At 57.3% G+C, this 226,365-nt stretch carries 222 protein-coding genes, 5 tRNA genes and 2 pseudogenes (1 of these 229 only partly in view); 100 read left to right on the top strand and 129 right to left on the bottom strand.

The features are described from left to right. The 3 genes in view from JHC09_RS05685 to JHC09_RS05675 are tightly spaced (each overlapping or abutting the next) and all read left to right on the top strand, a layout consistent with a single transcriptional unit that may run on beyond the window. On the top strand, positions 1-343 hold the 3' portion of the coding sequence (locus JHC09_RS05685) for a hypothetical protein (protein ID WP_199531157.1). It extends 284 nt beyond the left edge of the window; only the last 343 of its 627 coding nucleotides appear in the window; its start codon lies beyond the left edge, outside the window; its stop codon occupies positions 341-343. Next, complete coding sequence (gene dut / locus JHC09_RS05680) at positions 340-801, top strand: dUTP diphosphatase (RefSeq protein WP_199531156.1); 462 nt, start codon at positions 340-342, stop codon at positions 799-801. The genes JHC09_RS05685 and dut overlap by 4 nt, the downstream gene beginning before the upstream one ends. Beyond that, positions 802-1,539, top strand: a complete 738-nt coding sequence (locus JHC09_RS05675) for a HesA/MoeB/ThiF family protein (protein WP_199531155.1) — start codon at positions 802-804, stop codon at positions 1,537-1,539. Here JHC09_RS05675 and JHC09_RS05670 read toward each other — a convergent pair. After that, positions 1,536-2,306: an alpha/beta hydrolase gene (locus tag JHC09_RS05670; protein WP_199531154.1), complete on the bottom strand. Its 771-nt coding sequence runs from the start codon at positions 2,304-2,306 to the stop codon at positions 1,536-1,538. The genes JHC09_RS05675 and JHC09_RS05670 overlap by 4 nt on opposite strands. Before the next feature lie 153 nt (positions 2,307-2,459). Here JHC09_RS05670 and infC point away from each other — a divergent pair, with 153 nt between their 5' ends. After that, positions 2,460-2,996 (top strand): translation initiation factor IF-3, encoded by a 537-nt coding sequence (infC, locus tag JHC09_RS05665; protein ID WP_182396073.1) that lies wholly within the window; start codon positions 2,460-2,462, stop codon positions 2,994-2,996. A 169-nt stretch (positions 2,997-3,165) separates the two neighbouring features. Here the strand turns inward: infC and JHC09_RS05660 are convergent, their stop codons facing one another. The 5 genes from JHC09_RS05660 to irrA all read right to left on the bottom strand — a co-directional run bounded on the left by JHC09_RS05660 (position 3,166) and on the right by irrA (position 6,639). Then, positions 3,166-4,062 carry a ribokinase gene (locus JHC09_RS05660; protein ID WP_199531153.1) on the bottom strand — a complete coding sequence of 299 codons (897 nt, stop codon included), beginning with the start codon at positions 4,060-4,062 and terminating at the stop codon, positions 3,166-3,168. Continuing rightward, positions 4,059-4,598, bottom strand: a complete 540-nt coding sequence (locus JHC09_RS05655; RefSeq protein WP_199531152.1) for a DUF1697 domain-containing protein — start codon at positions 4,596-4,598, stop codon at positions 4,059-4,061. The genes JHC09_RS05660 and JHC09_RS05655 overlap by 4 nt, the downstream gene beginning before the upstream one ends. Further along, positions 4,595-5,200 (bottom strand): YdeI/OmpD-associated family protein, encoded by a 606-nt coding sequence (locus JHC09_RS05650; protein WP_199531151.1) that lies wholly within the window; start codon positions 5,198-5,200, stop codon positions 4,595-4,597. The genes JHC09_RS05655 and JHC09_RS05650 overlap by 4 nt, the downstream gene beginning before the upstream one ends. A gap of 2 nt (positions 5,201-5,202) precedes the next feature. Next, on the bottom strand, positions 5,203-6,054 hold the full coding sequence (locus JHC09_RS05645) for an arylamine N-acetyltransferase (protein ID WP_199531150.1): 852 nt from the start codon (positions 6,052-6,054) through the stop codon (positions 5,203-5,205). Between the two features lie 144 nt (positions 6,055-6,198). Further along, on the bottom strand, positions 6,199-6,639 hold the full coding sequence (gene irrA / locus JHC09_RS05640) for an iron response transcriptional regulator IrrA (protein ID WP_169194293.1): 441 nt from the start codon (positions 6,637-6,639) through the stop codon (positions 6,199-6,201). Between the two features lie 177 nt (positions 6,640-6,816). Between irrA and fabA the strand changes: the two genes are divergently transcribed. Both fabA and fabB read left to right on the top strand, forming a co-directional pair. After that, positions 6,817-7,344, top strand: coding sequence for a 3-hydroxyacyl-[acyl-carrier-protein] dehydratase FabA (fabA, locus tag JHC09_RS05635; protein ID WP_169194294.1), 528 nt, complete (start codon positions 6,817-6,819; stop codon positions 7,342-7,344). Positions 7,345-7,422: 78 nt separating this feature from the next. Beyond that, complete coding sequence (gene fabB / locus JHC09_RS05630) at positions 7,423-8,649, top strand: beta-ketoacyl-ACP synthase I (RefSeq protein ID WP_199531149.1); 1,227 nt, start codon at positions 7,423-7,425, stop codon at positions 8,647-8,649. Between the two features lie 79 nt (positions 8,650-8,728). Here fabB and JHC09_RS05625 read toward each other — a convergent pair whose 3' ends face one another. From JHC09_RS05625 to JHC09_RS05610, 4 genes are read right to left on the bottom strand one after another with little or no spacing between them, the layout of a single operon-like run. Next, a complete protein-coding gene (locus JHC09_RS05625) occupies positions 8,729-9,379 on the bottom strand; it encodes a GNAT family protein (protein ID WP_199531148.1) in 651 nt (216 codons plus the stop codon). Next, complete coding sequence (locus tag JHC09_RS05620; RefSeq protein WP_199531147.1) at positions 9,376-10,224, bottom strand: SDR family oxidoreductase; 849 nt, start codon at positions 10,222-10,224, stop codon at positions 9,376-9,378. Before JHC09_RS05620 ends, JHC09_RS05625 begins: the two co-directional genes overlap by 4 nt. Continuing rightward, positions 10,224-11,345, bottom strand: coding sequence for a tRNA epoxyqueuosine(34) reductase QueG (queG, locus tag JHC09_RS05615; protein ID WP_199531146.1), 1,122 nt, complete (start codon positions 11,343-11,345; stop codon positions 10,224-10,226). The genes JHC09_RS05620 and queG overlap by 1 nt, the downstream gene beginning before the upstream one ends. Then, on the bottom strand, positions 11,342-12,016 hold the full coding sequence (locus JHC09_RS05610; protein WP_169194299.1) for a glutathione S-transferase family protein: 675 nt from the start codon (positions 12,014-12,016) through the stop codon (positions 11,342-11,344). The genes queG and JHC09_RS05610 overlap by 4 nt, the downstream gene beginning before the upstream one ends. 115 nt (positions 12,017-12,131) lie before the next feature. Between JHC09_RS05610 and JHC09_RS05605 the strand changes: the two genes are divergently transcribed. Beyond that, the gene (locus tag JHC09_RS05605) at positions 12,132-12,944 is read left to right on the top strand and encodes an undecaprenyl-diphosphate phosphatase (protein ID WP_199531145.1); all 813 of its coding nucleotides are present in this window, start codon (positions 12,132-12,134) and stop codon (positions 12,942-12,944) included. A 47-nt stretch (positions 12,945-12,991) separates the two neighbouring features. Here the strand turns inward: JHC09_RS05605 and JHC09_RS05600 are convergent, their stop codons facing one another. Further along, positions 12,992-13,621: an outer membrane lipoprotein carrier protein LolA gene (locus tag JHC09_RS05600; RefSeq protein ID WP_199531144.1), complete on the bottom strand. Its 630-nt coding sequence runs from the start codon at positions 13,619-13,621 to the stop codon at positions 12,992-12,994. Between the two features lie 104 nt (positions 13,622-13,725). Here JHC09_RS05600 and JHC09_RS05595 point away from each other — a divergent pair, with 104 nt between their 5' ends. Continuing rightward, on the top strand, positions 13,726-14,037 hold the full coding sequence (locus JHC09_RS05595; RefSeq protein WP_199531143.1) for a hypothetical protein: 312 nt from the start codon (positions 13,726-13,728) through the stop codon (positions 14,035-14,037). On the opposite strand, the gene JHC09_RS05590 is transcribed toward JHC09_RS05595, so the two are convergent. The 5 genes from JHC09_RS05590 to JHC09_RS05570 form a co-directional block, all read right to left on the bottom strand. Next, positions 14,031-16,751, bottom strand: coding sequence for a DNA translocase FtsK (locus JHC09_RS05590; protein ID WP_199531142.1), 2,721 nt, complete (start codon positions 16,749-16,751; stop codon positions 14,031-14,033). The genes JHC09_RS05595 and JHC09_RS05590 overlap by 7 nt on opposite strands. A 315-nt stretch (positions 16,752-17,066) precedes the next feature. Then, the gene (locus JHC09_RS05585; RefSeq protein WP_199531141.1) at positions 17,067-18,398 is read right to left on the bottom strand and encodes an ammonium transporter; all 1,332 of its coding nucleotides are present in this window, start codon (positions 18,396-18,398) and stop codon (positions 17,067-17,069) included. Between the two features lie 18 nt (positions 18,399-18,416). Continuing rightward, positions 18,417-18,755 (bottom strand): P-II family nitrogen regulator, encoded by a 339-nt coding sequence (locus JHC09_RS05580; RefSeq protein ID WP_169194305.1) that lies wholly within the window; start codon positions 18,753-18,755, stop codon positions 18,417-18,419. A 327-nt stretch (positions 18,756-19,082) separates the two neighbouring features. Next, positions 19,083-20,441, bottom strand: a complete 1,359-nt coding sequence (locus JHC09_RS05575) for an ammonium transporter (protein WP_199531140.1) — start codon at positions 20,439-20,441, stop codon at positions 19,083-19,085. Positions 20,442-20,466: 25 nt separating this feature from the next. Then, a complete protein-coding gene (locus tag JHC09_RS05570) occupies positions 20,467-20,805 on the bottom strand; it encodes a P-II family nitrogen regulator (RefSeq protein WP_169194307.1) in 339 nt (112 codons plus the stop codon). Positions 20,806-21,093: 288 nt separating this feature from the next. On the opposite strand from JHC09_RS05570, the gene JHC09_RS05565 reads away from it, so the two are divergent. Then, positions 21,094-22,314, top strand: a complete 1,221-nt coding sequence (locus tag JHC09_RS05565) for an FAD-dependent monooxygenase (RefSeq protein ID WP_199531139.1) — start codon at positions 21,094-21,096, stop codon at positions 22,312-22,314. Here JHC09_RS05565 and JHC09_RS05560 read toward each other — a convergent pair. From JHC09_RS05560 to JHC09_RS05550, 3 genes are read right to left on the bottom strand one after another with little or no spacing between them, the layout of a single operon-like run. Next, positions 22,311-22,538: a Trm112 family protein gene (locus JHC09_RS05560; protein WP_169194309.1), complete on the bottom strand. Its 228-nt coding sequence runs from the start codon at positions 22,536-22,538 to the stop codon at positions 22,311-22,313. The two genes, JHC09_RS05565 and JHC09_RS05560, sit on opposite strands and share 4 nt — an antisense overlap. Further along, the gene (locus JHC09_RS05555) at positions 22,538-23,206 is read right to left on the bottom strand and encodes an LON peptidase substrate-binding domain-containing protein (protein WP_199531138.1); all 669 of its coding nucleotides are present in this window, start codon (positions 23,204-23,206) and stop codon (positions 22,538-22,540) included. The genes JHC09_RS05560 and JHC09_RS05555 overlap by 1 nt, the downstream gene beginning before the upstream one ends. 7 nt (positions 23,207-23,213) lie before the next feature. After that, entirely contained in the window at positions 23,214-24,155 is a 942-nt protein-coding gene (locus JHC09_RS05550) for a co-chaperone YbbN (RefSeq protein ID WP_199531137.1), read from the bottom strand. Positions 24,156-24,351: 196 nt separating this feature from the next. On the opposite strand from JHC09_RS05550, the gene JHC09_RS05545 reads away from it, so the two are divergent. The 3 genes from JHC09_RS05545 (at position 24,352) to JHC09_RS05535 (ending at position 26,907) form a co-directional block, all read left to right on the top strand. Further along, positions 24,352-24,426, top strand: a tRNA-Gly gene (locus JHC09_RS05545). Positions 24,427-24,499: 73 nt separating this feature from the next. Beyond that, a tRNA-Gly gene (locus JHC09_RS05540) sits at positions 24,500-24,574 on the top strand. Positions 24,575-24,765: 191 nt separating this feature from the next. Further along, the gene (locus tag JHC09_RS05535) at positions 24,766-26,907 is read left to right on the top strand and encodes a catalase (protein ID WP_199531136.1); all 2,142 of its coding nucleotides are present in this window, start codon (positions 24,766-24,768) and stop codon (positions 26,905-26,907) included. A 72-nt stretch (positions 26,908-26,979) separates the two neighbouring features. On the opposite strand, the gene ugpC is transcribed toward JHC09_RS05535, so the two are convergent. The 6 genes from ugpC to JHC09_RS05505 form a co-directional block, all read right to left on the bottom strand. Next, positions 26,980-28,041: a sn-glycerol-3-phosphate ABC transporter ATP-binding protein UgpC gene (gene ugpC, locus JHC09_RS05530; protein ID WP_199531135.1), complete on the bottom strand. Its 1,062-nt coding sequence runs from the start codon at positions 28,039-28,041 to the stop codon at positions 26,980-26,982. 14 nt (positions 28,042-28,055) lie between these two features. Beyond that, the gene (locus JHC09_RS05525) at positions 28,056-29,135 is read right to left on the bottom strand and encodes a Gfo/Idh/MocA family oxidoreductase (protein WP_199531134.1); all 1,080 of its coding nucleotides are present in this window, start codon (positions 29,133-29,135) and stop codon (positions 28,056-28,058) included. Continuing rightward, the gene (locus tag JHC09_RS05520) at positions 29,132-30,148 is read right to left on the bottom strand and encodes a Gfo/Idh/MocA family oxidoreductase (RefSeq protein ID WP_199531133.1); all 1,017 of its coding nucleotides are present in this window, start codon (positions 30,146-30,148) and stop codon (positions 29,132-29,134) included. The genes JHC09_RS05525 and JHC09_RS05520 overlap by 4 nt, the downstream gene beginning before the upstream one ends. A 77-nt stretch (positions 30,149-30,225) precedes the next feature. Beyond that, positions 30,226-31,113, bottom strand: coding sequence for a carbohydrate ABC transporter permease (locus JHC09_RS05515; protein WP_349236469.1), 888 nt, complete (start codon positions 31,111-31,113; stop codon positions 30,226-30,228). Beyond that, positions 31,103-32,023 carry a sugar ABC transporter permease gene (locus JHC09_RS05510; protein ID WP_169194513.1) on the bottom strand — a complete coding sequence of 307 codons (921 nt, stop codon included), beginning with the start codon at positions 32,021-32,023 and terminating at the stop codon, positions 31,103-31,105. The genes JHC09_RS05515 and JHC09_RS05510 overlap by 11 nt, the downstream gene beginning before the upstream one ends. Before the next feature lie 44 nt (positions 32,024-32,067). After that, positions 32,068-33,363: an extracellular solute-binding protein gene (locus JHC09_RS05505; protein ID WP_169194316.1), complete on the bottom strand. Its 1,296-nt coding sequence runs from the start codon at positions 33,361-33,363 to the stop codon at positions 32,068-32,070. A gap of 405 nt (positions 33,364-33,768) precedes the next feature. Here JHC09_RS05505 and JHC09_RS05500 point away from each other — a divergent pair, with 405 nt between their 5' ends. Both JHC09_RS05500 and JHC09_RS05495 read left to right on the top strand, forming a co-directional pair. Further along, positions 33,769-34,701, top strand: a complete 933-nt coding sequence (locus JHC09_RS05500) for a LysR family transcriptional regulator (protein ID WP_199531132.1) — start codon at positions 33,769-33,771, stop codon at positions 34,699-34,701. Positions 34,702-34,760: 59 nt separating this feature from the next. Beyond that, positions 34,761-37,676 (top strand): FAD-binding and (Fe-S)-binding domain-containing protein, encoded by a 2,916-nt coding sequence (locus tag JHC09_RS05495; RefSeq protein ID WP_199531131.1) that lies wholly within the window; start codon positions 34,761-34,763, stop codon positions 37,674-37,676. A gap of 222 nt (positions 37,677-37,898) precedes the next feature. Here the strand turns inward: JHC09_RS05495 and JHC09_RS05490 are convergent, their stop codons facing one another. From JHC09_RS05490 to miaB, 4 genes are all read right to left on the bottom strand, one after another. Next, positions 37,899-38,825, bottom strand: coding sequence for a hemolysin family protein (locus JHC09_RS05490; protein ID WP_169194319.1), 927 nt, complete (start codon positions 38,823-38,825; stop codon positions 37,899-37,901). A gap of 186 nt (positions 38,826-39,011) precedes the next feature. Beyond that, positions 39,012-39,464: an rRNA maturation RNase YbeY gene (gene ybeY, locus JHC09_RS05485; protein WP_349236512.1), complete on the bottom strand. Its 453-nt coding sequence runs from the start codon at positions 39,462-39,464 to the stop codon at positions 39,012-39,014. Between the two features lie 17 nt (positions 39,465-39,481). Next, positions 39,482-40,516, bottom strand: a complete 1,035-nt coding sequence (locus JHC09_RS05480; protein WP_248305890.1) for a PhoH family protein — start codon at positions 40,514-40,516, stop codon at positions 39,482-39,484. Positions 40,517-40,767: 251 nt separating this feature from the next. Next, positions 40,768-42,162 carry a tRNA (N6-isopentenyl adenosine(37)-C2)-methylthiotransferase MiaB gene (gene miaB, locus JHC09_RS05475; RefSeq protein ID WP_199531130.1) on the bottom strand — a complete coding sequence of 465 codons (1,395 nt, stop codon included), beginning with the start codon at positions 42,160-42,162 and terminating at the stop codon, positions 40,768-40,770. A 304-nt stretch (positions 42,163-42,466) separates the two neighbouring features. Here miaB and JHC09_RS17160 point away from each other — a divergent pair, with 304 nt between their 5' ends. From JHC09_RS17160 to JHC09_RS05455, 4 genes and pseudogenes are all read left to right on the top strand, one after another. Beyond that, positions 42,467-44,152, top strand: a complete 1,686-nt coding sequence (locus JHC09_RS17160; RefSeq protein ID WP_169194322.1) for a sensor histidine kinase — start codon at positions 42,467-42,469, stop codon at positions 44,150-44,152. 104 nt (positions 44,153-44,256) lie between these two features. Further along, positions 44,257-44,564: pseudogene (gene rpsO, locus JHC09_RS05465) on the top strand (30S ribosomal protein S15). 308 nt (positions 44,565-44,872) lie between these two features. Next, entirely contained in the window at positions 44,873-47,017 is a 2,145-nt protein-coding gene (gene pnp / locus JHC09_RS05460) for a polyribonucleotide nucleotidyltransferase (protein ID WP_199531129.1), read from the top strand. A 229-nt stretch (positions 47,018-47,246) separates the two neighbouring features. Further along, on the top strand, positions 47,247-47,894 hold the full coding sequence (locus tag JHC09_RS05455; RefSeq protein ID WP_169194325.1) for a L,D-transpeptidase: 648 nt from the start codon (positions 47,247-47,249) through the stop codon (positions 47,892-47,894). Between the two features lie 100 nt (positions 47,895-47,994). Here JHC09_RS05455 and JHC09_RS05450 read toward each other — a convergent pair whose 3' ends face one another. From JHC09_RS05450 to metK, 7 genes are all read right to left on the bottom strand, one after another. After that, on the bottom strand, positions 47,995-48,558 hold the full coding sequence (locus tag JHC09_RS05450) for a DJ-1/PfpI family protein (RefSeq protein ID WP_199531128.1): 564 nt from the start codon (positions 48,556-48,558) through the stop codon (positions 47,995-47,997). A gap of 134 nt (positions 48,559-48,692) precedes the next feature. Then, a complete protein-coding gene (gene infB / locus JHC09_RS05445) occupies positions 48,693-51,533 on the bottom strand; it encodes a translation initiation factor IF-2 (RefSeq protein ID WP_199531127.1) in 2,841 nt (946 codons plus the stop codon). A gap of 5 nt (positions 51,534-51,538) precedes the next feature. Beyond that, complete coding sequence (locus JHC09_RS05440; protein WP_282567605.1) at positions 51,539-52,228, bottom strand: RNA-binding protein; 690 nt, start codon at positions 52,226-52,228, stop codon at positions 51,539-51,541. A gap of 30 nt (positions 52,229-52,258) precedes the next feature. After that, the gene (nusA, locus tag JHC09_RS05435) at positions 52,259-53,854 is read right to left on the bottom strand and encodes a transcription termination factor NusA (protein ID WP_182394619.1); all 1,596 of its coding nucleotides are present in this window, start codon (positions 53,852-53,854) and stop codon (positions 52,259-52,261) included. Beyond that, entirely contained in the window at positions 53,854-54,480 is a 627-nt protein-coding gene (gene rimP / locus JHC09_RS05430; protein WP_199531126.1) for a ribosome maturation factor RimP, read from the bottom strand. Before rimP ends, nusA begins: the two co-directional genes overlap by 1 nt. 123 nt (positions 54,481-54,603) lie before the next feature. After that, positions 54,604-55,308, bottom strand: coding sequence for a tRNA (guanosine(46)-N7)-methyltransferase TrmB (trmB, locus tag JHC09_RS05425; protein WP_199531125.1), 705 nt, complete (start codon positions 55,306-55,308; stop codon positions 54,604-54,606). Between the two features lie 75 nt (positions 55,309-55,383). Continuing rightward, positions 55,384-56,640: a methionine adenosyltransferase gene (metK, locus tag JHC09_RS05420; protein ID WP_199531124.1), complete on the bottom strand. Its 1,257-nt coding sequence runs from the start codon at positions 56,638-56,640 to the stop codon at positions 55,384-55,386. A gap of 213 nt (positions 56,641-56,853) precedes the next feature. Here metK and JHC09_RS05415 point away from each other — a divergent pair, with 213 nt between their 5' ends. The 7 genes from JHC09_RS05415 (at position 56,854) to JHC09_RS05385 (ending at position 62,504) form a co-directional block, all read left to right on the top strand. Further along, positions 56,854-57,468 carry a ribonuclease H-like domain-containing protein gene (locus tag JHC09_RS05415; RefSeq protein ID WP_169194333.1) on the top strand — a complete coding sequence of 205 codons (615 nt, stop codon included), beginning with the start codon at positions 56,854-56,856 and terminating at the stop codon, positions 57,466-57,468. 14 nt (positions 57,469-57,482) lie between these two features. After that, on the top strand, positions 57,483-58,136 hold the full coding sequence (locus tag JHC09_RS05410) for a hypothetical protein (RefSeq protein WP_199531123.1): 654 nt from the start codon (positions 57,483-57,485) through the stop codon (positions 58,134-58,136). Further along, complete coding sequence (locus tag JHC09_RS05405; protein ID WP_199531122.1) at positions 58,133-58,594, top strand: LptA/OstA family protein; 462 nt, start codon at positions 58,133-58,135, stop codon at positions 58,592-58,594. The genes JHC09_RS05410 and JHC09_RS05405 overlap by 4 nt, the downstream gene beginning before the upstream one ends. Then, positions 58,591-59,346: an LPS export ABC transporter ATP-binding protein gene (gene lptB / locus JHC09_RS05400; RefSeq protein ID WP_169194336.1), complete on the top strand. Its 756-nt coding sequence runs from the start codon at positions 58,591-58,593 to the stop codon at positions 59,344-59,346. Before JHC09_RS05405 ends, lptB begins: the two co-directional genes overlap by 4 nt. 133 nt (positions 59,347-59,479) lie before the next feature. After that, complete coding sequence (gene rpoN, locus JHC09_RS05395; protein WP_199531121.1) at positions 59,480-60,979, top strand: RNA polymerase factor sigma-54; 1,500 nt, start codon at positions 59,480-59,482, stop codon at positions 60,977-60,979. A gap of 437 nt (positions 60,980-61,416) precedes the next feature. Continuing rightward, entirely contained in the window at positions 61,417-61,992 is a 576-nt protein-coding gene (locus JHC09_RS05390; RefSeq protein ID WP_169194338.1) for an HPF/RaiA family ribosome-associated protein, read from the top strand. A gap of 47 nt (positions 61,993-62,039) precedes the next feature. Further along, on the top strand, positions 62,040-62,504 hold the full coding sequence (locus tag JHC09_RS05385; protein ID WP_169194339.1) for a PTS sugar transporter subunit IIA: 465 nt from the start codon (positions 62,040-62,042) through the stop codon (positions 62,502-62,504). A gap of 73 nt (positions 62,505-62,577) precedes the next feature. Here JHC09_RS05385 and JHC09_RS05380 read toward each other — a convergent pair whose 3' ends face one another. Continuing rightward, positions 62,578-62,862: a DUF1150 family protein gene (locus JHC09_RS05380; RefSeq protein WP_199531120.1), complete on the bottom strand. Its 285-nt coding sequence runs from the start codon at positions 62,860-62,862 to the stop codon at positions 62,578-62,580. Positions 62,863-62,937: 75 nt separating this feature from the next. Beyond that, positions 62,938-63,357 carry an Hsp20 family protein gene (locus JHC09_RS05375; protein WP_199531119.1) on the bottom strand — a complete coding sequence of 140 codons (420 nt, stop codon included), beginning with the start codon at positions 63,355-63,357 and terminating at the stop codon, positions 62,938-62,940. Positions 63,358-63,473: 116 nt separating this feature from the next. Between JHC09_RS05375 and JHC09_RS05370 the strand changes: the two genes are divergently transcribed. Next, positions 63,474-64,325 carry a glycosyltransferase family 2 protein gene (locus tag JHC09_RS05370; RefSeq protein WP_199531118.1) on the top strand — a complete coding sequence of 284 codons (852 nt, stop codon included), beginning with the start codon at positions 63,474-63,476 and terminating at the stop codon, positions 64,323-64,325. Here the strand turns inward: JHC09_RS05370 and JHC09_RS05365 are convergent. Beyond that, a complete protein-coding gene (locus JHC09_RS05365) occupies positions 64,300-64,851 on the bottom strand; it encodes a TetR/AcrR family transcriptional regulator (RefSeq protein ID WP_199531117.1) in 552 nt (183 codons plus the stop codon). The genes JHC09_RS05370 and JHC09_RS05365 overlap by 26 nt on opposite strands. Before the next feature lie 90 nt (positions 64,852-64,941). Between JHC09_RS05365 and JHC09_RS05360 the strand changes: the two genes are divergently transcribed. The 7 genes from JHC09_RS05360 (at position 64,942) to JHC09_RS05330 (ending at position 74,622) form a co-directional block, all read left to right on the top strand. Continuing rightward, positions 64,942-66,450: an MFS transporter gene (locus JHC09_RS05360; RefSeq protein WP_248308898.1), complete on the top strand. Its 1,509-nt coding sequence runs from the start codon at positions 64,942-64,944 to the stop codon at positions 66,448-66,450. Positions 66,451-66,597: 147 nt separating this feature from the next. Next, the gene (locus tag JHC09_RS05355; protein ID WP_199531115.1) at positions 66,598-68,772 is read left to right on the top strand and encodes a methyl-accepting chemotaxis protein; all 2,175 of its coding nucleotides are present in this window, start codon (positions 66,598-66,600) and stop codon (positions 68,770-68,772) included. 131 nt (positions 68,773-68,903) lie between these two features. After that, on the top strand, positions 68,904-69,104 hold the full coding sequence (gene rpmI, locus JHC09_RS05350; protein ID WP_046105910.1) for a 50S ribosomal protein L35: 201 nt from the start codon (positions 68,904-68,906) through the stop codon (positions 69,102-69,104). A gap of 19 nt (positions 69,105-69,123) precedes the next feature. Beyond that, complete coding sequence (gene rplT, locus JHC09_RS05345; protein ID WP_169194346.1) at positions 69,124-69,525, top strand: 50S ribosomal protein L20; 402 nt, start codon at positions 69,124-69,126, stop codon at positions 69,523-69,525. 108 nt (positions 69,526-69,633) lie between these two features. Continuing rightward, positions 69,634-70,764: a phenylalanine--tRNA ligase subunit alpha gene (gene pheS, locus JHC09_RS05340; RefSeq protein ID WP_199531114.1), complete on the top strand. Its 1,131-nt coding sequence runs from the start codon at positions 69,634-69,636 to the stop codon at positions 70,762-70,764. Between the two features lie 35 nt (positions 70,765-70,799). Further along, a complete protein-coding gene (gene pheT / locus JHC09_RS05335; RefSeq protein ID WP_199531113.1) occupies positions 70,800-73,223 on the top strand; it encodes a phenylalanine--tRNA ligase subunit beta in 2,424 nt (807 codons plus the stop codon). Between the two features lie 109 nt (positions 73,224-73,332). Continuing rightward, positions 73,333-74,622, top strand: coding sequence for a folylpolyglutamate synthase/dihydrofolate synthase family protein (locus tag JHC09_RS05330; RefSeq protein WP_199531112.1), 1,290 nt, complete (start codon positions 73,333-73,335; stop codon positions 74,620-74,622). Between the two features lie 12 nt (positions 74,623-74,634). Here JHC09_RS05330 and JHC09_RS05325 read toward each other — a convergent pair whose 3' ends face one another. The 14 genes from JHC09_RS05325 to cmk form a co-directional block, all read right to left on the bottom strand. Then, positions 74,635-76,308 (bottom strand): glycoside hydrolase family 3 N-terminal domain-containing protein, encoded by a 1,674-nt coding sequence (locus JHC09_RS05325; RefSeq protein WP_199531111.1) that lies wholly within the window; start codon positions 76,306-76,308, stop codon positions 74,635-74,637. 145 nt (positions 76,309-76,453) lie between these two features. Continuing rightward, positions 76,454-76,780, bottom strand: a complete 327-nt coding sequence (gene trxA, locus JHC09_RS05320) for a thioredoxin (RefSeq protein WP_169194351.1) — start codon at positions 76,778-76,780, stop codon at positions 76,454-76,456. Between the two features lie 75 nt (positions 76,781-76,855). Continuing rightward, the gene (gene addA, locus JHC09_RS05315; RefSeq protein WP_199531110.1) at positions 76,856-80,278 is read right to left on the bottom strand and encodes a double-strand break repair helicase AddA; all 3,423 of its coding nucleotides are present in this window, start codon (positions 80,276-80,278) and stop codon (positions 76,856-76,858) included. Continuing rightward, positions 80,275-83,286 (bottom strand): double-strand break repair protein AddB, encoded by a 3,012-nt coding sequence (gene addB, locus JHC09_RS05310; protein ID WP_199531109.1) that lies wholly within the window; start codon positions 83,284-83,286, stop codon positions 80,275-80,277. The genes addA and addB overlap by 4 nt, the downstream gene beginning before the upstream one ends. Beyond that, on the bottom strand, positions 83,283-83,945 hold the full coding sequence (locus tag JHC09_RS05305) for a nucleotidyltransferase family protein (RefSeq protein WP_199531108.1): 663 nt from the start codon (positions 83,943-83,945) through the stop codon (positions 83,283-83,285). The genes addB and JHC09_RS05305 overlap by 4 nt, the downstream gene beginning before the upstream one ends. Positions 83,946-84,079: 134 nt before the next feature. Further along, positions 84,080-85,057 (bottom strand): acetyl-CoA carboxylase, carboxyltransferase subunit beta, encoded by a 978-nt coding sequence (gene accD / locus JHC09_RS05300; RefSeq protein ID WP_169194355.1) that lies wholly within the window; start codon positions 85,055-85,057, stop codon positions 84,080-84,082. A 118-nt stretch (positions 85,058-85,175) separates the two neighbouring features. Further along, a complete protein-coding gene (gene trpA, locus JHC09_RS05295) occupies positions 85,176-86,000 on the bottom strand; it encodes a tryptophan synthase subunit alpha (protein WP_199531238.1) in 825 nt (274 codons plus the stop codon). Beyond that, positions 86,000-87,205, bottom strand: a complete 1,206-nt coding sequence (gene trpB, locus JHC09_RS05290) for a tryptophan synthase subunit beta (RefSeq protein WP_349236516.1) — start codon at positions 87,203-87,205, stop codon at positions 86,000-86,002. Before trpB ends, trpA begins: the two co-directional genes overlap by 1 nt. Before the next feature lie 215 nt (positions 87,206-87,420). Next, complete coding sequence (locus tag JHC09_RS05285) at positions 87,421-88,071, bottom strand: phosphoribosylanthranilate isomerase (protein WP_199531107.1); 651 nt, start codon at positions 88,069-88,071, stop codon at positions 87,421-87,423. Between the two features lie 57 nt (positions 88,072-88,128). Beyond that, positions 88,129-88,491, bottom strand: a complete 363-nt coding sequence (locus tag JHC09_RS05280) for a lipopolysaccharide assembly protein LapA domain-containing protein (RefSeq protein WP_199531106.1) — start codon at positions 88,489-88,491, stop codon at positions 88,129-88,131. A 45-nt stretch (positions 88,492-88,536) separates the two neighbouring features. Next, positions 88,537-88,818 (bottom strand): integration host factor subunit beta, encoded by a 282-nt coding sequence (locus JHC09_RS05275; RefSeq protein WP_169194359.1) that lies wholly within the window; start codon positions 88,816-88,818, stop codon positions 88,537-88,539. 147 nt (positions 88,819-88,965) lie between these two features. Next, positions 88,966-89,475: a GNAT family N-acetyltransferase gene (locus JHC09_RS05270; protein ID WP_199531105.1), complete on the bottom strand. Its 510-nt coding sequence runs from the start codon at positions 89,473-89,475 to the stop codon at positions 88,966-88,968. A 73-nt stretch (positions 89,476-89,548) separates the two neighbouring features. Beyond that, entirely contained in the window at positions 89,549-91,261 is a 1,713-nt protein-coding gene (gene rpsA, locus JHC09_RS05265; RefSeq protein WP_199531104.1) for a 30S ribosomal protein S1, read from the bottom strand. A 185-nt stretch (positions 91,262-91,446) separates the two neighbouring features. Further along, on the bottom strand, positions 91,447-92,088 hold the full coding sequence (cmk, locus tag JHC09_RS05260; protein WP_199531103.1) for a (d)CMP kinase: 642 nt from the start codon (positions 92,086-92,088) through the stop codon (positions 91,447-91,449). A 213-nt stretch (positions 92,089-92,301) separates the two neighbouring features. Here cmk and JHC09_RS05255 point away from each other — a divergent pair, with 213 nt between their 5' ends. The 3 genes from JHC09_RS05255 (at position 92,302) to JHC09_RS05245 (ending at position 93,488) form a co-directional block, all read left to right on the top strand. Beyond that, complete coding sequence (locus JHC09_RS05255; RefSeq protein ID WP_199531102.1) at positions 92,302-92,697, top strand: TIGR02300 family protein; 396 nt, start codon at positions 92,302-92,304, stop codon at positions 92,695-92,697. 141 nt (positions 92,698-92,838) lie between these two features. Next, a tRNA-Ala gene (locus JHC09_RS05250) sits at positions 92,839-92,914 on the top strand. A 250-nt stretch (positions 92,915-93,164) separates the two neighbouring features. Further along, positions 93,165-93,488, top strand: coding sequence for a hypothetical protein (locus tag JHC09_RS05245; protein WP_199531101.1), 324 nt, complete (start codon positions 93,165-93,167; stop codon positions 93,486-93,488). A 27-nt stretch (positions 93,489-93,515) separates the two neighbouring features. On the opposite strand, the gene JHC09_RS05240 is transcribed toward JHC09_RS05245, so the two are convergent. Then, the gene (locus tag JHC09_RS05240; protein WP_199531100.1) at positions 93,516-94,169 is read right to left on the bottom strand and encodes a recombinase family protein; all 654 of its coding nucleotides are present in this window, start codon (positions 94,167-94,169) and stop codon (positions 93,516-93,518) included. Between the two features lie 185 nt (positions 94,170-94,354). Here JHC09_RS05240 and JHC09_RS05235 point away from each other — a divergent pair, with 185 nt between their 5' ends. Further along, positions 94,355-95,188 (top strand): DUF4145 domain-containing protein, encoded by an 834-nt coding sequence (locus JHC09_RS05235; RefSeq protein ID WP_199531099.1) that lies wholly within the window; start codon positions 94,355-94,357, stop codon positions 95,186-95,188. A gap of 58 nt (positions 95,189-95,246) precedes the next feature. Here JHC09_RS05235 and JHC09_RS05230 read toward each other — a convergent pair whose 3' ends face one another. From JHC09_RS05230 to JHC09_RS05220, 3 genes and pseudogenes are all read right to left on the bottom strand, one after another. Then, positions 95,247-96,005 carry a ParB/RepB/Spo0J family partition protein gene (locus JHC09_RS05230; protein ID WP_199531098.1) on the bottom strand — a complete coding sequence of 253 codons (759 nt, stop codon included), beginning with the start codon at positions 96,003-96,005 and terminating at the stop codon, positions 95,247-95,249. A 172-nt stretch (positions 96,006-96,177) separates the two neighbouring features. Further along, a complete protein-coding gene (locus tag JHC09_RS05225; protein WP_199531097.1) occupies positions 96,178-97,563 on the bottom strand; it encodes a tyrosine-type recombinase/integrase in 1,386 nt (461 codons plus the stop codon). A 254-nt stretch (positions 97,564-97,817) separates the two neighbouring features. Then, positions 97,818-98,441: pseudogene (locus JHC09_RS05220) on the bottom strand (NAD(P)H-binding protein). A 369-nt stretch (positions 98,442-98,810) separates the two neighbouring features. On the opposite strand from JHC09_RS05220, the gene JHC09_RS05210 reads away from it, so the two are divergent. The 3 genes from JHC09_RS05210 to JHC09_RS05200 all read left to right on the top strand — a co-directional run bounded on the left by JHC09_RS05210 (position 98,811) and on the right by JHC09_RS05200 (position 101,802). Continuing rightward, entirely contained in the window at positions 98,811-99,911 is a 1,101-nt protein-coding gene (locus tag JHC09_RS05210; protein WP_199531236.1) for a crosslink repair DNA glycosylase YcaQ family protein, read from the top strand. A gap of 90 nt (positions 99,912-100,001) precedes the next feature. After that, on the top strand, positions 100,002-101,309 hold the full coding sequence (gene pncB / locus JHC09_RS05205) for a nicotinate phosphoribosyltransferase (protein ID WP_199531095.1): 1,308 nt from the start codon (positions 100,002-100,004) through the stop codon (positions 101,307-101,309). A gap of 127 nt (positions 101,310-101,436) precedes the next feature. Beyond that, the gene (locus JHC09_RS05200; RefSeq protein ID WP_199531094.1) at positions 101,437-101,802 is read left to right on the top strand and encodes a hypothetical protein; all 366 of its coding nucleotides are present in this window, start codon (positions 101,437-101,439) and stop codon (positions 101,800-101,802) included. Positions 101,803-101,868: 66 nt separating this feature from the next. Here JHC09_RS05200 and JHC09_RS05195 read toward each other — a convergent pair whose 3' ends face one another. Genes JHC09_RS05195 through tsaB form a run of 4 tightly spaced genes read right to left on the bottom strand, consistent with a single transcriptional unit; the run spans position 101,869 to position 104,234 of the window. Continuing rightward, positions 101,869-102,663: a lysophospholipid acyltransferase family protein gene (locus JHC09_RS05195; RefSeq protein WP_199531093.1), complete on the bottom strand. Its 795-nt coding sequence runs from the start codon at positions 102,661-102,663 to the stop codon at positions 101,869-101,871. An 8-nt stretch (positions 102,664-102,671) separates the two neighbouring features. Then, positions 102,672-103,115 carry a Fur family transcriptional regulator gene (locus JHC09_RS05190; RefSeq protein ID WP_182394597.1) on the bottom strand — a complete coding sequence of 148 codons (444 nt, stop codon included), beginning with the start codon at positions 103,113-103,115 and terminating at the stop codon, positions 102,672-102,674. A gap of 34 nt (positions 103,116-103,149) precedes the next feature. Then, positions 103,150-103,629: a ribosomal protein S18-alanine N-acetyltransferase gene (gene rimI / locus JHC09_RS05185; protein ID WP_199531092.1), complete on the bottom strand. Its 480-nt coding sequence runs from the start codon at positions 103,627-103,629 to the stop codon at positions 103,150-103,152. Beyond that, positions 103,629-104,234 carry a tRNA (adenosine(37)-N6)-threonylcarbamoyltransferase complex dimerization subunit type 1 TsaB gene (tsaB, locus tag JHC09_RS05180; RefSeq protein WP_199531091.1) on the bottom strand — a complete coding sequence of 202 codons (606 nt, stop codon included), beginning with the start codon at positions 104,232-104,234 and terminating at the stop codon, positions 103,629-103,631. Before tsaB ends, rimI begins: the two co-directional genes overlap by 1 nt. Before the next feature lie 128 nt (positions 104,235-104,362). Between tsaB and lnt the strand changes: the two genes are divergently transcribed. Next, on the top strand, positions 104,363-105,979 hold the full coding sequence (gene lnt, locus JHC09_RS05175) for an apolipoprotein N-acyltransferase (RefSeq protein WP_199531090.1): 1,617 nt from the start codon (positions 104,363-104,365) through the stop codon (positions 105,977-105,979). A 120-nt stretch (positions 105,980-106,099) separates the two neighbouring features. Here the strand turns inward: lnt and JHC09_RS05170 are convergent. Further along, a tRNA-Leu gene (locus tag JHC09_RS05170) sits at positions 106,100-106,184 on the bottom strand. A 309-nt stretch (positions 106,185-106,493) separates the two neighbouring features. Here JHC09_RS05170 and JHC09_RS05165 point away from each other — a divergent pair. Then, a complete protein-coding gene (locus tag JHC09_RS05165) occupies positions 106,494-107,489 on the top strand; it encodes a complex I NDUFA9 subunit family protein (protein WP_199531089.1) in 996 nt (331 codons plus the stop codon). A gap of 139 nt (positions 107,490-107,628) precedes the next feature. After that, entirely contained in the window at positions 107,629-108,327 is a 699-nt protein-coding gene (locus tag JHC09_RS05160; protein ID WP_248308896.1) for a PadR family transcriptional regulator, read from the top strand. A gap of 52 nt (positions 108,328-108,379) precedes the next feature. Here JHC09_RS05160 and JHC09_RS05155 read toward each other — a convergent pair whose 3' ends face one another. The 4 genes from JHC09_RS05155 to JHC09_RS05140 all read right to left on the bottom strand — a co-directional run bounded on the left by JHC09_RS05155 (position 108,380) and on the right by JHC09_RS05140 (position 112,215). Next, positions 108,380-109,045, bottom strand: coding sequence for a TetR/AcrR family transcriptional regulator (locus tag JHC09_RS05155; RefSeq protein WP_349236515.1), 666 nt, complete (start codon positions 109,043-109,045; stop codon positions 108,380-108,382). Next, a complete protein-coding gene (locus tag JHC09_RS05150) occupies positions 109,020-110,546 on the bottom strand; it encodes a tripartite tricarboxylate transporter permease (RefSeq protein WP_169194379.1) in 1,527 nt (508 codons plus the stop codon). Before JHC09_RS05150 ends, JHC09_RS05155 begins: the two co-directional genes overlap by 26 nt. A gap of 12 nt (positions 110,547-110,558) precedes the next feature. Then, positions 110,559-111,083 carry a tripartite tricarboxylate transporter TctB family protein gene (locus tag JHC09_RS05145; protein WP_199531088.1) on the bottom strand — a complete coding sequence of 175 codons (525 nt, stop codon included), beginning with the start codon at positions 111,081-111,083 and terminating at the stop codon, positions 110,559-110,561. Between the two features lie 85 nt (positions 111,084-111,168). Then, on the bottom strand, positions 111,169-112,215 hold the full coding sequence (locus tag JHC09_RS05140; protein WP_248308895.1) for a tripartite tricarboxylate transporter substrate binding protein: 1,047 nt from the start codon (positions 112,213-112,215) through the stop codon (positions 111,169-111,171). Between the two features lie 210 nt (positions 112,216-112,425). Here JHC09_RS05140 and JHC09_RS05135 point away from each other — a divergent pair, with 210 nt between their 5' ends. The 4 genes from JHC09_RS05135 to JHC09_RS05120 all read left to right on the top strand — a co-directional run bounded on the left by JHC09_RS05135 (position 112,426) and on the right by JHC09_RS05120 (position 116,487). After that, the gene (locus tag JHC09_RS05135; protein ID WP_182394585.1) at positions 112,426-113,166 is read left to right on the top strand and encodes a sulfite exporter TauE/SafE family protein; all 741 of its coding nucleotides are present in this window, start codon (positions 112,426-112,428) and stop codon (positions 113,164-113,166) included. 98 nt (positions 113,167-113,264) lie between these two features. Next, on the top strand, positions 113,265-114,416 hold the full coding sequence (locus tag JHC09_RS05130) for a Gfo/Idh/MocA family oxidoreductase (RefSeq protein ID WP_199531087.1): 1,152 nt from the start codon (positions 113,265-113,267) through the stop codon (positions 114,414-114,416). 80 nt (positions 114,417-114,496) lie between these two features. Then, positions 114,497-115,666 (top strand): dihydrodipicolinate synthase family protein, encoded by a 1,170-nt coding sequence (locus tag JHC09_RS05125; protein ID WP_199531086.1) that lies wholly within the window; start codon positions 114,497-114,499, stop codon positions 115,664-115,666. Next, a complete protein-coding gene (locus JHC09_RS05120; protein WP_199531085.1) occupies positions 115,663-116,487 on the top strand; it encodes a sugar phosphate isomerase/epimerase family protein in 825 nt (274 codons plus the stop codon). The genes JHC09_RS05125 and JHC09_RS05120 overlap by 4 nt, the downstream gene beginning before the upstream one ends. Positions 116,488-116,534: 47 nt before the next feature. Here JHC09_RS05120 and JHC09_RS05115 read toward each other — a convergent pair whose 3' ends face one another. The 3 genes from JHC09_RS05115 to JHC09_RS05105 form a co-directional block, all read right to left on the bottom strand. Further along, a complete protein-coding gene (locus JHC09_RS05115) occupies positions 116,535-116,918 on the bottom strand; it encodes a hypothetical protein (protein WP_199531084.1) in 384 nt (127 codons plus the stop codon). Between the two features lie 104 nt (positions 116,919-117,022). Then, a complete protein-coding gene (locus JHC09_RS05110; RefSeq protein ID WP_248308894.1) occupies positions 117,023-118,285 on the bottom strand; it encodes a methyltransferase in 1,263 nt (420 codons plus the stop codon). Between the two features lie 54 nt (positions 118,286-118,339). Beyond that, on the bottom strand, positions 118,340-118,906 hold the full coding sequence (locus tag JHC09_RS05105) for a NifU family protein (protein ID WP_169194387.1): 567 nt from the start codon (positions 118,904-118,906) through the stop codon (positions 118,340-118,342). Between the two features lie 129 nt (positions 118,907-119,035). On the opposite strand from JHC09_RS05105, the gene JHC09_RS05100 reads away from it, so the two are divergent. Further along, a complete protein-coding gene (locus tag JHC09_RS05100; protein WP_169194388.1) occupies positions 119,036-119,332 on the top strand; it encodes a DUF3817 domain-containing protein in 297 nt (98 codons plus the stop codon). A gap of 4 nt (positions 119,333-119,336) precedes the next feature. Here JHC09_RS05100 and JHC09_RS05095 read toward each other — a convergent pair whose 3' ends face one another. The 12 genes from JHC09_RS05095 to JHC09_RS05040 form a co-directional block, all read right to left on the bottom strand. Next, positions 119,337-119,810, bottom strand: coding sequence for a universal stress protein (locus tag JHC09_RS05095; protein WP_169194389.1), 474 nt, complete (start codon positions 119,808-119,810; stop codon positions 119,337-119,339). 12 nt (positions 119,811-119,822) lie between these two features. Next, positions 119,823-120,863 (bottom strand): tryptophan--tRNA ligase, encoded by a 1,041-nt coding sequence (trpS, locus tag JHC09_RS05090; protein WP_199531083.1) that lies wholly within the window; start codon positions 120,861-120,863, stop codon positions 119,823-119,825. Between the two features lie 69 nt (positions 120,864-120,932). Further along, entirely contained in the window at positions 120,933-122,492 is a 1,560-nt protein-coding gene (gene murJ / locus JHC09_RS05085; protein WP_199531082.1) for a murein biosynthesis integral membrane protein MurJ, read from the bottom strand. A gap of 15 nt (positions 122,493-122,507) precedes the next feature. Next, positions 122,508-125,303, bottom strand: coding sequence for a [protein-PII] uridylyltransferase (locus tag JHC09_RS05080; protein ID WP_199531081.1), 2,796 nt, complete (start codon positions 125,301-125,303; stop codon positions 122,508-122,510). Next, positions 125,284-127,995, bottom strand: a complete 2,712-nt coding sequence (gene mutS, locus JHC09_RS05075; RefSeq protein ID WP_248308893.1) for a DNA mismatch repair protein MutS — start codon at positions 127,993-127,995, stop codon at positions 125,284-125,286. Before mutS ends, JHC09_RS05080 begins: the two co-directional genes overlap by 20 nt. Before the next feature lie 100 nt (positions 127,996-128,095). Continuing rightward, positions 128,096-128,905: a DUF2189 domain-containing protein gene (locus JHC09_RS05070; protein WP_199531080.1), complete on the bottom strand. Its 810-nt coding sequence runs from the start codon at positions 128,903-128,905 to the stop codon at positions 128,096-128,098. Positions 128,906-129,045: 140 nt separating this feature from the next. Beyond that, positions 129,046-130,317, bottom strand: a complete 1,272-nt coding sequence (locus JHC09_RS05065; protein ID WP_169194394.1) for an O-acetylhomoserine aminocarboxypropyltransferase/cysteine synthase family protein — start codon at positions 130,315-130,317, stop codon at positions 129,046-129,048. Between the two features lie 111 nt (positions 130,318-130,428). After that, positions 130,429-132,051: a glycoside hydrolase family 43 protein gene (locus tag JHC09_RS05060; protein WP_199531079.1), complete on the bottom strand. Its 1,623-nt coding sequence runs from the start codon at positions 132,049-132,051 to the stop codon at positions 130,429-130,431. Between the two features lie 9 nt (positions 132,052-132,060). Then, positions 132,061-132,501 (bottom strand): GNAT family N-acetyltransferase, encoded by a 441-nt coding sequence (locus tag JHC09_RS05055; protein WP_169194396.1) that lies wholly within the window; start codon positions 132,499-132,501, stop codon positions 132,061-132,063. Next, positions 132,501-133,808, bottom strand: coding sequence for a xylose isomerase (gene xylA / locus JHC09_RS05050; protein WP_199531078.1), 1,308 nt, complete (start codon positions 133,806-133,808; stop codon positions 132,501-132,503). Before xylA ends, JHC09_RS05055 begins: the two co-directional genes overlap by 1 nt. Beyond that, entirely contained in the window at positions 133,805-135,268 is a 1,464-nt protein-coding gene (gene xylB, locus JHC09_RS05045) for a xylulokinase (RefSeq protein WP_199531077.1), read from the bottom strand. Before xylB ends, xylA begins: the two co-directional genes overlap by 4 nt. Before the next feature lie 89 nt (positions 135,269-135,357). Further along, a complete protein-coding gene (locus JHC09_RS05040) occupies positions 135,358-136,386 on the bottom strand; it encodes a LacI family DNA-binding transcriptional regulator (RefSeq protein WP_199531076.1) in 1,029 nt (342 codons plus the stop codon). A 135-nt stretch (positions 136,387-136,521) separates the two neighbouring features. On the opposite strand from JHC09_RS05040, the gene JHC09_RS05035 reads away from it, so the two are divergent. Together JHC09_RS05035 and JHC09_RS05030 are read left to right on the top strand one after the other, a co-directional pair. Continuing rightward, positions 136,522-137,532, top strand: coding sequence for an aldose epimerase family protein (locus tag JHC09_RS05035; protein WP_199531075.1), 1,011 nt, complete (start codon positions 136,522-136,524; stop codon positions 137,530-137,532). Between the two features lie 87 nt (positions 137,533-137,619). After that, positions 137,620-138,327, top strand: a complete 708-nt coding sequence (locus tag JHC09_RS05030; protein ID WP_199531074.1) for a YafY family protein — start codon at positions 137,620-137,622, stop codon at positions 138,325-138,327. 52 nt (positions 138,328-138,379) lie between these two features. Here the strand turns inward: JHC09_RS05030 and JHC09_RS05025 are convergent, their stop codons facing one another. Together JHC09_RS05025 and JHC09_RS05020 are read right to left on the bottom strand one after the other, a co-directional pair. Continuing rightward, positions 138,380-138,760 (bottom strand): DUF1294 domain-containing protein, encoded by a 381-nt coding sequence (locus JHC09_RS05025; protein WP_199531073.1) that lies wholly within the window; start codon positions 138,758-138,760, stop codon positions 138,380-138,382. A gap of 74 nt (positions 138,761-138,834) precedes the next feature. After that, positions 138,835-140,361 (bottom strand): YifB family Mg chelatase-like AAA ATPase, encoded by a 1,527-nt coding sequence (locus JHC09_RS05020; protein WP_199531072.1) that lies wholly within the window; start codon positions 140,359-140,361, stop codon positions 138,835-138,837. Positions 140,362-140,536: 175 nt separating this feature from the next. Between JHC09_RS05020 and JHC09_RS05015 the strand changes: the two genes are divergently transcribed. From JHC09_RS05015 to JHC09_RS05000, 4 genes are all read left to right on the top strand, one after another. Beyond that, positions 140,537-141,364, top strand: a complete 828-nt coding sequence (locus JHC09_RS05015; RefSeq protein WP_248305894.1) for a glycoside hydrolase family 25 protein — start codon at positions 140,537-140,539, stop codon at positions 141,362-141,364. 89 nt (positions 141,365-141,453) lie between these two features. Beyond that, positions 141,454-142,437: an SPFH domain-containing protein gene (locus tag JHC09_RS05010; RefSeq protein WP_199531071.1), complete on the top strand. Its 984-nt coding sequence runs from the start codon at positions 141,454-141,456 to the stop codon at positions 142,435-142,437. A gap of 3 nt (positions 142,438-142,440) precedes the next feature. Continuing rightward, the gene (locus tag JHC09_RS05005; RefSeq protein ID WP_199531070.1) at positions 142,441-142,890 is read left to right on the top strand and encodes an NfeD family protein; all 450 of its coding nucleotides are present in this window, start codon (positions 142,441-142,443) and stop codon (positions 142,888-142,890) included. A gap of 132 nt (positions 142,891-143,022) precedes the next feature. Beyond that, the gene (locus JHC09_RS05000) at positions 143,023-144,240 is read left to right on the top strand and encodes an outer membrane beta-barrel protein (protein ID WP_199531069.1); all 1,218 of its coding nucleotides are present in this window, start codon (positions 143,023-143,025) and stop codon (positions 144,238-144,240) included. A gap of 3 nt (positions 144,241-144,243) precedes the next feature. On the opposite strand, the gene galU is transcribed toward JHC09_RS05000, so the two are convergent. Beyond that, positions 144,244-145,128: a UTP--glucose-1-phosphate uridylyltransferase GalU gene (gene galU / locus JHC09_RS04995; protein ID WP_169194408.1), complete on the bottom strand. Its 885-nt coding sequence runs from the start codon at positions 145,126-145,128 to the stop codon at positions 144,244-144,246. Between the two features lie 106 nt (positions 145,129-145,234). Here galU and galE point away from each other — a divergent pair, with 106 nt between their 5' ends. The 3 genes from galE (at position 145,235) to JHC09_RS04980 (ending at position 148,658) form a co-directional block, all read left to right on the top strand. Continuing rightward, positions 145,235-146,221 (top strand): UDP-glucose 4-epimerase GalE, encoded by a 987-nt coding sequence (gene galE / locus JHC09_RS04990; RefSeq protein ID WP_199531068.1) that lies wholly within the window; start codon positions 145,235-145,237, stop codon positions 146,219-146,221. Between the two features lie 12 nt (positions 146,222-146,233). Beyond that, positions 146,234-147,418: a lytic murein transglycosylase gene (locus tag JHC09_RS04985; protein ID WP_199531067.1), complete on the top strand. Its 1,185-nt coding sequence runs from the start codon at positions 146,234-146,236 to the stop codon at positions 147,416-147,418. A 70-nt stretch (positions 147,419-147,488) separates the two neighbouring features. Then, on the top strand, positions 147,489-148,658 hold the full coding sequence (locus tag JHC09_RS04980; RefSeq protein WP_199531066.1) for a DUF459 domain-containing protein: 1,170 nt from the start codon (positions 147,489-147,491) through the stop codon (positions 148,656-148,658). A 53-nt stretch (positions 148,659-148,711) separates the two neighbouring features. Here JHC09_RS04980 and JHC09_RS04975 read toward each other — a convergent pair whose 3' ends face one another. From JHC09_RS04975 to rph, 7 genes are all read right to left on the bottom strand, one after another. Next, the gene (locus JHC09_RS04975) at positions 148,712-149,347 is read right to left on the bottom strand and encodes a MarC family protein (RefSeq protein WP_169194412.1); all 636 of its coding nucleotides are present in this window, start codon (positions 149,345-149,347) and stop codon (positions 148,712-148,714) included. Between the two features lie 27 nt (positions 149,348-149,374). Then, positions 149,375-150,316: a glutathione synthase gene (gene gshB / locus JHC09_RS04970; RefSeq protein ID WP_199531065.1), complete on the bottom strand. Its 942-nt coding sequence runs from the start codon at positions 150,314-150,316 to the stop codon at positions 149,375-149,377. A gap of 14 nt (positions 150,317-150,330) precedes the next feature. Further along, positions 150,331-150,708 (bottom strand): YraN family protein, encoded by a 378-nt coding sequence (locus tag JHC09_RS04965; protein WP_199531064.1) that lies wholly within the window; start codon positions 150,706-150,708, stop codon positions 150,331-150,333. Then, the gene (gene rsmI, locus JHC09_RS04960) at positions 150,674-151,564 is read right to left on the bottom strand and encodes a 16S rRNA (cytidine(1402)-2'-O)-methyltransferase (protein ID WP_199531063.1); all 891 of its coding nucleotides are present in this window, start codon (positions 151,562-151,564) and stop codon (positions 150,674-150,676) included. The genes JHC09_RS04965 and rsmI overlap by 35 nt, the downstream gene beginning before the upstream one ends. 71 nt (positions 151,565-151,635) lie before the next feature. Continuing rightward, positions 151,636-152,787, bottom strand: a complete 1,152-nt coding sequence (gene hemW / locus JHC09_RS04955) for a radical SAM family heme chaperone HemW (protein WP_199531062.1) — start codon at positions 152,785-152,787, stop codon at positions 151,636-151,638. An 81-nt stretch (positions 152,788-152,868) separates the two neighbouring features. Then, a complete protein-coding gene (locus tag JHC09_RS04950; RefSeq protein ID WP_199531061.1) occupies positions 152,869-153,513 on the bottom strand; it encodes a non-canonical purine NTP pyrophosphatase in 645 nt (214 codons plus the stop codon). A gap of 151 nt (positions 153,514-153,664) precedes the next feature. Further along, positions 153,665-154,381 carry a ribonuclease PH gene (rph, locus tag JHC09_RS04945; protein WP_199531060.1) on the bottom strand — a complete coding sequence of 239 codons (717 nt, stop codon included), beginning with the start codon at positions 154,379-154,381 and terminating at the stop codon, positions 153,665-153,667. 139 nt (positions 154,382-154,520) lie between these two features. On the opposite strand from rph, the gene hrcA reads away from it, so the two are divergent. The 3 genes from hrcA (at position 154,521) to JHC09_RS04930 (ending at position 156,554) form a co-directional block, all read left to right on the top strand. After that, positions 154,521-155,606 (top strand): heat-inducible transcriptional repressor HrcA, encoded by a 1,086-nt coding sequence (hrcA, locus tag JHC09_RS04940; RefSeq protein ID WP_199531059.1) that lies wholly within the window; start codon positions 154,521-154,523, stop codon positions 155,604-155,606. Between the two features lie 73 nt (positions 155,607-155,679). Further along, on the top strand, positions 155,680-156,264 hold the full coding sequence (gene grpE, locus JHC09_RS04935; protein WP_169194420.1) for a nucleotide exchange factor GrpE: 585 nt from the start codon (positions 155,680-155,682) through the stop codon (positions 156,262-156,264). 71 nt (positions 156,265-156,335) lie between these two features. After that, complete coding sequence (locus JHC09_RS04930) at positions 156,336-156,554, top strand: DUF6500 family protein (RefSeq protein WP_169194421.1); 219 nt, start codon at positions 156,336-156,338, stop codon at positions 156,552-156,554. Positions 156,555-156,577: 23 nt separating this feature from the next. Here JHC09_RS04930 and pncA read toward each other — a convergent pair whose 3' ends face one another. Continuing rightward, positions 156,578-157,213, bottom strand: coding sequence for a bifunctional nicotinamidase/pyrazinamidase (gene pncA / locus JHC09_RS04925; RefSeq protein ID WP_248308892.1), 636 nt, complete (start codon positions 157,211-157,213; stop codon positions 156,578-156,580). Beyond that, positions 157,210-158,985 carry an aminodeoxychorismate synthase component I gene (gene pabB, locus JHC09_RS04920; protein ID WP_199531057.1) on the bottom strand — a complete coding sequence of 592 codons (1,776 nt, stop codon included), beginning with the start codon at positions 158,983-158,985 and terminating at the stop codon, positions 157,210-157,212. The genes pncA and pabB overlap by 4 nt, the downstream gene beginning before the upstream one ends. Before the next feature lie 112 nt (positions 158,986-159,097). Here pabB and JHC09_RS04915 point away from each other — a divergent pair, with 112 nt between their 5' ends. The 3 genes from JHC09_RS04915 to dnaJ all read left to right on the top strand — a co-directional run bounded on the left by JHC09_RS04915 (position 159,098) and on the right by dnaJ (position 163,044). After that, positions 159,098-159,430, top strand: a complete 333-nt coding sequence (locus JHC09_RS04915; protein ID WP_169194424.1) for a hypothetical protein — start codon at positions 159,098-159,100, stop codon at positions 159,428-159,430. A gap of 227 nt (positions 159,431-159,657) precedes the next feature. Further along, complete coding sequence (dnaK, locus tag JHC09_RS04910) at positions 159,658-161,565, top strand: molecular chaperone DnaK (RefSeq protein WP_182394567.1); 1,908 nt, start codon at positions 159,658-159,660, stop codon at positions 161,563-161,565. Between the two features lie 348 nt (positions 161,566-161,913). Further along, positions 161,914-163,044, top strand: a complete 1,131-nt coding sequence (gene dnaJ / locus JHC09_RS04905) for a molecular chaperone DnaJ (RefSeq protein ID WP_182394566.1) — start codon at positions 161,914-161,916, stop codon at positions 163,042-163,044. Positions 163,045-163,106: 62 nt separating this feature from the next. On the opposite strand, the gene JHC09_RS04900 is transcribed toward dnaJ, so the two are convergent. After that, positions 163,107-163,514, bottom strand: a complete 408-nt coding sequence (locus JHC09_RS04900) for a hypothetical protein (RefSeq protein WP_199531056.1) — start codon at positions 163,512-163,514, stop codon at positions 163,107-163,109. A gap of 83 nt (positions 163,515-163,597) precedes the next feature. Between JHC09_RS04900 and JHC09_RS04895 the strand changes: the two genes are divergently transcribed. The 4 genes from JHC09_RS04895 (at position 163,598) to JHC09_RS04880 (ending at position 166,290) form a co-directional block, all read left to right on the top strand. Continuing rightward, positions 163,598-164,143: an NADPH-dependent FMN reductase gene (locus JHC09_RS04895; protein WP_199531055.1), complete on the top strand. Its 546-nt coding sequence runs from the start codon at positions 163,598-163,600 to the stop codon at positions 164,141-164,143. Next, entirely contained in the window at positions 164,143-164,751 is a 609-nt protein-coding gene (locus JHC09_RS04890; protein ID WP_349236514.1) for a histidine phosphatase family protein, read from the top strand. Before JHC09_RS04895 ends, JHC09_RS04890 begins: the two co-directional genes overlap by 1 nt. A gap of 65 nt (positions 164,752-164,816) precedes the next feature. Further along, on the top strand, positions 164,817-165,518 hold the full coding sequence (gene pyrF, locus JHC09_RS04885; RefSeq protein ID WP_199531054.1) for an orotidine-5'-phosphate decarboxylase: 702 nt from the start codon (positions 164,817-164,819) through the stop codon (positions 165,516-165,518). 4 nt (positions 165,519-165,522) lie between these two features. Further along, on the top strand, positions 165,523-166,290 hold the full coding sequence (locus JHC09_RS04880; protein ID WP_210338108.1) for a TIM barrel protein: 768 nt from the start codon (positions 165,523-165,525) through the stop codon (positions 166,288-166,290). Here JHC09_RS04880 and JHC09_RS04875 read toward each other — a convergent pair. The 3 genes from JHC09_RS04875 to nth all read right to left on the bottom strand — a co-directional run bounded on the left by JHC09_RS04875 (position 166,287) and on the right by nth (position 168,670). Continuing rightward, the gene (locus JHC09_RS04875) at positions 166,287-167,291 is read right to left on the bottom strand and encodes an adenosine kinase (protein WP_199531053.1); all 1,005 of its coding nucleotides are present in this window, start codon (positions 167,289-167,291) and stop codon (positions 166,287-166,289) included. The genes JHC09_RS04880 and JHC09_RS04875 overlap by 4 nt on opposite strands. A gap of 96 nt (positions 167,292-167,387) precedes the next feature. Further along, positions 167,388-167,948 (bottom strand): TetR/AcrR family transcriptional regulator, encoded by a 561-nt coding sequence (locus tag JHC09_RS04870; protein WP_169194431.1) that lies wholly within the window; start codon positions 167,946-167,948, stop codon positions 167,388-167,390. A 47-nt stretch (positions 167,949-167,995) separates the two neighbouring features. After that, positions 167,996-168,670, bottom strand: coding sequence for an endonuclease III (gene nth / locus JHC09_RS04865; RefSeq protein WP_199531052.1), 675 nt, complete (start codon positions 168,668-168,670; stop codon positions 167,996-167,998). A 48-nt stretch (positions 168,671-168,718) separates the two neighbouring features. On the opposite strand from nth, the gene JHC09_RS04860 reads away from it, so the two are divergent. Further along, positions 168,719-169,198 (top strand): DUF2244 domain-containing protein, encoded by a 480-nt coding sequence (locus tag JHC09_RS04860; protein WP_199531051.1) that lies wholly within the window; start codon positions 168,719-168,721, stop codon positions 169,196-169,198. A 70-nt stretch (positions 169,199-169,268) separates the two neighbouring features. Next, positions 169,269-170,138, top strand: a complete 870-nt coding sequence (locus JHC09_RS04855) for a bifunctional helix-turn-helix domain-containing protein/methylated-DNA--[protein]-cysteine S-methyltransferase (protein WP_199531050.1) — start codon at positions 169,269-169,271, stop codon at positions 170,136-170,138. Between the two features lie 70 nt (positions 170,139-170,208). On the opposite strand, the gene JHC09_RS04850 is transcribed toward JHC09_RS04855, so the two are convergent. Both JHC09_RS04850 and dapB read right to left on the bottom strand, forming a co-directional pair. Continuing rightward, entirely contained in the window at positions 170,209-170,823 is a 615-nt protein-coding gene (locus JHC09_RS04850) for a 2,3-bisphosphoglycerate-dependent phosphoglycerate mutase (protein ID WP_199531049.1), read from the bottom strand. Positions 170,824-170,834: 11 nt separating this feature from the next. Continuing rightward, complete coding sequence (gene dapB, locus JHC09_RS04845) at positions 170,835-171,647, bottom strand: 4-hydroxy-tetrahydrodipicolinate reductase (RefSeq protein ID WP_199531048.1); 813 nt, start codon at positions 171,645-171,647, stop codon at positions 170,835-170,837. 108 nt (positions 171,648-171,755) lie between these two features. Here dapB and JHC09_RS04840 point away from each other — a divergent pair, with 108 nt between their 5' ends. Continuing rightward, positions 171,756-172,106, top strand: a complete 351-nt coding sequence (locus JHC09_RS04840; protein ID WP_199531047.1) for a VOC family protein — start codon at positions 171,756-171,758, stop codon at positions 172,104-172,106. Positions 172,107-172,148: 42 nt separating this feature from the next. On the opposite strand, the gene coaA is transcribed toward JHC09_RS04840, so the two are convergent. The 7 genes from coaA to hisB form a co-directional block, all read right to left on the bottom strand. Further along, positions 172,149-173,096, bottom strand: a complete 948-nt coding sequence (gene coaA, locus JHC09_RS04835) for a type I pantothenate kinase (protein ID WP_199531046.1) — start codon at positions 173,094-173,096, stop codon at positions 172,149-172,151. Positions 173,097-173,098: 2 nt separating this feature from the next. After that, positions 173,099-173,413 carry a phosphoribosyl-ATP diphosphatase gene (locus tag JHC09_RS04830; RefSeq protein ID WP_199531045.1) on the bottom strand — a complete coding sequence of 105 codons (315 nt, stop codon included), beginning with the start codon at positions 173,411-173,413 and terminating at the stop codon, positions 173,099-173,101. Positions 173,414-173,482: 69 nt separating this feature from the next. Then, positions 173,483-174,283 carry an imidazole glycerol phosphate synthase subunit HisF gene (hisF, locus tag JHC09_RS04825; RefSeq protein ID WP_169194440.1) on the bottom strand — a complete coding sequence of 267 codons (801 nt, stop codon included), beginning with the start codon at positions 174,281-174,283 and terminating at the stop codon, positions 173,483-173,485. A 2-nt stretch (positions 174,284-174,285) separates the two neighbouring features. Then, positions 174,286-174,609 (bottom strand): hypothetical protein, encoded by a 324-nt coding sequence (locus JHC09_RS04820; RefSeq protein WP_199531044.1) that lies wholly within the window; start codon positions 174,607-174,609, stop codon positions 174,286-174,288. After that, entirely contained in the window at positions 174,606-175,334 is a 729-nt protein-coding gene (hisA, locus tag JHC09_RS04815) for a 1-(5-phosphoribosyl)-5-[(5-phosphoribosylamino)methylideneamino]imidazole-4-carboxamide isomerase (protein WP_199531043.1), read from the bottom strand. The genes JHC09_RS04820 and hisA overlap by 4 nt, the downstream gene beginning before the upstream one ends. Next, on the bottom strand, positions 175,331-175,984 hold the full coding sequence (gene hisH / locus JHC09_RS04810; RefSeq protein WP_199531042.1) for an imidazole glycerol phosphate synthase subunit HisH: 654 nt from the start codon (positions 175,982-175,984) through the stop codon (positions 175,331-175,333). Before hisH ends, hisA begins: the two co-directional genes overlap by 4 nt. A gap of 130 nt (positions 175,985-176,114) precedes the next feature. Further along, the gene (gene hisB, locus JHC09_RS04805; RefSeq protein WP_199531041.1) at positions 176,115-176,702 is read right to left on the bottom strand and encodes an imidazoleglycerol-phosphate dehydratase HisB; all 588 of its coding nucleotides are present in this window, start codon (positions 176,700-176,702) and stop codon (positions 176,115-176,117) included. 155 nt (positions 176,703-176,857) lie between these two features. Here hisB and hslV point away from each other — a divergent pair, with 155 nt between their 5' ends. Genes hslV through hslU form a run of 3 tightly spaced genes read left to right on the top strand, consistent with a single transcriptional unit; the run spans position 176,858 to position 179,263 of the window. Then, positions 176,858-177,412 (top strand): ATP-dependent protease subunit HslV, encoded by a 555-nt coding sequence (gene hslV / locus JHC09_RS04800; RefSeq protein ID WP_199531040.1) that lies wholly within the window; start codon positions 176,858-176,860, stop codon positions 177,410-177,412. 2 nt (positions 177,413-177,414) lie between these two features. Next, the gene (locus JHC09_RS04795; protein ID WP_199531039.1) at positions 177,415-177,960 is read left to right on the top strand and encodes a GNAT family protein; all 546 of its coding nucleotides are present in this window, start codon (positions 177,415-177,417) and stop codon (positions 177,958-177,960) included. Next, positions 177,953-179,263: an ATP-dependent protease ATPase subunit HslU gene (gene hslU, locus JHC09_RS04790; protein ID WP_199531038.1), complete on the top strand. Its 1,311-nt coding sequence runs from the start codon at positions 177,953-177,955 to the stop codon at positions 179,261-179,263. The genes JHC09_RS04795 and hslU overlap by 8 nt, the downstream gene beginning before the upstream one ends. Before the next feature lie 38 nt (positions 179,264-179,301). Here hslU and JHC09_RS04785 read toward each other — a convergent pair whose 3' ends face one another. The 3 genes from JHC09_RS04785 to JHC09_RS04775 all read right to left on the bottom strand — a co-directional run bounded on the left by JHC09_RS04785 (position 179,302) and on the right by JHC09_RS04775 (position 181,011). Beyond that, positions 179,302-179,670, bottom strand: a complete 369-nt coding sequence (locus tag JHC09_RS04785) for a helix-turn-helix transcriptional regulator (protein ID WP_169194448.1) — start codon at positions 179,668-179,670, stop codon at positions 179,302-179,304. Further along, positions 179,667-180,164, bottom strand: a complete 498-nt coding sequence (locus JHC09_RS04780) for a Smr/MutS family protein (RefSeq protein WP_199531037.1) — start codon at positions 180,162-180,164, stop codon at positions 179,667-179,669. Before JHC09_RS04780 ends, JHC09_RS04785 begins: the two co-directional genes overlap by 4 nt. A 121-nt stretch (positions 180,165-180,285) precedes the next feature. Then, positions 180,286-181,011: a Tim44/TimA family putative adaptor protein gene (locus JHC09_RS04775; protein WP_199531036.1), complete on the bottom strand. Its 726-nt coding sequence runs from the start codon at positions 181,009-181,011 to the stop codon at positions 180,286-180,288. Positions 181,012-181,181: 170 nt separating this feature from the next. Here JHC09_RS04775 and JHC09_RS04770 point away from each other — a divergent pair, with 170 nt between their 5' ends. Both JHC09_RS04770 and secB read left to right on the top strand, forming a co-directional pair. Beyond that, positions 181,182-181,643 (top strand): FxsA family protein, encoded by a 462-nt coding sequence (locus tag JHC09_RS04770; protein ID WP_199531035.1) that lies wholly within the window; start codon positions 181,182-181,184, stop codon positions 181,641-181,643. Positions 181,644-181,721: 78 nt separating this feature from the next. Beyond that, entirely contained in the window at positions 181,722-182,234 is a 513-nt protein-coding gene (gene secB / locus JHC09_RS04765) for a protein-export chaperone SecB (RefSeq protein WP_169194452.1), read from the top strand. Positions 182,235-182,285: 51 nt separating this feature from the next. On the opposite strand, the gene dnaQ is transcribed toward secB, so the two are convergent. The 4 genes from dnaQ to JHC09_RS04745 are packed head-to-tail and all read right to left on the bottom strand — an operon-like array spanning position 182,286 to position 185,032. Beyond that, complete coding sequence (dnaQ, locus tag JHC09_RS04760; RefSeq protein ID WP_199531229.1) at positions 182,286-182,999, bottom strand: DNA polymerase III subunit epsilon; 714 nt, start codon at positions 182,997-182,999, stop codon at positions 182,286-182,288. After that, positions 182,999-183,595, bottom strand: a complete 597-nt coding sequence (gene coaE, locus JHC09_RS04755) for a dephospho-CoA kinase (RefSeq protein ID WP_199531034.1) — start codon at positions 183,593-183,595, stop codon at positions 182,999-183,001. The genes dnaQ and coaE overlap by 1 nt, the downstream gene beginning before the upstream one ends. A gap of 3 nt (positions 183,596-183,598) precedes the next feature. Continuing rightward, complete coding sequence (locus JHC09_RS04750; protein WP_169194454.1) at positions 183,599-184,426, bottom strand: shikimate dehydrogenase; 828 nt, start codon at positions 184,424-184,426, stop codon at positions 183,599-183,601. Between the two features lie 3 nt (positions 184,427-184,429). Beyond that, complete coding sequence (locus JHC09_RS04745; protein WP_199531033.1) at positions 184,430-185,032, bottom strand: Maf family protein; 603 nt, start codon at positions 185,030-185,032, stop codon at positions 184,430-184,432. Positions 185,033-185,472: 440 nt separating this feature from the next. Here JHC09_RS04745 and hemE point away from each other — a divergent pair, with 440 nt between their 5' ends. The 8 genes from hemE to JHC09_RS04705 all read left to right on the top strand — a co-directional run bounded on the left by hemE (position 185,473) and on the right by JHC09_RS04705 (position 194,107). After that, the gene (gene hemE / locus JHC09_RS04740; RefSeq protein WP_199531032.1) at positions 185,473-186,507 is read left to right on the top strand and encodes a uroporphyrinogen decarboxylase; all 1,035 of its coding nucleotides are present in this window, start codon (positions 185,473-185,475) and stop codon (positions 186,505-186,507) included. Positions 186,508-186,521: 14 nt separating this feature from the next. After that, positions 186,522-186,950 (top strand): protoporphyrinogen oxidase HemJ, encoded by a 429-nt coding sequence (gene hemJ / locus JHC09_RS04735; protein WP_199531031.1) that lies wholly within the window; start codon positions 186,522-186,524, stop codon positions 186,948-186,950. A 260-nt stretch (positions 186,951-187,210) separates the two neighbouring features. Then, entirely contained in the window at positions 187,211-188,476 is a 1,266-nt protein-coding gene (gene rho, locus JHC09_RS04730; RefSeq protein ID WP_169194458.1) for a transcription termination factor Rho, read from the top strand. A 20-nt stretch (positions 188,477-188,496) separates the two neighbouring features. Continuing rightward, complete coding sequence (gene mnmE / locus JHC09_RS04725; RefSeq protein WP_199531030.1) at positions 188,497-189,786, top strand: tRNA uridine-5-carboxymethylaminomethyl(34) synthesis GTPase MnmE; 1,290 nt, start codon at positions 188,497-188,499, stop codon at positions 189,784-189,786. 107 nt (positions 189,787-189,893) lie between these two features. After that, entirely contained in the window at positions 189,894-191,756 is a 1,863-nt protein-coding gene (gene mnmG, locus JHC09_RS04720; protein WP_199531029.1) for a tRNA uridine-5-carboxymethylaminomethyl(34) synthesis enzyme MnmG, read from the top strand. Next, positions 191,756-192,403 (top strand): 16S rRNA (guanine(527)-N(7))-methyltransferase RsmG, encoded by a 648-nt coding sequence (gene rsmG / locus JHC09_RS04715; RefSeq protein ID WP_199531028.1) that lies wholly within the window; start codon positions 191,756-191,758, stop codon positions 192,401-192,403. Before mnmG ends, rsmG begins: the two co-directional genes overlap by 1 nt. 18 nt (positions 192,404-192,421) lie before the next feature. Then, entirely contained in the window at positions 192,422-193,222 is an 801-nt protein-coding gene (locus JHC09_RS04710) for a ParA family protein (RefSeq protein WP_199531027.1), read from the top strand. Positions 193,223-193,231: 9 nt separating this feature from the next. Continuing rightward, positions 193,232-194,107 (top strand): ParB/RepB/Spo0J family partition protein, encoded by an 876-nt coding sequence (locus JHC09_RS04705; protein WP_199531026.1) that lies wholly within the window; start codon positions 193,232-193,234, stop codon positions 194,105-194,107. 56 nt (positions 194,108-194,163) lie between these two features. Here JHC09_RS04705 and holA read toward each other — a convergent pair whose 3' ends face one another. Both holA and leuS read right to left on the bottom strand, forming a co-directional pair. Beyond that, complete coding sequence (gene holA / locus JHC09_RS04700) at positions 194,164-195,186, bottom strand: DNA polymerase III subunit delta (protein WP_199531025.1); 1,023 nt, start codon at positions 195,184-195,186, stop codon at positions 194,164-194,166. Beyond that, entirely contained in the window at positions 195,183-197,789 is a 2,607-nt protein-coding gene (gene leuS / locus JHC09_RS04695; protein WP_199531024.1) for a leucine--tRNA ligase, read from the bottom strand. Before leuS ends, holA begins: the two co-directional genes overlap by 4 nt. A gap of 130 nt (positions 197,790-197,919) precedes the next feature. Here leuS and JHC09_RS04690 point away from each other — a divergent pair, with 130 nt between their 5' ends. From JHC09_RS04690 to JHC09_RS04680, 3 genes are all read left to right on the top strand, one after another. Next, positions 197,920-198,612, top strand: coding sequence for a YggS family pyridoxal phosphate-dependent enzyme (locus JHC09_RS04690; protein ID WP_199531023.1), 693 nt, complete (start codon positions 197,920-197,922; stop codon positions 198,610-198,612). Positions 198,613-198,737: 125 nt separating this feature from the next. Continuing rightward, positions 198,738-199,421: a response regulator transcription factor gene (locus JHC09_RS04685; protein WP_199531022.1), complete on the top strand. Its 684-nt coding sequence runs from the start codon at positions 198,738-198,740 to the stop codon at positions 199,419-199,421. Between the two features lie 93 nt (positions 199,422-199,514). After that, a complete protein-coding gene (locus JHC09_RS04680; protein ID WP_169194468.1) occupies positions 199,515-199,979 on the top strand; it encodes a cyclic nucleotide-binding domain-containing protein in 465 nt (154 codons plus the stop codon). On the opposite strand, the gene JHC09_RS04675 is transcribed toward JHC09_RS04680, so the two are convergent. The 3 genes from JHC09_RS04675 to deoD all read right to left on the bottom strand — a co-directional run bounded on the left by JHC09_RS04675 (position 199,976) and on the right by deoD (position 202,386). Beyond that, positions 199,976-200,782 (bottom strand): exodeoxyribonuclease III, encoded by an 807-nt coding sequence (locus tag JHC09_RS04675; RefSeq protein ID WP_199531021.1) that lies wholly within the window; start codon positions 200,780-200,782, stop codon positions 199,976-199,978. The two genes, JHC09_RS04680 and JHC09_RS04675, sit on opposite strands and share 4 nt — an antisense overlap. 147 nt (positions 200,783-200,929) lie before the next feature. Next, the gene (gene rplS / locus JHC09_RS04670; protein ID WP_199531020.1) at positions 200,930-201,460 is read right to left on the bottom strand and encodes a 50S ribosomal protein L19; all 531 of its coding nucleotides are present in this window, start codon (positions 201,458-201,460) and stop codon (positions 200,930-200,932) included. 215 nt (positions 201,461-201,675) lie between these two features. Then, positions 201,676-202,386 (bottom strand): purine-nucleoside phosphorylase, encoded by a 711-nt coding sequence (gene deoD / locus JHC09_RS04665; RefSeq protein ID WP_199531019.1) that lies wholly within the window; start codon positions 202,384-202,386, stop codon positions 201,676-201,678. Between the two features lie 123 nt (positions 202,387-202,509). On the opposite strand from deoD, the gene argC reads away from it, so the two are divergent. The 4 genes from argC (at position 202,510) to JHC09_RS04645 (ending at position 205,011) form a co-directional block, all read left to right on the top strand. Then, positions 202,510-203,457 carry an N-acetyl-gamma-glutamyl-phosphate reductase gene (gene argC / locus JHC09_RS04660; RefSeq protein ID WP_199531018.1) on the top strand — a complete coding sequence of 316 codons (948 nt, stop codon included), beginning with the start codon at positions 202,510-202,512 and terminating at the stop codon, positions 203,455-203,457. A gap of 119 nt (positions 203,458-203,576) precedes the next feature. Then, positions 203,577-204,182, top strand: a complete 606-nt coding sequence (gene leuD, locus JHC09_RS04655; RefSeq protein ID WP_169194473.1) for a 3-isopropylmalate dehydratase small subunit — start codon at positions 203,577-203,579, stop codon at positions 204,180-204,182. Between the two features lies 1 nt (position 204,183). After that, on the top strand, positions 204,184-204,612 hold the full coding sequence (locus tag JHC09_RS04650) for a GNAT family N-acetyltransferase (RefSeq protein ID WP_199531017.1): 429 nt from the start codon (positions 204,184-204,186) through the stop codon (positions 204,610-204,612). Positions 204,613-204,615: 3 nt separating this feature from the next. Beyond that, positions 204,616-205,011, top strand: coding sequence for a RidA family protein (locus JHC09_RS04645; protein WP_199531016.1), 396 nt, complete (start codon positions 204,616-204,618; stop codon positions 205,009-205,011). Between the two features lie 68 nt (positions 205,012-205,079). On the opposite strand, the gene JHC09_RS04640 is transcribed toward JHC09_RS04645, so the two are convergent. Next, entirely contained in the window at positions 205,080-208,298 is a 3,219-nt protein-coding gene (locus JHC09_RS04640; RefSeq protein ID WP_199531015.1) for a S41 family peptidase, read from the bottom strand. Between the two features lie 181 nt (positions 208,299-208,479). On the opposite strand from JHC09_RS04640, the gene leuB reads away from it, so the two are divergent. Next, positions 208,480-209,583 (top strand): 3-isopropylmalate dehydrogenase, encoded by a 1,104-nt coding sequence (leuB, locus tag JHC09_RS04635; RefSeq protein ID WP_199531014.1) that lies wholly within the window; start codon positions 208,480-208,482, stop codon positions 209,581-209,583. 216 nt (positions 209,584-209,799) lie between these two features. Here leuB and rpsP read toward each other — a convergent pair whose 3' ends face one another. From rpsP to JHC09_RS04615, 4 genes are all read right to left on the bottom strand, one after another. Continuing rightward, positions 209,800-210,162: a 30S ribosomal protein S16 gene (gene rpsP / locus JHC09_RS04630; RefSeq protein WP_182394549.1), complete on the bottom strand. Its 363-nt coding sequence runs from the start codon at positions 210,160-210,162 to the stop codon at positions 209,800-209,802. 27 nt (positions 210,163-210,189) lie between these two features. Further along, positions 210,190-211,773 carry a signal recognition particle protein gene (gene ffh / locus JHC09_RS04625; protein WP_199531013.1) on the bottom strand — a complete coding sequence of 528 codons (1,584 nt, stop codon included), beginning with the start codon at positions 211,771-211,773 and terminating at the stop codon, positions 210,190-210,192. A 220-nt stretch (positions 211,774-211,993) separates the two neighbouring features. Then, a complete protein-coding gene (locus JHC09_RS04620) occupies positions 211,994-213,046 on the bottom strand; it encodes a GNAT family N-acetyltransferase (protein WP_199531012.1) in 1,053 nt (350 codons plus the stop codon). A 117-nt stretch (positions 213,047-213,163) separates the two neighbouring features. After that, the gene (locus tag JHC09_RS04615) at positions 213,164-214,117 is read right to left on the bottom strand and encodes a hypothetical protein (protein ID WP_199531011.1); all 954 of its coding nucleotides are present in this window, start codon (positions 214,115-214,117) and stop codon (positions 213,164-213,166) included. A 281-nt stretch (positions 214,118-214,398) separates the two neighbouring features. On the opposite strand from JHC09_RS04615, the gene dapF reads away from it, so the two are divergent. The 4 genes from dapF to JHC09_RS04595 all read left to right on the top strand — a co-directional run bounded on the left by dapF (position 214,399) and on the right by JHC09_RS04595 (position 218,462). After that, positions 214,399-215,247: a diaminopimelate epimerase gene (gene dapF / locus JHC09_RS04610; RefSeq protein ID WP_248308902.1), complete on the top strand. Its 849-nt coding sequence runs from the start codon at positions 214,399-214,401 to the stop codon at positions 215,245-215,247. After that, the gene (mtaB, locus tag JHC09_RS04605; protein ID WP_199531009.1) at positions 215,247-216,509 is read left to right on the top strand and encodes a tRNA (N(6)-L-threonylcarbamoyladenosine(37)-C(2))-methylthiotransferase MtaB; all 1,263 of its coding nucleotides are present in this window, start codon (positions 215,247-215,249) and stop codon (positions 216,507-216,509) included. The genes dapF and mtaB overlap by 1 nt, the downstream gene beginning before the upstream one ends. 19 nt (positions 216,510-216,528) lie before the next feature. Continuing rightward, complete coding sequence (gene ftsY, locus JHC09_RS04600; RefSeq protein ID WP_199531008.1) at positions 216,529-217,752, top strand: signal recognition particle-docking protein FtsY; 1,224 nt, start codon at positions 216,529-216,531, stop codon at positions 217,750-217,752. A gap of 110 nt (positions 217,753-217,862) precedes the next feature. After that, positions 217,863-218,462: a septation protein A gene (locus JHC09_RS04595; RefSeq protein ID WP_199531007.1), complete on the top strand. Its 600-nt coding sequence runs from the start codon at positions 217,863-217,865 to the stop codon at positions 218,460-218,462. 49 nt (positions 218,463-218,511) lie between these two features. On the opposite strand, the gene JHC09_RS04590 is transcribed toward JHC09_RS04595, so the two are convergent. The 4 genes from JHC09_RS04590 to tsaD are packed head-to-tail and all read right to left on the bottom strand — an operon-like array spanning position 218,512 to position 221,282. After that, complete coding sequence (locus JHC09_RS04590; protein WP_199531006.1) at positions 218,512-218,946, bottom strand: EVE domain-containing protein; 435 nt, start codon at positions 218,944-218,946, stop codon at positions 218,512-218,514. A gap of 5 nt (positions 218,947-218,951) precedes the next feature. Continuing rightward, positions 218,952-219,245, bottom strand: coding sequence for a YciI family protein (locus tag JHC09_RS04585; protein ID WP_199531005.1), 294 nt, complete (start codon positions 219,243-219,245; stop codon positions 218,952-218,954). A 2-nt stretch (positions 219,246-219,247) separates the two neighbouring features. Continuing rightward, positions 219,248-220,234 carry an NAD(P)H-dependent glycerol-3-phosphate dehydrogenase gene (locus JHC09_RS04580; RefSeq protein WP_199531004.1) on the bottom strand — a complete coding sequence of 329 codons (987 nt, stop codon included), beginning with the start codon at positions 220,232-220,234 and terminating at the stop codon, positions 219,248-219,250. Continuing rightward, positions 220,224-221,282, bottom strand: a complete 1,059-nt coding sequence (tsaD, locus tag JHC09_RS04575; protein ID WP_169194523.1) for a tRNA (adenosine(37)-N6)-threonylcarbamoyltransferase complex transferase subunit TsaD — start codon at positions 221,280-221,282, stop codon at positions 220,224-220,226. The genes JHC09_RS04580 and tsaD overlap by 11 nt, the downstream gene beginning before the upstream one ends. A gap of 77 nt (positions 221,283-221,359) precedes the next feature. Here tsaD and hemC point away from each other — a divergent pair, with 77 nt between their 5' ends. The 5 genes from hemC (at position 221,360) to JHC09_RS04550 (ending at position 225,770) form a co-directional block, all read left to right on the top strand. Beyond that, positions 221,360-222,298 carry a hydroxymethylbilane synthase gene (gene hemC, locus JHC09_RS04570; protein WP_199531003.1) on the top strand — a complete coding sequence of 313 codons (939 nt, stop codon included), beginning with the start codon at positions 221,360-221,362 and terminating at the stop codon, positions 222,296-222,298. After that, the gene (locus JHC09_RS04565) at positions 222,286-223,023 is read left to right on the top strand and encodes a uroporphyrinogen-III synthase (RefSeq protein ID WP_199531002.1); all 738 of its coding nucleotides are present in this window, start codon (positions 222,286-222,288) and stop codon (positions 223,021-223,023) included. Before hemC ends, JHC09_RS04565 begins: the two co-directional genes overlap by 13 nt. A gap of 26 nt (positions 223,024-223,049) precedes the next feature. After that, a complete protein-coding gene (locus JHC09_RS04560) occupies positions 223,050-224,279 on the top strand; it encodes a hypothetical protein (RefSeq protein WP_199531001.1) in 1,230 nt (409 codons plus the stop codon). After that, positions 224,276-225,661, top strand: a complete 1,386-nt coding sequence (locus JHC09_RS04555) for a heme biosynthesis HemY N-terminal domain-containing protein (RefSeq protein WP_199531000.1) — start codon at positions 224,276-224,278, stop codon at positions 225,659-225,661. The genes JHC09_RS04560 and JHC09_RS04555 overlap by 4 nt, the downstream gene beginning before the upstream one ends. A gap of 33 nt (positions 225,662-225,694) precedes the next feature. Beyond that, positions 225,695-225,770, top strand: a tRNA-Thr gene (locus JHC09_RS04550). Between the two features lie 5 nt (positions 225,771-225,775). Here JHC09_RS04550 and JHC09_RS04545 read toward each other — a convergent pair. Next, positions 225,776-226,237 (bottom strand): hypothetical protein, encoded by a 462-nt coding sequence (locus tag JHC09_RS04545; protein ID WP_199530999.1) that lies wholly within the window; start codon positions 226,235-226,237, stop codon positions 225,776-225,778. A gap of 32 nt (positions 226,238-226,269) precedes the next feature. Beyond that, positions 226,270-226,365: IS3 family transposase (locus JHC09_RS04540; protein WP_199530998.1), on the bottom strand; the 96-nt coding region annotated here is incomplete at its 5' end.

Genomic DNA, 226,365 nt, shown 5'->3' with positions numbered 1-226,365 from the left:
GCACGGCACGCTCGATGAGCTAAACGCGCAAAACGAAGAAGAAGGTGGCATTCACTTCGCCGCTCAGGACGATGGCACCGTCCGCGTCTCTATGCCGATGTCTGCACTCAACGCCCAGCTGGGTGCTGAGGAAGAAATGGATGCGGACACCAAGGCGATGATGGTCGCTATGTTCGAAGGCCATGCCATCACCTTCACCATTATTGGCGAAGAGATCCTCGACACCAATATGACCGTGTCTGACGACAAGACCTCGGTTTCCCTCGAACTCGAGTTCGCCAAGCTCCTCGCGGGCGACACCGAGTTCCCTGAAGAATACTACGCACTGGTACGCACTCCGTGACACAAGACCTGACCGTTCGCTTTAAACTCCTCCCCCATGGCGAGGGCCTTGCCCTCCCGGCTTATCAGTCGGCTTTAGCGGCTGGGGCGGACATGCGAGCTGCGGTTGGTGAAACTGAGCCTGTCGAGCTTTTGCCCGGCAGGCGCGCCATCATTCCCTGCGGTTTTGCCATGGCCATTCCCGCAGGCTATGAGGCGCAGGTCCGCCCGCGTTCGGGTCTCGCGGCCAAGCATGGTCTCACAGTCCTCAACTCTCCAGGCACGATCGACGCTGATTATCGCGGCGAGGTTATGGTGATCCTGCTCAATACCAGCGATGTGCCCTTCACCATCACGCGCGGCGAACGCATTGCACAGATGGTGATTGCCCCTGTGGTGCAGCCTCGCTTTGAGGTCGTGACCGATCTCGACGAGACCGTGCGTGGCGCAGGCGGCTTTGGATCGACCGGCACGGCTTAAATGACGCCCCACACCCCGCCCCATCTTTCTGCTGACGAGACTAAGCGCTACGCGCGTCATCTTGTGCTCAAAGATTTTGGCGGGCAAGGGCAGCAAGCGCTCAAGGGCGCAAGCATAGCGATTATTGGCGCGGGCGGCCTTGGCAGCCCAGCCATTGCCTATCTCGCGGCCGCAGGCATTGGCCGCTTGGGGATTTTCGACGCCGACACTGTTTCGCTGAGCAATTTGCAGCGGCAGATCGTGCACAGCACTGCTCGTATTGGAATCAATAAGGCCGAAAGCGCTGGCCGCTTTGCCCTGTCACTCAATGAGCATGTCGCACTCGAGCTTTTTGCCGAAATGCTCACGGCTGAAACCGCGCAGCGCTTCCTCACGCCCTATGACATCGTGCTTGATGGCACGGACAACCTCGCCACACGCCGCGCCGTGGCAGACGCCTGCGAAATATTGCAAAAGCCGCTCGTCTCTGGTGCCGTCTCGAGTTTTTCAGGTCAACTCACCGTCTTTGCACCTCATCTGGGCGGCCCCAAGCACAGCGACGTCTTTGCCGATGAGGCAAACGACGACACCCTCCCCTCCTGCGAGGCCAATGGCATTTTGGGTCCGGTGACGGGCGTCATCGGTACGCTGATGGCCATGGAGGCCATTAAGCTCGTCAGCGGTGTTGGCACGTCGCTGATCGGTCGGCTGATGCTCTATGACGCCAAGGACGCGCGGTTTACCGAGATTGCCCTTTAAGAGGCAATCATGGGCTCTAGCGCCGCGCGCAGCAGCGCAAGATCCTGCGGCCGCGATAAGCGATGGTCGCCATCGGGGATCAAAGAGAACGTCACCGGGTCATGCAGAATATGGGTCAGTAGTTTTTCGACATGCTGCCGCGGCACGTCTGTGTCTAAACCGCCTTGCAGAATATGCACCCGACACCCCGTCTCGATCACCTTGCCCAAGAGCAAATGATTACGCCCGTCTTCGAGCAGTTCTCGCGTATAGCGACAGCTGCCGTCTCCATAGGCGCTGACCCGGTCATAATAGCCTTGAGTGAGAATCAACGCGCGCTCTTCTGGGTTGAGCCGCGCCGGGATCAACACTTCCGTGGCGTCCACCGCAGGAGCGATCAAAACGAGGCCCTTTAGAGGCTTGCCTTCAACGAGGCGTTTGCGCGCGAGCAGCAGCGCCAACCAACCGCCCATGGACGAGCCGACAACAATCTGCGGTCCTGTCGTCGTGGAGAACGCCGCCTCGGCCTCTTCCAGCCAGCGACTGATGGTTCCCGCGTTAAAGTCACCGGGCGAGTCGCCAATCCCAGCGTGGTCAAACCGAGTGACCGAAAGACCCTTTTCTGCCCCAAACGCATCCAAGGCTGTTGCCTTGTCGCCGGTCATAACGGATCGAAAACCATTAATCCAAAATAGCCCGGGGCCGTGTCCGTCGCGCTGCAATGAGGCGATTTCTCGGGCTTCAGAGCCGTTACCAAGGGTAATAATGCGTTTGTTTAAGGAACTCATGCGTGACTTGGTCGATTTTGTGATAGAGCAGCAATGGATTTCATGCCATTGAGCGCATAAATCAACTGCTTCGGCTGTTGACTTATGACGCAGCTAGCACGATTTTAGGGCCGATTTCAGCCCTTCCTAATAATAGCACAAGGAACGCTTGCCATTCGCCGTCCAATGAGACCCGTTGCGCCCCAGAAAGATGGGCCGCTTGCAAACGAGGACATCACTAGCCCCGACGTTCAGCTCATTGATGCGGAAGGCCAGAATCGTGGCATCGTCCGCACCCGCGAAGCGCTCGCCGAAGCGCAGGAAGCTGGCCTTGACCTAGTTCTGATCGCCGCTAATTCGCAGCCGCCGGTCGCCAAGATGCTTGATCTTGGCCGCTACAAGTACGCCGCCCAAAAGAAGGCAGCGGAAGCGCGCAAGAAGCAGAAGGTTATTGAAGTCAAAGAAGTTCAGATGCGTCCGAACATCGATGACCACGACTACAACACCAAGATGAAGGCTGTGCAGCGCTTCCTCGAAGACGGCGACCGCGTGAAAGTCACGATGCGTTTCCGTGGTCGTGAAATGGCACACCAAGATCTGGGCATGGCCTTGCTCATCAAGGTCAAAGAACAGACTGAAGCTGTTGCTAAGGTTGAATCTCAGCCACGTGCCGAAGGCCGTCAGATGGTCATGGTGTTGGCACCAAAATAAGTCGCACCGACTTATACGAGTTTTGAAAAGCGGGTCCTCGGGCCCGCTTTTTTATTGGCTGCGCCATTACGCGGCGAAGGAGCAGACCTGCACCATGCCGCAAATGTGATCCTTAAAAATAAAAAGCCCCGCTCGCGCGGGGATCAATAAGGCATCTGAGGCACAACTGTTAAGCGCCCAGAATGTCTTCGACATCTGCCTTGGTTGGGATGGCAGGCTGGGCACCAGCCTTGAGGCAGGCAAGCGAGCCGGCAATTGCTGCCCGCGCCATCGCGTCCTTGAGCGAAAAACCTGCGTCGAGTGCTGCCGCAAGATAGCCACAGAAGGTATCACCGGCGCCAACGGTATCGACAGGGGTCACCTTATGAGCTGCAACCGAAATGACGCCTTCTGGCCCATTCGCACGCGCACCGTCAGGCCCCAGGGTGACAACAATGGTCTTGCCAGTCTTGTCAGCCCATTCGGCCATTGCGGCATCCAACTCTTCAATCGGACGACCCGAGAGCAGAGAAAACTCAGTTTCATTGGCCACAACGATATCGGCAAGCGGGGCGAGCCCCACTGTGTCTTCGAGGAATGGCGCGGTGTTGAGCACGCTGCGCACACCTTTTTCGCGGGCAATTTCAAGCGCACGCCGGGTCGCTGCCTGAGGCACTTCTTGCTGCACGAGAAGAGTGTCGTTGGCCGAGAGCCTAGCCAGCCCTGTGTCGGCATCCGCTGGGCTGACTGTGCCATTGGCACCGGGCAGGACAGCGATGACGTTCTCGCCATCCGCGTCGACAAAGATCATAGCGATGCCGGTCGCCGCTTGCGCCTTACGCAGCTGCGACAGGTCAACGCCGCCCTTTTCCAATAGCTCAAGGGCCATGCCTGCAAAGGCGTCGTCGCCGACCGCCGAGACATGCAGCACATCTGCACCAGCGCGACGAGCGGCCAAAGCCTGGTTCGCGCCTTTTCCGCCTGGAGCCATGGAGAAGGTACCACCGGCCACAGTTTCACCGGGCTTGGGCAGACGGGTCACAGTGCCGACTTGGTCGAGATTGGTAGAACCAAAAACAGTAATCACGTGAGCAGCTTTTCTATAGTGTTCCAGTTGCGCATGGTGCTGAGCCTGGTGTCTCCCAGGGCCCGGTAGAGCGGCTTGAGAACCGCTTCAACATTCTCTGTATAGCGCCCATTGGGCTGGCGATAAGCCGCAATGATGATCTCACGGTCGGTAATGCGCAAGATTTCGGTATCGCGCGGCCTGCTTTCGACCCTCACCTCAGACGGCAGCGGCGCGTCGAAGAAAACAACATGCCGGGTAAGGTCTGCAGTGGGGTCAATCGACTCGAACGGCGCGCTCGCGCGCAAGGCCTCAAGCTCGTGACGGGTGCGAACGACAACGAGAACCGGAAACTCGAAAGCAGCAGCCAGCGCTGCCTCTGCTCTCGCTTTCACTTCACCCTCGCTCCCGTCGTATCGAGCGCAGAAATTGCCGCTCGCCAATATGGTTCGCACCTCGTCAAATCCGGCCCTCTCAAGCGCCGCTTTCAGTTCCACCATTTTCATCTGGCGCTTGCCGACATTGACGCCATGCAGCAATCCCACCCAGACACTCATGTCTCAGCCAATCGCGCTTTTTGCGGATAGATCGTTTCGCCGCGCGCCAGCATCTCGACAAATTGCGCTATCCGCTTCTGGCGCGTCGCGGCCGTCTTAGCCCCATTTGTGCGATAGATCAGAGCGAAGCGGTTGTGGGCGGTGAGAATATCATATTGTCGTTGTGACGATTGATTGGCGGCAATTGCAGCAAGGAGATCGTCGGGAGCCTCTTGTGTCGTCGCATAAGCCGCGTCCCAGCGACCGTCCGCTTTTGCGGTCTCCACGTGAGCGAGGCCGTATGGTGTCATCAGCCCCGCCGCACTTAACCGCGCGACATTGTCTCGATTGACCTGACTCCACACTGATTTCTTTCGGCGCGGGCAATAGCGCTGCACGTAGGAGACATCGTCCCAGCTCTTCTTAATCGCATCAATCCATCCCCAGCAGAGAACCGCATCTATCGCCTCTACTGGGCTAATTGTGGCGCGACCTGAGGATTTTTTGAAAATCCGAATCCATATTTCTGCGTCACGATCGTTGTGGTTCGCCAGCCAGTCGTAGAACTCCTGAAAGCTCACGAACTCTCGCAGTGCCTCTTGAGCAACAACGACCGGCGCCATCGTTAGGCTTCGCTTGTCACTGGTTCTACAACCGGTCTTGGTGGTGCAAACCGAGCCAGAATGGGGTCAATGAGATCGGGCTCGGGCAGAACCAAACCAAAATCGGCAGTCAGGACCTGCTTGATATCCTGCCAGGCGGTGAGTTCGGTTTTTACCGGCGCCTCGCCCAAACCCTGCTCGGCATAGCTTGTATTGTGCAGTTTCAGGCGTTTCCCGGGCGGAGCGAGGGCGACGCGCAGCTGTGTTGTAAATGGGCTGCCGTCGCCAAGCGCGATCTCATGGTTGATCGCCGCAATGGTCTCGTCGTTCACCGTTTCGGTGGTGAAGACATAAACCGGCTTATAGTCATCATTGATTTTAACAAGCAGCGTCCACTGTCCATCCGATTGGATCAGCTTGAGCACTTCATGAGGGGTCTGCTGGTCGACATCAGCTCGTAACCGCAAGGGCGCAGACAACGACAACCCACCAAAGCCCACATCGGCAATGTAGCTTTGGCCAGAAATTTCAACCAGCAGCAGCATATGGGTCGGAGGCCGATCCCTTCCAGTTTCATCCGTCCAGACCACGCGCGCCAGCAACGGCCGGACCGTGTAGTCGAGATCGGTTAAAACACGCTGCAAAAGCGTATTGTGCTCGAAGCAATACCCACCGCGCCGATCAATCAGCAGCTTTTTCTCGAGGCTTAGCTGGTCTAGCGCGACAGGCACACCGAGCAATGGACTGAGGTTCTCAAAGGGAATGACCGCTGGATGGAGCGCATGAAGCGCCTCAAGTGTCGCCAGAGTGGGGGCGATCGATCCAGCAAATCCGATTCGGTCGAAATAGGCTTTGAGATTGACCTTGTCAGCCATAAGCCATCCTTGCCGCTGTTTATATCGCGTCTCTTTTACCACCCTCTTGGCAAAAGTCACAGTTGCTCAGAAGGGCAAAAAAGAACCCCTTGGCAACGCCACGGGGTTGTAATGGTTCATCACAGGATCGCCCTGTGCTGCTCGTTAGATCGCTTTGCGGACGCGGATGACGACATCAACGTGCGCCACTTCCATGCCTTCAGGCGCCGCAGGTAGCGACTTGAAGATCACCGAATCAGCAGGGATATCGATCATCCGTTGCTCGTCTTCCACGTAAAAATGGTGGTGATCTGAGGTGTCGGTATCGAAATAGGACCGGGAGGCATCAATCGCGACTTCACGCAGCAAGCCTGCTTCATGAAACTGATGCAACGTGTTGTAGATTGTCGCGAGCGATACATCGACGCTGGCAGTGGCCGCCTCGTCATGCAGTTGCTCGGCGCTAACGTGCCGGTGTGGTCCATTAAACAGGAGTTCAGCCAGCGCTACACGCTGTCGCGTAGGGCGCAATCCTGCCATTCGCAGAACTGCTGTCAAACATGGTCTGTGCGATTGAGGCCGAGCGGCTAGGCTGCTATCGTGCATGTGGCGAGAACTAGTCGTCTTCTTGCATCCGGAAATCCAGCCTTCTTTATAGTGCCGGACGGCTGCGGAGACAAGCTCTGGCCCGTACAAGGTTACTGAGTAAGCCTACCGGCTGGCTTGACCCTCCGGGGGAGCCCCTATACGAGACAAGGCTTGAATTTTAGTGGGGACGTGCTGATGGCCGACCGGCAACACGCATTTAATTATGAAGAATTGCTGGCCCATGGCCGCGGTGAACTGCCCGGTCAGGGCGATGCGCGCCTACCTGCGCCGCCAATGCTGATGTTTAATCGCATCACCGAAATTTCCGAGGATGGCGGCGCCTATGGCAAGGGCATGGTGCGCGCTGAGCTCGATGTGAACCCAGACCTCTGGTTCTTCAAGTGCCACTTCATTGGTGACCCGGTTATGCCGGGCTGCCTTGGCCTTGACGCAATTTGGCAGATGACTGGCTTTTTCCTGAGCTGGCTCGGTCAGCCGGGTAAAGGCCGTGCTCTTGGCGGCGAGATCAAGTTCACCGGTCAGGTGACCGATGACGTCAAGCTGGTAGAGTATGGTATCGATTTGAAGCGGGTTCTGAAGTCCAAGCTCACCCTCGGCATTGCTGACGGTTGGGTGAAGGCCGATGGCAAGCTCATCTATGAAGCTAAGGATTTGCGCGTTGGCCTGTTCACCGACTCGCAACTGCTTGAACAAAAACGCTAAGCCCATTTCTGGATTAGCACCGGGAAAAGGATTCGCCCGCCCCATGGCGAACTTTGTATACGACCTGACGAGGACCAAATGAGACGTGTTGTTGTAACCGGAATGGGAGTCATCTCCCCGATCGGCAACAGCCTCGATGAGGTCACTGAAAGCCTGCGCACAGCAAAGTCAGGCATTGTTTTTGCCGAGGATTATGCCGAACTGGGCTTCCGTAGCCAGGTAAAGGGCGATCCACGCATTGATCCGTTCGAAATTCTGGATCGCCGCGTCACCCGCTTTATGGGCAAGGGTGCTGCGTGGAATTATATGGCCATGCAGCAGGCAATTGCTGACGCTGGCCTGTCTGAAAGCGACGTGTCGAACCCGATGACCGGTATTGTCATGGGTTCTGGCGGCGCATCGACGCGCACGATCGTTGACGCGGCAGACATCACCCGCAAAAACACTAGTCCCAAGCGAATTGGGCCTCTGGCAGTGCCAAAGGCAATGGGCTCGACTGCGTCGGCAACCATGGCGACGGCCTTTGCCATCAAGGGCATCAACTATACGATCACCGCAGCTTGCGCGACGTCCAAGCACTGCATTGGCAACGCCGCTGAGCAGATCATGCTTGGCAAGCAGAACATCATGTTCGCTGGTGGTCACGAAGATCTCGACTGGTCGCTGTCGAACCTCTTCGACGCAATGGGCGCGATGAGTTCGAAGTATAACGAGACCCCATCGGTGGCCTCGCGTTGCTACGACGCGAACCGCGATGGCTTTGTTATCGCTGGTGGCGCAGGCGTTCTCGTGCTCGAAGAATACGAACACGCCAAGGCTCGCGGTGCCAAGATTTGGGCCGAGTTGGTGGGTTACGGCGCGACCTCTGATGGTCTCGACATGGTTGCCCCATCGGGTGAAGGCGCGGAACGCTGCATGCGTTTGGCTCTCGCCAATGTCAAAGCACCAATTGACTACATCAACCCGCACGCCACCTCGACGCCAGTGGGCGATCTCAAGGAAATTGAAGCGCTGCGCAATGTTTTCGGCAACGAAAACAGCTGCCCGCCGATCTCTGCCACGAAGTCGCTTACCGGCCACAGCCAAGGCGCGACAGGCGTGCATGAATCGATCTATTCGATCCTGATGATGAAGCACCGCTTCATTGCCGAAAGCGCCAATATCGTCGACCTCGACCCAGCTATGGCCGACATGCCAATTCTGCGTCAGCGTCGCGACAATGTCGATCTGGGCTATGTGCTCTCGAACTCGTTCGGCTTCGGCGGCACAAATGCCGCTCTGGTCTTTAAGCACCCAGACGCTTAAGCGATCCAAGATCTACAAAATACAAAACCCGGGCCAAAACCCGGGTTTTCTTTTTTGGCTCCGACATTGTCGCTCGTCACTAGCGCCTGGTCACCAGCTTGGACTTCTGCTGACCCAAATCGTCAAAGTTGCCCGGGTCCAACCAGCGCGCAAACTCAGCGCGGATCAGTGGCCATTCGCTCTCAATAATTGAGAACCAAGCCGTATCGCGGCTCTCGCCTTTAACGATCATGTCATTACGGAACAGGCCCTCATACAGAAAACCAAAGCGCTGAGCGGCCGCCTTAGAGGGTTCATTGCGATTGTTGCATTTCCACTCAAAACGCCGATAGCCGAGGTTATCAAAGGCGTGCTGTGCAAAGAGAAAAAGCGCTTCGGTTGAAAGCCTCGAGCGGGCCATCGGCAGCCCCCAATAGATCCCGCCGATTTCCACCGAACCATGCTCAGGGCGTATTCGCATCCAGCCTTGACGACCAACTGCCTTGCCCATGCTTTTGTCGATAACCGCATAATAGATGTCATCACCCGCATTGGCGTGTTCGATCCATTGCGCGACCGCATCCTCCGTTTCGGGGGGATTGCTGGGCAACCATTGATAGCGCGCCGAAGCATCTGGCGTGGACGAGACCGCAAAAAGCTCCGACGCGTGGCGCTGTTCGGCCGGTTCTAGGCGAATGTATCGCCCCTCAAGCACAATGCGCTCGATAGGCTTGGCCGGTGTTGGGCTCATCGCTCACTCTCTAGAATGCTTTCCAAGCCAGCGCGAAAGTTTGGATAAAGCAATTCAATTTGCAGGGCCTGCTTGATGGCGCTGTTGGCGACGCGTTTGTTGTCTGCGTAAAAACTGCGCGCCATGGGCGACATGTTCGCAAGTTCAAACGGGACTTCTTGAGGTGCAGGGACATCGAGCATGGCGGCAGCGTGGGTGATGACATCCTGTGGTGGCGCCGGTTCATCATCGGCAAGATTGAAAACGCCGCCCAGCCCGCGCTCTGCGGCCAAGGCGGTCACGCGGCCAATGTCGGCGACATGGATGCGGTTGAACACTTGGCCCGGCTTGATGATGCGTTTGGCGGTGCCGTCGCGCAGCTTGTCAAAAGCCGAACGGCCGGGGCCGTAAATCCCGGCAAGGCGCAGGATGAAAAGCGGGACATTCTTTTCGGCGGCCAAGGACTGCCATTCAGCCTCCGCCGCAACCCGCCATTGCGAACGGAGGTTTTCGGGCTCTAGCGGGGCTGTTTCGTCGACCCAAGCGCCATTGCGGTCGCCATAAACCCCGACGGTAGAAAAATAGCCCAGCCATTTGACGTCCGGCGCGTTCAAAATATCGTCGCGATGGTGGCGCAGTGCTGGGTCACCATCCGCGTCTGGGCCGATGGAGCCAACGACGTGGGTTGCAGAAGTGGCGAGAAACTCACTCAGAGCTTGGCTGGGACTGGTGCCATCGAAAAAAACCGACTGGGGCGAGACCGGTGTCCGCGAGGTGCCCAAAAGCACGGCGCTTGGGTCGATAGCTTTGAGTGCCTCGGCACTGGCTTTTGAGGAATAGCCAAAACCAAAAAACAAGACCTGCATCACACCTGCCCTTCCCATTCCCGCTCCACTTCAGCGTCCTCGTCCGGCATGCGCCGAGTGGCCTTGAGCGTTTCGGCTTCCTCCCAAGCGAGCTTTCGGAGGGCCCAAATGGCCGCTCCGCGAATGAGCGGGGACGGATCGTTCAGGCGCTGGCGGATAGCTGGCAAATAGGCGGTGTTTTGCGAATTGCCGATACCGATGAGAACGTTGCGCAAGAAACGGGCGTGACCGATACGTTTGATCGGCGAGCCGGAAAACATCTCCCTGAAACCCTCGTCATCGAGTTGGACGAGGTCGGCCAGAGCCGGCCGTTCCAGTTCGGGTCGACCAATCAGCTTGGCTTCGTGGGCGATCTTGGCAAATTTGTTCCATGGGCAGACAGCAAGGCAATCGTCGCAGCCATAGATGCGGTTGCCCATGGGCGTACGCAGCTCGCGCGGAATTTGTCCCTTATGCTCGACCGAATAATAGGCCAGGCATTTGCGCGCATCCAACTGGAAGGGTGTCGGAAAGGCGTTGGTTGGGCAGGTATCGAGGCAGCGTGTGCAGGAGCCGCAGCTTTCCTTGTGGGGCTTATCAGCTGGCAGTTCGGCCGTGGTGAGAATGGCGCCCAAGAACGACCAAGAGCCCATATCGCGACTGACGAGCACGGTATGTTTACCCTGCCAACCTAGGCCTGCCGCTTCGGCCAGCGGCTTTTCCATTAGCGGAGCGGTGTCGACAAAAACCTTTACGTCCGCCCCCGACCGCCGGGCCAAAACGCCAGCAAGCTCTTTCAGCTTGCCCTTGATGATTTCGTGATAATCGCGATTTCGCGCATAGGCCGACAGAATGCCGATGTCTTTTTCTGCCAGCAAATCCATCGGATTGGTCGCCGGGCCATAGTTCATGCCCACGAGAATGACCGAGCGCGCTTCTGGCCAAAGCTGGTTGGGATGGCCACGGCGATCCTCAGTTTCGGCCATCCACTCCATTTCGGCGTGATAGCCCTGCTCTATCGCATGGCGCAGTTTCTCTGGAAGATCAGGCCGCGCATCAGCGGGCGCAATGCCAAAAGCATCGAACCCTAGGGATGAGGCACGATGCTTGAGCTCTTTAACGAGGACATTCAGGTCACTCAAAAATCCAGATCCGAATAGCCGCGCGATGGCGGCATGGCGACGACGCGATCATTGAGAAGGGTGCGGAACGCCGGACGCGACTTAATCCGCGAATACCAATCCTTGGTCTCAGCCGACTTGGACCAATCAACGTCACCCATATAGTCCAACGTCGATAGATGCGCTGCCAGCGCAAAATCCGCGAGTGTCATGTCGGGACCTGCGAGCCAATTACGGCTGGCTAAAAGCCAGTTGAAATAGAGCATGTGCTCATTCAGGTTCGCCTTAGCGGCCCGCAGCACCGAAGGGTCAGGCGTTGCGCCGCGTATGTCGCGCTTGGAGATTTTTTCCTCGAAGAGATAGCGCGTCACTTCTTCATTGAGTTTGACCAGTGTCCACTCAACCAAGCGCCACATCTCGGCGCGCGCCAGAGGGTCGGGCGGCACCAATCCGCCAACAGTGTCCGGCGTATAAAAATCCTCCACCGCATGCATCACTGCCCAAATGCCGACGATGGGGGTTTCCCCTTCGAGCAAAATGGGGAGCGTCGCGGCCGGATTAACCGCCAATAGCTCTGCTTCACGCAACCAAGGGCGCATTTCCTCAAGGTCCAGAGGCACACCGTATTCCGCGCACATCAGCCGGATCAGGCGGGATGAGGGATCAAGAGGGTAGTGCACGAGGCTGGGCATAAGGACGCTCTACTGTTGGGGGCCAACCTGCCTGCCGCTCCGCCTTGGCGCGTTTCGCGAACAAGGCTAAGAGGTTTGGCATACTGAAGCCTTCTTGGACGAGTTAGGGGATGAAATGAACGGGGATCAAGGTCTTTTTGTGCCGCTGGCACTGGGAATTCTCGAAGGCCTGACCGAATTCCTTCCCGTCAGCTCGACCGGGCACCTGCTTTTGGCCGGACACTTCTTCGGCTGGAGCCAGCCAGCGACCTTCATCGTGCTCATTCAGCTCGGTGCAATTCTCGCTGTCGTCACCATTTATTTCGCCAAACTCGCATTGCTCATCGCAGACGCTTTGAAGGGCAAAGCCTATGCTTGGCACTTTGCTGTCGCTGTGCTTTTGGCCAGCATTCCTGCGGCTTTGGCGGGTGTTCTGCTGCGCGATTTCATCCAGACTGTTATCTACGAAACGCCGATCGTGATATGCGTCTCCTTGCTCGTTGGTGGCATCGTTTTGCTTATCGTTGACCGTATGCCAAAGCGCGAAGAGCATGACTTGATTTACGCCTTCCCGTGGAAGCTCGCTTTCATCATGGGCCTGTTTCAAATGATTGCACTTATCCCCGGTGTTTCGCGTTCTGGCGCAACTGTCGTGGGCGGAATGCTGTTTGGCGCGACGAAACGCGCTGCTGCAGAGTTCACCTTCTTTATCGCGTTGCCGATCATGGTGGGGGCCTTTGGCTATGACCTCTACAAGAGCCGCGACATGCTGGACGCGAGCCTTGGTATCAATATCGCTATTGGCTTTGCTGCCGCGTTTGTCGTTGGCGCGATTGTGGTTCGGTATCTCTTGGACTTTGTTTCCAAGCACGGATTTGCGCCATTTGCCTGGTGGCGTATTGCGATTGGCACAATAGGCCTCATCGCTATTCTCGGCTTTGGCCTCTGAAAACAAAAATCCCCGCTGGAGCGGGGATTTTCATTTCTGAAGACGGCCTAGTTCTTGGCCGGGTCCCGGCCCTTGAAGGTCGACGGGAAGGTGAAGAAGTGGCTTGGGATTTCTACGCCCTGCTGCACATCGTACAGCGAGAAGGTCAGCTGGCTGCCATTGGGCTCCACCAGTGTCCACTGTGCCAAATCTTTGGTTTGTGTGTCGAAGACGAGCGAGACCTGCACCGTCCCGGCGATGGTCTGATCCTGCAGGGTCACGCTGAGGTAGCCATCAGTGGTGGTGAGATCGACAACATTGCCCGACAGGATATTGATGTCTGTGCCCAAAAACTGGCGCAGAGGGATCGAGTCCTGCGGATAGGCGTAATAGGTCTCTTCCCGGCGATCGACGACGTAAAAGCCACTGCCGCGCGAGACAATTTCCTCACGCGAGGGCGGAGCATAGCGGAACGCAATCTTGTTGGGGCGCTCAAGGAAGAAGGTCCCCTCGCTACGGCCACCATTGGTATCAATCTGCAAGAACCGTCCGACCATGGTGCGGATGGCGCCGTTGTGCGCATTGATCTCACTGACCAATTGCTGCTCTTCTGGCGTCAACGTGCGCTGTGCGTAAGCGGGAAACGCAGACACTAGGGCGGCAGCAAAACCGAGCATCAAAGCATGGCGTCGAATCATTGGCAGCTTGTCCTCTCGAGGCGTTTGACTAAACCTAGCCTAGTCAGCAATTACGGCAACAGCAGGAAGGTTCCGATGCTGCTTGCATGTGGGGAGTTAAAGTCATGAAAACAATCATTTCGGCAATTTTTATGACAGCCGTTGCCACATTCCCCGCTCACGCAGCACTTCCTCCGCAGTATCAACGACAGGCTGAGTTTGTTGCCGTGCTCAACGCGGCGACCGAGGTTTTGGGCGTGCAGCACATCATAGACACAATAGAGCTGACTGAACCCGACCTCTATGTCGTGACCTCGGGCGACTGCACTCTTGCCGTACGGATTAAGGATGTCGCTTCAAACGGGGGAACAATGATGGTCGGGCCACGCCAGTTTGAGGCGCAGCCCGAAGAGATTATCTGCGCGACAGCTCAATAGCCGTCAGCATTGTTTCCGACGAGAATTTCGCGCTTGCCTGCATGGTTCGCCGGGCTGATCACGCCTTCGCGTTCCATGCGCTCAATCAGGGTCGCAGCCTTATTGTAGCCAATGGCCAAGCGTCGTTGGACGTAGGAGGTGGACGCCTTCTTGTCCGTCAGCACGATGTGTACGGCCTTGTCGTAAAGTTCGTCGCCAGACCCGGCGTAACTTTCATCGCTCGAACCGCCTTCGCCATAGCCGCCCTCTTCTTCTTCCTCGGTGATGTTCTCAAGGTAATCAGGCGAGCCCTGCGACTTGAGGTGATTGACGACGGATTCGACTTCTAGATCCGAAACGAATGCGCCGTGCAGACGTTTGGTGCGGCCGCCCGAGGCCATGTAGAGCATGTCACCATTACCAAGGAGCTGTTCTGCGCCCTGCTCGCCCAGAATGGTGCGACTGTCGATCTTGGACGTCACCATGAAGGAGATGCGGGTCGGGAAGTTAGCCTTGATGGTACCGGTGATGACGTCGACGGATGGACGCTGCGTGGCGGTGACGATGTGAATACCTGCCGCACGCGCCATCTGTGCCAGACGCTGGATCGCGCCTTCGATGTCCTTACCAGCAACCATCATCAGATCGGCCATTTCGTCGACGATGATGACGATATAGGGCAAGGGCTCAAGATTGAACTCTTCGCTTTCAAAGATCGCTTCGCCGGTTTCACGGTCGAAGCCGGTCTGCACAGTACGACTGATAACGCGCCCTTCGGCAGCGGCCTCATTTACGCGCTGGTTGAAGCCGTCGATGTTGCGCACACCGATCTTGCTCATCTTGCGATAGCGATCTTCCATCTCGCGCACGGCCCATTTCAGGGCCACGACGGCCTTCTGCGGGTCGGTCACGACCGGGGTCAGCAAATGCGGGATGCCGTCATATATCGACAACTCCAGCATCTTAGGGTCGATCATGATCATGCGGCACTGATCAGGCGTCATCTGATAGAGCAGCGAGAGAATGAAGGTGTTGATGCCCACGGACTTACCCGAGCCGGTGGTACCGGCAATCAGCAAGTGCGGCATGCGCGCGAGATCGGCGATAACAGGTTCGCCGCCAATGGTCTTACCCAGACAGATCGGCAGCTTGCCTTTCATCTTCTCGAAATCGGACGAGGCCAACATTTCGCGGAAGAACACAGTTTCGCGCTGCTGGTTTGGCAGTTCGATACCGATAGCGTTGCGGCCAGGAACCACGGCAACACGGGCAGAGATCGCGCTCATCGAGCGGGCAATGTCATCGGCCAGTGAAATCACGCGGCTGGACTTAATGCCCGGAGCCGGTTCGAGTTCGAACAGGGTGACGACCGGACCGGGGCGAACGTTGATAATGTCGCCCTTAACGCCAAAGTCCTGCAGCACCGCCTCAAGCTGGCGTGCCATCGATTCAAGGCGAATCGGATCGTGCTCCGGAGATGGACCACTCCGCTTCGGTTCTGCCAATAGGCTAAGGGCTGGCAGCTCAAAGCCCTGTGGCTCATCGAGCAAAGAAGGCTGCGCTTCGCGGAACTGGCGCTGCCCCTGAGCAGGGCGCGGCGCCGGAGCGGTCACACGAGGCGCCACTGGGTCGACGGCCTGGAAACGAGAATCACCGCGCTGGGTATGTGCTGGAATGGGTGTGTCCGGTACATAGCCTGCGTCGTCATCTTCCAGATCATCTGGATAATCGATCGCGGTCTCGTCATAGGACGGGCCCATATTGACACGCGGGCTCGCGGCCACCGCCGGTTCATCACCGAAGGCAGGCTCGATATCGTGATCAACTGGCGCATGAATACGGCGCTGCATGGGCTCACGGAAGACTTCGCGCGCCGAGGCAGGCTGAACCGCGCGCGCGGGCTCCATGGAGGGCTCTTCGTCGTGATCGTAAACCGCATCGTGGTCGTCGGCGCGTTGACGATCGGCATAGCTTTGCCGCGCCCGGCGGAAAGCGGTGCGGATCGAATAACCGGCATGGACCACTGCGCCCATAGCAACATCAAGGAATGGGCTGTTTTCAGGCTCGTCGTAGTCCTCGTCGCGAGCCGATTTGCCACCTGCTTTGCCCTTTTGGGGCTTAACTGGGACGGTCGTGCCGAGGCCCATGGCCACCCAAAGGAGTGCAAATGCTGGTGCAGCCAAAATTATCGCGAACAAAGTCGAGGTGATGGCCTGCGGCTCGTCGCCAACGATGGTGCTCGCCAGATTGCTAAACATCATGCCGCTGAGCCCGCCCAAGCCTGTCGGCAGCGGCCAGCTTTGTGGCATCGCCACGAATGAGAAAACACCCGTCGACAGTACAGTTGCGCCCAACCAGCACAGCACCCGCAAGCCGGTTCGCGTCAGCGAATGACGCCGAGCCATTGCCCAGCCCCAAAGGGCAAGCGGCACAACCAGGACAATGCCCCCCAGCCCCAAGAACTGGAACACGAGGTCAGCAATAACCGCACCGGGATAGCCCAACCAATTCTCAGCCGATTTCGCCGTCGCCAGCGAAAAGCTTGGATCATCGACCGACCATGAGGCCATCGACGCCAGAATGATGGCTGACAGAACCAGCAGGATCGCGCCCGCAACCCGAAGCGGGATGCGAATGGCAATCGCGGGCGGCGGCGTTGGCACCTTGCCTGCGCTTTTGCCGCGTGGCGGTACGGGTCTGGTGTCTTCGACATAGGGAAGAGGATGGCTGGGCATGGATACGCGTACTCGTTGCCGGCCCTCAAACCATCGGACTGGGCCGTTTGCGCCCTATGCTAACCATGTGGGGTTAATCGGGTGCTAACCATCTAAAATGATAGGACCTGAGGCGTTTAGCGGGGATTGGCGGCGATAAAGACGAGAATCAAATTGGCCGCGACAAGTGCTACGCATTTCGGCTAAAGCGAGGGGCTTGTTAGTGGTGTGCAGCTCGACCATTGCGAGTGGGAAGCTTCTCTTGATGCCAAGAGGGACGCGAGCTGCACGCCACTAACAAGTTTCGGTGGCCGGATCACTCCGGCCACCAAGAGCTTAGTTGTAAGCGCGTTCGCCATGGCTCGAGAGATCGAGACCATCGATTTCTGCAGCTTCCGACGCGCGTACGCCGCCGAATATGGCTTTCACGATCAGGATTGCGACAAAGGCAACCACGCCGGACCAGACGATCGCGACAAGCACGGCCAGCGTCTGCGTTCCGAGCTGCGCAACCATGTCATAGCCTTCTGCGCCGAACCCGCCGAGGGAGGGCGCTGCAACAATGGCTGTGCCGATAGCGCCGACAATGCCGCCGACCCCGTGAATGCCGAAGACGTCAAGGCTATCGTCGTATTTGAGCAGTGGCTTGAGGGTCACAACGGCCCACAGGCAGATAAAGCCGGTGACAGCGCCGAGAACGATCGCGCCGAAGGTGCCAGCAAAACCCGCTGCCGGAGTAATGGCAACCAAGCCCGCAACGGCGCCCGAAACAAAGCCCAGCGACGAGGCATGACCACGGGTGATTTTTTCGCCGACAGCCCAGGCAATGCCAGCCGCAGCAGGAGCCGTGATGGTGTTGAGGAAGGCTTGAGCGGCCAGCCCGTTCGCACCCAGAGCCGAACCAGCATTAAAGCCGAACCAACCAACCCAGAGAAGGCAAGCACCGACATAGGTGAAGACGAGGTTATGTGGAGCGATTGGCTCTTTCATGTAGCCAAGGCGCGGCCCAAGTACGATGGCCGCGACCAGTGCAGCAACGCCGGAGTTGATGTGGACGACCGTGCCACCAGCAAAATCGAGCGCGCCCATGTTGAAGAACAGGCCGGCCCCAGACCACACCATGTGTGCAATCGGCAGGTAGGAGAAGACAAACCAGATGGCGAGAAACGCCATCACAGCACCGAACTTCATGCGTTCAGCAATACCGCCGACAACCAGCGTCGCGGTGATACAAGCGAACGTCAGCTGGAAGACAACGAAGACGAGTTCCGGAATTGATCCTGACACCGAGTCGGGTGTGACGTTGGCGAGGAAGAGATTGGAGAGATCGCCGATGTACGCCGACAATCCACCTTCGCTGGGACCCGAGAAGGCTAGGGAATAGCCGAAAGCGACCCACAGCAGCGCGATCATCGAGAAGGCGCCGAAGACTTGGGTGATCACCGAGAGAATGTTCTTCGAACGCACCAGCCCGCCGTAAAACAGGGCCACGCCCGGGATGGTCATCAGGATGACCAACAGGGTCGAAACAATCATCCATGCGGTATCGCCAGAGTCGATGGTTGCGACTTCCACCATTTCAGCGGGGGCGGCATCCTGCCCGAGGGCCGGCAAGGCTAAAAAGAGGGAGGCTAACGCCGCACTCCCAAAAAGTTTTGATGATTTCATCTTGGTCTCCAGGAGTGATTAAAGCGCGGATGCGCCGGTTTCGCCGGTGCGAATACGGGTGACAGCGAGCAGGTCGAGAATGAAGATTTTACCGTCGCCGATACGGCCGGTTTGGGCGGCATCGCGGATGGTCGCGCCGACGGTGTCCGCCTGATCGTCTTCAACGGCGATTTCGATTTTGAGCTTGGGCAGGAAATTCACGGCATATTCAGTACCACGGTAGATTTCCGAGTGCCCTTTCTGGCGCCCATAGCCTTTCACCTCGGTCACGGTCATGCCGTGAATATCCAGTGAATTGAGCGCCTGCCGGACCTCTTCCAGCCGCGATGGCTTGATGATGGCAACAACAAGTTTCATCTGACCCCCTTCGCGTCACAGGACGCAGTGTCGAATACAAGATGAGACTCAAGTCGCGTGCCAATTGAGCGAAACAAGAATCTTGCAGAAACAGCAAATACTTAGGAAGTTAGGGAATTCGCCCGCTGAAAACGGAGATCTAATTTGCACAATTACTGAGCGAAATATTCTTTCGGCGCTTATTATTTGTGCAGGGCTTATTAGGGGTGTGCAGCACGCGCAGTGCGAGTGGGAAGCCTCTGTGGCGGGCCAAGAGGGACGCGAGCTGCACGCCGCTAATAAGAGGGGGGAACGCCGGGCGTGAGACACGCCCGGCGTTCGCGGCAATTACTTGAACTGCGGGTAGGCTTCGACGCCAACTTCAGCAACGTCGAGACCAACTTCTTCATCGTCGGCGCTTGGGCGCAGGCCCATCACCGCCTTGAGGATGGTCCAGGCAGCAAAGCTGATGACGAAGGTGAACACACCAACAACAAGGATCGAGATCAACTGGCCGCCAAGGGTGGCGTCAGCATTAGTAAAGACGACGGCGATGGTGCCCCACATGCCTGCAAATAGGTGAACTGGGATCGCACCGACAACGTCGTCGATCTTGAACTTGTCGAGCAGTGGCACCGAGAGAACAACGATAACGCCACCGACAGCACCGATCAGCGATGCGGTGCCAAGGCCTGGGGTGAGTGGTTCAGCAGTGATCGAGACAAGGCCTGCGAGAGCACCATTGACCACAAAGGTCAGGTCGACCTTTTTATACATCACGCCAGCCAGCAGAGCGGCGGCAAGCGCGCCACCAAGTGCACCGGCATTGGTGTTTGCCATAACGCGACCAACGTCAGCGATATCGCCAATGGTGCCCATTGCCAGCTGCGACGCACCGTTAAAGCCGTACCAACCCATCCAGAGGATGAACATGCCCAGAACAACAAGCGGCATGTTGGAGCCCGGGATCGGGTTCACTGAACCATCGGCATTGTACTTGCCCTTACGAGCACCCAGAACAATCGCACCTGCGAGAGCAGCCCAGCCGCCAACGGAGTGAACAACTGTGGACCCGGCGAAGTCGAGGAAACCGAAGTTGGTGTCGAGGAAGCCGCCGCCCCACTTCCAGGATGCCTGGATTGGGTAAACCAGCGCGGTTAGGATCGCGACAAAGATCATGAACGGAACCAGCTTGATGCGCTCGGCAACAGTGCCCGATACGATCGAAGCTGCAGTGGCGCAGAACATCACCTGGAAGAAGAAGTCCGAGCTGGTGGTTGCGTAGGTCAGATCAGCAGCGTCGGCAGTGAGGCCAACAGGCTCAAGAACAGCAATGCCAAGCGCGCCCAAGACGTTCGGGATGATCCACGCATCGCCTGGATACATCAGCTTGTAGCCGATGACGTAGTAAGCAAGACATGCGAGCGAGTACATCAAGATGTTCTTGAGCAGCTGCATGGAGACGTTTTTCTTACGGACCATGCCCGCTTCGAGCATGGCAAAACCAGCAGCCATCCAGAAAACAAGGATGCCACCGAACAACATCAGGAAACTGTTCAGAATAAACTGGGTGTGAAGCGTCGCTTCACCAACAATGGCTGCAACGGCTTCTGGAGCTGCATCTTGGGCTGCGGCGGGCAGCGCCAGCAAAGCTGTCGCGAGCGCGACACCGCCTGCAATCTTAAGAGGAGCGTTCAACGCAATCATACAATAATTCTCCTGAAAGGGCGGATCAGAGCGCGGACGCGCCGGTTTCACCGGTGCGAATCCGGGTCGCTGCAAGCAGATCGAGGACGAAAATCTTGCCGTCGCCGATGCGGCCGGTCTGGGCGGCGTCGCGGATGGCGACAACAACAGCGTCGGCCTGATCACTTTCGACAGCGATTTCGACTTTCAGCTTGGGAAGGAAATGTACGGCATATTCGGTGCCGCGATAGATTTCCGAATGGCCCTTCTGGCGACCATAGCCTTTGACTTCAGTGACAGTCATGCCGTGGACGTCGAGCGAATTCAGTGCCTGACGAACTTCTTCCAAGCGCGACGGCTTAATGATGGCAACAACGAGTTTCATCTTACCCCCTTGGCGCCATCTGGCGCAGTGTGGAATGCCAACTCAGGTTCAAGCGCCATGCCAACTATGGGTGCCGCAAGAAAATCGTGCTAAATCAGAGCGTTACCGCGCCGCCTAATTTTAAGGCGACCCATGCGACTAACATGCGTCTAGTTTTTGAGCATCGACGCGGCATGGCGGTTAATATTTAGGCGCGTGTTTTGGCCCCCTTTTTGGGCCCGGGGCTTGCCGGGGGCTTGCTCCGATCACACATGCAGGCCAGAACCGAGAACAGAAGTGGAGTGGTTCATGACAAAGTCCAGCTGTGAGCGTTTTGATGTGCTGATTGTGGGCGCAGGTCCCGTGGGCCTTACGCTGGCTTTAGCGCTGGTGCGCTCGGCTGCAGGAATTCGTGTTGGCCTCGTTGATCGCCGCCCGCTTTCTGTTCCGCAAGACAACCGCGCTTCGGCCATTGCTGCTGGAGTGCGTCGCATTTTCGAGGTCTTGGGCGTCTGGAATGACATGGCCCCGCATGCGCAGGCCATGACTGCCATGCGCATTACGGATTCCGGGACAGGCGATTTGGCTCGCCCCATGTTTCTACAGTTTGACGGCGAAGTTGAGCCCGGCGAACCCTTTGCGCATATGGTGCCAAACCAAGCCGGTGTCGGCGCCTTGCTCGAGGCAACTGCGCCGAACATCTCGGTCATTGCACCGGCCGCAATCCAATCTTGGGATGCAGGCGCATCGCTCAGCACCATTACGCTTGAGGATGGACGTGAACTCATCGCGCCGCTGATCGTGGCTGCCGACGGCGCGCAGTCTTTGCTGCGCAAGCAAGCCGGTATTGACACCATGGGGGCCGATTACAATCAGACGGGGCTAGTGGCGACGATCAGCCATGAATTGCCACATGATGGTGTAGCTTATGAGCATTTTAGGCCCGCAGGGCCTTTTGCCAGCCTCCCCTTGCCGGGCAACCGCTCATCACTGGTGTGGACTGAAACGACTGAAGCGGCAAAGCGCTTTCTCGCCATGACGCCGGAGCAACTGGCAGAGGAGATTGAAGCCGTTATGGGTTCAACGCTGGGCAAGGTGACGCTTGAGGACAAGCTCGCAGGCTTCCCCCTGCGATTGCAGCTCGCGAAAAGCTTTATCGGGCCACGCCTCGCGCTTGTGGGGGATGCCGCCCATGTGGTGCACCCGATTGCTGGACAAGGGCTTAATCTCGGGCTGAAGGACGTTGCGGCGCTGGCCGAAGTCATTGTCGACGCCATACGCCTCGGCCTCGATCACGGAACACAGGACGTGCTGGAGCGCTATCAGAACTGGCGGCGGTTTGACACTGCCTCGATGGCCGTTGTGACCGATGGCATGAATAGGCTGTTTTCCAATGAGATTGCTCCCATTCGAGCAGTGCGCGATTTCGGGCTGGGCCTGGTCGACCGCGCGGGGCCGGTGAAATCCGCTTTGATCCGGGCGGCATCTGCCGGCAATGGGCCTAAGCTCTTGAACGGGATACCGCTTTAGACCAAACGCAGTTTCTGAATTTCTTCGAGCTCGACGGCGCGTGCGTCGTCGAGACTCAGGAGCGGCACTCCTTTGACAATAGGGAAGGCCAATCGCGCGGCGACCGAAATTAGTTCGGACTTGTCGGGCGACAGGGTCAGCCGCGTCTTCGTCATCGGACAAACCAGCATTTCGAGGGTTTGCGGATGCAATACATATCGCGGAACGATGTCGCCCTTGACCATCAGTTCACCGAGACAGTGCCATCGCCCGAGCCGCGTGCCATTTCATATTCTGTCATGGCAATCAGGGTCTCCGCACGATCGTGAAGGGTTTGCGCTTCAAGCAAGACCTGCTTTTCAGCGGCTCCATAGGGCGACACCATACAGCAGAAATTGACAAGGTCAGCTGTGCCAGTGCTCTCAATCTCTTCCCAATTGAGTTCAAAATTGGCGAATTCAGCATAGTCCCGCATCATTTTGAGGAAGCGCTGACGATCAACAGCGCCCTCACCATAGGTGCGTTCAAAATCTGCATCATAGCCGAGAGCAGAAATTTCAGCCTGACGGAAAGGCGTATCAACGCTCAGCTCCCTTTCAAGGCGGAAACGGCAAATCCCTTCTAAAACAACGAAATAGCGACCATCGGCATTGTCTTCAAAATGCGTGAGCCGCCCCAGGCAACCGATCTGTTGCAAGGGCACTTCGCCCTTTGGACTTTCCTCGCTCATGTCTTCTGGCTGGATGAGCCCGATCAGGCGATCACCCCCCAAGGCCTTATCGATCATCTCGATATAGCGCGGCTCGAAAATATTGAGAGGCCGATGAGAAAAGGGCAGCAACAGCGCCCCACTCAGCGGGAAGATGGCAACCGATTGCGGCAGCTCAGCAATGCTTGTGGGGCGCGTTGGCATAGTATCCTTAGGAAAACAGCGCTGCAGAGAGGAGACGGCGCCCCTTAACGGTTGCCGGGTCTTTAAAGCCCCAAGCCTCGAAGAACTCGAGCAGTTTCTTGCGGGCCGCATCTTCATTCCAAGTGCGATCGCGCTTGAAAATCGTGACCAAAGCTTCCGCTGCTTCGACGCGCTTGCCTTCAGCATTGAGCACCATGGCGAGATCAAAGCGCGCCTGATGATTGTCGGGCTCGGCAGCCACTGTGGCTTCTAGCGCCGCAGATTCGGATAGGCCTGCGGCCTCGTCCTTGAGGCGAATGGCATTGGCCAAGGCATTGTAAGCGTCGCCGGTGCGGCCAGCTTCGGGAACAGCATCCAAGGTTGCGCGTGCTTCTTCAAGCTCATCGGCGGCCAAATAGATACCGGCCAATCCGATCAGCGCCTGAGCGTGATCAGGGACGTGCTGGAGAACCATGCCAAAGATTTCAGCGGCTTGCGGGAGATCGCCAGCGGCAATTGCCTGCTGCGCGATGTTGAGAGCATCCGCGATTTGGCTTTCGAGCGTATCGGCAGCCGGTTGTCCTGCAGGCGCAGCCGAAATAACGCGCTCGGCAAAACGGCGCACTTCGCCTTCTGGCATAGCGCCCATAAAGCCATCGACCGGGCGACCGCCAGCAAATGCGAAGACCGCCGGAATGGACTGGACGCCAAGTTGGCCAGCAAAATGAGGATGTTCGTCGATATTAATTTTGACGAGACGGATGGCTCCGGCCTTTTCGGCAACCACTTTTTCAATGGCTGGGCCAAGCTGGCGGCAAGGGCCGCACCAAGGGGCCCAGAAGTCCACAAGGACTGGAGTCTCTAGGGATGCGTCGATCACATCCGCTTTAAAACCGGCGTCACTACCATCGCGGATTAGCTCTGCAGGAGGACGAGAAGCACTGGGTGCTGCATCAAACGACATGGTCATGGCAATCTGCTCTTCTGCTTTTGCTACAAAGCCTTGGACCCCTTTTTCCCTTGTTCCGCCTAGCGTTTCAAGAGCGTTTCCCACAGCCCTTTGAACAAGTTGGGTCTCCGGAAAATATCGGGTTGCAATCAGCCGGGCGATTGGGCATATAAGCCCTCGTTGGCGCAACGACAAGGCGCGGCAACAAAAACGGAGCGCGGGTGTAGCTCAGGGGTAGAGCATAACCTTGCCAAGGTTAGGGTCGTGGGTTCGAATCCCATCGCCCGCTCCAAATACTTAAAGGCCTTAGGGCTTTGACCAGAAGATAACCTTCCGCGAGGAAATCTTCTATACCGATACGGAATGCGGGTGTAGCTCAGGGGTAGAGCATAACCTTGCCAAGGTTAGGGTCGTGGGTTCGAATCCCATCGCCCGCTCCAATTCGGTGAAATAGTTGGCAAAACAAATCGGCTCCTTCGGGGGCCTTTTTGTTGTTTGGCGTTCACTTCCTGACCAGAACCTGCCTTTGGCGGAACGGCACTGCTCCCCAAGAGTTCTCTTGGATTAGGGTGCCGCTGTTGAGACCATTCCGGTTGCGGCCCCCGACAGACCTTGTTCTGCGGAGAACCCCATGCCAGACGAGAAAAACTCTCCTTCTAATTCCAATAGCTTACATGAGCACGCACCAGGCGAAGTGCGCTTCACGCCCGATGAGAAGCGCGGCAATTCTGGCGAGTTACAGCAGCAGGCTCCCAAGGGTGCGGACCCCAGCGCATTTCTGACCGACAACCACGGTCATCGCATTTCCGACAATCAGAACAGTCTCAAAGCCGGATCGCGCGGGCCGACGCTGCTCGAAGATTTCGTGCTGCGCGAGAAAATCTTTCACTTCGACCATGAGCGTATCCCCGAACGCATTGTGCATGCTCGCGGATCCGGCGCGCATGGGGTGTTTGAAGTCACCAAAGCGATTCCCCAACTCACAAAAGCGCAGCTCTTTCAAAAGGCTGGCACGAGCTGCCCGGTGTTCGTGCGGTTTTCGACCGTGGCTGGTGGCGCTGGTTCGGTCGACACGCCGCGCGATGTTCGCGGCTTTGCAGTCAAACTCTATACGGAAGAGGGTAATTGGGACCTCGTCGGCAACGACATTCCGGTGTTCTTTATTCAGGACGCAATGAAATTTCCTGATTTGGTTCATAGCGTTAAGATGGAAGCGGATCGGGGTTATCCGCAGGCCGCCTCCGCCCATGACACGTTCTGGGACTGGGTGAGCCTGATGCCAGAAACCAGCCATATGATTATGTGGGCTATGTCGGATCGCGGCATTCCACGGTCCTTGCGGATGATCGAAGGCTTTGGTGTCCACACCTTCCGCTTCGTCAATGCCAAGGGTGAAGGCACGTTTGTAAAATTCCACTGGAAGCCAGTTTTAGGAATTGAATCAACGACTTGGGACGAGGCAGTGAAATTAGCCGGGGCTGATCCAGACTTCCATCGCAGAGACCTGTTTGAAGCAATTGACGGTGGCGACTTCCCGCAATGGGATTTGGGTGTGCAGGTTTTTGACGAAGCATGGGCCGCCAAACAGCCTTATGACGTGCTCGACGCCACCAAGCTTATTCCGGAAGAGGAGGTTCCGGTCGAGATCATTGGCCGTATGACGCTCAATCGGAACGTCGACAATTTCTTTGCCGAAACCGAGCAGGTGGCCTTTTTGCCATCCAATCTAATTCCCGGCATTGATTTCTCAAACGACCCGCTGCTCCAGGGCCGGTTGTTCTCCTATCTCGACACGCAAAAATCGCGTTTGGGCACGACGAATTTCCACCAGATCCCGATCAACGCTCCAAAGTGCCCTTTCCATAATTTCCAACGCGACGGCATGATGCAAACGCTCGTACCTAAGGGTCGCGCGAATTATGAACCTAACAGCCTTTACGAGGCCGGGGAGAACTCCGGGCCAAGGGCTTCTCTCGACAGCGGTTTTACAACGCTCGCCGAGAATGGCGAGCGCAACGATCCGACCGAGAAGCTTCGCATGCGCGCGGATTTGTTCGCGGATCACTATTCGCAGGCGCGCTTGTTCTTCAAAAGCCAGACGGAGAATGAGCAGGCCCATCTCATCGACGCGATTGTGTTCGAGCTCTCAAAGGTGACGCTGAAGCATGTGCGTGTCCGCGTCATGAGCAATTTGCGCAATATTGACGAGGGGTTAGCCAAACGTGTCGCCGCGGGCCTCGCGATGGATTTGCCCGCAAAATCCAAGGCGGCTAGAGAGCCTGTGGACCTTGGCACATCGGACGCGCTCTCGATCCAAAAGCAGGCGAAGAAGACTTTTGAAGGGCGTAAGATTGGCATTTTGTTCGCCGAAGGGTCGGATAAGGCCAGTATTGATCAGCTGAAAAGCGATATCGAAGGCGCTGGCGGGACTGTGTTTTTGGTCGCGCCTAAGGTTGGCGGTATTCCGGTTAAGGGGGGGACGCTCAAGGCTGATGGAAAACTTGAGGGTTCGCCTGCGGTGATTTTTGATGCTGTGGCGTCAATCCTCATGCCAGACGCTGCCGAAAAGCTGCTCAAAAATGGTGCGGCAATTCAATGGTTTATGGACGCGTTCGCGCATTGCAAAACCATTGCCCACTGCAAGGGGACACAAATCTTGCTCGATGCCGCTCGCGTTGAAAAAGACGAGGGCGTTGTGCCGATTGAGGAGCTGATCTCGGTTGGCCCGGTGCGTCATTGGGCGCGTGAACCCAAGGTCCGTGACCTGCCCTAACACCAAAAAGAAAGCCCCGTGTATGGGCATACACGGGGCTTTTGGCTGGCACTTTTGGGCCTGTGGAGGGGCCTAGGATTGGCTTATGGCGTTTCCAGCTTCGTCGAAGACGTGAACCTTGCTCGGATCGAGATAGAGGGTGACCGTCGCGCCCATTGCGACCGCGCGCTGGCCTTCGAGAACGACCGTGAGCGCTTCACCATCGGAGGTGGTGGCATAGACCACAGTTTGGCCGCCGAGGTTCTCGATGAGGTCGACGCGCACGTCGGCGAACTTGATGCCGCTGCCTTCCGAGATGGTGATGTGCTCAGGGCGAATGCCCAGAGTTTTGGTTCCGGTGACGTCGCGGCCGAGGAGCAGGGAGGACCCCGCAGCTTTGACGGCACCGTTCTCAACTGTGGCGGTGAGGAAGTTCATTTTCGGCGAACCGATGAACCCGGCCACGAAGAGGTTTCGCGGATTGTTATAAAGATCTAGCGGCGCGCCGGCCTGTTCCAGAATACCCGCGCGCAGAACCACGATCTTGTCGGCCATGGTCATGGCTTCGACCTGATCGTGGGTCACGTAGATCATGGTGTTGCCAAGGTCGTTGTGGAGTTTTGCAATCTCCACGCGCATGGCAACGCGCAGTTCGGCGTCGAGGTTGGACAGCGGTTCGTCAAAGAGGAAGATCTTTGGCTCGCGTACAATAGCCCGGCCAATGGCGACGCGTTGGCGCTGACCGCCTGAGAGCTGCTTTGGCTTGCGCTTGAGGAGCGGCTCGATCTTGAGGATCGCCGCCGCCTGCTGCACCCGCTTTTCGATCTCGGCCTTGGGCATGCGCGCGGTTTCAAGACCAAAGGCTAGGTTCTGATAGACCGACATATGCGGATAAAGCGCATAGGACTGGAACACCATGGCGATGCCGCGCTTGGCAGCGGGCACGTCGTTCATGCGCTGACCATCGATGATGAGGTCCCCGCCAGTGATCGGCTCAAGGCCCGCGATCATGCGCAGTAGGGTGGACTTGCCGCAGCCGGAGGGGCCAACGAAGACGGTGAACTGTCCTGGCTCGATGGTGAGGTCAACGCCGTGAATGACCGGGACTTCGCCATAGGCCTTTTTAATCTGCCGCAGTTCGATGCTGGTTGCCATAATGGATCTCCCTGTTAGCGGAATGCGGCCGGAACCCAGCTCTGATAGAGCGGGTGATCGGGGCGGAGGGGAAGTTCAACCTCAGTATGGGTTGAAGACGAGTGGTAAAAGGCCGTGACCAGTTCCAGCGCGCGACGGGAGTCGGCACTAGTGACGGGCAGCGGGCCATTGGTTTCTAGCGCAACGTAAAAGCGCGCCATCTGCGTTTGGAAACGCGACGGGACGTGCTTCCAATCCTTTAGTAGAGCTTCGATCTTGGCGGCCGTTTCTGGATTGCGCGGCTCGATCTTCCACGGCTTGTCGCCGGGATTGTAAGGCGCGTGATCGCTTTCGAAGGTGACGTTTTCAAACGCCAGACGAATGCGCGAAATGTCGGTGGAGGAGCCAAGGGTTGCCGTAAAGCTTCCCAGAGCGCCGCTCGCCATTTCGACGGAAGCGGAGACGCAATCTTCGACTTCAATGTCGTTGACGCGGGTGGCAACGCGACCAAAGAGACGAGACACATCGCCCATGAGATAGGTGAACATGTCATGGGGGTGAATGGCGTGGGTCATGAGCACGCCACCGAGCTCGGTGGCCCACTTACCGCGCCATGGCACGGCGTAATAATCGGAGCCGCGACGCCAGAGGGTTTCGACGGTGCCGACATAAGGCTTTCCGGCAATGCCAGCGTCGATGATGGTTTTTGCCTGTTCGACGCCATCGCCAAATCGATATTGGAAGACCGGCATGAGGCGGCCTTTTGACTGGGCTTCGGCGGCGATGACTTCATCGACCTGCGCGAGCGAGCCAACCAGCGGCTTTTCGCAGATGACGTGCTTGTTCGCCTTGAGGGCGGCCAGCGTCATCGGGTGGTGCAGCATGGGTGGGGTGCAGACGTCGATAATATCAACGTCGGCCATGGTGAGCAGATCATCAAAATTGGTGATGCGACGTTCGATGCCGAACTCGTCGCCCACCGCATTCATGCGCTCGGTGTTGAGGTCGCATAGCGCCAAGACTTTGAACTTGTCGGGATTGGTCAGATAGCCTTCGACAATGTGGCTGCGGCCAATGCCCATGCCGACGACGGCAACATTATAGACGCGGCTCATTGGGCCCACTCCGTGCCTTGCTCGGCCAGATTTTGAGCATTGAGGGCCATTTTCATGGCATTAAAGCAGCGCTCTTGTGGCATGGCAGTTTCGGTGCGATTGCGCACGTCGTCGAGGAACTGGCGGCCAAAGGGCAGCTCGACGCCAGAGCAATCCTTGTAGTGGACGCCCTTTTTATCGACGAGGAAGAGGTGGTTATCGCCGGGCTTGCCGTCGATATCGACGTATTTCCTCAACTCGATATAGCCCTCAGTGCCTAAAATGGTCAGGCGTCCATCGCCCCAAGTGGGGAGACCTTCAGGGGTGTACCAATCAACGCGGACATAGCCGGTAGTGTTTTGCGTGCGGACGTGAGCATCGCCAACATCCTGGAGGCCCGGACGGTGTGGGTTATTGCGGTTGGCAACGGAAGCAGACACCACTTCGCCATCCATGGCGCCAGAGAAGAACAAAAACTGCTCGAACTGGTGGCTGGCGATGTCACACAAAATGCCGCCGTAGCGATTGCGGGTGAAGAACCAATCGGGGCGATTGTTGAGGCGCAAAGAATGCGGGCCCATGCCGATGGTGTTGACCACCTTGCCGATGGCGCCAGACGCAATGAGATTGCCTGCTTCCACCGCTGCCGGAACTTCAAAGTGCTCGGAATAAAGCACAGAGAAGATGCGGCCTGTTTCCTTTTGGACGCGGCGGATCTCGTCGAACTGGGCAAAGGAAATCATGCCCGGCTTGTCAGTGAGCACGTCTTTGCCGTGGCGCATGGCGGCGAGGCAGATCTCGGCGCGGTCGCCGGGAATTGCGGCGGTTGTGATGATCTGAATGGACGGGTCTTCGAGCAGGACGGCCGGATCGGACACGCGCGGCGCTTCGGGATATTTCGCGCCAAAAGTGGCGGCGAGGTCGTCTTCAGCCGAATAGAAGCCAACAAACTGCGCACCAGCGCGCTTGAGGCAATCGACCTGCCCGTAAATATGGGCGTGGTTGACGCCGATGGCTGCAAACTTAATCGTCATTGGAGGAGAACCCTCAATTCAATTTGGTCTGGAAGGAGCGGCGGGTGTGGCCGCTCCTGTGCAATTTAGGTCCGCGATCAGCGCTTCATGCCGGTGGTGGCAATGCCCTCGATGAGGAGGCGCTGGAAGGCGAGGAAGAAGACGAAGATCGGCACCAGAGCGAGGACGCTCATGGCGAACATGCCGCCGTAGTCGGACTGGCCGGTACTATCGACGAAGGTGCGCAGGCCGAGCATGACGGTGTATTGGCGCAGATCGGAAAGATAGATCAGCGGGCCAAAGAAATCGTCCCAGGTCCAGATGAAGGTGAAGATCGCGGCGGTCGCCAGAACCGGCGTGCTCAAGGGAAGAAGAATCTTCCAATAGATGCGCCACGGCCCTGCCCCGTCCATACGCGCGGCTTCATCAAGCTCCTTGGGGATGCCACGGAAGAACTGCACCATCAGGAAGATGAAGAAGGCGTCGGCGGCCAAGAATTTTGGCACGACGAGGGGAAGGAAGCTGTTCACCCAGCCCATGTTGAGGAACATCACATACTGCGGGATCAGGGTGACCTGATAGGGCAGCATGAGAGTCATCAGCATCATGGCGAACCAGAAGTTGCGGCCAAAGAACTCAAGGCGCGCAAAGGCAAATGCGGCCAGCGAGCAGGCCATGACATTGCCGATCACCGACAGGCCCGAGATGACAAAGGAATTGAGGAAGAGCTGGCCAAAGCCAACGCGCAACCCATTCCAGCCACGGAAGTAGCTATCAATGCTCCAATTCAGGCTCGGCAGCACCGAAATGCCCGAGGTGAAGATCTCGTTCTCCGGGCGGAAAGAGGCCGCCAGAAGCCATAGCAAGGGGTAGAGCATGATGATCGACGCAGTGATCAGCAAGCCATGCGCCACAACCGACATGATGCGTTTGCGGGTCGGTGACGTCGAGGTCACGACGGTGAGACGGTCTGCATCAGTCGTCATAGTGCACCCAGAACTTTGAGGTGAGGAACGAGAAGGCGGTAAACGCAGCGACGATGATCAGCAGCACCCAAGCGAGCGCCGAAGCATAGCCCATGCGGAAGAAGCCAAAGGCCTCGTTGTAGAGATAGAGCGTGTAAAACAGGGTCGAGTTGATCGGACCGCCTGTGCCGCCCGAGATGATGAAGGACGGGGTGAAGCTCTTGAAGGCTTCAATGGTCTGGATAATGGCGTTGAAGAACACCACCGGGGTCAGCATGGGAAGGGTGATCTTCCAGAACTGACGCCAGCGGGACGCACCATCAAGGCTTGCCGCCTCATACATATCCTGCGGGATCTGACGAAGCCCAGCGAGGAAGATGATCATGGGCGAGCCAAACTGCCAGACGGCCAGAATAATCAGCGTCCACAGCGAGGTGTTTGGATTGGAAATCCAGCTTGGGCCTTCGATGCCGAAATTGGCGAGGACCTGATTGACCAGACCATTGCCGGCAAAAATCTGACGCCAGAGAATGGCGATGGCAACGGAGGCACCCAAAAGGCTCGGGAGATAAAACAGCGCGCGATAGATCGAGAGCCCCTTCATGCCGCGATTGAGCAGCAGGGCGACGCCGAGCGCAAAGGCGAGCTTGAGCGGCACCGAGAAGATGACGAAGACGAAGGTGACGCGCATAGAGGCGGCAAACTTCGGATCGTTGGTGAACATGCGCGTGTAGTTATCGAGCCCAGCCCAGCGCGGGGCGGTGAGCAGATCGAAATGGGTAAAGCTGAGATAGAGAGACGTCAGAATCGGCCCGATGGTCAGGCCCAAAAAGCCGATGAACCAAGGCAAAAGGAAGAGGTAGCCGGGGGCATGGTTTTCCCATATCCCCCGCCACACCGATGGGGCGGCCACGCGGGCTGCCGAAGTCATATGTTTCGTATCAACCTGCGTGGCCATATACGGTCCCCTAGGTTTTAGGCCTGACGCGCCAGAACGGCACTTGCTTCAGTGACGAAATACTGGCCGGCGTCTTCTGGCGTGCGTGCGCCGAAAGCGACTTCCTGGCTGAGCGTACGCAGCACGGAGATGTCGATTTCGCCAGCAGCGGCTGGTGGAGGAGGAGGCAGAGCGCCCAAGAGATCGCCAAGGTTGGCAACGAAATCGAGTGCGATCTGATCCTGTTCATTCAGGGTCGGCGCAATGGCTTCGCGAACGCCCGGAATGCACGGAATGCCGCGTTCGACGCCGAGAATCTTGCCTGCTTCAGGATCGTTGATGAAGTAGGAGAGATACTCAGCTGCCAGTTCCTTGTTCTTGGACGAGCCGCCGATGGAGAAGAACATGGATGGCTTGCGGTAGTGACCGCCGCCAACACCCGCTGCAATACGCGGATAGCTGGTGATGGTGACCTTGTCGGTCATCAGTGCCTGGAAGCCCACGAGCTGGTTGGAGTTCGACGGCATCATGGCCGACTTGCCCATCACGACCATGGTTGTTTCGAGCGGACCATTGGTGTCGAGCGCCTGAGTTTCGGCGTCAACGCAGATCTTGTCGGCGCGCATCTGGTTCCAGAATGTGAACCATTCGATCGCTGCGTCGGCATCAAAGCCGAGCTTGCCATCAGCGGTGTAGAGGGCGAGGCCCTTCTGGCGGAGCCAGTTGTCGAGCATTGGCTCGGAGCCCGAACCGTCAGCGATAACGCGAATGCCACCGCGGATGTTCTTGGAGAGGAATGCCTCGCCCATGGCGCGGATGTCATCATAGGTGGTGTCGCGGTTCGGCAGATCGATACCGGCTTCTTCAAAAGCTGCGACGTTGACCAGCTGGGCCACGGAGTTGGCGCCCAGCGAAATACCGTAGAGCTTGCCGTCGACCTTGCCGCCTTCGAGCTGGTCAGCATCAAAGCCATCGAGCTTGAGCTGATTGCCGACATATTCGTCGAGCGGAGCAATGGCGCCGCGCTTGGCGTATTCAACGATGAAGCGATAGTCCATCTGAACGATGTCTGGCGAATTACCGCCTGCGGTTTCAGTGGCCAGCTTTGGCCAGTAATCGCCCCAGCCGAGGAAGCTGGAATCAACCTCTGCGCCATTGGCGGCCTTGAACAGGTCGTTGACGCCATAGGTACGGTCGGCGCGCGCCTGACCGCCCCAGAAGAACTGACGCAGGCCCGCGCTTTGTGCGAAGGCTGGGCTCAGACCCAGAGCGCCAGCAGCGGCGAGAGCGGACGAGCCCATAAGAAACTGACGTCTATCGAGACGAATAGTCATATTTATCCTCCCAAAGTGCACAATCCCGGAGTGAGATTGGCGAATGACCAGCGACCTCCCGTCGCTAAGTCACTAACTGGTTACAAGATGAAGAAGAACGAACCCATTTCCGTTTCTGCCTTGCTCGCCACCGCCCGAGGTATAATCGGGCAGGCTTTGTGCGCCTTGCCAGCTATTTACGAACGTTACACGTCCAAATCCGGCTGGGCAATGTCTTGTATGGAAGAATCGCGCTAGGCGCGAAATTCCACAGACAGGCCATGTGAACGAATTGGTGAAATTCCTCTCCCTCATGCGCGGCTCTTCGACCGCGTCAGATTAAGGAGACAGTGACCCAAAAAAATCGCTAGGAAAACTACGAAATTTCCTGCGTATTATAGAAACAGTCTATAGCCGGAGGAGGCGATGGATAAGCTACTCACCCAATTCATGGCAGTTGCGGATGCCGGTTCACTGTCTGGAGCGGCACAAAACCTGCTGATTACACAACCGACATTGACCTTCAACATGCGCAAGCTCGAAGAGAGTATCGGCGCGGCGCTGTTTGAGCGGAGCTCACGCGGGGTAAGGCTCACCCGCTACGGGGAAACGCTTTATGAAAACGCGCGGATGATGAGCCGCATCTACGATAATACTCTCAAGGTGATCAGCGATCAGCAACGGGGCGTGCAGCGCGGGGTGTCGATCGGGTCGGGCTATTCATGGTGGTCGCTGTTTTTACGCGACATGGTGCTCGACTATGAAAAAGAATTTCCACGATCGCCCGTGCAGGTGAGCTTAGGCAATCAGCTGCGGCTGCTCGACCAAATGCTTTCAGGCGATATTTCGATGTTTCTGGCCCATGAAATCGATGGATTGAGCCCATCGGTGGGCACAGATTTCATTCCCCTCGCTAAGGTTTACAACGCCTTCTTCGCCCATGAAGGGCATCCGCTTTTGGGACAGGCACGATCGGCCAGCGAGATCGACCAATTCGCGCTGGTCACGACCGCCATTGCCGAAAGCCGGCACGAGCGATTTCTCGACCCAACCCTGCGGCGCACGCGGGTGGAGACGATCTTTGATCGCGCCCGGTTTGCGTTTCGATCGAACTCACTGGCGGCCTGCATTGACTACGCCTTGGCGACCGACGCCGTATTGCTGCACACCAATGTGCTGTGCGACGATCTCAAGGCCAAAGGGCTATTTGAGGTGGACCAAGCGGACGAGCCGCGACGCGCGATCAGCGGCATTTATGTGCTGCGGGAGAGACGCGGCGAAGAGCGCATAGAAGAACTCATAGAACGCATCACCAAAGCGTGCCACGCCGTACTTCCCGCATGGACCGGCGAGGCGTAAACCAAAGGTAATATTGAAAACCCTCCACAGGGTGCTTCTGACATGTTAGCGCTATAATTATGTACCAGGCCCCAAACTACTCCACCCAACCCCAAGCCCCCACGCCCGAGCGCCTTGCCGCCGGCGAGCGGGTGGCTCAGCGTCTCAAATCCGAGGTGCGGGGCAATATTTTCACCGACCCGTTGATGACCTACGCTTGGAGCGGGGACGCGAGCAGCTATCGCCTGATCCCGGCTGTCGTGGTTTTCGTCAATTCGGAAGATGATGTGCGCGCGGTCTACAAAGCGGCGCGGGCTGAAGGCCTGCCCGTGACCTTCCGCGCGGCGGGAACATCGCTCTCCGGCCAGGCCATCACCGATGGTGTGCTGGCGGTTTTGGGCGACGGGTGGCGAAAGCTCTCCATTCACCCCGGCGCGGAGAAAATCACGCTCGGGCCAGCGGTGATCGTGGCCGAAGCCAACAAAGCGCTAAAGCCCTTTAACAAAAAGATCGGCCCAGATCCGGCAAGCCAAGCCACGGCAAAAATCGGCGGCGTGGTCAGCAATAACTCCTCGGGCATGTGCTGCGGTGTGGCGCAGAACACGTATTACACCATGGACCGCCTGCGCATCGTTCTGACCGATGGCACCATGCTGGACTCAGGGGACGCGGAGAGCTGCGCCGCCTTCCGTAAAAGCCATGCGGCAATGCTCGAGAAAATCCATTCTCTGCACCATGTGGTGATGGATGATCCGGAGCTGGTGGCGCTGATCCGCGAAAAATACCGGATTAAGAACACGGTCGGCTATTCGCTCAATGCGCTGGTCGACTATCACGATCCGCTCGATATTCTCATCCACCTCATGGTGGGTTCGGAAGGCACGCTCGGCTTTGTTTCCGAGGTGACTTACAACACCGTGCCCGAGCATCCGTTTAAGTCAACGGGCATGATCCCCTTCCCCGACGCGCAATCGGCTGGTCGCGCCATTATCGAAATGGCCAATGGCGGGGTGCAGCTGACGGTTGGCGTCAACGCCGCCGAATATATCGAGCGCCGCGCTTTGGCGACGGTGGAACACGTGCCGGCAATGGCCAGCATTTTGCCTTGGCTGACCGAGCATTCGCCTGCCGTGCTGATCGATGTCACCGCGCCGGACGAGGCAACGCTGTTTGCTGAGGTGCAAAAAACCGAGGAATTGCTAGCCCGGCACGGGGCGACGCATCTCAATTTCTCGACCGACCAACATTTGAGCCACGCCTTCTGGGACATCCGCAAGGGCTTCTTCACAACGGCTGGGGCGACCCGTCCTCAGGGCACCACCCTAATGACGGAAGACATTGCTGCGCCAATTGAAAAGCTCGCGGATTTTGTCACCGATGTTCGGGCGATGCTCGACGAGCACGGCTATGAAGATGCGATCATTTTCGGCCATGCGCTGGCGGGCAATCTGCACTTCCTGATGGGCGATGATTTTGCCGTGCCGGGCGCTGCGGAAAAGTTTGACCTGTTTAATCAGGCGCTCTCGGATCTGGTGTCGGTGCGTTACAACGGCTCGCTCAAGGCCGAGCATGGCACGGGGCGCGCGATTGCCCCCTTCGTTGAGATTGCCTGGGGCAAAAAAGCCTATGGGTTGATGCAGGACATCAAGGCGATCTTTGATCCCGAAACCATGCTGAACCCTGGGGTCATTCTCAACGCTGACCCGAAAGCGCATGTGCAGCATCTCAAATTGATGCCACAGGCCGATGGCCTCGTGGACATGTGTATTGAGTGCGGGTTCTGCGAACCAGCCTGCCCAAGCCACCATCTGACGCTCACCCCGCGCCAGCGTATTGCGGTGACCCGCGAACGGGCGCGGATGCGGGTGAGTGGGGAAGATCCGGCACGATTGGAAAAGTTCGAGGCGGACTTCCAATATGCCGGGCTCGACACCTGCGCGGGATGCAATCTTTGCGCGCTGCGCTGCCCTGTCGGCATTGAAACCGGCACTATGGTGATGGGCGAACGCGCCCGGCGTCGTGGCGGCACGGCCCATTCCGTCGCCAAATTTGTTGCGGGCAATCTGGCGACAATCGAAACGGGGATGCGGGTCGGCCTTGCCGTGGCCGATGGCGCGCGCGCCGTCGTGCCGAGCCGTGCCGTGGAAGCCATAACCGATACGGCGCGTAAACTGACCGGCAACCGCATTCCGCGCGTGTCGCGGGCGCTGCATCACGGCACGGGAACGCCAAAGGCGCGGGACAATCGGCAAGACCCGCGCAACACGGGCTTCCCGGTTCCGATCACCCAGCCAGCACGGGAAAAGATCGTCTATTTCCCAGCCTGCCCAAGCCGCATGTTTGGTGCGCCGAAAACCGAACATGGTTTCCTCTCGACGCAGGACGCCATGATGGCACTGCTGGAGCGCGCCGGTTTCGAGGTTGTCGTTCCGGAAAAACTCACCGGGCAATGCTGTGGTCAGCCGTTCCAATCCAAGGGTTTCCCTGAGGAAGCCAAACGCGTGGGCGGTGCGCTCAACGAGGAGCTATCCCGCCTCTCGCATGGCGGGGAGCTCAATGTAGTGACGGACGCCTCCACCTGCGCCAAGCATCTCAAGGAGTTTCCGGGAGAGGCGCCAGTTGCCGATAGTGCGCAGTATCTCGTCAGCCATGTGCTGCCGCGATTGACGATTACGCAGCGTTTGCCGGTGGTTGCCGTGCATCACAATTGCTCGGCGCAGCGCTTGGCCGAACAGCCAGCGACGGAAACTGTGGCACAAGCGTGTGCCGAAAAACTGGCGGTTTTGAGCTCGATTACCTGCTGCGGTTATGCGGGTGACAAGGGGCTGTTCATTCCTGAGTTGAATGAACACGCAACGCGCCGGGTGAAGAATGATGTTCCGGCAAATTGCACCGTGGGTGTTTCCACTGTGTCGACATGCGCTTCGGGGCTGTCGGAGCGGGCTGGGGTGCCGTTTGTGGGGCTCGCGAGTTTGCTAGAGTGGGCCACGCGATAATTTTTGAGGTTTTGGATTTTGGGAAGGGGGCGGCTTGGGCTGCCCCTTTTTTTGTTTTATCCCCCCACCCTCGGTCCCTCCCCTCAAGGGGGAGGGAGGCGATGTTGCGCGAGGCTTAAATACCCCCACCTAACCTCCCCCGAAGGCGGGGGAGGGACTGGGCTGGTGATGGGGGCGACTTAATCGCCAAAAGAAAAGGCAGCCCGGGGGCTGCCTTTAAGATTATTCCGCTGCCATTTTTTCTTCGGCGGGGCGCTGGTCGGTGATGGCCAGAGGTTCTGGCGCATCATCGGCGCGCTTGCGGCGAATGCGTAGGCGTTTGATACGACGGCTGTCGGCCGCCAGAATTTCAAACTCAAAGCCTTCGAGCGGACCATTACCCGACACGCGTTCGCCACGCTTGGGAACGTGACCGGCAATATCGAAAACGAGGCCACCAATGGTGTCCACCGCTTCGGCATATTCGACGGGGTCGAAATCGGGGCCAATGAGCTTACGCACATCTTCCAATTCGGCACGGGCATTGGCGATGAAGAGATCATCACCGACGCGACGAATCAAAGCGGCCTCGGCAACGTCGTGTTCGTCTTCGATCTCGCCAACGACGGCTTCGAGCAGATCTTCAATGGTCACCAGACCATCAGTGCCGCCGTATTCATCGACGACGATGGCCATGTGGGTACGGCTGGCGCGCATGGACTGCAAGAGATCGGCTGCGGGCATAAAGGTCGGCACAAACATGGCCGAGCGCATAATGCCGAGCTTATCGATGCGCGTTTTGAGCGCTGCGGACAAAAGCTTAACCGGGACATCTTTTTCCGGATCACTCACTGGCTCAGTGATTTTGGCCAGAGCGTCCTTGATGTGGATGAAGCCCTTAATATCGTCCAAGCCTTCCTCGTAGACCGGCAGACGGGAGTGACCCACTTGGCGGAACTTGGCCAAGAGCGTGCCCAGGTTGATATCGCCCGATACCGCATGGATATCCGAGCGTTCGACCATGACGTCGTCCACAGAGACTTTTGAAAGCTTGAGCACGTTCTGGAGAATAACGCGCTCACTATCCGAGAAATCGCCAGCGTCGGCGGTTCTCGGCTCCTCTAACGCGACTTGTAAGTCGTCGCGCAACGAGACCGACTTCAGGGGCATAAGGCCCTTAAGGCGGCTCCACAAGTTAGGCCCCCGTGAAGCGGAGGCGGTACTAGAAGGAGGTTCAGGGTTATCTGCCACCCGCGAGGCGTTTTTACTGTCGCTGTCGTTCATCATGCCTGCCGCATATGCGGCTTCTGTTACCTTCGGACGAAATGGCCCATCCAAAAATGGGTTGCATCACCTTTAATCGGCGTAAGGATCGGCAATACCGAGCCGGGCCAATATCTGGGTTTCCAACCGTTCCATTTGAAGAGCTTCCTCTTCCTCGATGTGATCATAACCCAAAATATGCAGAAATCCATGCACCATTAGGTGGGTGAAATGATCTTCGAGGCTCTTGCCCAGATCTTTTGCTTCTAACTCAAGAGTTTCTCGCGCCAGCGTAATGTCACCCAAAATACCGAAGACCGGCCCAAATGGCTCGATTTGCGGAAAACTGAGAACATTTGTCGAGGAGTCTTTGCCACGCCACTCGGCGTTTAATTCTCGTTGTTCTTCATCATCGGTGAAAACAACAGATATTTCGGCAGGCCCTTTGAGGCGCGCTTTGGCGCCAGCGAGGGCCGCAAACACCGCCTTTTCAGCGAGTTCGTCAAAATGGTCTGGCCAACCATCCGCATTGCGGATGATGGCCACTTCAAGAGGCAGAGTAGTCAGTTCGATTGTCCTTCGGCAGCATTCTGCTTGGCCAGACGGCGCGCAGTATCAGCCTCATAGGCCCGGACGATGCGGCCGACAAGCGCATGGCGAACCACATCCTTGTCACCAAAGCGGGAAATGTGAACGCCTTCCACACCGTCGAGGAGGTGAACTGCTTCCACGAGGCCCGATTTTTCACCACGCGGTAGATCGACCTGTGTCGGATCGCCAGTGACGATCATCTTAGAGTTCTCACCCAAACGCGTGAGGAACATCTTCATCTGCATCGATGTGGTGTTTTGCGCTTCGTCGAGAATGACGACGGCATTGGACAGCGTACGACCGCGCATGAAGGCGAGCGGGGCAACTTCAATAATGCCCGAGGCAATGCAGCGCTCGACGTTTTCAGGCTTCATCATATCGTGCAGCGCGTCATAGAGCGGGCGCAGATAAGGATCGACCTTATCCTTCATATCGCCGGGCAAGAAGCCGAGGCGTTCGCCCGCTTCCACCGCCGGGCGCGAGAGGATGATGCGATTGATGTCGCCGCGCTCAAGAAGAGAGGCAGCGTGGGCGACGGCGAGATAGGTTTTACCGGTACCGGCAGGGCCGACACCAAAAACCAATTCGCTGCGCTCCATGGCGCGCATATAGGCGTCTTGCGCTGGGGTTCGGGCAACGATGGTGGATTTGCGCGTGGCAATCTGCGCCATGCGCACCTTGCCCTTCTTTTCCAAGGACGGCAGCGTGAGCTGGCTGTCTTCGGTCTCGATCATGCGGATGACCGCATCGACATCGCCAATATCGGCGCGGCGACCTTCTTCAAGACCGGCGTAAAGAGATTCCAACACGCGACGCGCCTGATCAACCTTAGACGCTGCGCCCTTGAGCAACACATGATTGCCGCGCGGCGTGGCCGTGACGGCAAGACGTTGTTCAACGAGGGCGAGGTTTTGGTCGAAATCACCATAGAGCTGTGAAGCAAGGCGATTATCGTCAAAGGCGAGTTCGAGTTGTGATGCGAGGGCGTTATCTGCTGATGGTGACAAATGCCTGCTCAAACTTTCTCGGCTCCCAAAGGAGGCGCCGCGGGCTGCGTCGCCAACACATAACGACGCTAGGTGAATTTGCGTTCGCTGTCTTCAAGTATTTGGTGACAGTTTTATCTCAAAGCAAGGGCTGACACTTGGCGAAACTTGCGTTTGCGCGGCGCGCCTAAGCCCCCCTCACCCGGCCGCTGGTCGACCTCTCCCCGCTGGGGAGAGGTGAGAGCCACCGCGAGCGGGGAGAGAATAGAGGACTAGCTTTGGGCCAAGCGCCCGACGAGCGAATTGGTCATAGTGCCGATGATCTCGACCTGATGGATATTGCCGATGAGATCTGGGCTGCCATCGAGGTGAACCGCTTGCAGATAGGGCGAGCGACCGCCAATCTGACCGGCCTGACGACCAACACGCTCGATAAGAACCGGCAGAGTTTTGCCGATCATGGAGGCGTGGAAGTCGGTGGTCTGCTGATTGACCAGCTCTTGCAGGCGATGGAGGCGCTCGGTTTTGACCTCTTCGGCGATTTGATCGCCCAGATTTGCGCCCGGCGTGCCGGGACGGGTCGAGTATTTGAACGAATAGGCCGAGGCGTAATTGGTCTGGCGGATGATATCGAGAGTGTCCTCGAAATCCTGATCGGTTTCACCGGGGAAGCCGACGATAAAGTCGCCGGACATCGCCATGTCTGGGCGCGCCGTTTTGATGCGCTCAATGAGCGCGAGATATTCATCGCGCGTGTGCTTGCGGTTCATCGCCTTCAAAATGCGATCCGAACCGGACTGAACCGGCAGGTGCAAGTACGGCATGAGAAGCGGCAGATCACGGTGCGCATTGATCAGCGCATCGTCCATGTCGCGGGGATGGCTGGTGGTGTAGCGCAGACGCTCAAGGCCAGAAATTTCGGCGAGGAGATAGACCAGTGCGCCAAGGCCCACATCGCGACCCGCGGCATCGGTGCCGTGGTAGGCGTTGACGTTCTGGCCCAGCAGGGTGATTTCCTTGACGCCGGCGTCGACCAGACGACGGGCTTCGTCGAGCACCTGGGAGACCGGACGGGACACTTCAGCGCCACGCGTATAGGGCACAACGCAGAAGGAGCAGAACTTATCGCAGCCTTCCTGCACAGTAAGGAAAGCGGTGAGGCCGCGCGCAACCATCACTTCTTTTTTGGCAGCAGGAAGATGCGCGAACTTATCTTCTTCGGGGAAGTCAGTGTCGATGACGGCGCGCTTGAGCGAGGGGTGCAGATGCTTGCGCGATTCGACCTGCGAGAGCATTTCAGGCAGGCGGTGGTAAGCCTGCGGACCAAAGACCAGATCGACCACGGGCGCGCGGCGGGCAATTTCTTCGCCCTCGGCCTGCGCCACGCAACCGGCAACACCGATCATCATATCGCTGCCAGCGGCGCGCTTTTCATCCTGCAATTCACGCAGGCGACCAAGTTCGGAGAAGACCTTTTCCGAGGCTTTTTCGCGGATGTGACAAGTGTTGAGCAGCACCAGATCGGCCTCAGCAAGCTCTTGCGTCGGCGTATAACCGTGCGGCGCCAAGGCGTCGGCCATGCGATCGCTGTCATAGACATTCATCTGACAGCCATAAGTCTTGATGAACACCCGCTTGGGTGCGCTCGGGATCATAGTCTGGGTCATGGTGGCTCTTTAGCAGAGCCAAACAATTCATGCCATGCCTCTGCAACCGAACGCCGAGTTGCGGGTTATCTCGGTTAGAGAAGTACTGATTATTGCAAGCAGGCACAGTCTGCACTTCGCACTAATCGTTTGATTTCCGGCGTATATATACGGTGTTGGTTAGCCGATGGGTCGACGACAATAGCGTTAGGCGAGTAATCCGAAGCGTGGTTTTGGAACAAGGCTGGCGCGCAGGCGTTCAGATCGTCGTACACTAAGTTGATGCAGGGGCTATAATCGGATGGCAATCGCCGGGGTACACAAAGTGCCCAAGCTCGGTAAATTCCATCGCGGTCACTCGATCGCCACCTATCTCTATGCATTGGTGCTGGTGATCCTCATTCCCGCCTTTGCTGTCTCGGTCGTGCTGATCAATCGCGGCAACGATACCCAACAAGCTGTGGTCAACACACTGATCAATGCCACTGTGCAGGCCATGGGCTATTCGGTGGACCGTGAAGTTGCTGGCATGGCGACCACTTTGCGCGTTCTAGCCGCCACACAGGCCATGCAGGACGAAGACCTGATCAACTTCCACGCCCGCGCCACCCAAGCGCTGCAGGGAACGAGCACATATCTTCTGGCCACGGACGACGAGTTCAACCAGATTTTGAACACGCGCATGCCCTTTGGCACAAAGCTGCCGAAAACCGCCGACCCGGTGACGGCAGCCTTGGCGCTCGAAACCGGGCGCCCAGCGATTTCCAACCTCTTCATGGGCGCCGCCTCGCGGCGGCATGTGTTCAGTGTGTGGCTGCCTGTCCAGACGACTGAAAGCGTTGCGCTTTTGGGACTGGCGCAAAATTCAGATGATCTTGCGCCAGCACTGCAATCACGCCAATTGCCCGAGGGCTGGCACGCGGCCCTGATCGACCTTAACAACGCGGTGATGGCGTCAACCTTGGACGCGGGCCTTGAGGTCGCAGAGACGCTGCCACTGCGCCAAGACCAATCCAATTTGCCCGACGAGCGGTTTTCACGCGAGGTCTACGACGGCGAAGATGTGGTGAGCGTGCTGTGGCGCTCGCCTCTCACGGGCTGGCGTATCGTCGCGTGGGCCTCCGCCGCCAATGTGCAAAAGCCACTGGCCGACTCGCTGCAACAATTGGCCATCTGGGCCCTCGTCATCGCCGCGACCTCAACCGGCGTCGCCTTTTTGATCGCTGGCCGTATCCGTCATTCGGTCAAGGGGCTCAGTGTTGACGCGAGACGCCTTGGGCATGGCGAAACGGTCTATCCGCGCTCTTATCCTGTTGCTGAAATTGCCGAGGTGTCGAAAACGCTGGCGGTCGCCTCTGAGCAACGGCAAACCGCCGAGCGCGACATTCGTTTCCTGATGCGTGAATTGGCGCATCGCTCAAAGAACCAAATGGCCGTTATCGCCGCCATGGCCAAACAAACGGCGCGGGGCTCTACCGATCTGCCCACCTATGTGCAGACTCTTGAGAAACGCATTTTGGGTCTGGCGCGCTCGACCGACCTGCTCTTGGCCAATGGTCGGGCTGGGGTGATGTTAAGTGAACTGGTCGACCAGCAATTGGGGCCTTTCCTGCCACCCGACGCGGACCGCGTGACCATTGATGGGCCTGAGGTGCGCATCAACCCGCAAGGGGCGCAGATTTTGGGCATGGCGCTGCATGAGCTGTCGACCAATGCCACGCGCTATGGCGCTTTTTATGAGCCAAGTGGGCGGCTCAAGCTGAGCTGGGATATTAAAGACTCCATGCTGTTTATCCGCTGGCGTGAGTATCTGCGCTCGGAACTGGTGATGACCGACCGATCTGGCTTTGGCACCATTGTGTTGCGCACCATGGTGGGTGGAGCCCTGGGAGCAAAAGTGGAAAGAATCGCGCATCCCGATGGGGTTGAGTGGCAATTTCATGTCCCCCTCACCGCACTCGACCCGTCCTTTGCGGCGGCACGACCCGAGGAGCAGCTGGCAGCCCAATAAATTCTGGTGTTTTGGGCCTATTTGCCCTATAGGTCCGCCCAGCTGGCGGCTTGTTGCATGACAAGACGGCCTGCCTTCATGGCCCTACCTGGACGACATCCTGGTTGGGGCGTCCACTTTCCTAACTGAAAAGGAACAGCTGATGTCGATTACTGCAGAACGCAAGGCAGAACTCATCAAGGAATACGCAACCACTGCAAACGACACCGGTTCGCCGGAAGTGCAGGTTGCGATTCTGTCTGAACGCATTGCGAACCTCACCGAACACTTCAAGGGCCACAAGAAGGACAACCACTCCCGTCGTGGTCTTCTCAAGCTCGTTTCGACCCGTCGTAGCCTGCTCGACTACCTCAAGAAGGTTGACGGCGCGCGCTACCAGTCGCTGATCGAAAAGCTCGGCCTGCGTCGCTAAAAAACTTCCGGCGCGTGAGGCAACTCTCGCGCCGGTTGCCCTTTTCCGGGGCAGTTTAGAGCAAACTCCCGCAATATGGCGGAAAGTGCTTTTAGGCCGGCGATGCCGGAGCATGGCAGGATTACCAGCCACTTCCGCTGAGGAGTTGCTCGTTGTCTTGTCCATGTTCTGACCCGCCAACAGAACCAGTGCCTGATTTTGAGCTGACATGCACATGGGGTGCATCATCAGTGCGGGCACATCGGTAGAGTTCGCTCGTGAAGGCCTCACGCGCGTTCCCGCTCTGCCGCAAAACAGAAAGACAAGTCATGTCGATCAATTTTGACCACCACAAGGTCGAGCTGAACTGGGGCGGCCAGCCGCTTACGCTCGAGACCGGTAAGATGGCTCGCCAGGCTGACGGTGCAGTCATTGCCTCGCTGGGCGAAACCGTTGTTCTCGCGACCGTGGTAAGCGCTAAGACCGCAAAGCCCGGCCAGGACTTCTTCCCTCTGACCGTCAACTACCAGGAAAAGTACTTCGCCGCGGGCAAGATCCCAGGCGGTTACTTCAAGCGTGAAGGCCGTCCGAGCGAGAACGAAACCCTGGTTTCGCGCCTCATCGACCGTCCGATCCGCCCACTGTTCCCAGATGGCTACAAGTTCGAAACTCAGGTCGTCATCACCGTTCTCCAGCACGACATGGAAAACAACCCAGACGTGCTCGCCATGGTCGCAGCTTCTGCTGCTCTGACCATCTCCGGCGTTCCGTTCATGGGCCCAATCGGCGCTGCGCGCGTTGGTTATGTCGATGGCGAATATGTTCTGAACCTGCCAGTTGATCGTCGTGCGGACAGCAAGCTTGACCTCGTCATGGCTGGCACCCAGGACGCCGTTCTGATGGTTGAATCGGAAGCTCAGGAGCTTTCGGAAGAAATCATGCTCGGCGCAGTGATGTTCGGTCACAAGGCATCGGCTCAGGTGATCGAAGCGATCATCAAGCTGGCTGAACTTGCTGCCAAGGAACCACGCGAATTCACGCCGCCAGATTTCTCGGCTCTCGAAGCTGAAGTTCTGACGATTGCTGAAGCTGACCTGCGCGCTGCTTACCAGATCACTGAAAAGGCTGCACGCTACGCTGCGGTTGCCGCTGCCAACACCAAGGTCAAGGAAGCTTTTGCTGCCAAGATCGAAGCTGGCGAAGTGTCCAAGGAAGCGCTCGGCGAAGTCGTTCACAACCTGCAGGCCAAGATCGTTCGTTGGAACATTCTGGACACCGGCAGCCGTATCGACGGCCGTGACACCAAGACCGTTCGCTCGATCGTTTCCGAAGTTGGTATCCTGCCACGCACCCACGGTTCGGCTGTGTTCACCCGCGGTGAAACTCAGGCGCTGGTTGTTGCAACCCTCGGTACTGCCGATGACGAACAGTTCATCGACAGCCTCGAAGGCACCCGCAAGGAAAACTTCCTCCTGCACTACAACTTCCCTCCATATTCGGTAGGTGAAGCTGGTCGTATGGGCTCCCCAGGCCGTCGCGAAATCGGTCACGGCAAGCTGGCTTGGCGCGCGATCAACCCGATCCGCCCATCGCTGGAAGAATTCCCATACACCATCCGTATCGTGTCCGAGATCACCGAATCGAACGGCTCGTCCTCGATGGCAACCGTTTGCGGCACCTCGCTCGCACTGATGGACGCTGGCGTTCCAATGAAGCGTCCAGTGGCCGGTATCGCCATGGGGCTGATCCTGGAAGGCGACAAGTACGCCGTTCTTTCGGACATTCTGGGTGACGAAGATCACCTCGGCGACATGGACTTCAAGGTCGCAGGGACCGAAGAAGGCATCACCTCGCTGCAGATGGACATCAAGATCGCCGGTATCACCGAAGAGATCATGAAGACCGCTCTGGCGCAGGCTAAGGACGGCCGCATCCACATTCTGGGCGAAATGGGCAAGGCCCTGAGCCAGAGCCGTGGTGAAGTCGGTGAATTTGCTCCGCGCATTGAAACCCTCAAGATCCCAACCGACAAGATCCGTGAAGTGATCGGCACCGGTGGCAAGGTTATCCGCGAAATCGTGGAAAAGACCGGCGCGAAGATCAACATCGAAGACGACGGCACCGTAAAGGTTTCGTCTTCGGAAGGTTCGCAGATCGACGCTGCGATCAAGTGGATCCGCTCGATCACCGACGAGCCAGAAGTGAACGCAATCTACCAGGGTACTGTCGTTAAGACCGCTGACTTTGGTGCATTCGTGAACTTCTTCGGCGCCAAGGATGGCCTCGTGCACATCTCCCAGCTGGCCGACCAGCGCGTTGCCAAGACCACCGATGTGGTCAAGGAAGGCGACAAGGTTTGGGTCAAGCTTCTGGGCTTTGACGAACGCGGTAAGGTTCGCCTCTCCATGAAGGTTGTCGATCAGGCAACAGGTCAGGAAATCGTGGCCGCTGCCAAGGATGATTCGGCTGAATAATTTCAGCTAAATTTTCCATCACCAATTTGAAGAAGGCCGGCTCTGCTGGCCTTTTTCTTTTAGCCTCAGTACGCATGTGCTTTTTGAGCAACATTTGCAGGATTGGGATTTTTGCGACACGGAACCGCCGCATTGGTGCCATGTTAAGGTAAGCAAAGGTATGGGTAGTGTCGAAGGCGGGATCCCTCGCCACATTCTCAACACCCCCCGTTTTGATTGAGGTTCCGAGTTGCTTTCTCGCCGTCTGTTCCTGATCGGGATTTCCGCCACTGCGCTGACAGCGTGTACAACAACACGTCAGCCTAAGGTGGTTGAGCCCACTTTCGACCCCTATTATGTCCGCATGTACGGCCCTCTCTATGACGAGCCACATCCGGTGGAAGCCATGGACCTGCGTCGCGTCGACCCCAAGTGGTGGCGCCAGGAAGTGGAGTATTTCACCTCCGAGCGTCCGGGCACGATCGTTATCGACACGCCAGCGCATTACCTCTACCTCGTCATGGAAAACAACCGCGCCCTGCGTTACGGCATCGGCGTCGGCAAGGACGAAGCCTTGGTGTTCCGCGGCAATGCCACGATCGGCCGCAAGGCTGCTTGGCCCCGTTGGACACCCACTCAATCCATGATCCGTCGTGAACCTGATCGTTATGGTCCATACGCCGGTGGCATGCCTCCGGGCCCGACCAATCCGCTTGGTCCGCGTGCGCTTTATCTCTATCGCAATGGGGCGGACACGCTGTTCCGTATTCACGGGACGACCGAGCCCTATACCATTGGTACCAATGTCTCTTCGGGCTGTATCCGCCTGATGAACCAAGACATTATCGACTTGTATTCGCGCGTGCCGGTCGGTGCGCGTGTGACGGTTGTCAACTAACCGTCCTATCTAGATTTGCTGGTGGCGCCCTTACCGTAGTCACTGTCGCCGGCAAAAATAGGGCCCGCTTCGCCTCCCGAAGCGGGCTTTTTTTTATGCGTTAGGCGTGATGTTCGGCGCCCAGCATAGCCAAGAACTGCGCAACGGCTTCTGGCGGCAAGCCGGCCGCCGCAAAGACTTCAGCGGCAAAGCTCACGGGTGCCGTTCCAGCTGCGGTGATGACACCATCAGCAGCGATAGCCTTGGTCTGGGCGATGTAGTGCTGCGCACCGGCATAGGCCGGCACCAGAGCCGCGAGATAGCCGTCGCCATTGGAGGTGTGTGGGATAGCGTTCAGCAAGCCTGCACGGGCCGCAGGGAGCGTACCGCCACAAATGGCGGCAATGGTGGCGCCCGCCGCTTTGCTGGCCAGCAGAACTGGGGAGATGTCAGGCGCATCAGGCGCATCCCAAATTGTCCCGCCGCAGACGACCAAAACGCCCTCCGAGCAAACGTCGAGCTTGCCGGTATCGGCGACAAGCATTCCGCCCGCCGAGGTCAGCTTGCCACCATTTGGCGATACAAAGCGGATGTCTGCCGCGAAAAAGAGACGCCCTGCCCCACTGATGAGCGCAATCTCCCAATCCGAAAAACCTTCGGTGAGGATGATGGTGATGGGGTGCATTGATTTCTCCTGATTATTCAGGAGCTTGATGCCAGAACAGTGACAGGGAATGTCAGTAGTAAACCCCTTTCTCCACCCATAAAAAAAGGGCGTGACCGAAGCCACGCCCTTTTCTCAATTTGTTTTCAACGCGCTTAGAGCGAACGCTGGACGGTTTCGACACGGAAGCATTCGATAACGTCGTTGGCACGAATGTCTTCGTAGTTTTCGAAGGCCATACCGCATTCCTGACCGACTTGCACTTCCTTGACTTCGTCCTTGAAGCGCTTGAGGGTCTTGAGCTTGCCTTCGTGGATAACCACGTTGTCGCGCAGCAGACGGACGCCAGCACCACGTTCGATGAAGCCTTCGGTGACCTGACAGCCAGCAACCTTGCCGACCTTGGTGATCTGGAACACTTCCTTGATCGAAGCATAACCGATGAAGGTTTCGCGACGTTCTGGAGCCAGAAGGCCGCTCATCGCACCCTTCACATCCTCGATGAGGTTGTAAATGATGTTGTAGTAGCGGATTTCGATCGCGTCGCGGTTGGCGAGTTCGTTCGCCTGCTTATTGGCACGGACGTTGAAGCCCATGACAATCGCGTTCGAAGCCTGAGCCAGGGTCACGTCGGACTCGGTGATACCACCAACGCCCGAGTAGATGATCTGAGCCGAAACTTCGTCGGTCGAGAGCTTGTTGAGCGAAGCAACGATCGCTTCGACCGAACCCTGCACGTCGCCCTTGATGATCAGCGGGAACTTGGAGATGCCGTTCGCCTTGAGCTGATTCATCATCTGCTCGAGGCTGGTTGCACCACCACCGGCTGTCTTTTCGCGGATTGCGCGCTGACGGTATTCGGTGACTTCACGAGCACGCGCATCGGTTTCAACAACCGAGAAGCGATCGCCAGCGGACGGAACGCCATTGAAGCCGAGGACTTCAACTGGAACCGAAGGACCGGCTTCCTTAACCTGCTCACCCTTGTCGTTAATCAGGGCGCGAACACGGGCGAACTCGGTGCCAGCAACAACAATGTCGCCAACCTTGAGCGTGCCACGCTGCACGAGAACCGTAGCCACTGGACCGCGACCGCGATCGAGCTTGGCTTCGATAACCTGGCCTTCAGCACGGCCATCACGAGCAACCTTGAGCTCGAGAACTTCAGCCTGCAGGAGGATGGTTTCGAGGAGCTTGTCGAGGCCCAGACCAGTCTTGGCCGAGAGTTCTACGTCGAGGACGTCGCCGCCCATGGTTTCGACGAAGACTTCGTGCTGCAAGAGTTCGGTGCGAACCTTCTGCGGATCAGCCGAAGGCTTATCCATCTTGGTGATCGCAACGATGATCGGAACACCAGCCGCCTTGGCGTGCTTGATGGATTCGATGGTCTGCGGCATGACGGAGTCGTCTGCTGCAACCACGAGGATGGCGATGTCGGTTGCCTGAGCACCACGAGCACGCATAGCGGTGAACGCTTCGTGGCCTGGTGTGTCGAGGAAGGTGATCTTCGCACCGTTCCGTTCAACCTGATACGCACCGATGTGCTGGGTGATGCCACCGGCTTCACCAGACACAACATTGGCATTACGGATCGCATCCAGAAGCGAAGTCTTACCGTGGTCGACGTGACCCATGATGGTCACAACCGGCGCACGATCGGTCAGATCTTCTGCCTTGTCGTCCGAAGCGATGTCGAACAGGCCTTCTTCAACGTCGGCGTCCGAAACGCGCTTAACGGTGTGGCCGAGTTCAGTTGCGATCAGTTCTGCAGTGTCGGCGTCGATCACGTCGGTGATCTTGACCATCTGACCCTGCTGCATGAGCATCTTGATCACGGTGACCGAACGTTCGGCCATACGGTTTGCAAGTTCTGCAACCGTGATGACTTCTGGAATAACCACTTCACGCTGAAGCTTTGGCGCATCCTGCTGGTTGCGGCCCATCTTCTTGTCGCGACGACGCTTCATAGCGGCCAAAGACGGGCCACGATCACGATCGCTTTCGGTGGTTGCAGTCGAAACAGTCAGACGACCACGCGAGGCGCCATTGTCCGCCTTACGGGTTGGACGTTCTGGCTGAGCGCGCGAGGCGCGACGTGCGTTCTCGAGTTCTGCTTCAGTGGTTGGACGAGCCTGTGGCGCACCAGCGCGGGTACGACGACCATCAGCTTCGCTTGGCGGTGCTGGTGGGACGTTGCCGATTGGGGCCATGCCTGGGGACGGACGGCCACCGGCTGGACGCACACCTGTGCCAGCTGGGCGGGTGTTCGTGCCGGCTGGACGGGTGTTTGTACCGGCTGGGCGGGTGTTGCCACCAGCTGGACGTGTGCCTGTACCTTCTGGACGGCGGTTGTCGCCGGTTGGACGAGCACCACCTTCTGGACGTTCGTTGCGTGTAGGACGCGCGGACTGACCCGGACGACCAGCAACGACGCGAACGTCGCGTGGGCCTGGATTGCGCTGGCTCGCTGGAACGAAGTCTTCGCGGGCTGGCTTTTCTTCGACGACCGGACGTTCTGCAGCAGCTACGGATGCAGCTTCTTCAGCGCGACGAGCTTCGTCAGCCTGACGGCGTTCTTCTTCCTGGCGTGCAGCTTCTTCGCGGATCTGACGACGACGGTTGTCATCTTCAATGCGGCGCGCTTCTTCAGCTGCAAAACGCTCACTATCTTCAGCCTGACGCGCGCCAGCGAGAGCAAGCGCCTTACGGCGTGCTTCTGCTTCCGCAGCCGAAAGGCCTAGCGGTGCGCGGTTCTGCTGCTGGGGGCGGCCACCCTGTGGTCGGCCCGAACCCTGGGGACGGCCACCGCCGCTACCCGTGCCGGTCTGTCCGGCGGGCTTGGGAACCACGCGAGTGCGCTTTTCCACGACTACGGTCGAGCGCGTGGGCGCGCGCGACATCCCGCCGGGGCGATTGCCCAGCCCGGCGCCGCCCTTGAGGGTCAGAGTCTTTTTGGCGCCGGTGTCGTCGGAACGCTTGTCGTCGTTATCAGCCATACTTCCTATCGTCTTTCGTCCTGGTCCGCGGGCAAAAGCTCACCAATGGCAGATGCACTGCCGGTGTCTTCTTGCGTCGGTTGGGCGTTGTAAATGGCGAGACGTCTCGCCTTTGCAAGCGCCGATTGCGCAGCTGCCCCTGTCGTCAGGGCAGCATGTATCACATTTTCCAACCCAAGTGCCAAACCCATTTGATCACTTGAGAGCAATTCGAAGTGCGGCACATCTGGGCCAGAGATGCCCTCGTCGCGCCGCGCATAATTGAGAGCCCGCAAGGACCCTGTCATCTTGTTCCGCCCATCGGGCGCCGCGTCAGTCGCGGTGATGAGCGCCAAGGCCGTTCCATTGTCAAGAACGCCTTTGACTTTAGTCGCTCCGGTCACAAATTGACCGGCCTTTTTCGCCATGCCCAGTGCCGAAAGATAGCGCTGCTCAAGACGCAGTCTGGTGAGTTGTGCCAGATCATCCGGAACGGTTACAGGGGCCTTTAGGCTCCGTGCAAACGCCTTTTTCCGGACAGCTTCTGACACAGCTTCGTGATTGAGCGAGATCCAAACCCCGCGCCCTTCAGCGCGTGCCTCGACATCGGGGACTAGCACCTCATCGGGGCCAACCACGAAACGCACCAGCGCCTCGACCGGCAATTCCTCGCGGGTCAAGGCACAAGTTCTAGTTGTTTCTACGCGCCGGGCCACTGCCAGGTGCTCCCAAGAGGAGGGCGGTCGTTAGACCGCCTCCTCCACAGACTGATCGTCTTCGTCTGCAGGAATTTCGTCTGCGCTGATCCAACCAGCACGGATACGAGCCTGCATAATCATGTCTTCGGCTTCTTCGCGAGAAACCGGGAAGTCCTTGAAAGTACCTTCGAAGCGCTTCGTTTCGCCATCCTTGCGTTCGGTCCAGCCGATAAGATCATCCGCTGCACAACCAGCGAAGTCTTCGACCGTCTTAATGTCTTCCTTGCCCAGAGCCACCAACATGGCAGCGTTCAGGCCAGCAATTTCGTATAGCTCGTCTTCGACGCCAAGTTCCTTACGCTCTTCATCGAACTTGCGATCGATTTCAGCGAGGAAGTCAGCAGCACGGGCCTGAATTTCACCAGCGGTTTCTTCATCGAAACCTTCAATGGTGGCGATTTCGCCCGGCTCGATATAGGCCAGTTCTTCAACCGAAGAGAAGCCTTCCGAAGCCAGAAGCTGGGCAACCATTTCGTCAACGTCCAGCGCCTGCATGAACAGGGTCGAGCGTTCAGTGAATTCCTTCTGGCGACGTTCGCTTTCTTCCTGCTCGGTCAGGATGTCGATATCCCAACCAATGAGCTGGCTGGCCAGACGCACGTTCTGACCACGGCGACCGATGGCGAGCGAAAGCTGCTCATCAGGAACCACAACTTCGATGCGCTCGGCCTGTTCATCGAGAACAACCTTGGCAACGTCAGCAGGCTGAAGCGCGGATACGACGAGATCGGCAATGCCGTCGGTCCACGGAATAATGTCGATCTTTTCGCCCTGCAGTTCGGCCACAACGGCCTGAACACGCGAGCCACGCATACCAACGCAAGCGCCGACCGGATCGATCGAGCTGTCGTTCGAGGTAACGGCGATCTTAGCGCGCGACCCTGGGTCACGAGCGATGGAGCGAATGGTGATCACGCCATCATAGATTTCTGGCACTTCTTGCATGAAGAGCTTGGCCATGAACTGCGGATGGGTGCGCGAGAGGAAAATCTGCGGACCACGCTGTTCACGACGCACGTCATAAACATAAGCGCGGACGCGATCGCCGTAGCGGAACATTTCGCGCGGGATCAGTTCGTCACGACGAATGATGGCTTCGCCACGACCGAGGTCGACGATCACATTGCCATATTCAACGCGCTTAACCGAACCGTTGACGATTTCGCCAATACGGCCCTGGAATTCTTCGAACATACGGTCGCGCTCAGCGTCGCGGACCTTCTGAACAATAACCTGCTTAGCCGACTGAGCGGCGATACGGCCAAATTCCATTGGCGGCAGCGGCTCGGTGAGGAAGTCACCGATGCGCGCTTCAGGCGACTTGGTCTTGGCAAACTTGAGGTCAACCTGGCGCGCTGGTTCTTCAACGAACTCAACGATTTCGAGCAGACGCCACATACGGGTTTCGCCCGAGCGTGGGTTGATCTCAACCTTGATTTCGGTTTCAGCGCCATAACGGCCCTTGGCCGCCTTTTCCATGGCGTCCTGCATGGCTTCGATGACGACCATACGGTCGATCGACTTTTCACGCGCTACAGCGTCGGCGATCTGCAACAGCTCAAGGCGATTCGCACTAACAGCCATTATTTGGACTCCTCAGACATATCGTCGTCATTATCGGCGTCGGCGTATTCAACCGTTTCGGTTTCGTCGTCGTCGATTGGATGCAGCTCCTGCTCAGCGCGAGCCATATCCATGAGCTTGTCGGTCATGACCAGCTTGGCTTCCCCAATGGTTGAGAAGGCAAGCTTGTGATTTGGATCAGTACCGCCCGGCGCATCAGGCAGAGTGATGGTCACGCCATCCGCATCCACCGCAGTGATGCCGCCACGGAAGCGCTTGCGGCCATTGACCATGTCCATCAGCTCGATCTTGGCTTCATGGCCAAGGAAGCGCTCATAATCGCGCCTACGAACGAGGGCCCGGTCGATGCCCGGCGAGGACACTTCCAGATGATATTCGCGTTCGATTGGATCTTCTACGTCGAGAACCGGAGACAGGTCCTTGGACAGATTTTCACAATCGGTAATGTTGAAGCGGCCATTGGCATCTTCAGCCATAATCTGAAGGGTGCAGCCGTTTTCCTGCGTGATTTTCACACGAACCAGCGAGTAGCCGAGGCCATTAGCCACCGGCTCAACGATGCGCGAGATGCGAGCTTCAAGCCCGGTCTCTTTGATGTAGCGCTTTTCGGTCAGATCGAAAGCCATTGGATCCCAAGATAACAAAAAGAGCGGGGGCCTTCCGGCACCCACTCTCAGAAGAGAGCAACGATGTTGGTCTCTATATAGACCCTCAACCCGCCAATGGCAAGCCAAGCGAGAGGCTTCTCATCACACGCGGGTATAGGTGAAATACCAGGAAATCATCCGACCTTCGCGACGCGCCTTCTGTTCATAGCGAGTCGGCTTCCAACCCGCATAAGGAATGTGCCAATCACCGGGCGCGCTGGTTTCAAAGCGGAACTCAGGGCAGCGCACTAGATGCGCCTGCGTCCAATCGGCATAATCTTCAATGTCTGAGGCAAAGAAGAAATTGCCCCCCGGACGAATGACGCGGGAAAGCTGCGCCAAGGTGGTCGGCGACACAAAGCGGCGCTTGTGGTGACGACTCTTTGGCCACGGATCGGGATAGAGCAGATAAATCGCATCGACGGAGGCGTCGGGCAGGCTCATCAAAAACTTGAGCGCGTCATCGGTGAAGAGGCGGATGTTTTGCAGCTCCGCGGCAGCAATGGCCTGAACCATCTTACCGATACCGCCGGTAAAAACTTCGCAGCCAATAAAGCCAGTTTCTGGCTCTTCGGCAGCCTTGCGCGCCAGATGTTCACCACCACCATAGCCGATCTCGACCACAATGCGCTTGGCATCGGGATAGATCGAACGCGGATCAAATTGCTCATGGAGTTTGATCTCAACTTGCGGCAGCAGATCGTCGACCAGCTCAAGCTGCCCACCATGCAATTTCTTGCCAGAACGGCGACCAAAGAAGGCGCGCGGCTCGCCGGTGCGGGTTTTGGGTAGCTCGTGTTCGGTCATGGTCATCTAGAATAAATGAAGGGCCCCTTCGCTTGGTGCAAAAGAGGCCCTTGGTCAAGGTTATGCGCGTAAAGATCAGGCGACTGCGGCCTTGAGAGCCTTCACCAGATCGGTTTTTTCCCAAGAGAAAGAGCCATCGCGGCCGGCTTTGCGACCAAAATGGCCATAAGCAGCGGTGCACGCATAGATGGGCTTATTGAGATCGAGATGGGTGCGAATGCCACGCGGGGTCAGATCCATCACCTCAGCCAAAGCGGCTTCGAGCTTGGATTCATCGACTTTTCCGGTGCCATGCAGATCGACATAGATCGAGAGCGGCTTGGCAACGCCAATGGCATAGGAGAGCTGAATGGTAGCGCGGTCGGCAAGACCGGCTGCAACCACGTTCTTGGCGAGATAGCGCGCAGCATAAGCGGCCGAGCGATCGACCTTGGTCGGATCTTTGCCAGAAAACGCGCCACCGCCGTGAGGGGCTGCACCACCATAAGTGTCGACAATGATCTTGCGACCGGTCAAGCCCGCGTCGCCGTCTGGACCGCCAACGACGAACTTGCCCGTTGGGTTGACGTGCCAAACCGTGTCCGCCGAAATCCAGCCTTCCGGCAGAGCTTCGCGAATATATGGCTCGACGATCTTACGGACGTCAGCGGAGGAAAGCGTTTCATCCAGATGCTGGGTCGAAAGGACGATCTGCGTCACACCAACAGGCTGGCCGTTTTCGTAACGGACAGTCACCTGGCTCTTGGCATCTGGTCCCAGAACCGCAGCAGGACCGGTGCCGGACTTGCGCGCTTCGGTCAGGGTCTCAAGAATCTTGTGGGCGTAATAGATCGGGGCCGGTAGCAATTCTGGGGTTTCGCGTGCGGCATAGCCGAACATGATGCCCTGATCGCCAGCGCCAACATCCTTATTGCCGCTTTCGTCCACGCCCTGCGCAATGTCAGCGGACTGACCATGGAGCAGCACATCGATACGGCAGGTCTTCCAATGGAAGCCGTCCTGCTCATAGCCAATGGCGCGGATCGCCTTGCGAGCAGCAGATTTGAACTTGGACGGGTTCACCATCGGCGCACCGGCAGCATCGTGAACGATATTGCCCTGCTTGTCCTTCTTCAAAAGCGAATCGGGAACGCGCACTTCGCCAGCAATGACGACGCGATTGGTGGTCGCGAGCGTTTCACACGCGATGCGCACCTGCGCCGGATCCATGCCGGTCTTTTTAGCTTCCTTGAACACCAGATCCACAATCTCGTCCGAGATGCGGTCACAGACCTTATCGGGGTGACCTTCAGAAACGGATTCGGAGGTGAAGAGGTAAGACGAGCGTGCCACGCTAAAGTCCCCTAAAGTTCCAGACGCCCGAGGGCGCACACATATTGAGCGTTTTGTGACACTGGCGAAGGGGCGGGTCAAGGAGGATATAAAGAAATCTTGATATGGTTATATGCCAATGCGACGCATTTCATCTCGCAATTGTCCGCTTCGCCTTTCCATCGACACAGGTCTGTGCCAAGACAGGTGAAATTGAATTGCTGGACATCATTCATGGCCATCCGAGTACACCGCGGCGACCTGCCAAATCTGAACAACTACGGCCGCGAAGTTGCGATCGACACTGAAACAATGGGGCTCAACCCCAGTCGCGACCGCCTTTGCGTGGTGCAGCTTTCGCCGGGCGATGGCAGCGCTGACGTGGTGCAAATCCCGCAAGACGCAACCGAGGCACCGAACCTCGTCAAGCTGCTTGGCGACGCCAATGTGACCAAGATTTTCCACTATGCGCGCTTTGACGTCGCAGTGCTGAAAAACCGGTTTGGCGTGGTCACAGGTCCGATTTACTGCACCAAGATCGCCTCTAAGCTCGTGCGCACCTATACTGACCGCCACGGTCTGAAGGATCTTTCGCGTGAATTGCTCGGTGTCGACATGAGTAAGCAGCAGCAAAGCTCGGACTGGGGCAATACCAAGCTGACCGACGCGCAGCTTGAATATGCAGCTTCTGACGTTTTGCACCTGCACGACCTCAAGCGCCACCTAGACCGAATGCTGGCCCGCGAAGGCCGCACCGAGTTGGCGCAGCAATGCTTTGACTTCCTCAAGACCCGCTGCGAGCTCGATCTCCTGGGTTGGGAAGAAACCGACATTTTTGCTCATAGCTAAGAGTACCCCGCTCGATGAGCGATACGACGGCGAATTCGAGAGCATTTAAAAGGCTGGCGCGGCGCAATCGCTTCGTCGGCCTCTTGCGTGTTTTCGTGCCGATTTTGGGCGTGGTGGTGTTTGCAGCCCTCTGTCTGCAACTCTACATTTCCAGCATCAGCGGGCGGTTTGAAGTCGGCAATATTACTGTCACCCCAGAGGCCGTGGTTGTCGAAGCGCCAGAATATGTGGGCGTCCTGCCGGACGGATCGCGCTATCGCGTCTCCTCGGAAGGCGCGCGGTCGAGCAATGACCGGCGCGACTTTGTCGACCTCGAAAATGCCCGCCTCGTGATGGACCGCGCCGACGGCGTACAGTTTATTGCCCAAACCAATGACGCCGAACTCGACACTCTACGCGAACTCACCATCGCGCGCGGATTAACCGAGGTTTCGGACTCCACCGGTACAGTCGGGACGATTGTGAATTCGACCTTTGACTGGCGCAGCCAAATCCTGACCAGTGAAGGCCGTGTGGAAATTGATTACGCCGACGGTTCCTCTGTACGTGCCGAAGGTCTTGTTTATGATGCGGAAGCGGCACAGTGGACGTTCTCCCGCTCTGTCGTAACCATCCCCTCCACCCCGGGCGAGGGGCAGTCTGAGACTGAAGAAGGCGAAACACCATGAAACGCTGGTTAGCGATCCCCGCTGTGCTGATGCCGCTTTTAGCAGCTAGCCCCGCGCAGGCCCAAAACCCTGTCGAGATCTCCTCGGATGAGTTCGTGATGAACGAAACCGACCGGGAAGCAGTGTTCACCGGCAATGTTGTGGTCAAGCATCCCGTTGTAACCGTCTGGGCGCCCAAAGTTGTGGCGACCTATGGCGATGGCGGCACCAGCGACATCAAAACCTTCGAGGCCACCGGGGGCAATGTGCGCCTGCTGACCAAGGACCAGGATTCAACCGGCGACCGCGCCGTGTTCACCCCGGCCGACCAGCTGATGCGCCTTACCGGCAATGTGAAGGTGAAGAACGCGTCCGGCACTGTCGATGCGACCGAACTGGTGGTGAACCTTGAAACCAATGTCTCGACCTTCACCAGCTCTGGCGGCGGCCGCGTGACGGGGGTTTTTACCTCTCAATGAGTGCAGAAACCTCAGCACGTGTCGACCAGACCGGTTGGCTGGTCGCCAATAATTTGGCCAAGAGCTTCGGCAAGCGCGTCGTCGTGCGCGATGTGTCGCTCGCTGTAAGGCGCGGCGAAGCCGTTGGCCTGCTGGGGCCGAATGGCGCTGGCAAAACTACTGTCTTCACCATGATCATGGGCCTGGTAAAGCCAGACGCAGGCACCATTGTTATTGATGGTCAAAACATCACCCGCCTGCCGCTTTTTCAGCGCGGACAGCTGGGGATCGGCTATTTGCCTCAGGAGCCGAGCATTTTCCGCGGGCTGACCGTCACCGGCAATATCATGGCCGTGCTTGAAAACACGGTCAGTGGCAAGGCTGAGCGTAAGCGCCGCCTGGAAGCGCTGCTGAGCGAATTTTCTATCGAACATCTCGCGAAATCTAATGCCCTCGCCCTTTCGGGCGGTGAGCGTCGGCGCGTCGAAATCGCGCGTGCCCTTGCAGCTGACCCAGCCTTTATGCTGCTCGATGAGCCCTTTGCGGGCGTTGACCCCATTGCCGTGGCTGAAGTGAAGGGCCTCGTGCGCCAGCTCACCCAACGTGGCATTGGCGTGCTCATCACCGACCACGCTGTGCGTGAGACCCTTGGCCTCGTCGATCGCGCCTATCTTATCCATGGCGGCAAGGTGATGATCCAAGGCAAGCCAGAGATGATTTCGGCCGATCCAGAAGCACGACGGGTCTATCTGGGCGAAGGTTTCTCCATCTAGCGCGTTCTGGTTAAACTGAATTTCGTCGCCTGAAATATCTGGCACGAAACTTGCCGGACGCCTTATTTTGTTGCATGGTCCCGGCGGGAAGCGGCCTTATCGGCCGGACATTGCAACACGAGACCTCACACGCATGGCGCTTTCGCCACGGCTGGAATTTCGCCAGTCCCAATCGCTAACGCTGACGCCGCAGCTGATGCAGTCCATCAGACTGCTGCAGCTTAGCCATCTTGAGCTCAACGCTTTCGTTGAGACCGAGCTGCTGCGCAATCCACTGTTGGAGCGTGAAGAGGGGCCGAGCGAAGACAGCGCCGATAGCGAGCCGGTGGAAAAGCCGGTTGAAATGAGCGCCTATGAGGACACTGTCGCGCAGGGCGAACGTATTCAAGACGCTGACCAAATCGCTGAGGGCTATGACACGGCGGTCGAGAACGTCTTCCCCGATGCCATTCCGCAAGACATTGGCCAGACCTCTGGGCCGGACCGTGGCGGCTCGTTTGAGGGCGGCGAAACATCGGACCTCGACCAATATGTCGCCGCCAAGCCGCGCCTGTCTGATCATTTGGAAGCGCAGGCCAATATGGTGCTGCGCACGACAGCCGATCGGCTGATCGCCCAACATCTGATCGATGGGCTGAACGAGGCTGGCTATCTCAGCGTCGAACTCGACAGCATTGCCGAGCTGCTTGGGGCTGACATCGAAGATGTTGAGGCAGTTTTGCAGGTGCTGCAGACCTGCGAGCCCATGGGACTGTTCGCGCGGTCGGTGGCGGAGTGTCTGACACTCCAGCTCATCGAGCGGGATCGATTTGACCCGGTGATGCAAAAGCTGATCGAGAATCTGCATTTGCTGGCCGACCATAATATGTCGGCGCTGCTCAAAACCATCGGCTGCGACAAGGAAGATCTGATCGATATGTTGGCCGAGCTCAAGCAGCTCGACCCCAAGCCCGGCCTAGCGTTTGATATCGCGCCGGTTGAATCGATCGTTCCGGACGTGTTCGTTCGGCCAGGCACAGATGGCGGGTGGCAGATCGAACTTAATTCCGAGATCTTGCCGCGCGTGCTCGTCAACCGCGTCTATTACGCAACGGTCACAAAGAAGACCCGCGATACGGCCGAGAAGACTTTTCTGATCGACTGCCTGCAGACCGCAAACTGGCTGACGAAGAGCCTTGATCAGCGGGCGCAGACCATCACCAAGGTGGCGACAGAGATCGTTCGTCAGCAGGATGGGTTTCTGACCCACGGGGTCTCGCACCTCAAGCCGATGACGCTGAAAATGGTGGCCGAAGCCATTGAAATGCACGAGTCCACCGTGTCGCGCGTGACGGCCCAAAAATACATGGCCACCCCCCGCGGCCTTTATGAGATGAAGTATTTCTTCACCACCGCCATTGCCTCATCGGAGGGCGGGGCCGACCATTCGGCGGAAGCCGTGCGCCATCGGATCAAGAATTTGATCGACGCCGAAGACGCCAAGGCCATTCTCTCTGACGACACCATCGCAGAGATTTTGCGCAAAGAGCAGGGTATCGAACTGGCCCGACGCACTGTGGCCAAATACCGCGAAGGCATGAATATACCTTCCTCGGTCATTCGCCGTCGTCAAAAGAAGAACCTCGCCGACTAAAGAGGTCCCGCGCGCCTGCGCGTCTGACGACCAAAATCTGTCGAGATTTCAGGCTGATTTGGGAGGCTTTCGCCTTGGCTCGACCAGACGTGGAGAGGGGCTGGCGATGTCGCCGGCTAGACCAGGTGAAGTGACTGACAGGGCGCAATTTCTGCGCGTCGCGCTGACACAGAAAAAACCTTGAGCGCTAAGCAAAGTTTTTCGGAACTAAGGGCAAAACGCCCCGTTATTTCAGCGCGAAGCGTAGTCTGACAAAGGAGTGCTGTCACCTCGCTAAACTCCTAAGGAAGCCGAGTTCGTCATGGACTTGGATTAAGAGCGGGGCTAGCATCCTCTTGTCAGTGCGGTTTCGCGTGCTGACAGACGCAGATCCCGTAAAGCCGGGAAGCGGCTTACGGAACATCTCGTCTGGCCATACGACCGAAAGGAAGAAAGCCATGACCCTACGTGTTTCGGGAAAGAATATGGACGTTGGTGATGCCCTGCGTGGCAAAGCCCAAGATCACGTCGCTCATGTGGTGCGAAAGTACTTCGACGGCGGCTATGACGGCCATCTTACCCTGACGCCCGATGGCATTGGTTTCCATGCCGACTGCGTGGTTCACCTTGATACAGGGGCTACGCTGCAGGTGAGCGGGAAGGCGCAAGACCCGACCGCGACCTATGAAATCGTCGCAAACAATATCGAAAAAAGACTCCGCCGTTATAACCGCAAGCTGCGCTCGCACCGTCGTGCGGAAGCAAATGCCGAGGACGACTTCGTCGCGCAATACACAGTTTTTGGAGGGACAGAGGGTGTTGACGAGCTCGAAGAGGACTATGCTCCCCCGGTGATTGCCGAGACCACGAAAAACCTCCGACAGATGAGCGTAGACGAGGCCGTTATGGAGCTCGACTTCACCGGTCAACAAGTCGTTATGTTCCGCCACGCTGGACATGGCGGCCTGAATGTGGTCTACCGCCGCGCGGACGGCAATATCGGCTGGATTGACCCAGCCCTGAGCGCCAGTTAATGGGCGCCCGCCGACTGTTTTCGCTGATGAGACCCTAAGGCAGACTTATGGAATTGGCCGATATTCTGGCAGAACATGCCGTGCTGACTTGCACGGGTGTGCGCGACAAACGCCATCTGTTTGAGCTCCTTTCCCAAAAGGGCGCCGAGCTTACCGGATTTCCTGCAGAGACCATTCTCGAAGTGCTGATGGCACGAGAAGAGTTGGGTTCGACAGGTTTGGGCAACGGAATTGCTATCCCGCATGGCAAGGTATCCGGACTCCAAGGCGTAACCGCTGTGTTCGCTCGCCTTGATGAGGCGATCGAGTTCGACGCTGTCGACGACCAGCCAGTGGACATTGTCGTGATGCTGCTCGCCCCTGTTGGCGCCGGCGCTGATCACCTCAAGGCCCTTTCACGCGTAGCGCGCATTCTGCGCACCGAAAGCGTGGTCGACCAACTCCGAGCCGAAAACGATGCAGATCGTCTGCACGTGCTGCTGACCGAGCAGTTGGAAGAAGACGCGGCGTAAACCGCTAGGCAAAGATTAAAAAACCCCCGCAGCACGCGCTCCGGGGGTTTTTCTTTGGGCTTTTCAATCCTGCCTAATGCAGAGTTGCAACACCAATGCGCTGGTCCGACAGCCATTCTGCGACGGCCTCGGTGGTATCGGCCACCATGAGCGGGGTGCCATCAGCAGACATCACCAGGTGATATTCACCAGCGGCGTCGAAATGGCCTTCCTCGATGAGCGTCGTCAGCAGCGCGCCAGGCACGGCTTTAATATAGGCGACCGCATCACCCCCGAGCGCGGCAAACTGGGCGCGCGTGAGATGCTTAAGCGGGTTCAGTTCATCCGCATGAAGGTCGGAATTGCTTTTGTCCATCATCGGGTCGGCCCTTTCCTTTCCTTGGCTCTCTCCTGGCACGGGCCGGAGGCTCGGCCCTTGGGGAGGAGTGCTCATTTAGAGAGAGCGAATGTTGATAATTCGGGCGATCTTCTGAGCGCGAGGACGCTCAGCAGTGATAACGAGCATACCATGCCCTAAAGTTGCATCGAGGACTTGCATTCCGTCGGCAAGCAGAAAGCTCCGTTGGAATTGGCGGGCCGCAATGCCGCGATGCAGATAGTCACGACCGGGGTCGTCTTTCTGTTTTCCTCGTAGCTGCAGCTGATTGTCTTCAACCTGCACATCGAGTTCATTTTGCGAGAACCCAGCGACGGCAACCGAGATCAAAAATCGTTCAGCGCCATCTTCGGTCTGAACGCGCTCGATATTATAGGGCGGATAGCCGTCAGCAGCACGCTGAAGGCGATCAATGCGCTCCTCAAAGTTATCAAACCCGAGGAGGAAAGGTGCGGAAAACACCGAAATACGCGACATTTAAGCGTCCTTGAACATCAAGCAACGTCCTGTCGCAGACCCGAACACATATGGCGTCTGCAACGCGCTCAAGATATGGGTATGGCCTAGCCGGGTTCAAGAGCTAAGGAGCATCCATGCCCCATACGGTCGCCATCATTACGCCTGCCTTTCACGCCCAAAGCACGCTGGCGACGACCGCGACAAGCGTACTGAACCAAACACACGGCGACTGGGAACACTGGATCATCGCCGACGACGGCTTCGATTATCGCTCCTACATGTATGAACAGGGCCTAAACGATCCGCGCCAGCGTTTTCTCACCAGCGGCGGCATTGGCCTTGGCGCTTCGGTGACGCGCAATGTGGCACTCGAAACGATTACCGCGCCCTATGCCGCAATTTTGGATGCGGACGATCGGCTAAAGCCCACAAAACTTGAGAAAGCTGTGTCAACGCTCAAGGATTTTGCCATTGTCACCACCGCGCTTGATGTCATGGACATGAGCTTTGCCCACCTGCGCTTTGTCGGCGTTGGCGAGAACCGCGCGCTGACGCCGGGCGAACACAAATGGGTGAGCCTTTCGATGGACTCAATGGTGGTGTGGGACCGAGCCAAAGCTGATGGGCGGTTTGAAACCGGCATGAGCAATATGACCGATTTGGAGTTTTTGCTGCAGCTCTACCGGACGGCGCCACAAAGCTACCATTTGGGCGAGCCACTGCATGATTATATCAAGCGCGAAGGCTCGATGAGCAATTCCACCAATGTGACCGAAGGAATGATCCGCTCCAAGCGCGAAATCCTGAGGAGATTGGAAAGTGGCTATTATGGGCTATCGCAAAGCGATGTGGACGGCGTCGCTGCTTTCCTAACCATCTCGATAGCGGCCGAGGCCGAATTCGGCGATGCCCTCGCGGCACAGCCGGGCCTGCTCTTTGAAGATCACCTTGAGCCGCGCCTCAAGGCTTCTCGGCAAGCAGAATAGAGAGAATATCATTATGGATCTCGACCCAGTCGCTTTCGCTGATGGGGTAAAAATCCATGCCGCGCAGCAGGAGCGCGCCTTCGCTGGCAAAGAGCGCGAGGCGCGCTTTTCGACCTGACGGGGTCGAGAGGTCCAGCTTGCGCAGGAGTTGCTCGTAATACTCCAGCGCCCCTTTCCGATATTGCGGCGACCGCATGAAATTGGTCACGAGCGCAACCGAGCGCTCGTTCAGGCTCTGGCCGGCGTCGCGGCTGGCGATGGTATGGGCGCGAACGCGGTTTTCGCTTGTATCTTCCATCTCAGCCATGCGCGCGTTGGCGATCTCGTCCATTGCGGCAAAGACGCGCGTGAACATGGCGTCGATCAAACCATCCTTATTGGTGAACGCGTAAAGCACCCCGCCTTTGCTGACCCCAGCTTCGGCGGCAACCGCTTCGATTGTCAGCTGCCCAGCGCCATCGCGAAACACCACGCGCTCGGCGGCATCGAGCAAGGCACCACGATCAATTGTTTGTTTTCTACCCACTTTTTCTTATTTTCAATCCGTCCGGACGGATATAAATAGCCAATCTTTGGCGGCGAGGCTAGGCCGCAATGACTCAAAATGAGGTGTACGATGCCGAAGACTCATAACAGATGGCTGGTGCTGATCGCAGTTCTGGTTGCCTTTGTGCCGATCGTCATCGACATGACCATCTTGCACATCGCCGTGCCGTCTTTGACCTTGGCACTGGGCGCGAGTGGCACCGAAATCCTTTGGATCATCGACATTTACCCCCTGATCATGGCCGGTCTTTTGGTGCCGATGGGCACTCTGGCCGACAGGGTGGGGCATAAGCGGATGCTGCTCACCGGGCTCGCCATATTTTTGGTCGCCTCGGTGATTGCCGCTTTCGCTCCCACCGCCAGCGTTTTGATCGGCGCACGGCTGTTGCTCGCGATCGGCGCCTCCATGGTGATGCCCAATATTCTGGCCATTATTCGCCAGACGTTTGACGATGCGAATGAACGCGCCATGGCCTTGGGCCTCTGGGGCACGATCGGCGGCGCAGGCGCGGCTTTTGGTCCGCTGGTGGGCGGTTTCCTGCTTGAGCACTTCTGGTGGGGCTCGGTGTTTTTGATCAATGTGCCGGTAATGGCCATTGTCTGGCCGCTCGCCTATTTCGTCGTCCCGAAGCGCAAGCCAGAAGGCACAGCTGAGTGGAAATTCGGACAGGCACTGGCCCTTATTCTTGGCCTGATTGCCACCGTTTACGCGCTCAAATCTGGCTTTAAGCCCGACAGTTCCGTCATCACCAGCCTCTCCATTGCGGCCATCGGGCTGGCACTGATCGCTTGGTTTGTGCGCCGGCAATGGCGCTCGGCAACGCCCATGCTCGATATGAGCCTCCTGCAAACACCCGCTATTGTCGCGGGCGTGGTCATGGCACTGGTCGTGACCGGCGCGCTGGCTGGAGTGGAACTCACTATCGCGCAGGAATTGCAGTTTGTGGTTGGGCGTAGCCCGCTTCAAGCCGGACTCTTCATGATGCCGCTCGTCATCGCCTCGGCGATTGGGGGACCTGTGGCCGGCTATCTGGTCAAATACGTCGGGCTAAAGTGGCTCGCACCGGCGTCGTTGTTGATTGCGGCCCTAGCGCTGAGCGTCTTGGGTGTCAGCGATTTCCACCACCCCGGCGTAACGGTTTACCTGATGATGGCAATGCTTGGGCTGGCCCTCAGCATCGGCCTTACAGCCTCCTCGATCGCCATTATGTCGAATGCACCGGCCGACAAAGCCGGAGCTGCGGGCTCACTAGAAGGCACGGGCTATGAGCTGGGCGCAGGCTTGGGCATTTCGCTCTTTGGCGTCTTGCTCACCAATATCTACGCCACAAACCTGCGCGTTCCTGAGGGTCTGGCGGCACTCGTGCCTGCCAATGCCAAGGATTCGATTGGGGAGACCATGTTGGCTGCCCAAGGCCTAGGCGATCAGGCAGGGCTTTTGGAACAGGCGGCGCGTCTGGCTTTTTCCAGTGCTCACCAAACGGTTCTCCTCAGCGCTGCAACAATCGTGGCAGTCTTGGCCATTGGCGTGGGCTTTGCCCTGCGGAACTACAGCGCGGCTGAGCAGAGCGGGCACTAGGGAGTCCAGCTTTGACATATCTCTTAGCGGCGCGCGCGTGCCGCTAAGCTACTGCCATAACCACATTTATGGCAGTACCATGCAAGATTCATTAAGATATGAGCTCTACCTAGTCCGCTAACGTTGGGACTTCCCTAGGCTAGGTCTATGAATCTGCACCGCTTATCTCTGTCAGCGCGTATCTATCTCGCTTTTAGCATCCTGATCGTGCTGATGGGTGGCCTTCTTGCACTGTGCTTGGTAGGCAGCCAGACATTAACCGCGGCTTTTGCAGACCGAAGCCTAGTGGCGCAGCAGACCGATGAAGTTCGCACGCGATCTGAACATCTGGCGGATGCGCGCCTTGCCTTTAGCCAATACCGCGTCCGACCATCGAGCGCGACTGAGGCGCCTTTGCGCGAAGCGCTGGCGCGCTTGCCCGAAGAAGACGTGGCCGTGTTCATTGAGAACGTTGAATCCATCATCGCTCTCGATACGAACCTCATCTCCCAAAGTGAGATGGTACGCGCGCAAAACCTGACCCTGATGGATCAGGCAGAAGAGCTGGTCAAAGGCTTGTCGCAGCTCGATGGGCTGTCCGTTGCCGTAACGGCAAACGGCGCAGCGGTGCAGCGTGGTGTTCTGATGCTGCGCATTGAAACAGAAGATCTGTTGAGCGGGGAACCGGGCGCGCTGGACCACGCCATGACCGCGCACTCCGAAACCACCAAAGCGCTCAACATGCTGCGCTACAGCATTTATGGCTCGCCTTTGGATGACCTCGCCAAAACCATTCTGGGTGAACTCAACCTAGTCCTCTCAGAACTCACCACTATGGCGGAGATCCAACAAGCCAGTGCCGAGTTTGAGCGCTCTGTCGCTGCTGCCGACGCAGCGCTGTTGCAGTCGTATAATTCCACGCTTGAACAAAGCGCTGCCGAAGAGGCGCGGATCGAACAGCAGGTTGGTGAGCAGAGCGGCCAGATCACCCTTTTGGCCTCGCTTGCAGGCGGCCTCGCATTGATCATCGGCGTGATCTTTAGCCTGCTGACGGCGCGTTGGCTGGCGAAGGAAATCGGGGCCATCGCCGAGCGGATGGACCGCCTCTCGAGCGGTGAGTTTGACCTCACAATTGATAATACCGAGCGCACCGACGCGCTTGGCAGCATCGCCCGCGCGCTCGAAGTGTTCGGGAAGAACGGCCAGACCTTGCAGGCATCGCGCCAACGCGAGCAGGAAGAGCAACGCGAGGCGCAGCTTGCTGCGCAGCGCTGGAGCACGCTCAAGGCGGACCTCGGCCATGTTGTCGATGCCGCGCTTGATGGGGATTTCTCGGCGCGTCTCAGCAATGGTTATGGCAGCGATGATCTCGACGCCTTGGCACGCAGCGTTAACGCGCTGATGGAAACGGTGGCGCAAGGCGTGCAGACGAACGCCAATGTGCTGGCCAATCTTGCTGCCGCGCGTTTGGATCACCGCGTTGAAGGCGAGTTCCGTGGCGTCTTCCAGAAGCTGCAGAACGACACCAATGCTTTGGCAGAGTCTCTGTCTGGCACGATGGAACAGCTCTCTGACGCTTCCCAGGCCCTCCGTCGCGCCACCCGCGAGATTTTGAGCGGGACCGACAATCTGGCCGAACGCACTCATCGTCAGGCTGGCGTTCTGGAAACCACAGTGCGCGCCGTTGAACACCTGGCAAGCCAGCTCGATGAAACCGCCGAACTGGCCCATAAGGCCGCCAATAGCGCCAAGGAATCGGCCGAGTTGGCCTATAATGGCAATTCGGCAATGTCGCGCCTGCTGCAGGCAATGACCGACATCCGCAGCTCCTCTGATCAGATTTCCTCGATTACGGGCATGATCGAAGACATTGCCTTCCAGACCAATCTCTTGGCGCTCAACGCTTCGGTGGAAGCGGCGCGCGCAGGCGATGCGGGCAAGGGTTTTGCTGTGGTGGCCGTAGAAGTGCGCCGTCTGGCGCAATCGGCGGCCAATGCCTCGCAAGACATTAAGGCGCTGACCTCGAAATCCTCAACCGTTGTTGCGGGCGGCACCAAGATCGCGCAGGAAGCAGCAGAAGTGCTATCGGCCATCCACACCGTGGTCGGTCGCTCAAGCTCTGAAATGGAACAGATTGCGGCCTCGGCCCAGTCCCAATCGCAGTCTATTGTTTCGATCGCACAATCTATGCGCGAAATGGATAGCGACATGCACCAGAACGCCGCGCTGGTTGAAGAATCGCACGCCTCGATCGACCAAACGCGTGCGCAGGCCGAAGCGCTCGACGAAATCGTTACTCGCTTTACACAAGGCGAACACGATAGCCAGGAGGAGGCGGCTTAAGGCCTTGCGTTTCGAGCGCAGGACGCCTATTAAGCCCCATCTCCGGATCGCCCGGCCAAAAGGCATGCCGTGGCGGTTCTTGAATGCGATGGGCCAAAATCCATCCAAGTACCTTCAAAAGGACCCGCAAAATGCCAAAGATGAAGACCAAGTCCGGTGCAAAGAAGCGTTTCAGCTTCACCGCAACCGGTAAGGTGAAGGCCGGCGTTGCCGGCAAGCGCCACCGCCTTATCAGCCACAACGCAAAGTACATCCGCACCAACCGCGGCACCAAGATCCTGTCCAAGGGCGACGAGGGTCTGGTGAAGTGGTACATGCCGTACAACCGCTAAGCTGGAAGGACACTAAAGAATGGCACGCGTAAAAAGAGGCGTCACAGCCCACGCCCGTCACAAGAAGGTCTTGAAGGCCGCCGAAGGTTACTACGGCCGCCGCAAGTCTACGATCCGTATCGCCAAGCAGGCGGTCGAAAAGGCCGGCCAGTACGCTTACCGCGACCGTCGCGTCAAGAAGCGTAACTTCCGCGCTCTGTGGATCCAGCGTATCAACGCAGCAGTGCGTGACTACGGCCTGACCTACAACCGCTTTATCGACGGCCTCAGCAAAGCTGAAGTCGCTGTCGACCGTAAGGTTCTGAGCGATCTCGCGATCACTCAGCCAGAAGCTTTTGCGGCTATCGTCGCTAAGGCCAAGGCAGCTCTGGCGTATCTCGAAACCGTGGATGCAACCACCCACGCTCGCGTTACCGCCTAATCTTCAGCTTAGCTGAGGTCAAAATTGCGCCTTGCGCCACCCGAGAGGGCTGGCGCGGGGCGTTTTGTTTTGGTCTAACCGCCACCAGTACGTTGAACGAGATTATTCATGTCCCTGCAGTCCCAGATCGAAACCCTGCGCAGTGAGATTTCCGCAGCCATTACCGGCGCGGACACAGAAACTGCACTTGATGCCGTGCGCGTCGCAGCCCTGGGCAAGAAAGGGTCTGTTTCGGCCCTACTCGCCACTCTCGGCTCGATGGACCCCGAAGACCGTAAAGCCGCGGGTCCGGCTATCAACGGGCTCAAGAATGATGTGGCGGGCCTTATCGACGCGCGCAGCATTTCCCTCAAGAGCGCAGCGCTAGAAGCGCGCCTCAAGGCGGAGACGCTCGACGTCACCCTACCCTTGCAGCCTGCCCCAACCGCCAAGGGCCGCATCCACCCGATTTCGCAGACGATTGACGAAATCACCGCGATTTTCTCGGACATGGGTTTTTCCGTTGCCGAAGGTCCCGATATCGAGACCGATTATTACAACTTCACCGCGCTGAACTTCCCTGAAGGTCACCCGGCGCGCGAAATGCACGACACCTTCTTCATGAAGCCCGGCCCAAACGGGGAAAAGAAGGTTCTGCGCACCCACACCTCGCCGGTGCAGGTTCGCGTCATGCAGAAGACCAATGATAAGCCATCGGCGTCCTATCTGACCCCACCACAGGATCCGCCGATCCGCGTGGTTATTCCGGGCCGCACCTATCGTAACGACAGCGACCAGACCCACACCCCGATGTTCCATCAGGTGGAAGGTCTCGTCATCGACAAGTCGAGCCACATCGGCCAGCTGCGCTGGGTGCTCGAAGAATTCCTCAAAGCCTTCTTTGAAGTGCCGAACGTCACCTTGCGCTTCCGCCCAAGCTTCTTCCCGTTCACTGAGCCGTCGATGGAAGTTGACGTGCAGTGCGACCGCTCGGGCGCCGAAGTGAAGATCGGCGAAGGCAATGACTGGCTCGAAATTCTGGGTTGCGGCATGGTTCACCCGAACGTGCTCGAACACGCTGGCCTTGATCCAAGCGTCTATCAGGGCTTTGCCTTTGGCGTCGGCATCGACCGTCTCGCTATGCTGAAATACGGCATGCCGGACCTGCGTGCGTTCTTCGACGCTGACCAGCGTTGGATTGAACACTATGGCTTCCGTCCGCTCGACCTGCCGACATTGTTCGGCGGCCTGAGCAACTGAGCCCGACCCCAGATTCCTGAAAGCAGAATAGCAAAATGAAGTTCACTCTCGACTGGCTCAAGGAACACCTCGACACCAATGCTTCGCCGGAAGATATCGGCAAGGCATTGACCATGATTGGTCTCGAGGTCGAAGGCATTGAAAGCCAGGGTAAGGCGCTCGAAAAGTTTGTGGTCGCGCATGTGGTGGAAGCCAAAGCGCACCCGAACTCGGACCACCTCAATATCTGTAAAGTTGACGCGGGCACGGGCGAGTTGATCGACGTGGTCTGTGGCGCTCCAAACTGCCGCACCGGTTTGAAGACCGTGTTTGCCGCGCCGGGCACCTATATTCCGGGCAAAGATTTTGAGCTCAAGGGTGGCGTTGTCATCCGTGGCGCGCCGTCTAACGGCATGCTGTGCTCGGCTGCAGAGCTGGAACTGTCGGACGAGAACGACGGCATTATCGAGCTGCCCGAAGACGCGCCAATCGGCCAGAAATATGTCGATTTCGCTGGCATCAACGGCGTTGTCTTTGACATTTCCATCACGCCAAACCGCGGCGACGCGACCGGCGTTTATGGCGTGGCGCGCGATCTGGCGGCCTTTGGTCTGGGGACGTTGAAGTCCACCGACTTTTCGCAAGTCCCTTCCAAGGGTCCAAGCCCGATTGCCCCGCTCGCGCATGACTTCGCTGACGGCGCGCCAAAGGCGATCCGCAAGTTTGCTGGCCGCTACATCGCAAACGTCAAAAACGCCCCCTCGCCAGAGTGGCTACAGGCGCGTTTGCGCGCTGTTGGACTGCGCCCGATCAACACCATTGTTGATATCACCAACCTTGTTTCGCTGGGTTGGGGTCGTCCGCTGCACGCCTATGACGCCGACAAGGTTGAGGGCACCATGGTGCTGCGCAATGCCCGTGGCGAAGAGTTCGACGCACTCGACAACAAGATTTACACGCTCGACGAAACCATGACGGTTATCGCCGACGACAAGGGCCCGCTGTGCCTTGGTGGCATTATGGGTGGCATCCGTTCGGGTGTGACCGAAGACACCACCAATATCATCATGGAATGCGCCAGCTGGGACCCGGACCTGATTGCTCAGGGGGGGCGCAAAACCGGCATTGTTTCGGACGCGCGCTATCGCCTTGAACGCAATGTTGATCCGGCCCTGACAGAACCAGGCCTGCAGCTGGCAACCCGCCTCGTGCTGGAACTCTGCGGCGGCGACGCCATGGAGCCAGCGATTTCGGGTGAAGACGTGTTCCCGAACACGGTCGTCGAGTTCCCACTCGCGGAAGTGAAGCGCCTCACCGGCCTCAATGTTTCCGCTAGCGAGATCGAAGACATTCTCACTCGCCTTGGCTTTGGCGTTGAAGGCGAGGGCAATGTTCGTACGGTGAAGGTGCCAAGCTGGCGCCCAGACGTGACGATGAATGCCGACCTCGTGGAAGAGGTGATGCGCATGGTGGGCGTGGACAATGTTCCCGTCGAACCACTGCCACGCCTCCACCACGTCGCTCCGCGCATTCTAACCACCATTCAGAACCGTCGCCGCATTACGCGTCGCGCTCTGGCATCGCGTGGTCTGGATGAAGCCGTCACTTGGTCATTCATTTCCAATGAATTGGCGACACGCTTTGGTGGTGGCACCGAAGACCGCCAGCTGGCCAATGCCATTGCCTCGGACATGACCGATATGCGTCCGTCCCTGTTGCCGGGGCTTCTCTCGGGTGCGCGTCGCAACGCCAACCGTGGCTTTGGCGATGTGGCGCTGTTTGAAGTGGGTCAGGTGTTCCTGTCAGGCAATCCAGACGGCCAGCATACCTATGCAACCGGCGTCCGCACTGGCACGGCGACACTCAATGGCGCTGGCCGTCATTGGACCGGAAAGGCCACGGCGGTTTCCGTTTGGGACGCCAAGGCAGACCTTGCCGCAGTGCTCGATGCTCTTGGGGTTGATGTCGAAAAAGTTCAGGTGTTGCCAGAAGCAGCAAGCTGGAGCCATCCGGGTCGCGGCGGTCGCTTCGCGCTTGGCCCGAAGGTCACGCTTGGTTGGTTCGGTGAACTGCACCCCGCTCTGATTGCTGAGCTTGACCTTGAAGGTCCGGTTGTGGCGTTCGAGATTGACCTCGACGCTATTCCAGAGGCCCGCAAGAAGGCTACGAAGACCAAGCCTGCGCTGGCACTCAGCCAGTTCCAGCCTGTGTCACGCGACTTTGCTTTCGTGATGGATAAGGCCGTATCGGCTGCGACCATTCTCAAGGCTGCCAAGGGCGCGGAGAAGGTGCTGATCTCGGACGTGACCATTTTCGACGTCTTCGAAGGCACCCATGTTGGCGAAGGCAAAAAGTCGGTCGCGATCGAAGTGACCTTGCAGCCACGCGACAAGACACTGACTGATGAGGACATCGAAAAGGTGTCGGCAGCGGTCGTGGCGGCGGTTGCCAAAGCCACTGGCGGCGAGTTGCGCAAGTAAGATCTATCGGGGGCGGCTCATGCTAGACCGCCCCCACCCCACCTCCCCCTTTCACACGGGAGAGGAACCTGCCGGGGCCTGCCCGGCTTTTGCATTTGGGAATGACAAAATGTCCCGCACAGACGCCATTTTGGCCCGATTGAGCCAGCTTCACCCAAAGCTGATCGACCTCAGCCTCGATCGCATGCTGCCCCTGTTGGAGCGCCTCGGAAACCCGCATGAAAAACTGCCTCCGGTCATCCATGTGGCCGGGACCAATGGCAAAGGCTCGACCATTGCCTATCTGCGTGCTTTCCTAGAAGCGGCGGGCAAGACAGTTCACGTCTACAATTCTCCGCATCTCGTGCGGTTCAATGAGCGCATCCGCCTCGCTAGCAAACTGGTTGAGACCCCAGTGCTCGATGCTGCGCTGGAAGAGGTCGAGCTGATCAACAATGGCGATCCGATCACCTTCTTTGAGGTGACAACTGTCACGGCCTTCAAGCTCTTTGCCGAGACGCCTGCCGATTATCTGCTGCTCGAAGTCGGCATGGGCGGCACCTACGACACAACCAATGTGGTCAAGAACCCATTGGGCACGATCATCACCCCGGTCGATCTCGACCATCAAGGATTCCTCGGCAATACGATTGGGGAGATTGCTGTCAACAAGGCGGGCATCCTCAAGCGTGGCGCGAAAGCGGTTATCGGTATCCAACAGGCCGATGCCCATGATGTCATCGATAGCGCGGCCCGCCGCTTGGGCGTTACCCCGATCTATCAGGGCGAAGAGTTTTATGGCGCTGAGCAGGACGGGCGTTTGGTCTTTGAAGACCAGGACGGGCTCCTTGATTTGCCGCCGCCTGCGTTGATCGGACAACATCAGTACGAAAATGCTGCGCTGGCCATTGCTGCCGCGCGCCATTTTGGCCTGCCGATTGATCAGGCAGCGTTTGCGCAAGGGCTCCGCAAGGTCACTTGGCCGGCGCGCATGCAGCCGCTGCGCAATGGCCACCTACGCGACCTGCTCTCCCCTAGCCATGAGCTGTGGCTGGATGGCGGGCATAATGCTCATGGTTCGCGAGCTGTAGCAAAGGCTCTCGGCGCCATGCCGAAAAAGCCGCTGGTGCTGGTGCTCGGGATGATGAACACCCGCGCGCCTGAGGACGTGCTGGCGCCCTATATGCCGCTTGAGCCGGTTAAAGTGTTTACGCTCACCATTCCGGGCGAGGCCAATGCGCATTCGGGCGAAGAGATTGCCCGACGGGGCGCAGCCATTGGCGTGCCGACCGAGGCTGTAAGTGAAGTAGAAACGGCGTTGCAGGCCGCTGCGGGCATTGAAAACGCCCGCGTGCTGGTGGCTGGATCCCTTTATCTGGCGGGTGACGTTTTGGATAAAAACGGCACCCTGCCCGACTGATCTACTTTTGCCTCAATATTTGGCCTGGTCGGACCCGCAGAATGGATCGACCGGGCTCTTGCCCAAGAAGGGCTTCTTGCCCAAGAGGCAATCGAGGACCGCCTGCTGCATATCCTCGTTAGAAGCATAAGCGTTGACGTAGGTTTTAACCCGTGGCGCATCATACAGATAGAACGGGTAGCCAAGCGACACCATCAGCACCGGCACATCGTGCCAATAGCGCTTCATCGCGCCAAAGACATTGCCCGTCAGCTCGCGCCAATTGAGGAAAATCCGCTGACGCGTCAGCAGAGTCTCTTCCGCAAGAAGATACAGCACCAGGTCAAAATCCTTGATGTTGACCTGCGTATCGGGCGTGTACTCGGTGATCTCAAAACCCTGCTCGCGCAAGAGATCTGGCAAGGACAGGGGCAGCGGCACGGGTGCGAAGGGTTGCACAGCCCCGGTCGAAAAGATCAAAACACGCTTATGCTTTTCAACCGTCAACGGCAAAAGGTTCGCAGTGTCTTTGACCAGCGTCGGCACTTTGTCATGCGCTGCCTTGGCGACTTCCTTGCTCGATAGACGCGCTAGAGTGAGCTGCGCGCTGATTGGCTCCAGCGGCTCACGATCTGTCTTGTGAAGGCCCAGTGCGGCCTTGAGCGCCAAAACACGCGTGACGGCTTCATCAACACGTTCCTGGCTCAAGCGACCATCGGCAACGGCGGCAACGAGATGCATCAAGTCGGCCGTGGGATCGTCGGAAAACAGAATAAGGTCGCAGCCAGCAATGATGGATTGCGGAATGATTTCGGAGCGCGGGCCCCAGTCACCGAAACCAGCCATAGGCGTAGCGTCAGTGACGATAAGGCCGTTAAAGCCTAGCTTTTCGCGCAGGAGCTGCTGATTGAGCAAAGAGCTCAAAACGGCTGGGCGGTATGCCTCAGCGCCTGCATCTGGGTCATTGGCGAGAACATAGGCCGGAAAAGCGATATGGGCAGACATGACGCTCATGACGCCCGCATCGATGGCGGCGCGATACAGTCGGCCGAACTTGTCTTCCCATTCCTCCACGGAGAGCGGGTTTACGGTTGTGACAAGGTGCTGATCGCGGTCATCAAAGCCTTCACCCGGCCAGTGCTTTACGGTCGCGGCGACGCCACTGGCCTGGAAGGCCGAGATTTCTGCTAGGGCGTGGCGCTCGATCAGATCAACGTCCGAGCCAAATGAGCGCGTGCTGACAATAGCGCTGCGCCAAGCGGCATTGATGTCGAGCAGCGGGGTAAAGCTCCAATTGAGCCCAACGGCATGGGCCTCTTCGGCCATGATGGTAGCAATCGCGGATGTGGTTTCAACATCGTCGATGGCCGCCAGCGCCAGCGGATTTGGCACTTCAGTGCCAAAGGGCAGGCTCATGCGGCTGCCTTCGAGATCGGCGCTGACCAACATGGGCACAGGACCAACGCTATTGGCGTCGTTGATCAAGCCAATCTCAGCACTGAGATTGGACGAATAGATTCGCGTGATACCGGCGGGTTTGAAGGCACGCAGACTATCGAGTGCGGCCTCCGGCGCATCGCGTGACAGCAGAATGAACAGCTGTGCCAGCTTATCGCGCGGGCTTAGGCTGGTAAGCGTTTCTTGCACCCAGGCCTGCGCACCGTCTTCAAGATGGAACGGCGCGGCAGAGAGGTCGATGGCGGCCAAGGCAAATCCCCTGAAGTCTTCTTATTCTGTTTTGTCTTGCTTAGCAGCACCAGAGCAAGGTGGCAAAGGCGAGGCAGATCTTCAAGCAAACAAAAGCGCCGCCGGGAAATCCCGACGGCGCAACAAAAAATTTCTGGTCTGTCGATTAAGCGGCGTGGCCTTCAAGCCACTTGGCAAGACCCGCCTTTGGTGTGCCTGCACCGATCTTCATGTCAGCTGCCTGACCGCCCTTGAACAGGATCATGGTCGGGATCGAGCGAACGCCATACTGAGCCGCAAGGCCCGGGTTTTCGTCGACGTTCAGCTTAACGATCTTTACCTTGCCAGCCAGTTCACTGGAGAGTTCATCAAGGACAGGGGCGATTGCGCGGCACGGTCCGCACCACTCCGCCCAGAAGTCCACGAGTACGGGCTCCTTGGAGTTCAGGACTTCCTCGCCAAAGTTGGCCTCGGAAACAGGATTAGTCATCATGGTGCCTTTAGGTTGAAAGCGGTCGTCTGTTTGCTCCTAAAGCTGGGAAGAGTCCAGCCCAGATACAAGGTCCGGTCAATCGAGCGTGAAATCCTTTGTCGCTTCTGCAAGCCGTTCTGGCGGCAAAATCATTAGGGATTCCAACTGGGTCCACAGAATACCCGCGCGGACCGAGCGACCGGGGAAAAGCTGCGTTGCAACCAGCGCATATAGGCCCAGCTGAGTGAGATAGGCCGGGGAGACCTTTCCGGCCTCGCTGGGCGCGTTCGCGTCAGATTTGTAATCGATGACAAGGACGCCCTCATCATCGACCACGATGCGATCCATGCGGCCGCGCAACACAACAGGCTCGCCTTTTTTAATGGCGTTGATCTGGAAGGGCACTTCCGGTCGGCTCGCAGGGCCGAAGAGCGCAGAGAACTCGGGCCGAGAGAGAATAGAAATAGCGCGGTTTTGCACGTCCTCAGCATGCTCACCGCCCCCCGGCATCAGCGCATCGAGCGCACGTGGGGCCACTTGCTCCCAAGCCGAACGCTCAACGCGCACAAGGTGTTGCAGCAGAGCGTGGAGCGCGATGCCTGCGCGGCGCGCCGTTTCGGCGTCACGGGCGCGTTCGGCCAGAGTGTCGAGAGCGTGTTCGGCGGGACCATGATCCTCAGCCGATGAGGGGCTGATAATTTTCGGCACGTCCGGCTCTGGTACGGCGGGTAGCACCAGCTCTTGGGCGGCTTTGCTCTCAGCCTTACCACCGGGCAGGTAGCGCGGCGACGTGTGCTGGGGGAAAACATAGGAGAGCGGCTCGTCGTCCTCGCCGCCGACTTTTTGGAGTTCCCCCGCAAGGCCCATTTCGATGGCTTCGTACCAAGAATTGTCGAGCTTTTGCGATGCTGTAAGCGTGCCGGTAACGTAAAGTTCATCTTCGGCGCGGGTCATGGCGACGTAAAGTCGACGCCAATATTCTTCGGCGACCTGCGCGTCGCTGGCGGCTTTAATATTGAGCGTCTCCTCGACATGCTGCCCGGATTGGGAGGCATGGACCAGCAAAGGCCCGGGCGCTTCGGCCACGACGTAAAGTGGCTTGCCGGTTTGTTTGCCCGAGGGTTTTGCTGTCGCATCGGCGAGAATAACAATGGGGGCTTCGAGCCCTTTGGAGCCGTGGACGGTCATGACGCGCACGCCTGCGCCGCCTTCGGCCAACTCGCGCTTAATGGTGACAGAGCGACGGCGCATGTCGGCGACAAAGCCCTGAAGCGAGGGCTGCTCGCTCTGCTCGTGGCTGAGGGCCAATTCCAAAAGCTCGGAGATAACCTCGTCCACTTCCGTGCCCAAACGCGCGTGGAAGCGTTTTAGCCCGCCCTCGGCATAGAGTACGCCGGTGAGGAATTCGAAGGGGCGCTCCATATCGAGTTGGCTGCGCCACTTGCCCAACACTTGCTTTACAGCAACAGCCTCCGGCTGTTCGGAAGCAAAGATCGCTGACCAGAGGGTCTGATTGGCAAGGCGGTCGTGGGCGAAATCGTAGAGCAACTCTTCGGAGACGTCGAACAGCGGCGAGCGCAGGAGCGCCGCCAATTGCAGATTGTCGGCCGGGTTGAGCAGCACATCCATCAGCGCCAAAAGATCGAGCACAGCGATGTGGCCGGTGACGGCCAGACGATCAGCGCCCGGGGTCGGTAGGTTTTTGGCGCGCAGAGCGCGGATCACCTCTTGGAAGAAAGCGCCGCGCTTTTGAACGAGGATAAGAACGTCATCGGCGCGAACGGGGCGACCGCGTTCGCCCAAGATGCGGCCAGAATCAATCCACGAACGGATTTCCTCAGCGATGCGCATGGCGACCTGACGATTGCCACTCATCTCTCCGTCCACGGGCTCAAGCGGCCATTCTGTGGTTTCGCGCTCGGTTTTTTGCTCCTGCACTGGAGGCCAGAGCGTGACGCTGCCGCCGGTTTGAATACGGGCTGCGGCGTGACCGATGGGCTCCACCGACAGCAGCGCTGCCCGGATATCGTCCCGCGAGCAGACCTTGTCGACCGCGTTCAATATGGAGCCGAGGGTGCGGAAACTGGTGTGCAGTTTGACGGCCTGAAAGTTCTTTGAGGCGAGCTGGGCTCGGCGGGCGATTTCACGACCGGTTTCGCCAAACAGCACAGGCTGAGCGCCTTGGAAGGAATAGATCGACTGTTTTTGATCGCCCACGGCAAAGAGCGAACGCGGACGCTCTATCGCGCCTTCGCCGGTGAAGAACTCATCGGCAAGAGCACGGACAACGCGCCACTGCCGCCCGTTGGTGTCCTGGCTCTCATCGACGAGAATGTGGTCGATGCCTGCGTCGAGCTTATACTGGACCCACGGACCAAGCTCTTTATTGGCAAAGAGCGTGCCGAGCTTTTCGATGAGATCGTCAAAGTCGAGCAGCGAGTGGCGGCGCTTTTCGTCTTCGTAACGGGCGTGAATGGCGGCAACGACGTCCAACACCGCTTCGCTACGTTCAACGAGAGCGGACGCCTTGGCTTCTTCTTCGAGCGCGATAATGCGCTCTTGCTCGCGGGTGAGCAGATCGTTGAGGCCGGGATTGCCTGTATCATCCGCCTTGAGCAGCAGCTTTTTGCGCGGCTCGCCCGCTTTGGTGAAGAAGGCGCGGCGAAGCTCTTCAGCGGTAAGAGTTTCGGGCGTGAGGCGCGCCAGCACATCCACACACCCGTCGCCTTCAGGCTTAACCGCACAATGAGAGCGAATCTGGGTCAGTGTGTCGGCGATGAGAAGCGTATGGGCAGGAATATCGGCGCGGATCTCGGCAAAGGAGCGGCCCGAAAAACCAGCAATCTTGCGCAAGCGCGCCTTCGCCTCAGCAATATCCGCCAGCACAGGCTCAAGACGTGCCCCTTCCGAGAGGGCCACCGCAATAGCTTCGGAGATGGCGTGATCGCTCATCAGCCCAAACAGGCTTTCCACCGCTTGGGCATTTTCCTTGCCGCGCAAGCCATCGGCCATGACGCCTTCGCGGGCCGAGAGGATCATCTGCTCCTGGCGATCGTCTTCGATGACGGCGAAGTCAAAGGGTACACCCGCTTCAATGGGGAAGCGATGCAGCACGGCCTCGCAGAAGGCGTGGATGGTGAGGATGCGCAACCCGCCGGGGGTTTCAAGCGCGCGGGCAAAGAGGGTTCGCGCATCGCGCAATTGCTCTTTTGTGGGCGCGCTGCCCGACACGTCGCTGAGAGTCTTATAGAGTGCCTCTTCGCTCGCAACCGCCCAAGCGGCCAGCTCATTGCCGACGCGGCGGCGCATTTCTGCGGCTGCGGCCTTGGTATAGGTGAGGCAGAGAATCGATTGCGGCCGCACGCCCGAGAGCAGCAAGCGCAAGACGCGACGCGTTAGCACGAAGGTTTTGCCCGAGCCCGCATTGGCCTCCACCCAGATGGAATAGGTGGGGTCGGAGGCGCGCGCTTGGCTCGATGTGGTGTCGAAGGGGACGGAAAGTTTGCCGCGATCGCTCATGCCTCATCCTCCCCATCAACCGCGGTCCATTCGGCAACACGGGCCAAGTGATCATAAGTCCCGGCAAAACGCTGGGTTTTGAGCGGCATGAGGCGGGCGGGAAGCGGAGTTTCGGCCAAAAGGAAATGCTCAATGTGCGACTGCATGCGACGGTTGATCTCGTCGGCCGCCTCCATGAGGCTGGTGTTGGGCGGCAAGGAGAAACCCGAGACTTTAAAGGCGTCGGGGCCGAGGCCGATCTTGATATAGGTGAGGGCCGAGGTGTCGGCAGAAGCGACGCCGCGCATGCCGCCATTGGCACCCATTTCGGCTTCCAATAGAAGCTGCGGGGCCTCATACGCCTTCATTGCCGCACCGGAGGGCGGTGAACCGGTCTTGAAATCGAGCATTTCGAGCGTGCCGTCATACAGCTCGTCGACGCGGTCGGCCTTGCCGGTGATGAGGAAATCATAAGCCAGTTTGAGCTCAAGCTGCCCTTCGATTTCCGCGTGGCGCTTGCGCACCAGAGGATCGCGTTGCCGCTCGAAGCTGAGGAATTGTTCGGCCGCTGTGGCAAAGCGTCGAAGCCAAATGTCCCGGCGTTCGCCAATGGCGTCGAGATTGGCAAATTCTTCCGCGGCGAGGCGATTGAGGGTTTCGAGCGCGTCGGGCGCAGAAACCTCAAACCCCTCTTGGACAAAGCGGGCAAAGATGGCGTGGATGATGGTGCCGCGTTCGCGCGCGTCGGGCTCTTCGCCCAAAGGATCGAGCTGGCGCAGTTTGAGAACGTGCTTGGCGTAAATGTCGTAAGGCGAACGCATCAGCGTTTCGATTTCGGTCACCGAGAGTTTTTGGGTGCGAGGGACAATCGGTGGATTGGGAAGCGGACGCTTGGCGGGGGTGACGCATGTTACAGCGTCGATCGCACGCGATTGGGCTATCCAGAACTGGCCGCGCTCGCGCATGGTCTCCACTGCCGAAACGCCGATAAACGCGTCTAGACGCTGGACGAGACGCGAGGGCAAAGCGGGGCTGGAGCCGACGCGGTCTGAATAGGAAATAATAACGGCGTCACGGCCCATGGCCTGGGCAAAGTCATGCGCGGCGAGGCCCTGCATACGCTCGGGCGGCTCCATGCCAGCAGCAAGGCGCATGCCGCGACTGAGCCAAGGGCCAGGATCGGCGGCTGCAGGCCATTTGTCTTCGTTCAGCCCTGCGAGAATAACCAGATCGGGCGCCATGAGGCGGGCTTCAATCTGGCCCCAGATAGAAATATCGCTACGGCGGGCTTCGCGGTTGCGCACCTGATAGCCGGTCATAAGCGCGGAAAGGACTGCATCTAGACCGCGCGGGGCGAAGCGATGGCCCTCCTCGGCGAGCTTTTCCATGTCCGCGGCCCAACGCGCCAATTCATCACGCCCATGGAGCGGCGCGCCCTGACTGACCGCAGTGACAGCGGCAAAGAGCGCGGCGGCAAGTTGCCCGGCCCCGATCTCGGGCTTGGCAGAAAGGGCGTTGAGCCCGGAAATGGCTTTTTCGAGCTTATCGAAAAAGCCGAGAAGCTTTTCGGCAGCGTCTTCGCTAATGCGACGCCCCCCCGGAACGTCTTGGCCAGTTTGCTTTTCGACGGCTTTGCGCAGGCCCGCAACACCGGGGGCGAGGCGTTGACCGCGCAGAATTTTGAGATCGACGATATCGGCGAAGATGGTGATGTCGGCGCGCTCGAGGCCAAAGAGGGCGGAGCGATTGCGCAGGAGCGCCACGAGATCCACGGGAGCGCATTGCCCAGTAACAAGGCTCAAGACCTGACGGGAAAGACGGCCTGCGGGCGATTGGAAGAGCGGCGCGCCTGCGGCGTCGTCGACCTCAATGTCAAAGCGACGCAATTCGGCAGCGATACGGCGCGCAAGGTTTCGGTCGGGCGTGATAATGCCGACAGTTTTGTTCGCGGCGAGAGCGGCGCGACTGGCGAGGGCGACGGAGCGCGCTTCCTCGTCTTCGGTGCGGGCGCGGATGACGGACACAGTGTCAAACGCTGCTGCGATGGTGCCGTCGTCGGGGCGTAGGCTCGACCAAAGCGCTGTGTCTTCGGTGAGCGCGAGGGCGTGGTTGACGATGGAGGTGCGGGGGTGATCGACCGCACACAACTCCACCACATCGCCCACGCCCGCGCCAAGACGGCGCAGAAGACGGGCGAGGCCATATTGCGGGTGGCCATGGGGATTGCTGTCGGGGTTGAGCAGCGCCTCGTGCATCTGCGGGCTCATAGCCATGTCGAGGCCGGGGAGCACAACCGCGCCACGCGGCAAGCTGCCGATTGCAGCAAGGAGGCGCGCAGTTGCAGCAATCGACCCGGTGGAACCGGCGGCGATGACGGGACGGTCCGCATAGACATGGGTTGAAGCCAGCGCTTGTCGATCAAGGCGCTGGCGGCGGATTTCCTGCGGATCAGCGCGCCCAGGACCAAGGTGATGTGGCCAAAGGGTCAGGGCGATATTGAGAAATTCGAGCGTCTGCTGCCAGTAATTGCTGACCTCATGCTCCATGCCCTCTTTGATGGCATAGAGATCGGAAGCGGATTTTTCTTCGATCTGAAGATCGTCAATGACGGTGCCGAGCGAGTCCGACATAGAAAAGATTTCAGCGGCCGTTGGCGGGGTCGAAAAAGCCTGAATGCCCGCCGGGCTATGGGCCCAGGCGGCGACAAGGCGTGACATCACGAGGCGGCGCTCTAGCCCGGTCACGCCCAGCGGCATGGGTGCAGCATCATAGGGCGGCAGGAAAGGTTCTTCTTCGGCGTCGTCACCACCAAAGGTACGAATATCCGGCAGAAGGCCTGCGTATTCAGGATGCGCAGCAAAACAATCTGCGAGCAGCGCGCGGGCGCGTTGGGTGGGGACGACAATGGTGACGTCGGACAGCCAGAAGGGGCCAGAGCGGTCCCAATCGTGCAGCAGCCGACCATCCATCACCCCATCAGCGAGACACTGCAGAAATGGGGTGTGGGGGGCGATAGAAAAGAGCCTCATGCCGAAAGCGCCTTTTCGGCTGCGGCGAGCCCTTCAGCGTCGCCGACATGGAACCATGGCGCGTCCAAGGTGACGCCGAGAAGATTTTCCTCTTCGAGCGCGCGCTCGAACAAGAGGTTCAAGGAAAATTCCCCGTCAGGAGTGTCAGCGAAGAGGTTTTTGCCCAGAAGGGCCACGCCCGCGTAGATGACCGGAGCGCCGTAATCGAGGGTGATACGCCCAAACGGATCAAGGCAAAAATCGTGGCTGCGGGAAAAGCCTGAAGCACGCGAAGGCTGGACGCATAGGAGCACGATTTGATCTTCGTTTTCCCGCTTGGCCTGCATACGGGCCAAAGGCGTATCCGCCCCTTCGGGCCAGAAGGCGTCCGTGTTCATGACGAAGAACGGATCGGAGTGCAGCATGGGCAGCGCGGCTTTGACGCCGCCACCCGTGCCGAGCAGGGTGTCTTCGCGATTGACCTTTAGCAGTCCGCCAAAATGGGCCAGCACTTGGTCGGCGCGATAATGGGCATTGGCAGCGAAGCGCTTTGCCCCTTCTGCCCGAGCGCTCCCGATGACGCGCTCAATCAAAGGAATACCAGCCACCGGCACAAGCGGCTTTGGGATGGTTTCGGTGATCGGGCGCAGCCGCGTGCCAAGACCGGCGGCAAGCAGCATAACATCGGGGAATCGGGCAGGTTTTTCCATAACTGGATAGAACAGGCGGAGAGCTGATCTGTCCAGTTTGGCGAGACCCCTGCAGTGCTGAGCGGACAAGAAAAAGGGCGCTCGCGGCGCCCTTCTTAAACAGCTTATTCGGCGTGGGCCGGAACTGGCGGATCGATGTCGTCATCGCCTTCAGCGGCGACAGCGGCAGCGCGCAGGCTGGCCTGAGCCGCAACAGCCTTAGTAGCCGAACCCGAAAGGGCTGGGTTTTCTGGAGCGTTGGTAAGGATGGCTGCGAGCGAGCCAATGGTCGAACGCAGATTGTGGCGGTGCACAACCATATCCACCATGCCGTGGCTATAAAGATATTCGGAACGCTGAAAACCCTTAGGGAGCTTTTCGCGAATGGTCTGCTCGATAACGCGCTGACCGGCAAAGCCGATGAGTGCGCCCGGCTCGGCCAGATGCACGTCGCCGATCATGGCGTAGGAAGCGGTAACGCCACCCGTGGTCGGGTTGGTGAGCACGACAAAGAACGGCAGACCAGCTTCGCGCAGACGCAAAACCGCCACCGTGGTGCGGGCCATCTGCATCAGGCTCAAAATGCCTTCCTGCATGCGCGCACCGCCGGAAGCGACAAAGAGCACGAAGGGGGTGTTGTTCTTCACAGCGGTTTCGAGACCAGTGATGATCCCCTGCCCTGCGGCCATGCCGAGCGAGCCGCCCATAAAGTCAAAGTCTTGGATGCCCACGGTGATGGCGCGCTCATAGAGCTTACCGGTGGCGACGATCACGCTGTCGGTATTACCGGTCTTGGCGCGGTTTTCCTTGAGGCGATCTACGTATTTCTTCTGATCGCGGAATTTCAGCGGATCAACCGGAACGTCAGCGACGGGCACAAGATCATACTTGCCATCGTCCAAGAAGGTCGCCAGGCGGTCCGCCGGCTTGATCTTCATGTGATAGCCAGAATTGGGCACAACCCACTGGTTCGCTTCGAGATCGCGGTAAAACACCATTTCCCCGGACTCGGGGTCTTTGACCCAAAGGTTCTCAGGGGTTTCGCGCTTGTTGGTCAGCAACGAGCGAATTTTGGGGCGGACGAAATTGTCGATCCAGTTCATAGCGCGGCCTTTCGCGATGGACTCTTAACGGCCCACGTAGCAGTCGATTGTGGCATTTCTTATCAGGCGGAAACGAGAAGCGCAAAATATGCACGCTTCTCTTATCCACATGGCGGGGTTAGGCGCGAGCGTGCTTCACACCCGATGCAAGGTCCGCGACGATATCGCGGACTGCGGAAACGGTTTTGTCAGTGGCCTTGCCGTCAACCAGCGAGGTGCGGACGGCGTCCACCAGCACCGAGCCGACAACAACACCATCTGAATGCTTGCCAATCATGGCAGCGTCGTCGGCGGTTTTAATACCGAAGCCAACCGCAACCGGAAGGGAGGTGTGGGCCTTGATCCGGTCCACTGCGTCACCAACGGCAGCGCGCGACTTGATCTCAGCGCCCGTCACGCCATTCATCGAGACATAGTAGACAAAGCCCGAGGTGTTTTTGAGAACAGCCGGAAGGCGCTTGTCGTCGGTGGTTGGGGTGGTGAGACGGATAAAGTTGATGCCTGCTTGAAGCGTTGGAATGCACAACTCGCTGTCTTCTTCCGGGGGAAGATCGACAACGATCAGGCCATCAACTCCGGCTGCCTTGGCCTGCACGAGGAACTTGTCGACGCCGAAGGAATAGATGGGGTTGTAATAGCCCATTAGAACGATCGGGGTGTTTTCGTCCTTGCGACGGAAATCTTCGACCATGCCGAGAATGCCCAGCAGTGTCTGACCGGCGGCAAGGGCGCGCTGACCACCGAGCTGAATGGCCAAACCGTCGGCCATCGGATCGGAGAAGGGCATGCCCAGTTCGATCACATCCGCACCGGCCTGTGGCAGGGCTTCGAGGATCGCCTGGCTGGTGGCCAGATCCGGATCGCCGCCCATGATGAAGGTGACGAGTGCGGGGCGGTTTTCTGCCTTGAGCGCGGCAAAACGCTTTTCAATACGCGACATAATTAGAGCAGCCCCAGATGCTTGCCGACAGATTCGACGTCCTTGTCACCGCGACCGGAGAGACAGAGAACAATGTGCTTATCCTTGCCCATGGTCGGCGCGATCTTGCAAACCTGCGCGAGGCCGTGAGCGGATTCGAGCGCCGGGATAATGCCTTCAGTGCGGGTGCACAGCTGGAAGGCGTCGAGCGCTTCATTGTCGGTGATCGGCTGATAGGTGACACGCTTGATGTCGTGAAGCCACGAGTGTTCTGGGCCAACGCCGGGATAGTCGAGACCTGCCGAGATCGAGTGGCCTTCAAGGATCTGACCAGCGTCATCTTGCAAAAGATAGGTGCGGTTGCCGTGCAGCACGCCCGGGCGACCACCGGTCATCGAGGCAGCGTGACCGTTTTCAACGTCAATACCGTGACCGCCAGCTTCTGCGCCATAGAGCGCGACGCTCTCGTCATCGAGGAAAGCGTGGAAGGAGCCAATGGCGTTTGAACCGCCACCAACGCAAGCGACGACTGCGTCCGGGAGGCGACCGTTGAGTTCCTGGAACTGCTGCTTGATTTCCGTGCCGATGACGGACTGGAAATCGCGGACCATTTCTGGATAGGGCGCCATGCCTGCGGCGGTGCCGATCAGGTAATAGGTGTTTTCGACATTGGTGACCCAGTCGCGAATGGCTTCGTTCATCGCGTCCTTGAGTGTGCCAGCGCCAGCGGTGACGGCGCGCACTTCAGCACCCAGCATCTTCATGCGCAGAACGTTCGGCTTTTGACGCTCAACGTCGGTTGCACCCATGAAAATGGTGCAGGGAATATCGAACTTGGCACAAACGGTGGCCGTTGCCACACCATGCTGGCCAGCGCCGGTTTCGGCGATAATGCGGGTCTTACCCATGCGCTTGGCGAGAAGGATCTGGCCAATGCAATTGTTGATCTTGTGCGAACCAGTGTGGTTGAGCTCTTCGCGCTTGAACCAGACTTGTGCGCCACCGAGCTGCTCGGACAAGCGCTTGGCGTGGTAGATCGGGCTTGGGCGGCCGATATAGTGGGTCGCGAGATCCTTCATCTCTGCCAGATAGGCCGGATCGGTCTTGGCGGCGCGATAGGCTGCTTCAAGATCGAGGACGAGCGGCATCAGAGTTTCGGCGACGAAACGTCCGCCGAAGATACCAAAGCGCCCGTGTTCATCGGGGCCGTTGCGCAGGGAATTGGTGATGGTCAATCGCGTATCCTCCGTCGAAATCCCGATGGGGACTTCTTCGTCGAGCTTTTCAAGCCCAGGGTATGGGCTTCAATAAGCTGGCATGGCCGGTGAGTGCAATAGATTTGGCAGGTGCAGGGGCTGATGAGAAAGGGGAATTTCGGGGATTGCGCCCGTCCCCTCGAAAAAGATTAAGGGCCACTCTTCCGAGCAGGCCTTAATCGACAGGTTCACATCGCCGAGCGTGCCGCGCGGACAAAGGCTTCCATCAGATGCTTTTGCTTGATGCCGGGTGCGCTTTCGACGCCAGAGGAAACATCGATGCCAAAGCTCGGCCGGACCGTTTTGATCGCCTCAGCGACATTGTCCGCAGTCAGCCCGCCAGAGAGCATCAATGGAATATTGGGATCAATACCCGCTAAAAGCGACCAATCAAACACGTGGCCCAACCCTCCGGGCCGATCGGCACCCTTGGGTGGTTTGGCGTCAACGAGTATCCGATCGGGAACGTCGTTAAACAGCGCAATCTGAGCAACGTCTTCAGCCGAACCGATGGGCAGGGCCTTCATGATCTCGACGCCTGCCAAATGGCGAATGGCGGAGACCCGCGCCGGGCTCTCGGGACCGTGCAACTGGATCCAATCAGGACCGAGAGCTGCGACTTCGGCGACGCAGGAATTATCTGGGTTAACCAGCAAAACACAGCTCTCCACGCGTCCACGGGCGGCAGAGATTAAATTGCCCAATTGCTCAATGGTCACATGGCGCGGCGAGCGCGAAAAATGGACGAAACCGACCATATCGGCCCCGGCGTCTATCGCCGCGTCCAACAAGTCTTCCGTCTTGATGCCACAAATTTTGATTGTCTGATTATCGGCCATAATATGGTCGGGCTCAACGGGACGGGATGTATCGGAATTGCCGAACTGCGCCGTCCATCACCGCAGCTCAAGCAAATCATCTACCTCGTTGGCGGCAGAAACCGCGCTCGTGCCGGTACGGCGGCGCAGCGTTTCCAACTCCTGGCTCAACTGAGTGGCTTCACGGCGCCAATGGCGCTCGCGGCGGCGATGGTGCCCTTGCGTAAACCAACTCGCCACGCCCCCAAGCAGGACTCCGACCAGAAGCACAATATAGAGAATGACGAACAAAGGCACGCCATAGCCCGACGCGCCCGCCTGCGCGGGGGCGCCAAAGGGATTAAGATTGACAGCAACCAGCTGTCGATTAGCTAGGGCGAAAGCGATCAAGAGCCCGCAAAGGGGCACCAGAACCAGCCAGCCGACGATCTTGTTGACCATGCATATTCCGTGGGGCGAAGGCCCCGTTCTTGATCGCAGTCTAGCTTATTCGTGGTTCAAACGCTCGCGAATTTCTTTGCCCGCCTTAAACTGGGGCACGTACTTTTCGCCAACTTCAACCTGTTCACCCGTGCGTGGGTTGCGGCCAACACGCGCTGGTCGGTTCTTGACCGAAAAGGCCCCGAAACCGCGTAATTCAACCCGATCACCGCGCGCCATTGCATCGCCAATCTCATCGAGGATGGCGTTGACAATGTTTTCGATGTCGCGCTGGAACAGATGCGGATTTTCCGCTGCAAGCTTCTCGACAAGTTCAGACTTGATCATAAAAGGCTCCGGTTCAGACCCATTTGGAGGGGTATTCCAACCTGCCAAAGCAGAACGAAACCGTCAAGCATAGTAATGGGTTGAGGTTACTTGCTGCTGTTTCATATGTGGCAGATTTGCGCCACAATCACGGCCTTGTGACCAAATTCAGACGATCCGTTTGACCATAAATTCCGCATGAGCTTCATAAGCGGACAGCTTTTCCGCCAGTTCTGGGCGGTCTTCAACTTGAAAACCTTGCTTCTCCCAGAACGACACCGAGCCATTTACGGCCACCAAGCTCATGGTCGGATAGCCCATGGCAGCGGCGTGTTTTGTCAACGCCGACACGATCTTACCGGCCGCACCGACGCCGCGGGCAAGCGGTAGCAGGGCGAGATCGTGGATGTAATAGGTGTCCAAATCATCGGGGAGCTGGCCAAGGAGGGCATTGAGGGCCGGCAAGGATCCAAGCTTCCACGGATGAGACAGCATGTAACCGGCCGGGCGCTCTTGAACTTCGAAAAGATAGCAGCCGTTTCGATAGAGCTGAAATTTCTCGGCAAGAACTTCTGGGGCCTCAAAGAATCCAGGATGGACGCGGCCCGCAATTGCGTTCACCGCATCCATGTCATAGCCGGTCATGGCACGCCACGCGACATCACGAATTTGGATCATCTTATTCCTCTAAAAGAAACGACCCGCACCAAATGGCGCGGGTCGAATTTTTGTCAAATAGGAGCAGAAGCTCTTACTTGTCGTCGCGGCCCTTGAGAGCTGCGCCGAGGATGTCGCCAAGCGATGCGCCCGAATCGGACGAACCGAAGTTAGCCACTGCTTCACGTTCTTCGGCGATTTCGAGCGCCTTGATCGAAAGCTGGATGCGGCCGGACTTACGGTCGTACTGGGTGACGCGTGCGTCGACCTTTTCACCCTTGCTGAAACGCTCTGGACGCTGATCGTTACGATCGCGGGAGAGGTCAGCACGACGGATGAAGGAGGTGACTTCGCTGTCAGCGATACGGACTTCGATACCGCCTTCGTTGACTTCGATGACTTCAGTGGTGACAACAGCGTTCTTGCGCAGACCGCCGGTTTCGCCGCCAGCAGCGGAAGTTTCTGCGAGGTCGTCAGCAGCGAGCTGCTTGATACCGAGCGAGATGCGTTCCTTTTCGACGTCAACATCGAGGACCTTGGCCGAAACCATGTCACCGCGGTTGTAGTCTTCCAGAGCAACTTCGCCAGACTTCTGCCAGTCGAGGTCGGAAAGGTGAACCATGCCGTCCACGTCGCCTTCAAGACCGATGAACAGACCGAATTCGGTCTTGTTCTTGACTTCACCTTCGATGGTGGAGCCAACTGGGTTCTTTTCAGCAAACGCTTCCCATGGGTTCTGCAGGGTCTGCTTGAGACCGAGCGAGATACGACGCTTGTCAGCATCGACCTCGAGCACAACCACGTCAACTTCCTGCGAAGTCGAAACGATCTTGCCTGGGTGAACGTTCTTCTTGGTCCAGCTCATTTCGGAAACGTGGATCAGGCCTTCAATGCCTGGTTCCAGTTCAACGAATGCACCGTAGTCGGTGATGTTGGTCACGCGGCCGGTGAACTTGGAGTTGATCGGGTACTTGGCTTCGATGCCTTCCCACGGATCAGCCTGAAGCTGCTTCATGCCCAGCGAGATACGGTGGCTCTCGTGGTTGATGCGAACGATCTGAACCTTGATGGTTTCGCCGATCGTGAGCACTTCAGATGGGTGGTTAACACGACGCCATGCGATGTCGGTGACGTGCAGCAGGCCGTCGATGCCACCGAGGTCAACGAACGCACCGTAATCGGTGATGTTCTTGACGACGCCGTCAACAACCTGGCCTTCTTCGAGCTGCTGGACGATTTCCGAACGCTGTTCTGCGCGCGATTCTTCCAGGATTGCACGACGCGAGACAACGATGTTGCCGCGACGCTTGTCCATCTTGAGAATCTGGAACGGCTGCGGAACGTTCATCAGCGGAGCGATATCGCGGATTGGGCGGATATCGACCTGCGAACGTGGCAGGAAGGCAACTGCGCCTTCGAGATCAACGGTGAAGCCACCCTTAACCTGGTTGAAGATGGTGCCTTCAACGCGCTCGTTAGCGGTGTACTTAACTTCGAGCTTGACCCAGCTCTCTTCGCGGCGAGCCTTCTCGCGCGAAAGGACAGCTTCGCCCATAGCGTTCTCGACGCGGTCAACATAGACCTCGACTTCCGAACCTACGGTGATGGTGCCGTCACGACCTGCTGCGCCGAATTCCTTCAGCGGCACGCGGCCTTCAGTCTTCAGACCAACGTCGATGATCGCGAGGTCTTTTTCGATGGCAACGACTCGGCCGCGTACAACGGTGCCTTCAGCGGCATCATTGTCGACAAAGCTGTCGAGCAGCATGGATTCGAAATCGTCTTTCGTCACAGTGTTCTGTGCCAAATTCTGTCTCCAGAGCGCCGGTGGTTTGGGGGTTACTCACCTGAGTGGTACGGGTCCGCTTTGGAAAAACCAAAGCCGGCGCACGGAGCACCGATTCCAACATCAGGAGATTTCTTTAGTCCGGTTCGGCCCGTGCTTAGGATGAAAGCGGCAAGTACCGGGCCCAAGGAGGAAATTAGAGAGTTTTAGCTCTCTGCCTTGAGCGCCATAGCCTCGTCGACAATCGCAACGGCAGCGCGAAGTGCGGCTTCTATACCGAGAAGTGTCGTGTCGAGCAAGTGTGCGTCTTGCGCCTTATAGAAGCCACCGTTGGGATTTTGCATATCTCGAGCGTCTCGTTGCTCGATTTGATGGAAGAGCGCGTAGCGATCAACGCTCTCCCCTCGCGCCTCAAGCTGGCGAGCACGACGCTCCATACGCGCCTTGCTGTCGGCCTGGATGAACAGCTTAACATCGGCATCTGGACAAATATTGGTGCCGATATCTCGTCCGTCGAGCACAGCCCCGCCCGGTTGCAGGGCAAATTCGCGCTGAAACTGAAACAGAGCTACGCGCACCGCTCCGATGACGGCGATCTTGCTGGCCAGCACACCCACTTCTGCCGTTGTCAACGCCATCACATCGCCGAGATGATGCACATCTAGGTTTTGAGCTGCGGAAATGGCGGCCGCTTCCATTTCCGGCGTGTCGATCTGATCGGCGATGGCGAGCCCGACCGCACGATACAGCAGACCTGTGTCGAGGTGAGGCAGCCCATAATGCTTTGCCAGGCCAATCGCGAGCGTTCCTTTGCCCGATGCGGCGGGGCCATCAACAGCGATAATCATGGGTCCAGCTCCGGCCGCCATATGGTTGTTCTCAAAGCGATAACGAGAGCTGGGCGATGGAGCAAGGGCTGCGGCCCACTGCCCCGCGAATGAAGTCGCAATCATTTAACGTTTGACAGTCTAAATCTTCTCACCTAACCGAACTGACCGACTTGGGCGCGAGCGGCGTTATTGCCGCGCCCGTCCTTTCCCTTTTCGTTCGAGGCATGAGAAATGGCCAATTCTGAGCGCGGCACCAAGCGCACTGACCCCGATACCGGCAAGAAATTCTACGACCTCAACCAGGATCCGATCGTTTCGCCCTACACCGGCAAGAGCTATCCGCGTTCGTTCTTCGAACAGCTGACTGGCAAGGCCGGCCCGGCAACGGCCCGCAAGGCCGATGACGAAGACGAGCTGGAAGACGAAGACGAGGTCGAAGACACCGGTCCAGAAATCGTCAGCCTCGAAGACGCTGACGCTGAAGAATCCGGTGACGAGATCCCTGATGTCGAAGACGTAGAGGTTGAAGAAGACCTCGGCGACGACGAAGAGGACGTATTCCTTGAAGAAGACGAAGACGAAGATGATGGTCTCGGCTTCGACGTTGGCAGCGACGAAGAGCGCTGATTCCAAACACTTTTCTGGCCGGATGGAGTTATCCACCGGCCAGATAAAAAAGTGAACCGAAGGCCTTGCGCCCAGCAAAACCTTCCACTAGTTTCCCCCTCGTTCCAGACAGAAACCTGTACGGAACGACCCAAGGAATATGGGGCCTTAGCTCAGCTGGGAGAGCGCTTGCATGGCATGCAAGAGGTCAGCGGTTCGATCCCGCTAGGCTCCACCATTCTTCTCGAAATCCCGAAAATCCCTGGAATTTCAAAGGCTTAGCAGAAGCCCTGTAAAAGCTGCGCCCCCAATTACGCCCCCATTCTGCGCCCCCACAAAAAACGTGGGAAGACACGCACGGCCCCGCGCCCCAACGCCCGACGTAAAGGGCCTCCAAAAATGATCGAACAGAACAAGAACGCAGCCATTGCTAAGCGTTTGAGAATCACCGCATGGTTAACGCGTGTTAATCAATTGAAAGGGTCAGCATGACCATTATTCCGGGTACACCTCTCAATAGATCAGTCGCACGGGACGTTCTCGTGACATATGACTTAGATAAAGACCGCCGGAACTACAAAGGCGTCACAGAATATATAGACGCCCACTCTCCAAGAATGCTCGCCCAGAGCTGCTACCACATCAAATCCTATGCAACCAACGCCCAGATACTTCGAGATCTTTGCGGCATAGGCGACAGCGGCGACACCTTTATTGTCGCAGACTACAATCCAAGCTCAGAGATCGCTCGCAAAGGAAACAATCCGTTGTTTGGCGATATCATCGCTCAAGCTCTGATGAACAATCGGTAGGCCCCTACCAACAAAGACCTCCTCGGGTCAGAAGGACTCGGGGAGAGCACTAGCTTCGCCCAAGGCCAACTCATCGCTCCTTTTTGCTAATCGCGCCAACGTTGAACGCGAGCAACCTGTAGCCTGAATGATCGTATTCCAACTCTGCCCCGAACGGAGCATCGAAACGATCGCCCCGTTTCTCTTCGTATCCTCAGGCCGCCCTCGATAACTTCCTTTCACCTTGGCTTGCTCAATGCCCTGAGCTTGACGACGTCGCCGGTCCTCGTAGTCCTTCCGCGCAATAGCTGCGAGCATGTCCAACAGCATCCCGTTGATAGCATCTGCCATCCGCGCAGTGAAATCATCGCTATGGGTCGCCGCAAGCTGCCACGAGGACGGCAAGTCCAGCGCAACAACCCGAATTTGGCGAGCTCGTATCTCTGAGCGCAAACGCTCCCAGTCAGCCGCGTTTAGACGGCTCAATCTGTCCACCTGCTCAACAAGCAGGACATCGCCGGGCTTAGCATCAGCAAGTAGCCTGAAGAGCTCAGGGCGCTGCAGTGAGGCCCCACTCTCGTTCTCGAGATAGGTTGCCGCCACCACAAGTCCACGCGCCTCCGCGAACGCCTCAAGGTCAGCACGAGCACGGCTGGCGTCCTGCTCTTTGGTAGAAGCGCGGAGATAAGCACGGACAAACATCTACAAGCACCATCAGTTCGGTTAGGGTGGTCTCATAAATGGTGGTTCGCTTTGAGTTGTCAAATTGAGTTATCGAACCACGAATTACCCCGGTTCGCTAGAGGCGTACTCAAATGCACCGCCTCCCAAAACACAGTGAAGCCGCCCCCCCCCACCGGGGAAAACCCTCAGCAGTGACCATCTTGATGAGCATCACGAATTTTCTTGATAAAAAGACCCGCGTTCAAACAAGATACCCCCTAACCGAACCGATATTAACCCCTGGGGGAAAACAAGTGCATTGGACATGCCCATTCTGCCAAACAACTCAGCTTACATCGACTGAAAACTCATATAATACGATTGGTCGACTTAGCGTTGGCGTTACCAAGAGAGGCATACTGGGGATCCATTACTCAGCAATCCGCTGCCTGAACGGCAACTGCAAAGAACTTACTCTAACCGTCGCCGTGGGAAATTATGGTGTTACAGACGCAGGAAGGCCTACGCTTAAAAACGTTTACAACGAATGGAAATTGTACCCTAGCAGTAATGCGAAGCCTCAACCAGACTACATTCCAGCTGCGATTGTAAGTGACTATCGAGAAGCGAGCCTCATCGTAGATCTTAGCCCCAAGGCTTCAGCAACACTGGCCAGACGCTGCCTACAAGGCATCATCCGCGATTTCTGTGGCATCCAGAAAGACAAGCTCCATGACGCAATCCAACAACTTAAAAAAGATGTTGAGGAAGGCACAGCGAACCGCTCGATAGACCCCGCCACGCTCAATGCTATCGACGCGGTTCGGAAAGTCGGAAACATCGGCGCTCACATGGAGAAGGACATAAATCTGATCGTCGATGTCGAACCAAGTGAAGCGATGCTGCTGCTCAATTTGATCGAGAGCCTTTTCGAAGAATGGTACGTAGCGAGACATAATCGAGATCAGCGCCTGCAAGAGGTCGTTAAAATGGCAGAAGGCAAAGAAACGCAACGCCGCCCCAAGGCACCAGCCGACGCTACCGGAGCTGACACCTAGAGTGCATGGTGTACAATTTGCACATACCTTAGTGTGTACCCCGTGGTAGCCAGAGCGATCAGTAGTCCACCCCGGCGAGCTCGTCCCCGTCGTCATCCTCTGGTTCAACCCACGGGATAGGCCAGTGTTCGCTATTCATGAGCCTACGAGCGAACTCATAGGACACCTGCGAGATTGCCAAAGCCAAGGCATCAGCGTCATTGAGGGGGTTCTTGTGGAGCAAGTCCAAGAGCCCTGCCTTGATCTCGGCGGCTCGCCTCTCAGTGTACTCGGAGAAATCCCCAGAAGCTTCTCGAGGCCCGCTGAGACGTTCTCGGAGGCTTTTCCACGTGAAGGTAGACAGCTCCTCCACTGCAAGCCCTTGGCCTTTCAGCTCGGAGATCACCCTGCGCATCTCCGCGACTGTGCCTGAAGATGTGCCAGTAGCCTTGACGATATCCGCCTTGGACTTGCTGGTGAGCAGGCAGAGCCTCAAAGCCGCGTTAGCCTTCTCCTGCGTAGTCATCGGCAGCTTATTCTGACCATTGAGGCGTATGCTCTCGATCAAAGCATCCTGCGGTGTTCCCTCGAAGACCACCACCGGGATAGGCTTGCTGTGCTCCAAGCGATCATATGCGGCCACCCGGTGATGCCCGTCGATCACCACCCAACCATCACCACCCCACCAAACAACGATGGGCTCGAGGGATTTCACCTCCTTGATCGCCCTCATGAGCTCTCTGACGTGCTTCTCGCTATCATAAGAGATCGCTATCGTATTCCGAGGCTGGAAGACGGCAGGGCAGAGCGATAACTGATCGAGGCAAAGCTCTTCCACGCGCGACCCGCCCTCACCCGAGGCCAGATTAGCCAAAGCCTCATAATGCCGAAGCCCAGAATTCAGGCTATCAAACTCAACAACTAGAACCAACGACGGAACAACCTTATAGAAACCACAGACCAGACATGAGACAAAATCGCTTCCTTCTCATATATGGGGACATAATTGCTTATCGCTGAGCGCGAGGCTTTTTTGACGGCAGCACTATCACATCAGAAACCTCTGGTAGAATTACTGCTTCCACACACCTTCTAGCCTGATCCAACTTCGGCCCCGACGAGTAAACACCCAGCGTCATGCCTTGACGTTTGTGGCCGACAATAGAGGCGATTGTGCTCTCTGGCTGATCAGCTTGCTCCGCCTTGGTGACGAACCACCTGCGAAACGAGTGGAAGTTAACGCGCTCACGACGTTTTCCCTCAACCGCATCAGTCACCCCGACCGATCGCCTGTAATCCGTGAAGTCTTGGGAAGCCTTGAACGACCTTTCGCGCAAGGAGCCTTCCTTAATCACTGGCGGCCACTCAGGGAACAAGTGATCCTCTTCCGACTTACCTTCAGTCCGCTTCGAGATGATCGCTACAAGATCAGGATGGATCGGAACGAAGCGAGCTCCCTTCTCCTTCTTAGCCGCCTTAAAGCGGATAGCTCCGTTCAAGCAATCACCAACTTTCAGGCTCACCAACACCTCTAGCCGAGCTCCAGTGAGTGCCCCTAGACGCATGAGATCGTGCATATTCTCCTGCGCTGGCCCTCTCAGCAAGGACTTCAGCTCATCGTCCGTGAAAGGCCGCTCTTCGGTTTCATCGGTTTCATGCGGAACAGCATAGGTGAGCCCCTGCCAGACATTCGTTTTCACCTCATCACGACGTAGCATCCACTTCCAAAAGATGGACAGACGACGCATGTACTTGTTCAACGTGACTGGATGCCTCCCACCCGAAGCGCCGAAATCATCGTGAAAACGGACCGCCTCGCGTCGACCAAAAGTCTCACGAAATAGCGGAATGCCCTCGCGCTCACACCACGCGATAAGGGCGGCAAAAGCCCGAGCATCGTCAGCCTTAGTGCGGGGAGCAACCTTGAGCTGCGCCTCATACTTCGCACGAGATGCAGTAAATGGCGTAGCGCGACTATATGCGATATCCGCGAAGCGGTGCGCTGCTGCCTCACGTTGCGGATCATAAATCGGCTCACCGAATTCATCCTCCGCGATGACAGGTCCTTGGATTTCCTCGATGTAGTCATCAATCTGATTTTCCTCGGGCTCCGCATCTCCAGTGGAAGCCACGGCATCCCTACGCTGCTGGGCAAGGTGCAAGGCCTTTTCCAAGTGATCATCAGGCCTCAAGGCCCGATCTATCTGACGCTGGAAATTGGCTACAACTGGCCACTTCAACCTGTTTGCCTCGGCCAAACTATCGGTCGGAAGCGCTTGCCGAAGCTTGGTCTTCCCAATGGCCGCTTGAGCCTTCCTCGGGACAGGAACCACGACCCTCCATTTGTTGCCATGAAGCTCAAGAAATTTGCGATCAGTGTTCCGAGAAAGTGCCATAGGATCCTGCTGCGCCCCCAAACGCGCCCCCACTCCCTGCCTCAGGAATGCAGCAAGATCAATAACTTATTGAGACATATCGTAAATTCCTCTGAATGGTTCGGCCCCGCTAGGCTCCACCATCCACACTTTGATGTGGCTTCCTGCAACTTACCAACATTTCGCTCAAGCAAGAGTTACTGCATTTTGCACGCAGACTATAGCTTTCGTGCAACCAGTACCTGCACTTGCGAGAGCAAAACTCCCTCCCGACATCACATGACTATCAACGGCTTCGCGCGGACAAAACGATTGCCCTGCACCTCCTCAAGCATGAATTTTGCAAGGTCTGACCGCGAAACCATGCCGAGAACTTTTGTCGCGGTAACGTCCGGTCCTGCCAAATAGCGCCACGTTTGAGCACCATTTCCGAGCTTAGTTGCCCGTACAATCGTCCAATCCAGCGGACTACTTATGATGGCACGCTCCTTGTCGATGTGGTCGGCAATATCGTTTCCGATGATCAGCGGCGCGATTGTTGCCGCCAGCCAGCCAGCGCGCGCTCGCGACTCAGGCACAAGTATCGTGGACAAATACACCAGCCTTTTGGGCCCCTTCTCTTGCATGAGCTCGACTAGGCTTGCGACTGCAGAAACCAGTGTTGGATTGCGCTTCTTGGGCGTGGAGTTGCCCATCACGCAGATGACAGCATCTTGCCCCTCCAACGCACGGATCAAGTCCTTCGAGTCGCTGGCGTCAGCTGAGAACAACACAAGATTTGGTGCATGGATGCCGAGTTATTCTGGGTCCCGCGCAAGCGCTGTTACTTGATGTCCTGCAGACACCGCCTGAGTAACAACATGCCTCCCGGTTCGACCGACAGCACCAAGAACTAGTATTTTTCATAACCCCTCCGCAAATAGATTTCCTGCAGCACATAGACACCAACAAAGTCTGATCAGATTGCACCACAACAATCAAATACTGCCTTCGACCAACAGCACTGCTCACACCATTAGACAGTAATTACTTGTTTCGAGACTTCTTGACTGCGACACCACCCACCTCAGTTCGAATTCGTACAGCGCCCTCCATTCTTGGCCATACCCGCAGGCTGTGCTGCACCTCTCCACTGGCACTAGGAATGTGTTGAAGACACTCGACTCTCATGTAAGATCAAACAGTGAACATTGACGGAAAGTGTGAGCAGAGAGACAGTTGTGGCAATCGAAACAAACCGCGTCATCCCACGCAGTCACGCCCGCGCCATGTGGATGGCAGCGCAAAGGCTCGATGAGCGCGCGCCATTTGGTGCCGGGCCCAACGCGGCACAAGCGGCAATCGAGCACTTGGGATATGTGCAAATCGACACGATCAATGTGATCGAACGCTGCCACCACCACATTCTGTTCTCGCGCATACCAGACTATTCACGAGCCGACCTCGCGCAGCTCCAAAGCCAGAACAAAAGCATATTTGAATATTGGACCCATGCCTTGAGCTATGTGCCCAGTGCTGATATTCGGTTCTTCGGCGCCGCCATGCAAAAGTTTCGCGACACCCCGTCGACCTGGTTCGGGTCGGTCACCGCCGCTGAAGTCAAGGCCATGACCCAGCGTCTCCTCAACGAAGGCCCACTGTCGATCCGAGACATTGAGGATGATGTCCTCGTCGAAAAGACCCATGCTTGGGGTAGCAAGAAGCCGTCTAAACGCGTGCTTCAGTTGATGTTCTTCCAAGGGCTCGTGACCATTTCAGAACGAGCCGGCATGATCAAAACCTATGAGCTGACCCAGCGACATTTTGACTGGCAAACACCGCCAAGACGCGCAACTGAGCAACAAACTGCCAATTATCTCCTCGACCGCGCCTTGCAAGCGCAGGGTTTCGTCTCACTCGCCTCCGTCTGTCATCTCAACGCAGGCATGAAGAAGGCGGTCAGCGAGGCGATCGAAGCACGCGTCAGACGCAAGCAATTGGTTTCTGTAGCGCTAGAAGGCGCAGAAAAAATCGCGCATTGGGCAAAGCCTGAGACGCTCGAAACAGAACACACCATCGACCTAGAGCTCGTGCATATTTTATCGCCTTTTGATCCGCTGATCATTCTGCGCAAACGCCTCGAGATGGTCTTTGATTATAGCCATGTGTTTGAGGCCTATGTGCCAGCAGCAAAACGCAAATACGGCTATTTCGCTCTACCCGTTTTGATCGGAGACCGCGTTGCCGCCGTGGTCGACCTCAAAACCGACCGCAGCACTAAAACGCTCAACGTGCAGAATTTCGTTTGGCGTGAAACGCCAACCGCCGAGAGCAAAGCGGCTATCGATGCAGAATTGGGCCGGTTTGAATCGTTTCAACTTCGCGGATAAAGCGGGTGCATCTGACGAAGCCGCGCTCTGACGACTTTCCATTGCGAAGACAAAACGGTACAAACTGCCGCCGATCTTGGGAGGCTGCTTTTGGCGACTTATACCGATATTGCCCGTCGTGTTTACAACCACACGTGGAAGCTCGATCCGATCGTGCGCAGTCTGCTGGATACGGACTTCTATAAGCTGTTGATGATGCAGATGATCTGGGGGCTATACCCCAAGGTCGAAGCCACGTTTTCCCTGATCAATCGGACCAATAGCGTTAAGCTGGCGGAAGAGATCGACATTGACGAATTGCGTGCCCAGCTTGACCACTGCCGCACGCTGCGCCTGTCGAAAAAAGAAATGATCTGGCTGGCCGGTAACAGCTTTTATGGCTCGCGACAGATTTTCCAGCCTGGCTTCTTGCGCTGGCTCGAAAACTTCCAGCTTCCCGAGTATCGCCTCGAAAAGCGCGATGGGCAGTTTCTATTGGAATTCCCGGGCCCGTGGGTTGAAACCACCATGTGGGAAATTCCGGCCCTCGCGATCATCAACGAATTGCGCTCCCGCGCCGCCATGAAGGAATTTGGTCCCTTTGAGCTCGACGTGCTCTATGCCCGTGCAAAAGCTAAAATGTGGGACAAGGTCGAGCGGCTCAAGAAACTGCCCGACCTCAAGATTTCAGATTTCGGCACGCGTCGTCGTCACTCATTCCTTTGGCAGCGCTGGTGCGTTGAAGCGCTCAAGGAAGGGATCGGCGATAATTTTACCGGGACGTCCAACGTAAAGCTGGCGATGGATACCGACCTAGAGGCGCTCGGGACCAACGCGCATGAGCTGCCTATGGTGCTTGCGGCCCTTGCACGTTCCGACGAGGAATTGCGCGAAGCGCCCTATCGCGTCCTACAGGACTGGAAAAGCTATTACGGGGGCAATCTCCTCATCGTCCTGCCAGATGCCTTTGGCACCGACGCGTTCCTCCGCGATGCGCCAGATTGGGTCGCCGATTGGACCGGTTTCCGCCCCGATAGCGCCCCTGCCATTGAGGGCGGCGAAAAGATTATCGATTTCTGGAAATCGCGCGGCCGGGACCCAAAAGAAAAGCTCCTGATCTTTTCGGATGGGCTCGACGTCGACATGATCGAGGAAGCCTATTTGCACTTTGAGGGCAAGGTTCGCATGAGCTTTGGCTGGGGCACCAACCTCACAAACGACTTTGAGGGATGCTCTCCCGTGCCGCAAAGGGCACTCAAACCCATCTCACTGGTTGCCAAGGTGAGTGAGGCAAATGGCCGACCTGCCGTTAAGCTCTCAGACAATCCTGCGAAGGCCACCGGAGAAAAATCTCAGATTGAAAGATACCTACGAGTGTTCGGAGAATCTGGACGCGTCGAGAAGGCTGTCGTCGTTTAACCAGCTAACAAAACTGTGACCAAAAATTCCCAACTGGGGAGAACTAAAGCCACACTTGTGTCGTTAAGGGGTTATGAACTTAACCGGGCCAATTTGGTCACGAGCTCGCAAAGAGCCGTAGGAATTCATGACCTTAGAGCTGATCGACATTGCGCTGTCAGAGCGCCACAGCCATCCTCGTCTGCAAAATAGGATCACGGGTAAAGTGCGCGCCGTTCTTGCCGAGACCATCGGCGGACGCCTCATCGAGCATGAAATTTTTGTACCGGTCTGGATAGACGCAGTTGAAGGCACGCCTGAGGACGATATTGAGTTGTCCCTAATGGTGAAGGCGGCCTACATCATCGGACGGCTTAAATCGCGCCTCTCCTCCAGCCAGGAGCCGCTATCGGGCAACGTATTTCCAGCAGATACGCCGACGGCTTCAAATGATGACGTCGCCGCGCCGAGCGATATTCCGCATCCAGCGGCCTCAAACAGCACCCAAGAATAAAAACTTGGGCGCGCCATCTGCAGGATGAGCGCGCCCAAAATGTTTTCGATAGCCGGACTGAGACGGCTAAACGCGGACTTCACCACCGCGATTGAGCGCTACCAGATTGGCCCGAACGACGTCTTCGGCGGCCTTGGTGACCAGCTTGCGATCGGTGGTCGATGTCAGCGGCATGGGTGTGCCAAAGGCTACAGTGATGTCCTTGATCGAGCCCCCAAAGATTTCGCGCAGGTTCTGACCAAGGGAATTGGATTTCGACCACGAGATCAGCGAACGCTCATTGCGGCTGATGGGGAGGCCCTGCAGCTTGGTGTAGGCAATCGTGACTGGCTGCAGCACAACGTCCTTCGCCCCAGCTCCAGCGATCGCCATCTGAGCGGCGCCAACCAAGGCCGAGCGGAACGGCAACACGTGGGTGCCAATGTCCGATTGGCCTTCGGCGAACAACACGACAGAATGACCGTCGGCAATGTGCTTGCCCATGGCTTCGGCGGTACGTCCCGTTTCCGAGCGCCGATTGCGGTCAGCGTAAATCGTGCGCTGCAGATAGGCGAGCTGCTTTACGATTGGCCAATCACCAACTTCACGCTTGGCAACGAATGTCACCGGCGCCTGTGAGCCGATAGCGATAATGTCGGTCCAAGCAATGTGGTTTGACACCATGAGCGTCGGGCGTCCTTCGGACGGCGTCCCAATGGCGCGGACGCGCAGGCCGAGCAGAATACAGCTGAGCTTATGGAAGCCGCGCGGGACATACTGCCAACACTTCATATCCAGCTTGACGATCACCCATTGGATCGGCAAGGCGATGATGATGTAGGGGACAAGGATGAACAGGAAAAAGATAGTCCTGAAAATCATGAGACGCGTTAGTCCTGCTTAGTCTTGGGGGCGTTTAGAGGCACAGCGTAGAGCTCAAGCCGATGGTCGACGAGCTTATAGCCAAGGCGCTTTGCGATAACTTCCTGGATAGCCTCGATTTCCTCATTTCGGAACTCGATGACCGTGCCAGTGCGAATGTCGATCAGATGATCATGGTGCTCATCAGGGATGAGCTCAAAACGGGCCCGACCGTCCTTGAAATCATGCTTGGTAACCAAGCCAGCTTCTTCAAATAGATTAACGGTACGGTAGACTGTCGACAGCGAAATGCGCCCGTCAATCGCTGAGGCACGACGGTAAAGCTCTTCCACATCGGGATGGTCGGTGCTTTCTTCGATCACCGCAGCGATTACGCGCCGCTGATCCGTCATGCGCATGCCTTTTGCAACGCATGCTTCCTCGAGGGTGGGATCAGATGTGAGTTTGGTCATGTTTCCGCTCCCGCGCGCACTCTAAACAACCGGGTTAACCAAGATCGCGCGTCATGACAAGCGCGGTGGCCGCCGTGCCATCAGGGCGTGGATAATACCCCTTCCGCTTCGACACGGACTTAAAGCCGTGATGTTCATAAAGGCGGATCGCGGGGGTGTTCTGCTCGTCCACTTCCAGAAACATGGTGGTCACCGGACTCATCAGCAAATCGGCAAACACTGCATCGAGCAGGGCGCGACCTAAGCGTTTGTTGCGCCACTTTTTATCAACCGCGATGGTGAGAAGCTCGGCCTCATCGAGCACGGTGCGAATAACTGCAAAGCCGGCAATGCGGCGCTTGGCATCGCAAGCCACATAGGTTGGTGTCGCCTTGTCGGCGATAAAGTTGGAAAACTCTTCGCTCGACCAACCGCGATAAAATGATCCCGCATGGATTTTCGCCAAGGCGGCCGCATCAGAAGGCTCTGCCGGTTCGATATGCAGCCCTTGCGGGGCCAACCACAGCTTATCCATCAAACGCGCCTTGGAATGCGAGAGGCGTTTTGCGGCTTGGCATCGGCATCGCGCACATAGCTCGCATGTGGCGGATAGTCGGCGGTGTTTTGTTCGGCAGCAAAACGAGCCATCGCGACGATGTCGACAAATGGGCTGTCGACCAAGGTCGCCTCATCGGGAATGGCAGCGCGCGCCTCTTCAAGCGGTAGCAGTCGCACGGGCGTTTCCGGAACGCCGGGCGCCGAGAACGTCTGAAAATAGGCTTCGTCGCGGCGGGCATCCAAGAAAATTGCAACTGGACCACTCGCCACGGTGAGCGACAGCGCTAGCAGACTTGGAATGCCCAGAACGGGTATCTTGCGGGCGACACCAAGGCCGCGCGCTGCGGAAAGACCGATGCGCAGACCGGTGAACGAACCTGGGCCAGTGGTGACGGCGATGCGCTCAATATCAGCGTTGGAGACGTTGTTCCGCGACAGCAAAGTGTCGAGACGCGCAAAGAGAATTTCCGCGTGCCCTTTGGCGATGTCATCAACGATGAAATCGCTGGTACCGTCTGCCAAGAGCAGGCCCAACTGAAGGCGCGGAGCAGCTGTGTCGATAGCAAGGGTAATGGCGGGCAAGCGAAGATCTCCCAAGGCGGGTTCTAACAGGCACTATCGCTCAAAATGGCTTGAGTCCACCGCCTTGACGCCTCACCCCACTGCGACCACCTTGCCTTTATGCCCATTGATTCGCTGCGTATCTCGATATGACATGGCTCGCTGAAACGACGATGCTGAGCCAGGGATGGCGCCGGTTCTTGATCCTGCTTCTGGCAGGCCTTGTTGCAGGGCTTTCTGTACCTCCCTTTTTCCTTCTGCCAGCGCTGTTCGTCGCCATGCCCATTTGGATCTGGGCTCTCGATGGTGCAGAGCGCGGCAAAGGGCTCAAGCGCATTTTCGGCCCCGCCTTCTCCATCGGCTTTGCTTTTGGCCTTGGGTATTTCCTCGTTAGCTTTCATTGGCTGGGCGCGGCGTTTTTCGTCGATGGCGGTTGGTTCGTTGCAGCCATGCCTTTTGCCATCCTGGCGCTCTCCGCGCTCATCGCTCTCTTCTGGGGTCTGGCCAGTGCCTTTGCTCATATGAGTTGGAGCCACGGGGGCACGCGTATTTTCACTCTTGCTGGCTGGCTGGCCGCGGCAGAATTTGCGCGCGGCCATGTGCTCACCGGCTTTCCGTTTGATCTGCTCGGCTACAGCCTCACCGCAACTGAAGAATTGATGCAGGCAAGCTCACTGGTCGGCGTCTATGGCCTGAGCTTTATCGCGCCGTTGATTGCCGCGACCCCTGCCCTGATTTGGCCGGCAGATGATCGCAATTGGTCCCGGCGATTGGCGCCCTTCGTTGGCGCCATCTTTATCGTCGCCTCCATGCTTGGCTATGGCTGGAACCGGCTCAACACCACGCCAGTCACCGAGCGCACCGACATGCATATGCGCCTCGTGCAGCCACTGGTTTTTGAGCACAGCGATTTTGGCAATGTCGACCCAGTCGCACTCATCGACCGCCTCACCATGTTGTCGGAAATGCGCATGGACCCGATCGATCAGGGTCTAGCCGATATCACCCATCTCGTTTGGCCAGAATCGAGTCTCCCTTTCTATCTCGAAGCCTATCCAGAGGCCCTCACCCGGATCGCACGCCTCCTGCCCCCGCAAGCCAGCCTCATCACCGGCGCGCCACGTCGTCCCTATGCGCTGGATGCAGTGGACGCCTCAGGCAAGCCATACAATTCAGTGATCGTTGTCGACACCGAAGGCGAGATCGTCTCGAGCTACGACAAATCCCATCTCGTCCCCTTTGGTGAATATCTGCCGTTTGACGAGCTCCTGGCCAAAATTGGCGTGCAACAATTTGTGCCTGGCTCAGATGGCTGGGCCGCAGGCGACGCCAAGCGCCGCTTGATGACCCTGCCCGGCGGCATCAACGCTCTGGTGTTGATCTGTTACGAAATTTTGTTTTCCGGCGATCTTGGCGAAGCCGCCAATGCAGGCTTCCTGCTCAATGTCACCAATGACGCTTGGTTCGATGCGTCCTACGGCCCCAGCCAGCACGCGCACCACGCGCGCATTCGCGCCGTCGAAGAAGGCATGAGCCTCATTCGCGTCGCCAATACCGGCCTCACCTATGCCACCGACCCACTGGGTCGGATCACGGCACGGCTTGCGCCGGGTGAAATGGGGGCTCTCGATGTCCGTCCCCATGAACGGCTAGACAGCACGCTGTTCGCACAGCTGCGCCACTGGCCCTTCTTACTCGCGGTTTTGGGAAGCATCTTGGCCGGCTTTGTCGCCCACGTCCGGATCAGACGCCAGCGCCTGATCTGACCCTAGAAGGGTAAACACCCGCGCTTTGTACCAGAGTTTTGTACCAAGCAGAGAAACCTCAGTGCCCTAAAGCACGAAACCCGCGCATCCACGAGGGATACACGGGTTTTCGAGAAGGATTGGTGCCCAGAAGAAGACTCGAACTTCCACACCTTGCGGTACACGGACCTGAACCGTGCGCGTCTACCAATTCCGCCATCTGGGCAGTGTCGCTTTTGCAGCAGTGCTGCGGCAACGAGTGACTATCTAGATTAGGGTGTTTCCGAAGTCAACGCGCTTTGCGGGCCAGCCTAAAACTTTGCACCCATACAAACCCTTATCCCGATTTCTTCCACAGCGAAGGCCCTTGAAAACTGGGCTGAATATCGGATTTGGAAAAATCTTCACTGAGTGGAAAACTGCGCGCCTAAAGCACCATCGGACGCAAACAATCGGCCATCAAAGCGGGCCGAAACACTCGACAGGCGGACCGGGCTTGGCTAAAACCGGTCAACTTGTCGCAGGAGTGCCGTCTATGACTCGCAATGCCCAGAAGCTCGTCACGATTTTTGGTGGATCGGGATTTGTCGGGACCCATCTGGTGCAGGTGTTGGCACGCGAAGGATTCCGTATTCGCGTTGCTGTGCGTCGCCCCGATCTGGCAGGTGTTGTACGTACTCCAGGTGCTGTTGGCCAAATCGTGCCGATCCAAGCCAATCTGCGCAATGAGGCCTCAGTTCAGCGGGCTGTCGCTGGCGCCGATGTTGTGATCAATCTGGTCGGCATCGGCCACCAGAGCGGCAAACAGAATTTTGACGCCGTGCACACCACGGGCGCTGCCACTGTCGCTCGAGCCGCCAAGGCCGCTGGGGTTTCAACTCTGGTCCATCTCTCGGCGCTCGGCGTTGATCAGGCTGCGTCGGTATCAAAATATGCAGCCAGCAAGCTTGCCGGTGATGAAGCTGTGTTGGCAGCTTATCCGCAGGCCATCATTTTGCGCCCCTCGCTGATCTTCGGCGTTGGCGATGGCTTCTTTAACCTCATGGGTACGCTGTCGCGCATTATGCCGATCATGCCGCTGATTGCTGGCAATACGAAATTCCAGCCCGTATTCGTTGGCGACGTGGCGGAAGCCATTGCCAAGGCCGCAAAGGGCGAGGTGAAGACTGGCAAGATTTACGAGCTGGGTGGCCCAGACGTTGAAAGCCACAAGGTTCTTATGCAGCGCATTCTCGCCGAAGCCGGGCGCAACCGGCCGCTGGTGCCATTCCCAGCTGGCCTCGCCAAGTTCGGCGCGAACCTCTTGGGTATTCTGCCCTTCAAGCCAGTGGTGACCAGCGACCAAGTCGATCTGCTCGGGGTCGATAATGTGGTTTCCGACGACGCTATCAGAGACAAGCGTACCCTAGCCGCATTTGGGATTGCCCCCACCAGCATGGGCGAGGTGCTACCGACCTATATGTGGCGCTTCCGCCGTAATGGCGAGTTCGACCGAGCCGATCGCGGCCCCAATACAGGTCTTGCCACCTAACTATCGCAGAATATTTTTTGAAGGCGCTTCAAGCTCATAGGCTCGGAGCGCCTTTTTGTTTCCCCGATATATCTTGAAACCGATCTTACAGGGACAATCTCTTGTTCAAGGGCGTTAAGATATATCTTGGAGACATATCATGGCATCTCGCGATTTTCGTGATTTTGACTGGAGCACTGTAGACCAATTGGCGCGTCGCAGCTGGGGACGTATGCAGCGTGCCGCTGGCGTCGATTTCGGCGAATGGGGTGGCAAGGCCCGCGTCGGCAAAATGCTGGCCTCGGGTGACTTACGCCTTGTGGCGCTCTTTTTCATCGAGCAGCAGCCGCGCCACGGCTATGATTTGATCAAAGCCGTAGAGGAAGCGTCCAATGGCGTCTATTCGCCGAGCCCTGGCATTGTTTACCCGGCGCTGACCTATCTTGAGGAGGCGGGCTTCGCGACTTCAAGTGTTGACGGCAATAAGAAGCTTTATGCCATCACCGACGAAGGCCGTGCGCATTTGGAAGACAATCGCGAGGCAGTGGCCGCCACGCTAGAGTTTCTGGCACGGACGGGCGAGCAGGTGAACAAGTTCCGCGATTTCGTTGCCGCCGATTGGCCTTTTGGAGGCAAAGGGGAGCCGGACGCAACGCCGTCACACTCCGCTTGGGCGCCAGACGACCGGCCTATGCATGACGTGGTGCCGGAACTGGATGCGGCGCGCAAAGCGGTGAAGCAGGCGATTAAAAAGGCCCGCACTGGTTCGGACGACGTGCAGTTGCGCGCAGCTGAGATTTTGCGTCGCGCCGCAGCCGATATTGAGGCGCTCGGTCAGGACGATGACGTCGACCTTTAAGGGCTGAACGGCATGAACTAGGGCAGGGGGAAACCTCTGCCCTTTTTGCTTTTTAGCCGTGCCGCGATTTGGTTTTCAGAAAGTCGAGAACCATTTGCACGGCATGCGCCTCGCGCTCCTGCACCATAGCAACGCTTGAGAGATCGCGCTCAAAGATCACCGACAGGGTGGCCGTGTTCGACACATAGAAGAAGCCGAGCGCCGCCACGGAAATATAAAGCTGCACCGGGTCGACATCGCGGCGGAACAGCCCCGCTTCGGCGCCACGCTCGATAATCTCGGCGATTTGCCCGACCAGCGGCGAGTGCAGCGCCTTGATATCGGGCAAGGTCTTGAGGAACCGCGCGTTCTCAATGTTTTCCGTGCCCAAGAGGCGCGGAAACCATGGGTTGGCAAGGAAGTGACGGAAGGTGAACCGCACAAGGCGGTCCATAGCTTCCACCGGGTCATAGCGCCCCAAGGACAGGGCCCTCTCACCGGCGCGGATCTCGGTATAGGCTTCCAAGAGGACGGCCCGGTAGAGCTCTTCTTTATTGCCGAAATAATGATAGAGCAGCCGCTTATTGGCCTCAGCCCGCTCGGCGATGGCATCGACGCGCGCGCCCTCAAAGCCCCGATCGGCAAACTCCACTCTGGCTGCGGCCAGAATGGAGGCTTTGGTCTTTACCGAATTCCTTGGGCGTTTCGACGTCTCAGCTTTTGGCTGGGACGGCTCCACGATTGCGGGCGAAGAGGGATCGGACACGTCGATTTACCGCCGGAATGGACATCAGAATGGTGAAGACAATGATCAGGCAGATAACAGCGCTGATCGGCCGGGTAAAGAAGGGCGTTGGGTCGCCATTGGTAAGCGCCAAGCCGCGGCGCAGGTTCAGGTCTAAGAGATCGCCGAGCACGATGCCCAAAACCAGTGGCGCCATTGGGTATTTCATCTCCCGAAGGAAGAAGCCGACAATGCCAAAGACCAACATGACGTAGACGTCGAACATGCGCTGAGTGATGGCAAATGAGCCAATAACGCAGAGCACATAGATGACCGCCATGAGCCGTTCGCGTGGGACCGAAAGGACCTTAATGAAGACCTTGGTCAGCGACAGGCCGAAGATCAGATTGGCGAGCGTTGCCAACAGCAGCATGCCCACGACCTGATAGAGGAAGGGCGCATTCTCGATCATCAGCATGGGGCCAGGGCGGATGCCGTGGATCATCATCGCCGCGATGAGCACGGCGGCCGCGGCAGAGCCGGGCAGGGCCAGAGTAAGTGTCGGGATCATCGAGGCCGACACCACGGCATTGTCGCCGGTTTCTGCCGCGATCAGCCCTTCTTGGCTGCCCTTGCCGAACTCTTCGGGGTTCTTGGACAGCTTTTTGGCCGCTGCATAGGAACTCCAGGCGCCCACGTCCTCACCGACACCCGGAATAATACCAACAAAGGTGCCAATGATGCCGGAACGAATAATGGTTTTCCAATATTGGAAAATCTCGCGGAAGGTCGGCACGACACGATCATTCACCGGGGCGATATTGGCGATGGCCGTGCGCTTCATGGTGGAGAGAATTTCGGCCAAGCCAAAGGCGCCAACCATGGCCGGGATCAAATCAATGCCGCCACCAAGCGCCGGTATGCCAAAGGTAAAGCGCTGATGCGCATGCAGCGTTTCCATGCCGATCATGGCCACCAACAGGCCAATGATCCCAGCGATGTAGCCCTTTAGCGGCGTATCAGAGCCCGTCATCTGACCCGATACAACCACACCGAAGAGGGCAAGCCAGAAAAACTCATAGGAGCCAAATTTCAGCGCCGCTTCCGAAAGCACCGGAGCAATAATGGCGAGAAAGAAAATGCCGACCAAGGTTCCCAAAGTGGAGGAGGTCGTCGCAAGGCCCATCGCAAGACCTGCCTTGCCCTGCTTGGCCAGGGGATGACCATCGAGCGTCGCGGCCGCATTGGCCGGTGTGCCGGGGATATTGAGCAGAATGGCAGTACGGCTGCCCCCATAGATGGCACCCAAATAGACGCACATCAGGGTGAGAATGGCCTGGTCTGGCGCCATTTTATAAGTGAGCGTCACCAAGAGCGCGACGCCCATGGTGGCGGTCAGCCCGGGCAAAATACCGATGGTCAGACCGAGCAGTGTTGCCCACGCCACATTGAAAAGGCCGGAGGGGGTTATGAAATGCGCCACCCCCTGGCCGAGGAGAATAAGTCCGTCAAACATCGAAGCCGTCTCCTAAGGCAGCCGAACCAGAAAAATCTGGCCGAACACATAGTTGACGCCCACGCCTGCAACGAGCGCGACCACCAGTGCCCAGATCAGTGTCCGCACGAGGTTCGCGGGTCGATCTGCCAGTACGGTTTCAAACAAGACGATAAAGGCAAACACAAAGAGTGCCGACGCCAGCCAGAACGGCATGCGGCCCACGAGCCCCAATGTGTAGACCAAGGCGAGAGCGGCGACGGTGACAACGCGAATAGTTTGCCACGAAAGCAGCAGGTTCAGCAGCGCTACCCCGCCAGCCTTGGTATCGAGCTTCCATGACCGAAAGGCGAGCAGGGACCCACACAGGGTCAGGGCAACGCCGAGCACAAAGGGCACGAGACCCGGTATCGTTGCTGGGTGAATACGGCGCACGGTGAGCCGATCCATGGTCCAAGACAGATACGTAACGGCAAGGCCGAGTGCGATCAGAATAATCGCAGTGATAAGATCGGCGCGTATGCGCGCAGCATCCTCGTGCTGAGCAGAGAGGGTCATTTTATGTGCCTAAAGTTTGGTACGGCCCCACCAACATCGGGCCAACCGCTAGCTTTCACGAAAGCCAGCGGTTGGTTGGTTAGTGTTAGTTCTTGGCCATCTCAGTGCGGGTTTCGCAATCGATGCCAATGGTGGACGGGTCGTTGACCGCTTCACCGCGACCAACGGAATCGCAGGCCTCAAGAATCACAACCGGCATCGCCAGAGCGCGCGCCTCTTCGCCATAAGATGGAGCGAAAACGGCACCGAAGGTTTCAGCGTAGGTTTTTACCGCTTCAGATGTTGAGACCTTTTCAGCCCAAATCTTGTCGAGTGTGGCTACCACCTCGGCCGGCACGCCCTTTGGCACGAAAATACCGAAGTAATCCGGCGCCAGCTCCATGTCTGGAAGCCAGTTTGTGATCGGTGGGATCGGCTCAGCGCCTTCAATAACAAGCGGCTGGTTGGACAACACGGCCAGAGCTCTGAGACGTCCACCGCGGATCAGTTCGGTTTGCTCAACGGCAAGTTGGGTGGTGACCATGGCTTCGCCAGCGGCTGTTGCAATCGCAGCTGGGCCGCCACCATCATAGGTGATCATGTTGTAGTCAAAGCCGCCCGCCGCCCCCGAAAGCGCTCCGATGGCTGTGCCACCAGATGAGGTGATACCGGCTGTCGCCACGGAAATGCCGCTACCAGCGTCCGACTGGAACGCCGCCAAAAGTTCGCCGAAATCCTTGAACTGGCTGTCCATCGGCACCGAGACTACCGGCACGTTGGCAACGGAAAGATAGATGTGCCAGTCGTCGATATTGGTGTTTTCCAAAAGCCCCGTCACCGAATAGGTGGCGTTGTTGGCGATCGCATTGGCAGTCCAGGTGTAGCCATCGCGCTCAGCGTTGAGCACTTCCTGCGTACCAATGGCACCGGATGCGCCTGGTTGGTTGACGACGACGACTTCAACACCAAGGGCTTCAGCAAGGATCGGCGCGGTGACACGGGTCACCTGATCGGTCGACCCACCAGCGCCCCACGGTACGATGAGATTGATTGGACGATCAGGCTTCCATTCCTGACCCATGGCCATAGTTGCGCCCAGCGCGAACACAGCAGTGCTCGACGCGAGGACGACGCGCAGCAGTGACTGCTTCATCCTAAAACTCCTCCCGTTGGAGCCCAGTATTCTGGTGCTCACCCGGGCAGATTGGGTGCCTAAAAACTATGTGTCAAGCTAGAAGTAACCGATCAGTGATTTAGTGAGCGCTAACTCTGGCCTATTAGAGTATCACGCCATGCGGTAATTGCTTGGCGAAAGTCCGGCTTGGTATTGTGGCGCGGACGAACATATCTCTTCGGGGCAATCATGGAATTGGAACGCTTGGCCATCTTGGGCTTAGCTTTGGCAGCGGGCGCTTTTGTGAAGGGCGCAACAGGCATGGGGCTGCCCCTGATCGCACTGCCGGTTTTGACCTCGGCCTTTGGTTTGCAGCATGCAGTGGGCATTATGGCCGTGGTGCAGATCGTCACCAATATTGCTCAGGTCTGGCAGTTTCGTGATGGTGCCAAGGACGTGCGCTTGCAGTTTATGCCGATGTTTTTGGTGACCTGCGCCGTCGGCGTTGGCTTCGGCACATGGCTCTTGGGCAATCTTCCAGAGCGCTATTTGATCTTCAGCCTTGGCATTGTGCTGCTGGTCTATTTTGTTCTCAAAATTAAGAACCCGCACTTTTCTATTGCCCCCACTGTGGCGCAAAAACTGGCCCCCTTCACCGGCGTTGGCACGGGCATATTGCAAGGCGCAACCGGCATTTCGGCACCCGTTGGCGTGACCTTTATCCATGCCATGGGGTTGGACCGGCGCGTGCATGTTTATGCCGTCTCGGCCATGTTCCTACTCCTCGGGTTTATCCACCTCCCCGCGCTATTCATCTCCGGCATTATGAAGCCAGATTGGATGCTAGAAGCGCTTCTCGCGCTGATCCCGATCGCCATCTTTATGCCCCTCGGACAGCGCGTTGCTGGGAAACTGAGTCGTAAGGCCTTTGACCGAATGATCCTGATCTTTCTCGGTCTGATGGGCGTAAAAATGGTGGTGGGGCTCTAACCTCACCACTTTATGCCTACGCAAACCCGCTTGACGGCCGTCATTCTACTCGCCTAAGTAACTACACAGTTACACAGCGCAATCCTGAGGAGGTTTTGATGGCGGTTCGGCGGGTAGGCATTATCATGCACGGCGTCACGGGGCGCATGGGCTATAACCAGCATCTGGTGCGCTCTATTCTGGCCATACGGGATCAAGGCGGCATCAGCCTTGCCAATGGCGACCGCCTCGTTGTCGATCCGATCATCGTTGGTCGTAATCGCGACAAGATCGAAGCGCTGGCGAAGAAGCACAATATCGCCCGCTGGAGCGACGATCTTGAGGCCGCACTGTCCAATAAGGACGACGAGATTTTCTTCGATGCTGGCACGACGCTGATGCGCGCAGGCCTGATCGAACAGGCACTTGCCGCTGGTAAGCATGTCTATTGCGAAAAGCCGACCTCGGACGATCTCGAAGTCGCGGTCAACCTGGCCAAAACCGCCCGCGCCTCTGGCCTCAAGCACGGCGTGGTGCAGGACAAGCTGTTCCTCCCCGGCCTGATGAAGCTTAAAATGCTCCGCGACAGCGGTTTCTTCGGCGACATTCTCTCGGTGCGTGGCGAGTTCGGCTATTGGGTGTTTGAAGGCGACTGGCAGAAGGCGCAGCGCCCAAGCTGGAACTATCGCAAGAACGACGGTGGCGGCATCATCCTCGATATGCTGTGCCACTGGCGCTATGTGATGGACAATCTCTTCGGTGAAGTGAAGGCCGTCTCCTGCCTGGGTGCGACCCATATTCCAAAGCGCGTCGACGAGCAGGGCAATACTTTCAACTGCGATACCGACGACGCAGCTTACGCAACCTTTGAGCTCGAAGGCGGCATCATTGCCCAGATCAATTCGAGCTGGACGACGCGCGTCCGTCGCGACGATCTCGTGACCTTCCACGTCGATGGTACTCACGGCTCCGCCGTTGCTGGCCTCCACAAGTGCTGGACCCAGCATCGCGTCAACACGCCAAAGCCGGTGTGGAACCCTGACCAGCCCCAGACCATGAATTTCTTCAACGATTGGGAAGAAGTTCCGGACAACTGGCCAGCCGACAACGGCTTTAAGGCGCAGTGGGAAATGTTCCTGCGCCATGTCGCCGAGGACGCGCCTTGGGAATATGGCCTTGAGGCCGGCGCCAAGGGCGTGCAACTGGCCGAACTGGGCCTCAAGAGTTGGGCCGAGCGCCGTTGGCTCGATGTGCCAAAGCTCGAATTCTAATTTCGCTCAACCCTCCCGGCGCCGCCTCGAACGAGTTTTGAGGCGGCGGTGGGCGTTTGCAAAGGCTTGAGGAGATGCCAATGCCGCAGTTAAACCTACCCAATGCTGATCGTTCGATTACGCCCTATGTACTCAAGGGCGATCCGATCCCCTTCGTCAAATTCAAAGCCAGCGACTTTCCACGCATCGCCTATTCGGCAGCGCATGTCGTCGCCGACCCGCTGGCAGTTGTTGACCCGTGGTTGACCCCCGCAATTGATTGGGACACGACGCTCAAGTTCCGCCATCGCATGTGGGACCTTGGGCTTGGCGTTGCCGAAGCCATGGACACAGCCCAGCGCGGCATGGGCCTCACCTGGACCGAAGCGCAGGAGCTGATCCGCCGCTCGCAGGTGGAAGCCCGCAGTCGCTCCGACAGTCTCATCGCCTATGGCGCCGGCACCGACCATCTCGCGCCCGGCCCGGACGTCACCATTGACGATATTCTGCGCGCCTATGACGAACAGGTTGATTTCGTTGAAGGGCAGGGTGGTCGCGTCATCCTCATGGCCAGCCGCGCGCTCGCGGCGGCAGCCAAGTCGCCAGACGATTATGCCCGCGTTTATGGCCATGTCCTGAGCCAGGTGAAGCAACCGGTGATCATGCATTGGCTGGGCGAAATGTTTGATCCAGCTTTGCTCGGCTATTGGGGCAAGGGTACGCATGACGAAGCCATGGACGTGTGCCTCGATGTGATCGCCGCTCACGCCGACAAGGTCGACGGCATCAAAATCTCTCTGCTCTCGGCAGAAAAAGAGATCGACATGCGCCGCCGCCTGCCGAGCCAGGTCAAAATGTATACGGGCGACGATTTCAATTATGCCGAGTTGATCGCTGGCGACGACCAAGGTTTTTCGCACGCCCTGCTTGGTATCTTTGACGCCATTGCGCCCGCAGCATCAGCCGGTCTCGCGGCCTTGGGCCGTGGCAATACCAATGAGTTTTTCGACATTTTGGAGCCAACGGTCCCGTTGAGCCGTCACATCTTTGCCGCGCCCACCCGCTTTTACAAAACCGGCGTCGTCTTCCTCGCCTATCTCAACGGATTGCAGGATCATTTTCAGATGGTCGGCGGGCAGCAGTCGACCCGTTCCGTGCAGCACTTTGCCGAGCTCTTCCGCCTTGCTGACAAGGCCCGCGTGCTGGCCGACCCAGAACTCGCCACGAGCCGCATGAAGGCCTTTCTCGCCGTCAATGGAGTTTCCGCATGACCGAACGAGGCATCTCCCTCAATTTTGCCACGACGCGCCAGCAGTGGGGCTTTGCCGAAGCCGTCGACGGGTGCTTGCGGGCTGGAATTACCGCCATCTCGCCGTGGCGCGATCAAATCCAGGCCATTGGCCTCAAAGAAGCCGCGCGGATTGTTCGGGACAACAAGCTGCAAGTGACGGGCGTCTGCCGTGGCGGCATGTTCCCAGCCCTCACAGCCGAAGGGCTCAAGGCCAATATCGAAGACAATTTGCGCGCAATCGACGAAGCCGCCGCGCTCAATGCAGACTGTCTTGTGTTAGTTGTGGGTGGCATTCCGCAGGGCAGCCGCAATATCATTGAAGCCCGCAAGCAGGTGTCCGACGGCATTGCCGCCATCCTGCCACACGCCAAAGCGTCCAATGTGAAGATCGCTATCGAGCCGCTACATCCCATGTATGCCGCCGACCGCGCCTGCGTGAACACCATCGACCAAGCGCTCGATATTTGCGAACAGCTGGGCGAAACGGTTGGCGTCGCTATCGACGTTTATCACGTCTGGTGGGACCCCAATCTGGCCAAAGCTATTGCGCGGGCAGGGCGGATGAAGCGTATTTTCGCGCATCATATTTGCGACTGGCTCAATCCAACCACGGACTTTTTGCTCGATCGCGGCATGATGGGCGATGGTGTCATCGACCTTCCCGGCATCCGCAAAATGATCGAGGACGCAGGTTTTTTCGGCCCGCAAGAGGTGGAGATTTTCAGCCAAAACAATTGGTGGAAGCGCGATAGCGACGAAGTACTTCAGGTGATCAAGGAACGCGTTGCCACTGTCTGTTAAACAAAAAAAGCCCCGGTCTCCCGGGGCTTTTCAAATTCATCTACCGATTACTGTTTGATGTAATCAATGCTGGAGCAGAAGATGCCGCCCTTACAACCGGTGAGCTTGATGGTGGTGGCATTCTTGAGTTCAACAATGGCCTTTGCACCACCACCGTTGAGCGAGATATTGCCTTCCCACTTGTTCGGGCCAGTCTGCTTGCCCTGCACAACCTGCTGATTCACGAACTTCAGGTTTTCAGGGGTACGCGAGTCGCCCTGAATGTCGTTCAGCGTACCGCACAAGTCAGTGCCATCGCCACAAAGCTTGAATGTGAAGCTAGTGCCCCACTTATCAACCCAAGTCCCGTTCGGCGAAGCGTCCTGAGCGAAGGTTGGCGCAGCAAACAAAGCTGCAAACGAAGCGGCGGCAATAATGGTCTTCAGCATCATTAAGTAATGCTCCTTATCAAAACGCGCCTAATTGAAGGCACGTGCGTGTCTCGTTCAAGCCCTTAATGGAAGAAACGCCGGTACATCGTTATCGGTTGCTAAATTTAACGACGGAAGGTTCCAGCGACCTCAATGTGAGTGGACCAAGCGAACTGATCTACTGCTATTAGATCACTGAGAATGAACCCGGCCTGAACAAGCGTTTTTGCGTCCCGGGCAAAAGTTTTCGGATCGCAGGCGACCATGACCACGTTCTTCACCTTCGACTTTACCAGCTCTCTGATCTGCGCTTCGGCACCAGCCCGAGGCGGATCGAGAACGACTGTTTCGAAGTTGAGCTCGAACTGGGTAAGTGGGTCGCGGAAAAGATCTCGCACCTTGCTGGTGACAGCCTTCAACCCCTTGGTGAAACGTGTGGCCTTTGCGAGCGCAAGGGTTGCGGCCTTATCGCTATCGGCGGCGTAAACCGGCGCCTTTTCGGCCAGACGCAGGGCAAATGGACCAATCCCGCAGAAAAGGTCGGCCACGGACTTGGACTTGCCAACTGCGGCGATCACATAGCTGGCCAGAACGTCTTCCGCCTGTGCAGTCGCTTGGAGGAAGCTACCAATCGGCAAGTCAACTTCCGAGCGCCCCATAGTGATCGTTGGCTGCTGGCGCACCGATACCATGTCGCCATCAATGGAGAGACGCGCCAGACGCAGTTGGGCGGCCAATGGCACGAGCGTCTCCAACTTCAAGCCCTTTGGGGCCTTGCGGACGTGCACGTCTAGTCCCGTGGTGGTCGCTGTAAAGCTGACATCGCATTCTCCGATAGACGCCGCCAAAATCCGCGCGATCTTGGGAGCATGAACGAGAGCAGGCACAAGGATCGGGCATTTTTCGATGTTGAGCAGTTCATGCGAGCGAATGCGCATATAGCCAGCAGCATCCTTGCGAGCATGAAGCGTCGCACGACGGCGTCCCTCGCCATGCGCGATGTGGAAAGCCTCAACCTTGTGCTCAAGACCGGCGTGTTGGAGCGCTGTTTCCACCAAGCCAATTTTGAAGGCTTTATAAGCATCGGGCGAAAGATGCTGGATCTGGCAGCCGCCGCACTCACCGAAATAGGGGCAGAAGGGTTCAATACGATCAGCTGAAGCGGTCGTGACGGTTTGCAGCTGCCCGCGCTCCCCCTCGTGCTCAATGACAACCTCTTCACCCGGCAGGGTGAAGGGCACATAAACGCGCTGGCCATCAATGCTGGTGACGCCTTCGCCCCGCTGTCCGAGGGTTTCGATGGTGACGGTGGTGGACATGGGCGAACTCAACTCTTGTATCGGGTCTGGCTGGGGCACCAGATAGCCAGAAGCCCGACGATTACTCATCGGGCTTCTGGCTTGCTGCTAATTGTTTATCTCAGGACTGGGCCCCAAGAAATATCAAACCTGCTGAACGGCCTCTACGCCGGGAACAAAGTGGCGCAGGAGATTTTCAATGCCGTTCTTTAGGGTAGCGGTCGAAGAAGGGCAACCCGAGCACGCGCCCTGCATATGCAGGAACACGGTGCCTTCTTTGTAGCCCTTAAAAATGATGTCGCCGCCATCCATGGCCACAGCAGGACGGACACGGGTCGCCAACAATTCCTTGATGACTTCGACCATTTCCTTGTCTTCTTCTTCGAAGAATTCTTCGACTTCGTCGAAGTTGAGCGGCGCTTCAACGCCTTCAGCGATAACCGGCTTGCCCGACAGGAAATGATCCATGATCACGCCAAGAATAGCTGGCTTGATATGGGCCCAATTGGTCTCGTCCTTGGTGACCGAGATAAAGTCCGAACCAAGGAAAACGCCGGTCACGCCAGAGATTGCGAACAGGCCGGTCGCGAGCGGGGAGGCCGTCGCGGCATCGGCGTCGCGGAAATCGCGTGGCTCACCGGTGAGCACATCCCGCCCAGGCAAAAACTTCAGAGTTGCCGGGTTCGGCGTGGCTTCAGTCTGGATGAACATGGATGCTGCTCGTAAATTAGAATGCTTCTAAAATAGCTATTTCGGCGGCGAATGCAAGGGTCTTGCAAGCTGCATTTGCGACAGAGCGTCACGATTGCGCGGACAACCATGCAGCGCTAGAGACATAACATGATCCGCTTATTCAGATATATCGGCGTCTTTGAAGGTATTACAACCCTCGCGCTGTTTTGCGTCGCCATGCCAGCAAAATACTGGTTCGGCTATCCCGACCTTATTTCTCCGGCTGGCCGCATTCACGGCCTCGCCTTCGTTCTCTACATCGTCGCTATGGTGTTCTGCCTTTGGGGCAAGGGCTTTACGCCGGTGGAATGGGCGCGAACCACCATTGCTTCGTTCTTCCCCTTCGGAACATTCCTCAATGACCCGTTCTTGAAGCGCAAACAAAAGGCGGCCGAGGCCGCCTAAGTCTTCAACACACAGCGATCACTTCCTCGTCGGTCATATGACCGGGGACGATGGTCAGTGGGATTGGGAGCACATTGGCGCGCGCCGCAAAGTGCGTTGCCAATGGCCCCGGACCATCGGAGGAATTGGAGGCCGCGAGCACAAGGATAGCAATATCCTTATCGCGAGCGATGACCTCTTCAATCTGCTCAGGGCCATTGCCCTCGCGGATCACGGATTCCGTACGGACATCGCCAATTTCGCGAATACGCGCCAGACGCAAGTCGAGGTTTCGCTCAGCTTGCTCCACCGCTTCCGCGCGCAAAACGTCTTCCACCCCCAAGCCGATAAACTCGGGGGAGGGAATGACGGTCATGAGCACCACGGTGCCGCCGGTGCGTTTGACGCGATAGGCCGCGAAAGTCAGCGCGCGTTCGCATTCTTCCGTCTCGTCGATGACAACCAGAAATTTGCGTTTGTACTCAACTTCAGCGACCATGAGCGCCTCCGATTAGCGGATAAAGCCAACGATGTTGCGGACGTCCTTCATGGTCGCCTCAGCGATCGCGCCAGCGCGTTCGCCACCATCGCGCAGAATCGCATCAATGGTCGCTGGATCGTCGAGCAGGCGACGCATCTCATTGTTCATTGGCGCGAGAACGGAAACCGCGAGCTCGGCCAGAGCTGGCTTGAACTTACCCCAACCAGCGCCGCCATATTCGGCAATCACTTCGGCCTTGGTCTTGTCGCTGAGTGCTGCATAGATGCCGACGAGATTGTCCGCTTCAGGACGGCCCGCTAGGCCTTCGACGTCGCTCGGCAGCTCAGCCGGGTCGGTGGTCGCCTTCTTGATCTTTTTCGAGATCACATCAGCATCATCGAGCAGCGAGATGCGCGACTGATCGGACGGGTCCGACTTGCTCATCTTTTTGGTGCCGTCACGCAGCGACATGATGCGGGTCGCAGGACCGGCAATCAGCGGCTCGGTAATGGGGAAGAATTCGCCATCAACATTGGCCGCGCCGGTTTCAGCAATGGACTTGGCATAATCATTGTTGAATTTTGCCGCGATGTCGCGAGTGAGCTCAAGGTGCTGCTTCTGGTCGTCGCCAACCGGCACTTCCGTCGCCTTGTAGAGCAGAATGTCTGCGGCCATGAGCGAAGGATAGGCGAGGAGGCCCAACGAGACCGCCTCAGAATTCTTACCAGCCTTATCCTTGAACTGGGTCATGCGGTTCATCCAACCGATGCGCGCGACGCAGTTAAAGATCCAAGCCAGTTCAGCATGCTGAACGACCTGCGACTGGTTGAAAATGATCGACTTCTTCGGATCGATACCGGCAGCGATGAAAGCGGCGGCCACTTCACGCGTCGCGCGGCGCAGCGCATCAGGCTCCTGCCAGACCGTGATGGCGTGCATATCAACCACGCAATAGATGGTTTCGTGCGTATGCTGCAGGGGCACAAAACGGCGAATGGCGCCGAGATAATTGCCCAAGTGCAGATCACCGGAAGGCTGGATGCCAGAAAAAACGCGGGGGCTAAAATTCATGATGTCCTTCAACCCAAGACGGGAAATTTGAGGACCGTTTTATACGGCCCGACAGAAGATGAAAACCAATTAGCGACGTTTGAACCGTCGCAAAAGCTGACCGAGGCGTTGTGTGCCTGTGATGTGTATGAGTGTGAAATAGAGCACGACACCGAACGTGATCAAAATGGCGAGCACACCCGCCTGTATCCAGAAGGGGGAGCCAGTCCCCAAAAGGTCCCGACCTTGGTCGGCGAGAATGAACAGGCCACCACCCATGATGGCGCTGACCAGCAAGATCGACACTTGACCACGCCATTGGGCCCAACTGAGCCTGAAGTGCCCACGATATGCCAATGTAACGCCCATTAAGGCCACATTGGCCCAGGCGGAGACACTGGTCGCCAAGGCGATGCCAAGGTGTTTTAAGCTTGGGAATAGCAGCAGCGAAATCCCGATATTGAGCACCACACTCACCAGCGCAAACATGGTCGGTGTGACCGTATCCTCGCGCGCAAAGAACCCTGGCTGGAGGATGCGGATGAGCACAAATGCGGGGAGGCCGATAGCAAAACCAATAAGCGCTTCAGTGGTATAGAGCGTATCCATCGCACCAAATTGCCCACGTTCAAACAGCACGCGGACAATTGGCTCCCCCAGCGCGACCAGCGCAAAGGCCGCCGGCATTGTGAGCAGCATGGAGATAAAGAGGGCTTGGTCTTGAGAGGCCCGCGCTTCAGTTTCGCGACCACCTTTGAGGTGGCGGCTCAATTCCGGCAAAAGCACAGTGCCAATGGCGATGCCAATGATTCCGAGCGGCAACTGATAGAGCCGATCGGCGAAATTGAGGATCGAAATGGTGTTCTCGCCGCCAGAGGCGATGATCGTCCCGACGAAAATATTGATCTGGGTAATGCCCCCAGCAAGGATCGCCGGAACCGCTAGAACCCAGAACCGGCGCACATCTGCATCAAAGCGCGGCAGGCGCAGCTTGGGTTTCATGCCGGTGCGCTGGATCGCGCCCCACACCAAAATAAGCTGGGCAACGCCGCCGAGCATGGTCGCAAGGGCCACCCAAAGTGTCGCCTGGTGCGGCGCTTGCACGAAGAATGTGGCGAGCGGGATGAGGGCAGCGATATTGACGAGGTTGAGCAGCACCGGCGCAAAAGCCGAAGCAAAATAGCGGTTTAGCGTATTCAGGATCGCGCTATAGGCCGCCATCAGCGACATGCAGGCGAGATAGGGGAACATGATCCGGGTCAGCAAAACCGTCAGATCGAATTTTTCCTTATCGCCGACAAACCCCGGCACAAACAGCGCCATCAGCTGGGGCATTAAAATTTCGGCCAGAACGGTGACGATGATCAGTGCCACTACCAGCCAGCTCATGATCCGCGAGGCCAGTTCCTTGGCCCCGGCATTGCCTTGCGTTTCAAGAGCGCCCGAGAACATCGGCACAAAAGCAGTGTTAAACGCGCCTTCGGCAAATAAGCGTCGGAACAAATTGGGGAAGCGGAAGGCCGCGTAAAAGGCGTCGGCGGCCGGGCCAACGCCCAAGACCACCGCCATCAACATATCCCGCGCGAGGCCTGCCACGCGCGAGATTAATGTCATGGAACCGACAGAGACGAAGTTGCGAAATAGGCTCATGCGCGTCCTCGACGCTTAGCCATTACTTGGCTTCTTCGCGTCCGGTGTTTCGAAAACGGCGAGAAGAGAATCGTGGATTTTCTTCTGGCGCTGTTTCACGTGAATCTTCTGGCCCGTCAGGTCAGTGACGTAGAAAACGTCGACCGCTTTTTCCCCATAGGTGCCGATATGAGCCGACCCGATGGTCAAGCTCAAATCGGAAATCTCGCGGGTGAGGGCATACAACAAGCCAATGCGGTCGAGACCGGCCACTTCAATAACGGTGAACTTTTCCGAGATGGCATTAGACACCGAAACCTGCGCGGGCAGGGCGAAAGGTTTGAGACGCTTGTTGTGGCGACTTTCCTTGCCCAGATCGATGGTCACCTGACGCTGGCCCTGCAGCAATTGCTTGACCGTATCGATAATTCGCGTGGCGCGGACCTTTTCGTCCTCATCAGAGGTGAAGGAGCGACGAAGGCGGAACGTGTCGATGGCGCGGCCGTCACGGGTCGAAAAAATCTGCGCCCCAATAATCGACGCATCCTGCATGGTGCAAGCACCCGCGATGAGCGAGAGCAAGCGCGGATGGTCGGGCGTATAAAAGCTCACCTCGGTGATACTCTCAAACGCCTTCACCCGGATCGACCCGGCAAAGGGGTTACCCGACTGATCGGCATTGCGGATCATCCGCGCATGCTCGATCTGCAGTTCTGGTTCAGCACGGAGCCAATAATGGTCGTAGTGACGACCGATATAGGCGTCGACGTCTTCAGCAGGCCAGGCCGACAACGCCTCTTTCAAGGCGTATTTCGCCTGATTGACGCGCTCCGATTGACTGACTTGCGAATGACCGCCCGACAGTAGGGGTTCGGTCGCGTAATAAAGCGCCCGCAGCAACGAGCCTTTCCAACCCGTCCACGTGCCAGGACCCACAGCGCGAATATCGCAAGCGGTAAGGATCATCAGCAGGGCCAGACGCTGTGGCGATTGCACGATTTCTGCAAATGCCTTGGCGGTTTCAGGATCCTGAATATCGCGCGCCTGCGCAATCTCGCTCATCACCAAATGGTTTTCGACCAGCCAAGCGACAGTATCTGTTTCGGCTGGGGTCAGGCCGAAGCGTGGGCACAGTTTTTTCGCGATCCGCGCACCAGCGATGGAGTGATCTTCCGGGCGTCCCTTGGCGATGTCATGAAGGAACAGCGCCACAAAAAGCAGCTTGGTGTCGTTGAGCTGCGGCAGCAACTCATGAGTCAGCGGCAATTCAGTGCGCATACCGCCATTGGCGATATCCGCCATAATCCCAACCGAGCGGATCAAATGCTCATCCACCGTATAGTGGTGATACATGTTGAACTGCATCAGGGCGACGATCTTGCCGAAATCGGGCACAAACCTGCCCAGAACGCCGCTCTCATTCATCTGCCGCAGCATGCGCTCAACATAAGTGGAGCTGGTGAGAACAGTCAGGAAGAAGGCATTTGCCTTCTGATCATTGCGCAGCTTGTTGTCGATGAGATGGAGAGAGTCGCGAATAACCTTGATGGCGTCAGGGTGAAACAGCAGTTCCTCGCGCCCGGCCACCATAAACATGCGAATGAGATTGACCGGGTCTTTTTCAAACACATCGGGGGCAGCGATATTGAGACGCCCGGTGTCGATGACGAAATCGGCTTCGCCCTTGATCTTGCTTTTGCCCTTACGGAAAGGCGAGAGCATGCGGCCAACCACGTCCATGTCTTTAACGTGATGGAATTCGAGGCTGGCGCAAATGATACGGGTGAGATCACCCACATCTTTGGCCACAAGGAAATAGCGCTTCATAAAGCGCTCAACCCCAAGCATGCCAAGGCGCTGCTCATAGCCCATGCGGCGCGCCAGATCGGGCTGCACGTCAAAGGTCAGCTTTTCGTCAGCGCGACCGGTGATGTAGTGGAGGTGGCAGCGCACTGCCCAAAGGAAATCTTCAGCGCGAGAGAAGTGGCGGTATTCCGCAGCGCTGAGCACTTTTTTGTCCACCAGCTCCTGGCTAGTTTTGACCTGATAGAAATATTTGCCGATCCAGAAGAGGGTATTGAGATCGCGTAAGCCCCCTTTACCGTCTTTGATATTGGGCTCGACCACATAGCGAGTATTGCCCATTTGTCGGTGGCGCTCATCGCGCTCGGCCATTTTGGCAGCGATGAATTCCGGGCCGGTCTTCGGCATGATCTCGGTTTCAAAACGCGAGACCAGTTGCGAGAACAGCTCTTTATCTCCGGTCACGTATCGGGATTCGAGCGTCGCGGTGCGCACGGTCATATCGGCGCGCGCCATGCGAATACACTCATCTACCGAGCGTACGGCGTGGCCAACCTTTTGGCCCAAATCCCAGAGCATGTAGAGCACATATTCTGTGACCTGCTCGCCCCAAGGGGTTTGCTTATATGGCAGGATAAACAGCAGATCGATGTCCGAACCCGGTGCCAGCGTGCCACGGCCATAGCCGCCAACAGCCGAGAGCGCGATGGCTTCTGCGCCAGAAGGGTTATCGACTGGATAAACGCGCATTGTCGCAAAGGAATAGACGGCGCGGATAATCTCATCCTGCGCAGCTGAAAGGTTTTGCGCGCAGCGCGTCCCCTTGCCAGTGGCGATTAGGTCGACCTCGGCGGCCTTACGGGCGGTCTGGAGCGTCTGACGAATATGGGCCAGAACCAGCGCACGAGCCTTGGGCGAGCCAGCGGCCTCGTCGCCCACGATGCTATCGAGTTCGGCAAGAATGGTCGGCGCGGTTTTGAGCGCGAACTGTGGCTTTTTGGGCCGGGCCTCAGTTTCGGCGAGCGTCATCGCGGAGTTTCTTCAAGTGATACAGAGCCTCTATAGCCTGGCGCGGGGTCATTTCATCCGGCCGGACCGCGTCGAGTGCTTCGTGCACCGCGTCTGTTCGGACTGGTACCGGAACAGGCTGATGCGCGAAGAGCGGCAAATCGTCTAGCACGCTCGCCTTGTCGCTGGAAGAGGCCGTACCGGAGGATCGTTTCTCAAGTATGTCTAGGACTTGCTTAGCACGATAGATGACAGGTTCAGGCAGACCCGCAAGGCGCGCAACCTGAATGCCATAGGATCGGTCGGCAGCGCCGGGGCCAACTTCGTGCAGGAAGACAACCTCGCCCTCCCACTCGCGCACCTTCATAGTGACATTGGCAACACGCGAGAGCGTCTTGGCCAAAGAGGTCAGCTCATGGAAATGGGTGGCAAACAGAGCGCGGCAACCGGTGGTTTCATGCAAGGCCTCAACCGCGGCCCAAGCGATGGAAAGGCCATCGAAGGTCGCTGTGCCACGGCCAATTTCGTCGAGCACCACCAGCGAACGGCGGGTCGCGCGATTAAGAATAGCGGCGGTTTCAACCATTTCGACCATGAAGGTCGAGCGGCCGTGAGCAATATCGTCAGAGGCGCCAACACGCGAGAACAGGCGATCAACGACACCGATATGGGCGCTATCCGCCGGGACAAAGCACCCCATCTGCGCGAGAATGGCGATCAGCGCATTTTGGCGGAGGAAAGTCGACTTACCGCCCATATTCGGGCCAGTGACGAGCCAAAGCCCACCGCCACCTGTTTCTTCTGAACCAGACAGATCGGCATTGTTGGCCACAAAACTATGCCCTTCGGCCTTCACCATCAGTTCAACAACCGGATGGCGCCCGCCTTCAATAGCAAAGGCTAGGCTGTCATCGACCAAGGGACGATGATAGCCGCGCGTTGCCGAGACTTCCGCCAGCGCCGCTGTGACGTCCAGTTCGGCGAGGGCATCGGCCAGATCCTGCAAAGCAGTCGTGTGGCCCAAGACACTTTCACGCAGATGCGCAAAAATCGCATGCTCGATTTCGAGCGCAGCGCCCTGCGCCTGCGAGATACGGCCCTCAAGCTCTGCCAGCTCCGTCGTCGTGAACCGCATAGCATTGGCCATGGTCTGGCGATGGATGAAAACCTCGCGATGCGGCGGCTCCAGCAGTTTCTGACCGTGGGCGGCCGGAACTTCAACGAAGAAACCCAGAACGCCATTGTGCTTGATCTTGAGCGAGCGGACGTCGGTCTCGTCCATGAGGCGCGCCTGCAGAGCGGCGACAACCTCACGGGTTTCGCGGCTCAGAGCCCGTTCTTCATCGAGACGCGGATCGTAATGGGGCCGCACGAAACCGCCATCGCGCGCCAGAAGTGGCAGATCATCGTCCAGCGCCAGCGAAAGGTTCAGCGACATGTCGCGTGGGGCAGCGCCGAGAACGGCCTGCAAACGCGACAGGATCGGGGGTAGGTCATCATGTGCGGCCAATTGCGCCGCCACATCGAGCGCTGCCGACACGGCTTTGCCGATGGAGGCCAGATCGCGCGGACCACCGCGCTCCAGTGTCAAACGCGAGAGCGCGCGCGCCACATCGGGCGCAGCCTTCAAATCCTGACGCAATCGCGTCCGCAGGAGCGTATCATCGAACAGACGCTCCACTGCATCGAGACGCTCATTGATGGGCTCAGACTTGCTCAGCGGCGCGGCCAGTCGATTGGACAGCAGACGCGCGCCGGGAGCGGTGACGGTCAGGTCAATGCTTTGGCGCAGTGACCCTTTGGCCTGGCCACGTTGGGTTTGCAGGATTTCGAGCGATGAGCGGGTCGCCGCATCGATGCTCAATGTCAGCTCATTGGCGCCACTCACCGGCGGGCGCAGCGCCGTCACGCGACCCTTCTGGCTTTCAAGCGCATACCCCACCAAAGCGCCAACGGCGCTGCGAGATGCGCGCGATAAAGCAGAGGGATCAAAAACCGACGGGTCGAACACTTTTCGCAGCGCTGCAAAGGCGTTTTCGCTGTCAGCCAATTCTGGCGCCAGAGAAGACGCAATCGCGGCCCAGGCCGGCGCGAACAAATGCCGCTCGACGAGTGCCGCGCGCGTCGCATCGGTCAGTAGCAATTCGGCCGGAGCGATCCGGGCCATTTCGTCCGAAAGCTGTTCAGCCGTCAGGTCGGAAACAAAGGTTTCGCCAGTTGAAATATCGGCCCAAGCGAGCGCAAAGTCGGTGTCGCCGTGACGGACCATGGACAGCGCTGCCAAATAATTGGCGGATCGCGCGTCGAGATGGTCATCTTCGGTCAGCGTCCCAGGGGTAACAAGGCGCACAACGCCCCGCTTCACCACAGATTTCGAGCCGCGCTTTTTGGCTTCCGCCGGGTCTTCCATCTGCTCGCAAATGGCGACGCGGTGTCCGAGCCGGATCAGCTTATTGAGATAGTCATTGGCAGCGTGGATCGGCACGCCGCACATGGAAATATCGTCGCCCAAATGCTTGCCGCGCTTGGTGAGCACGATGCCCAAGGCCGCACTAGCGATCTCGGCGTCTTCAAAGAAGAGCTCATAGAAATCGCCCATGCGATAGAACAGCAAATAGCCCGGATTGGCCGATTTGATGTCAAAGAACTGCGCCATCATGGGCGTCAGTCCAGATGCGGCGCTCAGTGTTGCGTCTGGCGAAATTTGGTCCATGAGCTCGGGAGATTGGGGCGCTAGTCGGAAGTGCCGAGCTTAGGCAATTCACGACACTCTGCCAACCGGCAGAGCACCCGTTTTCCGTGCGTTTATCGCTTTATCGAATGAGCGAGGTCTGTGGGACCAGCTTGCGATAAAGGTGCCACGTGGCGTGACCCAGAATAGGCAGTACCACCGCAAGCCCAACGAATAGCAGGGCAGAGCCGATAAACACGGCCGCGCCAACGATTAGCCCCCAGGCCAACATTGGCCCAATGTTCTTCAGCACGGCGCGGACAGAGGTTTCAATGGCCACATAGGCTCCGACATCGCGATCGATGAGCAAGGGGAAGGCGATGACACTGGTGCACAGCACCGCAAGAGCAAATAGCGCGCCCACGCCCGTGCCCATCACCAGCAGGCTCATCCCGTCCGGCGAGCCGAAGACTTGCGCAAACAGACCATCTAAAGTGCGCGGCGCGACGGAGCCAAAAATGCCTTGGTAGATCGACTGCGCGGCAGTGAGCCAGAGGGTGAACAGAACGAGCAGCATGACGCCAACCACGACGATACTGCCAATGGCAGGTGAGCGAATGACACGGAAGGCATCGCGCCAACTGGGTCGCCGCCCCTCTTCGCGCTGCTTGGAGATTTCGTAAAGCGGCAGCGCCGCTACCGGACCGAGCAGGGCGAAACCGCCGATGAGTGGATAAAGGAGGGGCCAGGTCTGATAGCCATTCATCCACACGGTGAGCACAATGCCGATGACCGGGTAGATCAGTGCCAAGAGCAGATAATGACTGGGCTTAGCCCAAAAATCCGCAGCCCCTTTGCTGAGAGCATCGCCAAGGTCTGCGTAAGAAATTTTCGCGATTGCCGGCAGATCGAGCTTTTCGCCCACACCGGACATGAGATGAATTCGCGCCATAGTCGTCCTCCTTCCAACAATGGAAGTCGCGTGACCCGCGTGGCGCTGCCTCAAGCGCGATACGCAGAACCTGCGACCGCTAAAGAGCTCAGACTACGCCCAAAGCCGGAGGCTGTCGCCCCCGGCTCCAGAACTTGTGATTATGCTTTGGCCAGCGCCTGATCGATGTCGGCGATAATGTCGTCGATGTGCTCGATGCCCACCGAGATACGGACCAAATCTTCCGACACACCAGCCTTCGCCAATTCTTCCGGCGAGAGCTGACGGTGCGTGGTGGAGGCCGGATGGCATGCGAGCGACTTGGCATCGCCAATGTTGACGAGGCGCAAGATCAACTGCAGGGCGTCGATAAATCGTCCGCCGGATTCCTTCCCACCGTCGATGCCGAAGGACAAAATGCCCGAGCCCGAGCCCTTAGAAATCTTCTGCGCAACGGCGTGGTAAGGGCTGTCTTCAAGCCCGGCATAATTCACCCACTTTACCTTCGGATGGCTCTTGAGGTGCTTTGCCACCTTGAGCGCATTTTCAGAGTGGCGCTCGATACGCAGACCAAGCGTTTCCAGACCCTGCAAAATCAAGAAGGCATTGTGAGGGGAGATCGCAGCACCAGTGTTGCGCAGCGGAGCAACGCGAGCACGACCGATATAGGCTGCCGGCCCCAGAGCCTCAGTGTAGACCACACCGTGATAGGACGGATCGGGCTCATTTAGAATTGGGAAGCGTTTGGCGTTCGCCTTCCAATCAAACTTGCCGCTGTCGACAATCGCGCCACCGATGGCAACACCGTGGCCGCCGATATATTTGGTCAGCGAGTGCACAACGATGTCCGCGCCGAAATCGAATGGGCGGGTCAGATATGGCGTCGCGACGGTATTGTCGACGATCACTGGCACGCCATGGCGATGGGCGATCTCGGCGATCTTTTGAATGTCGACGACATTGCCCGCAGGATTGCCAATGGATTCAAGGAAAATCGCCTTGGTCTTGTCGTCGATAGCCTTTTCAAAACCTTCGTAATCGTCATGGCTGACGAGACGGGTTTCAATCCCCTGACGCGGGAAGGCGTGGACGAAAAGATTATACGTGCCGCCATAGAGCTGGGAGACCGAAACAATATTGTCGCCAACACCAGCAATGGTCTGAATGGCATAGGTGATGGCAGCCATGCCGGATGCAAGCGCCAGTGCTGCGATCCCGCCTTCGAGTTCAGCCACACGCGCTTCGAGCACGGCCTGGGTCGGGTTCATGATGCGGGTGTAGATATTGCCCGGAACCTTCAGATCGAACAGGTCAGCGCCATGCTGGGTATTGTCGAAGGTATAGGAGGTCGTCTGATAGATCGGCACGGCAGCGGACTTCGTCGTCGCTTCAGAGGTATAGCCGTGGTGCAGGGCAATAGTTTCGGGCTTCATAGTCTTCTCCCTAGGAACGGATGAGAAGACTCTGACAACACCAAAAAAATAACAAGGCGCGAAAGAGACAAGTCGTTCTCCTCCGCGCCCTGTTCGAGAGAAATAAAGCGCTTAACTTACCGCATCGAGCTCATAACGATCCAAAGACCCGTGCTGCGGCGTGTAGGTGAAGTAGTCGAAGTCCGCTGGCGAGGCCGTGCCGTTCAAGTCGTGAGCGGCAACGCCGACGAAGGCCCCAGTGAAACTGCCGTGTGCCTGGTGACCACCACATTCATCGGACAGCAAGGACGCGTCGAACACCGGCCCAATCGCCTGCAATTCTTGGCCCTCAAGCGCGTAGTAAAACTGCAGGTCACGATTGCGAACGGTGAGCTTGAGCCGGACCTTGCCGCTATTGGGGATTTGCACAGGGGGCGCCGGGAATTTGAGCTTTCCGTCTGGCCAGCTCATTTCCGAAGTCATCAGCAGCAGTTCGCGCTGACCATCCGAATGGGCGGTCACGGCGAGATAGAAGAAATTGTAGCGGCTGTAATAGGCCGTCAACCCGGCCATGGTGCGTTCGTCCGTGGCGACAAAATCGACGAGCGTTTCCGCGTCATAGGAAAAATGCGTCTGGCGGCGGGCGACCAATGATTGCTCAAACCACGAGCCAATCGACTCGCGACCAAACAGACGCAACTTGCCGTTTTCAGTTGTGAAAATGCGCTCGGTTTCCGGCGTGCGGAGCCACTGGAAATCCTTGTGCAGACCATTTTCAAAGCTATAGCGCTGCTCCGCCCAATATTTGTCCTCGTCGCGCGTGCCCGGCACGTCCGCCTCAAGCGAGGGGACCGGCCCGTTCTTAACATAGAGCCAGTCGTCCTCGCCCCAATAGCATTCCTGAATTGAGGTTTCGCGGCCGAGAACGCAGCGGCGTTCTTGCGTGGTCGGGCGACCGCCGAGGTGAACAAGATAGGTTTTGCCGTCAGGCGTATCTACTAGATCGCCATGACCCGCGCGCTGGATGGCGGCAAAGGGCGAGTCTTTTGAGGTCAGAATATGCTTGTCGGGATGGGTTTCATATTGCCCATCCAGCGTGCGCGAGCGCGCAAAAGTGCAGGCATGGTCATAGGCCGTGCCGCCTTCCGCAGTGAGCAGATAATACCAGCCGTTGCGCTTATAAAGATGCGGGCCTTCGACCAGTTTAAGGTCAGTGCCCTGATAGATATTGGTGATCGGGCCAACGAGCTTTCCGGCCACCGGATCAAACTCTTGCAGCATGATGCCCGCAAAAAGCAGCGGGCGGACGCGATGGTCCCAGGCCATGTTGACGAACCACTTCCGGCCATCGTCGTCATGGAACAGCGAGGGGTCAAAGCCCGAGGAATTGGTATAGACCGGGTCTGACCACGGACCTTCTATATTGTCCGCCCAGACGATGTAGTTATGGGCGTCCTTGAACGAGCCGTCTTTGCGCTTCACATCGGTATAAACCAGCCAAAAACGCTCGCCATCATGGCTCAGGCATGGCGCCCACACGCCACAGCTATCTGGGTCGCCACGCATATCGAGCTGGGCCTTGCGGGTCAGCGGACGCGTCACCAGCTCCCAATTGGCCAGATCCTTTGAGTGGTGGATCTGCACGCCGGGGAACCATTCAAACGTGGACGTGGCAATATAGTAGTCGTCGCCGACGCGAAGGATCGACGGGTCCGGATTAAAACCGGGAAGAATGGGATTGGTGATCTGTGGCATCTAGAAATCCTAGACCGACAGCGTCATGCGATATGGGACGAAGCCGGTTTGGCTGGCCAGTCGATCATAGAGCTGCATAGCGGTCGTATTGGTTTTGTGAGTGGTCCAATAGAGCTGCGCGCAGGGTCTGGCCCGCGCAATTGTCGCGACATGTTCGATCAGTGCGCGACCGTGGCCGCCCCCACGCCCTTCGGGCATGACGTACAAATCCTGCAAATAGCAATTGTCGGCGACCGCCCAATTGGTGCGATGATATAGCCAGTGAACGAGGCCAATAGGCTGACCGTCCTGGAGCGCGAGCGCGCCCCAGGTTGGCTCGTTAGGATCGAGCAGGCGCGACCACGTCGAGGCAAAAACCTCTTGCGGCAGAACCGTTTCGTAGAACTGCAAATAGGCAGTCCACAATTGGGTCCACACCCTATGGTCGCTCTGTTCGATCGCTCGGATCATCAGACGAACCGATTGACCAGATTTTCGAGATATTCTTGGCGGCCAGAGCGCGGCTGTGGATTAATGCCTTGTGCGTCAACCTTGCCGGCAATGTCAGCCAGCGACAGCTTTCCAGTCAGAATATCCTTGCCCAACCCATTGTCCCAACCGGCATAGCGGCCATCGAGAAGCTTATCGAATTCGCCATCTGCGATCAGGGCAGCTGCGCCCTTGAGACCACGAGCCAAGGTGTCCAGACCCAGAATATGACCGTGCAACAAATCTGCCGGGTCGAGCGACTGGCGGCGTACTTTGGCGTCGAAATTGAAGCCGCCCTTGCCGAGACCGCCCTGCTTGAGAATGTAGTAGAAGGCGAGGGCCATTTCCCCGGCATTGTTCGGGAAGTGGTCGGTATCCCAGCCAGACTGCAAATCATTACGGTTGGCGTCGACCGAGCCAAGCTGGCCCAGCGAGGAGGCCACAGCCAATTCATGCTCGAAGGAGTGACCGGCGAGGAAAGCGTGGCCAACTTCGATGTTGCACTTCACCTTCTTGTCGAGGCCATATTTCTGGAGGAAGCCGAACACCGTTGCGACGTCAAAGTCGTACTGGTGCTTGGACGGTTCTTGTGGCTTGGGTTCGATGAGGATCTGACCGGTAAAGCCGATCTTTTCGGCATGCTCGATAACCAGCGTCAGGAAGCGGGCCATTTGGTCCTGTTCCTGGCCGATCTTGGTGTTGAGCAGGGTTTCGTAGCCTTCGCGGCCGCCCCAAAGCACATAGTTCTCGCCACCCAATTCATGGGTTAGCTCGAGAACGGCCTTCACCTGACCGGCGGCATAGGCGAAAATTTCTGGATCTGGATTGGTCGCAGCGCCCGCCATATAGCGACGGTTAGAGAAGAGATTGGCCGTGCCCCAGAGGAGCTTCTTGCCCGAGCTCTGCATCTTGTTGGCAATGAGATCGCCGATAATGCGCAGGTTCTTGTTGCTCTCGGCTAGAGTTGCGCCTTCTGGTGCCACATCAACGTCGTGGAAGGCAAAAAAGGGCACATCGATGAGATTAAAGAACTCGAAGGCAACTTCGGTCTTGAGCTTTGCGCCTTCGAGGCCCTTATCGAACCAAGGACGATCAAAAGTACGGCCGCCAAAGGGGTCGCCGCCTTCCTGCGCGAACGTGTGCCAATAGGCGATGGCCGGGCGGATGTGATCTTCCATCCGCTTGCCAGCAACAAGCTCGTCCTTATTGTAATGACGGTAAGCGAGCGGGTTCTTGCTCTCTGGACCTTCGAATTTAACTTGGCTCAGACCCTGGAAAAAGTCGGTCACTGGCGTATCTCCTCAATAGCCGGGAATAGGGCGCGGTAGCGCTCGTATTGTTCGGAATAAGCAGCCGACAGCTTTGTGTCGGGTGCGATAACTGTTTTGACGGGCGGCATGGTCATCACCTCAGCAGGCGAAGCGCCGGTGGCAGCACAGAGCCCGAGCCGGGCCGCGCCCAGTGCCCCGCCGAAATCACCGTCGGCGGGCAGGCCGATTTCCATGTTGAGATTGGTGGCGAGTAATTTGAGCCAAAGCGCGGATCTGGTGCCGCCGCCCACGGCCAACAGCCGCGAGATGTTTGTGCCCGCATCAGCCAAAACGCGCTGACTATCGCGCATGGCGAAAGCGACGCCTTCCATGACGGCTTGCGCCATTTGCGCTGTATCGCTCGATTGGCTGAGGCCAACAAACGAGCCTCGCGCCTTAGGCGCATTGTGCGGCGTCCGTTCGCCGGAGAGGTAAGGCAGGAAGATTTCTCCGCCCGGACCGTTGAACTGTGCCTCCGCTTCGCCAGCCAGCGCCGCCTGTTTTTTGCCGGTGATGCGGGCGAGCCAATTGAGCGAGTCGGTCGCCGAAAGGACGACGCCCATCTGATGCCAAGTATTTGGTATCGCGTGGCAAAACGCGTGTACGGCCCCATTGGTGTTCGGGCTGAACTTGGCGTTCGAGACAAACAACACGCCCGAAGTACCCAGCGAGACAAAACCTTCGCCGGGACGAATAGCGCCGATCCCGCAAGCGGCAGCAGCATTGTCGCCTGCGCCACCAGCGACGATGACCGGACCCGTCATGCCCCAACGCGCGGCATAGTCCGCCTTAAGCTGACCCGAGCTTTGTGAGCCTTCCACCAGACGCGGCATGTGTTCGCGCGTGAGACCTGTCACAGCGAGCAGTTCATCAGACCAATCGCGTTTTGCGACGTCGAGCCAGAGCGTTCCAGCGGCATCGGACATGTCCTCGACATGCTCGCCGGTCAGCAGCAAGCGCACATAGGCCTTGGGCAAAAGAACCTTTTTGAGCTTTTTGAAGATCTCTGGCTCATGCTTGCGGACCCAAGCCATCTTAGGCGCAGTAAAGCCCGCCATGGCGATATTGCCAGCAATATCGCGCAGACTGGGCAGGGCCGCTTCCATTTCCGCGCATTCAGCGGCCGAACGTCCGTCGTTCCACAAGATGCAGGGCCGTAGAACCTCATCATTGGCGCCCAGCAAGGTGGCGCCGTGCATATGCCCGGAAAGGCCGATGCCCTTCACCGCCGCCAAAGCCTGCGGGTGTGACTGATGCAGCTTGTCGATCGCGGCAAGCGTTGCCGCCCACCAATCCTGAGGGTTTTGTTCCGACCAACCGGGATGGGGACGGGTCGGCTCCACGGCCGCAGCCGTCGCTTCGCCCAGCGCTTTCCCGGAAGCGTCGATCAACAGCGCTTTTACGCCGGAAGTGCCGATATCAATGCCAAGAAAGGTCATGAGGCACGTACCTCAGAAGCAATCAACAAAAACATCCCAACTCCCCAAGCTCCTTTTCTGGAGCGCACCGATGACATCGATAGCGCTATCTAGCGCAAATTATCGCGAAGGAAAATCGCTAATTCAATAGACTCGCTCTGTACAGGTCGAGCACCCGACAAGGTTAGGCTGCGCGCAGCGGCAATAACTTCACGAATCTCACCATCAGGGTTCTGATCCAGAACCACATCGATAGTTCCTCCCATAAGCCCCAAACGTGTTGGCCCGGTCAATTCGTGTGTGATCACTTTGATATCGCCACCGCGCCCAGATGCCTCTAGCGCAGCAACAAGACCAGCATTGCCTGCACCCAAATTATAAATGCCGGCAAGTCCTTCATTTTCTTTGATAAGTTCTGCGACATAGGCTTGCGTCAAGCTGCGCTCATCATGGCCCTCTTTGGGGCCAATAAGTTCGATTTGCGGAAACTCTGAGGCGATCACACTCCGAAACCCTTCGAGACGATCCAGGTGATCGCGCAGGTGGAGAGAGCCCGCCATAACCCCAACCTTGCCGCCTTGAGGAAGGAAGCGCCCCATGAGCGAAGCTGCCGTGCGTCCAGCCGCAACATTATCGACGCCGATGAAATTCCGTCGCGCCGACAGGGGTAGATCAGAAACCAGTGTAATGACGCTAATGCTTCGACGATGAGCGCCATCTATTGCCGCGATCACCTCAGGTTCATCGCCCGAAACGACAATGGCGTAATCGGTGGTTTTGGGATCGAGCCTATCCAAGCGCTCCGCCAAACCAACCGCGTCAAAAGCTTTTATACGCACCAACTCGAGATGAATTCTGTCCGATTGGGCAGAGAGAACACGCCGCGACACAGCATCGGCAAGGCTCTCCATAAACTCATTGGTGCTTTCAGGGATGAAGAAAACGAGGTGCAGATCGCGCGCTCGGGCCATTAGCGATGCGTTGAGATCGCGCGTGAATCCAATTTCAGCAATAGCGTCTTCGACCTTCGTGGCTGTTGCCGCGCGCACCCCGGGGCGGCCATTGAGCACCCTGTCGACAGTCGCTAGAGAGACACCAGCTGCTCGAGCAACGTCATGTACAGTTGCTCGACGTTTCAAGCTTTCCTCTGACAAACTGCTTCCCCACACTTGCGTCTGCTTTTGCAGAGTTGTTGCGCGCCTAGCAAAGGTCAAGTGTCCCGTTGCGGTGAAGAGACAATAAAGCTAGACCCTTGTGCCAAAGTGGAGGACATTATGGGCGTAACCGTCTCACAATTCGGCGAAATCGGCGGCCAGAGGGTCGACCAGTTTCGCCTGACCAGCGATACCGGCGTCTCTGTCGATATTATCGGCTATGGCGTTTCTGTCCGCGATTGGCGCGTTCCAGTCAATGGGGGCGAGCGAAGCGTCGTTCTCGGATTCGATAATCTTGAGGCCTATCTGGACCATGGCGCCCATTTCGGCGCGATCGCGGGACGCGTCGCCAACCGGATTAAAGACGCCAGTTTCGAGCTCGATGGCACGACCTATCAACTCGCAGCCAATGTTGGCAAACTACAGCTGCATGGCGGCACCGATGGCTTGGGCCATCAGGTCTGGCAGGGCCAAGTTGATTCGTCGAACAACTCGGTTCGCTTCAGCCATTTCTCGCCCGATGGAGCCATGGGCTATCCGGGCAATGTGAATTTTTATGCGACCTATACTTTGATCGGAAACCGCCTGCGGTTGGAGCTTCGCGCCACCACGGACCGCAACACACCGATCAGCCTCGTGCAGCACCAGTATTTCAATCTTGGCACGACCGACACGGTCCTCGACCACACCGTTCAGATCAACTCTAGCGCCTATACGATCCTGGGTGATGATCTGGCGCCAACCGGTGCCATTCTCCCCTCGCGCGGCACGATTTACGATCTCCGTAAGCCGCGCACCATGCGCGACGAAAACGGCGCTGGGGTCGATTACGATATGGGGCTGGTGCTTGATAACGGTAGAAAATTCTCCGAACCGCTCGCAACCGTTGTTTCGCCAGACAAGGACCTCACCCTCAAATTGTGGTCGGATCGTCCGGGCGTGCAGTTCTACAATGCGGTATGGACCGATATGAAAATGCCGGGCCTTGAAGGCAAGATCTACGGCAAGCACTCTGGCTTCTGCCTAGAAGACCAGTGCCCAGCCGACGCGCTGCACAACCCGCATTTCCCCAATATCATTTGCGGTCCGGACAAGCCGTACAGCCACTGGTGCGAAATCGAAATTTCCTAACGCAGTGCTCTGCTGACAAGATTTGAGCGTTCCCTTCGTTACGCTCCTGAGCCACACTGCTCAGGAGCGGAATATGGGAACGCCTCTATGGATAAGACCGAGCGACTTTTCTCGATCATGGACGCCTTGCGGCGTCACCGTATGCCGGTCACTGCCGCCGCTTTGGCGCAGGAACAAAAAGTCTCTGTGCGCACGCTTTATCGCGACATCCAAACCCTTATTGGGCTGGGCGCCCCAATCGATGGCGAAGCGGGAATTGGCTACATGCTGAAACCCGGATTTTTCCTCCCACCGCTCATGTTCACCCCCGAAGAGCTAGAGGCACTCGTCCTCGGCGCACGCTGGGTCGAGGCGCAGCCCGATGATGGCTTGGGTGCAGCCGCGCGCAATGCCTTGGCCAAAATTGCGACCGCGTCGCCGGATGATTTGCGCGATCGGATCAGCGACACCGCTCTTTGGCCCGTCGCCATTTGGGGCCAGAGAAAGCCAGTCCCAGTGCTCGGCGATATACGCCAAGCTATGCGGCAGGAGCGCGCTGTCATCATCGACTACCAAGATGAGCAGGCGCGCGCGAGTTCAAGGACGATCTGGCCTGTCGGGCTCGCGTTTTACGAAGGAAAACAAACCATTGCAGCGTGGTGCCTGCTACGCAACGCCTTCCGAAACTTCCGCACGGATCGCATTGTCAGCCTTCAGCTCACCGAAGAACGCTACGGCAAGCGACGGGGTCAGCTCGAAAAGGAATGGCGCGCCTCGTGGGAGCACGATGAGAAGTACACCGAAGGGAACACCTGATGTTCCACGTGAATCACGGATTTGGAATTTTGGATTCACGTGAAACACGGCACTAGTTGAGCGAGCGCACCGGCCCTGGTGTCATCTCAATGACAGCGAAAATAACCAGTAAATGGAACGCGGTAAGTGCGAGCGCCGACACCACAAAAAGCTGCTTTTGCGTTTTGTGCCGAAACAATTGCTGCCCGAGTAGCCCGCCCAGAATACCAAACGCTGTGTCAGCAAACAGCAGATGCAGCTCCCGGATACGTCTACGCCCCCCGCGCGCAGATGATTTGTCGATGGCATAAAGCACCAGACTAACGAGCCCCATGCCGAAATACAGCGCGGCGACCCAGAAGGGCAGGCGGAACGTCACAAGGCCAAAGCAGAGCGCCAAGAGCAGCGCTGCGACGCAGAAATAGCGAAACTTGCTCGTGTGCCTTTTCGCCATTCAATTCGTCCTTATTGCCGGTCCTCAAGTGGTAAGGCCAAAGCTTAAACAACTGCTTTGTATCGGCCCAAACGCTAACGTGTTTCAAAGCTCAATCGATAGCTCAGCGCTTCGGCTATATGCGGACGAGAGACTTTTTCAGAACTAGCCAAGTCAGCCAAGGTCCGCGCGACCTTGAGAACGCGATGATAGGCGCGAGCCGAAAGATTGAACCGGTCTGCCGCTTGCAGCAGCAAGTTCTGACTTTCCCGATCAGGCTCAACAAGTCGCTCGATCAGCGTTGAGGTGGCTGACGCATTGGTGAGAACTTCAGGGTGTCCAGCGGCGTCATAGCGCTGGCGCTGAAACTCTCTTGCCCGTGCCACACGGCCAGCCACAACTGCCGAAGACTCGGCCTCCCCGACGGCACCGATCATCTCGGCGGCCGATACGCTTGGCACATCAATGCGGATATCAATGCGATCCAGAAAAGGGCCGGAGATACGGGCTTGATAGTCACCGGCACAGGCCGGGCCACGCTTACAAATGTGACCCGGCGTGCCGGCGTAACCGCATTTACAGGGGTTCATAGCCGCAATGAGTTGGAAGCGACTGGGGTAGGTGACGCGGGCATTGGCCCGGGCGATGACTGTTTCGCCGCTCTCCAGAGGCTGGCGCAGACTGTCCAAAACATTGGGCGCAAATTCGGGCAATTCATCCAAAAAGAGCACGCCATTATGGGCAAGGCTGACCTCGCCGGGTTTGACGCGCAAGCCGCCGCCAACAAGTGCTGCCATTGAGGCAGAGTGGTGCGGAGCGCGGAAGGGACGTCTATCGGAGAGGACGCCGCCCACCAACTCGCCGGAAATGGATTGGATCATGGAAATATCCAATAATTCCCGCGGACTAAGGGGCGGCAAAATAGAGGGTAGGCGGGCCGCCAGCATGGATTTTCCCGCACCGGGCGGGCCAACGAATAGGAGATTATGCCCTCCGGCCGCGGCCACTTCGAGGGCACGACGAGCGACAGCTTGTCCCCGTACATCGCTGAGATCGGGCAAATTACTGCGCTCATCCGGTTGTCGGGCAGGCTTGGGCCGAGCTTGCAATTGGTGGCCAACGAGGTGATTGGCTACCGCGAGGAGGCTATCGGCAGCAATAATATCAATGTCTTCGCCCGCCCAGGCCGCTTCAGGACCAGAGGCGGCGGGGCAAATAACGCCCATGCCCTTTTCACTGGCGGCAAGTGCGGCGGGCAAGATGCCACTGACATGAGCGATGCGGCCATCAAGCCCCAGTTCCCCCAGGACCAGATAGCCATCAAGCGCATCGCTGGGGATGGCGCCCATAGCGGCCATCATCGCCAGCGCGATCGGCAAGTCGTAATGACTGCCCTCTTTGGGAAGATCAGCTGGGGCGAGATTGACCGTAATGCGCTTGGCGGGCAGACCCAACCCCGAGGCGACGAGCGCCGCGCGGACACGCTCGCTGGCTTCTTTGACCGCCTTATCCGGCAGCCCGACCATGTAAATACGGTGTAAACCCGGCGCTATCTGAACCTGAACCTCAATCGGAACAGCTTCGATCCCCTGAAACGCCACGGTGCCAACGCGTGTCACCATAGGTATGTCCCCCTAGCCAAAGGCAGGCTAACAGAACGCAAAGAGAACGCAATATGGTCTATTAACCATGCGAACTGCCATATTGGTTACCCTAAAACTCCATTAACCCAGAAATGTTGAAACAAAGGCCAGCTTAAGTTGTGCGTAGCGTGTGCCTTCATTCATGAAACCGGTTTTGAAATCTCCTCGCCTCTCCACCCTTGCGAAAGGCGCTGTCTTCGCCCTAGTCGGCGTTGCATTGGCTGCTTGTGCTACTGGCGGTGGGCTCTATGGAGCAATTCCCGGCGACAACCGTCCGCATAAGGCCGTTGATCGAGCCCGCTCGATGCCGGTGCAGGGCATTGACGTCGCGCGCTATCAGGAAAACGTCGATTTCCCCCGCGCTCGTGGTGCTGGCATTCAGTTCGTTTTCATGAAAGCAACCGAGGGCAAGGACTATCTTGACCCAGACTTCCGCGTGAACTGGCAGCGCGCCGCTCAGGCCGGCATGCCACGCGGCGCCTATCACTTTATGACATGGTGTTCGCTGGCCTCCGAGCAGGCCGCTTGGTTCGTCGCCAATGTGCCAGCCGACCCATCGGCACTGCCGCCGGTACTGGACCTCGAATGGAACAATCACTCGAGCTGCAAGACCAAGCCGAGCAAGGCCGATGCCTTGGAAAAAATTCGTCTGATGCTGGATGTGATGGAGCGCCACAGCGGTAAGCTGCCAATCATCTACACCGACATGAACTTCCACCGCGACATTCTCGAAGGCGAGTACTTCCCCAATAGCTTCTGGCTGCGCTCCACCGCTGCCGAGCCGCATGAGCGCTATAAGAACCGTCCTTGGACCTTCTGGCAGTATACCCAGACTGGTCTTGTGGCCGGTGTGCGGGGCGAGGTGGATCGCAACGTCTTCTATGGTTCACAGAACGAATGGATGACCTTCCTGTCGACCGGCTGTGATCCACGCGCCATACCAGCGCTGCAGCAGACTGGCCGCTGCGGCTACGCCAAATAGCCCGGCTCGGTAAATCTTAGCGAATAGCCTATCCCCAATAGAGTGCTGCTGCGGTAACGTGGCAGCACTTTTGTTATGGGAGCGCGGCGATGGGATTTTTGGATGAATTGGGCCTAGGCGGTTTGAACACAGTTCTAATCGCACTTGCGATACTGCTGATCATTGTCTTGTTTGCTGGCGCCAAGACCGTACCTCAGGGGTATCACTACACCATTGAGCGATTTGGCCGCTACATTCGCACACTGAAGCCCGGCCTTAACTTGATCGTGCCCTTTATCGATGTCATCGGCAAAAAGCTCAATGTTATGGAACAAGTCCTGGACGTTCCGCATCAAGAGGTGATCACACGCGACAACGCCACGGTGACGGCAAACGGCGTCACATTTTACCAAATTCTCGATGCTGCAGCAGCTGCTTACGAAGTGTCGAACTTGGAAAATGCCATCCTCAATCTGACCATGACCAACATCCGATCCGTTATGGGCTCCATGGATCTCGACGAACTTCTCAGCCATCGCGATGAGATCAATGACCGCGTGTTGCGGGTGGTGGACACCGCTGTGTCGCCTTGGGGCGTTAAAATTACCCGCATCGAAATCAAAGACATTGATCCACCCAAGGATCTTGTGGAATCGATGGGCCGCCAAATGAAAGCGGAGCGCGAAAAGCGCGCGACAATTTTGGAAGCCGAGGGCCGTCGCCAAGCTGCCATTCTCAAGGCGGAAGGCGAAAAGCAGGCGCAAGTGCTCGAAGCGGAGGGCCGCAAAGAGGCTGCCTTCCGTGACGCTGAAGCGCGTGAACGCGCGGCGGAAGCCGAAGCGCGCGCGACCCAGCTGGTGTCGGCGGCCATTGCTTCGGGTGACGTGCAGGCGATCAATTATTTTGTCGCCAATAATTACATCAAGGCCCTCGAGGGCATCGCCACCTCGCCAAACCAAAAGGTTCTGATGCTGCCCGTGGAAGCCGCCAGTGTGATCGGCTCAATCGGCGGCATTGCCGAAATCGCCCGCGAAGCCTTTGGCTCGGGTTCGTCCCAGCCCCGCGGCACTGGTCGTCCTCCAAACGCGGGTTAAGACATGAACCTTGTTGCTCTTATCGCTAGCTTTGGACCATGGAGCTGGATGGTTTTTGGCCTTGTTTTGCTCGGCCTTGAGTTGGCAGTGCCGGGCGGCTTCCTCATTTGGTTCGGTGTCTCCGCCCTTGTCATCGGGGCGCTGACGCTGGTGGTTGCGGTCAGTTGGCCCCTCCAATGGCTGGCATTCGCGGCCCTCTCTTTGAGCGCGATTTTCATCTGGACCAAGAGTGCAAAGCGTCGGCAGGCACACAGCGACAAACCACTGCTCAATCAACGGACTGACCAGTTGATCGGGCAAACAGGGCTCCTCTCTGAACCGATCATCAGCGGCTTGGGCCGAATGCATATCGGCGATACGGTTTGGCGTGTCTCTGGGCCTGACTTGACCACCGGGAGCAAGGTGCGCGTGGTTGGAGCCGACGGTAATATCCTCAGAGTGGAAGCGTTTTAGGCCCGTCTCAACCAGTATTTAACCATGACGTGTAAGGGTTCGTAAGGGGCATGGCAGGGATTTCTCGGCGCGGTCGAAGAGACGCCCTGCCTGACGGCGGAGCCATGCGTTTTGTTGGTAAAGAAGCTGAATTTGACACTGGTCGCATTGGCACCGTGCCTGTGCGCGGGGTCAGTGCTTGCCGACCCCATTGGTGACGACCGCCTACAGCCGGGGCTTTACCCGGCTGCGCCTACAAGCTTTGTCCCGACAGATGAGGGTGAGCGCCCCTTTGAGATAGACTGGTCACTCGGTCTAAGGGGCACGCAGATCTCCTCCAGCGATGGCAATAGTTTTAGCGCCCACCTGCGCCCAGAGCTCGATTTGCGCAGCCTGGGCAATTTGGTTGATACTCATATCAATGCCCATGTCGAATTGGCGCGCGGCAGTGACCCGCAGATCACCCCAACCACCGCGGCACTTTCGGTTACGGCTGGTTCGCCGTTGAACGAAAACACGCGGGTGCAGGGCCAGGCCGGCCTAAAATTCGATCGTGAATTGCTCGGCACACCCGGCTTTGATCCTCAAATTATTCGACCCGCAGATATCACCACCGGCCATATTGATGCTGGCATGGCTCATCGCTTTGGTCAGTTCAATCTCAGGCTCAATGGCCAGATAGAGCGCGTTGCCTATGGGGCGACCGAGAGGCGCGACACGGGCACAACCGATAATTCCGATCAGAACCGATGGAGCGCGGAGGGCACGCTGCGCCTCGGCTATCAGATCACCCCAATTGTTGAAGTCTTTGGCGAAGGCCAGCTCGGCCGCCATTGGTTTGACCAGGCAGGGAAAAGCTCCGGCGAGTTCGCGGATGCCTACACGCGCAGCGTCAAAATGGGCGTGAGCGGGAGCTGGCAAGAGCGGATTACCGCCCATGCCGCCGTTGGCATTGGCCAATACATATTCACCGCGGCGACGCAGCCGGAAGTGACGGCCCGTCTCTATGAAGCTGGCGTGACTTGGAAGCCTGATCCAACCCTGAGCGTTACTGGCCTTTTGGCGCGCAATATCGAGCCGACAGGGGCGGATAGTGCCGGTTCTGTGCGCGTGATTGATAGCGCAAAGCTGTCGGCCAGCTATCAGGTCACCAGCGCACTGGCGTTGCGCACCAGTAGCGAGCTCGCACAGTCACGCGTTGAGAATAGTGGCGAGACTGAAGATCGCCGCAGTGCGGGCCTCGGGGCCGATTATGGCCTCAACACGCGCACAAAACTTAGCGCCGATTACAATTATGCCCACCGCACCAATAGCGCGACGGGCACATTTGATAGTCATCAGCTGAGCGTCGGTGTGACGCTCAAGCGGTAGTGCTTAAAGCTTGTCGCTCAGATCGAGCGCCCGCAGCTCCTCAAGGAAACCAGCGCGGATGTCTTCACGGTCGAGCGCGAAGACGACGTTGGCCGTAAGGAAGCCCAGCTTAGAGCCACAGTCGAACACCTTGCCTTCGTACTTTACGCCGGTGAACTTCTGCTGGCCCATGAGGGTCTGCATCGCGTCGGTGAGCTGGATTTCCCCACCCGCACCGCGTGGCTGTTCAGCCAAAAGCGAGAAGATTTCTGGCTGCAGAATATAACGGCCGGAGATGAAGAGATTGGACGGGGCTTCTTCGCGCTTTGGCTTTTCAACCATTCCGCTGATCGCAAAACCCTTGTCATCGCCATCGCCTCGAACAACAACGCCATAGGACGAAACATCGTCCCAAGCGCATTCTTCAACGCCGATGACATTGCCGCCGGTTTCTTCGTACGCGTCCATCATCTGACGCAACACGCCCGGCTTGGCGCGGAAAATCATATCGGGCAGCAGCAGCGCAAATGGCTGGTCACCAACGATATCGCGCGCACACCACACCGCATGGCCAAGGCCGAGCGGTTCTTGCTGGCGGGTAAAGCTGGTGCGACCGGCAGAGGGCAGGTCCTTGCGCAACTCTTCCAAAGCCGCATTCTTGCCGCGGCTTTCAAGTGTGGCTTCAAGTTCAAATTGACGATCAAAATGGTCTTCGATCACAGCCTTGTTGCGACCGGTCACGAACACAAAATGCTCGATACCAGCTTCTCGCGCCTCATCCACGGCATATTGGATCAGGGGGCGGTCAACGACCGTCAGCATTTCCTTAGGCATGGCCTTAGTGGCGGGCAGGAAACGCGTGCCAAGTCCGGCAACAGGAAAGACAGCGGTACGTACACGCTTGGTCACGTGGGCACTCCAAATGAATTCTTAGGGGTAGTCGGCATAAAACTTTACAGCTATCTGCCACAGGATAAGTTTTAAAACTAGCGTTTCGCCATAGGAGAGAGCTTTCATGGCCGTTCTGGTTACTGGGGGCGCCGGCTATATCGGCAGCCACATGGTCCTCAATCTCGCTGATGCTGGCGAAGACGTTGTGGTCTTGGATAATCTTGTTACCGGCTTTGACTGGGCCATTGATGCTCGGGCGAAGTTCGTTGAAGGGAACGCAAACGACATTCCTTTCGTCATATCGCTGATCGAAAAATATGGCATTACGGAGATCGTTCACTTCGCCGGCTCTATTGTCGTGCCGGAATCGGTGACCAATCCCCTAAAATACTACGCCAACAACACGTCTACTTCGCGCAGCCTGATTGAGGCTGCGGTCAAGGGTGGCGTGAAACACTTCATCTTCTCCTCGACCGCCGCAGTCTACGGCATGACCGGACTTGCACCGGTTGTCGAAAATACACAGCTCAACCCGATGTCGCCCTATGGTCGCTCGAAGCTCATGACCGAGTGGATGCTCGCCGACGTCGCCGATGCGCATGACATGACCTATGGCGTCCTGCGCTATTTCAACGTTGCTGGTGCGGATCCGGGCAAGCGTTCGGGTCAGTCAACGCCTGAGGCCACTCACCTCATCAAGGTCGCGTGCCAAACGGCGCTTGGTCAGCGTGAGAAAATGAACATTTTCGGCACTGACTACGAAACACCGGATGGCACCTGTGTTCGGGACTATATTCACGTTACCGACCTGATCAGTGCCCATGCCTTGCTGCTCAAGCATCTGCGTTCAGGTGGCGAAAGCACAACCCTGAACTGTGCATATGGTCGAGGCTATTCCGTCCGTGAAGTCGTCGACACCGTGCGCAAGGTTTCGGGCGTCGACTTCGTTGCCGAAGAAGGCCCACGCCGTGCGGGCGACCCGGCGTCCATCACAGCAACTGGTGAAAAAGTGCGTCAGCTTCTCGGCTGGGTGCCACAACACGACGATCTCAACGAAATCGTCGAAACAGCCTATGCTTGGGAACGTCACTTGATGACGCGAAACCGCTAAAGGAGCGTTCCCATGCGTTTGGCGATTGTGATCTGGTTGATTTGTACCGGCGCCACACTCGCCCAACCAAGGGAGAGCTTTGAGCAGTTTATCGGTGAATTCCGCGCAGAGGCGCTGGCCCAAGGGGTCAGCGCCTCTGTCTATGATAGCGCCACTGCGGGGCTCACGCCGGACCCCAACGTGCCCAATCTGGTGGCGAGCCAGCCAGAGTTCACGACGCCGGTCTGGGACTATCTCGATCAGCGCATATCCAATAACCGCGTTGAGCGGGGCCGGGCGGCTATGGCCCGCCAAAACGATCTGTTCCAAAGCGTGGGAGCCGCCTCCGGCGTCGATCCTTACGTGCTCGGTGCGATCTGGGGCATGGAAACCGATTATGGCGCTGTGCTCAGTCAGACAAAGCTGATCCGCCCCATTGTCCGTTCGCTCGCAACAGTTGTCTGGCAAAGACGCGTTCGTTTTGCCGAGGACAAGGCCGATTTCATCGCGGCGCTCAGGCTAGCCGAGCGCAATGGCGGTGTTTCTCCGATGGGGTCCTGGGCCGGGGCGATTGGCCATCTCCAAGTGAACCCCAGCAATGTTCTTGCCCATGGTAAAGATGGGGACGGCGACGGGCAGGTCGATCTCCATAACTCGCTTGCCGATGCTCTTGTCACCAGCGCGATCTATCTGCGCGCGCTCGGCTACCAGCCCGGCATGGACTGGGGCTTTGAGGTGGACGTGCCGGAAGGGTTCGACTATCTGCTCGCGACACGTGACGAGCTTCGCCCAATCCGTTTCTTTGCCGAACGCGGCATTTCGCGCGTTGCTGGGCGGCAATTTCAATCGCTCGAAACGCCGGTCTTTCTCTACGTTCCAGCAGGCCATACGGGTCCCAAATTTCTGCTCACCGCCAATTACCTTGCCTTCAAAGGCTATAATTTCTCCGACAGCTATGCCCTAGCCATTGGCCATCTCACCGACCGGCTCAAAGGCGGGGGCAATCTTGCCACGAACTGGCCACGCAATACGCAATTTCCCAATCTCGCCCAGCGTCAGCACATCCAGCAAAAACTGAAAGAGCTTGGCTATTATGACGGCATTGTTGACGGCCGCATCGGGCCGGTGACGCAGGCTGCCTATGCGCGATTTCAGGCAGCGCAAGGCCAACGCGCCGACGGCTTTGTCACGCGCGCCAGTTATGAGGCACTGCGCTAAGCCAAGAAGCGCATGGTCTTGAGCCAAGCGCCTATGCTAAACTGGCGACGAAAATTGCAGTGAGAGGCCGATGAAGCGGCTAGGCGTATTTGTAGTGCTCTTGAGCATTGTCGTTCTCGACACCGCACCCGCTTGGGCGCAGGTGATCGGGGACGAGCGGATTGTTATTGCCCAGCAGGAACAGCCCCGGCGCCGCACGCTTTTTGATCTGTTGTTTGGTGAGGAGCCCGCTGCGCCGCCGCCGGTCCAACGAACACAGCCACGCCGCCAAGCTGCGCCAACCCCGCCGCCGCCACCGCCCAAGCCTGTGGTCGTCAAAAGTGTAGACGCTACGCGCTTGGCCGTTTTCGGCGACAGCCTTGCCATTGATTTGGCAAAGGCGCTCGAACGCCACTACGCAGAAGATCCAAACCTTGTGGTCCTTGATGAAGGCGTCAGCGCTTCAGGGTTTGTGCGGGCGGATTTCTTTGATTGGGGTGCAAAGATCAGCAGCGCAATTGCCGAAAATAGCTTCGACGTGGCCGTTATCAGCATTGGCGTCAACGATCGCCAAGAGTTTCCCGGCGCTGCTTCCGACAACATTGTTCTCTCACCAAACTGGTCGGCCAGCTATCAGGCGCAGTTAAATCAATTTCTGAGCCAGCTCAGGAGCGCTCGCAAACCTGTTCTCTGGGTTGGTTTACCGCCTATGGAGCGCAGTCAATATTCTGCCGACATCGCCCAGATCAATGCCCTGCAACGCATGGCGGCTTTCTCTGGCGGCGCAGAGTTCATCGATATTTTTGACCGCTTCTTGAGCGAAGATGGCCGCTACTCCGCGTTCGGGCCGGATCTCAACGGGCAGAACGCACGCATGCGTAAAGACGATGGCATCCACTTTGCCAATGCGGGCGCCGACAAGATCGCGTTTTACGTCAGCCAAAGTCTCAGCGTGTTTTATCGCGGCGGTACCATTACCCTTGCGGCTGTCGACCCGCTCGCAGGCACAGACGCCGCCTTAATGCAGCGCCCGCCTTATCAGGGCCTCGGTCAAATCCGGTTGCTGGAAGTTGCCGGCCCCGTGCTTCCGCTTGGGCGCCTAGCCCAGCGCGCCAACAGTTTGATGGACCTGAGCGCTACACACACGGCACCAGCCTTCACCCTTGAGCAGCTGATGGATGCTCCGCACGGCCGAGTGGATGACTTTGGCTTGGGCTATGATCCAGCCGAGCGGGCGCGCAGTGAGACCGAAGCGCTCTAAGGCCCTGGTCATGATGCGTCCCGTGCACCACGACCGGCGTTCAAGGAGTTGGGTTAGCTAGCCACCACACCCAATAGTCCGCTGGTGCGCACACCATCGAAGATAAACTGCACGGCAAGGGCTGCCAAAAGCACCCCGACCACACGGGTGACCACTGCAAGCCCGGTGATACCGAGCAGGCGCTGGATCGGGATAGCGACCAGCAAGGTGAGCCAGGCCGCCAGCATAATGGCGACGATAGCCGCAACAACCATCCAGAACGCCAAACGATTGTCGGCTCCGGTCGTCAGCAGGATGACGGCACTAATAGCGCCGGGACCGCTCAACAGCGGCATCGCCAGTGGGAAGACCGAAATGTCGTTGGACTGACGGGCTTCGTTTTCTTCTTCGGAGGTGGTGCCCGTCGCGCCGGAATGGCGAGCAAACACCATGTCGATCGCAATCAACAGCAGCAGTATGCCACCTGCCGTGCGCAGCGCCGGAATGGTGATGCCGAAGACTTCGAGAATGGAATTGCCGAGGAAGGCAAAGCACAAAAGAATGCCCAGCGCGATGAGCACACCGCGCGTGGCAAAAATCCTGCGTTCCGCAGGCGTATTATCTTTGGTCAGCGCCGCAAAGATAAAGGGAATGTCGGCGACACCCACGGTTGCGAAGAGGGTGACGAAAGCGACCAGAAAAACATCCATGAGCCTTCGCCCCCTTCACAAAAACGCTTAGCGACGCTTTTCGATTGCGTCCCAGATCATGGCCGTAATATCGGGGCCACCAAAGCGCTTGATTTCACGCAGGCCGGTGGGCGAGGTGACATTGATCTCGGTGAGATAGCCGCCGATGACGTCAATGCCAACGAAGATCATGTCACGAGCCTTCAGCGCTGGCGCAATGGCCGCGCAGATTTCCAGCTCACGTTCGGTCAGCGGGGAGAGTTCCGGACGACCGCCAACATGCATGTTGGAGCGCGCTTCGCCCTCTGCCGGCACGCGGTTGAGACCCATGACAGGCTCACCATCGATGATGATGATGCGCTTATCGCCCTTGCGCACATCGGGCAGGTAACGCTGGACCATGAAGGGTTCACGATACTTGTCTTCGAACAGCTCAAGAAGGCTGGCGAGGTTTTGATCGTTTTCCTGAATGAGGAAGACGCCAGCGCCACCATTGCCGTAGAGCGGCTTGACGATGATATTGCCGTGCTCCGCGCGGAACGCTTCGATCTCAGCGCGATCGCGAGTGATCAGCGTTGGCGGCATCAGCTCGGGGAATTCGGTGACCAGAATTTTCTCTGGCGCATTGCGCACCGCCGCTGGCGGATTGACCACCAATGTCTTGGGGTGAATGCGCTCAAGCATATGGGTGATGGTGATGTAGTTCATGTCGAACGGCGGATCTTGGCGCATCAGCACCACGTCCTGGGTCGACAGATCAATGCGGCTGGCCGCACCGAGCTCAAAATGCTCCCCCTTATCGGCGTCAATGACCTTGATCGGCTGGACCAAAGCGCTGAGCACATTGTCCCGCAGCGCCAGAGTGTCGGCGGTGTAGTGCACCAGTTCATGGCCGCGCGATTGCGCCTCCAACATCATAGCAAAGGTGCTGTCACCCTTGGGATTGATGGTTGAGACGTGATCCATTTGGACGGCGACTTTGAGGGACATGAGCAAATCTCGCACTAGAAAGCGTTGATGAGATGAACCGGCAAACGGCCGGGTGCAAGGAAAATTACGTCAAAGCGGCAATCTTGGCCCGCTTCGTGTGGGTGGCGCATGAGCCAATATTCTGCGCCGCGCGTAATGCGGTCTCGGTTAACAGCTTCGCTGGCCTCAAGATAATCCGAGAACTTTGCCCGCGCCTTGACCTCGATGAAGATCAAGGTTTTGGACTTTTCGGCAACAATGTCGATCTCGCCGACAGGGGTTTTGTAGCGGCGATTGCGAATGCGATAGAATTTGAGACGCAAATAGAGCGCCGCCAGCGCCTCACTGCGCTGGCCAAATTTCTCGGCCAGAATGCTCTTATTCCGACTGCGCCTTGATCGCGAGGGCAGCATCGTAAACCTCCTTGCGCTTCAAATTGAAACGCGCGGCGATGTCATCGACGGCGGCACGCAGGGGCGCATCGGCCATGGCTTGGGTCAGTGCTGCCTGCCAATCTTCTGCCGCGGGGGCGGTTGGCTCGCTCGCACCGGATACCACAATAACAGCTTCGCCCTTGGTGTCATCTTCGGCGAACTGTTGAGCCAATTCGGAAAGATGCCCGCGAAACGTGCGCTCGAAGCGCTTGGTCAGCTCCAGAGAGACCGAAGCCTGACGGTCGCCAAACACTTCCGCCATGGAGGCGAGCGTGTCTGCGATGCGGCGGGGGCTTTCGTAAAAAACCAAGGTTTCACGTGAATCCTTCAGGCGACCGAGCGCATTGGCACGCGCACCGGCCTTGGGCGGCAGGAAGCCATGGAAGGCAAAAGCATCGGTTGGCAGGCCCGCCACCACCAAAGCCGAAAGCAATGCCGAGGCTCCGGGAATGGGGAAGACCGGCAGGTTCTGTTCAGCCAAGACGCGGATGAGCGGAAAGCCCGGATCGGAGAGCAGGGGGGTGCCTGCATCAGAAATGAGAGCGATGACCGCGCCCGCACGAATGCGGTTGGCGATATCTTCGGCCTTCTCGCGCTCATTGTGCTCGTGAAAGGCGACGCGGCGGGCGCGGATACCAAAATGATCAAGCAGCTTTGCCGAGGTGCGAGTGTCCTCGCAGAGGATCGCGTCGGCAGCCGCCAGAGTTTCGAGCGCACGAATGGTGATATCGCGAAGATTGCCAATGGGGGTCGCGACGACATAAAGCCCCGGCAACAAGGGCGGCGCGTCAAAGCTACTGCCGGCAATAAAGAAATTCTTGCTGGTCTCACTCATGACAGCGCCTTTTATGAATAGTCAAAACTTGGAGCAGGTGAGGGCGCGGGGCGCCATCACCCAAAAAGGTTTTACGCTGCGAGATCGGCGACAACAGCGTCGAGAACAGGAAAACCCTTCTCAGTGACGCGCAGATTGCCGTTGGGGAGCGTTTCGAGGAAGCCATAGCCCTTCAAAACCTCGATCTGCCTTTCCGCCAGACCACGGCCGGAAATGGCCATGAAGCGCGACGGAGAAATGCCTTCCTTAAGGCGCAGCCCCATGACGAGATATTCGTCGCCCTGTTCTTCCCAGCTCAGCACATCATTGGTGACCATGCCGTGGCCGTGTTTTTCCGTCAGGTCGAGCCACTGCCATGGCATTTTCTCGCAGGCTGTCGCGTAGCGCTGATGATTGACCATCAGACGACCATGTGCGCCCGGACCAATGCCAGCATATTCGCCATAACGCCAATAGAGCATGTTATGGCGACTTTCCTGACCGGGCACAGCATGGTTGGAAATCTCATAGGCGGGCATGCCAGCAGCCGACGTCAGCTCCTGGGTCATCTCATAAAAATCCGCGCCGAGATCTTCATTCGGCATGATGAGTTTACCGGCATTATAGAGATCGTAGTAGCGCGTGCCCTGCTCAATGGTGAGCTGGTAAAGGCTCAGGTGACCATCGGCCAACCAGATGGCTTCCTTGAGCTCATCTTCCCAATCTTCAAGCGTCTGCTTAGGACGCGCGTAGATCAGATCAAAGCTCGATCGATCGAAAATCGACTGCGCGATACGCACAGCGGCAATGGCTTCTTCGACAGAGTGGCGACGGCCCAATTCGGCCAGCGGACCAGGGCGCAGCGACTGTACGCCGAGCGACACGCGATTAACGCCAGCCGCACGGAAGCCGCGGAAGCGATCCACCTCAACACTGGTTGGGTTGGCCTCCAAGGTGATTTCGGCATTGCTGTCGATCTGCCACTCATTGGAGATGGCATCCAAAATCGTGCCAACGGCCTTTGGCGACATCAGCGAAGGCGTGCCACCGCCAAAGAAAATCGACTGCACCAGACGGCCGGGCGTGAGCGAACCCATATGGGCGATCTCACGCTTATAGCCTTCAACGAAGGCATCTTCGTCAAAGGGGCCGCGATGCACATGCGAGTTGAAATCGCAGTAGGGACATTTGGAGGCACAGAAAGGCCAGTGCACATAAATGCCGAAGAGATCATTCCCGTTCATGGTCGAACGCCTCGCATAATGCACCGATCCGCCCCGCCCATCGGGGACAGAAGAATTGTTACTGCCCAGACATTGGTCTGACTAGGCATGCTCTATCTGGTTCTCAACGAATTGGGCAAAGGCCCGCGCACGATGGGAAAGACCAGTTTGACCGGGAGACCAAGAGTGCTTCACCTCAGGCGCCATTTCGCCAAAAGTGATGTCATGGCCATCGGGCATGAACATCGGGTCATAGCCATGACCGACATCGCCGCGTGGCGGCCAGATCAACGTCCCTTCGCATTTGCCAACAAAAAGCATATCGCGGCCATCGGGATGGGCGAGACAAAGCGTGGCATTAAAAGAGCCACGACGCTGGCCGGGAGAGCCCGCGCCAGCGGCCTGCAAGGCATCTTCCACGCGCTTCATGGCGCGATTGAAGTCGCGCGGCACACCAGCCCAATCGGCTGTGTAGACACCCGGATCGCCATTGAGCGCGTCGACGCAAAGCCCGCTGTCGTCGGACAGAGCCAACATATTGGCGCCCGTCGCCGCAGCATGAGCCTTGGTGCGCGCGTTTTCGGCAAAGGTGGTGCCGGTTTCTTCTGGCTCCGGCAGGCCCAAATCGCCCGCCGACACCAGAGCCAAACCAAAGGGCTCAAACAATTCGCGGAATTCTTTGAGCTTGCCCGCGTTATGGGTCGCGATGCAAAGACGATCACCGGGGCGAAGACGAGGGATGGTCATTTCTTTGTACCTTCGAGTGCGCGGACGATGTCATTCCATACGCGAGAATTGTGAGCGGAAAAATGGCGTTCGCCATTGGGCCGCGCCGCCTGCTCAGGGCGAGCAGGACGGTCCGCAAGACGAAACGGTAGCTTCTTCCGCAACCAGTGCATTATTGACCCAGAACTGCGCGCTGCTGCGCGGAAAGTTCGGTAATGCCCTTTTCGGCCAGACCCATAAGGGCTTCCAGCTCCGAGCGGTCGAACGGAGCGCCTTCAGCAGTGCCCTGAATTTCGACAAACTTGCCCGAACCGGTCATGACGAAGTTGGCATCCGTTTCCGCTTCAACGTCTTCGAGATAGTCGAGATCGAGAACCGGGGTGCCGCGATAAATGCCGCAAGAAACCGCTGCGATACTGTCCTTGAGAACCTTGCCCTTGGTCAGCTTGCGCTCTTCCATCCAGGCGACGGCATCAACCAGTGCCACATAAGCGCCCGAGATGGCTGCGGTACGGGTGCCGCCATCGGCTTCAAGCACGTCACAATCGAGAGTGATCTGAGCTTCGCCGAGCGCTGCCAAATCTACAACAGCGCGGAGCGAGCGACCGATGAGACGCTGAATTTCTTGGGTGCGGCCTGTCTGCTTGCCGGCTGTGGCTTCACGACGATTGCGCGAACCGGTGGCGCGGGGCAGCATGCCGTATTCAGCTGTGACCCAGCCCTGACCCTTGCCACGCAGCCAACCCGGAACGCTGGTTTCAACCGAAGCAGTGCACAAAACTTTGGTGTTGCCGAAGGTTACAAGGCACGAGCCTTCTGCTTTCATGGAGACCTTACGTTCAAAGGTCACCGTACGCATATCTGAAGGCTGTCGACCGGAGGGGCGCATATTTTGTCCGCTAGAAAATGGTGTTAACCGCCTCTTAACCTCCAACGGCCCCACTCACAAGCTGCGGCAGCTTGGCGCTTGGGGAGGAAGAGCTTAAATGAGAGTACAGGGTTAAAGCGAAAGATTTAGCATAAAAGCCATGACCAGACCGGCAGAAGACTTCCTTAGCGTGCTCAACACGCGCTCCCAGGAGATTTTTCGCACCCTCGTCGAGCGCTATCTCGACACTGGTGTGCCCGTGGGGTCGCGTGATCTTAGCCGACTTTTGCAGGTGGAGCTTTCCCCCGCTTCTGTCAGAAATGTGATGGCAGACCTTGAAGACCTAGGTCTTATTGCGGCGCCACACACCTCCGCTGGCCGTGCGCCAACCCAGCAAGGCCTGCGCTTTTTCGTCGACTCCATGCTCGAAGTGGGCGCGGTGGATGAAGATGAGCGCGGCCGGATAGCCCGCCAGATGGAACACACTGCCGGGCGCGGGCAGGTTGAGGACATGCTGACGGAAGCCTCCTCCCTCCTCTCCGGCCTTAGCCACGGCGCTGGCGTGGTTATTGCCACCAAGGCCGATATGGTGCTGCGGCATATCGAATTTGTGCGCCTCGATAATTCACGGGCCATGGCAATCATGGTCGGCGAAGATGGGCAGGTCGAAAACCGTATCCTTGAATTGCCACCCGGCTACGCCGCTAGCTCCTTGCAGCAGGCGGGCAATTATCTCTCCAATTACATTGTCGGGCGCACTTTGGCGGAAGCCAAAAAGCTGCTCAATGAGCGACGCGATGAACAACGCGCCGAATTGGACGAGCTCACACAAAAACTCGTCGACGCTGGCATTGCGACCCTGTCCACCCCTCCGTCGGGCAATGCTCCCACGGTGATCGTTCGCGGCCGCGCCAATCTCATCAATGACACCATGGCCAGCGACGAGTTGGCACGGATGCGGCAATTGTTCGATGAGCTGGAAAGCAAGGACGGATTGCTCGATCTCTTGGGCGATGCGGAGCGCGGGCAGGGTGTCCGTATTTTCATCGGCTCAGAGAATAAGCTCTTCTCCCTCTCCGGCTCTTCGGTGATTCTCTCGCCCTATAAGGATGCCAATGATCGGATCGTTGGCGTCTTGGGCGTTATCGGACCAACGCGATTGAACTATGCACGGATTGTCCCCGTTGTGGACTACACGGCCAACGTCATTTCCGCGATGATTGCGCGTAAGCGCGCAGCGCGGTGAGTGAGAGCTTGAATTACCGTCTCGCTTGACCGATATGCGGGACAGAAAGTTTTAACGAACGGAAGAAGACACAATGAGCGACGAAAACGCCGCCCAGGGCGAAAATCCGGAAGTCGAGATCCCGACCACCGAAACCGCTCCAGAAGTCGATCCCGTTGAGGCATTGCAGGCGGAAAACGCCGACCTCAAGGACCGCGTTCTGCGTACCATTGCGGAAATGGAAAACCTGCGTAAGCGCACGGAGCGCGAAGTCGCTGACACCCGCACCTACGCCATTGCTGGATTTGCTCGCGATATGCTGAGCGCCACCGACGCGCTGTCGCGCGCGCTGCTGGTCATCCCAGCCGATGTCCGTGAGAGCGCTGAAGGTTCACTCAAGAGCCTCATCGAAGGCATTGAGCTGGCTGAACGCGAAACCAACCGTCTTCTTGCCAAGCATGGCGTCAAGCCGATCGAGGCCGCTGGCCAGAAGTTTGATCCGCATAAGCATCAGGCGATGTTCGAAGTGCCGAACCCGGCCGTTCCAGAAGGCACGATCGTGCAGGTCGTTCAGGAAGGCTTTGCCATTGGCGAGCGCGTTCTGCGCCCAGCCATGGTTGGTGTTGCCAAGGGCGGTCCAGCGGCTGAAGCAGGCGACGCGATCGACAAGAACGCTTAAGCGCTCTGTCTTCACACTTGAAAGGGCGCCATGGGGTGCCCTTTTTTATGTATCCAGCGAACGGACTATCAATGACACCGGCACTGCGTGAAAAAGCCATCGCGGTGTGTACCGCCAAGATCGCACAAAAGGGAGAGGGCGTTGGCCTCTCGTTTTATGCGTTTTTCGCCAACCGCAATGATACGCCTGATCTGCTGATGGAAATGGCGACGTGGTGGATAAAAACCCACCGCCTTGATCATTTTGTCAAAGCGACCACGATCAAGGCGATGCTCATTGCCGAACGATAATCAGCTTAGTTTCACGTGAATCCTTAGCTGATTAGCTCCACTGACGTGATCCGCGTCACACCCGCTTCTTCCAAATCAGCCCAAGCCTTGTCGAGCGAACCATTGGCATCAATGGCGCGGGTGGCGTCTTCGATAACAAAAGTCTCAAAACCGCCAGCGGCAGAATCAATAGCCGTCCAGGCCACGCAAAAATCGGTGGCGAGGCCAACCACGAAGACCCGGCTCAAATTGCGTTCGCCGAGATAGCTGGCGAGGCCGGTTAGCGTTGTGCGATCCGCTTCCTGAAAGCCCGAATAGCTATCGATGGCGCGATTAAAGCCTTTGCGGATAATCATTTGCGCGTGTGGGATGTCGAGAACAGCCGAAATTTCGGCGCCGCGCGTGCCCCATATGCAGTGGTCCGGCCACAAGACCTGTGTTCCATAATCCAGATCTACCGTTTCAAACGGCGCCTTGCCCGCATGCTGGCTGGCAAAGGAGACATGATCGGCAGGGTGCCAGTCTTGCGTCAGCACGACATTGGCAAACTTCTTGGCCAAGGCGTTGACCACTGGAATGATCGCATCACCATCGGCAACGGCGAGACTGCCACCGGGCAGAAAATCATATTGCACATCGACAACGACCAGAACGTCGTCGGATTTGATTTCAAAGCTCATGCCTTGCCCCTTACCCATTCGGCGCGGATAAGACCGCGCACGGAATTGCCGAGATAGATTGCATCAGCCGTTTCGAGATCGGCAAGGGTGAGGATGGCTTCTTCCGCCTTCCCGCTCGCCAAAACTTCTGCCCGCAATGTTCCCGGCAACAAGCCGGAGCTCAGGGCAGGGGTCAGCAGCCGACCATCCCGCTCGATGAACAGATTGGTAAAAGAGCCCTCGGTCAGCTCGCCGCGCTCATTGGTGAAAACCAATTCATCCAAGCCACGCTCATCATGGGCGCGCTTTTTCGGTTCATCATAAAAGGCGCGATTGGTGGTTTTGTGCGCGACCCAAACCGATGACGATTGTAAAACGTCGCTGGCGATATCGAAGCGAAAAAGGCTCGGACTCGGAGGTAGAGCCACCGCGGTCAAATCGAGCCCAGCTGCAGAAAGCGTGAAACGAACCCGCATGGGCTGCATCCAAGCGCTGGCTTTGTCGTCGAGGAGTTTTTCAATCGCATCGGCTTCTACCGGCAAGCCAAAATATTCAGCCGAGGCAAGCAGACGCTCAACATGGCGCTGTCGCAGCACGAAGCCTTCTTCCGGGCTCCACTTAAAAGTTTCGATTAGGGTCACCGGCTCGGCCAGGTCAGCCAGAAACTGCAATTTGAGCAAAGCCTCCTGATATTCGTCTTCGGCAACGCTGTCGGCAACAATGCCCCCGCCAACGCCGATCTCACCCTTACCCGCTGCGTCAATAACCGCGGTACGGATGGCGACGTTAAAACTGAAATCGCCATTTGGAGCGATAAAGCCGATAGAGCCCGTATAAACGCCCCGCGCGCCATCCTCGACCTCATGGATAATTTCCATGGCCCGCAATTTTGGGGCTCCGGTGATAGAGCCGCATGGAAAGAGATTTTCGACAGCACCAATAGCGGTCATCTGAGGAAGTAGGCGTGAAACAATGCCCGAAGTCATCGTGTGCAGCGTGCGATAGGTCTCGACCGTAAAAAGGTCTGTCACCCGCACCGAGCCGATCTCAGAAATCCGCGCCATATCATTGCGCAAGAGATCAACGATCATCAGATTTTCAGCGCGGTTTTTCTCGTCGCTCTGCAAGCGAGCGCGATAGGCCGCGTCGTCAGCGGCGCGGGGTGAGCGTTTTAAAGTCCCCTTCATCGGCCGCGCGCTGAGCGCGCCATCTTTTGCCGAGATGAACAGCTCCGGTGAGGCCGAGAGAATTTTGTGGTCACCCGCATCGATATAAGCGCCAAAGGCGGTGGGCTGGCTTTGCACAAGGCTGCGATAAAAACCCAGACTATCGCCAACCAAATCAAACTCAGCCTTAAGGGTGAGGTTGATCTGATAGACGTCGCCCGCCTCGATATAGTTTTTCACCCGAGCGAATGCTGATTTGTAGGTGTGGAAATCGGTTCGAGGGGCCAAGCGTGCGGCTGCGCCCACAGGCGCTGCTGATAAAAGCGCGTTGACGGAATCTTGTGTAAGATATTTCGGGGCGTCATACACGCCAAACCAGAGCAGCGGGGACGCAGAATGCGCAGGCAAAAAGCCGCGCAAACGCTCCTCAAAGCCATAACCCATTTCATAGGCAAAATAGCCGGCCAGCCAGAGGCCCTGCGCCTGCAGTTCGGTCATCTCCGCCATGACCAATAGCGCCTGATCATAGCTATGGGCGCTCAGCACGCGGTAGGGCGCTGAAAATAAAAGGCTCTTACTGTCTGCGTGAGCGCTGTCCTGCAACAGCACTGTGCCTTTTGAAATCATGACGCCTTCTAAAAGATTTCTCGGCCGTCCGATACTGCCCCCCTTGGCACCGTTTTGCGAAAATGGCAAAAGACGACGCGATTTTTCATGTCTATTTTCCGGAGAGTTTTATATGGCCAAGAATATCTTAGCCGCCATTGGTGCTGTCGCACTCCTGGCCGCTGCTACCCCTGCAATGGCAGAAACTGTTGAGTTCCAAATCATCAACAACAGCTCCATTGACCTGCATTATTTCTACACCACCCCGTCCAATGAAGACTCTTGGGGTGAAGATCTGCTCGAAAACCTCGGAGTACTCGAAGCGGGCTTTGAAGCCACCGCCACCATCGGTGATGGTTCGGACCAGTGCCTTTATGACTTCAAGTTTGTTGGCGCAGAAGAGGAAGAGCTGATCGTCAACGAAGTCGATATCTGTTCGCTGGCAAGCTACACGCTCCAAGACTAAGCGGTAAAAGGACCCGAGTAATCCACCGGGTCTTCCACTGATTGTGCGGGGACGAAAATCATAACGCCCCCGCGCTTGAAGCCCTCGCCACACCCCCCTATATACGGCCCTAGGCCCCGAACGGGGCACTGATCCAGAACCTACGAGGGACCCCGGCCCCGAAGGGCCAGAAGTTGCTTTCGTTGCAAAGGACTTCACGGCGGGTTCGCTGAAAGAGAGGCTAGAGAATGGCTAAAGTTATCGGCATCGACCTCGGTACGACCAACAGCTGCGTCGCCGTCATGGACGGCAGCAACCCGAAGGTTATCGAGAACGCAGAAGGCGCACGCACCACGCCATCTATGGTTGCGTTTTCCAAGGACGGCGAACGTCTGGTCGGTCAGCCGGCTAAGCGCCAGGCCGTTACCAACCCAGAAAACACCCTGTTCGCTGTCAAGCGCCTGATCGGCCGTCGTTTCGACGACAAGATGGTCGAAAAGGACAAGGGTCTGGTTCCGTTCAAGATCGCACGCGCAAGCAATGGCGACGCATGGGTTGAAGCTTCGGGTGAGCAGTACTCCCCAAGCCAGGTTTCGGCCATGATCCTGCAGAAGATGAAGGAGACCGCTGAGGCTTACCTCGGCGAGACCGTCACTCAGGCAGTCATCACCGTTCCGGCTTACTTCAACGACAGCCAGCGCCAGGCCACCAAGGACGCAGGCAAGATTGCCGGCCTTGAAGTTCTGCGCATCATCAACGAGCCGACTGCAGCTGCGCTTGCATACGGCCTCGACAAGAAGAATTCGGGCACTATCGCGGTCTATGACCTTGGCGGCGGTACCTTCGACGTGTCGATCCTCGAAATCGGCGATGGCGTCTTCGAAGTGAAGTCGACCAATGGCGACACCTTCCTCGGCGGTGAAGACTTTGACATGCGTCTGGTCGACTACCTTGCTGACGAGTTCAAGAAGGAACAGGGGATCGATCTGCGTTCGGACAAGCTTGCTCTGCAGCGCCTCAAGGAAGCTGCTGAAAAGGCAAAGATCGAACTCTCGAGCGCCACTCAGACCGAAATCAACCTGCCGTTCATCACGGCAGACGCTTCCGGTCCAAAGCACCTGACACTCAAGCTCTCGCGCTCCAAGCTCGAAACGCTGGTTGAAGACCTCATCCTGCGCACCATCGAGCCATGCAAGAAGGCGATGAAGGACGCGGGTCTGACCGCTTCGCAGATCGACGAAGTCGTTCTCGTTGGCGGTATGAGCCGCATGCCTAAGGTCCAGGAAGCTGTAAAGCAGCTGTTCGGCAAGGAACCACACAAGGGCGTAAACCCTGACGAAGTTGTGGCCCTTGGCGCAGCAATTCAGGGCGGCGTTCTGCAGGGCGACGTTAAGGACGTTCTGCTGCTCGACGTGACCCCGCTCTCGCTCGGCATTGAAACTCTGGGTGGCGTGTTTACCCGTCTTATCGACCGTAACACCACCATCCCGACCAAGAAGAGCCAGACCTTCTCGACCGCCGAAGACAATCAGTCGGCTGTGACCATCCGCGTGTTCCAGGGTGAACGCGAAATGGCTGCAGACAACAAGCTCTTGGGCAATTTCGACCTCGCCGGCATCCCACCAGCACCACGTGGCGTCCCGCAGATCGAAGTGACCTTCGACATCGACGCCAACGGCATTGTGAACGTGTCCGCTAAGGACAAGGGCACTGGCAAGGAACACCAGATCCGTATTCAGGCATCGGGTGGTCTTTCGGACGCTGACATCGAGCAGATGGTCAAGGACGCAGAAGCCAATGCTGAAGCCGACAAGCGCAAGCGCGAATCGGTTGAAGCCAAGAACCAGGGTGAATCGCTCATCCACTCGACCGAAAAGTCCCTTAAGGACTACGGCGACAAGGTTCCTGCTGCTGACAAGACCGCGATCGAAACCGCGATCACCGATCTGCGCGCTGTCATCGACGGCGACGACGCAGAACTGATCAAGGAAAAGACCAATGCTCTGGCAGAAGCGTCCATGAAGCTGGGCGAAGCCATGTACAAGGCTTCGCAGGCTGAAGCTGAAGCCAAGGCCGCTGGTACTGCTGACGACAACGATGACGACATCCTCGATGCCGACTTCGAAGAAGTAAACGACAGCGACACCAAGAAGTAAGAATAACTTCGACGGCGTTTTTGAAGGCTCGGTGGCAACACCGGGCCTTTTTTTGTTTTTGGGTTTTGGCCCGCTGCCCACGTCAGCGCGCTCGGCTTCAGGACCTGCCTACCGCAGATCCCAAGCCATTTTGGGCGACGGGTGCTCGCACAGGCCATCGCTATAGTTTCACGTGAATCCGTTTTGGACAAAAAGACAAAAGCCTGCGCCGGTTGATCGCAGCCTTACCCCTTGCTAAGACGCATACAACTGCCCATATCGGCAGTACTCGCCGGGATGACACCGGCTGTTTCAGTTTCAAGTCCAGCGCGACGACCACGACCGGCGCGATCCAGGAGATAGACTACCTTGGCCAAACGCGACTTCTACGAGGTGCTCGGCGCACAAAAGGGTGCCGATGATGCCGCCCTCAAGAGCGCTTATCGCAAGCTCGCCATGCAATTTCACCCGGACCGCAATCCGGGCAACGCAGAGGCTGAAGCCAAGTTCAAAGAAATCAACGAAGCCTATGACACGCTAAAGGACCCGCAGAAGCGTTCGGCCTATGACCGCTTTGGTCATGCCGCGTTTGAAAACGGCGGTGGTCGTGGCGGTGGCGGATTTGGTCCGGAGTTCAACTCCTCCATGTCCGATATTTTTGAAGACATCTTCGGTGACTTCATGGGCGGTGGTCGTCGCGGTGGCGGCGGTTCGGCCAAAACACGCGGCTCGGATCTGCGCTACAATCTCGAGATCTCGCTTGAAGAAAGCTTTGAGGGTCGCACGGTTGAAATCGACGTGCCAACGCTTGCTGGCTGCGACACCTGCGATGGTTCGGGCGCTAAGCCTGGCACCGGCACCCACACCTGCCGCCAGTGTAACGGCCATGGCAAGGTGCGTGCAGCGCAGGGCTTCTTCACCATCGAACGCACCTGCCCAGTGTGTAGCGGCCGTGGCGAGATGATGGACCAGCCGTGCACCGATTGCGGTGGTCAGGGCCGTCGCCAGCAGAGCCGTAAGCTTTCGGTCGATATTCCAAAGGGTATTGAGGACGGCACCCGCATTCGCCTCGCCAATGAAGGTGAAGCTGGGGTCCGCGGTGGTCCTCCAGGCGACCTCTATATCTTCGTCTCCACCCGTCCGCATGATCTGTTCCAGCGCGATGGTGCCGATCTTTACGCACGTATCCCGATCTCAATGACCACAGCAGCGCTGGGCGGCGAGTTCGAAGTGCCGACCCTCGACAATAGCCGCGCCAAGGTAAAGGTGCCCACAGGCACGCAGCCGGGCCAGCGGGTTCGCCTTAAGGGCAAGGGCATGCCGGTTCTGCGCAGCAAGGATGTTGGTGATCTCTACGTGCAGCTCGATATTGAGACGCCGCAGAACCTGTCCAAGCGCCAGCGCGAGCTCCTGGAAGAATTTGCCAAGCTCGAAACCAGCGACACCAGCCCAACCTCGGGTGGCTTCTTCGACAAGCTCAAGAAAATGTTCGACGCATAAAAACGTCCAAAACCAAAGGCGGCCCACGGGTCGCCTTTTTTGTTGTCGGTTGAGAAGAGCTGCTAGCCTTGCCCCATCTGGCTCATGTCCATGTACATATATTCCCAGACATGGCCGTCGAGATCGGCAATGGCGCGGGAATACATAAAGCCAAGATCCTGCACCGGGCGATATTCGCTGCCACCTGCAGCAAGTCCAGCCTCAGCAATTTTGTCGACGTCAGCCCGGCTTTCGCGCGACAAAGCATAAAGAGCGGAGGTCGAGGATTTCGTGTCAGAGATGGGATTGGGGGAGAAGAAGCGGAACTTGTCATGGGTCAGCAGCATGACAAAAATCGTCTCGCTGATCACCACACAGGCCGCAGTCTCGTCTGTGAATTGCGGATTATGTGCAAACCCCAGAGCACGATAATAAGCCATAGCGGCTGGTAGGTCGCGCACCGGCACATTGATGAAGATCATTTCAGGCATAACGGCTTCCTCGCATTTTTCTCCTCGAGCGATGGAACATCCGAGCTGCCCAAACGTCTCGATAGAGGTTTTAGGAATTCACAATGAAGACAGCACTCACTCTTTCCGGCTCTATTCGCGCCGGTTCGTATAACCAAAAACTGCAGCACATCGTCAGCGATAAGCTGAGCCAAGCAGGGGTGGAGGTCAATGCACTCAATCTCGGCGACTTCCCAATGCCGATTTTCAATGAAGACTTAGAGCCGGACAATGTTCCGGAGGCAGCCGTTAAACTCGCCCAGCTTTGGCGCGAGGCCGACATTATTTTCATCGCCAGCCCAGAATATAACGGCTCGCACACCCCGCTTTTGGTCAACACTCTGGCCTGGCTCTCGCGCCAAAGTCCAAGCCCCTTCCGTCACGCCACTTTTGGCATCGGCGGCGTCAGCTCGGGCAAGTATGGCACGCTGTGGAGCCTCAGCCACCTCCGCGAGTCATTGACCAAGGTCGGCGCTTTGGTCGTGCCAACACTTTTGGGCATCGGTCCGGCCAGCCAAGCGTTTGACGAGGCGGGCAATCTCACAGAAGCTGGCGTGATCAAAAAGATCGATACCATCGTCACCGAGATGACCCACTTCAACCGAGGCTAATCATTCGCGCTCTATACATCACCCACCCGCAGGTTGAGATCGATCCAGATGTTGCCGTCCCCCAATGGGGGCTTTCGTCTGTCGGTCGGGACCGCGCGCAACACTTTGCGCAACGCAATCTTCTGCCAAGCTCGGCACAGATATTTTCGAGCGCGGAGCGCAAAGCCATTGAGCTGGCTCACATCATCGGTGCGCCCTTGGGCGCGGAGATCATTTCCCATGCCAGCATGGATGAGAATGATCGCTCCGCCACGGGGTTTCTGGCCGGGCCGCTCTTTGAGGAGCACGCCAACCAATTCTTCGCACACCCAGATCAAAGTGTTGCCGGGTGGGAGAGAGCGGTTGATGCGCAGGCCCGGATTGTGTCGGCCATCCGGACCGCCATCGCCTTTGCCGAACCCGATCGCTCCCTGATCTTTTGCGGCCATGGTGGCGTTGGAACACTTCTCAAGTGCCACCTTGGCAGGCTCCCGATTTCTCGCAGCCAAGATCAGCAGTATCTGGGCGTCACAGGTGGCGGCAATTGCTTCATCTTTGATCCGCACGCCGAGACGCTGGAATCCGATTGGATGGCTATGGAAAGCCTCCCAGCGTCTTGGACGGAGTGACGCCTTGTCGGCAAAAGCGATTTGGTCCATACAGCCACCAACACTAGACATCGCGGAGTTTTACAATGGCTGGCCATCTCATCGTGGGTCTTGACGTCCCGACGCGTGCACGCGCTGAAGAGATCGTTTCGCTCCTCGGCGATAGCGTTGAGTACTACAAGATTGGCTATCAGTGCTTTTATGGCGCCGATGGTTTTGCGCTCGGCAAAGAGCTGATCGCTGCCGGCAAGAAGGTCTTCTTTGACCTCAAGCTCCTCGACATCGACAACACCATCGAAAAGGGCGTGGCCGCGATTGCGGAAACCGGCGCAGCAATGCTGACCGTCCATGCCTATCCCAAAACCATGCGCTCGGCCGCTAAGGCTGCAGCAGGCTCGCCCCTCTGCGTGCTCGGCGTGACCGTGCTGACCTCGATGGACGATGTTGATCTGCGCGAAGCCGGTTATGAACGTGACGCCGTCGGTCTAGTCGCGCAGCGTGCTGAACAGGCAAGGGCTGCTGGCATTGGTGGCATCGTGGCCTCGGCGCAGGAAGCGGCCATGGTACGCCCCATCCTGGGCCCCAAAATGGCCATCGTAACGCCAGGCATTCGCCCATCCGGTGCCCCTCTGGGCGACCAGAAGCGTGCCATGACCCCGGGCGCAGCACTCGATGCTGGTGCGACCCATCTTGTCGTCGCGCGTCCAATCATAGAAGCTGCCGATCCGGCCGCAGCTGCCAAGGCAATTCTTGCAGAAATGAACGGCCCTCGCATCAGCTTGGCCTAACATCATGAAACTCTCAGCCTGTGTCGAAATGCTCTTCGTCCCCGAAACCGGGGAGGTGGCAGATCGGATCAGACTGGCAAAAGCCGCTGGCTTTGACGCCGTGGAATTCTGGCTGTGGTCCAACAAAGACCTCAGCCAGATCAAAGACGTACTGGCAGAAACCGGGGTCGCCTTGGCTGGGATTGTTGCCGAGCCCTTTGCCAAGCTCACAACATCCGCTGACCACGATCGCTTTCTAGCCGGGCTCGAAAAGAGCCGTGACGTGGCACTCGATCTCGGCACCAAGATACTCATTTGCCAATCCGGCCCCTTGCTCGAAAGCATGGATCGCAATGCCCAACGCGACGCGCTGGCGCTGGCCATGGAAAAATCGGCAGATGTCCTAAAAGGCTCAGGCGTACGTTTGGCGCTGGAGCCGCTCAACGATCTCGTTGATCACCCAGGCTATTTCCTCACCGACACGCGCGAAGCCCTTGATATCATTCGCGATGTGAACCGGGCAGAGATTGGGCTTACCTATGACCTCTACCATTCGATGGTGATGGGCGAGGACCCAGAGGCGATCATGACGGGCAATATCGACACCATCGCCCATCTCCATGTCGCCGATCACCCAGGCCGCAATCAGCCGGGGAGTGGTGAGCTCGATCTCAAGCGCAAGCTCGAGTGGCTGCATGGTGAAGGCTATGATGGATTTGTGGGGCTCGAATTTCGCCCCACCGGATCAACGGATGCGGCTCTGGCCCAAATGCGCCAAAGCCTATCGCTTTAAACTGCGAGGCCGTGGGATTTAGCCAGATCGGCAAGGCTTTGCTGCGGGCGAGCGCCGATGTGCGAAATCACCTCGGAAGCAGCAAGGCAACCAGCCTTGAGGGCCATTTCATGGTTCTGGCCACGCGCGAGGCCAAGCAGGAAGCCTGAGGCGAAAAGATCGCCAGCCCCGGTCGCATCGACCACCTTGTCGACCGGGAAGGCTGGAACGGAAATCACTTCGCCATTACAGATCGCCATCGCGCCCTCGGCGCCCATGGTGATGGCCGCAACTTCGGCGTCCTGAGCGATCTGGCGAACCGCAGCACCAAGGTCATCGGTCTCATAGAGAGACTTCAATTCATTCACATTGGCAAAGACATAGTCGATAGTTTTTGAGCGAATGAGGTCGAGGAATTCAGCACGGAAGCGATCGACGCAGAACGGATCGGAAAGGGTGAATGCGGAAGCGCGTTCATGCTTATGGGCATAGTGGGCGGCGCGGACGAAAGCCTTCTTGGCTTCCACCGGATCCCACAAAAAGCCTTCCATATAGGTGACGGCCGAACCGCCGATTTCATCTTCCAGAATATCGCGCTCGGTCAGCTCATGGCAGGCACCGAGGTAAGTATTCATGGTGCGCTCGCCATCTTCGGAGACGAAGATCATGCAGCGGGCGGTGCGCGCACCGTTAATGAGGCGGGTCGTCGAATAATGCACGCCCTGCGCGCGCATATCGGTGTCAAACACATCCCCAAGACCGTCATCGGCCACCTTGCCGACAAAGGCAGCGCGCCCGCCGAGCGAGGCGACGCCAGCCGCCGTATTGCCCGCCGAACCACCGGAGCTCTGTTGACGGCTGGCAGGCATTTTGCCGTAGAGATATTCGGCGCGATCCCCATCGATGAGGTGCATAATGCCTTCGGTCATGCCCTCGCGGTCAATGAAGCCGGGCTCGATTGGCGTGATGATGTCGACGATTGCATTGCCAATAGTCAGCACGTCAAAGCGGGTCTGCGTCATTGAAAAGGTCCGAGGTGATAGGAAAACCGAAAAAGTCTTATGCTAAGCGTCCGGTGCGGGCAATGCCGTCAGCATGTCGCAGCTGGCCAGCTTCGCCTAAAGGCTGGCCAAAACATCGGCGATGAGCGCCTTGGTTTCTTCAGGTGTTTCGACCTTCACCTGACCATCGAGCAAGAGCATAGCCAGACCATGAACTTTGGCCCAAGCAGACAGGGCTTTCACACGGTCAAATTCATCGTCGCCACCGATAACCTGTCGCAGACTATCGAAAGCCGTGTCTGACGCCATTTTCAATCCTGGCCGCGCAATCTTGGTCAGCTGTGGCGAGAACATGAGACGGAAGAGATTGGCGTTTTCGAGTGCAAACAGCACATAGGTTTTGCCCATGGCCGACAGCGGATTATCGGGATGCTCTTCCGCAACCTTTGCCATGCGCGCTGAGAAGCGATGAAAGCCCGTGATGGCCAGAGCTTCGAGCAGCGAGTTGCGGCTATCAAAATGCCGATATGGGGCTGCTGGGGAGACGCCAACCAATCGCGCTAGATCACGTAGGCCGACGCCTTGCTCGCCATCGCGTTCCAAAATGCCCATGGCAACCTCCAGCATGACGCTGCGAAGATTGCCGTGATGATAAGAGCTCAGATGAAATGTTGACATGAACCACATATCGCGCGGCGATGTTGGCAGTGTCAACAAAGGTGCGATTAGCTGCGAGCAGGGTTCTCCGTTTTGGGGGAGAAATTGCACCATTCCAGAACGGGGCAGCGCCAACACTCCGGCTTTCGCGCTTTGCAAATATAGCGACCGTGGAGGATCAACCAATGATGGGCATGGAGCATATAGCGGTCCGGCACTATTTTGGTGAGCGCCATTTCCACTTCAAGCGGGGTCTTCCCCAAGGCCATGCCGGTGCGATTGCCGACGCGGAAGAGATGAGTGTCGACGGCAATGGTCGGCTGCTTGAAGAAAATATTGAGCACGACATTGGCCGTCTTGCGACCGACGCCGGGCAGGGCCTCTAGTGCCTCGCGCACATCTGGCACTTCCCCGCCGTGCTTTTCGATCAGCTGCTTGGAAAGCTCATAGGTGAACTTGGCCTTATTGCGGTAGAGGCCGATGGTCTTGATCTCGTTCTCAATGCCCTCAACGCCGAGTGCCACCATGGACGCGGGGTCGGGTGCGAGCTTGAAGAGATTTTTCGTCGCCTTGTTGACCCCGACGTCCGTGGCCTGCGCGGACAAAACCACGGCCACTAGCAGAGTGAAGGCGTTCACATAATCGAGTTCACCCTTGGGTTCGGGCTCGATTTCGTGGAAACGATCAAATACAGCTTCGGCTTGAGCCCGGGTGAGCCTCTTCACTTTTTGTGTTGCTGCCATTCTCTCGCTTCCGAATCTCTGCCACTATTTCCGGTAAGAGGCATAACCATGCAAGTCACGACCAACAAACCCCTGTTTGCTGCTACACTTCGCCCTGATCGCGCCATGCGACTGACCGGCGGTTGGGCGGCACTGGTCGTGGCCTTTTTGGGCGTGATGCCGGTCTTGATGATCGCGTCAGAATATTTGCTCACCGGAGCTTTAGCATTCGCTTGTGCGGCAGTAGGTCTGATTATTTACGGACAGAGCCAGCGCCGTAGAACCCATCAAACCCAAACCGTGACGCTGTGGCCCGAACAGCTCGAAGTTGTTGAGCAGGGTTTTGCCAAGCCCAAACGCATGCAGCGCTTTGATCCCAACACTGTCCGTCTCGTGCTGCACCGCGATGCTTTTGAGCGCACCACCCAAATCCTGCTCAAGCATGAAGACGAAATCCATGAGCTTGGTGCCTTCCTCTCGATGGATGACAAGGGCAGTTTTGCCAAAGCCTTTGGCGCCGCCTTGCGGCAAGCACGACGTAATCGATAGGTCAAAAACGGGTCGCTTGTTCCGCTCCAAGCTGGCTAAACTAAGCTCAGCCTCTGAGGTGAATTGAGCGATGAACCAACGACCCGAAATTTCTCCCGCACAAGACTATGACACCATCCGCGCTGCTATTCGCTATCTCAGCGAGCGGGGTGCCGACGAGTTGGCGCTGGACCGCTTTGCGCGCGCTATTGGCCTCACCGAGCGCCAGCTGACCGATCTTTTCCGGCGCTGGTGCGGCCTATCTCCCAAAAGCTTCGCCCAAGCTGTCGCGCTCAATCACGCTAAGAAACTTCTCTCGGAAAATGTCAGCGTATTGGACACGAGCTATGAAGTTGGGTTCTCCTCAACCTCACGGCTTCATGATCTCTTCGTCACCTATGAAGCCATGCCGCCTGGCGTTTTCCGTACTGGCGGGGCAGGGCTGGATATGATCTGGGGCACAGCGCCATCGCCCTTCGGAACGGCTGTGGTCACGATGACCGAGTACGGCATTTCCGGCATTGGCTTTGCCGACGAAGAGACCAGTGTCGAAGACGCATTTTTAGATCTTGCCCGCCGATGGCCGATGGCACGCTTTTTTCGGGACGATGCCCGTGTTGGACCCGAGGTCGTAAAAATCTTCGCGCCACAAAATTGGTCGGCGGAGCAGCCCGTCAAGCTCGTCATGATCGGCACTGACTTTGAGGTGAGTGTCTGGCAGACGCTGCTCAAAATTCCGGTGGGGCAGGCGGCGACCTATGCGGAGGTGGCGCGCACTATTGGCAAGCCCCAAGCGTCACGGGCGGTGGGGGCAGCCGTCGGACGGAACCCCATTAGCTTTGTCATCCCGTGCCACCGTGTCGTTGGGTCAACGGGCGCCCTTACCGGCTATCATTGGGGCGTGCCACGCAAACGCGCCATATTGGGTTGGGAAGCTGGGGTGATTTCGACCCGGAGCTAAAAGTGTTCCACGTGAATCCAAAATGAAAAAGGGGCCTCTCGGCCCCTTCATCAAACTCTTGTCTTGTCGCTTAGAGCGTCACGCGCTCTTCGAATTTTCCATCAGCGGAGATCTTGTAGATCGTGGGTTCGCCAGTGCCAATTTCGCGCGCCAGAATTTCGTCAGGGGTCAGACCTTCAATGGCCATGACTAGAGCCCGCAGGGAATTGCCGTGCGCTGCAACGAGGACAGTCTTACCCGCCTTGAGCTGCGGCAGGATTTCGGCCTCATAATAAGGCACGGTACGAGCTGCCGTGTCCTTAAGGCTTTCGCCCCCTGGTGGAGGAACGTCAAATGAACGGCGCCAAATGACAACCTGCTCCTCGCCCCACTTGGCGCGCGCATCATCCTTATTGAGGCCGGCGAGATCGCCATAGTCGCGTTCGTTAAGCGCGATATTGCGAGTGATGGTGACGTTCTGAACGCCCATTTCCTCAAGCATCAAATCGAGCGTGTGCTGAGCACGACGCAGGCCCGAGGTGTAGTAGAGGTCGGGGGCGATGCCCGCGGCCTTCAAAGCCTTACCCGTTGCGCGAGCTTCCCCTTCACCTTGTTCGGTGAGGTTTGGATTGCGCCACCCGGTGAACAGGTTTTTTAGGTTCCACTCGCTCTGGCCGTGACGGACTAGGATCAGCGTGCCGGTCATAGAAAATTCCCTTAGCTGTTGAGGCCGAGTACATCGGCCATGGAGTAAAGACCCGCCGGCTGGCGGTGTGCCCAGAGCGCTGCCTTAGCGGCGCCATTGGCATAAATCGTGCGGTCTTGAGCAAGGTGATTGAGCTCAATGCGCTCAGATGGACCCGCCAAAATGACGTGGTGATCGCCAATGACATTGCCGCCACGCAGGGTGGCAAAGCCAATGGTGCCAGACTCACGTGGACCGGTGTGGCCGTCACGAGAGCGAACCGAATTATCCTTCAACGAAATGCCACGGCCCTTTGCCGCTGCTTCACCCAACATCAGCGCGGTGCCAGAAGGCGCATCCACCTTGAGATTGTGATGCATCTCGAGAATTTCGACGTCGTAGTCAGACAGCGCTGCTGCAGCCTTTTCGACGAGGACCGTCAGGGCCACCATGCCCGGCGAGAAGTTGCCTGACTTAACGATCCGCGCACCGGCCTTGCCTGCTTCGGCAATGGCGGCGTCGTCTGCTTCAAGGCAACCTGTCGTGCCAATGATATGAACGATACCCTTGGCAGCAGCCTTCTGCGCCAAAGCGACGGAGGCTGCTGGAGCGGTGAAGTCGATAATCACATCGGCATTGTCGAGCAGGCTATCGGCATTGTCGGTGACGATGACACCAAGCTCTTCGAGACCGGCGAGTACACCGACGTCTTTGCCCAACGCGGGAGATCCAGACCGATCGAGAGCACCAACAAGCTCCAGTTCAGGATGAGCGGCGACAGCACGCACATTGGCAGCGCCCATTCGGCCCCCGGCACCTGCAACGATGGTGCGCAACTTGGTCATAAGAACCTCCACGAGAATATGGTTGATGCCTATAGCAGTGCTGATGCGTCGCTCCAAGTCGAACACTGTGCTACGATTCGGAGAAAAGCCAAGAAAGTCGACCCTGTCATGACACTGACGAATGTGCTGGCTGGCATCGCCGTGGAGGACTTGAGCCAGTCGCTCGTGTGGTATGAGTATTTGTTCGGCCGCCCCGCTGATGCTCAAACCATGCGCAATGTTGCCGAATGGAAGCTACCCGGCGGAGGCTGGGTGCACGTCGTGACCGATGAGGATCGGGCAGGGGCCAGCATGGTGATCCTGATCGTCGACGATATTGCCGAAGAGATCAGCCGCCTCGACATGTTCGGCATTAAGCCAGTATCCAAAGCCTTTGGCGACTTTTTCAAAACGGCTAAATTTCGTGACCCAGACGGCAATCTGGTTGTGCTGTCACAACCGCAACAGGGCACCTACTAAACACAAAAAAGCCCGCGACTTGCGCGGGCTTGGATAGTGTCATTAGAGACGACGAAGTCGGACTTCATCGACCCGATGATTATTGCCCTTCTTTAATACGAGGTCAGCGCGACCACGGGTCGGCTGTACGTTTTCGAGTAGGTTAGGCAGGTTGATGGTGCGCCAAACATTGCGCCCATATTCGCCCGCTTCCTCTTTGCTCATCTCAGCAAATTTGCGGAAGAAGGAATTGGGATCGCGGAATGCGGTTTCGCGCAGACGGTAGAAGCGCTCAAGGAACCAAGCCTCAAGGTCTTGCAACTCCGCATCGATATAAATCGAGAAATCGATAAAGTCAGAGGCGAACAAAATGGGGTTGCCGGTTTTGGGCAGTTCGCCGGGCTGCAGAATATTGAGCCCTTCAACGATCAAAATGTCTGGCCGGTCGATGGTGACATCGCCACCCTTCACAATGTCATAGACGAGGTGAGAATAGACCGGGACCTGCACATTGCGCTTGCCCGATTTAATATCAGCCAAAAAGCTGACAAATCGCGCGCGATCATAGCTTTCAGGGAAACCCTTACGGTGCATGATGCCACGCTCTTCCAACACCGCATTGGGGTGGAGGAAGCCATCGGTGGTAACGAGGTCGACCTTGGGGTTTGACGGCCAGCGCGAGAGCAGGGCTTGCAGAATACGGGCGGTGGTCGATTTGCCGACCGCGACAGAACCCGCAACACCGATAATGAAGGGGACCTTAGCATCGGGCGATTTTAGAAACCGGCTCGACACGCGATGCAGGCCTTGGATCGCCTCGACGTAATAAGAGAGAAGGCGCGAAAGCGGCAGATAGACCTCTTCAGCCTCGGCCAAAGAAATAGGGTCTGAGAGCGAACGCAGCCGATCAATATCGGCCTCATCCAGCGTCATCGGCTGACCGTTGCGCAATGCGCTCCATTCCGCCTTTGAGAAAGTGCGATAGGGGTCAGGCCGTTGACGCTTAGCCATCACTAGTGCTCCTTGCGAGAGGCTTTTTCGGCGAGGCCAGATTGGGCTGTGCGCGCATCAAGCTCAGCCATGACCTCGGCGAGAGGCACGTCAGCGGCTTTGAGAACAACCAAGAGATGGTAGAGAACGTCAGCCGCTTCCTTGACGAGTTCAGCCCTGCCGCCAGTCACCGCAGCGATGACGGCTTCGGTGGCTTCCTCGCCAAGCTTTTGCGAGGCTTTGTTGATGCCGCGCGCAATCAATTTGGCGGTGTAACTTTCGTCAGGTGAAGCTGCAGCGCGCACAGCGACGCGCTGTTCGAGTTCTTCAAGTGTCATGGATTACTCCCGCCCTTTGAAGTGGGCTTAAATCACACATTTGGGGAGGCGTCATCCGCCACCTTTGACTTAGGGCTTGGTGCGGTCCATACGCATGGGAATGCCATGATCGACCATATACTGCTTAGCCTCAGGAATGGTGTAAGTGCCGAAGTGGAAAATAGAGGCCGCGAGCACAGCGCTCGCATGACCTTCCTTCACGCCATCGACCAAGTGCTGGAGATTGCCAACACCGCCCGAGGCAACAACAGGCACATCGACACTGTCGGCAATAGAGCGCACGAGTTGGAGATCGAAACCAGACTTGGTACCGTCGCGGTCCATGGAGGTCACCAGCAACTCGCCCGCGCCACGTTCAACCATGCGGTGGGCAAATTCCACCGCATCAATGCCGGTCGGCTTCCGACCGCCGTGGGTGTAGATTTCCCATTCGGAGCGATTGTCGCCACCGACCTTGGCATCGAGACGCTGCTTGGCGTCGACCGAAACCACGATGCACTGATTGCCAAATTTATCCGCCGCACGGGCGATAAAGTCAGGATCGTTCACGGCAGCGGAATTAATCGAGACCTTATCCGCGCCTGCAAGCAGGAGCTTGCGAATATCTTCAATCGTGCGAACACCACCGCCAACGGTCACCGGCATAAAGCAGTGTTCAGCCGTACGGGCGACAACGTCAAAAATCGTGTCGCGGCCCTCGTGACTTGCAGTGATGTCGAGGAAGGTCAGCTCATCGGCACCCGCGGCGTCATAAGCAATCGCGGCTTCAACCGGATCGCCAGCATCGACGAGATCGACAAACTGTACACCTTTAACAACGCGGCCACCGGCAACGTCGAGGCAGGGGATGATACGGGTTTTCAGGCTCATGATCAGTGCGCTTTCGGCATCAGCCGCCAGGCGATGCGGTGGGTGGTGATGATCACCATCAACGCCAGAAGCGCGCCCCCAGCGACAGGGAAGGTGATCGTCGTAAACCAAGTCAGCAAGGACAGGATGAACAGGCCTGCACCCCAATCCATGCCGAGGAAGAAACAGCTCGTCAAACTCTGTTCAACGAGTCCGCAGCCCGCCAAGATCGCCACTGTGTTGGCGATCAGCGTGCCGACGAGCGGGGCTGAGGCAAACACAGCAATCACAACCAAGGCCTGGCCATAGCCCCACCAGGGAAATAGGTGGTGCCGAAGTGAACTCATTTGGCCTTCAATCGTGCCAATGCTTCACGTGAATCAATGCGACCATCGTAAAGCGCCCTGCCCGAAATCGCGCCTTCAAGAACAGCATATTCCGGCTGGGTCATGCGTTCGATGTCATCCATCGACGCCAGACCGCCCGAAGCGATAACGGGGATCGAGGTTGCGCGAGCAAGCTCAAGAGTTGAATCCCAATTGATGCCAGCCAGAACGCCATCACGGTCGATGTCGGTATAGATGATGGCGGCAACGCCTGCGCCTTCAAAACGCTTGGCCAGTTCAAGGATGGAGAGTTCCGACGTTTCCGCCCAGCCTTCAACGGCGACCATGCCTTTTCGCGCGTCGATACCAACAGCAACTTGGCCCGGCCATTTTTGCGCTGCTTCCTTGACGAGGGCTGGATCACGCACGGCAACAGTACCGAGGATCACGCGGGCAAGACCCTTATCGAGCCAGCTTTCGATATGACCGAGGTTGCGGATACCACCGCCCAGCTGCACCGGGAATTTGACGGTCTTTAAAATCTCTTCAACGGCTCCGCCATTGACGCTTTCACCAGCGAAAGCGCCGTTGAGGTCGACCACGTGCAGATATTCAAAACCCTGATCTTCAAAGCTCTTGGCCTGAGCCGCCGGGTTGTCATTGAAGACAGTCGCCTGGTCCATATCGCCTAGCTTGAGGCGAACGCACTGACCATCTTTAAGATCGATTGCAGGAAAGAGGATCATGGGGTCCAGTCCAAGAAGTTATTGATGAGACGCAGGCCAAGCGCTTGGCTCTTTTCCGGGTGGAACTGCGTGCCAAAGATATTATCGCGGCCGACGCATGCGGTGAACGAACCGCCATATTCCGTGGTGGCGAACAGGTGTTCAGCCGCGTCGGTTTTGAAGTGGTAGGAGTGGACGAAATAGGCGTGTAGCCCATCGGGTCCATCCGGAATGTCTTTGAGAAGCGCATGGGGACGCGTGATGGTCAGCGTGTTCCAACCCATGTGCGGAATTTTGAGGCTTGGGTCAGACGGGGTGATTTTTTCTACCGCGCCGCCGATCCAACCGAGGCCCTTGCTAACCACCTTCTCGCGACCTTCGGTGGACAGCAATTGCATGCCTACACAAACGCCCAAAAAGGGTGTGGTACCGTTGAGCACTTTTTCTTCCAGCACGTCGACCATGCCGGTGACGCCATCGAGGCCAGCCTTACAATCAGCATAGGCGCCGACGCCTGGGAGGACGATGCGCGTGGCCGAACGGACGAGGTCTGGGTCGCTGGTGACGATGACGCTTTCACCATGACCGCGTTCTGCCGCCACACGTTCGAACGCTTTGGCTGCCGAATGCAGATTGCCAGCGCCGTAGTCAATAATGGCGACTGTGCTCATGGTTATGGCCTTTCTCAAGGATAGCTTCTGCGCACAAGGGGCCGCAGAAGGAAACAGAGCACCCTCACGCAAAGAGCGAGAGTGCTGGGGTTAGGGCTGACTTAGTGCAAAACGCCCGAGAACAAAAGGGCTAGAGCGTGCCCTTGGTGGAGGGAATGCGATCTGCAGTGCGTGGATCTATCTCCACTGCGTCGCGCAAGGCACGAGCGACGGCCTTAAACATCGACTCCGCCAGATGGTGGTTGTTGTCGAAGTAGAAGTTTTCAATATGCAGGGTGATGCCAGCGTTGACCGCAAAAGCCTGGAAAAATTCCATGAACAGCTCGGTGTCGATGTCACCGATTTTGTCGCGGCTGAACTCTGCCTTGAACACCAAGAAGGCGCGACCGGAAACGTCGAGGGCGGCGCGGGTCAGCGTGCCATCCATTGGCAGGTCGCAAGAGGCATAACGGCGAATGCCCTTTTTATCGCCCAGGGCTTCGCGGATCGCCTGACCGAGCGCAATACCGACATCTTCCACGGTGTGGTGGAAATCGATGTGCAGGTCGCCCTTACACACTACATCCATATCGATGAGCGAGTGGCGGGAGAGCTGATCGAGCATGTGGTCGAAGAAGCCAACGCCGGTCTTCATCGAATGCGCGCCAGTGCCATCGAGATCGATGCTGACCGAAATTTCGGTCTCATTGGTTTTACGAGCGATGGAAGCGGTACGCATATGTCTTTTCTCCGAGCGGACGGATCGTCCCTACCAGATATGCGGGGATGCATAAAGATTGCGTTGCTTTGTGCTTTGGTCGACGCACCCTCCACGCATTGCAATCTCGGTGAAGGCTCCTAAATAGGTATCAACAGTTTGGAGACTTTCCCAACATGAGTGAACATCAATCTCCCGGGTGGCACGGCACAACCATCGTGTCGGTGCGCAAGGGCAATAAGGTCGTGGTAGCTGGCGATGGTCAGGTATCCATGGGCCCAACCGTTATGAAGCATGGCGCGCGCAAGGTGCGTCGTCTGGCTGGTGGCAAGGTGATCGGCGGCTTTGCCGGATCGACCGCTGATGCCTTCACCCTCTTCGAACGGCTTGAAGCCAAGCTTGAGCAATATCCTGATCAGCTGATGCGGGCGGCGGTGGAACTAGCCAAGGATTGGCGCACAGACCGCTATTTGCGCAAGCTCGAAGCCATGATGATTGTTGCCGATAAGACCGACACTTTGGTCCTCACCGGCAATGGCGACGTGCTGACCCCAGACCATGGCGTTATCGCTATTGGCTCGGGTGGAAATTACGCCCATTCCGCTGCGCTGGCTCTGCACCAAGCGACCGAACTCGATGCTGAAGATATTGCCCGTCGCGCCATGAAGATCGCAGAAGAAATCTGCGTCTACACCAATGGCAATGTGACAGTCGAAACCATCGAGCTCTAATCGTGACCCATTCGATCCGGCAATTGCGGGCAGGTGACGAGGCAAGCTATCGAGCCGTTCGGCTTGAAGCGCTCACCAATCATCCTGAAGCTTTCGTCGCTTCAGCAGAGGGCTTTTTGCAAAAGACCGATGCCGAGCTGACCGAAACGCTTGAAAGTCTCTCTGTCTTTGCAGCGGAGACCGACACCGGGTCGCTCGGTGGTATTGCAGCCTTTTATCAAGCCGAAGGCCGGAAAGAACAGCATCGCGGCTGGCTCATTCAGGTCTATGTCCGCCCCGAACATCGCGGTTCGGGCATGGCTGAAGCATTGATCAATACTGTTGTGGAGTTTGCGCAGACCCGCGTTATCCAACTTCATCTCGGTGTGTGGTCGGAGAACGAACCAGCGCTCAAACTCTATAAGCGGCTGGGCTTTTCCATATATGGGACTGAGCCCCGCTATCTCTTCGTGAACGGTCGCTATGTCGACGAACACCTGATGGTGCGCTTTCTGGATAATCATCCAGCCTTGCCCCAGCGCACTTCCGAAAGTGACAAAGATGAGTGAAACCAATTTTTCGCCGCGCGAGATTGTCTCTGAGCTTGATCGCCACATTGTGGGTCAGGCCGACGCCAAGCGCGCCGTCGCCGTGGCTCTGCGCAATCGTTGGCGTCGCCAGCAGTTGCCGCCCGAATTGCGCCGCGAGGTTACCCCTAAAAATATCCTGATGATCGGGCCAACCGGCGTTGGCAAGACTGAGATTTCTCGCCGTCTTGCCCGTCTTGCGCAGGCACCCTTCGTCAAAGTTGAAGCGACTAAGTTCACTGAAGTGGGCTACGTGGGTCGCGACGTCGAGCAGATCATCCGCGATCTCGTCGAGGCCGGCATAACAGTTCTGCGCGACAAGCGCCGTCGTGATGTCGAGGCTCAGGCCCACCATAATGCAGAAGAGCGCGTGCTCGATGCTTTGGTTGGCACTTCGGCCACACCATCCACCCGAGACAGCTTCCGCAACAAGCTGCGCAATAACGAGCTCGACGACAAAGAGATCGAGATCGAATTGCAGCCAGCGACGAACACCGGCGGATTTGAAATGCCAGGCATGCCTAATGGCGGCATTGGCATGATCAATCTTTCTGACATGTTCAAGCAGGCCATGGGCGGTCGCGGGGTTAAGCGCAAGGTCAAGGTGAAGGACGCCTATGAGCCGCTGATCGCTGAAGAGGCAGACAAGCTGCTCGATCAGGATCAACTCAAGACCGAAGCCATCGAACTAGTCGAAAACCACGGCATCGTCTTTATCGACGAAATCGACAAGGTCGCGGCTCGCGAAGGCAGCCCACAGGGTGGTCCGTCGCGTGAAGGTGTACAGCGCGACCTCCTGCCGCTGATCGAAGGTACAACCGTTGCGACGAAATACGGTCCGGTAAAAACGGACCACATTCTCTTCATCGCTTCCGGTGCGTTCCATGTCGCCAAACCAAGCGACCTGCTGCCAGAGCTTCAGGGTCGTCTGCCGATCCGTGTCGAATTGAAAGCGCTCACCCGTGAAGATTTCATCGGTATCCTTTCGGACACTGAGGCAAGCCTTATCAAGCAATATGTTGCACTGATGGGTACCGAAGGCGTCGCTCTTGAAATTACGAAGGACGCTATCGAAGCCATCGCTGACGCGGCGGTGACGGTCAACTCTACCGTTGAAAACATCGGGGCCCGTCGTCTGCAGACAGTTATGGAACGTCTAGTTGAAGAGATTTCCTTTGATGCTCCGGACCGCGCTGGGACGACGATTAGCATCGACGCTGCGTTCGTAAGAGAAAAGGTTGGCATCTTGGCCGGGGATACCGACCTGTCGAAATACGTTCTCTAACAGAAAGCCCCGGACACAGTGCCGGGGCTTTTTACATCTCACCTCTTTCGCGTGGCTCGCTTCATCAGCTCATCGCGAAGGTATTTAAAATCTTCAGGCTCGAGGCGGTGGAGGTTATCGCGCAAGCGATTAGACAACTCCGTTGCCTCGGGCGCCATACCACCCGTGTCTATAGTCACCTTGGGATCAGAGATTTCTGCCAAGCGCTGGAGCTCCTCAGCCTCATCCCAAATCACATTAAAAAATGCGATGATGCGGTGGAGAAGGAAACTGGTCGGCACGCCGCGTTTGCCATGTTCCAAGGCCGATAGGTAGGCGCTCGACACGTTCAACGCGGCAGCCATTTCTTTGAGCGATATTCCACGCGCCTCGCGCATGGCTCGCAACTTCATACCAAGTGGTGTCATATTCGGCGCAGGCGCACATACCACGCCCCCTCGCCACCATGACCACGCGCTGCCATGCTCCAGCCTGAAACCAGTGGGGCCATACTTGGTTCAGACAACCAGATCGGCAACATGGTCCGCAAAATTCCGCGCTCGCTCATGGCGGAGATATAATCATTGTCAGTTTTGATCCCCTTGCCAGTGATGACCAAAATTGTCCGTGCTCCATAAGATACCCGGGTGACAATATAGCGGTAAAGCGCTTCGCGCGCCTCCGCTTGCGTCATGCCATGGAGGTCGATCTTGCCGTCGATCTCAATCCGACCACGGCGCACCTTCTTATGAATGTCAGGGTCTAGCGCCTTGTCAGGCACGCTCGCAATCGGCTTAGGCGGCACATAAGGGGGAAGGAATGGCTTGCCGGGTGTGAGTTTTTTCGGCGGTGCCTTTTTCTCGGGAACTGGGGGAGGGGCAAACTCCTCAGGAACGGGGAGCGGACCGCCCCCCAATTTCATCAAGCCTTTCCGCCGCAACGGATCAACCGTTTCCGAGACTTGGGTCCAGAGGTGAAAGTCGTGCGGCAGGCGCCGTTGGTCTCGTTTAGACATGTGCCTGCCGCAACAGAAGAATTAAGAATTAGTCGAGCTGGTTGGTCGTAACGACCTTCCAGTTAGGATCACGCGACTTTGGATTGCGAGCGAAGGTCCACTCATCGGCAATCATCTGAACCTGATCGGCATTGCCTTCGACAAGGTCACCCGCTGCGTTGCGCGTCGCGGACACCACTTCGGCGTGGAAACGGATCGTGACCAACACATTCTTGCGATCATATTCAGCCTGAGAGAACTCGATCTTTGGCAGACCGACAAAGGTGAAGTCTACCTTATGGCCAGCCGCTTCACGATCGGCGATGGCGCGTTGGAAGCCTTCGAATACGTCCTTTTCGAGGAGGTTCTTGAGCGTCTGACGATCACCTTCCGCATAGGCGGTAATGATCATTTCATATGCGGCCTTGGCCCCTTCAAGGAAGGACTTCGGCGTAAAGGTCGAATCGGCGGCAGCTGCTGCCTTGAGGCCTTCGGCTAGTTCCGTATCGCCGCGCGAGAACTGGTCGATTTCAGCTTCAAGCTTACGGGCACGACGCTCGTCATCGAGATCGGGTGCGCTTGCTGGCGAATGCGGACGAATCGGCACGACCGTATCGTCAGTGTCAGCCTTGCTTTCAGTGTTGGCAGAACGCGACCGATCAACAGGCGGACGTTCGTTGCCCGTGCGTGTGCCGAGCACGGAACGAAGGCGGAAAAGGACGAATACGGCCACGACGATGGCAATCAGGGTCGGCAGGTCGAGAAAATCATCCATTGATTAAGGCACCTTGGGCTGGTCGGCATCGACAAATTTTGGTTCTGGCGCTCGATTGGCCAGCAGTTGTCCCTATATATAGGCAAAGCTTTAGCCCAAAACCAGTTCACATGGGCTGCAATGTCATTTCCCGCGGTTTCAACGCGGTACTTTAGCGAAAGGCTGCCACCGTGGGTCGATTTATCCTCTTCGGTTTTATCGCACTGCCCTTGTTGGAAATTGCCATGTTTGTCGTGGTTGGGCGCGCCATCGGCCTATTACCAACGCTCGGGCTGGTTATCCTAGCTGCTGTTTTGGGTGGCTTTCTGCTTCGACAACAAGGCCTTGGCGCGATCAATCGACTGCGCACAAATGTTAATCAGGGAACGGTGCCTGGCCGGACCATGTTTGACGCGACCATGATTGGCGTCGCTGCAATGTTTTTACTGATCCCTGGTTTTATCAGCGATATCGTGGCGCTGCTGCTGTTGCTGCCAACAGTGCGCGGGTTCCTCTTTGGCCAGTTGGCCAAGAATGTGACCGTGGTAGAAACCACAACCAGCTATCGCCGCGCAGATGAAAGCTATGATTTCCGCGCGGAACCACAACGCACGATTGACCTCGACAAAGACGATTGGCGTAACGACGGCTAACGCTTGTTTGCCTAAGGCAAAAGTGCTAGCCCAAGCCCAGTATTTCTCGGTGATCCGAACGAAGAAGGACCAAGCATAATGGCCGATGAGACCCAGGGCGCGGCTGCGCCGGAATCCGGTAACCAGCCCAGCATGAACCTGATGGGTCAGTATATCCGCGATCTTTCTTTCGAAAATCCGGGTGCTCCCAACAGCCTTCTTACCGCTGGCACCAACCCGAACTTCAACGTCTCGATCTCGGTCGGCGTGAAGAAGCAGAGCGACGAAGTGTTTGCTGTTGAGCTGACCCTCAACGCCAAGGCGCAGCGCGAAGAAAACGTACTGTTCAACGTTGAACTCGTTTACGGCGGCATTTTCCGCATTCGCAACATTCCAGAAGCACAGCTTTCGCCGCTGCTGATGGTCGAATGCCCACGCCTAATCTTCCCATTCGCCCGTCAGGTTCTCGCCAGCGTTACCCAGCAGGGCGGCTTCCCGCCACTGATGATGGAACCGGTCGATTTCTCGGTGATCTACCGTCAGAACCTTGCCAAGCTCGCAGCGCAGAACAATACCGCACCGGCAACCGAAGAAGCGCCAAAGCTGAACTAAGCTTTCGCTGTTCCGAATATGAAAAGACCCCGGTTTGCGCCGGGGTCTTTTTTATTGGGATGTCTCTGACGCGGGGTCACGGTATTTACCCCAAATGGCGCTATCACCCATTTTGGCAACAAAGGCCTCATGGGCAGCAAATTCTTCAGCTTGGATACGGTTCGGCAAAGGGCTGGGGCGCGGCATAACCGGCACACGCGTAACCACTGTCTCGGCCGCTGTTGTCTCGGCTTCCGCGGCGAGGGCAAGACTGACCTGTTTACCGCCAATAAGCTCAAGATAGACCTCGGCTAGGATCTCACTATCGAGCAAAGCGCCGTGGAGCGTGCGGCGCGAATTATCAATGCCGTAGACCTTACACAGCGCATCCAAGCTCACGCGTGCCCCTGGATGTTTGGCCCGAGCCACCATCACCGTATCGATAACGGGATTGCTCAGCTTCGGTTTGCCCAGGCCATCGAGCTGGTGGTTGAGGAAGCCCATATCGAAAGGCGCGTTGTGGATGACCAAGGTCGAGTCCCCGATAAACTCGAGGAACTCGGCGACCACATCCTTAAACAGTGGCTTGTCGGATAGAAACTCTTCGCTCAGCCCGTGAACGCGAAAAGCTTCCTCGGGCATCGAGCGCTGAGGATTGATATAGACGTGATAATGTTTACCGGTAGGGATGTGGTTGATCAGCTCCACGCCCCCGATTTCAACCAAGCGATCGCCGCCTTGCGGAGACAGACCTGTGGTTTCGGTATCGAGGACGATTTCTCTGATCATTTGATATCCCGCTTCGCTCGTACATCTTCGACCAGCTGAGCAATCTGCGCTTCAATTCGTTCGCGCGTCTGCTCGGTGTCAAAGAGATAATTTGCTCGTTCCATCTTTTCTGCCTGCGGCATCTGCCGGGCAATGATGGTCTCCATCTTATCCACGGTCATGCCGGCACGCGCGAGAACACGATCGCGTTGGAGAGCGCTGCTTACATGAGTAACAGCGATACCATCGAAGCCGTAGTTGAAGCCGCTTTCGAACAGGAGGGGCACTTCGACGACCGCGAGCGCATGACCCGCTTTTTCTGATGCCGCCAAAAACTGGGCAATCTTCTTACGAACCAGCGGATGGACGAGAGCTTCTAAGCGCGCAAAGCCGGATGGATCAGCAGCTAGTTTGAGGGAAAGAGTTTGACGGTTCACAACACCATGTTCGAGAACACCTGGAAACAGCGCCTCAACCTCCTTGGCTGCACCACCCGAATAAAGCTCAGCGACAGCCTGATCGGCAGAAAACACCGGTACGCCGAGCTTTGAAAAGCCCTCAAGAACCGTAGATTTTCCTGTCGCGATCGAGCCGGTGACGCCAAGCTTATACATGGATCAATGCCCCAAAGTGGCTTCAATACGGGCGCGCAATTGAGCACTCACCTGTGGCGTAACACCAAACCAGGCCGCAAAGCCGGGAACGGCCTGATGCAAGAGCATGCCCAATCCATCAACGGTTTGTAAGCCAAGCTTTTGCGCATCCGCCAAAAGCGGGGTCACGAGTGGCGAATAAACGATATCTGTCACCAGAGAGCCGAGCTGCAAACGTGAGAGATCTAAATTCTCGAAACGCGAGCCATGCATGCCAACCGAGGTGGTGTTAACGACCAAACCGGCGTGCGGCGCCACATCGTTAAAGGCGTCGATAGGCGCTACCGTGATGTCCCCATCCAATTCCTGAGCCAAACGATCCGCTGTTTCGCGCGTGCGATTGAGAAGGATGACGGGAATAGAACGACTGGCCAAAGCCACGAGAATGGCGCGTGAGGCTCCGCCCGCACCCAGCACGATCGCCGGCTTGGCCCCGTCAGACCAATTTGGTGCTCCCTGATCAAGATTGCCAAGGAAACCAAGATAGTCGGTATTGGTGCCGGTCACGCGGCCGTCGCGGGCAATTAGCGTGTTCACAGCACCAATGCTAAGTGCCAGAGGGTCAACCTCATCGCACAGCGCAAAGACGGCCTCTTTGTGGGGAATGGTGACATTGCCACCAGCGAATTCGCCACCACGCAACCGCTCAAAGAAAGCCGGCAAGGCATCTGGGGCAACGTCAATCGCTTCATAACTTCCGTCAATGCCATGTTCGGCCAACCAAGTGCCGTGAATGAGCGGCGAACGGGAATGGGCAATCGGATGCCCGATAACAAAAGCCTTGGTGGTCAAGGATTAGTCCTGAGGAGTTAGAAGTTCCGGCGCAAAATCGCGCAAAGCTTGAAGGAGGGGCAATAGGGGAAGCCCCAGAATAGTAAAGTAGTCGCCGCTCACCTTTTCAAAAAGGCGAATGGATGGGCCTTCCAAGCGATAACCACCAACCGAAGTTAACACTGCTTCCCCCTCTAGCATGAGCACATCATCGCGCTCTTCGGGGGTAAACTCGCGCATGGTTAGTTCGGCACTCTCAAGGTGGGACCAAAGTTCAAGCCCATTCTGAACGAGCGAAACTCCGGCATGGAGCCGATGGGTTTTGCCGCGCAGCAGATCAAGCTGGTCGGCAGCCGATTGGCTCGAGGAAGGCTTGTGCAAAAGATCTGGCCCGAGAGCCAAAGTTTGGTCAGCGCCGATAACCATTGCGTTAGGAAAGAGGCTCGAAACCGCTTCCGCCTTGCGCCGCGCCAGTAGTAATGCGACGTCTCGGCCATCGCCTCCGGCCTCAGAAGCGGCGCGTTCCTCGGCACGTTCGTCCACATCTGCAGCATGGCTGGTAAAGCGCAAACCTGCGTTATTTAACAAAGACTTACGTGTTTTGCTGGTGGAGGCGAGAATAAGCATAGGGTGAGTTTATCCCCACTATCATCCACAGCTCAAGGCGGAACTGTGCGTAAGACTCATAAGTTTTGGGATTTCGAAAACTTATTCGACCTGTTCCCAAATTCATTAACAGCTCGTTTTCGCAGTGACGTGAATGCCCCTGTGTGAATCTTCGGGGAAAACTATACTAGAAGCGAATACAGATATTCGACTGAAGATTCACAGCCGGAATCGAATCGTTGACTCGGGAGTCCGCTGATTAATCTCTCGTTAACTATTTTGACTCCGGCATTGCTTAACAGTTCGTTTACAGAACTTAACAGGGCGTTAATGAACCCTCTGCGCGGACGTGTCGCCAACCACACAATTGTGGACGGGAAGGAATTCACTCAAAACACCGCTATGATAATAAAGATACGAAGTAAGAAAGACTCTATTTTAGGTTTGGAAGGGAAGGGATCATGAGCGCTGTGCCCCATAAGCCCATGCTCGCGACCGTACTGGGACAACGCCAAGAGCGTCCTCCCGTTTGGATCATGCGACAGGCAGGACGTTATCTACCGGAGTACCGTGAGACCCGTACCCAAGCGAAGAATTTCCTAGAGCTGTGCTACACGCCTGACTTGGCTGTTGAGGTTACGCTTCAGCCGCTTCGTCGCTTCGATCTCGATGCGTCGATCCTGTTCTCAGACATTTTGGTTATTCCAGATGCTCTGGGACAATCAGTGCGCTTTGAAACAGGTGAGGGTCCACTTCTCGAGCCTCTCGATCCAGCCGGTGTTGACCGCTTGGATCGGAGCAGAGCTTTGGAGCACTTAGCGCCTGTTCTCGAAACAGTGCGTCGCCTCAGAGCTGCATTGCCACCGGAAAAGACGCTGATCGGCTTCTGCGGTGCTCCATGGACTGTGGCGACCTATATGCTTGGCGGTCGCGGGTCCTCGGATCAGTGGGTGGCGCGCAAGTTCGCTCTCCAGCACCCCGAGGCTTTCGATAAGCTGATGGATATCCTGGTCGACACCAGCATTGATTATCTTGAAGCGCAGTTCAAAGCTGGTGCTGATGTTGTTCAGATTTTTGAGAGCTGGGCTCTCAATCTCGACGACACCTCGTTCGTCCGGAATGTGATGGACCCGAACCGGAGGATCGTTGAGGGGCTACGTGCACGCATCCCCAATGCGCCAATCATTGGTTTTCCACGCGGTGCTGCGGGTAATATTCTGCGCTATGCCGAAGCGACCAAGGTCAACGCGGTTGGGATCGACTATGCCACGCCACTCGATTTCGTCTGCAAAACCCTACCGACCACACTGACGGTACAGGGAAATCTTGATCCGCTCCGTCTGGTTGTTGGTGGCGAAGCGATGGAAACCCAGGCGCGCAAAATCATCGAGGCCTTCTCCGATCGTCCGCATGTGTTCAATCTTGGCCACGGCATTGTGCCCGAAACCCCGATCGCGCATGTCGAACGTCTGATCGAAATTATTAAGCGCGGTTAAGGGATTTTTCGAAAATGCTCGAAATGTGGGTCAAAGCCCTACACGTCATTTCGGTGATTTGTTGGATGGCCGGGATGTTCTACCTGCCGCGCCTGTTCGTGTATCACACCAAGGTTGCCGTCGGCTCTGAGCAGTCGGAAATGTTCAAGGTGATGGAACGTCGTTTGTTCCGAGCCATCACCACGCCGGCAATGATTGCGAGTTGGATTTTTGGCCTGTGGATGATCCATCTTGGTTTGATGGATTTTTCGACCGGCTGGACTTGGATTAAGCTGATTGCCGTTCTCGGCATGTCGGCCTGTCACGGGATTTTGGCTAAGCAACTGAAAGCTTTTGCTCAGGACAAGAATACCAAGTCAGAAAAATTCTACCGCGTTATCAACGAGGTGCCGACGGTTCTGATGCTGATCATCGTTATCATGGTGGTCGTGAAGCCGTTCTAAGCAGAACGCTAAAGTTCAGGAATTTGATAACGGGGTAAGCAGTGCTTACTCCGTTTTCTTTTTGCCCGGCGGTCTGTGCAGTTTCACGTGAATCCGCCTGGTCGCTATTCAATCTTGAAAAATCTCTGGGATCGGAGTAGATGATAGGGCGAAGCACCCCATAGGGCGCGGTTTCCCAAACCGTCGCGGCGTGCTGATCAACTCCCCATTTTCTGATTTACCTTCGTTTTATCGATATCCCTCAAGGGCCCGTCGCATACATGCAGAATATCAAGCTCAGCGAGCTCAAGGCCAAATCACCGGCCGAACTCTTGGCTTTTGCCGAGGAGCTGGAGGTCGAAAACGCTTCGACCATGCGCAAGCAGGAATTGATGTTCGCCATTCTCAAGGAATTGGCGGCTCAGGATATCAACATCGTCGGTGAAGGCGTGGTTGAGGTGCTCCCAGACGGGTTCGGCTTCCTACGTTCGCCAGATGCGAATTATCTACCAGGTCCGGACGACATCTATGTCAGCCCGAGCCAGATCCGTCGTTTCGGTTTGCGCACCGGCGATACGGTTGAGGGCGAGATTCGTTCTCCCAAGGAAGGCGAGCGCTATTTCGCGCTGCTCAAGGTCAGCACGATCAATTTCGAGGATCCCGAAGCTGTCCGTCATAAGGTCAACTTCGACAACCTCACCCCGCTCTATCCTGAAGAACGTCTCCGGATGGAGCTGCCAGATCCGACAACAAAGGATCGTTCGGCTCGTCTTCTCGATCTGGTTGCGCCGCTCGGCAAGGGCCAGCGCGCATTGATTGTTGCGCCGCCGCGTACTGGTAAGACTGTACTGTTGCAGAATATCGCACAGTCGATCGCGACCAATCACCCGGAATGCTATTTGATCGTTCTGTTGATCGACGAACGTCCGGAAGAAGTGACCGACATGCAGCGCTCGGTTCGCGGTGAAGTCATTTCCTCAACCTTCGACGAACCAGCAAGCCGCCACGTTCAGGTTGCTGAAATGGTGATCGAAAAGGCGAAGCGCCTGGTCGAACACAAGCGTGACGTTGTTATCCTGCTCGACTCGATCACCCGTCTTGGTCGCGCTTACAACACAGTGGTGCCTAGCTCGGGCAAGGTTCTCACCGGTGGTGTTGATGCGAACGCGCTGCAGCGTCCTAAGCGCTTCTTCGGCGCGGCACGTAACATCGAAGACGGTGGTTCTTTGACTATCATCTCGACAGCGCTGATCGACACCGGTTCGCGCATGGACGAAGTGATCTTCGAAGAATTCAAGGGCACCGGTAACTCGGAAATCGTCCTTGATCGCAAGGTCGCTGATAAGCGCGTCTTCCCGGCTATCGACATCAATAAGTCCGGTACCCGCAAGGAAGAACTCCTCGTCGATACGGATATTCTGCGCAAGATGTATGTACTGCGCCGTATCCTCAACCCGATGGGGACAATCGACGCGATGGAATTCCTGGTCGACAAGGTTCGTCAGACCAAGACCAATTCCGATTTCTTCGACTCAATGAACACCTAATAGACTAGACGGAGCCGGGCATGCAGGCGGGCGACACAATCATGGCGCTCTCCTCCGGCTCCTTGCCGGCCGGAGTGGCAGTAATCCGCCTCTCTGGCCCGCTGGTCCAACAGGCACTACAAACTCTAGCAGGCGACGTCCCAGCCGCCCGCAAAATGGCTCTCCGCTCTATTGGAGCAGATCGAGCACTGGATCAGGGCCTTGTGGTCTTCTTTCCTTCTCCCAACAGTTTTACCGGCGAAGATTGCGCCGAGCTTCACGTCCATGGGTCGCCTGCGGGCGTAAAAGCCATTTTGGCCGAACTGGGCACGCTTGGGCTGCGCTTTGCTGAGGCCGGTGAATTTACCCGCCGGGCGTTCGAAAATGGAAAACTGGATCTCATCGAAGTTGAGGGGCTTGGCGATCTCCTTTCTGCCGAAACAGAAAAGCAGCGTCAGCAAGCTCTTGCACGTTATGACGGACGGTTGACGGAAGAGATCGACCGCTGGCGCGATACGCTTCTTGACTTGCGTGCAGAAATTGAAGCCCGGCTTGATTTTTCGGACGAAGGTGACGTCTCAGACGACCTGCCCACCAATTGGGTCGATCAGCTCTCAATCCTTGAAAGTGCCATTGGTCGCGCGTTAGAATCTGTCGAAAGTGGTCGCATCGTACGAGAAGGTCTGCGCGTTGCCCTGGCTGGGGCGCCAAATGCCGGAAAATCGAGTCTTATCAACGCGCTTTCTCGATCCGACGTCGCCATTGTGTCTGATGAAGCGGGCACCACTCGCGACGTACGCGAAGTCCCACTCGACATAGGCGGCCAAAAATTTGTTCTTTTGGATCTGGCTGGTCTCCGGGAGACCGACAGCAAAGCTGAAGCCGAGGGGGTTAAGCGCGCTCACAAGGCGATCGCTGATGCCGACATTGTTCTCTGGCTTCGCGCCCCCGATGTTGAAGACATTGATGTACCAGAAACAACTGGTTACCTCGTCACCCTCGGCACCAAGTCAGACATAGCTGCCGTAGACGCAGATTTTGCGATCTCCACAGAAACAGGGGCAGGGCTCCCTCAGTTATTCGCTCATCTGGCAAAGCTTGGGGAAGCGGTTACGGGTGTTGAGCCGAGCCTTGTTAGCCACGAGCGCGACCGTCAGTCCCTGCAGTCTGCCTTGGCCACTTTGCAAGAGACACGCGGCGCCCTCCATGATTGGGAGCTTGCAGCTGAAAGTCTGCGCAATACATCAGCCGCACTTGAGCGTATGATCGGCCGCCTTGATGCCGAGCGCGTTCTCGATCGGCTCTTTTCTAGCTTTTGCATTGGCAAGTGATTCACGTGAAACACGGGTGAAACGTCCCGTGGAGCTTCACGCTTAAGCCAAAATGTTGATTCACGTGAAACACTGGCCTATTTGATGCGCCTTGGAGAGTTTTACCCATGAGCGACTACGCCGTTATCGTTGTTGGTGGTGGTCACGCTGGTACGGAAGCCGCAGCTGCGTCTGCCCGTCTTGGCGTCCCCACGGCCCTTGTTACCCATCGCTTCGATACGATTGGGGAGATGAGCTGTAACCCAGCCATTGGTGGCTTGGGCAAAGGCCATCTCGTCCGAGAAATCGACGCGCTCGATGGTCTCATGGGCCTCGTCGCTGATAAAGCCGGCATCCAGTTTCGCGTCCTCAACCGCCGCAAGGGACCTGCTGTACGCGGCCCGCGCGCGCAGGCAGATCGTAAGCTTTATCGTGAAGCTATGCAGGCTGCGATCACCGCACAGCCAAACCTCGATGTGATCGAAGGCGAAGTCGACGACATTGAAGTCACCAATGGTCATGTCTCTGGCGTTGTGCTGCTCGATGGTCGTCGCATTGGCACCAAGGCAGTTGTCCTGACAACCGGTACCTTCTTACGCGGTCTCATTCACCGCGGCGAGTTTACCGAGCCCGCTGGTCGCGTCGGTGAAAAGCCAGTGCTCGGCCTGTCGACACGTCTCGAAGGCCTTGGTCTTGCTCTCGGTCGCCTAAAGACGGGCACTCCTGCACGCCTTGACGGCACCTCCATCGATTATTCTGTTCTAGAAGAACAGCCCGGCGATGATCCAATCGAAGCGTTTTCGGCTTTGACGGACGAGATGACCACGCCGCAGGTATCGTGCCACATCACGCGCACAACCGCCGAAACGCATAAAATTATCAGCGATAACATTCATCGTTCGGCCATGTATTCTGGCCGCATTCAATCGCGTGGCCCCCGCTATTGCCCGTCGATCGAGGATAAAATTGTCCGCTTCGCCGATCGTGACAGCCATCAAATCTTTCTGGAACCGGAAGGGTTAGAGGACAAGACCGTTTATCCAAACGGTCTTTCCACCTCCTTGCCTGACGATGTTCAGGAAGCATTCCTCCGTTCCATGCCGGGCCTGGAAAATGTCAAAATCATCCGCCCAGGCTATGCGATTGAATATGATTATGTAGATCCGCGTGAACTGCGGCCCACTCTGGAAGTCAAGCGCCAGCCTGGTCTCTATCTCGCGGGTCAGATCAACGGCACGACCGGGTATGAAGAAGCGGGAGCGCAGGGGCTGCTTGCTGGTGCCAATGCTGCACTTGCCGCAAAGGGCGCGGAGCCTCTCATCCTGTCGCGAACGGAGAGCTACCTCGGCGTCATGGTCGACGATCTTGTCACCCGTGGTGTTTCCGAACCCTATCGTATGTTCACCTCGCGAGCAGAGTTCCGTTTGCACTTGCGTGCCGACAACGCTGATCAGCGGCTGACTATGCTGGGCATTGAAAAGGGTGTGGTAGGCGATCGCCGGGCCAGCTATTACGCCGAAAAGTCGGCCAAGCTAGAGCATGGGAGGACACTCCTCAGAACGCTCAGCGCTTCACCGACTGAGGCCCGTAAGGCGGGCCTGCCCGTCAATGAAGATGGCAAACGCCGTTCCGCATTTGAGCTTTTGTCTTACCCTGACTTTGAGGCAAGTGATCTTACCAAACTTTGGCCGGAGATTGCTGATCTCGACACCGAAGTGTTGGAGCAAGTGTCTATCGACGCGCAGTATGCGGTTTACCTCGATCGCCAGAAGTCAGACATCGAAGCGGTCCGTCGCGATGAGCAACGCGCCATTCCCGATGATCTCGATTATATGGAGATCCCAGGTCTATCTATGGAACTGCGTCACAAGCTGACCCAGTACAAGCCGCAGACCATTGCTCAGGCTCAAGCAATGGATGGTATGACGCCAGCAGCGATTACGCTGCTATTGGCTGTCATCAGACGTGGTGCTCTTCGTAAGGCGGGTTAATGTCTAATACTCAATATGTTTCCGCCTATGCTGCGGCGCTATCACGACCGGTTGAGGTCGTCGCAAGAGACTTGGAATCCTATGCCAATCTTTTGCGTAAATGGCAGAAGGTTCAGAATCTTGTTTCACGTGAAACACTGAATGAGCTTTGGACCCGCCATTTCGCTGATAGCCTCCAGGCCCTAACAGTGCTCGAAGAATCAGATCGGCTTGTTATGGATATTGGCAGCGGCGGCGGTTTTCCGGCGCTGCCGATGGCAATCGGATCGAAAGGGATGGATCGCAAATTCGTGCTTGTCGAACCAACTTCCAGAAAAGTGAGCTTTCTCCGCGCTGTAGCGCGAGAACTGTCTTTGAATGTACAAGTCTTCGGGAATCGTACTGATGAGATTGATTCACGTGAAACAGGTGTACCAGACGTAATTACTTCCCGAGCACTGGCTGCTTTGCCGCAGTTATGTGATTGGATGCACCCCTTTTTCGGCGAAAATACTCGTGCAGTTCTGCACAAAGGCCGAGAACATGTTGAAGAGATCAAACTAGCCCGTACCCACTGGGACTTTGATGTGTTAACAAAAGGTAGTGACACTGACCCGGGCGGCGTGATCCTAACGATCACCGGTTTAAAACCGAGGTTAGCGAGTTAACGGCAAGCGGAGGCCGATTTGGCACCCCGAATCCTTACTTTAGCCAATCAAAAGGGCGGTGTCGGTAAAACGACAACAGCCATCAATCTTGCAACGGCACTTGCCGCTATCGGTGAGCGCGTGTTGATTGTCGACCTTGATCCGCAGGGCAATGCCTCCACGGGTCTAGGCATCAATCGCACCGACCGCGCATTGTCGGCCTATGACGTCTTGGTTGGTGAAGCGACCGTCGTCGAAGCATCGATCATGACGACGGTGCCCAATGTGGCAATTGTCCCGTCGACGATGGACTTGCTCGGGGTGGAATTGACCATTGCCGGGCAGGGCGATCGGGCCTTCAAGTTGCGCAATGCCTTTAAGCAGGTTGATGAGATGCGGATCAACGACAAGCCGGTGAGCTATATTCTCATCGATTGTCCGCCCTCGCTGAACCTTCTTACGGTCAATTCACTTGTCGCGGCCGACGCTGTGCTGGTGCCACTGCAGTGCGAGTTTTTCGCCCTTGAGGGGCTTTCGCAGCTCCTGCAGACCATTGAGCAGATACGCTCTACTCTCAATCCGCGCCTTTCGATCCAGGGTGTGGTGATGACCATGTTTGATAAGCGCAACAATCTTTCCGAGCAGGTTCTTGCGGACGTGCGTAGCGAAATGGGTGATCTGGTCTATGACACAGTCATTCCGCGCAATGTTCGCCTTTCGGAAGCGCCGTCCTACGGCAAACCGGCATTGCTTTACGATTTGAAGTGCGCAGGGTCTCAGGCCTATCTGCGCCTTGCCACTGAAGTTATCCGCCGCGAGCGGCGCCTGAACGCAGCTTAGGAGCGCAGAATGACAGACAAACCGACACGTCTTGGCCGGGGTCTTGCAGCGCTTATTGGCGACATGGCTTCTATCGAAGGTGCACGCGTGACCGAGTCGGGTTCCGGCGGCAAAAAATTGCCACTGGAATTCATCATTCCGAACCGTGCGAACCCGCGTCGCACGTTCAACGATGAGCAACTCGAAGAACTGACGAACTCGATCCGTGAGAAGGGCGTAATGTCGCCGCTTCTAGTCCGTCCAACGACCGATCCAAACATTTTCGAGTTGATCGCTGGTGAACGTCGTTGGCGCGCGTCTCAAAAAGCAGGCCTTCACGACGTTCCGGTCATCGTTCGTGATGTTGACGATAAGGAAGCGCTCGAACTAGCGATTATCGAAAACGTTCAACGCGCCGACCTTAACCCGCTCGAAGAAGCAATGGGTTATGGGCAGCTGATTGAGCAGTTTGAATATACTCAGCAGGACCTGGCGCAAGTTATCGGCAAATCGCGATCGCATGTAGCGAACACGCTGCGCTTGCTTAAGTTGCCAGAAGACGTTCGCGGCATGGTCTCGAGCGGAACACTGACCGCTGGTCACGCACGCACGTTGATCACTGTCGACGACCCGACAGCACTGGCACATGAGATCGTTGAAAAGGGGCTTTCGGTTCGCGAAGCAGAAGCGCTTAGCCAGCAGCGCGATATCCCTTCCAAAAAGCCGGTTGTAAGCCGCGCTGAGCCCGATACAGACACTTTGGCGCTACAGCGTCGCCTGGCCGACGCGCTGGGCCTGACGGTGGCTCTAAATCATTCTGACAAGGGTGGTAAGCTAGAGATCCGCTACAAGACACTCGAACAGTTGGACGATATCTGCATGCGTCTAACAGGGCGGACTAACTAAGCCTTTGTTTTAATAGATGTTCCACGTGAAACGCGCCCTTTTTTGGGGCGCGTTTTTTATTGTGTGGCGGCCATCATGCACAGTGCCAGGGTCGTTCTTCTCAATACTGCCTCCGCCAAAGCGGGACGGCGGCGACTGTCCGAAGTCGCTTGCAGAAGGCGGTCCGCGGCGATTGCTAGGGAGCGGTCCGACCAGAGACGCAATTGCTGCTCAAGTGTCCCCATCCGTGAAAAGTGGGGTTTGGGCTTTACACCCTCCAACACAGTTCGAGCTGGCTTGCCTTTGTCCACTTCGGTCCGCCAACGGCGAAGACTGGCAAAATGATTGGTCAGCATAGCCAGTAATTGCTGGGGATTCACATTTGCGGAAACTGCACGGTTGAGTGCCAACTCTAGCTTTTCGGCGTGCCCGCCGCCTGTCGAATCCAAAATTGCGTCTATGGCTAAGGCACCGTTGTCGGCACAAAGTAACAGAACGTCCTCGCGGGTAAGGTGTTTGGTTTTGGCTGAGTAAAGCGTCAGCTTTTCCAATTCGCGACGCGTGATCTCGCGGTCGTTACCAAGGATTTCTCGTAGGCTTGGAATAACGTCGTTGTCGTGCCGAATGCCGTTCTGGTTAAACGTTTCACGCATGAGCGCAATAAGGGTTTCGTCGCTATCCGGGTAGCACGGCAAAGCGCGCCCCAATTTAGCGCCTTCGACAAGTGCACGCAGAGCGTCCTTGGGCGTGAGATTATCGGCCTCGAGCACGATGGCTGTACCACCGGGATCATCAACGAGTTCTTTGAGTGGCGCAGCTAGTGTTTTACTGGCATTTCTCACGCGAATGATGCGTTTTCCGCCAAACAGTGAGACTGACCGGGCTTCTAGCACGAGAAGTGAAGGATCTGCGTTAAGTTCCGGACCATCAAAAATCGTGACATTGGCTGAGCCAGGATCGTCACCAGACAGATAGCGGATTAGCCGCTGGGCGGTCTCACGAACAAGACCGCCGTCTGGGCCATAAGCGAGAAAGATGCCCTCGCTGAGGTCGGGGCGCGCTAGATAGCGCGCCACCTCATGTGCTTTAAGCGACGTCATACAACAATGTTGATGATGCGATCGGGAACGACCACGATCTTCTTCGGGGTCTTGCCTTCGAGCGCCTTGGTGACGGCTTCAAGTGCAAGCGCCTGAGCTTCGACCTCAGCGGCCGCTGTACCCTTAGCCACAACCAGTTCGCCACGGCGCTTGCCGTTGATCTGGATGGGCATGGTTACTTCATCATCGACGAGAAGCTTAGCATCAACCTCTGGCCAGAGAGCGTCGGCAACGAGGCCTTCTGCGCCGATTACGTCCCAGCATGTTTCGGCCAAGTGCGGCATCATCGGGCTGATCAGTTGGATCAACGAGCGTGTGCCTTCATTCAGCGCCGTTTGCGTTGCGGCGCCGGGCTTGCCGTTTACAGCTTTTACCAATGCGTTGGTGAGTTCGTAAATCTGGGCTACCGCACGGTTGAAACGCAGGCCTTCGATGTCCTGAGCCACGCCGTGGACGGAACGGTGCACAATCTTGCGCAGAGCAAGGGCTGCGGTTTCGTCAACGGCATCGCTTGCGGTCGCCGGAGCTGCATCCACGAGATCATTGACCAAACGCCAGACGCGCTGCTGGAAGCGGCTTGCGCCTTCAACACCCGCTTCGGTCCACTGAACGTCGCGTTCAGGTGGGGAATCCGAGAGCATGAACCAACGCGCGGTATCGGCACCGTAGGACGAAACGATTTCGTCTGGATCGACCACGTTCTTCTTGGACTTGCTCATCTTTTCAACAGAACCAATGGACACTGGTTCGTTGTTGGACAGCAGGCGCGCAGAACGGACGTCACCATTGGTTTCGATGGCGATATCGGTTGGATTGACCCAAGCGCCATCCGTGGACTTGTAAGTCTCGTGGGTGACCATGCCCTGAGTGAACAAGCCCTTGAACGGTTCATCTACGCCAACATGACCAGTGGCCTTCATCGCGCGGGTGAAGAAGCGGCTGTAGAGCAGGTGCAGGATCGCGTGTTCTACGCCGCCGATGTACTGGTCCACCGGAAGCCAGCGATTGGCGACAGCCGGTACCGTGGGGGTATCCGCATGTGGGGCAGTGAAGCGGGTAAAATACCAGGACGAGTCGACAAAGGTGTCCATGGTGTCGGTTTCACGACGCGCGGCAACACCACACTGTGGGCAGTTGGTGTGCTTCCAGGTCGGGTGATGGTCGAGCGCATTGCCCGGCTTATCGAAGGAAACGTCTTCCGGTAGAATGACCGGCAGGTCCTTCTTTGGCACAGGCAGCGTTCCACACACTTCGCAGTGGATGACTGGGATCGGGCAACCCCAATATCGCTGACGGGAAATCCCCCAGTCGCGAAGGCGATAGTTGACTTCAACCGCGCCCTGCGGCTGGCCATCAACTGTACGTGCACCAAAGACTTCCGCCATCTTTGCTTTGGCAGCATCGATGGTGAGGCCGTTGAGGAACTCAGAGTTAAAGATGGTGCCACCGTCGACATAGGCTTCGTCGGCAACAGCAAATGTGGCCGGGTCGGTGTCTGCTGGCAGAACGACGGCCTTTACCGGCAGATCGTATTTACGAGCGAAATCTAGGTCGCGCTGGTCATGTGCTGGGCAACCAAAGATTGCGCCAGTGCCATAGTCCATGAGGACGAAGTTGGCGACATAGACGGGCAGGGTCGCGCCTTCGACCACCGGGTGTTTCACGTGGAGACCGGTGAACACGCCCTTCTTTTCCGCCTTTTCAAGCGTTTCAGTGGCTGTGCCCTGACGACGGAATTCAGCAACAAATTCAGTGAGCTCTGGGCTCGATTTGGCCAGTTCAGCGGTCAGCGGGTGGTCTGGCGATAGGGCAAGGAAGGAAGCGCCGAAAATAGTGTCCGGACGGGTGGTAAACACCTCGACCGACGTTGCGGCGGTCTTGTCGGAGCCGACCAGTTCGAACAGGAGGCGCATGCCTTCTGACTGGCCGATCCAGTTGCGCTGCATGGTGCGCACTTTTTCTGGCCATTCGGTCAGCGTGTCTATGGCTTCGAGCAGGTCTTCAGCAAAATCAGAGATCTTGAAGAACCACTGCGTCAGCTCGCGCTGCTCAACTGCAGCGCCCGAGCGCCAACCCTTGCCATCAATAACCTGCTCATTGGCGAGAACGGTCATGTCGACCGGATCCCAATTCACCTTTGAGCTCTTGCGGGTCACGAGACCGGCTTCAAGCATATCGATGAACATGGCCTGCTGGTGCTGGTAATAGTCAGGCGAGCAGGTGGCGATTTCGCGCGTCCAATCAATGGAGAGGCCCATCGATTTCAGCTGCTTCTTCATCGCCTCAATATTGGCATAGGTCCAAGTCCCCGGATGGGTATTGCGTTCGATCGCAGCATTTTCAGCTGGCAGACCAAAAGCGTCCCAACCCATTGGGTGGAGCACATTTTTGCCCTTCGCACGGTGATAGCGCGCCACCACGTCGCCCATGGCGTAGTTGCGCACGTGGCCCATATGAATGCGACCCGAGGGGTAGGGGAACATCTCTAGGACGTAGTAAGGGTCGCGCGGATCATCGTTGGACGTCACAAAGCTCTGGCGCTCGTCCCAGATCTTTTGCCATTTCGGTTCGCTTTCGCGCGGATTGTAGCGTTCGCCGCTCAACTCGGATCGTCCTTACAAATCTAACACAGCATGTCGCAGGAGGGTTGCGCCGCTTGCGTTTTCAGGGGTTTTTAGCTACCCGGACCATCACCAGAAATCCCTTGTCAGGTCAACAGCTACGGGGTCTGCAATGACAGGCAGCATCAGCAGCGCCCAAACTGCGCTCAACGACATCAAAGCACGGATAGAGACGGCACGGCTTCGCTTCGGCGCGCCGCCCGAAACCGTTGACTTGGTTGCAGTTTCCAAGACTTTTTCAGCCGATGAGGTCCTTCCATTTCTGCAGGCAGGCCAGCGCGTTTTCGGTGAAAACCGTGTTCAGGAGGCCAAAGATAAGTGGCCGTCATTGCGCGAGAAGTTTGCTAACGTGCAATTGCACTTGATTGGCCCACTCCAGACCAACAAAGCGCGTGAGGCCGTGGCACTGTTTGATGTCATCGAAAGCGTTGACCGGGAGAAGGTGGCCGCAGTGCTGGCCGAGGAGATGAAGCGTGCGGATAAATCCATACCGTGCTTTGTGCAGGTCAACATTGGTGGCGAAGAGCAAAAGGCCGGGATCGCGATTGCCGACACGGTCGCTTTCGTAAAACGCTGTCGTGAGGTCCACGGGCTCAACATCATTGGCCTGATGTGCATTCCCCCAGACGGCCAGCCCGCAGGAAGCTATTTTGCCCATCTCAGCCAACTTGGCCAGGAGGCCGGTGTCTCACACCTCTCGATGGGAATGAGCGGCGATTTTGAAACCGCGATTGCTATGGGGGCAACCCATGTGCGCGTGGGTTCGGCCCTGTTCGGTAAGCGGCCGGCGACAATCTCGGCCTAAACCTGCAACTTTTCCGTATGTTTCCACGTTGCCTTCTCAATAACGGCGATGTGATGAGGCGTGCCCTTTTTAGGTCGCGTCTTTGTGATCTCGCTCGACCAGAGTGGAAACGCGCGGAGTAAAATATGAATAAGCGGCGCATCTTGGTTGTGGATGACGATACCGATCTACGGCGGACGCTCGTCGAACAGCTCGCGGCGGAGCCCGATTTCGAGATCGTTGAAGCAGGCACAGCGAGTGATGCTTTCGTTGCGGTGCGTGGGAACAATGTTGATCTCACCATCATGGACGTCGGTTTGCCTGATATGGACGGCCGCGATGCTGTGCGCACCCTGCGTCAGGAAGGCTATTCGAGCCCCGTATTGCTCCTGACCGGCCACGACAGTGACGCCGACGAGATTCAAGGACTTGAATCGGGCGCGAATGACTATGTGACCAAGCCGTTCCGCTATCCGGTGCTTTTGGCGCGTATTCAGGCGGCTTTACGCCAGCATGACAGCAGTGAAGACGCCGTTTTCACTATTGGTCCCTACAACTTCCATCCTGCTGGTAAGACAATGGAAATGGCGGACGGCACCAAGGTCCGCTTAACCGATAAAGAAACATCGATACTGAAGTTTCTCTATCGTCAGGGTCCGAAAACCATCACGCGTGACATCCTCCTAAAGGAGGTTTGGGGTTACAATAATCGGGTGACCACCCATACGTTAGAGACCCATATCTACCGGCTTCGCCAAAAGATTGAGCGCGATCCATCCAATGCACGTCTTCTCGTTACGGAAGATGGTGGGTATCGTCTCGTTCCCTAAAAGACAAAAGAGTTCATTCTCCCCCAGAACTCGATTATAGCTTGCCAAAGGCCGCTTCGATGAAGCGGCCAAAGGCATAGCGGGTCTGGGCTGATGATAGTGGACGACGCGGCCGAGCTCTTGAGCCAGGCCGATTTCTTCGACATTTGCGATGAACAAGAGCTCACCATGTTGGGATTTGCTGGTGATCGCCAACATTTCTCGGCCGGTGACGTCATCTATCGCGGCGGTACGGAGCCGCAAGGTGCTTCCGTTTTGGTGCGCGGTACTGTGCTCGTTGAACATCAAGGCGCAGAGGCGAGCAAAGCCTATCGTCTCACCGAGCCTGGCAGTGTCATATCGCCAACCTCGCTGATCATCGCTAAACCGCGACCCGTGACCTTTACGGCTGAGACGGAATGCGAGCTGATCTTTGTCCCGCGGTCTGCTTTTCTAAAGCTCGCAAAACAAAGCCCCAGCCTCGCTCAACGCGCCGCAGAGCGCATCCAACGAGATCTGGGGCAATATATGCACGCGCTCGAACCACTGCGAAAGAAGATGGTTCGCTCCGCGGATTAGCCGAAACGGGCGATGACGGGCACGTGGTCCGAAGGTTGCGCTGTCCAGCCTCGGGCCGCGCGAACGATCTCTATTCCAGAACAATTCTGGGCTATGTCCGAAGTTGACCAAATGTGGTCAAGGCGACGACCGCGGTCGGACGCATTCCAATCCTTGCCGCGATAGCTCCACCACGAATAGATCTTCTGATCGTAGGGCACGTGCTTGCGCACTAGGTCGACCCAGCCAAATCCTCCCTTGAGTAGGGCATCGAGGCGCTCGGTTTCCATCGGCGTGTGGCTGATGATTTTAAGCAGTTGCTTGTGGTTCCACACGTCGTTCTCGTGTGGCGCAATGTTGAAGTCACCGGCAATCAGCTGACGATGCTGGAAGGCAGGCTCGGCGAACCACGTCTTCAGCTCATCCAGGAAATCGATCTTGTGCTTGAACTTGGGATTGATGGTTACGTCCGGCTCATCGCCGCCCGCAGGAATATAGAAATTGTGCAGCGTGGTTGGGCCATAGCCAAAGTCCATCAGCGCTGCAATGTGGCGCGAATCTGGGATTTCGCAGAAAGAGCGGCTTGAAATGTCCGTTAGCGGAAACTTCGAGACAGTTGCGACCCCGTGGTAACCCTTCTGGCCATGCACGGCCATGTGCGGGTAGCCAGCTTCGATGAAAGCATTGCGCGGAAACTGGTCATTCGTGCACTTAATTTCCTGCAGCATCAACACGTCCGGCTGATACTCGCGCAAGAAATTAAGGACCATCTCGATCCGAAGGCGGACCGAATTGATGTTCCAGGTCACAATGGAAGTGGTCATTAAAGACTCCGGGAATCGGGTGACGCTTGTTTGTGCTCTTTTATCAGCCCTAGCCGATTGAGCTAAGCGTTTCACGTGAATCGTTGTGGCAAAAGGAAAGGCCCGGTGTTGCCACCGGGCCTCTCAATTCGATCAGCTTCGAGCGTCTTATTCGCTCTTTGCTTCTTCGGCTGCTGCCGCTGCTGCTGCTGCTTCAGCTTCCTTTGCAGCGACTTCAGCTGCGAGGGCCTGAGCTGCTGCTACGCGTTCAGCTTCACGGGCTTCCTTAGCAGCCAGTGCTGCTTCGCGTTCGCCAGCTTCGATCTTGCGGGTACGAGCGTTGGTCGATTCGAAAATACGAGCAGACTTACCGCGACGATCGCGCAGGTAGTACAGCTTGGCGCGACGAACCTTACCGCGCTTGATCACTTCAACCGAAGCAATGTTTGGGGAGTAGATTGGGAACACGCGTTCCACGCCTTCACCGTAAGAAATCTTACGGACGGTGAAGGATTCCATGATGCCGCCACCCGAGCGAGCAATCACGACGCCTTCATAGGCCTGGAGACGTTCCTTGTCGCCTTCGCGGATCTTTACCCACACCTTGACGGTATCGCCGTGGGTGAAGTCTGGAAGTTCGCGCTGAGCGGCGAGCTTAGCAACTTGTTCTTGTTCAAGCTGCTGGATGATATTGGTCATAATCGATCCGTTCTGATCTTTTCGCTGGAGCAATTTGGGGGTCCGAAAACCCTTGTTGCCCGGTCTTGGTTTGTAACGGAGGGCAGTCTTCTTGTTATTCCCGTGCGTCTACTCCGAGAGGCAAACACACGAATGGGCGGCTCATAGGCGATAAACGCCAATGAGTCCAGCCCCGGTGCAGCATTCGGCCTCTGACTCTCAGCCTTTTTACGGGTTTAAGCGACGGCGGTATCGAGGGAGAGCTCAACCATCTCTTTGAGCGAGCTTTGACGCTCGTCGGCGCTCATTTCCTCGTGCGTAATCAGGCTATCAGTCATGGTGCAAATGGCGAGGGCCTTCACCTTGAAACGCGCTGCGAGCGTATAAAGCACAGCCGCTTCCATCTCCACGCCGATCACGCCATGCTCCGGCAACTTGTCATACCCTGCGAAGCCATCAGCGTGGTAGAAGACATCTGAAGACAGCATATTGCCTGCGTGATAGGCCAAACCGCGCGCTTCAGCGAGATTGGCGGCTGTGCGCAGAAGGCCGAAGTCGGCGATTGGGGCGAAGTTGAAGGCGCCGAACCGGTCCTTCACAATGCCTGAATCGGTGGACGCACCCTGCGCCAGTATAATGTCCCGCACCTTCACATCAGCGCTAAGCCCGCCGCATGTGCCCACACGGATGATCTTTTTAACGCCAAAGACGTTGATCAACTCATGAACATAGATGGCCAGGGACGGTTGGCCCATCCCACTGGCCTGCACTGAAATAGGCTTGCGTTTCCAGGTGCCGGTATAGCCGAGGCAATTACGGACAGAATTGACGAGTTTGGGGTTCTCGAAGAACGTCTCAGCGATCCATTTTGCGCGCAAAGGGTCGCCCGGCAGCAGCACGGCTTCTGCATAGTCACCGGGCTTGGCGTGATTGTGTGGAGTGCTCATAGTCGTCCCTCGATTTGTAGATGCTTAGGATTGCCAAAGCTGGGCATGCATTACAACCGCAGAACGCTTGACGTTGGCGCGAGAGAACGCCATCTAAGCCAAGTCTTATTGAGGAGCCCATTCATGGCCGCGAAGATCTTTATTGATGGCGAAGCTGGTACCACTGGTCTGCAGATCCGTGATCGTCTGGCTGGCCGACAGGATCTTGAAGTTCTCTCGATCGCGCCGGAAAAGCGCAAGGATCAGGATGAGCGTAAGCGCCTGCTCAATGCAGCTGATGTGGCGATCCTCTGCCTCCCCGACGAAGCCGCCAAAGAAAGCGTGCGTCTCATCGACAATGGCACCACTCGTGTCATTGATGCCTCGACCGCATTCCGTATCGCTGAAGGCTGGACCTATGGCTTTGCTGAAATGGACATCGGTCAGACCGAAGCCATTTCTAAGGCGCGTTTCGTTGCCAATCCAGGGTGCTGGCCACAGGGGCTAATCGCGGCCGCTCGTCCGTTGGTAGAAGCGCGTCTTCTGCCCGGTGACTATCCGCTGAGCTACCATGGCATTTCCGGCTATTCCGGTGGCGGTCGGCAAATGATCGAAGAGTATGAGGCAGAAGGCGCAAAGCCGAGCCAGTTCATGCCTTATGGCCTGACCTTTAAGCACAAGCACCTGCCAGAAATGGCGGAATATGCGCATCTTAACCGTGCGCCTTTGTTTGAGCCCACCGTTGGTAATTTTGCTCAGGGCATGCTCACGACGCTGCCGCTGCACCTCGACATGGTTGCCGATATGCCAACGGGCAAAGATCTGCATGATTGCCTTTCGGCACATTACGCAGCGATCCCAAACAGCTTCGTTGAAGTCATGCCTTATGATCCAAGCGCCGGCAAAATCGCTTCGCTTGACCCGCAGGAGAATAACGGCACCAACAAGCTCTCGCTTTATGTCTTTGCCAATGATGAGCTCAATCAGGCTGTCATTGCTGCTGTGTACGACAATCTGGGCAAGGGCGCTTCTGGCGCTGCGGTTCAGAACCTCAACATCATGTTGGGCGTCGATCCAAAGACCAGCCTGTAAGCATTTTTCAAACGTACGGATGGGGTGAAAACTTCAACCGTACGCTTTGGTACGGTTAGGCCTTGACCGATACCCCCGGATTGCGCGATGACGCTAATAACAGCGAGGTCCCAAACCACATGGATAAGTTCATCACTCTGACCGGTGTCGCGGCTCCATTGCCGATTATCAATATCGACACCGATATGATCATCCCAAAGCAGTACCTCAAGACGATCAAGCGCACCGGTCTCGGCACTGCGCTGTTCTCCGAAATGCGGTACAATGAAGATGGCTCGGAAAATGCTGAGTTCGTCCTCAATCAGCCTGCTTATCGCAAAGCGCAGATCATCATCGCGGGCGACAATTTTGGTTGTGGTTCCTCGCGTGAGCACGCGCCTTGGGCACTGCTTGACTTCGGCGTTCGCTGCGTGATTTCCACCAGCTTTGCGGACATTTTCTACAATAATTGCTTCAAGAACGGCATTCTGCCACTCGTCGTTTCGCCAGAACAGCTCAAACTGCTGCTCGACGATGCCGAGCGCGGCTCAAACGCTACTCTGACCATCGACCTCGAAGCGCAGACCATTCAGGGTCCAGATGGTGGCACACTCCACTTCGACATCGACCCATCGCGCAAGCAGATCCTGCTTGAAGGTCTCGATGACATTGCCGGCACCTTGAAGTCCGATGCATCCATAACCTCCTTTGAGGGAAAAATGGCTGCACAACGTCCCTGGCTCTAAAATGGTCCAGATCGTTCTAGAAGAAGGTCAGAGTGGGGCATCTCATCAGACCATTTTGAGCGGTCTTATCCAGTACAATGACTCCAAAACGGAGGGGCGGTTTGCTCCTCCGTTTTTTTCATTTGTGCTGGCGGTAAAAGACGACGGCGGCGACACTGTTGGCGGCCTGACTGGCCGCATCAGCTACGGCTGGATGATGATTGAACTATTGCACCTGCCAGCGACTTTGCGCGGGCAGGGTGTTGGCGAAGCCTTGATGAATAGGGCAGAGGTCTTGGCGCGCGAAAAACTCTGTGTCGGCATTCGGTTAGACACGATGAGTTTTCAAGCTCCTGGGTTTTACGCAAAGCTTGGCTACACTGAATACGGCCGCCTAGAAGACTATCCGCCCGGTCACACTCGTTACTTCCTTCACAAGAGATTGGACTAACCCATGGTGCAGCGCGTCTCCACTGGCTCGCCCTTTGAAGCCACCTTTGGCTATTCGCGCGCCGTGCGCCACGAAGACACAGTCTATGTGTCCGGTACGACGGGCTATGACTACGCCACCATGACCATGCCGGAGAGCGCTGGCGAGCAGGCCAAGAACGCCCTGGCCACCGTCGACAAAGCGCTCAAAGAAGTGGGCTCCTCGATCGAGGATACGGTCCGCGTTGTCTATTACGTCGCTGACCGATCGTTGGTTGATGAAGTCGTCGCAGCGGTGGGTCCGGTGTTCAAGAATATCCGTCCGGCCGCTTCCATGCTGATTGTGCAGATGATCGAAGAGGGCATGAATATCGAGATCGAAGTAACGGCCCGCATCGGCGCGGCGACCAGCCACAGCTGATCGCATCTCAGTGCGGAAAATGAAAAGGCGCCCCAAGAGGCGCCTTTTTTACTTTTTGGAATCGTTGCTTACGGCAGACGGCAGTCGCTGTCAGCGCCGATCTGCTCCATCAGAGCGGCCACGGCGGCCTCGAGCTGCGGGTCGGTATTGAAGCCAACAGAGTTGGGGTCAAACGGCACGTGAATGTCTGGCTGAATGATGCTGTTTTCATACAAATGCCCGTCGAGATTGCGGATAGGCAAAGTTGGCATCGCATATTCAAAGCCCCTGACGATCTTGCTTTTATAGGACGAGACATAGGTGCCGGTGTTCAACACCGCATCGCCGACGATGAGCCCCAATTTGGTGTCGTGATAGGCCTGAGGGAACATAGTGCCATCCGAATAGCCATAGCTATCCACCAGAATTGCGCTCGGGCCAATCCAGCGATTGTTGGGATCCTGTACCTTCGGGCCATCATCGCGACCAGTCACGCTATACGCTTCGCCGCTGAGCAGTGTCATCAATTCGCGGGTGAGGTTGCCCCCGCCGTTCGAACGCACGTCGATAAGCGCTGCCTTGGCGACATCGCGCATCCCAGTCAAACGGCCAACGAGGCGGCGGTAAGAGGGTTCGTCCATATCTGGAACGTACTGATAAACCACACAGCTGTTGGAGAGTCGGCTCACCATCTCACGGCGGCTATCGCGCCATCGTTCGCGGGCGAGTTCGTACTCATCGAAGGCGCTGATCGGGTGGACGCTCACAGTGCGTTGGTCTTCACCATTGGCTTTCGCGATACCGAGCGACACCTCTCTGCCTGAGTTGCGATCAAGAAGACGACCGGTTCCGCCCAAGTCTGGAATTTGCTTGCCATTAATGCTCGTGATTACGTCGCCCGCGTTTACGCCCAGGCTGGCGCGGTCGAGTGGACCACCGGGGAGCACCGCAGCCACGCGTAGACCGGGGCCTTCAAAACCATAGTCAAAATAGACGCCAAGGACGTCGCTCTGACTCCCAATCCCCGCTACATTGCCTTCGAATATCACGGAGTTGGAAAAGAGGTGTGATGCAGACAACTCGCCATACATTGCGCGCACGAGATCCGAAAGTTCACGCGTCGAATTGATGGAGCCCAAATACGAGCGATACTTCGCGCCAATGGCATCCCAATCGCGGCCTTCTAGGTCTGCTGAGTAAAAATTATACTTCAGGTGCGACCATGCCTGCTCAAAGGCGGCCCTTCTATGAGCGTCGAGATTGAAGCTGGCGACGTGATTGACCGCGATGTGTTCAGTGCCGTTGGGGCTGTAGACTGACACCCGTACAATCTCATCGTCAGCTTTGAAGTCGATCACATCTGTTGCGGCCACGTGAGAAAAGCCAACGGTGCCGGGGGCCTCAACGATTTGAATCGTCTCGGCGCTACCGTCGGCCAAATCTATGCGTTGAATCAAAAAGTGCGTGTCGTCGATGCGATCGACCCCGATCAAGCCGGTACCATTGGCTTCCAGATAATAGTAGTCGAGGTGGCCTCCGATGTGTGTTTCGAGGCGGGAAGCGCGCTCCGCTTCTGGTACGTAGCGTTTCGGGCCGCGCTCAGCAAAATCGACCGTGCCATCGGCGAGGTCGATAAAGTCTGCGCGCGCCTGCGCCGAAACGAAAATGCGATACAGGTCGAGCGTTTCAATGTGAAGCTGCGCGGACCACGCAGTATCAACTGCCGATTGAACAAAAATCTGGCTGCCATCGGTGCTCCACTGCCCATTGAAGCTCACGTTGAGGGCTTGTGTTACGTGCTGTGGCGGTGCGCTACCATCAGCGGGGACAACCGCGGCCTTAGAATTGTCGCCACCAGATCCAATAGTGCGCCAACGCGTTAGGATTTGGTCTGATGTAGGAGCCCAAGAGAACCAGATGTCATCCTCTCGATAGGACGAGTTATAGTCACTGGGCGCGAAGAGCTTTGTCACAGCCTTAGTTGCTAGATTGAGAACCTGCACTTCTCGTCGATCCGCGATAAAGGCGATCTTTGAGCCGTCTGGGGAGTAGAGCGGTTGGAATGCGTTCCCTTCCTCGGGGACATAGAGCTTTTCTTCAACAAAGCTCTCACCTTCGCCTGCACCAGCGGAGGTTAATGCAATGCGATACAGGCCCCACTGATGATCGCGCTCGCTGGCATAAGTGAGCGCCTGACCGTCAGGTGAAAAGCTTACGTTGCGCTCTTCCTCAGGGGTTTCGGTTAGTTGCTGTACCTTACCTGTCGTATCGACCAAAAATATATTGCCATAGCGGGCGATGGCGAAATGCTTGCCGTCCGGAGATGAGACAAATTCGTCGCTCCCGAGGAGCGGCACATTCACATCCAAGCTGGCGAGCTGCTCAAGCGTCAGCACCTCAAGTGGTTGGGGCTCGGTCTCTCCCGCGCTAATCGTATAGATGCGTCCGTCGTGGATAAAAGCCAGCATGCCGTTATCGGCGATCGACAGGTCGATTACCTGTGTGCCGTGAAACTGCGTGACCTGCTCTTCGGTCTTATCGGCAAATGAATAGCGCCAGACATTGACCGTGCCGGTCCCTTCCGCGAGGTAATAGATCGCGCTGTTGTCGGGGCTCCAAACCGGGTTGTAGCGATCGACGCCATCAACATTGAAAAGCCGCTCGTGGTTCCCGGTGGCAGGGGAGTACATATAGATTTGTCGCGCATTGGCTGTGACGCGATGTTGGCGCTCGGCACGATCCCCTGCTGGGTCGAAACTATACGCGAGTTTGTCCATCGCTGTATTCCAGCGCGCGTCGCTGGCGTAGTTAGGCAGAACGAGGGTTTCGCGGCCGGTTTCGACACTTTGAGCAAACAGCTGTGGCTTGCTAGAAAGTGCCGTCTGTACGCTGCGTTCAGCGTCTCCGAGAGCTATTCTACTATAAAGAATCTGTTCTCCGTCGGGCGAGAAGCTCGATGGTTGCTCGCCAAATGAGGACCAAGTGCGTCGTTCGAGCGTCCCGCTGAAATCGGTGAGATAGATCTCGGTATTGCCATTGATGTCGGTGGCAAAGGCAAGTCTTTCTGAGTCCGGCGCCCAGATCGCTCCATAGCTAAAATTGCCGGCGGTGGTGAGCGGAACGGCGAGCCCGCCATCAGCAGGTACGACAAAAATCTGCCCACGATAGGTGAAACTGATGGTTTCCCCGTCTGGCGATATACTGGCATAGCGCATCCACCGAGGTGTCTCGCCGTTGGGTTGAGCATAGGCAGGAATTATGGCCGCCATCAGCGCGAGCGCTGACAGTCCTAAAAATTTCTTAAACACTGATACCTCCTAAAATCTCCGTATTTATCCGTGGGTATGTCTTAGCGTGTTGTTAATTTATTCCTCGGGCGATACTGGAATTTTGGATGCAAACGCGGCAGCCGCTTGCGCTGACCTCGAAAAAAGCGCTATGTGCAAGCCAAGGTGTACCCGTGAGTACGGTTGAGGAGTTTATCCCAATATGGCTGCCCATTCCCTTTTCCTTCTGCCAGGTGACGGCATCGGCACAGAGATCATGGCTGAGGTCGAAAAGATCATCGCTTGGTCCGACGAAGCTGGTCTGACGGACTTCGCGATTGAACGCGGTCTGGCTGGCGGTTGCGCTTATGACGCGCATGGCGAAGCGATCTCCGAAGAAGACATGGAAAAGGCATTGAAGGCCGACGCCGTCATCTTTGGTGCGGTTGGCGGTCCGAAGTGGGACAATGTCCCTTACGACAAGCGCCCAGAAGCTGCTCTCCTGCGTCTGCGCAAGGATCTGGGCCTGTTTGCCAACCTGCGTCCAGCGATCTGCTACCCAGCACTGGCTGACGCCTCTGCGCTCAAGCGCGAACTGGTTGAAGGCCTCGACATCCTCATCGTTCGCGAGCTGACCGGTGGCGTTTACTTCGGCGAGCCGAAGGAAATCATCGATCTGGGCAATGGCCAGAAGCGCGGCGTCGATACTCAGGTTTACGAAACCTACGAAATCGATCGCATTGCACGCGTCGCCTTCGATCTTGCCCGCACCCGCGGCAACAAGATCCACTCGGCTGACAAGAAGAACGTCATGAAGTCTGGCGTGTTGTGGGACGAAGTCGTTCGCACCGTTGCCAAGGATTTTGGCGACGTAGCGTTCAATCATATTCTGGCTGACAACTGCGCTATGCAGCTCGTCCGCAATCCAAAGCAGTTCGACGTAATCGTTACTGATAACCTCTTCGGCGACATTCTCTCGGACGTTGCAGCAATGCTCACCGGTTCGCTTGGCATGCTCCCATCGGCAGCGCTTGGCGCTCCAGATGCGACCACCGGGAAGCGTAAGGCGATGTACGAGCCAGTCCACGGCTCGGCTCCAGACATTGCTGGCAAGGGCATCGCCAACCCGATCGCGATGATCGCGTCCTACGCGATGGCTCTGCGCTATTCCTTCGGCATGATCGAACTGGCTGACAAGGTCGAAGGCGCCATTGCTGCCGTTCTCGCCGATGGCCTACGTTCGGCTGACATTGCCCAGGAAGGCTGCAAGGTCGTTGGCACCCAAGAAATGGGCGAAGCGATCCTTGCAAAGCTCAAGGCAGCATAAGGGAGACGTTGTCTCCTTTATAAGTTCCATAAGTTTTAAGTCTGAAAACCCCCGGCAGAGATGTCGGGGTTTTTTGTTAGTTTTGATTGCCAAGGGAGAAGCTTCACCCAGTTACCCGCGCCGGCGGGGCTTCTTTTTGTAGCCACAAAACCCAACAAAAAACCCCGGTGCCGAAACACCGGGGTCTTCAAAAATCTCAGTCCAAAAGGACTAAAACTATTCAGCTGCGCCTTCAGCAACAGCAGCTTCCTTAGCTGCCTTTTCTTCTGCGCGTTCCTTAGCGCGGTCGCCTGGCTCACCCTTCTTTGGGTTGTTGCGTGCGTCGCGCTTCAGGAGGCCCGCTGCGTCGAGGAAACGTTCTACGCGGTCGGTCGGAACTGCACCAACGGACAGCCAGTGCTGAGCGCGTTCGGTGTTCAGAACGATGCGGTTTTCAACGTCCTTGTTCAGCAGTGGGTTGTAGGTGCCCAGCTTTTCGATGAAGCGGCCGTCGCGTGGCGAACGCGCGTCAGCGATAACGATGTGGTAGAATGGGCGCTTCTTGGTGCCAGCGCGTGCAAGGCGGATCTTGAGTGCCATGATTGGCTCCTAGTTTCGAGTTTTGGTCTATTTCTTCTTGCCCAAGCCGGGCAGGCCTGGGAATTTTGGTAAGCCACCGAGACCGGGAAGACCCGGACCACCGGAGGACTTGAGCAGCGCGTTGACGTCAGTCGGTAGCGCCTTGGGGGCAGGGAGATCAGTGCCGGGCAGGCCCTTGAGCTGATCGGGATTGATGCCGGCCTGACGGGCCATGGCTTCAAGCTGTTTAGGGTCCATTTTGGACAGGTCCGGCATGCCGCCGAGCATTCCGCCCATCTTGCCCCCAAACATGCCCCCGAGTGCGCCCATGCCGCCCTTGGAGACTTTTTTCATCATATCCGCCATCTGGCGGTGCTGTTTGGTCAGCTTATTGATTTCCGACACGTCAACACCGGCACCAGCAGCGATACGCTTGCGGCGCGAAGCATTGAGCAGGTCCGGGTTGGCCCGTTCCTTGGCGGTCATCGAATTGATAATGGCGATCTGGCGATCAAAGACCTTTTCGTCGATGTTCGCGTTGGCCATAGCCTTTTTCATTTGGCCGGCACCGGGCATCATGCCCATCAGGCCGCCCATGCCGCCCATCTTCTTCATCTGCTGAAGCTGGCCGCGCAGATCGTCGAGGTCAAAGGAGCCCTTCTTGAGCTTCTTCGCCATTTTCGCGGCGTCTTCGGCGGTAACGTGTTCGGCAGCCTTTTCCACGAGCGAAACAATGTCGCCCATGCCAAGGATACGGTCAGCGATACGGCTTGGATGGAAGTCCTCGAGGGCATCCATCTTTTCGCCAACACCGATCAGCTTGATCGGCTTGCCCGTTGCGGCGCGCATCGAGAGCGCAGCGCCACCACGACCGTCGCCATCAACGCGCGTCAGCACGATACCGGTAATGTCGAGACGGCTATCAAATGAGCGGGCGACGTTGATCGCGTCCTGGCCGGTCAGCGAATCGACAACCAGCAGAATTTCGTGTGGCTTGACGGTTTCCTTAATGGAGACCGTTTCGACCATCAGTTCCTCGTCAATATGCGTACGACCGGCGGTGTCGACGATCAGAACGTCATAGCCGCCGAGGCGGGCTTCGCGTTCAGCGCGACGCGCGATTTCGACCGGCGTTTCGCTCGAGACGATTGGAAGAGTGTCAACACCAACCTGTTCGCCAAGGATGCGCAGCTGCTCCATAGCAGCCGGACGGCGCGTGTCGAGCGAAGCCAGCAGCACTTTTTTGCGCTGCTTGTCCTTAAGACGTTTGGCAATCTTAGCAGTGGTGGTGGTCTTACCCGAACCCTGCAAACCAACCATCAGGAGGGTTACGGGGGCAGGGGCGTTAAGATCGATGGTGACAGCGTTAGAGCCAAGAACTGCAACGAGTTCGTCGTTGACGATCTTGACGACTTGCTGGCCCGGGGTAACGGAGCGCGTGACTTCAGCGCCAATAGCGCGTTCACGAACCTGCTCAACGAAGGCACGGACAACTTCAAGCGAAACGTCGGCTTCAATAAGGGCGCGACGAATTTCGCGCATTGCAGCATCGACGTCCGCTTCATTCAGCGCGCCGCGGCCACGAAGCCCGTCAAAGATTTTGCCAAGCCGGTCGCTTAAGCTCTCGAACATGCCGTTTCCTTTTCACTCGCAAGGCCAATTCCTTGTGAGAGATAAGATCCAAAAAGCCAAACACCAAACCCACCCGCGGGCGCAACGCGCTGGCGGATGTTGGCCTCCGGGATCTCTTTATACCCCTAGGGGTCCCGGTCGGCTGGTCAGGAGCAAATGCCTGATGAACAGTTTGGCTCTAAGGGAAAGCGCCTAACGAGTCAAGGAAGCTCGGCAATCCTTATGGTTTTTGGTCCTTGTTCCGCCCAAAAAAGCGCATGATTTTTACGCGGAAGGTCGGTGGGGTACGCAAAACCAGTGCTTTCAGGTTTGGTCGCAACCAAACGTCCCAAACGCGCACAATCAATTTGCCGCGTGCGGTGAGAGGGATAGCGATATCGTGGACGCCCACGACATGAGTCGCCCACGTTAATTTGTAAGGCATGGTGGGAATACCAAGGTCACAGGCGGCCAGCCCGCGGTCGGCGCAGGCCTGAGTGACTTCGGCGAGGTGCATCTTGCCCGGACTTTCGTCTGACTGGGAAAAGTCCCGAGCCGCCACATAGGCGTAATAGCGTCCACCGTGAGTGAAACCCCATTGTTCAGCCAGAAAATTTTGACCGTGAACGAGCGAAAAACCAGTGACTGGAAGATCTGGATGCCCGACCAAGCTGGCGCAAAAGTCCTGAAAGTGACGCGTGCCGAAAGCGCGCGACGTCAGGCCCTGCTCTTTTAAACGTTGGTCTCGGCTACTGAGGGTTCTCTCGATCAGCGCCAATTGTTGGCTCGGCTCATCGATCACGTGATGGACGAGAGATGCCTCGCGTTCGAGCCTATTGCGCGCATTGCGGATGTTCTTGCGCGTTTTCGGCCTTACCGTGCGGAAATAAGCAGCGAAGTCAGGATAGTCCGAGAGTTCCGCGATCGGCGCACCGAGAGTTTCGACGGTTTTGACGTGATCGGCTGGCAGCCCTTTATAAAGTGATGAGCCGCTGCGTACTTTAGTGAAGAGCAGTGTGTCACAGGCAATATTCGACTTCGCCGCATCGATCAGGTGTCGTACCACGGCCTCGGTATTTTCTTCTGCAGCTACCATGGCATTCGATATCTGAGAAAAAGCATAGCCAATGGGCATTAAAACCCGGCGTATGCTAGTGTCGACGAGTTCCATCGGCAGGGCGCCAATAAGCCTCTCACCTCGGTACACGAGAACAAAAAATGGGCTGAAGGCCGCGTTGTTGCGCGCCGTCTCAAAGTCCCAGATAGCTCGAATCCAACCTAGGCTCTGGAACAAGACGTCTCGCCCGGAGCGCTGTTCGAGTTCGAGCCAAAGTGGCGCAAGGCGATCGAACGCCTCGCGCTGATTTATGACCTTAGTGTGAAGGGCGTCTATCGCGGCGATTTGACGAGATCACTTTTCAAAGGTGAAGGCGGGGATGTCCCTGATACCTTCGGGATTGGTTGGGTCGACTTCGAAGTCGACAGTGTAAACCTTCTTGCGCTGCGGGTTGAGCGGCGAAAATTTTACAGCGCCGGCGAGCCCGAGTTTGGACAGATAAGAAAGACCGCTCGTGTTCTGAGCGAGCTTCGTGAGGCCCAACTTATTGCGCAACACGCCATTGGCGTAATTTACCGCGTAGTGTTTACGCAGTTCGTCGGTCCAATGCTCGGTGGTGAAACTGACATTGAGCATGCCGTGATTGACGACGCGGTGTGGCCCATTGAGCGGCCAATGCAGCATCTGGCCCGCTTCAAGGTCATAAACCTGCGCGAAATCATCAAACCACTGCTCAAATGGCATGTCGGTTTCGCGCAACTGCCCAAGGATAAGCTTTTCCAGCGCTGGCTGAGAAATAAAGGGCGCTTGGGCGGGGTAGACATAAACCTTCTTTGTGCCCCTCACCTGCCACAAGCTCTGGCCAGGGACGTCAGAATGGTATTTGACCGAGACATTGGGCGATGAGATGAGAATGGTGAGATTGCGTTTATAGCTCTTAAACCCCGGGATACGGCCTTCGAACTCGCTATAGAGACTATCAAGCAGCGCACCATAGGCGGGGTCGGTTTTGGCCGGTGCTGTCAAATTCACCCAAATATTGCCATTACGCACGACCTCCAAAACCTCTGCGCCGGATAGATCCTTGATCTGACCTTCACGCCTTTTAGGTGGGTTCCCGGGGGTCTTTTGAGAGTAATTGACGTGATAGGCCTCACGCGGCGTCATGTCGATCAATCGGGAAAGTGCTGCATCGGAAAACAAATCCGATTGCGCTAAGGTGTGTTGGAGGCGAAGAGCCTGCGTGCCCCACACATCGGCATAGTAGTCTTTCCAGTCACTGATAATATGACTAGGCGAAAAAGCCATATTCATAGTTTTTCCTCATAGCGATCTGCTTTGATGATCTATAGCCACTCTTTCCTCTGTCATTGCACGATTAAATTTTGTTTCTAGTTAAGGCCAATGGTTACGTTTTAATGTACCCGATAGACGCAAGCGTCGGTAAACCGCGTCGAACCAGATCGTTCGGTGAAGGTGTCGCTCTGGCAATTGAAAAGCTATTCCGCCATATAGTGGGCGAAAGCGCCTCTGCGAACGGCGCACACTGCGTGGAAGAATTGACCGTGAGCGACATTCCTTTTTTGAAAATGAATGGTCTGGGCAACCAGATTATCGTGGCCGATATGCGCGGCACCGATAAGCGGGTCACGGCGGATGCGGCGATTGCCATCAATGCGCGTCCAGAAACCAAGTTCGACCAGATCATGGCCATCCATGATCCGCGCACCTCGGGAACCGACTATTTTATTGAGATCATCAATTCCGATGGATCGCGCGCTCAAGCTTGCGGAAATGGGATGCGCTGCGTTGTGCAGTTCCTCACAGCCGAGCACGGGCGTCGACGTTTCGATTTTGAAAGCGTTGCAGGTTTTCTCTTCGGAGAAGAAGCTGAAGATGGCTTGATCACTGTGGATATGGGTACGCCCAAATTCGCATGGTACGACATTCCGCTCAACGAAGAGTTTGGCGACACGCGCGCCATTGAACTTCAGATTGGGCCGATTGATGCGCCAATCCTGCATTCCCCTTCGGCAGCCTCGATGGGCAATCCGCATGTCACCTTCTGGGTGAAGGATGATGTGTGGGGTTATGCTCTGGAAAAGTTCGGGCCCATGCTCGAGAACCATCCGCTCTTCCCAGAGCGCTGCAATATTTCTATCGCGGAGGTCATTACGCCAGATCGCATGATTTTGCGGACATGGGAGCGTGGGGCAGGGATCACTGAAGCCTGTGGCACCGCTGCTTGCGCCGCCCTCGTCAACGGCGTTCGTACCCGTCGCACCAATCGCAAAGCGACGATCACCGTTCCAGGCGGCGATCTCGTTGTCGAGTGGCTGCCTGATGATCACGTGACCCTCACGGGACCGGCAGAGTATGAATGGCGCGGCACGGTTGACCCCTCAACGGGCATTTGGGCGCGTAGCGAGGCCGCTTAATGGCCATTGAGACACTCACTTTTGGCTGCCGCCTCAACGCCTATGAAGGCGAGGTGATGAAGGCCCAGGCCGAAAAGGCCGGGCTGGATAATGCTATCATTATCAATACCTGCGCCGTCACTCAGGAGTCCGTCCGTCAGGCACGGCAAGCGGTTCGTAAAGCACGCCGCGATAATCCTGAGGCTAAAATCATCGTCACCGGCTGCGCAGCGCAAACTGAGGCGCGCAGCTTTGGCGATATGGCCGAGGTCGATCTGGTCATCGGTAATGCCGATAAGCTCAAGGCCGATAGCTATCAGCCGATGGTTTTTGGCCTGCCTCTGAACGACAAGGTGCAGGTCAACGATATCATGAGCGTGCGTGAAACCGCCGCTCATCTCATTGAAGGCATGGACAGCCGCACCCGCGCCTTTGTGCAGGTGCAAAACGGCTGCGATCACCGATGCACATTCTGCATTATTCCGTTTGGTCGTGGGCCCTCGCGCTCTGTGCCAATGGGCTTGGTCGTCGATCAGATCAAGAAGCTTGTCGCCAATGGTGTCAAAGAAGTGGTGCTCACCGGGGTGGACATTACCTCCTATGGTCCCGACCTACCCGGCGCACCCAGCTTGGGCCAATTGGTCCAGGCGATCTTGCGGCATGTGCTGGACCTCCCGCGCCTTCGTATTTCCTCGATTGATTCCATTGAGGCCGATCCGGCGCTGTATGAAGCGGTCACCGATCTTCGCCTGATGCCGCATCTGCATCTCTCCCTGCAATCAGGGGATGATCTCATTCTCAAGCGGATGAAGCGCCGCCATTTGCGCGATGATGCTCTTGCCATCATTTCTAAGCTCCGGGGCTTGCGGCCTGACATGGTTTTTGGGGCAGACATTATTGCCGGTTTCCCGACCGAAACCGATGACATGTTTGAAAACTCCCGACGATTTATTAGCGAAGCGGGCCTGACTTATATCCATGCCTTTCCATATTCGCCGCGCCCGGGCACACCGGCGGCGCGCATGCCACAGGTCAACCGCTCTGTCGCAAAGCAAAGAGCAAATGTTCTGCGTCAGGAGGGGGATCGGCAGGTTCAGGCTCTCAGCCAAACGCGGATTGGCGCGGTGGAACAAGTGCTTGTTGAACGCTCCGGCATCGGCCGCACGCAACAGTTCCTTCCCGTTAATATGGCTGGCATAGAACACGGGTCATTGGTCAGTGTAAGAATTACGGGCGCGAGCGCAGATTGCCTTGTCGGCGACGTGCTCCCCCTTGCAGCTTAGGTGAAGGCGAACTGAGACTATGAGCGAAAAGAAACCCGGCTTCTTCCAGCGGTTTTTCGGTGGCCAGCCTGCTCCATCACCGGCGGGTCCAGAAAGCCTGCCTGATGCACCTTTGGCACCAGTCCATGTGCCAGAAACACCCGCGCCCGAACCAATTGCTGTCGTTGAGGCGCCTGCGGTCGAGGAAGACCTGCCGCCGCCCGGCCCACCGGAAATGACGCCAGACTATGTCGAAGAGGTTGAAGACCAGCTGGTCTCGCCGCCTCAAGCGATCGCAACCCCTGTGCGGCTTGCACCCGCGTCAGCTGTTGACGTTCCGGCCGAAAAGCAAGGCTGGTTCGCGCGTCTTGCCTCGGGGCTAAAACGCTCATCCGATAATCTGAGCACCTCGATCACTTCGGTTTTCACCAAGCGTAAGCTTGATGCGGCAACGCTTGATGAGCTGGAAGACGTTCTGGTTCAGGCTGACTTGGGAATCGAGACGGCGATTTCCATCACCGAAACGCTGCGCCGCGACCGTTTTGATAAAGACGTGTCGGGTGAAGACGTCCGTGCCGTTCTCGCTGCTGAAGTCGAAAAAGTGCTCACCCCTGTCGCACAGCCTCTGGTTGTCGACGCCGCGCAAAAGCCCTTCATTATCTTGATGATTGGCGTCAACGGCTCGGGCAAGACCACCACCGTCGGCAAGCTGGCGCAGAAATTCTCGCGCGAAGGCAAGTCGGTCATGCTCGCCGCGGGCGATACATTTCGCGCCGCAGCCATTGAACAGCTTCAGGTCTGGGGTCAGCGCACCAATTCCCCCGTCATCTCGCGTCCAGCGGGTGCAGACGCTTCGGGTCTGGCCTTCGATGCCGTCACCCAAGCTAAGGCTGAGGGGCGCGATGTTCTCATTATCGATACGGCGGGGCGGTTGCAGAACCGCGAAGAGCTGATGGATGAGTTGGAAAAAATCATTCGCGTGATCAAGAAGGTTGATCCTTCCGCTCCCCACGCGACCCTTCTGACCTTGGATGCGACTACCGGCCAGAATGCGCTTCGTCAGGTTGAAATTTTTGGCAAGCGCGGTGGGGTAACAGGGCTGGTGATGACCAAGCTTGATGGTACGGCCCGCGGTGGCATTCTCGTGGCCATCGCCCGTAAATTTGGCCTGCCTGTGCATTTTATTGGTGTGGGCGAAGGGGTTGAAGACCTTGAGCCCTTTGAAGCAGGCGATTTTGCCAAGGCAATCGCTGGCCAGCATTAACGTGAACGAGGGGCCAGCTTGCTGGCCAAAATCTAACCACTGTTACGCGCTAAGTCGCTTGCAGACCGCGTCATAACCCCTAAAGTTCTGGCGTCTTACTGGAAAATATTATGACCGACAAAACCCAGGCCGAACCGAGTTGGGATGAGCTAAAGCCGCAAGTGATCAAGCTTGCGTTGGAACTAGGGCCTTTGGTGCTGTTCTTCATCATGAACGGCCGCACCGATATTTTCGTCGCGACCGCATGGTTCATGGGCGCGATGGTTCTTTCCCTCGCATTGTCTTGGCTGATCTTGCGCAAAATCGCGGTTATGCCATTGGTCACTGGTGCGGTGGTGCTGATTTTTGGTGGCCTGACCCTGTGGTTGCAGGATGACACCTTCATCAAGATGAAGCCGACCATTACCAATTCGCTTTTTGCAGTGGTGCTGCTTGGCGGGCTGCTGTTCGGTCAGTCCTTGCTCAAATACGTCTTTGGCGACGTCTATAAGCTCAAGCCTGAAGGCTGGTGGAAGATGACCCTCAATTGGGGTTTGTTCTTCGTCGTTCTCGCCGTCATCAACGAGATTGTCTGGCGCAATTTCGACACCGACTTTTGGGTCGCCTTCAAAGTCTGGGGCATCATGCCGTTGACGGTGATTTTCTCAATGACGCAGCTACCGCTGCTGCAGAAATACGCACCGCAGCCCGAACAGAACGAGGCGCGGTAACCCCCCAAAATAAAAGGGCCACTCGATTGAGTGGCCCTTTTTTGTTGGCCTAAAGGCCGCCCATCTTGCAGAGCAGTTCCCATTCATATTCCGAAACGCGCGAGACCGAGAGGCGAGAATATTTCACCAACTCGATTTCACTGAGCTGCTCAGTGCCTTTGATCTCAGCCAGGGTCACGGCGCGGGGAAATGGTTTTACCGCTTCGAGATCAACACAGTCCCAAACGATCTGCCCCTTGGTGTTGGGCTCAGCGGTGCTGTCGGGGTGAGATTCATTGGCAATGCGTGCGATGCCTACGATCTCGCGGCCGATATTGGAGTGATAGAAAAAGGCGAGATCGCCCTTCTTCATCTCCCGCATATTGTTGCGCGCCAGATAATTGCGCACCCCATGCCATTCTTCCACTTCGCCCTTGGCCGTTTTGGCCTCGAGGTCTGCGTATGAGAAAACATCTGGCTCAGACTTCATTAGCCAATAGGCCATAGCGCTTAGAACTCCACGCCGGTGGTGTTGATGGCAATGCGCCAGCGCTTCACTTCATAGGACGAGAAAACGCCTGCCGGTACAAACGGATCAGCCGCAGCCATGGCTTTGGCGGCATCGAGATCTTCCGCTTCAAACACAACGATCGAGCCCTCGGGCTGATCATTGTCATCCAGCAAGGCTCCGGCATAAACCACTGCCTTACCCAAAGATTGCAAATGGTCGAGATGAGCCGGACGCACGTCAAGGCGCGTCTGCAGAGCACCGGGAGCATCCTTGGCAATCATGGCGTAAAGCATGGTCAGTCTTCTCTCTTCAAAGGCCGGGACATCAGCCCGGCGACAACGGTCGCAATGTTAGAGGTGCCGCTTACTACAGCATCTACCGCGTCGATCAGTGGGGCATCGACCCCAAGGGTCTTCGCCAAGGCGGCAGCAACCGGCGCGGTGGCGACACCTTCGGCCAGTTTTGCGCCGCTGGCTAGAATGTCTTGCGTGGAACGGCCCGCACCCAGAGCAATACCAAACTGGTAATTGCGCGATTGGCTGGATGTGCAAGTCAGGGTGAGATCGCCCATGCCCGCTAATCCGGTGAGCGTGCTGGCCGAGCCACCCATGGCCGTCACCATGCGTGCCATTTCTGCATAGCCGCGCGCGATCAAGGCGGCGCGCGCCGAAGCGCCAAGGTTCGCTCCTTCTATAGCACCACAGGCCAGCGCATAGACGTTCTTGAGCGCACCAGCGATTTCTACGCCGGTGCGGTCATCTGCGGCGTAGAGCCGAAAGCTCGGTCCTGCCAAAGCGGCAGCGATAGCTTCGGTGGCCTCATCATCATCGCCGGCCAGTGTCACTGCTGTGGGGCGTCCCGAGGCGAGGTCCGCGGCAAAGCTTGGGCCGGAGAGGACATATGGGACCGCAGTTGGGCACAGCTGCTCGACAATTGCGCTCTGCCGCTCCAGCGTGCCCTGCTCAAGGCCTTTAGCCGAAAGGATCACGGGTTTGTTGTCCAGCAATCTGGGGTCAAGCGCCGCCAAAACCGACCGTGTCGTCTGGGCGGGCACAGCCATAATAATCAAATCAGCAGCGCCCAAACTGGTCACAGCGCTGATCGCTGGCGACAAGATCTGCCCGGGCAGGGATTTTTCGTTGATCCGCGTGGCGTTAATCGAGGCGGCCTGTTCAGCCGAGCGGACTACCAAACTGACGCTGCGACCGGCCATTGCCGCCGCTTGCGCTAGAGCGGTGCCCCAAGCGCCGCCACCAATGACAGCAACATGATCAAACGTCATCGGACGAAACCTTCATATCCGGCGTATCAAGGGGCCAGCGTGGGCGTGCGGCAAAATCGAGCGTATTGCGCGCATGGAGTGCAAAGCGTTCGGCGCCTGCCCAAGCGATCATCGCGCCATTATCGGTGCAAAGCGCAATGGGGGGAACAACAAGCGTCGCTCCATGCGCCTCCACAACGGCCCGCAATGCCGCCGAAATGGCCTGATTAGCCGCAACCCCACCTGCAACCACTAGCGTAGGTACGGCATCAGGCAGCTCGGTCTTAAACCGGTCGAGTGCTTGAGACGAGCGCTTCGCTACAATTTCCGACACGGTCGCCTGGAAGGAGGCCGCAATGTCGGCGACGTCTTGGTCGGTGAGCGGTGCCAAGGCTTCTGCCTGCAATCTCACGGCGGTTTTCAGCCCAGAGAAAGAAAAGTCGAGCCGCTCTTCCCGCAGAAGAGGTCTTGGGAAGCGGAAACGCTTTGGGTCGCCCTGTTTTGCCATCTGCTCAACAGCAGGCCCGCCGGGATGTCCGAGCGACAAAAGCTTTGCTGTTTTATCGAAGGCTTCGCCCAAGGCATCGTCAATTGTCCCGCCCCAGCGCTCATAGTCACCCACGCCACGCACCAGCACAAACTGGCTATGGCCGCCGGAAACGAGCAGCATAAGATAGGGGAATTGCACCTCATTGGTCAGGCGCGCGGTGAGCGCGTGGCCTTCAAGGTGATTGACGGCGATCAGCGGCTTGTCGAGCGAGGCCGACAAGGCTTTGGCCGTTGTTAATCCCACCAGCACCCCGCCGATAAGGCCAGGGCCAGCGGTTGCAGCAATTGCATCAACTTCGCTGATCGCAATTCCGGCTTCGTCAACGGCTTGTGCGATGATATGGTCGAGCCATTCAACATGGGCTCGCGCCGCCAATTCTGGGACGACACCGCCGAAGGCTGCGTGTTCATCCAATTGGGATCGGACCACGTTGGAACGGATTGTTCCCCGGCCGGTTTCATCCCGGACAACTATCGAAGCGGCGGTTTCGTCGCAGCTGGTCTCAATGCCAAGAATGATGGTGTGTGCTTGCTCGGTCACGACGAACGGTCTACTCCCGTAAACAAGCTTCTCGCCTACACTAGGACTGCCCGCCTATGCAATCGTCAGCACTCTTTGCCACCATCGGAACTCGCGGTAGCCCACTGGCTTTAGCGCAGGCTCACCTTGTGCGGTCTTTGCTGGCAAAAGCCCATGGGGTCAGCGAAGAGCTGATCGGGATTCGTGTCCTGTCCACAGGCGGTGACCGCAGCCAGGCGGAAAACACCACTCTTTCCGACATTGGCGGAAAAGGCGTTTTCACCAAAGAGATAGACGACGCTTTGCTCGCTGGTGAGATCGATCTTGGTGTGCACTCCAGCAAGGACGTTGCGACTGGCCTGCCTCAAGGCATTACCCTTGCGGCTTTCCTCGAACGCGAGGATGTGCGCGATGCTTTCCTCTCGGTGAGTGTTCCCAGTTTAGACCATCTGCCGCAGGGCGCGCGCTTCGGCACCTCTTCAATTCGTCGTGCGGCTCAAGCCCTGCGATTGCGCCCCGACCTCGTCATCGTGCCTTTCCGTGGCAATGTTCACACCCGCATCCAGAAATTAGTGGATGGCGTTGCTGACGCCACCTTGCTGGCTATGGCTGGGCTCAATCGTCTTGGCGAGGCCCACCGGGTTACCAGTATTTTGGAGCCGGACCATTTTATGCCAGCGCCCGCCCAAGGGGCGATCGGCCTCGCTATCCGCACCGGTGATGACCGATTGGCGCAGTTGATCGCGCCACTCAACCACGCTGAAACTTTTGGTAAAATCACCGCTGAACGCACCATGCTGGCGGTTTTGGATGGGTCCTGCCGCACGCCGGTTGGCGCGCTGACCAGCCTTTCTGACGGTATCTATACCCTTAAGGGCGAGATTTTGAGCCTTGATGGGCAAACAACCTTTAAGGCTGAAGGCCAAGACACCGATCCGCAGCGCTTGGGCGAAACCGTCGGACAGAGCCTCGTGTCGAAAGCGGGCGCGGAGTGGTTTGCGCAATGGCAAAACTAATGCGCATGCTGATCACTCGTCCTGAGCCCGATGCTCAGGCGACCCAAGATCGCCTTTCGGCCTTGGGTATTGAGGGATCACTCGCGCCGCTGATGATCCGTCAGAACGTTGATGCGTCGGTGCCGTCCGGTGCGTTTGCTGGCGTGGCAGTCACCAGCACCAATGCTTTACGCTCGCTCGAAGATCAGGGGTTGATAGAGCGCTTTCGTGACGTCCCCACATTTGCGGTGGGAGATCGCACGGCGTATGAAGCCCGGGCCTTGGGCTTCACAAATGTTGTTGCCGCCGATGGAACGCTGCCCTCGCTGGTCACGACAATCGCCCTTTCACGTAATTCGGGCCCCATTTTCTATCCTGCAGGACGCCACCTGAGCGGTGATCTGGGCCATGCTTTGACGCCCCATGGAATTTTGGTTGCAACGGCAACAGTTTATGAAATGGTTTCAGAGACGAGCCTGCCTTCAGGCCTGCTCGATGACCTCGAGGCTGACGGCTTTGGGGCGGTCCTATTTTATTCGCGCCGCACGGCAGAAATTTTCTGCTCTTTGGCCCAATCAATAGAACTTGGTAAGCGTCGCACGTTACCCATGCTGTGCATGTCAGAAAAAGTTGCAGAGCCACTGCTCGAAAACCACTTCAGCCGCGTTCTGCTTTCTGACTACCCCAGCGAAGACGCCATGATGGCACTGGCACTTGCTTTTGCTAGAGAGCAAACTGGGGCATGATCGGATTGTAAGTTAGAGGTACGCTAATGGCTGACGCGCCCGGCACCGAATCGCCAAATAAGGCCCCGACCACTGGTTCAACCAAAGGGTCGAAGACAGGCCCGGTGAAGCCTCCGGTGTTAGAGGGGACCGCCCGGCCTGCAGCCACTGTCTCTGAAAAACCCGCTACTGCCGAGGCACCGACAGCAAAACCTGCGCCTCAACCGCAAAAGGAACCGCCTGTTCCGCCGGTGCCACCAATCCCGCCCCAAAGCGCGGCCGCAGCAGCTCCGTCGCGCAGCAATCCAGTGATTGCAGGTATAGTCGGAGGCGTCATCGGTCTCGGCGCAGCCTATGGTCTCGCCGCGGCCGGTCTTTGGCCGCAACCTCCAGCAGCGCCGGTCCAGTCCGACAACCGGATCGCACAGTTTGCGACCGCGGTTCCCCAGCTCCAGACGGCGACTGACGCTGTTCAAGCCGAATTGGCTGACATCAGCACGCGTATCGCCTCGCTTGAACAGCAGCCCGCTACGGCCGAAACTCCTGCCGTCGACCCCGCGCTCGAGCAGGAGGTTGCGGCGCTCGCCGCACGGATAGAGAGCCTTAGTGTCCCCGGACCATCGAGCGGTGTTAGTGTTGAAGCTGTCGAGGATTTGAAATCGCAGCTGCAGCTGCTGCGAAGCGAATTTGCGGACGCCAGTTCCGCCCTTGAAGCGACCCAGAGCCAGCTGTCAGCAGTGGCCACAAGTGCACAAGCCAATACTTCGCGTACTGACCGGCTCGCTTTGAGCCTATCGTCGTTGGACTTTGCCTTCGCAAATGCCCGGCCTTATGCCCCTGAATTGTCCATAATACGCCAGGAAATGCCCTCAAGTGCCATTCCCGCGCCCATCGCCTCCAAGGCCGAAACGGGCTTGCCGCGACCGGGCGACGTGATGGCTAAACTCAACACTGTTTTGCCCGATATGCTGGCTGGCCAACCCTTGCCTGAGAATGTCAGCTGGCAAGATACGGCGGCCGGGTGGTTCCGTGGTGTGATTGCGCTGCGCCCTTCCGCGCAGGCTCAGGGCGACAGCCCGGAGGCAGTGGTTGCGCGCCTAGAGGCTGCGACCCAACGTGCTGATTTTGATACAGCTTTCGCCGAGTTCTCCAAGCTTCCGCAGGCTATGCAATCAGCTGCAGGCGATCTTGGGACAGACCTTGAAACCCTAGCAATTGCCAATAGCTTCCTCGTCGACATCAGGGCTCAGGCCCTCAATGCGGAGGCGGCGCAATGATCAGGCTTGCCTCGTGGATTATCGGCAGCCTTGTCGTTGCAGGCATTGTAGCTTGGGTCATTGCGCTCCCCGGCACCATCAGCCTCGATATTGCTGGTTATCGTATGCAACCGCGCCTTGGTACGGCGGTGGCACTGCTGGTTCTGGCAACCATCATCATTATTGCCATTTGGGCGGTGGTCCGCCGCGTGATTGGGGCCCCTAAGGCCTTGAACCGTCGACGCAATCGTAAACGCCGCGAACAGGGATTCGAGGCCCTATCGCAAGCCGTCATCGCTCTGCAATCAGGCGATCCCGCCCGTGCTCGCATCATGGCGCGCGAGGCTCAAGCCCGGCTGCCGGAAGATAGTGCTGCCAAACTTCTCGAGGCACGCGCCGATCTTGCACTCGGCGATATGTCCGCCGCACGCGAACATTATCGCGCCCTGATCGCCAACGAATCGACCGCAGTGGCTGCTTTGACCGGCTTATACGACCAGGCCCAGGTGCAAAGCCGCCCTGAGGCGGCCCTGGTTTTTGCTCAGAAAACCCTAGCGTTAGCGCCCCACAGCGCGTGGGCCAACCAGGCCGTATTCGACAATTTTGTCGCCACGCGCCAATGGGCTGAAGCTGTTGCCATGGTCAATGTGGAGGTTGCTGGCAGTCGCGAGGAAAAGGCCCGTAAGCGTCGTCGGCAGGCCGTAATCGAGACCGCGCGGGCGCGGGAAATGGAAGTGTCCGAGCCAAACGCGGGCCTTGATCACGCCCTTACCGCTTTGAAACTTTTACCAGACTTCGTACCCGCCGCTCTTATTGGCGCGCGCATTTACATCAATCGGGGCGAAAGCCGCAAAGCGCAAAGCTTGCTGCGTCGCACATGGCGAGCGACCGGTCACCCAGATGTGGCCATGCTGTATGCCAACTCCCAGCCGGGCGCTTCGGCTTTGGACCGCCTCAAGCGGATCGGCGAACTGATAGAAATACCGCCGACAAATCGTGCTGCCGCCATAGTCATGGCCCGGACTGCCATCGACGCTTACGATTGGCCGCTTGCCCGTAAGTGCTTGGAAAACTTTCTTGATGACGACCTTACCCAGGGCGTCGCTAGCTTGATGGGTGAGATTGAGGAAGGGCAAAGCGGGGATCAGGGCAAAGCTCGTGAATGGTTCGCGCGCGCTGTTCGTGCGCCGCGAGATCCGGCATGGACGGCAGATGGAATCATTAGCGACGAATGGGAGCCGGTTTCTCCGGTGACCGGGCGTCTCGATGCGTTCGAATGGAAAGTGCCGACCACCCAAACCGCGCGATCCACGGCAATTGAGAAGGGGACAGTGCAAACTATGTCTGAACTCCCGCCTCCGGAACGCGCCTTGCCTCTTGCAACGACTGAAAACGATCAGTAAAAGACCGAAATTCCGTCCGGTTCGCCCGACGGCGCCGCTTTAGCTCAGTTGGTAGAGCACATCATTCGTAATGATGGGGTCACGTGTTCGAGTCACGTAAGCGGCACCACTATTTCACATTGAAATCGTTAGGTTTTTTGCGCCCCCCCAGTTCGACGGAGCTGGCCTCTTAGAACGGGTCGCCACGGGGTCGCCACCGTGCCCAGAATTAGTTTTCTGAACGCTGCGTTGGTCAAAAGTGGCGTTTAGCTCTCGAACACCCTGGTGCATTTGGTGCTCGCCATTTGTCAGGTAAGTTAATTGGTCCAGCAACATAGATGCAATTGTTTGTATGGATCCTTTGCGTATCGTATCGAGTGCGTCTTTGCGGGCTCTTTCAGCATCGGACCATTTGTCTCGTTTTACCCACGGCCGCGCGCTCAGGTGCGCATGTTCCGGGTCAAGCATGGTGCGCAAAAGCTTACTCGAGGGACCGTAACCAAAGGTGCTCTCGTAGCTGAGAATGGCCTCAAGAGTCGCCACGAGTTGTTCGGTAATCAGTTCGCTCTTGCCTGCACCGTTAGTGATGCGAAGCATTTTGAGCTGCTGCCGGTTCGGTGGACCCACGGTTAGGCTAACTTAGCTTTTTCTTCGTAGTCTACGGGGCTCAGATAACCCAGTGTAGAGTGCCGGCGCCTCGGGTTATAGAAGCGCTCGATATAGTC

Origin of the sequence: Devosia sp. MC532 (genome assembly GCF_016461625.1) — a bacterium.
In the GTDB taxonomy this organism is placed as follows: domain Bacteria; phylum Pseudomonadota; class Alphaproteobacteria; order Rhizobiales; family Devosiaceae; genus Devosia.
The sequence above is the reverse complement of the archived record's forward strand: the minus strand, read 5'-3'. Positions and strand labels throughout refer to the sequence as shown.

What these genes read in the sequence shown, in the direction of transcription:
- JHC09_RS05650 (WP_199531151.1), bottom strand. Translation starts at nt 5,200, where the DNA reads ATGGCGCCGGTCGTTGTTGCTCAAGAGGCACTGCGAGAGTTCGTGAGC.
- coaA (WP_199531046.1), bottom strand. Translation starts at nt 173,096, where the DNA reads ATGGCTAAGCGTCAACGGCCTGACCCCTATCGCACTTTCTCAAAGGCG.
- JHC09_RS04900 (WP_199531056.1), bottom strand. Translation starts at nt 163,514, where the DNA reads ATGCCTGAAATGATCTTCATCAATGTGCCGGTGCGCGACCTACCAGCC.
- JHC09_RS05270 (WP_199531105.1), bottom strand. Translation starts at nt 89,475, where the DNA reads ATGATCCAAATTCGTGATGTCGCGTGGCGTGCCATGACCGGCTATGAC.
- rplS (WP_199531020.1), bottom strand. Translation starts at nt 201,460, where the DNA reads ATGACCAATATCATCCAGCAGCTTGAACAAGAACAAGTTGCTAAGCTC.
- addB (WP_199531109.1), bottom strand. Translation starts at nt 83,286, where the DNA reads ATGAGGCTCTTTTCTATCGCCCCCCACACCCCATTTCTGCAGTGTCTC.
- JHC09_RS05535 (WP_199531136.1), top strand. Translation starts at nt 24,766, where the DNA reads ATGCCAGACGAGAAAAACTCTCCTTCTAATTCCAATAGCTTACATGAG.
- JHC09_RS05580 (WP_169194305.1), bottom strand. Translation starts at nt 18,755, where the DNA reads ATGAAACTTGTTGTTGCCATCATCAAGCCATCGCGGCTGGAAGAGGTC.
- JHC09_RS04985 (WP_199531067.1), top strand. Translation starts at nt 146,234, where the DNA reads ATGCGTTTGGCGATTGTGATCTGGTTGATTTGTACCGGCGCCACACTC.
- JHC09_RS05010 (WP_199531071.1), top strand. Translation starts at nt 141,454, where the DNA reads ATGGGATTTTTGGATGAATTGGGCCTAGGCGGTTTGAACACAGTTCTA.
- rsmG (WP_199531028.1), top strand. Translation starts at nt 191,756, where the DNA reads ATGTCTAATACTCAATATGTTTCCGCCTATGCTGCGGCGCTATCACGA.
- rimP (WP_199531126.1), bottom strand. Translation starts at nt 54,480, where the DNA reads ATGGCTTTCGATCTGACCGAAAAGCGCTACATCAAAGAGACCGGGCTT.
- JHC09_RS05450 (WP_199531128.1), bottom strand. Translation starts at nt 48,558, where the DNA reads ATGCACCCCATCACCATCATCCTCACCGAAGGTTTTTCGGATTGGGAG.
- JHC09_RS05240 (WP_199531100.1), bottom strand. Translation starts at nt 94,169, where the DNA reads ATGTTTGTCCGTGCTTATCTCCGCGCTTCTACCAAAGAGCAGGACGCC.
- JHC09_RS05655 (WP_199531152.1), bottom strand. Translation starts at nt 4,598, where the DNA reads ATGAGTGTCTGGGTGGGATTGCTGCATGGCGTCAATGTCGGCAAGCGC.
- infB (WP_199531127.1), bottom strand. Translation starts at nt 51,533, where the DNA reads ATGGCTGATAACGACGACAAGCGTTCCGACGACACCGGCGCCAAAAAG.
- hemJ (WP_199531031.1), top strand. Translation starts at nt 186,522, where the DNA reads ATGCTCGAAATGTGGGTCAAAGCCCTACACGTCATTTCGGTGATTTGT.
- JHC09_RS05060 (WP_199531079.1), bottom strand. Translation starts at nt 132,051, where the DNA reads ATGCCACAGATCACCAATCCCATTCTTCCCGGTTTTAATCCGGACCCG.
- JHC09_RS05495 (WP_199531131.1), top strand. Translation starts at nt 34,761, where the DNA reads ATGTACCAGGCCCCAAACTACTCCACCCAACCCCAAGCCCCCACGCCC.
- JHC09_RS05390 (WP_169194338.1), top strand. Translation starts at nt 61,417, where the DNA reads ATGACCCTACGTGTTTCGGGAAAGAATATGGACGTTGGTGATGCCCTG.
- JHC09_RS05255 (WP_199531102.1), top strand. Translation starts at nt 92,302, where the DNA reads ATGGCCAATTCTGAGCGCGGCACCAAGCGCACTGACCCCGATACCGGC.
- JHC09_RS04580 (WP_199531004.1), bottom strand. Translation starts at nt 220,234, where the DNA reads ATGACGTTTGATCATGTTGCTGTCATTGGTGGCGGCGCTTGGGGCACC.
- JHC09_RS05160 (WP_248308896.1), top strand. Translation starts at nt 107,629, where the DNA reads ATGGCATCTCGCGATTTTCGTGATTTTGACTGGAGCACTGTAGACCAA.
- JHC09_RS04685 (WP_199531022.1), top strand. Translation starts at nt 198,738, where the DNA reads ATGAATAAGCGGCGCATCTTGGTTGTGGATGACGATACCGATCTACGG.
- cmk (WP_199531103.1), bottom strand. Translation starts at nt 92,088, where the DNA reads ATGATTATCGCTGTTGATGGCCCCGCCGCATCGGGCAAAGGAACGCTC.
- JHC09_RS04895 (WP_199531055.1), top strand. Translation starts at nt 163,598, where the DNA reads ATGAAGACAGCACTCACTCTTTCCGGCTCTATTCGCGCCGGTTCGTAT.
- JHC09_RS04785 (WP_169194448.1), bottom strand. Translation starts at nt 179,670, where the DNA reads ATGACACCACTTGGTATGAAGTTGCGAGCCATGCGCGAGGCGCGTGGA.
- leuD (WP_169194473.1), top strand. Translation starts at nt 203,577, where the DNA reads ATGGATAAGTTCATCACTCTGACCGGTGTCGCGGCTCCATTGCCGATT.
- leuB (WP_199531014.1), top strand. Translation starts at nt 208,480, where the DNA reads ATGGCTGCCCATTCCCTTTTCCTTCTGCCAGGTGACGGCATCGGCACA.
- hemC (WP_199531003.1), top strand. Translation starts at nt 221,360, where the DNA reads ATGCAATCGTCAGCACTCTTTGCCACCATCGGAACTCGCGGTAGCCCA.
- JHC09_RS05130 (WP_199531087.1), top strand. Translation starts at nt 113,265, where the DNA reads ATGGCGGTTCGGCGGGTAGGCATTATCATGCACGGCGTCACGGGGCGC.
- mtaB (WP_199531009.1), top strand. Translation starts at nt 215,247, where the DNA reads ATGGCCATTGAGACACTCACTTTTGGCTGCCGCCTCAACGCCTATGAA.
- JHC09_RS04870 (WP_169194431.1), bottom strand. Translation starts at nt 167,948, where the DNA reads ATGTCAACATTTCATCTGAGCTCTTATCATCACGGCAATCTTCGCAGC.
- JHC09_RS04585 (WP_199531005.1), bottom strand. Translation starts at nt 219,245, where the DNA reads ATGCTTTACGCCATGATTGCCAAGGATGCTCCCGGTGCTCTGCAGACG.
- JHC09_RS05065 (WP_169194394.1), bottom strand. Translation starts at nt 130,317, where the DNA reads ATGAAGCCCGAAACTATTGCCCTGCACCACGGCTATACCTCTGAAGCG.
- mutS (WP_248308893.1), bottom strand. Translation starts at nt 127,995, where the DNA reads ATGGACCAAATTTCGCCAGACGCAACACTGAGCGCCGCATCTGGACTG.
- pyrF (WP_199531054.1), top strand. Translation starts at nt 164,817, where the DNA reads ATGGCTGGCCATCTCATCGTGGGTCTTGACGTCCCGACGCGTGCACGC.
- dapB (WP_199531048.1), bottom strand. Translation starts at nt 171,647, where the DNA reads ATGACCAAGTTGCGCACCATCGTTGCAGGTGCCGGGGGCCGAATGGGC.
- fabA (WP_169194294.1), top strand. Translation starts at nt 6,817, where the DNA reads ATGGCCGACCGGCAACACGCATTTAATTATGAAGAATTGCTGGCCCAT.
- accD (WP_169194355.1), bottom strand. Translation starts at nt 85,057, where the DNA reads ATGAACTGGATCGACAATTTCGTCCGCCCCAAAATTCGCTCGTTGCTG.
- grpE (WP_169194420.1), top strand. Translation starts at nt 155,680, where the DNA reads ATGAGCGACGAAAACGCCGCCCAGGGCGAAAATCCGGAAGTCGAGATC.
- JHC09_RS05330 (WP_199531112.1), top strand. Translation starts at nt 73,333, where the DNA reads ATGTCCCGCACAGACGCCATTTTGGCCCGATTGAGCCAGCTTCACCCA.
- JHC09_RS04565 (WP_199531002.1), top strand. Translation starts at nt 222,286, where the DNA reads ATGGCAAAACTAATGCGCATGCTGATCACTCGTCCTGAGCCCGATGCT.
- secB (WP_169194452.1), top strand. Translation starts at nt 181,722, where the DNA reads ATGGCCGATGAGACCCAGGGCGCGGCTGCGCCGGAATCCGGTAACCAG.
- JHC09_RS05645 (WP_199531150.1), bottom strand. Translation starts at nt 6,054, where the DNA reads ATGGCTGACAAGGTCAATCTCAAAGCCTATTTCGACCGAATCGGATTT.
- JHC09_RS05235 (WP_199531099.1), top strand. Translation starts at nt 94,355, where the DNA reads ATGAGCATCACGAATTTTCTTGATAAAAAGACCCGCGTTCAAACAAGA.
- JHC09_RS04545 (WP_199530999.1), bottom strand. Translation starts at nt 226,237, where the DNA reads ATGCTTCGCATCACTAACGGTGCAGGCAAGAGCGAACTGATTACCGAA.
- addA (WP_199531110.1), bottom strand. Translation starts at nt 80,278, where the DNA reads ATGAGCGATCGCGGCAAACTTTCCGTCCCCTTCGACACCACATCGAGC.
- hemE (WP_199531032.1), top strand. Translation starts at nt 185,473, where the DNA reads ATGAGCGCTGTGCCCCATAAGCCCATGCTCGCGACCGTACTGGGACAA.
- JHC09_RS04615 (WP_199531011.1), bottom strand. Translation starts at nt 214,117, where the DNA reads ATGGCTTTTTCGCCTAGTCATATTATCAGTGACTGGAAAGACTACTAT.
- lptB (WP_169194336.1), top strand. Translation starts at nt 58,591, where the DNA reads ATGAGTGCAGAAACCTCAGCACGTGTCGACCAGACCGGTTGGCTGGTC.
- gshB (WP_199531065.1), bottom strand. Translation starts at nt 150,316, where the DNA reads ATGTCCCTCAAAGTCGCCGTCCAAATGGATCACGTCTCAACCATCAAT.
- JHC09_RS05100 (WP_169194388.1), top strand. Translation starts at nt 119,036, where the DNA reads ATGATCCGCTTATTCAGATATATCGGCGTCTTTGAAGGTATTACAACC.
- JHC09_RS05280 (WP_199531106.1), bottom strand. Translation starts at nt 88,491, where the DNA reads ATGGTCAACAAGATCGTCGGCTGGCTGGTTCTGGTGCCCCTTTGCGGG.
- JHC09_RS05225 (WP_199531097.1), bottom strand. Translation starts at nt 97,563, where the DNA reads ATGGCACTTTCTCGGAACACTGATCGCAAATTTCTTGAGCTTCATGGC.
- hisH (WP_199531042.1), bottom strand. Translation starts at nt 175,984, where the DNA reads ATGAGCACAGTCGCCATTATTGACTACGGCGCTGGCAATCTGCATTCG.
- JHC09_RS04965 (WP_199531064.1), bottom strand. Translation starts at nt 150,708, where the DNA reads ATGCTGCCCTCGCGATCAAGGCGCAGTCGGAATAAGAGCATTCTGGCC.
- JHC09_RS05370 (WP_199531118.1), top strand. Translation starts at nt 63,474, where the DNA reads ATGCCCCATACGGTCGCCATCATTACGCCTGCCTTTCACGCCCAAAGC.
- JHC09_RS05375 (WP_199531119.1), bottom strand. Translation starts at nt 63,357, where the DNA reads ATGTCGCGTATTTCGGTGTTTTCCGCACCTTTCCTCCTCGGGTTTGAT.
- JHC09_RS05595 (WP_199531143.1), top strand. Translation starts at nt 13,726, where the DNA reads ATGAAAACAATCATTTCGGCAATTTTTATGACAGCCGTTGCCACATTC.
- JHC09_RS05380 (WP_199531120.1), bottom strand. Translation starts at nt 62,862, where the DNA reads ATGATGGACAAAAGCAATTCCGACCTTCATGCGGATGAACTGAACCCG.
- JHC09_RS05095 (WP_169194389.1), bottom strand. Translation starts at nt 119,810, where the DNA reads ATGGTCGCTGAAGTTGAGTACAAACGCAAATTTCTGGTTGTCATCGAC.
- JHC09_RS05490 (WP_169194319.1), bottom strand. Translation starts at nt 38,825, where the DNA reads ATGCCCCTGAAGTCGGTCTCGTTGCGCGACGACTTACAAGTCGCGTTA.
- JHC09_RS05550 (WP_199531137.1), bottom strand. Translation starts at nt 24,155, where the DNA reads ATGACCATGTCGTTTGATGCAGCACCCAGTGCTTCTCGTCCTCCTGCA.
- JHC09_RS05035 (WP_199531075.1), top strand. Translation starts at nt 136,522, where the DNA reads ATGGGCGTAACCGTCTCACAATTCGGCGAAATCGGCGGCCAGAGGGTC.
- JHC09_RS05520 (WP_199531133.1), bottom strand. Translation starts at nt 30,148, where the DNA reads ATGACGATTAAGTTTGCAGCCATCGGCGTCAACCACGCCCATATTTAC.
- JHC09_RS05005 (WP_199531070.1), top strand. Translation starts at nt 142,441, where the DNA reads ATGAACCTTGTTGCTCTTATCGCTAGCTTTGGACCATGGAGCTGGATG.
- JHC09_RS05600 (WP_199531144.1), bottom strand. Translation starts at nt 13,621, where the DNA reads ATGATTCGACGCCATGCTTTGATGCTCGGTTTTGCTGCCGCCCTAGTG.
- ftsY (WP_199531008.1), top strand. Translation starts at nt 216,529, where the DNA reads ATGAGCGAAAAGAAACCCGGCTTCTTCCAGCGGTTTTTCGGTGGCCAG.
- rpoN (WP_199531121.1), top strand. Translation starts at nt 59,480, where the DNA reads ATGGCGCTTTCGCCACGGCTGGAATTTCGCCAGTCCCAATCGCTAACG.
- JHC09_RS05515 (WP_349236469.1), bottom strand. Translation starts at nt 31,113, where the DNA reads ATGACGACTGATGCAGACCGTCTCACCGTCGTGACCTCGACGTCACCG.
- JHC09_RS04875 (WP_199531053.1), bottom strand. Translation starts at nt 167,291, where the DNA reads ATGACGCAGACCCGCTTTGACGTGCTGACTATTGGCAATGCAATCGTC.
- JHC09_RS04915 (WP_169194424.1), top strand. Translation starts at nt 159,098, where the DNA reads ATGGCCAAGAATATCTTAGCCGCCATTGGTGCTGTCGCACTCCTGGCC.
- JHC09_RS05105 (WP_169194387.1), bottom strand. Translation starts at nt 118,906, where the DNA reads ATGTTCATCCAGACTGAAGCCACGCCGAACCCGGCAACTCTGAAGTTT.
- JHC09_RS05140 (WP_248308895.1), bottom strand. Translation starts at nt 112,215, where the DNA reads ATGAAGCAGTCACTGCTGCGCGTCGTCCTCGCGTCGAGCACTGCTGTG.
- hisF (WP_169194440.1), bottom strand. Translation starts at nt 174,283, where the DNA reads ATGAGCCTGAAAACCCGTATCATCCCCTGCCTCGACGTTGCCGGTGGC.
- pheS (WP_199531114.1), top strand. Translation starts at nt 69,634, where the DNA reads ATGTCCCTGCAGTCCCAGATCGAAACCCTGCGCAGTGAGATTTCCGCA.
- coaE (WP_199531034.1), bottom strand. Translation starts at nt 183,595, where the DNA reads ATGTATAAGCTTGGCGTCACCGGCTCGATCGCGACAGGAAAATCTACG.
- JHC09_RS05675 (WP_199531155.1), top strand. Translation starts at nt 802, where the DNA reads ATGACGCCCCACACCCCGCCCCATCTTTCTGCTGACGAGACTAAGCGC.
- JHC09_RS04645 (WP_199531016.1), top strand. Translation starts at nt 204,616, where the DNA reads ATGGTGCAGCGCGTCTCCACTGGCTCGCCCTTTGAAGCCACCTTTGGC.
- JHC09_RS05560 (WP_169194309.1), bottom strand. Translation starts at nt 22,538, where the DNA reads ATGGTCAAGGGCGACATCGTTCCGCGATATGTATTGCATCCGCAAACC.
- hisB (WP_199531041.1), bottom strand. Translation starts at nt 176,702, where the DNA reads ATGCGTACCGCTTCCATCGCTCGTAAAACCAATGAGACCGAAATTTCG.
- JHC09_RS05625 (WP_199531148.1), bottom strand. Translation starts at nt 9,379, where the DNA reads ATGAGCCCAACACCGGCCAAGCCTATCGAGCGCATTGTGCTTGAGGGG.
- JHC09_RS05575 (WP_199531140.1), bottom strand. Translation starts at nt 20,441, where the DNA reads ATGATTGCGTTGAACGCTCCTCTTAAGATTGCAGGCGGTGTCGCGCTC.
- JHC09_RS05410 (WP_199531123.1), top strand. Translation starts at nt 57,483, where the DNA reads ATGAGCGATACGACGGCGAATTCGAGAGCATTTAAAAGGCTGGCGCGG.
- JHC09_RS05070 (WP_199531080.1), bottom strand. Translation starts at nt 128,905, where the DNA reads ATGGCGCGAATTCATCTCATGTCCGGTGTGGGCGAAAAGCTCGATCTG.
- JHC09_RS05510 (WP_169194513.1), bottom strand. Translation starts at nt 32,023, where the DNA reads ATGACTTCGGCAGCCCGCGTGGCCGCCCCATCGGTGTGGCGGGGGATA.
- JHC09_RS04830 (WP_199531045.1), bottom strand. Translation starts at nt 173,413, where the DNA reads ATGACACTTGAAGAACTCGAACAGCGCGTCGCTGTGCGCGCTGCAGCT.
- JHC09_RS05150 (WP_169194379.1), bottom strand. Translation starts at nt 110,546, where the DNA reads ATGTTTGACGGACTTATTCTCCTCGGCCAGGGGGTGGCGCATTTCATA.
- JHC09_RS05605 (WP_199531145.1), top strand. Translation starts at nt 12,132, where the DNA reads ATGAACGGGGATCAAGGTCTTTTTGTGCCGCTGGCACTGGGAATTCTC.
- JHC09_RS05505 (WP_169194316.1), bottom strand. Translation starts at nt 33,363, where the DNA reads ATGACTATTCGTCTCGATAGACGTCAGTTTCTTATGGGCTCGTCCGCT.
- JHC09_RS05610 (WP_169194299.1), bottom strand. Translation starts at nt 12,016, where the DNA reads ATGCCCAGCCTCGTGCACTACCCTCTTGATCCCTCATCCCGCCTGATC.
- JHC09_RS04560 (WP_199531001.1), top strand. Translation starts at nt 223,050, where the DNA reads ATGGCTGACGCGCCCGGCACCGAATCGCCAAATAAGGCCCCGACCACT.
- JHC09_RS05025 (WP_199531073.1), bottom strand. Translation starts at nt 138,760, where the DNA reads ATGGCGAAAAGGCACACGAGCAAGTTTCGCTATTTCTGCGTCGCAGCG.
- irrA (WP_169194293.1), bottom strand. Translation starts at nt 6,639, where the DNA reads ATGCACGATAGCAGCCTAGCCGCTCGGCCTCAATCGCACAGACCATGT.
- pnp (WP_199531129.1), top strand. Translation starts at nt 44,873, where the DNA reads ATGTCGATCAATTTTGACCACCACAAGGTCGAGCTGAACTGGGGCGGC.
- ugpC (WP_199531135.1), bottom strand. Translation starts at nt 28,041, where the DNA reads ATGGCAACCAGCATCGAACTGCGGCAGATTAAAAAGGCCTATGGCGAA.
- JHC09_RS04690 (WP_199531023.1), top strand. Translation starts at nt 197,920, where the DNA reads ATGACAGGCAGCATCAGCAGCGCCCAAACTGCGCTCAACGACATCAAA.
- JHC09_RS04880 (WP_210338108.1), top strand. Translation starts at nt 165,523, where the DNA reads ATGAAACTCTCAGCCTGTGTCGAAATGCTCTTCGTCCCCGAAACCGGG.
- JHC09_RS05195 (WP_199531093.1), bottom strand. Translation starts at nt 102,663, where the DNA reads ATGATTTTCAGGACTATCTTTTTCCTGTTCATCCTTGTCCCCTACATC.
- JHC09_RS04705 (WP_199531026.1), top strand. Translation starts at nt 193,232, where the DNA reads ATGACAGACAAACCGACACGTCTTGGCCGGGGTCTTGCAGCGCTTATT.
- rho (WP_169194458.1), top strand. Translation starts at nt 187,211, where the DNA reads ATGCAGAATATCAAGCTCAGCGAGCTCAAGGCCAAATCACCGGCCGAA.
- JHC09_RS04775 (WP_199531036.1), bottom strand. Translation starts at nt 181,011, where the DNA reads ATGGATGATTTTCTCGACCTGCCGACCCTGATTGCCATCGTCGTGGCC.
- JHC09_RS05285 (WP_199531107.1), bottom strand. Translation starts at nt 88,071, where the DNA reads ATGGCCGATAATCAGACAATCAAAATTTGTGGCATCAAGACGGAAGAC.
- JHC09_RS04840 (WP_199531047.1), top strand. Translation starts at nt 171,756, where the DNA reads ATGACACTGACGAATGTGCTGGCTGGCATCGCCGTGGAGGACTTGAGC.
- JHC09_RS05245 (WP_199531101.1), top strand. Translation starts at nt 93,165, where the DNA reads ATGACCATTATTCCGGGTACACCTCTCAATAGATCAGTCGCACGGGAC.
- mnmG (WP_199531029.1), top strand. Translation starts at nt 189,894, where the DNA reads ATGAGCGACTACGCCGTTATCGTTGTTGGTGGTGGTCACGCTGGTACG.
- JHC09_RS05670 (WP_199531154.1), bottom strand. Translation starts at nt 2,306, where the DNA reads ATGAGTTCCTTAAACAAACGCATTATTACCCTTGGTAACGGCTCTGAA.
- JHC09_RS05115 (WP_199531084.1), bottom strand. Translation starts at nt 116,918, where the DNA reads ATGATGCTGAAGACCATTATTGCCGCCGCTTCGTTTGCAGCTTTGTTT.
- JHC09_RS05500 (WP_199531132.1), top strand. Translation starts at nt 33,769, where the DNA reads ATGGATAAGCTACTCACCCAATTCATGGCAGTTGCGGATGCCGGTTCA.
- JHC09_RS05055 (WP_169194396.1), bottom strand. Translation starts at nt 132,501, where the DNA reads ATGATCCGAGCGATCGAACAGAGCGACCATAGGGTGTGGACCCAATTG.
- JHC09_RS04675 (WP_199531021.1), bottom strand. Translation starts at nt 200,782, where the DNA reads ATGACCACTTCCATTGTGACCTGGAACATCAATTCGGTCCGCCTTCGG.
- JHC09_RS04820 (WP_199531044.1), bottom strand. Translation starts at nt 174,609, where the DNA reads ATGAGTTCACTTCGGCACCACCTATTTCCCTGGTGGGGCTATGGCCAG.
- rph (WP_199531060.1), bottom strand. Translation starts at nt 154,381, where the DNA reads ATGCGCCCCTCCGGTCGACAGCCTTCAGATATGCGTACGGTGACCTTT.
- xylB (WP_199531077.1), bottom strand. Translation starts at nt 135,268, where the DNA reads ATGACCTTTCTTGGCATTGATATCGGCACTTCCGGCGTAAAAGCGCTG.
- JHC09_RS05080 (WP_199531081.1), bottom strand. Translation starts at nt 125,303, where the DNA reads ATGACGCTCGCCGAAACTGAGGCCCGGCCCAAAAAGCCACAGTTCGCG.
- JHC09_RS04680 (WP_169194468.1), top strand. Translation starts at nt 199,515, where the DNA reads ATGATAGTGGACGACGCGGCCGAGCTCTTGAGCCAGGCCGATTTCTTC.
- JHC09_RS05210 (WP_199531236.1), top strand. Translation starts at nt 98,811, where the DNA reads ATGTGGATGGCAGCGCAAAGGCTCGATGAGCGCGCGCCATTTGGTGCC.
- hemW (WP_199531062.1), bottom strand. Translation starts at nt 152,787, where the DNA reads ATGAACGGGAATGATCTCTTCGGCATTTATGTGCACTGGCCTTTCTGT.
- JHC09_RS04860 (WP_199531051.1), top strand. Translation starts at nt 168,719, where the DNA reads ATGCAAGTCACGACCAACAAACCCCTGTTTGCTGCTACACTTCGCCCT.
- murJ (WP_199531082.1), bottom strand. Translation starts at nt 122,492, where the DNA reads ATGAGCCTATTTCGCAACTTCGTCTCTGTCGGTTCCATGACATTAATC.
- JHC09_RS05405 (WP_199531122.1), top strand. Translation starts at nt 58,133, where the DNA reads ATGAAACGCTGGTTAGCGATCCCCGCTGTGCTGATGCCGCTTTTAGCA.
- JHC09_RS05590 (WP_199531142.1), bottom strand. Translation starts at nt 16,751, where the DNA reads ATGCCCAGCCATCCTCTTCCCTATGTCGAAGACACCAGACCCGTACCG.
- JHC09_RS04590 (WP_199531006.1), bottom strand. Translation starts at nt 218,946, where the DNA reads ATGGCCTATTGGCTAATGAAGTCTGAGCCAGATGTTTTCTCATACGCA.
- JHC09_RS05525 (WP_199531134.1), bottom strand. Translation starts at nt 29,135, where the DNA reads ATGAGCCGCGTCTATAATGTTGCCGTCGTCGGCATGGGCATTGGCCGC.
- dnaK (WP_182394567.1), top strand. Translation starts at nt 159,658, where the DNA reads ATGGCTAAAGTTATCGGCATCGACCTCGGTACGACCAACAGCTGCGTC.
- JHC09_RS05355 (WP_199531115.1), top strand. Translation starts at nt 66,598, where the DNA reads ATGAATCTGCACCGCTTATCTCTGTCAGCGCGTATCTATCTCGCTTTT.
- JHC09_RS04650 (WP_199531017.1), top strand. Translation starts at nt 204,184, where the DNA reads ATGGTCCAGATCGTTCTAGAAGAAGGTCAGAGTGGGGCATCTCATCAG.
- JHC09_RS04980 (WP_199531066.1), top strand. Translation starts at nt 147,489, where the DNA reads ATGAAGCGGCTAGGCGTATTTGTAGTGCTCTTGAGCATTGTCGTTCTC.
- JHC09_RS05145 (WP_199531088.1), bottom strand. Translation starts at nt 111,083, where the DNA reads ATGACCCTCTCTGCTCAGCACGAGGATGCTGCGCGCATACGCGCCGAT.
- JHC09_RS04850 (WP_199531049.1), bottom strand. Translation starts at nt 170,823, where the DNA reads ATGACCGGCACGCTGATCCTAGTCCGTCACGGCCAGAGCGAGTGGAAC.
- JHC09_RS05110 (WP_248308894.1), bottom strand. Translation starts at nt 118,285, where the DNA reads ATGAGTAATCGTCGGGCTTCTGGCTATCTGGTGCCCCAGCCAGACCCG.
- JHC09_RS05020 (WP_199531072.1), bottom strand. Translation starts at nt 140,361, where the DNA reads ATGGTGACACGCGTTGGCACCGTGGCGTTTCAGGGGATCGAAGCTGTT.
- JHC09_RS05555 (WP_199531138.1), bottom strand. Translation starts at nt 23,206, where the DNA reads ATGCCAACGCGCCCCACAAGCATTGCTGAGCTGCCGCAATCGGTTGCC.
- deoD (WP_199531019.1), bottom strand. Translation starts at nt 202,386, where the DNA reads ATGAGCACTCCACACAATCACGCCAAGCCCGGTGACTATGCAGAAGCC.
- JHC09_RS04950 (WP_199531061.1), bottom strand. Translation starts at nt 153,513, where the DNA reads ATGACCATCCCTCGTCTTCGCCCCGGTGATCGTCTTTGCATCGCGACC.
- rplT (WP_169194346.1), top strand. Translation starts at nt 69,124, where the DNA reads ATGGCACGCGTAAAAAGAGGCGTCACAGCCCACGCCCGTCACAAGAAG.
- JHC09_RS04975 (WP_169194412.1), bottom strand. Translation starts at nt 149,347, where the DNA reads ATGGATGTTTTTCTGGTCGCTTTCGTCACCCTCTTCGCAACCGTGGGT.
- lnt (WP_199531090.1), top strand. Translation starts at nt 104,363, where the DNA reads ATGACATGGCTCGCTGAAACGACGATGCTGAGCCAGGGATGGCGCCGG.
- JHC09_RS05565 (WP_199531139.1), top strand. Translation starts at nt 21,094, where the DNA reads ATGACAAAGTCCAGCTGTGAGCGTTTTGATGTGCTGATTGTGGGCGCA.
- JHC09_RS04855 (WP_199531050.1), top strand. Translation starts at nt 169,269, where the DNA reads ATGAACCAACGACCCGAAATTTCTCCCGCACAAGACTATGACACCATC.
- hslV (WP_199531040.1), top strand. Translation starts at nt 176,858, where the DNA reads ATGAGTGAACATCAATCTCCCGGGTGGCACGGCACAACCATCGTGTCG.
- JHC09_RS05135 (WP_182394585.1), top strand. Translation starts at nt 112,426, where the DNA reads ATGGAATTGGAACGCTTGGCCATCTTGGGCTTAGCTTTGGCAGCGGGC.
- rimI (WP_199531092.1), bottom strand. Translation starts at nt 103,629, where the DNA reads ATGGATAAGCTGTGGTTGGCCCCGCAAGGGCTGCATATCGAACCGGCA.
- JHC09_RS04595 (WP_199531007.1), top strand. Translation starts at nt 217,863, where the DNA reads ATGACCGACAAAACCCAGGCCGAACCGAGTTGGGATGAGCTAAAGCCG.
- JHC09_RS04780 (WP_199531037.1), bottom strand. Translation starts at nt 180,164, where the DNA reads ATGAAATTGGGGGGCGGTCCGCTCCCCGTTCCTGAGGAGTTTGCCCCT.
- rpmI (WP_046105910.1), top strand. Translation starts at nt 68,904, where the DNA reads ATGCCAAAGATGAAGACCAAGTCCGGTGCAAAGAAGCGTTTCAGCTTC.
- nusA (WP_182394619.1), bottom strand. Translation starts at nt 53,854, where the DNA reads ATGGCTGTTAGTGCGAATCGCCTTGAGCTGTTGCAGATCGCCGACGCT.
- JHC09_RS05385 (WP_169194339.1), top strand. Translation starts at nt 62,040, where the DNA reads ATGGAATTGGCCGATATTCTGGCAGAACATGCCGTGCTGACTTGCACG.
- JHC09_RS04930 (WP_169194421.1), top strand. Translation starts at nt 156,336, where the DNA reads ATGACACCGGCACTGCGTGAAAAAGCCATCGCGGTGTGTACCGCCAAG.
- trxA (WP_169194351.1), bottom strand. Translation starts at nt 76,780, where the DNA reads ATGATGACTAATCCTGTTTCCGAGGCCAACTTTGGCGAGGAAGTCCTG.
- JHC09_RS05200 (WP_199531094.1), top strand. Translation starts at nt 101,437, where the DNA reads ATGACCTTAGAGCTGATCGACATTGCGCTGTCAGAGCGCCACAGCCAT.
- trmB (WP_199531125.1), bottom strand. Translation starts at nt 55,308, where the DNA reads ATGACCGAACACGAGCTACCCAAAACCCGCACCGGCGAGCCGCGCGCC.
- rsmI (WP_199531063.1), bottom strand. Translation starts at nt 151,564, where the DNA reads ATGAGTGAGACCAGCAAGAATTTCTTTATTGCCGGCAGTAGCTTTGAC.
- miaB (WP_199531130.1), bottom strand. Translation starts at nt 42,162, where the DNA reads ATGACCCAGACTATGATCCCGAGCGCACCCAAGCGGGTGTTCATCAAG.
- pncA (WP_248308892.1), bottom strand. Translation starts at nt 157,213, where the DNA reads ATGAGCTTTGAAATCAAATCCGACGACGTTCTGGTCGTTGTCGATGTG.
- argC (WP_199531018.1), top strand. Translation starts at nt 202,510, where the DNA reads ATGGCCGCGAAGATCTTTATTGATGGCGAAGCTGGTACCACTGGTCTG.
- mnmE (WP_199531030.1), top strand. Translation starts at nt 188,497, where the DNA reads ATGCAGGCGGGCGACACAATCATGGCGCTCTCCTCCGGCTCCTTGCCG.
- trpS (WP_199531083.1), bottom strand. Translation starts at nt 120,863, where the DNA reads ATGAATTTTAGCCCCCGCGTTTTTTCTGGCATCCAGCCTTCCGGTGAT.
- JHC09_RS05585 (WP_199531141.1), bottom strand. Translation starts at nt 18,398, where the DNA reads ATGAAATCATCAAAACTTTTTGGGAGTGCGGCGTTAGCCTCCCTCTTT.
- JHC09_RS05190 (WP_182394597.1), bottom strand. Translation starts at nt 103,115, where the DNA reads ATGACCAAACTCACATCTGATCCCACCCTCGAGGAAGCATGCGTTGCA.
- JHC09_RS05120 (WP_199531085.1), top strand. Translation starts at nt 115,663, where the DNA reads ATGACCGAACGAGGCATCTCCCTCAATTTTGCCACGACGCGCCAGCAG.
- ffh (WP_199531013.1), bottom strand. Translation starts at nt 211,773, where the DNA reads ATGTTCGAGAGCTTAAGCGACCGGCTTGGCAAAATCTTTGACGGGCTT.
- JHC09_RS05125 (WP_199531086.1), top strand. Translation starts at nt 114,497, where the DNA reads ATGCCGCAGTTAAACCTACCCAATGCTGATCGTTCGATTACGCCCTAT.
- JHC09_RS05570 (WP_169194307.1), bottom strand. Translation starts at nt 20,805, where the DNA reads ATGAAACTCGTTGTTGCCATCATTAAGCCGTCGCGCTTGGAAGAAGTT.
- holA (WP_199531025.1), bottom strand. Translation starts at nt 195,186, where the DNA reads ATGACGTCGCTTAAAGCACATGAGGTGGCGCGCTATCTAGCGCGCCCC.
- JHC09_RS04555 (WP_199531000.1), top strand. Translation starts at nt 224,276, where the DNA reads ATGATCAGGCTTGCCTCGTGGATTATCGGCAGCCTTGTCGTTGCAGGC.
- pabB (WP_199531057.1), bottom strand. Translation starts at nt 158,985, where the DNA reads ATGATTTCAAAAGGCACAGTGCTGTTGCAGGACAGCGCTCACGCAGAC.
- dapF (WP_248308902.1), top strand. Translation starts at nt 214,399, where the DNA reads ATGAATGGTCTGGGCAACCAGATTATCGTGGCCGATATGCGCGGCACC.
- JHC09_RS05275 (WP_169194359.1), bottom strand. Translation starts at nt 88,818, where the DNA reads ATGATCAAGTCTGAACTTGTCGAGAAGCTTGCAGCGGAAAATCCGCAT.
- JHC09_RS05360 (WP_248308898.1), top strand. Translation starts at nt 64,942, where the DNA reads ATGCCGAAGACTCATAACAGATGGCTGGTGCTGATCGCAGTTCTGGTT.
- JHC09_RS05305 (WP_199531108.1), bottom strand. Translation starts at nt 83,945, where the DNA reads ATGCTGCTTGCCGCCGGTCTTGGCACGCGGCTGCGCCCGATCACCGAA.
- JHC09_RS05620 (WP_199531147.1), bottom strand. Translation starts at nt 10,224, where the DNA reads ATGCAGGTCTTGTTTTTTGGTTTTGGCTATTCCTCAAAAGCCAGTGCC.
- JHC09_RS04745 (WP_199531033.1), bottom strand. Translation starts at nt 185,032, where the DNA reads ATGCTTATTCTCGCCTCCACCAGCAAAACACGTAAGTCTTTGTTAAAT.
- hisA (WP_199531043.1), bottom strand. Translation starts at nt 175,334, where the DNA reads ATGATCCTCTTTCCTGCAATCGATCTTAAAGATGGTCAGTGCGTTCGC.
- nth (WP_199531052.1), bottom strand. Translation starts at nt 168,670, where the DNA reads ATGGCAGCAACACAAAAAGTGAAGAGGCTCACCCGGGCTCAAGCCGAA.
- galE (WP_199531068.1), top strand. Translation starts at nt 145,235, where the DNA reads ATGGCCGTTCTGGTTACTGGGGGCGCCGGCTATATCGGCAGCCACATG.
- JHC09_RS05030 (WP_199531074.1), top strand. Translation starts at nt 137,620, where the DNA reads ATGGATAAGACCGAGCGACTTTTCTCGATCATGGACGCCTTGCGGCGT.
- hrcA (WP_199531059.1), top strand. Translation starts at nt 154,521, where the DNA reads ATGACCAGACCGGCAGAAGACTTCCTTAGCGTGCTCAACACGCGCTCC.
- pheT (WP_199531113.1), top strand. Translation starts at nt 70,800, where the DNA reads ATGAAGTTCACTCTCGACTGGCTCAAGGAACACCTCGACACCAATGCT.
- hslU (WP_199531038.1), top strand. Translation starts at nt 177,953, where the DNA reads ATGAGTGAAACCAATTTTTCGCCGCGCGAGATTGTCTCTGAGCTTGAT.
- JHC09_RS05165 (WP_199531089.1), top strand. Translation starts at nt 106,494, where the DNA reads ATGACTCGCAATGCCCAGAAGCTCGTCACGATTTTTGGTGGATCGGGA.
- fabB (WP_199531149.1), top strand. Translation starts at nt 7,423, where the DNA reads ATGAGACGTGTTGTTGTAACCGGAATGGGAGTCATCTCCCCGATCGGC.
- JHC09_RS05415 (WP_169194333.1), top strand. Translation starts at nt 56,854, where the DNA reads ATGGCCATCCGAGTACACCGCGGCGACCTGCCAAATCTGAACAACTAC.
- rpsP (WP_182394549.1), bottom strand. Translation starts at nt 210,162, where the DNA reads ATGGCACTCAAGATCCGCCTTGCACGCGCTGGCACCAAGAAGCGCCCA.